The organism is Pseudomonas sp. MWU13-2105, assembly GCF_023242315.1.
Lineage (GTDB): Bacteria > Pseudomonadota > Gammaproteobacteria > Pseudomonadales > Pseudomonadaceae > Aquipseudomonas.
In genome coordinates this window covers 55,256-285,941 of sequence record NZ_JALLIY010000007.1, presented here as the reverse complement: position 1 = coordinate 285,941, position 230,686 = coordinate 55,256, and the positions used below count along the sequence as shown (strand labels likewise).

208 protein-coding genes and 4 tRNA genes (2 of these 212 cut by a window edge) are annotated in these 230,686 nt (G+C 61.8%); 77 read left to right on the top strand and 135 right to left on the bottom strand.

What is annotated here, in order from left to right:
• The 4 genes from M5B96_RS12795 to M5B96_RS12780 all read right to left on the bottom strand — a co-directional run.
• Positions 1 to 747 carry the 5' end (the start) of a hypothetical protein gene (locus M5B96_RS12795; protein ID WP_248797039.1) on the bottom strand. 1,089 nt of this gene lie to the left of the window's left edge, so only the first 747 of its 1,836 coding nucleotides appear in the window; its start codon is at positions 745 to 747; the stop codon falls past the left edge of the window.
• A 179-nt stretch (positions 748 to 926) separates the two neighbouring features.
• Positions 927 to 3,353 carry a hypothetical protein gene (locus tag M5B96_RS12790; protein WP_248797038.1) on the bottom strand — a complete coding sequence of 809 codons (2,427 nt, stop codon included), beginning with the start codon at positions 3,351 to 3,353 and terminating at the stop codon, positions 927 to 929.
• 73 nt (positions 3,354 to 3,426) lie between these two features.
• Entirely contained in the window at positions 3,427 to 4,656 is a 1,230-nt protein-coding gene (locus M5B96_RS12785) for a hypothetical protein (RefSeq protein WP_248797037.1), read from the bottom strand.
• Between the two features lies 1 nt (position 4,657).
• Positions 4,658 to 5,863, bottom strand: a complete 1,206-nt coding sequence (locus M5B96_RS12780; RefSeq protein ID WP_248797036.1) for a hypothetical protein — start codon at positions 5,861 to 5,863, stop codon at positions 4,658 to 4,660.
• Between the two features lie 434 nt (positions 5,864 to 6,297).
• On the opposite strand from M5B96_RS12780, the gene M5B96_RS12775 reads away from it, so the two are divergent.
• The 5 genes from M5B96_RS12775 to M5B96_RS12755 all read left to right on the top strand — a co-directional run bounded on the left by M5B96_RS12775 (position 6,298) and on the right by M5B96_RS12755 (position 16,764).
• Positions 6,298 to 11,388: an RHS repeat domain-containing protein gene (locus M5B96_RS12775; protein WP_248797035.1), complete on the top strand. Its 5,091-nt coding sequence runs from the start codon at positions 6,298 to 6,300 to the stop codon at positions 11,386 to 11,388.
• A gap of 251 nt (positions 11,389 to 11,639) precedes the next feature.
• On the top strand, positions 11,640 to 12,200 hold the full coding sequence (locus M5B96_RS12770; RefSeq protein ID WP_248797034.1) for a fimbrial protein: 561 nt from the start codon (positions 11,640 to 11,642) through the stop codon (positions 12,198 to 12,200).
• A gap of 100 nt (positions 12,201 to 12,300) precedes the next feature.
• On the top strand, positions 12,301 to 13,056 hold the full coding sequence (locus M5B96_RS12765; protein ID WP_248797033.1) for a molecular chaperone: 756 nt from the start codon (positions 12,301 to 12,303) through the stop codon (positions 13,054 to 13,056).
• A 33-nt stretch (positions 13,057 to 13,089) separates the two neighbouring features.
• Positions 13,090 to 15,630: a fimbria/pilus outer membrane usher protein gene (locus tag M5B96_RS12760; protein ID WP_248797032.1), complete on the top strand. Its 2,541-nt coding sequence runs from the start codon at positions 13,090 to 13,092 to the stop codon at positions 15,628 to 15,630.
• A gap of 45 nt (positions 15,631 to 15,675) precedes the next feature.
• Positions 15,676 to 16,764, top strand: a complete 1,089-nt coding sequence (locus tag M5B96_RS12755) for a fimbrial protein (RefSeq protein ID WP_248797031.1) — start codon at positions 15,676 to 15,678, stop codon at positions 16,762 to 16,764.
• A gap of 20 nt (positions 16,765 to 16,784) precedes the next feature.
• Here the strand turns inward: M5B96_RS12755 and M5B96_RS12750 are convergent, their stop codons facing one another.
• The 5 genes from M5B96_RS12750 to M5B96_RS12730 form a co-directional block, all read right to left on the bottom strand.
• A complete protein-coding gene (locus M5B96_RS12750; protein ID WP_248797030.1) occupies positions 16,785 to 18,293 on the bottom strand; it encodes a hypothetical protein in 1,509 nt (502 codons plus the stop codon).
• Positions 18,294 to 18,530: 237 nt separating this feature from the next.
• Positions 18,531 to 20,651, bottom strand: coding sequence for an autotransporter outer membrane beta-barrel domain-containing protein (locus tag M5B96_RS12745; RefSeq protein WP_318654838.1), 2,121 nt, complete (start codon positions 20,649 to 20,651; stop codon positions 18,531 to 18,533).
• 296 nt (positions 20,652 to 20,947) lie between these two features.
• Positions 20,948 to 22,942, bottom strand: coding sequence for a hypothetical protein (locus tag M5B96_RS12740; RefSeq protein WP_248797028.1), 1,995 nt, complete (start codon positions 22,940 to 22,942; stop codon positions 20,948 to 20,950).
• A 330-nt stretch (positions 22,943 to 23,272) separates the two neighbouring features.
• The gene (locus M5B96_RS12735; RefSeq protein WP_248797027.1) at positions 23,273 to 23,815 is read right to left on the bottom strand and encodes a cysteine hydrolase family protein; all 543 of its coding nucleotides are present in this window, start codon (positions 23,813 to 23,815) and stop codon (positions 23,273 to 23,275) included.
• Between the two features lie 239 nt (positions 23,816 to 24,054).
• Complete coding sequence (locus M5B96_RS12730) at positions 24,055 to 24,600, bottom strand: histidine phosphatase family protein (protein ID WP_248797026.1); 546 nt, start codon at positions 24,598 to 24,600, stop codon at positions 24,055 to 24,057.
• 164 nt (positions 24,601 to 24,764) lie between these two features.
• Between M5B96_RS12730 and copC the strand changes: the two genes are divergently transcribed.
• From copC to M5B96_RS12715, 3 genes are all read left to right on the top strand, one after another.
• A complete protein-coding gene (gene copC / locus M5B96_RS12725; protein WP_248797025.1) occupies positions 24,765 to 25,139 on the top strand; it encodes a copper homeostasis periplasmic binding protein CopC in 375 nt (124 codons plus the stop codon).
• 4 nt (positions 25,140 to 25,143) lie between these two features.
• Positions 25,144 to 25,995: a copper homeostasis membrane protein CopD gene (gene copD, locus M5B96_RS12720; protein WP_248797024.1), complete on the top strand. Its 852-nt coding sequence runs from the start codon at positions 25,144 to 25,146 to the stop codon at positions 25,993 to 25,995.
• Positions 25,996 to 26,148: 153 nt separating this feature from the next.
• Complete coding sequence (locus M5B96_RS12715) at positions 26,149 to 27,519, top strand: gluconate:H+ symporter (protein ID WP_248797023.1); 1,371 nt, start codon at positions 26,149 to 26,151, stop codon at positions 27,517 to 27,519.
• Positions 27,520 to 27,627: 108 nt separating this feature from the next.
• Here the strand turns inward: M5B96_RS12715 and M5B96_RS12710 are convergent, their stop codons facing one another.
• Both M5B96_RS12710 and M5B96_RS12705 read right to left on the bottom strand, forming a co-directional pair.
• Entirely contained in the window at positions 27,628 to 28,113 is a 486-nt protein-coding gene (locus tag M5B96_RS12710; RefSeq protein WP_248797022.1) for a GNAT family N-acetyltransferase, read from the bottom strand.
• A gap of 191 nt (positions 28,114 to 28,304) precedes the next feature.
• A complete protein-coding gene (locus tag M5B96_RS12705; protein WP_248797021.1) occupies positions 28,305 to 28,880 on the bottom strand; it encodes a DUF4865 family protein in 576 nt (191 codons plus the stop codon).
• A gap of 106 nt (positions 28,881 to 28,986) precedes the next feature.
• Here M5B96_RS12705 and M5B96_RS12700 point away from each other — a divergent pair, with 106 nt between their 5' ends.
• Both M5B96_RS12700 and M5B96_RS12695 read left to right on the top strand, forming a co-directional pair.
• Positions 28,987 to 29,871 (top strand): LysR family transcriptional regulator, encoded by an 885-nt coding sequence (locus M5B96_RS12700; RefSeq protein ID WP_248797020.1) that lies wholly within the window; start codon positions 28,987 to 28,989, stop codon positions 29,869 to 29,871.
• Positions 29,872 to 30,016: 145 nt separating this feature from the next.
• Entirely contained in the window at positions 30,017 to 30,619 is a 603-nt protein-coding gene (locus M5B96_RS12695; protein WP_248797019.1) for a hypothetical protein, read from the top strand.
• Positions 30,620 to 30,709: 90 nt separating this feature from the next.
• On the opposite strand, the gene lpxO is transcribed toward M5B96_RS12695, so the two are convergent.
• From lpxO to M5B96_RS12585, 22 genes are all read right to left on the bottom strand, one after another.
• Entirely contained in the window at positions 30,710 to 31,609 is a 900-nt protein-coding gene (lpxO, locus tag M5B96_RS12690; protein ID WP_248797018.1) for a lipid A hydroxylase LpxO, read from the bottom strand.
• A 311-nt stretch (positions 31,610 to 31,920) separates the two neighbouring features.
• Positions 31,921 to 32,841 carry a PfkB family carbohydrate kinase gene (locus tag M5B96_RS12685; RefSeq protein ID WP_248797017.1) on the bottom strand — a complete coding sequence of 307 codons (921 nt, stop codon included), beginning with the start codon at positions 32,839 to 32,841 and terminating at the stop codon, positions 31,921 to 31,923.
• Positions 32,834 to 34,300: a purine-cytosine permease family protein gene (locus M5B96_RS12680; RefSeq protein ID WP_248797016.1), complete on the bottom strand. Its 1,467-nt coding sequence runs from the start codon at positions 34,298 to 34,300 to the stop codon at positions 32,834 to 32,836. Before M5B96_RS12680 ends, M5B96_RS12685 begins: the two co-directional genes overlap by 8 nt.
• Positions 34,301 to 34,416: 116 nt before the next feature.
• Entirely contained in the window at positions 34,417 to 35,421 is a 1,005-nt protein-coding gene (locus tag M5B96_RS12675; protein ID WP_248797015.1) for an ADP-ribosylglycohydrolase family protein, read from the bottom strand.
• Entirely contained in the window at positions 35,418 to 36,131 is a 714-nt protein-coding gene (locus M5B96_RS12670; protein ID WP_248797014.1) for a GntR family transcriptional regulator, read from the bottom strand. The genes M5B96_RS12675 and M5B96_RS12670 overlap by 4 nt, the downstream gene beginning before the upstream one ends.
• Positions 36,132 to 36,356: 225 nt before the next feature.
• Positions 36,357 to 36,920, bottom strand: coding sequence for a DUF1285 domain-containing protein (locus tag M5B96_RS12665; protein ID WP_248797013.1), 564 nt, complete (start codon positions 36,918 to 36,920; stop codon positions 36,357 to 36,359).
• A 1-nt stretch (position 36,921) separates the two neighbouring features.
• The gene (locus tag M5B96_RS12660; protein WP_248797012.1) at positions 36,922 to 37,539 is read right to left on the bottom strand and encodes a DUF4823 domain-containing protein; all 618 of its coding nucleotides are present in this window, start codon (positions 37,537 to 37,539) and stop codon (positions 36,922 to 36,924) included.
• A 195-nt stretch (positions 37,540 to 37,734) separates the two neighbouring features.
• Positions 37,735 to 38,703: a GTP 3',8-cyclase MoaA gene (locus M5B96_RS12655; protein ID WP_248797011.1), complete on the bottom strand. Its 969-nt coding sequence runs from the start codon at positions 38,701 to 38,703 to the stop codon at positions 37,735 to 37,737.
• 137 nt (positions 38,704 to 38,840) lie between these two features.
• Positions 38,841 to 39,479, bottom strand: coding sequence for a TetR/AcrR family transcriptional regulator (locus tag M5B96_RS12650; protein ID WP_103496783.1), 639 nt, complete (start codon positions 39,477 to 39,479; stop codon positions 38,841 to 38,843).
• A gap of 464 nt (positions 39,480 to 39,943) precedes the next feature.
• The gene (locus tag M5B96_RS12645; protein ID WP_248797010.1) at positions 39,944 to 40,759 is read right to left on the bottom strand and encodes a TatD family hydrolase; all 816 of its coding nucleotides are present in this window, start codon (positions 40,757 to 40,759) and stop codon (positions 39,944 to 39,946) included.
• A gap of 12 nt (positions 40,760 to 40,771) precedes the next feature.
• Positions 40,772 to 41,128, bottom strand: a complete 357-nt coding sequence (locus tag M5B96_RS12640) for a PilZ domain-containing protein (RefSeq protein WP_248797009.1) — start codon at positions 41,126 to 41,128, stop codon at positions 40,772 to 40,774.
• Positions 41,129 to 41,171: 43 nt separating this feature from the next.
• On the bottom strand, positions 41,172 to 42,158 hold the full coding sequence (locus M5B96_RS12635; protein ID WP_248797008.1) for a DNA polymerase III subunit delta': 987 nt from the start codon (positions 42,156 to 42,158) through the stop codon (positions 41,172 to 41,174).
• Positions 42,151 to 42,783 carry a dTMP kinase gene (gene tmk, locus M5B96_RS12630; protein WP_248797007.1) on the bottom strand — a complete coding sequence of 211 codons (633 nt, stop codon included), beginning with the start codon at positions 42,781 to 42,783 and terminating at the stop codon, positions 42,151 to 42,153. The genes M5B96_RS12635 and tmk overlap by 8 nt, the downstream gene beginning before the upstream one ends.
• Before the next feature lie 19 nt (positions 42,784 to 42,802).
• Positions 42,803 to 44,071, bottom strand: a complete 1,269-nt coding sequence (gene mltG, locus M5B96_RS12625; protein ID WP_248797006.1) for an endolytic transglycosylase MltG — start codon at positions 44,069 to 44,071, stop codon at positions 42,803 to 42,805.
• A gap of 1 nt (position 44,072) precedes the next feature.
• Positions 44,073 to 44,888, bottom strand: a complete 816-nt coding sequence (gene pabC, locus M5B96_RS12620) for an aminodeoxychorismate lyase (protein ID WP_248797080.1) — start codon at positions 44,886 to 44,888, stop codon at positions 44,073 to 44,075.
• Positions 44,888 to 46,132, bottom strand: a complete 1,245-nt coding sequence (gene fabF / locus M5B96_RS12615) for a beta-ketoacyl-ACP synthase II (RefSeq protein WP_248797005.1) — start codon at positions 46,130 to 46,132, stop codon at positions 44,888 to 44,890. The genes pabC and fabF overlap by 1 nt, the downstream gene beginning before the upstream one ends.
• 111 nt (positions 46,133 to 46,243) lie before the next feature.
• Positions 46,244 to 46,480 carry an acyl carrier protein gene (gene acpP / locus M5B96_RS12610; RefSeq protein WP_248797004.1) on the bottom strand — a complete coding sequence of 79 codons (237 nt, stop codon included), beginning with the start codon at positions 46,478 to 46,480 and terminating at the stop codon, positions 46,244 to 46,246.
• Between the two features lie 196 nt (positions 46,481 to 46,676).
• Positions 46,677 to 47,417, bottom strand: a complete 741-nt coding sequence (gene fabG / locus M5B96_RS12605; protein WP_248797003.1) for a 3-oxoacyl-ACP reductase FabG — start codon at positions 47,415 to 47,417, stop codon at positions 46,677 to 46,679.
• Between the two features lie 16 nt (positions 47,418 to 47,433).
• On the bottom strand, positions 47,434 to 48,372 hold the full coding sequence (gene fabD / locus M5B96_RS12600) for an ACP S-malonyltransferase (protein ID WP_248797002.1): 939 nt from the start codon (positions 48,370 to 48,372) through the stop codon (positions 47,434 to 47,436).
• Between the two features lie 127 nt (positions 48,373 to 48,499).
• Positions 48,500 to 49,510 carry a phosphate acyltransferase PlsX gene (plsX, locus tag M5B96_RS12595; RefSeq protein ID WP_263859540.1) on the bottom strand — a complete coding sequence of 337 codons (1,011 nt, stop codon included), beginning with the start codon at positions 49,508 to 49,510 and terminating at the stop codon, positions 48,500 to 48,502.
• A 3-nt stretch (positions 49,511 to 49,513) separates the two neighbouring features.
• Complete coding sequence (gene rpmF / locus M5B96_RS12590; protein ID WP_003179396.1) at positions 49,514 to 49,696, bottom strand: 50S ribosomal protein L32; 183 nt, start codon at positions 49,694 to 49,696, stop codon at positions 49,514 to 49,516.
• A 13-nt stretch (positions 49,697 to 49,709) separates the two neighbouring features.
• Entirely contained in the window at positions 49,710 to 50,237 is a 528-nt protein-coding gene (locus tag M5B96_RS12585) for a YceD family protein (protein WP_248797001.1), read from the bottom strand.
• Between the two features lie 106 nt (positions 50,238 to 50,343).
• On the opposite strand from M5B96_RS12585, the gene M5B96_RS12580 reads away from it, so the two are divergent.
• Complete coding sequence (locus M5B96_RS12580) at positions 50,344 to 50,922, top strand: Maf family protein (protein ID WP_248797000.1); 579 nt, start codon at positions 50,344 to 50,346, stop codon at positions 50,920 to 50,922.
• Positions 50,923 to 51,047: 125 nt separating this feature from the next.
• Here M5B96_RS12580 and M5B96_RS12575 read toward each other — a convergent pair whose 3' ends face one another.
• From M5B96_RS12575 to rluC, 3 genes are read right to left on the bottom strand one after another with little or no spacing between them, the layout of a single operon-like run.
• Positions 51,048 to 52,043, bottom strand: coding sequence for a S49 family peptidase (locus M5B96_RS12575; RefSeq protein ID WP_248796999.1), 996 nt, complete (start codon positions 52,041 to 52,043; stop codon positions 51,048 to 51,050).
• 20 nt (positions 52,044 to 52,063) lie between these two features.
• Entirely contained in the window at positions 52,064 to 52,726 is a 663-nt protein-coding gene (locus M5B96_RS12570) for an HAD-IA family hydrolase (RefSeq protein WP_248796998.1), read from the bottom strand.
• A complete protein-coding gene (gene rluC / locus M5B96_RS12565) occupies positions 52,716 to 53,672 on the bottom strand; it encodes a 23S rRNA pseudouridine(955/2504/2580) synthase RluC (RefSeq protein ID WP_103496768.1) in 957 nt (318 codons plus the stop codon). Before rluC ends, M5B96_RS12570 begins: the two co-directional genes overlap by 11 nt.
• Positions 53,673 to 54,385: 713 nt before the next feature.
• Between rluC and rne the strand changes: the two genes are divergently transcribed.
• On the top strand, positions 54,386 to 57,733 hold the full coding sequence (gene rne, locus M5B96_RS12560) for a ribonuclease E (protein ID WP_248796997.1): 3,348 nt from the start codon (positions 54,386 to 54,388) through the stop codon (positions 57,731 to 57,733).
• Positions 57,734 to 57,939: 206 nt separating this feature from the next.
• Positions 57,940 to 58,632, top strand: coding sequence for a hypothetical protein (locus M5B96_RS12555; RefSeq protein ID WP_248796996.1), 693 nt, complete (start codon positions 57,940 to 57,942; stop codon positions 58,630 to 58,632).
• 438 nt (positions 58,633 to 59,070) lie between these two features.
• On the opposite strand, the gene M5B96_RS12550 is transcribed toward M5B96_RS12555, so the two are convergent.
• From M5B96_RS12550 to M5B96_RS12495, 12 genes are all read right to left on the bottom strand, one after another.
• Positions 59,071 to 59,673, bottom strand: coding sequence for an NTP transferase domain-containing protein (locus M5B96_RS12550; protein ID WP_248796995.1), 603 nt, complete (start codon positions 59,671 to 59,673; stop codon positions 59,071 to 59,073).
• The gene (locus M5B96_RS12545) at positions 59,666 to 60,652 is read right to left on the bottom strand and encodes an XdhC family protein (protein ID WP_248796994.1); all 987 of its coding nucleotides are present in this window, start codon (positions 60,650 to 60,652) and stop codon (positions 59,666 to 59,668) included. The genes M5B96_RS12550 and M5B96_RS12545 overlap by 8 nt, the downstream gene beginning before the upstream one ends.
• Complete coding sequence (locus tag M5B96_RS12540; protein WP_248796993.1) at positions 60,652 to 62,970, bottom strand: xanthine dehydrogenase family protein molybdopterin-binding subunit; 2,319 nt, start codon at positions 62,968 to 62,970, stop codon at positions 60,652 to 60,654. The genes M5B96_RS12545 and M5B96_RS12540 overlap by 1 nt, the downstream gene beginning before the upstream one ends.
• Positions 62,967 to 63,437 carry a (2Fe-2S)-binding protein gene (locus tag M5B96_RS12535; RefSeq protein ID WP_248796992.1) on the bottom strand — a complete coding sequence of 157 codons (471 nt, stop codon included), beginning with the start codon at positions 63,435 to 63,437 and terminating at the stop codon, positions 62,967 to 62,969. The genes M5B96_RS12540 and M5B96_RS12535 overlap by 4 nt, the downstream gene beginning before the upstream one ends.
• A 362-nt stretch (positions 63,438 to 63,799) precedes the next feature.
• Positions 63,800 to 64,819 (bottom strand): UDP-N-acetylmuramate dehydrogenase, encoded by a 1,020-nt coding sequence (gene murB, locus M5B96_RS12530; protein ID WP_248796991.1) that lies wholly within the window; start codon positions 64,817 to 64,819, stop codon positions 63,800 to 63,802.
• Positions 64,816 to 65,280: a low molecular weight protein-tyrosine-phosphatase gene (locus tag M5B96_RS12525; protein WP_248796990.1), complete on the bottom strand. Its 465-nt coding sequence runs from the start codon at positions 65,278 to 65,280 to the stop codon at positions 64,816 to 64,818. Before M5B96_RS12525 ends, murB begins: the two co-directional genes overlap by 4 nt.
• Positions 65,280 to 66,044 carry a 3-deoxy-manno-octulosonate cytidylyltransferase gene (gene kdsB, locus M5B96_RS12520; RefSeq protein WP_248796989.1) on the bottom strand — a complete coding sequence of 255 codons (765 nt, stop codon included), beginning with the start codon at positions 66,042 to 66,044 and terminating at the stop codon, positions 65,280 to 65,282. Before kdsB ends, M5B96_RS12525 begins: the two co-directional genes overlap by 1 nt.
• Positions 66,041 to 66,226 (bottom strand): Trm112 family protein, encoded by a 186-nt coding sequence (locus M5B96_RS12515; protein WP_007931663.1) that lies wholly within the window; start codon positions 66,224 to 66,226, stop codon positions 66,041 to 66,043. The genes kdsB and M5B96_RS12515 overlap by 4 nt, the downstream gene beginning before the upstream one ends.
• 25 nt (positions 66,227 to 66,251) lie before the next feature.
• A complete protein-coding gene (lpxK, locus tag M5B96_RS12510; protein WP_248796988.1) occupies positions 66,252 to 67,262 on the bottom strand; it encodes a tetraacyldisaccharide 4'-kinase in 1,011 nt (336 codons plus the stop codon).
• Complete coding sequence (locus M5B96_RS12505; RefSeq protein WP_248796987.1) at positions 67,262 to 67,690, bottom strand: ExbD/TolR family protein; 429 nt, start codon at positions 67,688 to 67,690, stop codon at positions 67,262 to 67,264. Before M5B96_RS12505 ends, lpxK begins: the two co-directional genes overlap by 1 nt.
• Positions 67,687 to 68,322, bottom strand: a complete 636-nt coding sequence (locus M5B96_RS12500; RefSeq protein WP_248796986.1) for a MotA/TolQ/ExbB proton channel family protein — start codon at positions 68,320 to 68,322, stop codon at positions 67,687 to 67,689. The genes M5B96_RS12505 and M5B96_RS12500 overlap by 4 nt, the downstream gene beginning before the upstream one ends.
• 116 nt (positions 68,323 to 68,438) lie before the next feature.
• The gene (locus tag M5B96_RS12495) at positions 68,439 to 70,655 is read right to left on the bottom strand and encodes a DNA internalization-related competence protein ComEC/Rec2 (protein ID WP_248796985.1); all 2,217 of its coding nucleotides are present in this window, start codon (positions 70,653 to 70,655) and stop codon (positions 68,439 to 68,441) included.
• A 136-nt stretch (positions 70,656 to 70,791) separates the two neighbouring features.
• On the opposite strand from M5B96_RS12495, the gene M5B96_RS12490 reads away from it, so the two are divergent.
• Complete coding sequence (locus tag M5B96_RS12490) at positions 70,792 to 71,313, top strand: DUF2062 domain-containing protein (protein WP_248796984.1); 522 nt, start codon at positions 70,792 to 70,794, stop codon at positions 71,311 to 71,313.
• A gap of 6 nt (positions 71,314 to 71,319) precedes the next feature.
• Here the strand turns inward: M5B96_RS12490 and M5B96_RS12485 are convergent, their stop codons facing one another.
• The 3 genes from M5B96_RS12485 to M5B96_RS12475 form a co-directional block, all read right to left on the bottom strand.
• Positions 71,320 to 72,099, bottom strand: a complete 780-nt coding sequence (locus M5B96_RS12485; protein WP_248796983.1) for an ABC transporter permease — start codon at positions 72,097 to 72,099, stop codon at positions 71,320 to 71,322.
• Complete coding sequence (locus M5B96_RS12480; protein WP_248796982.1) at positions 72,096 to 73,028, bottom strand: ABC transporter ATP-binding protein; 933 nt, start codon at positions 73,026 to 73,028, stop codon at positions 72,096 to 72,098. Before M5B96_RS12480 ends, M5B96_RS12485 begins: the two co-directional genes overlap by 4 nt.
• 133 nt (positions 73,029 to 73,161) lie before the next feature.
• Entirely contained in the window at positions 73,162 to 73,785 is a 624-nt protein-coding gene (locus M5B96_RS12475; RefSeq protein ID WP_248796981.1) for a glutathione S-transferase, read from the bottom strand.
• 308 nt (positions 73,786 to 74,093) lie between these two features.
• Here M5B96_RS12475 and M5B96_RS12470 point away from each other — a divergent pair, with 308 nt between their 5' ends.
• Complete coding sequence (locus tag M5B96_RS12470; RefSeq protein ID WP_248796980.1) at positions 74,094 to 76,541, top strand: acyl-CoA dehydrogenase; 2,448 nt, start codon at positions 74,094 to 74,096, stop codon at positions 76,539 to 76,541.
• Between the two features lie 90 nt (positions 76,542 to 76,631).
• Positions 76,632 to 77,039 carry a PA2817 family protein gene (locus M5B96_RS12465; RefSeq protein ID WP_191485096.1) on the top strand — a complete coding sequence of 136 codons (408 nt, stop codon included), beginning with the start codon at positions 76,632 to 76,634 and terminating at the stop codon, positions 77,037 to 77,039.
• A gap of 133 nt (positions 77,040 to 77,172) precedes the next feature.
• Here M5B96_RS12465 and M5B96_RS12460 read toward each other — a convergent pair whose 3' ends face one another.
• Entirely contained in the window at positions 77,173 to 78,105 is a 933-nt protein-coding gene (locus M5B96_RS12460) for a LysR family transcriptional regulator (protein WP_248796979.1), read from the bottom strand.
• Positions 78,106 to 78,208: 103 nt separating this feature from the next.
• Here M5B96_RS12460 and M5B96_RS12455 point away from each other — a divergent pair, with 103 nt between their 5' ends.
• Both M5B96_RS12455 and M5B96_RS12450 read left to right on the top strand, forming a co-directional pair.
• Positions 78,209 to 78,847, top strand: a complete 639-nt coding sequence (locus M5B96_RS12455) for a LysE family translocator (protein WP_248796978.1) — start codon at positions 78,209 to 78,211, stop codon at positions 78,845 to 78,847.
• A gap of 180 nt (positions 78,848 to 79,027) precedes the next feature.
• Entirely contained in the window at positions 79,028 to 80,767 is a 1,740-nt protein-coding gene (locus tag M5B96_RS12450) for a dipeptidase (RefSeq protein ID WP_248796977.1), read from the top strand.
• 124 nt (positions 80,768 to 80,891) lie between these two features.
• On the opposite strand, the gene M5B96_RS12445 is transcribed toward M5B96_RS12450, so the two are convergent.
• The 4 genes from M5B96_RS12445 to M5B96_RS12430 all read right to left on the bottom strand — a co-directional run bounded on the left by M5B96_RS12445 (position 80,892) and on the right by M5B96_RS12430 (position 81,305).
• Positions 80,892 to 80,967: transfer RNA gene (locus M5B96_RS12445), tRNA-Gly, on the bottom strand.
• 3 nt (positions 80,968 to 80,970) lie between these two features.
• A tRNA-Glu gene (locus M5B96_RS12440) sits at positions 80,971 to 81,046 on the bottom strand.
• A gap of 105 nt (positions 81,047 to 81,151) precedes the next feature.
• Positions 81,152 to 81,227, bottom strand: a tRNA-Gly gene (locus M5B96_RS12435).
• Positions 81,228 to 81,229: 2 nt separating this feature from the next.
• Positions 81,230 to 81,305, bottom strand: a tRNA-Glu gene (locus M5B96_RS12430).
• 343 nt (positions 81,306 to 81,648) lie between these two features.
• On the opposite strand from M5B96_RS12430, the gene M5B96_RS12425 reads away from it, so the two are divergent.
• Positions 81,649 to 82,407, top strand: a complete 759-nt coding sequence (locus M5B96_RS12425; RefSeq protein ID WP_248796976.1) for a hypothetical protein — start codon at positions 81,649 to 81,651, stop codon at positions 82,405 to 82,407.
• Positions 82,408 to 82,473: 66 nt separating this feature from the next.
• Here the strand turns inward: M5B96_RS12425 and M5B96_RS12420 are convergent, their stop codons facing one another.
• Positions 82,474 to 82,818 carry a YggL family protein gene (locus M5B96_RS12420; protein WP_248796975.1) on the bottom strand — a complete coding sequence of 115 codons (345 nt, stop codon included), beginning with the start codon at positions 82,816 to 82,818 and terminating at the stop codon, positions 82,474 to 82,476.
• 231 nt (positions 82,819 to 83,049) lie between these two features.
• On the opposite strand from M5B96_RS12420, the gene dacB reads away from it, so the two are divergent.
• Complete coding sequence (gene dacB / locus M5B96_RS12415) at positions 83,050 to 84,504, top strand: D-alanyl-D-alanine carboxypeptidase/D-alanyl-D-alanine-endopeptidase (protein WP_248796974.1); 1,455 nt, start codon at positions 83,050 to 83,052, stop codon at positions 84,502 to 84,504.
• Positions 84,505 to 84,544: 40 nt separating this feature from the next.
• On the opposite strand, the gene rlmKL is transcribed toward dacB, so the two are convergent.
• Entirely contained in the window at positions 84,545 to 86,812 is a 2,268-nt protein-coding gene (gene rlmKL, locus M5B96_RS12410) for a bifunctional 23S rRNA (guanine(2069)-N(7))-methyltransferase RlmK/23S rRNA (guanine(2445)-N(2))-methyltransferase RlmL (protein ID WP_248796973.1), read from the bottom strand.
• A 616-nt stretch (positions 86,813 to 87,428) separates the two neighbouring features.
• Here rlmKL and rmf point away from each other — a divergent pair.
• Positions 87,429 to 87,644, top strand: a complete 216-nt coding sequence (gene rmf, locus M5B96_RS12405) for a ribosome modulation factor (protein WP_002553055.1) — start codon at positions 87,429 to 87,431, stop codon at positions 87,642 to 87,644.
• Positions 87,645 to 87,760: 116 nt separating this feature from the next.
• On the opposite strand, the gene M5B96_RS12400 is transcribed toward rmf, so the two are convergent.
• The 13 genes from M5B96_RS12400 to ppsA form a co-directional block, all read right to left on the bottom strand.
• Positions 87,761 to 88,783: a quinone-dependent dihydroorotate dehydrogenase gene (locus M5B96_RS12400; protein ID WP_248796972.1), complete on the bottom strand. Its 1,023-nt coding sequence runs from the start codon at positions 88,781 to 88,783 to the stop codon at positions 87,761 to 87,763.
• A gap of 86 nt (positions 88,784 to 88,869) precedes the next feature.
• Complete coding sequence (locus M5B96_RS12395; RefSeq protein WP_248796971.1) at positions 88,870 to 89,496, bottom strand: winged helix-turn-helix domain-containing protein; 627 nt, start codon at positions 89,494 to 89,496, stop codon at positions 88,870 to 88,872.
• 287 nt (positions 89,497 to 89,783) lie between these two features.
• Positions 89,784 to 90,077: a phosphopantetheine-binding protein gene (locus M5B96_RS12390; protein WP_248796970.1), complete on the bottom strand. Its 294-nt coding sequence runs from the start codon at positions 90,075 to 90,077 to the stop codon at positions 89,784 to 89,786.
• A complete protein-coding gene (locus M5B96_RS12385; RefSeq protein ID WP_248796969.1) occupies positions 90,074 to 90,529 on the bottom strand; it encodes a SycD/LcrH family type III secretion system chaperone in 456 nt (151 codons plus the stop codon). Before M5B96_RS12385 ends, M5B96_RS12390 begins: the two co-directional genes overlap by 4 nt.
• 46 nt (positions 90,530 to 90,575) lie before the next feature.
• Positions 90,576 to 91,388 (bottom strand): helix-turn-helix domain-containing protein, encoded by an 813-nt coding sequence (locus tag M5B96_RS12380; protein WP_318654837.1) that lies wholly within the window; start codon positions 91,386 to 91,388, stop codon positions 90,576 to 90,578.
• 122 nt (positions 91,389 to 91,510) lie between these two features.
• Complete coding sequence (locus tag M5B96_RS12375; protein ID WP_248796968.1) at positions 91,511 to 92,494, bottom strand: OmpA family protein; 984 nt, start codon at positions 92,492 to 92,494, stop codon at positions 91,511 to 91,513.
• 107 nt (positions 92,495 to 92,601) lie between these two features.
• A complete protein-coding gene (sigX, locus tag M5B96_RS12370) occupies positions 92,602 to 93,192 on the bottom strand; it encodes an RNA polymerase sigma factor SigX (RefSeq protein ID WP_100940799.1) in 591 nt (196 codons plus the stop codon).
• Between the two features lie 91 nt (positions 93,193 to 93,283).
• The gene (locus M5B96_RS12365; RefSeq protein WP_100940800.1) at positions 93,284 to 94,108 is read right to left on the bottom strand and encodes a mechanosensitive ion channel family protein; all 825 of its coding nucleotides are present in this window, start codon (positions 94,106 to 94,108) and stop codon (positions 93,284 to 93,286) included.
• A gap of 2 nt (positions 94,109 to 94,110) precedes the next feature.
• On the bottom strand, positions 94,111 to 94,362 hold the full coding sequence (locus M5B96_RS12360; protein WP_371315529.1) for a CrfX protein: 252 nt from the start codon (positions 94,360 to 94,362) through the stop codon (positions 94,111 to 94,113).
• 58 nt (positions 94,363 to 94,420) lie between these two features.
• A complete protein-coding gene (locus tag M5B96_RS12355; protein ID WP_248796967.1) occupies positions 94,421 to 95,416 on the bottom strand; it encodes a zinc transporter ZntB in 996 nt (331 codons plus the stop codon).
• 25 nt (positions 95,417 to 95,441) lie between these two features.
• On the bottom strand, positions 95,442 to 95,933 hold the full coding sequence (gene rraA / locus M5B96_RS12350) for a ribonuclease E activity regulator RraA (protein WP_248796966.1): 492 nt from the start codon (positions 95,931 to 95,933) through the stop codon (positions 95,442 to 95,444).
• Between the two features lie 153 nt (positions 95,934 to 96,086).
• Positions 96,087 to 97,076 (bottom strand): alpha/beta fold hydrolase, encoded by a 990-nt coding sequence (locus tag M5B96_RS12345; protein WP_248796965.1) that lies wholly within the window; start codon positions 97,074 to 97,076, stop codon positions 96,087 to 96,089.
• Between the two features lie 171 nt (positions 97,077 to 97,247).
• Positions 97,248 to 99,623, bottom strand: a complete 2,376-nt coding sequence (ppsA, locus tag M5B96_RS12340) for a phosphoenolpyruvate synthase (protein ID WP_248796964.1) — start codon at positions 99,621 to 99,623, stop codon at positions 97,248 to 97,250.
• A 180-nt stretch (positions 99,624 to 99,803) separates the two neighbouring features.
• Between ppsA and M5B96_RS12335 the strand changes: the two genes are divergently transcribed.
• Complete coding sequence (locus tag M5B96_RS12335; RefSeq protein ID WP_248796963.1) at positions 99,804 to 100,622, top strand: pyruvate, water dikinase regulatory protein; 819 nt, start codon at positions 99,804 to 99,806, stop codon at positions 100,620 to 100,622.
• 62 nt (positions 100,623 to 100,684) lie between these two features.
• Here M5B96_RS12335 and prpD read toward each other — a convergent pair whose 3' ends face one another.
• The 6 genes from prpD to M5B96_RS12305 form a co-directional block, all read right to left on the bottom strand.
• The gene (gene prpD, locus M5B96_RS12330; protein ID WP_248796962.1) at positions 100,685 to 102,169 is read right to left on the bottom strand and encodes a 2-methylcitrate dehydratase; all 1,485 of its coding nucleotides are present in this window, start codon (positions 102,167 to 102,169) and stop codon (positions 100,685 to 100,687) included.
• Between the two features lie 7 nt (positions 102,170 to 102,176).
• Positions 102,177 to 103,361, bottom strand: coding sequence for a 2-methylaconitate cis-trans isomerase PrpF (gene prpF, locus M5B96_RS12325; protein ID WP_248796961.1), 1,185 nt, complete (start codon positions 103,359 to 103,361; stop codon positions 102,177 to 102,179).
• Between the two features lie 165 nt (positions 103,362 to 103,526).
• Positions 103,527 to 106,121: a Fe/S-dependent 2-methylisocitrate dehydratase AcnD gene (gene acnD / locus M5B96_RS12320; protein WP_248796960.1), complete on the bottom strand. Its 2,595-nt coding sequence runs from the start codon at positions 106,119 to 106,121 to the stop codon at positions 103,527 to 103,529.
• 56 nt (positions 106,122 to 106,177) lie between these two features.
• Positions 106,178 to 107,305 carry a 2-methylcitrate synthase gene (prpC, locus tag M5B96_RS12315; RefSeq protein ID WP_248796959.1) on the bottom strand — a complete coding sequence of 376 codons (1,128 nt, stop codon included), beginning with the start codon at positions 107,303 to 107,305 and terminating at the stop codon, positions 106,178 to 106,180.
• A 181-nt stretch (positions 107,306 to 107,486) separates the two neighbouring features.
• Positions 107,487 to 108,386, bottom strand: a complete 900-nt coding sequence (gene prpB, locus M5B96_RS12310; RefSeq protein WP_248796958.1) for a methylisocitrate lyase — start codon at positions 108,384 to 108,386, stop codon at positions 107,487 to 107,489.
• A complete protein-coding gene (locus M5B96_RS12305; protein ID WP_248796957.1) occupies positions 108,383 to 109,105 on the bottom strand; it encodes a GntR family transcriptional regulator in 723 nt (240 codons plus the stop codon). Before M5B96_RS12305 ends, prpB begins: the two co-directional genes overlap by 4 nt.
• Positions 109,106 to 109,408: 303 nt before the next feature.
• Here M5B96_RS12305 and M5B96_RS12300 point away from each other — a divergent pair, with 303 nt between their 5' ends.
• The 5 genes from M5B96_RS12300 (at position 109,409) to M5B96_RS12280 (ending at position 114,872) form a co-directional block, all read left to right on the top strand.
• Positions 109,409 to 109,948 carry an ATP-dependent zinc protease gene (locus tag M5B96_RS12300; RefSeq protein WP_248796956.1) on the top strand — a complete coding sequence of 180 codons (540 nt, stop codon included), beginning with the start codon at positions 109,409 to 109,411 and terminating at the stop codon, positions 109,946 to 109,948.
• A gap of 5 nt (positions 109,949 to 109,953) precedes the next feature.
• A complete protein-coding gene (locus tag M5B96_RS12295; RefSeq protein WP_248796955.1) occupies positions 109,954 to 111,486 on the top strand; it encodes an inactive transglutaminase family protein in 1,533 nt (510 codons plus the stop codon).
• Positions 111,486 to 112,472 (top strand): alpha-L-glutamate ligase-like protein, encoded by a 987-nt coding sequence (locus M5B96_RS12290; RefSeq protein WP_248796954.1) that lies wholly within the window; start codon positions 111,486 to 111,488, stop codon positions 112,470 to 112,472. Before M5B96_RS12295 ends, M5B96_RS12290 begins: the two co-directional genes overlap by 1 nt.
• Before the next feature lie 117 nt (positions 112,473 to 112,589).
• A complete protein-coding gene (pabB, locus tag M5B96_RS12285) occupies positions 112,590 to 113,933 on the top strand; it encodes an aminodeoxychorismate synthase component I (RefSeq protein ID WP_248796953.1) in 1,344 nt (447 codons plus the stop codon).
• A 204-nt stretch (positions 113,934 to 114,137) separates the two neighbouring features.
• Positions 114,138 to 114,872 carry a phosphoadenylyl-sulfate reductase gene (locus M5B96_RS12280; protein WP_248796952.1) on the top strand — a complete coding sequence of 245 codons (735 nt, stop codon included), beginning with the start codon at positions 114,138 to 114,140 and terminating at the stop codon, positions 114,870 to 114,872.
• Between the two features lie 203 nt (positions 114,873 to 115,075).
• Here M5B96_RS12280 and cysB read toward each other — a convergent pair whose 3' ends face one another.
• The 4 genes from cysB to M5B96_RS12260 form a co-directional block, all read right to left on the bottom strand.
• Positions 115,076 to 116,050 (bottom strand): HTH-type transcriptional regulator CysB, encoded by a 975-nt coding sequence (gene cysB / locus M5B96_RS12275; RefSeq protein ID WP_040065465.1) that lies wholly within the window; start codon positions 116,048 to 116,050, stop codon positions 115,076 to 115,078.
• 112 nt (positions 116,051 to 116,162) lie between these two features.
• Positions 116,163 to 116,663, bottom strand: a complete 501-nt coding sequence (locus tag M5B96_RS12270) for a universal stress protein (protein ID WP_248796951.1) — start codon at positions 116,661 to 116,663, stop codon at positions 116,163 to 116,165.
• Positions 116,664 to 116,900: 237 nt separating this feature from the next.
• Positions 116,901 to 117,860, bottom strand: coding sequence for a putative 2-dehydropantoate 2-reductase (locus M5B96_RS12265; protein WP_248796950.1), 960 nt, complete (start codon positions 117,858 to 117,860; stop codon positions 116,901 to 116,903).
• On the bottom strand, positions 117,857 to 118,243 hold the full coding sequence (locus M5B96_RS12260) for a thioredoxin family protein (RefSeq protein ID WP_248796949.1): 387 nt from the start codon (positions 118,241 to 118,243) through the stop codon (positions 117,857 to 117,859). Before M5B96_RS12260 ends, M5B96_RS12265 begins: the two co-directional genes overlap by 4 nt.
• On the opposite strand from M5B96_RS12260, the gene M5B96_RS12255 reads away from it, so the two are divergent.
• Positions 118,242 to 118,688 (top strand): PilZ domain-containing protein, encoded by a 447-nt coding sequence (locus M5B96_RS12255; protein ID WP_248796948.1) that lies wholly within the window; start codon positions 118,242 to 118,244, stop codon positions 118,686 to 118,688. The genes M5B96_RS12260 and M5B96_RS12255 overlap by 2 nt on opposite strands.
• A 129-nt stretch (positions 118,689 to 118,817) precedes the next feature.
• Positions 118,818 to 119,894 (top strand): 3-deoxy-7-phosphoheptulonate synthase, encoded by a 1,077-nt coding sequence (locus M5B96_RS12250; RefSeq protein WP_248796947.1) that lies wholly within the window; start codon positions 118,818 to 118,820, stop codon positions 119,892 to 119,894.
• A 63-nt stretch (positions 119,895 to 119,957) separates the two neighbouring features.
• On the opposite strand, the gene M5B96_RS12245 is transcribed toward M5B96_RS12250, so the two are convergent.
• Positions 119,958 to 120,239: a GNAT family N-acetyltransferase gene (locus M5B96_RS12245; protein ID WP_040065473.1), complete on the bottom strand. Its 282-nt coding sequence runs from the start codon at positions 120,237 to 120,239 to the stop codon at positions 119,958 to 119,960.
• Positions 120,240 to 120,923: 684 nt separating this feature from the next.
• Between M5B96_RS12245 and M5B96_RS12240 the strand changes: the two genes are divergently transcribed.
• Positions 120,924 to 121,175 (top strand): Lpp/OprI family alanine-zipper lipoprotein, encoded by a 252-nt coding sequence (locus tag M5B96_RS12240; protein ID WP_248796946.1) that lies wholly within the window; start codon positions 120,924 to 120,926, stop codon positions 121,173 to 121,175.
• A 128-nt stretch (positions 121,176 to 121,303) separates the two neighbouring features.
• On the opposite strand, the gene M5B96_RS12235 is transcribed toward M5B96_RS12240, so the two are convergent.
• The 3 genes from M5B96_RS12235 to M5B96_RS12225 all read right to left on the bottom strand — a co-directional run bounded on the left by M5B96_RS12235 (position 121,304) and on the right by M5B96_RS12225 (position 123,448).
• Positions 121,304 to 122,269: a L,D-transpeptidase family protein gene (locus M5B96_RS12235; protein WP_248796945.1), complete on the bottom strand. Its 966-nt coding sequence runs from the start codon at positions 122,267 to 122,269 to the stop codon at positions 121,304 to 121,306.
• 224 nt (positions 122,270 to 122,493) lie between these two features.
• Positions 122,494 to 122,787, bottom strand: coding sequence for a hypothetical protein (locus M5B96_RS12230; protein ID WP_191485136.1), 294 nt, complete (start codon positions 122,785 to 122,787; stop codon positions 122,494 to 122,496).
• A 55-nt stretch (positions 122,788 to 122,842) separates the two neighbouring features.
• Entirely contained in the window at positions 122,843 to 123,448 is a 606-nt protein-coding gene (locus M5B96_RS12225) for an arylesterase (protein ID WP_248796944.1), read from the bottom strand.
• A 10-nt stretch (positions 123,449 to 123,458) separates the two neighbouring features.
• On the opposite strand from M5B96_RS12225, the gene M5B96_RS12220 reads away from it, so the two are divergent.
• Genes M5B96_RS12220 through greB form a run of 3 tightly spaced genes read left to right on the top strand, consistent with a single transcriptional unit; the run spans position 123,459 to position 127,178 of the window.
• Entirely contained in the window at positions 123,459 to 124,142 is a 684-nt protein-coding gene (locus tag M5B96_RS12220; protein WP_248796943.1) for an ABC transporter ATP-binding protein, read from the top strand.
• Positions 124,142 to 126,646, top strand: a complete 2,505-nt coding sequence (locus M5B96_RS12215) for an ABC transporter permease (protein ID WP_248796942.1) — start codon at positions 124,142 to 124,144, stop codon at positions 126,644 to 126,646. The genes M5B96_RS12220 and M5B96_RS12215 overlap by 1 nt, the downstream gene beginning before the upstream one ends.
• Positions 126,647 to 126,680: 34 nt before the next feature.
• Positions 126,681 to 127,178 carry a transcription elongation factor GreB gene (gene greB / locus M5B96_RS12210; RefSeq protein ID WP_248796941.1) on the top strand — a complete coding sequence of 166 codons (498 nt, stop codon included), beginning with the start codon at positions 126,681 to 126,683 and terminating at the stop codon, positions 127,176 to 127,178.
• Positions 127,179 to 127,196: 18 nt separating this feature from the next.
• Here the strand turns inward: greB and M5B96_RS12205 are convergent, their stop codons facing one another.
• From M5B96_RS12205 to M5B96_RS12195, 3 genes are all read right to left on the bottom strand, one after another.
• A complete protein-coding gene (locus tag M5B96_RS12205) occupies positions 127,197 to 127,505 on the bottom strand; it encodes a class I SAM-dependent methyltransferase (RefSeq protein WP_248796940.1) in 309 nt (102 codons plus the stop codon).
• 369 nt (positions 127,506 to 127,874) lie between these two features.
• A complete protein-coding gene (locus M5B96_RS12200) occupies positions 127,875 to 128,312 on the bottom strand; it encodes a DoxX family protein (protein WP_248796939.1) in 438 nt (145 codons plus the stop codon).
• A gap of 101 nt (positions 128,313 to 128,413) precedes the next feature.
• Complete coding sequence (locus M5B96_RS12195) at positions 128,414 to 129,838, bottom strand: transglycosylase SLT domain-containing protein (RefSeq protein WP_248796938.1); 1,425 nt, start codon at positions 129,836 to 129,838, stop codon at positions 128,414 to 128,416.
• Positions 129,839 to 130,074: 236 nt separating this feature from the next.
• Between M5B96_RS12195 and M5B96_RS12190 the strand changes: the two genes are divergently transcribed.
• The 3 genes from M5B96_RS12190 (at position 130,075) to M5B96_RS12180 (ending at position 132,780) form a co-directional block, all read left to right on the top strand.
• Positions 130,075 to 130,881: a TatD family hydrolase gene (locus M5B96_RS12190; protein WP_248796937.1), complete on the top strand. Its 807-nt coding sequence runs from the start codon at positions 130,075 to 130,077 to the stop codon at positions 130,879 to 130,881.
• A gap of 97 nt (positions 130,882 to 130,978) precedes the next feature.
• Positions 130,979 to 132,457: a methyl-accepting chemotaxis protein gene (locus M5B96_RS12185; RefSeq protein WP_248796936.1), complete on the top strand. Its 1,479-nt coding sequence runs from the start codon at positions 130,979 to 130,981 to the stop codon at positions 132,455 to 132,457.
• 83 nt (positions 132,458 to 132,540) lie between these two features.
• Positions 132,541 to 132,780 carry a terminase gene (locus M5B96_RS12180; protein WP_248796935.1) on the top strand — a complete coding sequence of 80 codons (240 nt, stop codon included), beginning with the start codon at positions 132,541 to 132,543 and terminating at the stop codon, positions 132,778 to 132,780.
• A gap of 119 nt (positions 132,781 to 132,899) precedes the next feature.
• On the opposite strand, the gene M5B96_RS12175 is transcribed toward M5B96_RS12180, so the two are convergent.
• The 6 genes from M5B96_RS12175 to M5B96_RS12150 form a co-directional block, all read right to left on the bottom strand.
• Entirely contained in the window at positions 132,900 to 133,697 is a 798-nt protein-coding gene (locus M5B96_RS12175; RefSeq protein ID WP_248796934.1) for an acyl-CoA thioesterase, read from the bottom strand.
• A gap of 100 nt (positions 133,698 to 133,797) precedes the next feature.
• Positions 133,798 to 134,562: a CHAD domain-containing protein gene (locus M5B96_RS12170; RefSeq protein WP_248796933.1), complete on the bottom strand. Its 765-nt coding sequence runs from the start codon at positions 134,560 to 134,562 to the stop codon at positions 133,798 to 133,800.
• 7 nt (positions 134,563 to 134,569) lie between these two features.
• On the bottom strand, positions 134,570 to 136,540 hold the full coding sequence (locus M5B96_RS12165; protein ID WP_248796932.1) for a DUF3488 and DUF4129 domain-containing transglutaminase family protein: 1,971 nt from the start codon (positions 136,538 to 136,540) through the stop codon (positions 134,570 to 134,572).
• Positions 136,537 to 137,493: a DUF58 domain-containing protein gene (locus M5B96_RS12160; RefSeq protein ID WP_248796931.1), complete on the bottom strand. Its 957-nt coding sequence runs from the start codon at positions 137,491 to 137,493 to the stop codon at positions 136,537 to 136,539. The genes M5B96_RS12165 and M5B96_RS12160 overlap by 4 nt, the downstream gene beginning before the upstream one ends.
• The gene (locus tag M5B96_RS12155; RefSeq protein ID WP_248796930.1) at positions 137,490 to 138,407 is read right to left on the bottom strand and encodes an AAA family ATPase; all 918 of its coding nucleotides are present in this window, start codon (positions 138,405 to 138,407) and stop codon (positions 137,490 to 137,492) included. The genes M5B96_RS12160 and M5B96_RS12155 overlap by 4 nt, the downstream gene beginning before the upstream one ends.
• A 245-nt stretch (positions 138,408 to 138,652) precedes the next feature.
• The gene (locus M5B96_RS12150) at positions 138,653 to 138,931 is read right to left on the bottom strand and encodes a hypothetical protein (protein ID WP_248796929.1); all 279 of its coding nucleotides are present in this window, start codon (positions 138,929 to 138,931) and stop codon (positions 138,653 to 138,655) included.
• A gap of 208 nt (positions 138,932 to 139,139) precedes the next feature.
• On the opposite strand from M5B96_RS12150, the gene M5B96_RS12145 reads away from it, so the two are divergent.
• Positions 139,140 to 140,180: a patatin-like phospholipase family protein gene (locus M5B96_RS12145; RefSeq protein ID WP_248796928.1), complete on the top strand. Its 1,041-nt coding sequence runs from the start codon at positions 139,140 to 139,142 to the stop codon at positions 140,178 to 140,180.
• Positions 140,181 to 140,233: 53 nt separating this feature from the next.
• On the opposite strand, the gene M5B96_RS12140 is transcribed toward M5B96_RS12145, so the two are convergent.
• From M5B96_RS12140 to kdpF, 6 genes are all read right to left on the bottom strand, one after another.
• Positions 140,234 to 140,929, bottom strand: a complete 696-nt coding sequence (locus M5B96_RS12140) for a response regulator (RefSeq protein ID WP_248796927.1) — start codon at positions 140,927 to 140,929, stop codon at positions 140,234 to 140,236.
• A gap of 36 nt (positions 140,930 to 140,965) precedes the next feature.
• Complete coding sequence (locus tag M5B96_RS12135; RefSeq protein WP_248796926.1) at positions 140,966 to 143,617, bottom strand: sensor histidine kinase; 2,652 nt, start codon at positions 143,615 to 143,617, stop codon at positions 140,966 to 140,968.
• Between the two features lie 143 nt (positions 143,618 to 143,760).
• Entirely contained in the window at positions 143,761 to 144,312 is a 552-nt protein-coding gene (gene kdpC / locus M5B96_RS12130) for a potassium-transporting ATPase subunit KdpC (protein WP_248796925.1), read from the bottom strand.
• A 160-nt stretch (positions 144,313 to 144,472) separates the two neighbouring features.
• On the bottom strand, positions 144,473 to 146,521 hold the full coding sequence (gene kdpB / locus M5B96_RS12125) for a potassium-transporting ATPase subunit KdpB (protein WP_412548603.1): 2,049 nt from the start codon (positions 146,519 to 146,521) through the stop codon (positions 144,473 to 144,475).
• 16 nt (positions 146,522 to 146,537) lie between these two features.
• Positions 146,538 to 148,232: a potassium-transporting ATPase subunit KdpA gene (kdpA, locus tag M5B96_RS12120; RefSeq protein ID WP_248796923.1), complete on the bottom strand. Its 1,695-nt coding sequence runs from the start codon at positions 148,230 to 148,232 to the stop codon at positions 146,538 to 146,540.
• An 11-nt stretch (positions 148,233 to 148,243) separates the two neighbouring features.
• A complete protein-coding gene (gene kdpF / locus M5B96_RS12115; protein ID WP_017128001.1) occupies positions 148,244 to 148,333 on the bottom strand; it encodes a K(+)-transporting ATPase subunit F in 90 nt (29 codons plus the stop codon).
• Between the two features lie 357 nt (positions 148,334 to 148,690).
• Here kdpF and M5B96_RS12110 point away from each other — a divergent pair, with 357 nt between their 5' ends.
• From M5B96_RS12110 to xopAW, 3 genes are all read left to right on the top strand, one after another.
• Positions 148,691 to 149,455: a response regulator gene (locus M5B96_RS12110; RefSeq protein ID WP_248796922.1), complete on the top strand. Its 765-nt coding sequence runs from the start codon at positions 148,691 to 148,693 to the stop codon at positions 149,453 to 149,455.
• A complete protein-coding gene (locus tag M5B96_RS12105; protein ID WP_248796921.1) occupies positions 149,455 to 150,498 on the top strand; it encodes a sensor histidine kinase in 1,044 nt (347 codons plus the stop codon). The genes M5B96_RS12110 and M5B96_RS12105 overlap by 1 nt, the downstream gene beginning before the upstream one ends.
• A gap of 115 nt (positions 150,499 to 150,613) precedes the next feature.
• Positions 150,614 to 151,486, top strand: a complete 873-nt coding sequence (gene xopAW, locus M5B96_RS32530) for an EF-hand domain-containing protein (RefSeq protein ID WP_263859539.1) — start codon at positions 150,614 to 150,616, stop codon at positions 151,484 to 151,486.
• Between the two features lie 270 nt (positions 151,487 to 151,756).
• On the opposite strand, the gene M5B96_RS12095 is transcribed toward xopAW, so the two are convergent.
• From M5B96_RS12095 to M5B96_RS12075, 5 genes are all read right to left on the bottom strand, one after another.
• Entirely contained in the window at positions 151,757 to 152,809 is a 1,053-nt protein-coding gene (locus M5B96_RS12095) for an AI-2E family transporter (protein WP_248796920.1), read from the bottom strand.
• 126 nt (positions 152,810 to 152,935) lie between these two features.
• Positions 152,936 to 153,754 carry a DUF4892 domain-containing protein gene (locus M5B96_RS12090; protein WP_248797077.1) on the bottom strand — a complete coding sequence of 273 codons (819 nt, stop codon included), beginning with the start codon at positions 153,752 to 153,754 and terminating at the stop codon, positions 152,936 to 152,938.
• A gap of 147 nt (positions 153,755 to 153,901) precedes the next feature.
• The gene (locus M5B96_RS12085; protein ID WP_248796919.1) at positions 153,902 to 154,756 is read right to left on the bottom strand and encodes an alpha/beta hydrolase; all 855 of its coding nucleotides are present in this window, start codon (positions 154,754 to 154,756) and stop codon (positions 153,902 to 153,904) included.
• Entirely contained in the window at positions 154,753 to 155,562 is an 810-nt protein-coding gene (locus M5B96_RS12080; protein WP_248796918.1) for an alpha/beta fold hydrolase, read from the bottom strand. The genes M5B96_RS12085 and M5B96_RS12080 overlap by 4 nt, the downstream gene beginning before the upstream one ends.
• A 111-nt stretch (positions 155,563 to 155,673) precedes the next feature.
• Positions 155,674 to 156,117, bottom strand: a complete 444-nt coding sequence (locus M5B96_RS12075) for a hotdog fold thioesterase (protein ID WP_248796917.1) — start codon at positions 156,115 to 156,117, stop codon at positions 155,674 to 155,676.
• A 268-nt stretch (positions 156,118 to 156,385) separates the two neighbouring features.
• Between M5B96_RS12075 and M5B96_RS12070 the strand changes: the two genes are divergently transcribed.
• Positions 156,386 to 157,213 (top strand): pentapeptide repeat-containing protein, encoded by an 828-nt coding sequence (locus M5B96_RS12070; RefSeq protein WP_248796916.1) that lies wholly within the window; start codon positions 156,386 to 156,388, stop codon positions 157,211 to 157,213.
• Positions 157,214 to 157,216: 3 nt separating this feature from the next.
• On the opposite strand, the gene sixA is transcribed toward M5B96_RS12070, so the two are convergent.
• From sixA to M5B96_RS12055, 3 genes are read right to left on the bottom strand one after another with little or no spacing between them, the layout of a single operon-like run.
• Entirely contained in the window at positions 157,217 to 157,666 is a 450-nt protein-coding gene (gene sixA / locus M5B96_RS12065; protein ID WP_248796915.1) for a phosphohistidine phosphatase SixA, read from the bottom strand.
• A complete protein-coding gene (locus M5B96_RS12060) occupies positions 157,663 to 157,998 on the bottom strand; it encodes a DUF4389 domain-containing protein (protein WP_248796914.1) in 336 nt (111 codons plus the stop codon). Before M5B96_RS12060 ends, sixA begins: the two co-directional genes overlap by 4 nt.
• Positions 157,999 to 158,022: 24 nt before the next feature.
• Entirely contained in the window at positions 158,023 to 159,048 is a 1,026-nt protein-coding gene (locus M5B96_RS12055; RefSeq protein ID WP_248796913.1) for an NAD(P)H-dependent glycerol-3-phosphate dehydrogenase, read from the bottom strand.
• A gap of 350 nt (positions 159,049 to 159,398) precedes the next feature.
• Between M5B96_RS12055 and M5B96_RS12050 the strand changes: the two genes are divergently transcribed.
• From M5B96_RS12050 to M5B96_RS12020, 7 genes are all read left to right on the top strand, one after another.
• Positions 159,399 to 161,477 carry a TonB-dependent receptor domain-containing protein gene (locus tag M5B96_RS12050; protein WP_248797076.1) on the top strand — a complete coding sequence of 693 codons (2,079 nt, stop codon included), beginning with the start codon at positions 159,399 to 159,401 and terminating at the stop codon, positions 161,475 to 161,477.
• 2 nt (positions 161,478 to 161,479) lie between these two features.
• Entirely contained in the window at positions 161,480 to 162,412 is a 933-nt protein-coding gene (locus M5B96_RS12045; RefSeq protein WP_248796912.1) for an ABC transporter substrate-binding protein, read from the top strand.
• Positions 162,409 to 164,304, top strand: coding sequence for an ATP-binding protein (locus tag M5B96_RS12040; protein ID WP_248796911.1), 1,896 nt, complete (start codon positions 162,409 to 162,411; stop codon positions 164,302 to 164,304). Before M5B96_RS12045 ends, M5B96_RS12040 begins: the two co-directional genes overlap by 4 nt.
• A 236-nt stretch (positions 164,305 to 164,540) precedes the next feature.
• Positions 164,541 to 165,056 carry a 3-hydroxyacyl-[acyl-carrier-protein] dehydratase FabA gene (gene fabA, locus M5B96_RS12035; protein WP_100940859.1) on the top strand — a complete coding sequence of 172 codons (516 nt, stop codon included), beginning with the start codon at positions 164,541 to 164,543 and terminating at the stop codon, positions 165,054 to 165,056.
• 11 nt (positions 165,057 to 165,067) lie between these two features.
• Positions 165,068 to 166,288, top strand: a complete 1,221-nt coding sequence (gene fabB / locus M5B96_RS12030; RefSeq protein WP_248796910.1) for a beta-ketoacyl-ACP synthase I — start codon at positions 165,068 to 165,070, stop codon at positions 166,286 to 166,288.
• 287 nt (positions 166,289 to 166,575) lie between these two features.
• Positions 166,576 to 166,992 (top strand): OsmC family protein, encoded by a 417-nt coding sequence (locus tag M5B96_RS12025; RefSeq protein ID WP_248796909.1) that lies wholly within the window; start codon positions 166,576 to 166,578, stop codon positions 166,990 to 166,992.
• Positions 166,993 to 167,055: 63 nt separating this feature from the next.
• On the top strand, positions 167,056 to 167,919 hold the full coding sequence (locus tag M5B96_RS12020) for a pirin family protein (protein WP_248796908.1): 864 nt from the start codon (positions 167,056 to 167,058) through the stop codon (positions 167,917 to 167,919).
• Between the two features lie 174 nt (positions 167,920 to 168,093).
• On the opposite strand, the gene M5B96_RS12015 is transcribed toward M5B96_RS12020, so the two are convergent.
• From M5B96_RS12015 to M5B96_RS12000, 4 genes are all read right to left on the bottom strand, one after another.
• The gene (locus M5B96_RS12015; protein ID WP_248796907.1) at positions 168,094 to 168,822 is read right to left on the bottom strand and encodes a dienelactone hydrolase family protein; all 729 of its coding nucleotides are present in this window, start codon (positions 168,820 to 168,822) and stop codon (positions 168,094 to 168,096) included.
• A gap of 66 nt (positions 168,823 to 168,888) precedes the next feature.
• Positions 168,889 to 170,793 carry a molecular chaperone HtpG gene (gene htpG, locus M5B96_RS12010; protein WP_248796906.1) on the bottom strand — a complete coding sequence of 635 codons (1,905 nt, stop codon included), beginning with the start codon at positions 170,791 to 170,793 and terminating at the stop codon, positions 168,889 to 168,891.
• A gap of 90 nt (positions 170,794 to 170,883) precedes the next feature.
• Complete coding sequence (locus M5B96_RS12005; protein WP_248796905.1) at positions 170,884 to 171,339, bottom strand: PaaI family thioesterase; 456 nt, start codon at positions 171,337 to 171,339, stop codon at positions 170,884 to 170,886.
• Positions 171,336 to 171,812 carry a PaaI family thioesterase gene (locus M5B96_RS12000; protein ID WP_248796904.1) on the bottom strand — a complete coding sequence of 159 codons (477 nt, stop codon included), beginning with the start codon at positions 171,810 to 171,812 and terminating at the stop codon, positions 171,336 to 171,338. Before M5B96_RS12000 ends, M5B96_RS12005 begins: the two co-directional genes overlap by 4 nt.
• Positions 171,813 to 171,977: 165 nt before the next feature.
• On the opposite strand from M5B96_RS12000, the gene M5B96_RS11995 reads away from it, so the two are divergent.
• The 9 genes from M5B96_RS11995 to M5B96_RS11955 all read left to right on the top strand — a co-directional run bounded on the left by M5B96_RS11995 (position 171,978) and on the right by M5B96_RS11955 (position 182,594).
• Complete coding sequence (locus tag M5B96_RS11995; RefSeq protein WP_248796903.1) at positions 171,978 to 172,223, top strand: hypothetical protein; 246 nt, start codon at positions 171,978 to 171,980, stop codon at positions 172,221 to 172,223.
• 281 nt (positions 172,224 to 172,504) lie between these two features.
• Positions 172,505 to 173,182, top strand: coding sequence for a hypothetical protein (locus M5B96_RS11990; RefSeq protein WP_248796902.1), 678 nt, complete (start codon positions 172,505 to 172,507; stop codon positions 173,180 to 173,182).
• 85 nt (positions 173,183 to 173,267) lie between these two features.
• Entirely contained in the window at positions 173,268 to 174,791 is a 1,524-nt protein-coding gene (locus M5B96_RS11985; RefSeq protein ID WP_318654835.1) for an MFS transporter, read from the top strand.
• A 130-nt stretch (positions 174,792 to 174,921) separates the two neighbouring features.
• Positions 174,922 to 176,775 carry an asparagine synthase (glutamine-hydrolyzing) gene (asnB, locus tag M5B96_RS11980; RefSeq protein WP_248796901.1) on the top strand — a complete coding sequence of 618 codons (1,854 nt, stop codon included), beginning with the start codon at positions 174,922 to 174,924 and terminating at the stop codon, positions 176,773 to 176,775.
• Between the two features lie 84 nt (positions 176,776 to 176,859).
• Positions 176,860 to 178,233, top strand: coding sequence for a KamA family radical SAM protein (locus tag M5B96_RS11975; protein ID WP_248796900.1), 1,374 nt, complete (start codon positions 176,860 to 176,862; stop codon positions 178,231 to 178,233).
• The gene (locus M5B96_RS11970; protein WP_248796899.1) at positions 178,230 to 179,084 is read left to right on the top strand and encodes an N-acyl homoserine lactonase family protein; all 855 of its coding nucleotides are present in this window, start codon (positions 178,230 to 178,232) and stop codon (positions 179,082 to 179,084) included. The genes M5B96_RS11975 and M5B96_RS11970 overlap by 4 nt, the downstream gene beginning before the upstream one ends.
• Before the next feature lie 43 nt (positions 179,085 to 179,127).
• The gene (locus M5B96_RS11965; RefSeq protein ID WP_248796898.1) at positions 179,128 to 181,026 is read left to right on the top strand and encodes an FAD/NAD(P)-binding protein; all 1,899 of its coding nucleotides are present in this window, start codon (positions 179,128 to 179,130) and stop codon (positions 181,024 to 181,026) included.
• Positions 181,023 to 181,685: a maleylacetoacetate isomerase gene (gene maiA, locus M5B96_RS11960; protein WP_248796897.1), complete on the top strand. Its 663-nt coding sequence runs from the start codon at positions 181,023 to 181,025 to the stop codon at positions 181,683 to 181,685. Before M5B96_RS11965 ends, maiA begins: the two co-directional genes overlap by 4 nt.
• 78 nt (positions 181,686 to 181,763) lie before the next feature.
• A complete protein-coding gene (locus M5B96_RS11955; RefSeq protein ID WP_248796896.1) occupies positions 181,764 to 182,594 on the top strand; it encodes a class I SAM-dependent methyltransferase in 831 nt (276 codons plus the stop codon).
• Between the two features lie 51 nt (positions 182,595 to 182,645).
• On the opposite strand, the gene M5B96_RS11950 is transcribed toward M5B96_RS11955, so the two are convergent.
• From M5B96_RS11950 to sdhC, 11 genes are all read right to left on the bottom strand, one after another.
• Complete coding sequence (locus M5B96_RS11950) at positions 182,646 to 183,278, bottom strand: TetR/AcrR family transcriptional regulator (RefSeq protein WP_248796895.1); 633 nt, start codon at positions 183,276 to 183,278, stop codon at positions 182,646 to 182,648.
• 108 nt (positions 183,279 to 183,386) lie between these two features.
• Positions 183,387 to 184,700 (bottom strand): branched-chain amino acid transport system II carrier protein, encoded by a 1,314-nt coding sequence (gene brnQ, locus M5B96_RS11945; protein WP_248796894.1) that lies wholly within the window; start codon positions 184,698 to 184,700, stop codon positions 183,387 to 183,389.
• Between the two features lie 345 nt (positions 184,701 to 185,045).
• Positions 185,046 to 185,927 (bottom strand): succinate--CoA ligase subunit alpha, encoded by an 882-nt coding sequence (sucD, locus tag M5B96_RS11940; protein WP_019692317.1) that lies wholly within the window; start codon positions 185,925 to 185,927, stop codon positions 185,046 to 185,048.
• Positions 185,927 to 187,093 (bottom strand): ADP-forming succinate--CoA ligase subunit beta, encoded by a 1,167-nt coding sequence (sucC, locus tag M5B96_RS11935; protein ID WP_103498765.1) that lies wholly within the window; start codon positions 187,091 to 187,093, stop codon positions 185,927 to 185,929. The genes sucD and sucC overlap by 1 nt, the downstream gene beginning before the upstream one ends.
• 197 nt (positions 187,094 to 187,290) lie before the next feature.
• Positions 187,291 to 188,730, bottom strand: a complete 1,440-nt coding sequence (lpdA, locus tag M5B96_RS11930; RefSeq protein WP_248796893.1) for a dihydrolipoyl dehydrogenase — start codon at positions 188,728 to 188,730, stop codon at positions 187,291 to 187,293.
• A gap of 109 nt (positions 188,731 to 188,839) precedes the next feature.
• A complete protein-coding gene (odhB, locus tag M5B96_RS11925) occupies positions 188,840 to 190,066 on the bottom strand; it encodes a 2-oxoglutarate dehydrogenase complex dihydrolipoyllysine-residue succinyltransferase (RefSeq protein WP_248796892.1) in 1,227 nt (408 codons plus the stop codon).
• A gap of 42 nt (positions 190,067 to 190,108) precedes the next feature.
• Entirely contained in the window at positions 190,109 to 192,940 is a 2,832-nt protein-coding gene (locus M5B96_RS11920) for a 2-oxoglutarate dehydrogenase E1 component (protein WP_248796891.1), read from the bottom strand.
• A 293-nt stretch (positions 192,941 to 193,233) separates the two neighbouring features.
• Positions 193,234 to 193,938, bottom strand: coding sequence for a succinate dehydrogenase iron-sulfur subunit (locus tag M5B96_RS11915; RefSeq protein WP_177057648.1), 705 nt, complete (start codon positions 193,936 to 193,938; stop codon positions 193,234 to 193,236).
• A gap of 12 nt (positions 193,939 to 193,950) precedes the next feature.
• A complete protein-coding gene (sdhA, locus tag M5B96_RS11910; protein WP_248796890.1) occupies positions 193,951 to 195,723 on the bottom strand; it encodes a succinate dehydrogenase flavoprotein subunit in 1,773 nt (590 codons plus the stop codon).
• Positions 195,724 to 195,726: 3 nt separating this feature from the next.
• Complete coding sequence (gene sdhD, locus M5B96_RS11905) at positions 195,727 to 196,095, bottom strand: succinate dehydrogenase, hydrophobic membrane anchor protein (RefSeq protein WP_248796889.1); 369 nt, start codon at positions 196,093 to 196,095, stop codon at positions 195,727 to 195,729.
• Entirely contained in the window at positions 196,089 to 196,463 is a 375-nt protein-coding gene (sdhC, locus tag M5B96_RS11900) for a succinate dehydrogenase, cytochrome b556 subunit (protein ID WP_040065285.1), read from the bottom strand. Before sdhC ends, sdhD begins: the two co-directional genes overlap by 7 nt.
• A 363-nt stretch (positions 196,464 to 196,826) precedes the next feature.
• Here sdhC and gltA point away from each other — a divergent pair, with 363 nt between their 5' ends.
• On the top strand, positions 196,827 to 198,116 hold the full coding sequence (gene gltA, locus M5B96_RS11895; protein WP_191485189.1) for a citrate synthase: 1,290 nt from the start codon (positions 196,827 to 196,829) through the stop codon (positions 198,114 to 198,116).
• Positions 198,117 to 198,428: 312 nt separating this feature from the next.
• Here the strand turns inward: gltA and M5B96_RS11890 are convergent, their stop codons facing one another.
• The 3 genes from M5B96_RS11890 to M5B96_RS11880 all read right to left on the bottom strand — a co-directional run bounded on the left by M5B96_RS11890 (position 198,429) and on the right by M5B96_RS11880 (position 201,551).
• Positions 198,429 to 200,087 (bottom strand): cation acetate symporter, encoded by a 1,659-nt coding sequence (locus tag M5B96_RS11890; protein ID WP_248796888.1) that lies wholly within the window; start codon positions 200,085 to 200,087, stop codon positions 198,429 to 198,431.
• The gene (locus tag M5B96_RS11885; RefSeq protein WP_121133617.1) at positions 200,084 to 200,395 is read right to left on the bottom strand and encodes a DUF485 domain-containing protein; all 312 of its coding nucleotides are present in this window, start codon (positions 200,393 to 200,395) and stop codon (positions 200,084 to 200,086) included. Before M5B96_RS11885 ends, M5B96_RS11890 begins: the two co-directional genes overlap by 4 nt.
• 307 nt (positions 200,396 to 200,702) lie before the next feature.
• Entirely contained in the window at positions 200,703 to 201,551 is an 849-nt protein-coding gene (locus M5B96_RS11880) for a glycine betaine ABC transporter substrate-binding protein (protein WP_248796887.1), read from the bottom strand.
• A 288-nt stretch (positions 201,552 to 201,839) separates the two neighbouring features.
• Between M5B96_RS11880 and M5B96_RS11875 the strand changes: the two genes are divergently transcribed.
• Complete coding sequence (locus tag M5B96_RS11875; RefSeq protein WP_248797074.1) at positions 201,840 to 203,480, top strand: beta (1-6) glucans synthase; 1,641 nt, start codon at positions 201,840 to 201,842, stop codon at positions 203,478 to 203,480.
• Between the two features lie 116 nt (positions 203,481 to 203,596).
• Here the strand turns inward: M5B96_RS11875 and M5B96_RS11870 are convergent, their stop codons facing one another.
• The gene (locus M5B96_RS11870) at positions 203,597 to 203,977 is read right to left on the bottom strand and encodes a hypothetical protein (protein ID WP_248796886.1); all 381 of its coding nucleotides are present in this window, start codon (positions 203,975 to 203,977) and stop codon (positions 203,597 to 203,599) included.
• A 238-nt stretch (positions 203,978 to 204,215) separates the two neighbouring features.
• Between M5B96_RS11870 and M5B96_RS11865 the strand changes: the two genes are divergently transcribed.
• From M5B96_RS11865 to M5B96_RS11855, 3 genes are all read left to right on the top strand, one after another.
• Positions 204,216 to 205,514: a serine/threonine protein kinase gene (locus tag M5B96_RS11865; protein ID WP_248796885.1), complete on the top strand. Its 1,299-nt coding sequence runs from the start codon at positions 204,216 to 204,218 to the stop codon at positions 205,512 to 205,514.
• Positions 205,507 to 206,295: a VacJ family lipoprotein gene (locus tag M5B96_RS11860; RefSeq protein WP_248796884.1), complete on the top strand. Its 789-nt coding sequence runs from the start codon at positions 205,507 to 205,509 to the stop codon at positions 206,293 to 206,295. Before M5B96_RS11865 ends, M5B96_RS11860 begins: the two co-directional genes overlap by 8 nt.
• Positions 206,296 to 206,512: 217 nt before the next feature.
• Positions 206,513 to 207,322 (top strand): Cof-type HAD-IIB family hydrolase, encoded by an 810-nt coding sequence (locus M5B96_RS11855; protein ID WP_248796883.1) that lies wholly within the window; start codon positions 206,513 to 206,515, stop codon positions 207,320 to 207,322.
• Between the two features lie 231 nt (positions 207,323 to 207,553).
• On the opposite strand, the gene M5B96_RS11850 is transcribed toward M5B96_RS11855, so the two are convergent.
• Both M5B96_RS11850 and M5B96_RS11845 read right to left on the bottom strand, forming a co-directional pair.
• Positions 207,554 to 208,732: a patatin-like phospholipase family protein gene (locus M5B96_RS11850; protein ID WP_248796882.1), complete on the bottom strand. Its 1,179-nt coding sequence runs from the start codon at positions 208,730 to 208,732 to the stop codon at positions 207,554 to 207,556.
• Positions 208,733 to 208,803: 71 nt separating this feature from the next.
• Positions 208,804 to 209,736, bottom strand: coding sequence for a lipid A biosynthesis lauroyl acyltransferase (locus tag M5B96_RS11845; RefSeq protein ID WP_248796881.1), 933 nt, complete (start codon positions 209,734 to 209,736; stop codon positions 208,804 to 208,806).
• 121 nt (positions 209,737 to 209,857) lie between these two features.
• Here M5B96_RS11845 and minC point away from each other — a divergent pair, with 121 nt between their 5' ends.
• The 7 genes from minC to M5B96_RS11810 all read left to right on the top strand — a co-directional run bounded on the left by minC (position 209,858) and on the right by M5B96_RS11810 (position 216,863).
• The gene (gene minC, locus M5B96_RS11840; protein WP_248796880.1) at positions 209,858 to 210,595 is read left to right on the top strand and encodes a septum site-determining protein MinC; all 738 of its coding nucleotides are present in this window, start codon (positions 209,858 to 209,860) and stop codon (positions 210,593 to 210,595) included.
• A gap of 202 nt (positions 210,596 to 210,797) precedes the next feature.
• Positions 210,798 to 211,610 carry a septum site-determining protein MinD gene (minD, locus tag M5B96_RS11835; protein ID WP_248796879.1) on the top strand — a complete coding sequence of 271 codons (813 nt, stop codon included), beginning with the start codon at positions 210,798 to 210,800 and terminating at the stop codon, positions 211,608 to 211,610.
• Positions 211,611 to 211,613: 3 nt separating this feature from the next.
• Positions 211,614 to 211,868: a cell division topological specificity factor MinE gene (minE, locus tag M5B96_RS11830; RefSeq protein WP_007898843.1), complete on the top strand. Its 255-nt coding sequence runs from the start codon at positions 211,614 to 211,616 to the stop codon at positions 211,866 to 211,868.
• A gap of 183 nt (positions 211,869 to 212,051) precedes the next feature.
• Complete coding sequence (locus M5B96_RS11825; protein WP_248796878.1) at positions 212,052 to 212,687, top strand: RluA family pseudouridine synthase; 636 nt, start codon at positions 212,052 to 212,054, stop codon at positions 212,685 to 212,687.
• Positions 212,688 to 212,893: 206 nt separating this feature from the next.
• Entirely contained in the window at positions 212,894 to 214,183 is a 1,290-nt protein-coding gene (locus M5B96_RS11820) for a M18 family aminopeptidase (RefSeq protein WP_248796877.1), read from the top strand.
• 268 nt (positions 214,184 to 214,451) lie between these two features.
• The gene (locus tag M5B96_RS11815) at positions 214,452 to 214,628 is read left to right on the top strand and encodes a hypothetical protein (RefSeq protein ID WP_248796876.1); all 177 of its coding nucleotides are present in this window, start codon (positions 214,452 to 214,454) and stop codon (positions 214,626 to 214,628) included.
• Positions 214,629 to 214,691: 63 nt separating this feature from the next.
• Positions 214,692 to 216,863 carry a mechanosensitive ion channel family protein gene (locus M5B96_RS11810; RefSeq protein ID WP_248797073.1) on the top strand — a complete coding sequence of 724 codons (2,172 nt, stop codon included), beginning with the start codon at positions 214,692 to 214,694 and terminating at the stop codon, positions 216,861 to 216,863.
• Positions 216,864 to 216,974: 111 nt separating this feature from the next.
• On the opposite strand, the gene M5B96_RS11805 is transcribed toward M5B96_RS11810, so the two are convergent.
• Entirely contained in the window at positions 216,975 to 217,688 is a 714-nt protein-coding gene (locus tag M5B96_RS11805) for a UTRA domain-containing protein (RefSeq protein ID WP_248796875.1), read from the bottom strand.
• A 385-nt stretch (positions 217,689 to 218,073) separates the two neighbouring features.
• Between M5B96_RS11805 and M5B96_RS11800 the strand changes: the two genes are divergently transcribed.
• The 6 genes from M5B96_RS11800 to M5B96_RS11775 all read left to right on the top strand — a co-directional run bounded on the left by M5B96_RS11800 (position 218,074) and on the right by M5B96_RS11775 (position 223,385).
• A complete protein-coding gene (locus tag M5B96_RS11800) occupies positions 218,074 to 219,141 on the top strand; it encodes an ABC transporter substrate-binding protein (RefSeq protein WP_248796874.1) in 1,068 nt (355 codons plus the stop codon).
• 134 nt (positions 219,142 to 219,275) lie between these two features.
• Positions 219,276 to 220,082 (top strand): alkaline phosphatase family protein, encoded by an 807-nt coding sequence (locus tag M5B96_RS11795; protein WP_248796873.1) that lies wholly within the window; start codon positions 219,276 to 219,278, stop codon positions 220,080 to 220,082.
• Positions 220,079 to 220,924, top strand: a complete 846-nt coding sequence (locus M5B96_RS11790) for an ABC transporter permease (RefSeq protein ID WP_248796872.1) — start codon at positions 220,079 to 220,081, stop codon at positions 220,922 to 220,924. The genes M5B96_RS11795 and M5B96_RS11790 overlap by 4 nt, the downstream gene beginning before the upstream one ends.
• Positions 220,911 to 221,711 (top strand): ABC transporter permease, encoded by an 801-nt coding sequence (locus tag M5B96_RS11785; protein WP_248796871.1) that lies wholly within the window; start codon positions 220,911 to 220,913, stop codon positions 221,709 to 221,711. The genes M5B96_RS11790 and M5B96_RS11785 overlap by 14 nt, the downstream gene beginning before the upstream one ends.
• Positions 221,708 to 222,697, top strand: coding sequence for an ABC transporter ATP-binding protein (locus M5B96_RS11780; protein WP_248796870.1), 990 nt, complete (start codon positions 221,708 to 221,710; stop codon positions 222,695 to 222,697). The genes M5B96_RS11785 and M5B96_RS11780 overlap by 4 nt, the downstream gene beginning before the upstream one ends.
• A gap of 34 nt (positions 222,698 to 222,731) precedes the next feature.
• A complete protein-coding gene (locus M5B96_RS11775; protein ID WP_248796869.1) occupies positions 222,732 to 223,385 on the top strand; it encodes an HAD family hydrolase in 654 nt (217 codons plus the stop codon).
• Positions 223,386 to 223,554: 169 nt separating this feature from the next.
• On the opposite strand, the gene M5B96_RS11770 is transcribed toward M5B96_RS11775, so the two are convergent.
• Positions 223,555 to 224,517, bottom strand: coding sequence for an NAD(P)H-quinone oxidoreductase (locus tag M5B96_RS11770; protein WP_248796868.1), 963 nt, complete (start codon positions 224,515 to 224,517; stop codon positions 223,555 to 223,557).
• 182 nt (positions 224,518 to 224,699) lie between these two features.
• Between M5B96_RS11770 and M5B96_RS11765 the strand changes: the two genes are divergently transcribed.
• Positions 224,700 to 226,784 (top strand): carboxy terminal-processing peptidase, encoded by a 2,085-nt coding sequence (locus M5B96_RS11765; RefSeq protein ID WP_248796867.1) that lies wholly within the window; start codon positions 224,700 to 224,702, stop codon positions 226,782 to 226,784.
• Positions 226,785 to 226,920: 136 nt separating this feature from the next.
• Positions 226,921 to 228,723 (top strand): bifunctional diguanylate cyclase/phosphodiesterase, encoded by a 1,803-nt coding sequence (locus M5B96_RS11760; RefSeq protein WP_248796866.1) that lies wholly within the window; start codon positions 226,921 to 226,923, stop codon positions 228,721 to 228,723.
• A gap of 193 nt (positions 228,724 to 228,916) precedes the next feature.
• On the opposite strand, the gene M5B96_RS11755 is transcribed toward M5B96_RS11760, so the two are convergent.
• The 4 genes from M5B96_RS11755 to M5B96_RS11740 form a co-directional block, all read right to left on the bottom strand.
• A complete protein-coding gene (locus M5B96_RS11755) occupies positions 228,917 to 229,288 on the bottom strand; it encodes a hypothetical protein (protein ID WP_040065236.1) in 372 nt (123 codons plus the stop codon).
• Positions 229,285 to 229,626 carry a helix-turn-helix domain-containing protein gene (locus tag M5B96_RS11750; protein WP_248796865.1) on the bottom strand — a complete coding sequence of 114 codons (342 nt, stop codon included), beginning with the start codon at positions 229,624 to 229,626 and terminating at the stop codon, positions 229,285 to 229,287. The genes M5B96_RS11755 and M5B96_RS11750 overlap by 4 nt, the downstream gene beginning before the upstream one ends.
• Before the next feature lie 111 nt (positions 229,627 to 229,737).
• A complete protein-coding gene (locus tag M5B96_RS11745; RefSeq protein ID WP_248796864.1) occupies positions 229,738 to 230,193 on the bottom strand; it encodes a YkvA family protein in 456 nt (151 codons plus the stop codon).
• Positions 230,194 to 230,486: 293 nt separating this feature from the next.
• A protein-coding gene (locus tag M5B96_RS11740; protein WP_248796863.1) for an FKBP-type peptidyl-prolyl cis-trans isomerase crosses the window boundary here: on the bottom strand, positions 230,487 to 230,686 show its 3' end. The gene runs 514 nt beyond the window's last position; the window shows 200 of its 714 coding nt (coding positions 515-714); its start codon lies beyond the right edge, outside the window; the stop codon is at positions 230,487 to 230,489.

The following is a 230,686-nucleotide window of genomic DNA, read 5'->3' as shown; positions in this document are numbered from 1 at the left end:
CCGTTGTACCGCGGAGTAGGTCTGCGGCGCGGCAGGGTCCGGCGGATTGGCATAGATCACGCTGTAGCTCATCAAGGCATGACCGCCATTCTTGATCAACTGCAGTTGAACATAAGACAAGTTCCACTCCAGCGGCCGCCCCACTTCTTCGGCGGTCACGGTCTTGTAGATTCTATGCGTAATCGGCGTCGGCGAGCCGGGTCGATAGACCTGCCATAGCAGTTCAAGCTCATCGCCCTCGGCCATGGCCTGGTAGGCTGCGGTGGTTATCGTCGCGCCCTGGGGCGACACCTGGTCGGGATCGACACACAAATCGTGCGACTCCTTGAGGTGTGCCACCGGCAGCAACAAGCTGGACATCCAGGGCCGTTTGCCCACATAAAAAAACAGCCGCAACGACTCCTCGGTAAAAGTATTGCTACCGTCTTCGGCATAGCTGTAAGAATAAAAAACCTCGCCCTGATCCAACGCCGCGACTTTGCCGTTCACAATGGGAATCGGCATCCTCGGTTCGCCGTTGTCGTCATACTCCAGGCGCGCATCTACATCCTGCTGCACCGTTTCGTCGATGGCCTGGCCGTTATTGGCCCGGCCACGCCATTGCGGGGCAATCACGTGACCTACGGCGATCCCGGGGTACTGAACATAGGTCACCAGGTCGTCGCTGCCCAAGGCACCGAGGTCCAGGGCATTGTCACTGCCCAACAGAGGAATAAGGGGGGCTGGTGGTGCGATCTTGCGGCTCATGGAATCAATGCCTCCGGTCTATCATCCCGCTATAAAACGAGTTGCCGACACAGAGACATCGACGTGTCGCGGATAAATCATTTCTACGCCTGATCGAGCACCTTGCCTACTAGCAGAACTGCTAGGTTACCAGGGGCAAGCGAACGACTATCGTTAATAAAAGCATCAATTACCGAACACTAACGATCACTCAGCATTTGCAACTCATTGGCAAACTTTGCAAGGGGCAAGGGTAAAATCGTGTGACCTTTGTAAACACCCAGTACAACATTCTCGTACACGGCGATAATACAAACGAAGTGCGCATCAGCATTGGCATCCGCGTGATAACGTCCAGGAATATTCGCGTCCATCTGCCCCGGTCCATTGAACGGGATCAACCATTCGCAGAGGGCGGTTACATCATGGTCGTTGACCTCGGCCTTCAACTGTATTTGCCCCGACGGCAGTTGCGCCGCGGCGGCAACCGGCCAGACTGTAACCCCGGGCGTAAATTGCTCTACCAATATGTACGCGGAGTGTGCCTGGCCGTCATAAGTCGCCACGATTTCATCCAGGACATAGGTTTCCTTATCCACTTTGGGAGCGGCGACATAGCGGTAGCCCCCCTCGACCCGCTCAAGGGTGCCACTGCCCGGCCCCGGATTTCTGACCCTCGCCTCAACAGGCCCATCGCCGAGCACGCCGATGGTCAGACGCATACGCTCTTCCGGGCGGCAAGTGCTGATCAATGGATTGATCGTCAATGGATCAGCCACCACCGTCACCAATGCCGAACTGCGGAAGCTCGTCGTCGGATCGCTGGCGGTGACCCGCACCCGGGTGAAACCACCGTCGATCTGCTCGGCTCGCGGTGCCTGATACACCCCGCTGGAAGGGTTGATGCTGCCTGGGTTGCGCGAACTGCGACGCAAGTCCTCCACCGTCCATTGCAAGCCATTGATAACCGGCTGCGTCCGGAAAGAATGGGACGCACCAGCCGCGAGTTGCGGCTCTGGCGTGGTGATTGCAAAACAGGTCTGCCCTGGATTGACCCGACCAAAACAGCCGACGTCACCAGGAGAATGCACTTCGGAATCGACAATAGCCGCGCCAAAATAGAGTTCGATATTTTCCTTGATGAAGTCTCTGACGGTGAGCGCGGAGGGAAAATTTTTGCTCAAGGCGCTTTCAATCGCCCCTTTGACCATGGGGCTTTTCAGCATCGCCGCCGCAATGCTCGTCAGGATCGAAACGGTCAAGCCGGATAAATAGACCAAAAAAACAAGAATAAAAAACGCTTCGCCTGTTTTAGACGCTTGCTCAGCCAGCACCGCTCTATCAGCCTGCGCACCAGCCACGTCGGCATCGGCGTCAGTCTCATAGCTGATGCTCTTCAACCTTACAGAGCCGCCCTGCGCATCGTCGACCAACTCATAGGTTGCCAGGACGGAAATCGAATAACCGACCGAACTCTTACCCAGTGAACGTTCTTTGAGTAACGGCAGACTGCAATCGACGATTTTCGAGTGGGCATCGGTGCTGCCACTCACCGCCCATCGCGCCGTCACCTCGTCCCCTTTCCTTTCAAGAACCAGCCGCTGGTCAGCCAACATCGAAAAACCATCGAACTCAGATTCGACATCCGCCCAGGCCTCACCGGTTAAATCGACAAAGTTGATACCTTTGGTCACCACCTTGTCGCCGGGAATATCAAGTTTTCCCCCGGTCGCAGTGGCCCTCGTCCAATCATTGTCATCATCGAATACGCACTGAAAATCATGATCTCCGATCAAATCGCCGAATGAGGCGAGCAATTGCCCCATCAATACTCGCCCGCGACTGATCAATATCGCCGTGGAGTAGTCCTTCCCCGCATCACGCGGTATCAGATAGCGAAAGCCGCTGTTCAGCCCGGGAAAAACGCCTTCGTTCCGGCCTTGCATACGGACAAAGACCAGTATCGCGCCCGCCCCTTCCGTGCCCCCCTGTTGTGTGCGCAAACCGAAAGATTGCGGGCGCAGCATGGGGTTCTTGCCCTCCTTGATCTCCCCTATGGCCCATACACGTTGCTCCTCATCCAGTTGTTCAAAAAGCTTCTGGAAATAATCCCCGCCTTGCTCTTGCTCAAGTGGCGTCTGGGCAAAGGTCAGTCGGAAGTGGCTGCTTTTACGCAAATCCAGACGGATCCTCCGGTCCCCGTCAATACGGCCTTGCACATCGGCCAAGAGTAAATCCAGGAACAATTTTGGGCCTTCCGTTGGGCTATATTCATGAACTCGGGTGAGCACCCAGCGATCGCTCTTTTTCTGCAACGACACCTGCATACCTTCGACAATGGCCATTTCCAGATTGGCCTTCGAGCTATCGAGCCCGGTGTCTTCATAGAACAATCGCGGCACGCCCAGGGTAAAGTCACTGATGGCCTCAATAAATTCCCCTGCGCCAGTGGACACCTGCCCGCCAATACCTGACCAATAGGAGTCCCGGTTAAAACTTTCAATATATTGCTGAAGCAGCAGGGCATTGGTCGGCTCACGCGCCAAGGTAATGATCACATCCCATCGTTGCATACGACTCTGATCTTTTAGCCAAGCCAGCAACTCAGCCTTGGTATAAGTAACCATCACCACGATACTCCCGCTATCGATCATGTCACGTTGAACCGAGTGCTGTACCTGCTGCAAAAATCGAGCGGTATTACAGGCGACTCAGCGCTTGTAACTCATTGGGAAACTCTTGAAATGGTAAAGGTAAAATCACATGGCCTTTGTAGATACCGATAACGATGCTATCCCACCGTGCCATAATGCAGACAAACCGCGCCTCGGCGTTCGGGCCCGCGTGATACCGGCCTGGAATATCCGAGTCCATATGACCCGGTCCATCGAATAGAATCGTCCACTCATCAACGAGGTGCGTCAGATCGCTGCCATTGGACTCGGCTTTCAACTGTACTTGCCCCGGCGGCAGTTCCGTCGCACCGGCAATCGCTGATAATGTGATCGCCGGTTCAAATTGTTTGACCAGCATATACACGGATTGTGACTGCCCCCTATAAGTTGCCACGATCTCATCCAGCACATAGGTATCGCCTTCCACCTTCGGCCCGGCGATATAGGTGTAGGTACCGTCGACCTCTTTGATATGGCCACTGCCAGGCCCCGGATTATTGACGTTCACATCGACAGGCCCCTCCCCGAGAGTCCCTATCGTCAAGCTGACCTCTTCGCCAGTACCGCAATAGGTGATCAACGGATTGATCGTCAGCGAATTGGCCACCACGGTCACCAGTGCCGAACTGCGAAAATTCGTCGCCGGATTGGTTGCGGTGACCCGCACCCGGGTAAAATGGCCTTCGATCTGCCCGACCGCTGGAGCCTCATACACCCCAGTGGAGGGATCGATGCGGCCCGGGTTACGGGCACTGCGACGCAGGTCTTCCACGGCCCATTGCAAGCCGCTGATCACTGGCTGTGTCTTGAAGGGATGGGACGCACCAGCGGCAAGCAGTGGTTCCGGCGTGGTGATTGCGAAGCTGGTCTGCTCGGGACTGATACGCCCGAAAAAACTGACGTCACCCGGGGATTGGATATCGGTACCGACAATCGTGTTGCCGAAATTGAGCTTCAGATTTTCCTCGACAAACTCCCTGACCGAGAGACTGGAGGGCAACTCCTTTCTGAAAGCTGCCTCAATGGCACCTTTAAACTCAGGGCTTAAAAGCGTTCTCAACATTGATTCCGTCACAACGCGAAGAGAAACCCCAATCAAATATAACAAAAAGTAAACGAAGTCTTCTGGTGTCAACCCCCCGCGCGGCTCTTTGGGTGGAGCGACCCATTGATTCAACTGAGCTTCCTCGCCGGCATCCGCGTTATAGTTGAATGTCTTTAACTTTATTTCCCCTCCGGCACTATCATCCAGCAACTCATAGGTCGCTGAGACCGATAACGTGTAAAATCTCGGCAGCGGATCGCCCCCCCCCCAGTTCTTCGGCGGAAATAGGCGGATCGCTATTGGTAACACCGTAGTAACGGATCGGCATGAGTCCTCGGACATTCAAATTCACCGTCACCTCTTGCCCTAGCACCCTCAGCACCAACGCATTGGCCATGGGCATCGCAAAATCATCGAACCCATAGGTAAACTCCGCCCAGGCTTCCTTATAAAAGAAATCATAACTAAAGCGATCAGTCATCGTCTGACCAGAAATATCAAGTTTTCCTCCGGTCGCCGTGGCCGAAATCAATTCATTGGCCGTATCAAAAACACAGTTAAAATTATGATCGCCAATCAACTCGCCAAATGACTCCAGCAGTTGCCCCATCAGCACGCGTCCCCGACTTATCAACACCGTGGCGGAGTAATCCTTCCCGGCATCACGGGGAATCAGATAACGAAAGCCGCTGCTCGCCCCCGGAAAGCCCCCTTCGTTCCGGCCTTGCATGCGGATAAAAGCCAATATCGCGCCTTCACCCTCCTCCCCCCCCTGCTGGGTACGCAAACCAAAGGATTGCGGACGCATCATCGGGTTCAACCCCTCCTTGATCTCACCCATGACCCAGACCCGCTGCTCATCATCCAGCGCCTCAAACAAGTCCCGGAAATACTCCCCGCCCTTCTCCTGCTCCAGCGGAGTCTTGGCAAAGGTCAGACGAAAGTTACTGCTCTTGCTCAAGTCGAGGCGGATCCGCCGATCACCGTCAATATGCCCGGCGACTTCGGCCAATAACAAATCCAGAAATAACCTGGGGCCTTCGGTAGGGCTATACTCATAGACCCGGTTTACCGCCCAGTGGTCGATCTTGTGGAGTAGCGATAACTGAGTCCCTTCGATAATCACCATTTCCAGATTGGCCTTTGAGTTATCCAGCCCGGTGTCCTCATAGAATAAACGCGGCACATCCAGGGTAAAATTATTGATGGCCTCCGCGAAGTCCTTCCCTCCGGTAGGCACCACTCCGCCAAGGCCCGTCCAGTAGGAACCCTGGTTAAAATTTTCTATATATTGTTGAAGCAACAAGGCATTGGTAGGCTCGCGTTTCAATGCAACAATCGCGTCCCATCCCAACATGCGCTTTTCATCTTTTAACCATGCCAGTAACTCAGCTTTTGTATAAGTCGGCGTCGCCATGCTCGTGACTCCTTCAAACGGTTGAACAGTCAGACCGTGCCGTTGGCCCTCTCAATACTCCGTTAAAAGACCCTATTGATCGTGTACCGCGCGCCATGGAGTTGCCATGGATGACGCGGTGCTCAGCACGCCCGGCGCGTCATCGGACCGCCCATGTCATTGAGGGCCGGGCACCTGGACGGTCACAATCCAGGGAGCTCGACATACCGTGGATATAAGGTTTTTACGCCTGATCAGGTACCTTGCCTACTAGCAGAACTGCTAGGTTGCAACGGGCATATGAGCTGTTATTGTTGATAACGAACACTTGACCGTTGTCTTTTTCCAGGCGGCGACACGCGACTTTGATATCCATCATCAAAGGGCTTAAGCGAGCCCGTCTTCAGCACTTATTCTGCTCTTCATTGATTGATTAATGATGGAGGTTCACGTCCATGAGCGCTTCCACTTCTCTCCATTCATCGGCACTGAACTTCATGCAATCGGTGCAAAATGGTGTCGACCCACGCACCGGACAATATCGGATATCCCTTGATCTTTCCGAGCTGCAATCCAATCAACTGCGTGGCCCCGCCTTCCCCCTTTCGCTGGCCTTCAGCACGCTCAATCGCGAGGACCGTGGTTATGGCACCGGCTGGACCTTCCAGTTGTCGGAGTACGCACCGAGAACCAAGGTACTGTCGCTCTATACCGGAGAACTGCATACCGTCACGGCCAACGGCGTAGGCGAAGAACTGTTGATGGAGACCAAGAAGCTCGACAGCTTCCGCTTTTACAACCACGACACGCATCAGGACCGGCGCCGCTACAAACTGGTGCACAAGGATGGCCTGGTGGAAATACTCGAAGAACACGTCATGAACGGCAATGTCCTGGCGCTGCCGATCGAAATCCATTCGCCGCTGGGACACCTGCTGAAGCTCAAGCACGTGCTGTTCAATGGCAACTATCTGCGGCTCGAATCGATCAGCGATGAAAACGACCAACCCTTGCTGCAGGTCAGGCGTGACGCCGGCAGCCTGACACTCGACCTGTATCCCGGCAGTGGCACTGGCGGCGGCCCGCTGGCCCGTTATTCATTGAGCATCGATCCCGGCAGCGAGAATCATGTCCGGGCCATTACCCTGCCCGCCGACAGCTCGGGGCAAACCAGTACCTGGCGCTTCGACTATGGCTTTCGGCACGACCATCTGTTTGTCACCGCGGTGCAGAACCCGCTGGGCGGCAGCGAAAGCGTTACCTACGGGGAAGACCATGCCTTCCCCGGCAGCAGCACCCGTTTCCTGCCCAGGGTGACCCGGCATGAGATCTATCCGAACGGTAACCCGCAGGCCGCCGACAAACTCGAAGTGCGCTACAGCTACTCCGCGGATGGCAAAAACTTTCTCGGCAATACCCTGCCGGTGTCCTGGGGCAACGATCATCGCGATCCGGTGATTTATCAAGCCGCCGATTACCTGTATGAAACCACGGAAACCCATTATGACGGTGGCAACCCGGTGCGCAGTATCCGCCGCCGTTTCAATCGGTTTCACTCGATCACCCTGGAGAGCACCCAGCAGAACCGTAATATCCGCGAGGTCGAGACACGCTATAACCTGGTCGCCGGCTCGATTCTCCGGCAGTTGTCCACCTATCAGATGCCGGTCAGCGTGATCACCCGCTGGAACCTGGAGGGTGATCCCACCCGTCACCGCGAAGAAACCGACACCTATAGCTATGACCATTCGGGTAATGAACTCCAGCATGTCCAGGCCAACGGCCAGATCAGGAACGACGTCTACTATCGAGCCGACGGCACCGAGACGGATTGTCCGGAGGACGCCTATGGATTTGTCCGAAAGCTCAAAAGCACGACCCTGAAACCGGCGCAAGCGGACACCTACGACAGCGCCCCAACGCTCAGGACCCACTATCGCTATGTCGAGCAGGCGAGCCTGAGCGACAGCCCGCAACCGCCGATCCCGGTGCTGGACAGTGCAACCCTGGTGCAAGTGCATAACCCGGGTACGCCCGAGGAACGCGAAGAGCCCCTGCAAGAGATTGTCTACCAGTATTACGACGCGCCGGCTGATCATTTCCGGCATGGACAACCCAGCCAACAGACGGTCACGCTCAACGGCATGACCACTCTGACTCGGTTCGCCTACGAGGAGACCGTCAGTGGCGGCACCGTGCCCAAGCCGGTCAGGCAGACCACGGAAACCTTCAGCACCGATTTCGATGCGGTCAGCAGTACCCTGGTCCAGCAACATGCCTTGCTCACCGGCGAACTGTTGTTCAACCGGTCCAATGAAACGCAGGTCCGCTACGACTATGACGACCTCGGCCGGCTTGTCCGCGAAACCACCGATCCCGGCGGCCCTTTCGAGGCGGCCCGCCAATACAGCTACAGCCTCTCCCCCGGCCTCGGTCGCTTCAGCGAACAACGCGCCACCAGTGCTCGTGGAGTCACCACCCGAACCATTCTCGACGGCCTGGGCCGGGCGTTTTTCGAAGAGCGCGACCATGTCAGCGACAGTGCGCCAACCCGTTTCGAGCAAACCTATGCCGCGCAGTTCAACGGCCTGGGCGATACGATCGAAGAAAGCCAGTTCGACTACTTCGAAGGCCAGCAGCGCCGCTACAGCAGCCGGTACGCCTACGACGACTGGGGCCAGCAAGCCTGTATCAGCGGGCCGGATGGCGTGGAGTCGCATGTCGAACTCAATCCCCTCGGCGATCCACTGAAATGGACCCAGGGTCCGATTCAAACCGAGTGGCAACAAAGTTCCGGCGGCACGCCCTTGATCAGCGGCAAAACCGAAACCTGGTTGAACCTGCTCGACAAACCGGTCCAGATACAAGGCCAGGACGCCCAGGGCGCGGCCATTGCCAGACGCGCCTTCCGCTATGACGGGCTGGGCAATTGCACGCAGGAAACCGACGAACGCAACCGGATAACCCGGTTCAGCTATGACCCCTGGTCACGCATGCTCAGTACCACCTTGCCGGATAACACCCAGGTCCAACGCACCTATGCCACGCATAGTACCTCGCCCTTGCCCGTGTCATTGAAAGCCAGGCAGGGAGTGAATGAGACCACCATCGGCACCCAGGTCTTCGATGGCCTGGAACGCCTGACCCAGACCCAGGTCGGCCCCTATAGCGAAACACTCTCGTATGTCGGCGAGCAGTTGCAACCCCATCAGCGCACCACCGCGGCCGGTGAATCGATTACCTACGAGTACAACCTGCGGTTGACTGATCAACCGATCGCCCGCCAGGCCCCGGATGAACACACGACCTTCGAGCACCATCGAACCAGCGCCCGCCTGACCAAGGCGCAAAACCCACAAGGCACGCGTCACTACGACTACGATGCGTCCAACCAACTGCGCAAGGAGCAGTGGGTCGACGACCAGGGGAACACCTGGGACACTGACTATGTCAGCTCGCTCAATGGCCAACTGATCAGGCGCACCGATAGCAACGCATTCAACAGCCTGGTCAGCACCTATGACTACGCCCCCACCACCGGACGCCTGCTGAGTATCACCCAAGGCCAACTGCACTCGCAGTTCGACTATGACCGCCTGGGCCGGCTCAGCAGCAGCACCGTTACCGACAATCAGGCGCGCAGCACATTGGTGACGAGCCTGGAGTACGACGATCAGGACCAGGAAGTCTTGCGCACCGTGATGCTCACGGGCCAACCCACCCGCACGATCGAACAGAGTTGGGACATTGATGGCCAGTTGGGCATGCGTCATTTGCAGGTCGATGACGGCCAGGGTGGCCTGACCAGCCTGCTCAAGGAAACCTTTGTCTACGACGAGCGCGGGCGCTTGAACGTGCACCGCTGTTCCGGCCTGACCTTGCCCCGGGACGAGGCTGGGCGGGAGATCAAGGAACAGCTCTATATCTTCGATCACCTGGACAATATCACCCTGCGGATCAGCTCCTTTGCCGATGGCAGCAGTGAGATGTGCGACTACTTCTACGACGGCGACGACCCGTTCCGTCTGGTCAGTATCAGCAGCAGCCTGAATCGCGGTACACCACGGATGCAGGAATTTCACTACGACGCCAACGGCAACCTGCTCAATGACCAGCACGACCAACTGTTGCACTACGATAGCCAGAGCCGTCTGCTGAAAGTCGAGTCCCCTGGCCTGCAAACCATCAGCCAGTATCGCTACGATGGGCACGACCACCTGCTGGCCTCGCGCGAGGGGAGCGAGGAGGAAGTCTTGCGCTTCTATCAGGATGAACAGCTGAGCTATCTGGTGCAGGGCAACCGGCAAACGCACTTTCTCGACCACCTGGGCCAGCCGCTGGGTCAGCAGCAACTGGACGACGCAAGCAAAACCCTGTTGTTGTTGAGTGATATCAACGGTAGCGTCCTCGCCGAAAGCCAGGCCGGCCAGCTGCGCACGGCGGTCTACAACGCTTATGGCGAACGCAGCAGCGACGACCGGCTGCTCAGTGTGAAGGCCTTCAACGGCGAGGTCCGCGAAGCGGCCACGGGCTGGTACCTGCTGGGGCGCGGCTATCGGGCCTATAACCCGCAACTGATGCGTTTCCACAGTCGCGACAACTTGAGCCCTTTCGGCGAAGGTGGGCTGAACCCCTACTGCTACTGCCTGGGCAACCCGATTCGCTTGACCGACCCCACCGGGCATATCGGAACGAACAGTCGTCTGCGCAAGCCGGACGAAGACGTGACGCCAAGTTCGGGCTCAGGCAAAAACTGGACCAATGTGATTATCGGCGCGGTCATGACAGCGGTTGCCGGAGTAGCATTTGTCGCATCATTGGGCTCGGCAACACCGATCATGCTCCTGGCCGGCGCGGCGTTTGGACTAAGCTTCGGCGCCACCGTCTTCGAAGCCGTGCACCTGGCCACGGAAGACCCGGCGTATGGACAAGTCGCCATGGGATTGGGGATCGGCTCGTTGATCACGGGATTCGGCCAGAGCGCGGTTGCGGGCGCTGCAAAGCTCGGAACGAAAGTGGGCGCCGGGGCCGCCGCAACAGTCGGGGCGAGGAGTGCTGCACAGGCCAGCATGGGAGCTGGGGCAGAGGCCGTGGCACGGCTGGGTGCAAATAAAAACCTTATACCAAATAGGTTTAGAAAGATTTACCTCGACTTCAAAGCCGGAGCCAATACCACCTCACGCGCTACATCCGCCCCTGCAACTGCACCTGCATCACCTGCATCACCTGTTGGGGCTGGGGGGCGAATTCCACCACCTCCTCCAATGCCACCGATGTCAACGTTTACACCTCCAGTATCTTCGCTTACGACGCAACTCCAGAAGGGACAGTCGTTACTTCGGCCACCGAATGTAGCTGCTACCGGGGCTTCCAAAGCCTCAACTGCTCCCCATATAACGCAGGAACTAGCAGTTCAAGCCATGAGAACTGATAACCATTTTACGCTGAATGAGGCCGTATATTTGGCGAACCAGCATTTCAACTCAAGCCGAATAGTCGCCGCGAGTCAGCAATCAATAGCATTAGCAAGTGGAGTGAGACTTTAAAAACCTCTTGGTTTTAACCACAGCAGAATACAACTGTTGTGGTTAAAGCCGGGGTCTCCCCAGTTCCTCCCACATTTACTTTACCGCCACACAATGAGAACTCTCTCATATCTCCCCCCCCACCCGCGTCCCTAGACTCCTGCGCCGAGACATTCCCCACCGATACCGGCCTTACCATATCGCAGTGCAGCCCCCTGGAGTCTCGTCTTATCCCTGAAATGCCGGGCACTGCGCGAAACAGGATTGACCCTATGAAAACCTCTTTGATCGCCCTTTCCCTGGGCCTGGCTGCCAGCCTGGCGGGCACCGCGGCCTTCGCCAATACCGGCATGATCAACTTCGAAGGCAAGATCACCAGCAGCACCTGCCCGATCGAAGTGGTCAACCCGGAAGACGGCGCCATCGGCAACCAGGTCAAGATGGGCAGCGTCGACGCCAGCCGCTTTACCGCGCCGGGCCAGGAATACCGTGGCAAGAGCTTCGTCCTGCGGGTGAAGGACTCTGCCACCTGTGGCGGCACCGCCAATACCGCCGAGGTCACCTTCAATGGCGTCGCGGATTCCAGTGGCAACTACTTCTCGGTAGGTCCCGACAATGACACGAGTGTGGCCAAGGGCGTGGCCATCGTGATTCGCGACAAGACCGGTGACTCGATCGCCCCCGGCGACACCTCGGCCGAATACGACCTGAATGCCACCGGGCCGACCGACATGCTCTTCAACGCCTACTACCGCCGCACGGCGCCCGCCACCGGCAGCGTCCAGCCCGGTTCGGCCTCGGCCGACGTGCTGTTCGTGGTGGCCGTCAACTGATCGCCCGCTCGCACGCCAGCGACGTGGCCTGACCACGCGCGGGGCACTTCACGCTGCACTTCAGGCGCGAATCCCGCGCCTGTTCCAAAGGTATTGATCCATGCTCGGTTTCATCCCCCCGGCGGCGACGTTACGCGCAGCCCTCGGCGTCGGCACGACCCTGTTTCTGCTGGCCTCGTACACCCCGCTCAGCCAGGCCGCCCTGAGCCTGAACGCCACCCGGGTGGTGTTCGAAAGTGATAAACGCAGTGTCTCGCTGATCGTCAACAATCCCAGCCAGAGCCCCTACGCGGTACAGACCTGGGTCAACACCGCCAGCGACGACACCACCACGGCCGTGCCCTTCATACCCTCGCCGCCATTGTTCCGGCTCAATCCCGGCAAAGAGCAGCAGGTCCAGATCAACGGCCTGCCCAATAACCTGCCGACCGACCGGGAGTCACTGTTCTACTTCAACGTGCAGGAGATCCCACAGGCCGGCGCCGTGGAGGGCAATGTCCTGAATATCGCCCTGCGCACCCGGATCAAGCTGTTCTACCGGCCCGCCCAGCTCAAGGACAAACCGGCCAGCCGTCTCAAGGACCTGCACTGGTCGCTCGAACACATCGGCGGCAAGCCTCATTTGGTGGTGAACAATCCGACCCCCTTTCATGTGTCGTTCAGCCGCATCGAGCTGAGCACCAACGGCCCGCTCGAAACGCTGAACAATCCGGCCATGGTCGAGCCGATGAAGCAGCAGCGCTTTGCCTTGAGCGCGCTCGAACCGGTCGCCGGCTTGCGCGTCAGCTTCACCGCCATCAATGACTACGGCGCGGTCAGCGCGCCCCAGCACGCGCCCGTGCAACTCACCCCTTGAGGCGTGCCCCTCCTGACCTGCGTGAAGACCATCATGACTCCATTGTTTCGAGACCGGCAGCCATCTTGCCGCCAGCGCCTGGTTCATCTGCTGATGCTGGGCGGCAGTGGCGCCCTGGTGTTCGACACCGCGCCGGTACGGGCCGAACCGGCCATCGAGTTTCAATCCGGCTTTCTGCACCAGCACCCTGGATACGCCGGCGACGCCAGTGCCCAGGCCCTCAAGGCACTGGGCCAGCAACACGATCTGGGGCCGGGCCGCTACCGGGTCGAACTGCTGATCAATCAGCGCCCCGCCGGCTCACGGGAGATCGACTTCAGCCCAAGTCCGGAAGGCAATCGCCTGCAGCCCTGCCTGTCCGCCGAACTGCTCGGGACGCTTGGGGTGAAGCTCGAAAGCCTGGCCGATAACGCGCCCTTGTCGGCCGACTGCGTCGACCTGGCACGGCTGATCCCCGGTGCCGACACCCGGTTCGAAGGCAGCCAGCTCAGGCTGGCGATCTCCGTGCCACAGATTGCCATGCGCCGCGACGTGGTCGGTTATATTGCCCCGGAGCATTGGGACAGTGGCATCAACGCGGCCTTCGTCAACTATCAATTGTCGGCACAGCAGAGCAACCATCGCCAGGGTGGCTCCAGCCACAGCGACGATCTCTACCTCAATGGCGGCGTGAACCTCGGCGCCTGGCGCCTGCGCGGCAACCGATCGCTGCGCCAGGACGAACAAGGTCGCCGCGAGTGGAACAGCGCCTATACCTATGCCCAGCGCGATCTGCCCGGACTGAATGCGAACCTGACGCTCGGTGAAACCTTTACCGGCGGCGATATTTTCAAAAGCGTGCCGTTCAAGGGTGCGATCATCGCTTCCGATCAGGAAATGTTGCCGGACACACTGCAAAGCTATGCCCCGGTCATCCGTGGTGTCGCGCAAACCCGCGCCAAACTTGAAGTCCTGCAGAACGGCTACCCGATCTACTCCACCTATGTCAGCCCCGGCCCCTATGAAATCGACGACCTGAGTACCGTGGCCAGTAGCGGCGAACTGGAAATCGTCCTGACCGAGGCCGACGGCCAGGTGCATCGTTTCTCCCAGCCCTATTCCACACTCAGCAACCTGTTGCGTGAAGGGGTCTGGCGCTACAGCGCCGCCCTCGGTCGCCACAACGCAATCGGACCTGGCACTGACGCACAGCTCTGGCAAGGGACTCTGGCCGTCGGCACGGGCTGGCGCACCACCCTCTATGGTGGCCTGATGGGCAGCGACTTCTACCAGGCAGGCAACCTCGGCGCGTCCCGGGACCTGGGTTCATTCGGCGCCCTGGCGCTGGACCTGACCCACTCCAGCGCGACGATCAACCCGCAAACCTCACGGACCGTGCAAGGCATGAGCTACGCGATGAAATACGGCAAGTCGTTCCAGACCGGAACCAACCTGCGCTTCGCCGGCTATCGCTATTCCACCCCGGGCTACCGTGACTTCGAGGAAGCGGTTCGCGAGCGCGAGCGCGATTCGAGCTTCGTCGGCAGCCGGCGCAGTCGCCTGGAGGCCAGTGCCTACCAGAAAGTCGGCAGGCTGAGTTCGGTCAACCTGACCCTGTCCCATCAGGATTATTGGCAGACGAGCTACACCCAGCGCCAATTCCAGCTCGGCTTCAACACCCAGCATCGCGGGGTTTCCTACAATTTCTTCGCCCAACAGTCGTTGAGCAATCGGCCGAACACCCGCCCAAGCGATCAACGGCAATTCGGCCTGAGCGTGTCACTGCCACTGGATATCGGTTCATCGAGCATGCTCTCGTTCGACCTGCAAAACAGCGCCGGACAATCCAGTCAACGCGCCAGCCTGTCGGGCAATGCCGATGAAAACCGGATCAATTACCGGACCAGCGTGAGCGAGGATGCCAATGGACAACAATCCGCCGCGCTCTCCCTGGGTTATCAAGGGACCTCGGGAAATGTCGGCGCCGGCCTGACCCAGGGCAACCATTATCGCAACGCCTCGCTCAACGCCAGTGGCGCGCTGTTGCTCCACGGCGACGGCCTGGAAATGGGCCCTTACCTGGGGGAAACCGCGGCACTGGTCGAGGTGCCCGACATCGCCGGCGTCGGTGTGCAGAACGCCGCCGGAGTGAAGACCAACGACCGTGGCTTTGCCCTGGTGCCCTCTCTGCGACCCTATCGGGCCAACTCCCTGACCTTGCAAAGCGACCAGTTGGGACCCGAGGTCGAGATCGATAACGGTACGGCCCAGGTGGTGCCAAGACGCGGCGCGGTGGTCAAGAGTACGTTCGCGGCACGTACGGTCAATCGCCTGCTGATCACCGGCCATACCGTCGAAGGCCAGCTGCTGCCATTCGGCGCCCAGGTCAGCGATACCCGGGGCAACGAACTCGGCACCGTCGGCCAGGCCGGTCAGGTGCTGCTCTCCGTGGCGCTGGAAGCGCAACGCCTGGAAGTGCGTTGGGGCGAGGACAACGACGTCCGCTGCCATCTGCAGATCGACCCGCAACGGCTGGAGCAGAGCCAGGGCTATCACTTGCAGACCCTGACCTGCCAGCCCGTGGCCGGGTTGTGAACCGACAGACCGATGCTCCAGGCGCCTCATTCAACAGGAAACATCATGAATCGATTGATACGAAAACTGCTGGCGCCCCTGCTGCTGGCTGCCGGCAGCCAGGCTTCGACGGCATTCGCCGCCAGCGATAACTGCGCCTGGGAAGTCGGCAGCGGTCCCCTGGTCTTTCAGGCCCAGTTGGGGACTTTGTATGTGCCGTTGAATGCTCCGGTGGGGAGCATCATCGGCACCTTCGCCCGGCACACCTTCAGCAGCGGAGGCAGTTCGCAACTGGACTGCCAGATCGTGACCCCCGGTGTTGTCCTGAATTTCCAGGCACTGCCCAGCGTCGCCCTGTTCCCCGGCGATCTGCCGCCGATCAATGGCGAGGATCTGAGCGGCAAGGTGTTCAGCACCAATATTCCGGGGGTGGGCGCCTTCGTCAGGCTGGCCTTCCCGTTCGACGGCAGCGGCCTGAACACCTTCATCCCCGTGGACGGTCGCCCCGTGCCCCCCTTCGACGCCTATCAGGACCAGGTCACGGGCCACTTCGCCTTCTCCCTGCAGAGCCTGCGGGCCTATGTCACCCTGATCAAGACCGGCCCGATCCCGACCGGCCCCAACCCGCTGGATGGCGGCGAACTGTTCAGCGGACACTTCAGTGGCGTGGGTAAAGGCTTCAGCTTTGCCGCGCAGGGCACGGTGATTCAGGCGCAGTGCGGCACCACCGGCAACCCGGTGAGCGCCGATCCGGTGCGTTTGGGCGAGTGGGACGCGGCCGACTTCAGCGGCCCCGGATTCAGCACCACGGCGGTGTCGTTCAACATCACCCTCAGCGCCTGCGAAGCCGACCCCGGCGACGAGAATGTCGCCACCGCGACGATCAAGCTCGATGGCGTTCGCGGCTCGCAACCCATCGAGGAAGACCGCGGGATTTTCAGCTTGACCACGGACTCCAGCGCCGCGGGGTTCGGTATCCAGATACTCAGGGGCGATGGCGTGACCCCGGTGGCACTGGGTACCGAGGTGCCCATGATTCCTGTCAGACCGGGCACGACGGTACTGGACTTCATGGCCCGTTTCTACCAGACCGAGGCCCGGATAAGGCCCGGCGATGCCAAGGGCGCCTTGAATTTCACCATCACCTATCGCTAGGTCGACGGGGTCGGCGCCGGTCAGTCAACCAGCGTCGGCGTCATGTAGGGAAAGTCATACCAGTTCGCCTTGTTGTCAAAGCTGGCATAGGAGCGGATGTCGAGGCTTTCGCCACGCAGGAAACGTTGCAGCGCGGTTTTGGAGATCGTCCCCCCTTGCACGGTCCCGCTTGCCGGGACGGGACCGGCGTCGAGCACGGTCACGGTTTCCTGTCCGCCCGTAATGAGTACCCCCCTTACCGTCACCCTGAAGAACTGCCAGGTCGCCATGTACTTCCAGCTCATCTGGGTAAAGGTGGCCACGCCGCCATCATTGATTTGCGAGAGACGCAGGACAGCACTGCCACCACTGCCGCTGACTTTGTCGCACTGGATCGTCGGCAAGTTGGTCAGGCTTGAAATGCTCAGGTTATGCACAGCGGAGGGCAACGGATCAGGCAAACCCGGTACGGTGACCGCAAAAGATACCGGAATCATTTTTCTCACATTACGCGCGATGTAGTCCCGCGGAATTCGATACTCGCGCCCACCGGCGGTAATCGGTGTTTCAGCCCGATAGAAACCGAAAGAGCCCGGTTCGCCAAAAAGGACTGCCGCTGTTTCACCGTCGGAGATAAGGGCGTTTTGCGGGATGGTGACAATGACGCCGCTCAGCACGACACCGGGGGGATTAGGATCCAGCTGGCTGGCCTGCGGGCTCCCCGTGGCTTCGTTGACACGGGCATAGGTCAGGTCACGCGGCGTTGGCGTCGCCTTCACATCCAGATCGACCCGCGCCGACAACTCGCTGATATTGCCCGCGCGATCCTCGACCCGATAACGTGCATAGCCTTCGCGATCACCGAAGTCGACAAATGCCTGGCCTGGATACACCACTTCCAGTAACGCGGGTACCGGGTAAGGCACGGTCATCGAGTCGACCCGCAGTTGATCCGGTTCACCCGTCCCCGATCTTATATTCAGGTACCAGGTGATGATGTCACCCGGTTTGGGCCCGGTGGTGTTCTCATCGTAACGGGGGATCGTCGCCTTGACCTGATCGTTGTTTGCAGCCAGGTAAGCAGCGGTCACGCCGTCATTGAGGATCTCGGCGGGAAAAATCAGTTTGTCCTCGGCCTGGTTCAATCTGGGTTTGGTGGTGTCTATCGTCACATTGGCCGGAAAGCTTTCCGCCGGAGTCGTGGCACTCCAGATTTTCACGGTGTAGTACAGCGCGTGAATACCCTCGACAAGTTTCTCCGCCGGCACTTCAAGTTGACGTTGCACATCGCTAAAAGGTCCTGGGCCCTCCAGGCGCGTCAATGCGCCCAAGGGCGCGCCATCCCAGAAGAGAATGACTTCGTCATAGCGTCCTTCTTGCGGGGCCCAGTTATTCCATTGATCTATCTGAATTTTTAACGGACGCGTCAAATCCCGCGTGTGCACAAGATTCTCTTCTCCACCGGCGATAGGTGGAACGACGCCAAGAGGTTTAGGTATTGGCAACTCTTGAGGCTCATCCTGGCGGGAGTTCCGTTTGGACTTTGACATATTCTGTTCCCTCCTCAGTCAACTGAGTGGTAAACCTGAAATGGATGCCTGGTTTTTTGACTGACACAAGTTCAATCATTTAACGCCGAGCGAAGCCATTTGGGTACTGACAGAACTGCTAAGTTGACAAGACACTTGAATCAGGCTTGTACAGTCGTTTATTAAAAATAAAAGAAGGGCCATGGCGGCCCTTCTACAAAACAATGAATGGATAACAACCCTGTCATCGGTATGACATTACCACTTGTACTCAACCCCGATATTCACACCCCATGGCTGCTTGATCTTGCTGCTGTGGCTGTAATCGAGATCGGCATGCATCTGCACCTTGTCGTTCACCTTCATCGCTGCACCGCCGCCCAAGGCCAGGCGGGACCCGGACAGGTCGTTGTTGAACGTGGTGCTGTTGACCCGCACTTCATTGTCCTTGGCGAATTCATGCACCAGGGCCGCTTTCAGGTACGGCTGGAGGATCTGACCGCCGCCCAGGTCGATATCACGCCCCACCGTCGAACCGACCGTACCCAGCAGGGAACGGCTCTGGTTGCCATCGGCGCTCATGCCATTGTCCAGGGAATAGGACTTGCCCTGCACCGCCAGCGCGGCCGCCTGGACATAGGGCTCGACGAAGTAGCCGTCGTCCAGCTTGATATGCCGCCCGAATTCCAGCGTCGTGCCCAGGCCATTGGTGTTGTAGCTCCCCTTGGCCCGCGTGCCGTCACTGAGGCTGACATTGGATTCATTCTGGAAGCGGTTCAACTTGAGCACGCCGTCGAAGTAGTAACCGCTTTCGGCGTCGAGCCAGGTGGCGTAGGAACCGATATAGAAACTGTCGACCTCACCCGTCGTACCGTACTTCATATCCAGGTTGGAATGGCTGTAACCGCCCAGCAGACCGAACACCCACTGCCCGTCGCCTACCGACGGCAGCGGCGTATCCACGCCAAAGGACAGGCCCTGCTGGTCTTGCTTGTAAGCCATCCCCGAGTTGGCGGACACGTCGTAACGGTTACCGTAGGCGCGCATCCAGCCGCCGGTCTGGCCGCTGTTCATCCGTACTTCGCCCATGCGACCGCGCAGGGTGCTCAATTCGCCGTACCAGACGGTGCGCGAAGCATCGAACAACGACAGGATCGAATCCGTCCCCGGGCTGATGATCTTGCTCGCGGCATCGAGGTACCAGTCATTGGCGCCGACTTGGAGCAGATCGTAGGAGTAAGTGCCCAGGTCCACCCGACCGTTGAGCAGCGAGAACGACGCATCACCGCTGGCGCTGTGCACCACATGGATCTGCTTGTCGGACAACGGATCCGCGCCGCTGCTGGCCACATCCAGGGTATGGCTGCCGGTGGCGGTGCCGGTCACGTTCAGGAAGTCGGTCTGGCCGCTGGCGAAATTGGTATGCATGATGAAGTTGCCATTGCCACTGAGATTTTCCACCGACAAGGTGTAGAAATCCCCAGGCTGGCCAAACTGTACCGAACCACCGCCCATGACCAGGTTCGTCAACTGCCCGTCCTCGACCATGACCCACTTGCCCTGACTGTTGAGCGTCAGCGTATCGACGTTTTCCAGGCGCCCGGTCAGGGTGGCGAAGTTCTGCAAGGTGACATTGGCGGTGCTGCCGGCTTTGGCAATCACATCGCCGACCAAATCGCTATTGTCAGCCAACAAATTCGCGGTAGCACCGCCACGCACATCCAGAATCACGCCATTGCCACCCACCAGCGTCGAACCGTTGCGCACGTCGATGGTGAATGCATCCGCTGGCACGCCGAGAAAATCAACGACGACAGCGGCTCCTGTTTCGCCAACGACATTGCTCTTGTCAAGCACCAGGCTGGCAGCAGGAAATGCTGTGTCTCCAGAAAATACCAACACCCCGTTGAGACCACCACGAATATTACTCTGGCTGGCCGTAACCTGTCCGCCGGCCATCTGTAGACCCGCACCATTAGCGTCGGTTGCCGTTAATTGAGTCGTGTCCAGCGTCAACACGCTCGGCCCTCCCACTAGCGCCCCGGTCAAGCCGCCGCTGATCACACTACCCACTACCGTGGCCGTCGAGCCGAGGGGGTTGATGGTATTGTATGAAAGCGACAAGCCCGTTCCGGCGCTGGTCAGCGTGCTACCGACAATATCCGCATGAGAGTCGACCAGTCCGACAGCGGCCAACGTCCCGGTCGCCGTCACGACAGAGTCATTGAGCGTGACACTGGATGACGTCTCGGCACGAATTTCCTTGGTGCTCGCCCCATTGGCCGTCAAGCCGGACTCCCCCGTGACCAGATAACTGTCGGGGGCGGTGCTGCCACCGATGACCACTTGCTCACCGCCACTGATAATTCGCGCCGCCATACCCTGCTCACTTACGAGCAACAACGGTACAACCATGACAATTTTTACTACCCGCGAAATCCGGCTTAGCGAAAAAGGAACGATCACATTCATCTCGGAAACTCGTGTTGGTCAAATAAAGACAGAAAAAACCGATATCGATGCAGGTCAAATCGACCCTACTCACATAGGACGCACAGGCTACAGAATCGGAAAAAACCCATATGTAGGAATTTTCCTTTAACAACGTAGTAAAAACACACAATTACACCCCTCCCAAATAACAAGAAAGGCTCCTTTACAGGAACCTTTCTTGTTTATTTTCGAGTGGTTAATCTGGGGGGTGGAAGAATGCAAGAGTCCTCCGCCTCAGGCCCGGCACCCATGGCAACCAGTACCCATGTCGGCTCGCAGAAATATCCATTTGCCCCATACTCCACCAACCCCATACCGGTTTGATCGTTATTGCCACCGTAGGTAGGCTTCAAATGTTTTTCATAAGGAACAAACCAATCTATCCCGTCGGTCTCCTCCTCCTGCGACACCGTAAAAACCGTTCTCAAATCGGTATCCGGAATTTCCGTTCTTCTGTCCATCTTGTAACTTTGCCATGTCGCTACCACGGTATCATTTTCATGTATGTATTTTGAGGGTGGAATATGAACCCAGATCCCCCACACCAGCGACCCGCCCACCGTATGTTGCTGCAAGGAGCCACACGTCAATGCGAAGTCGTCGTAGAGATCCGGGAAAGTCGGCGGATCCAGCGTAATAGTGATCACATCAACATCAACTTCCGTGATTTCGGACTCGTGTGGGTTATGAACGTTGGGTTTGGTCAAGGTGTAATACAATTTGACGGCGGGATCGTTCGCCACTTTTTCGATCTCCGCCCAAGGGAGAGTTCGTTCCACCTCATAGTCCGCGGGTTCAAGTCCTGTAATCAGGTACGTGGCAACCGCCGTCCCGCCCCAATAGAAAGTGACGGTAATACCGTGCATCTCGACTGGCGACGTATCGAATAGAATCAGCTTGATTTTCGCATCTTTATTTTCTGTTCTCAGTTCATCCTCGGTACCGTCATCGTCATAAGCATGAGCATGGTTCAGTAAGGGGTTCGGACCCGGGATCCCGGGATTGACCGGGCCGGCGTATTCGAAGTTGACCTTGACGGCATAGGGCGTGGGGTAAGGAGTAGGATAATCCCCGCGCAAGACCGAATAAACCACCTGAACAGTTTGCTCCCCACCCTGAGCGAAATTGTAGGCCGCGCTCATTTTGTCCCAATACATAGGCACACGGATTGGAAAGTCTGCGGCGCCAACAACGGGTTCAGGTGCCATGACCTCATCTTTCCAGGTTACACGGATCCGATCATAAGGCTCATGATTGTCAAATGACTGGATAATCGCGTACACGCCCCTATCCGCCGCTTTCAGATCGACAAGACCATAAGCCTCCTGCGCATCCACCGTCAGCGCTTGCAAACCGCTCGGAAGAGCACCCAGCGCAATCTGCACCAATGTAGGCCACGAAATAACACTGTCATTTCCGGCCTTATCAAACAATACATAAATCAAATAGCGGGTACCGCTGCCTACCTGGGTGACCAACCGAGTGGGCAGCACTATATTTCGAGCTGGCGGTAGAGGATCTGCGAGATACAGATCCGCCGGATCAATATCATCAAAATGCTGCGGAACAGTTGCCAACAAGGCGACAAACGCCTTGACAGCCGCCTTATTGTTTTCTTCAGTGAAATCAGGAATAGTGCCTGGCAACCCGTTATCGGATATCAGTGTCGCATCGGTAATGACCGGACGAGTCACTACAATCGCACTCTGATCTAGAGGTGCCAACTGAGGCCCTGTGCGATCGATGATGATATTGGAAGTATAGGATTCAGTTTCCTCCCCAAGCCATGATTGGACACGATACCTGAAGCGGAACAGGCCTTCACGCTGGGCAAACATTGAAACTGGAATCGTACGAGGCAATGGAAAATGATCGTCTGGAGTCGTTGGAGGTCCATATACGGGATCAGGGGTACCAATGGGCTGGTAGATGCCTTCTCCGTCCGGCAACCATTCAAGTATCAGGAAATCGAACCGGGTGGGGTAATCGATTGTCGGACGATTATTCCAAATAGGAATCTCTACCTCGATGGGGGTCTTCAATTTGTCTGACGGCAGCAATCCCGTCGGAGCCCCAGGCATGGCGTCCGCAATATTAGGCGGGTTCAGTTCTCGCCCATCACCGGGTAGATTGAAGGCCTTGTTATAGGCGATAGAGTTTTTAGCGTTCTTGGACATGCTTGCCACTCCCGTCAGTTTCTTTTCTGAACAACCATGCACAACGTCATGGTCATAAACAAAAGGGGGAAACCGAATCGAGACAACAGCCCACGGACACTTCGAAGGTTTTCGCCGGCCACTGATGGCCTGACAGCGATTTAACACCCTATTTCAGACGGCGGATACTGTCAGAAATAACAGGTTTTGCCGTTTGAACGCATTTTTCTAATCGACCGCTATCGCCGGCAAGCCGGCGCCCACAGAAGCCTGTGCTCACTCCAATCCAGCGTTCACAGCAGCCCCTTGTGGGCGCTGGCTTGCCAGCGATGACCGCGCAGCGGCCGCCCTTCAGAAGTGCACATCCTCCGTACCCAGCACCTGCACAAACGCGCCGTTCAAGGTCGCGTTGTGATGCTCGATAATCGCCCGCGCCGACAGCCCGGGCGTGTCCATGCAGGTATGGGCATCGCCGACCAGCACCGCCTCGAAACCCAGATCCCGGGCCAAGCGGCTAGTGCTATCGACACAATATTGAGTCTTCATCCCGACGATCACCAAGCGCCCGATCCCGGTATCATCCAGCTGCTCGGCCAACCCGGTATTGAAAAAACAACTGGGGCGCGTCTTGTCGAGCAAATGATCCGACGCAGGATCCACCTGCAGCTCCGGCACCAATTGCCACAGGGCACTGCCCGGCGCAATCGGCGAACCTTCCGGCCCGCTATGCCTGACCGCGAAAACCGGCGCATTGGCCTGCCGCGCCTTGCCAATCAGCCGATTGATATTCTCCAGCACCCGCAGCCCTTCCCAGGGCTGGTCGGGGCCATGGAACAAACCGACCTGCATATCGATGATCAACAGGGCCGAACGCTGTGTACTCTCTGCTTGCATGGGGACTTCTCCTTCCGTGTGATGCCAGCAAAGGCCCAGAAACCAAAAGGCCCCGTCCATTGCTGGCGGGGCCTGGGTTCACTGCGTTTACCGACTCACGCACCGACCTCACGCCCGCCATGGGCGGTCGTGGTGGTCCGGGTGAGGTTCAACAGATTGCGATTCATGGGTTCGATCATGCTACGGACGGTTCGAATATGGCAATCCCATCCTGGCGAAAAAGGCGACAGCACACAGGCTCAGAAGCGCAACCGCCAGTGCCCGTTACGGCGCAGGTCGACCACCGATAACGGCTCGATATCGATCGCATTGAAGGAAGCCGGGCCGGCCCCCAGGGCATGCAGCAGCGCCGCGCGGATCACGAACGGATGGGTGACCACGATAAAATGCCCCTCCTCGCGAAAGCCGTCGAGCCAGGCCCCGACCCGGGCGCACAACGCCGTCACCGACTCTCCCGCCGGCGGAACCTGCGTCGGGTCTGTGGTCCAGGCCGCCAGCAACTCAGGCTCACTCTCCAACAAGTCCGTCAGCGTGAGCCCATGCCATTCGCCCACATCCAGGTCACCCAGCTCAGGAACGATTTCGACCTCGCTCCCCAAAGCCTCGGCGGTCTGCCAGGCCCGGGTTTCCGGGGCACTGAGGATGCGCACCGGTTTCTTCAGGCGCGCCGCCAGTTCTGCGGCCTTGAGCAAGCCCTTGGGCTCGACCGGTTCGTCCAGAGGGAAACGTCTCAGGCGCTGGGCCTCGGTGCGGGCATGGCAAACAAAGCTCAAACGAATCGACATAAGGGTGTGTTCCGAAAGGCAGTCCGTGTCGTGGCTCAACATACCGGGAAGTCACCTGGCCCGTATTGCAAGTATCGCTCAAGGGAACAAAGGCTTGAATGCGACGTTCGGCTGCAGAGCCAGCTAGTATAGTCAGCTGATTTCATCCCACGAGGAACTGATCGATGTCTGCTGCCCTGTTCAAGAAAACCCTCGGCGCCCTGCTTCTGCTGGCCGGCCTGGCCGGTGCGAACGCCGCCTTCGCCCATGCCCACCTGAAAAGCGAAAACCCGGCCAAGAACGCCACCGTCAGCGCCCCCGGCGAATTGCGTCTGGTGTTCAGCGAAGGGGTCGAGGCGGCCTTGACCAAGGTCGACGTCAGCAGCGCCGATAAGGCAGTCGTGCTGAAAAGCATCGCCACCGATCCGGCCGACAAGAAAACCCTGATCCTGACCCCGGCCGCGCCCCTCCCGCCAGGCGAGTACAAGGTCGTGTGGCACGCCGTGTCGGTCGATACCCACAAGAGCGAAGGCAGCTACAGCTTCAAGGTGGGCAACTGAGTCTATGCAAAACGCCATGGTCCTGTGCCGCTTCCTGCATTTCGCCGTGGTGTTGTCGTTGTTCGGGGCCTGTCTGTTCAGGCCCTGGCTGATCGGCAGCGCGGCCAGCCCGGCACTGGATCAACCGCTGCTCGGGATCAAGCGCTGGCTGGCGCTGCTGGGCGTGCTCAGCGCCGCGGGCTGGTTGCTGCTGACCACCGCCAATATGACCGGCGACTGGGCCGACGCCCTGAATCCTGCCACCTTGCAGTTGGTCCTGGGCAAGACCTTTTTCGGTCAGGTCTGGAGCTGGCACCTGGGCTTGTGCCTGCTGCTGTTGCTCAGCCTGCTGGCCGACGCCCGCCCGGCCGTCAACCTGCTGCTCGGTTTCCTGCTGCTGGCAACCCTCGCCCCGGTCGGCCACGGCGCCATGCTCGAAGGCCTCGACGGGCACCTGCTGATGCTCAACCAGTTTATCCACCTGAGCGGCGTCGGTGCCTGGGTCGGCGGCCTGATGTTGCTCGCCCTGCTGCTGAGCCAACCGGCGGAACACGACATCAAGCGGGTCCTGCAACGCTTCGGCGAACTCGGCTATCTGCTGGTCGCGGTGATTATCGTCACCGGTCTGATCAATGTCCGTGTGCTCACTGGCGCCGTCTGGCCGACGCCACTGTTCAGCGGCTTCGCCCTGATCCTGCTGATCAAGGTGCTGATGGTCGCGCTGATGCTCGGGCTGGCCCTGTTCAACCGGGTGATGAGCCCGCGCGGACGCTTCAGCGTGTTGCGCACCAGTGTGACGGTCGAATGGCTGCTCGGGCTGGGGGCGATTCTCGCGGTATCGCTGCTGGGTACGTTACCGCCGATGCTGATGGCCTGAGCCCGCCCGGGCATGGCCGGCGAACAGCGTGGAGCCGTCCGGACTTTCATACTCCCGTTCGCAAAAAAAACTGGCTCATCTAATCATCTATATGAATCCTTCAGGTATATTCCTTCCAACCGCGTAACAAAATAATACAAGAAGGGGTTCCCGTTGGATCTTTCACATGCCGCGTGGCTTGCCCACGACACCCGCCTGATCGTCTGCTGCCTGCTGGCGATCGCCACCATCATCGTGCTGATCAGCCTGACCAAACTGCCGCCGTTCCTGTCCATCCTGATCGGTACCTTCGTCGCCGGGATCGGCGCCGCACTGCCCGCTGAAGAAGTGGCCAAGGCCTTCAGCAAGGGGGCCGGCAGTCTGCTCGGCGAAGCCGGGATCATCATTTCCCTGGGCGCCATGCTCGGCGCGCTGATGGCCGAATCCGGGGCCGCCGACCGCATTGCCTCGACCCTTCTGCGCCATGCCCGGGGCAAGGCCCTGCCCTGGGTCATGGCCATGGTCGCGATGATCATCGGCCTGCCGCTGTTCTTCGAAGTCGGCCTGGTGCTGATGGTGCCGATCATCTTCGTGATCGCCCGCCAGTCCGGCCAACCGCTGCTCAAGGTGGCGATCCCGGCCCTGGCCGGCATGACCACCCTGCACGCGCTGATGCCACCGCATCCAGGCCCGCTGATCGCGGTCAGCGCCTTGCACGCCGACCTCGGCATGACCATGCTGCTGGGCTTTTGCATCGCCGTACCGGCGGTGATCCTCGCCGGCCCCCTGTACGGCATCTGGCTGTCCAAGCGCCTGGATGTGCAGGAGCCAGCCGAAATCGGCGCGCTGTTCACCGCCAAGGTGCAGACCCGACGCCAACCGAGCTTCGCCATCTCGCTGTTGATCATCCTGCTGCCGGTGCTGCTGATGCTCGGCAGCACCCTGGCCAAGGTGGCCATGGCGCCGCAAAGCAACCTCGCCTTGACCCTGAAATTCCTCGGCGAGCCTTTGGTCGCCCTGGGCCTTGCGGTGATCGCAGCCGTGATCTGCCTGGGCTGGTCGATCGGCATGGCCCGTGACCAGGTCGGCAGCGTGCTGCGCAAGAGCCTTGGGCCGATTGCCATGCTGCTGCTGACCATCGGCGCCGGCGGCGGCCTGAAACAGACCCTGCTGGAAGCCGGGATCAGCGACACCATCAGCAAGGTCGCCAGCGGCGCCAATATGTCCTACGTCCTGCTGGCCTGGCTGATTGCCGTGGCGCTGCGCCAGGCCACCGGTTCGGCCACCGTGGCGACCACCACCACGGCGGGTATCCTCGCGCCGCTGATGGCCGGCCTAGCCACCACCCAGGCCTCGCTGGTGGCCCTGGCCATCGGTGCCGGCTCGGTGTTCTTCTGCCACGTCAACGATGCCGGCTTCTGGATGGTCCGCGAGTACTTCGGCTTGCAGCTCAAGCAGACGATCTGGGTCTGGTCGGTATTGCAGACCATTGTTTCAGTGGTCGGGCTGATCGGCACGCTGTTGTTGTGGCGGTGGTTCCAGTAAACCGCAGCCGATGATTGCCCGAAGCCGTGCCGGCGGGCCATCGACCCGTTCCGGCTCCTACAGGTTTCGCGGCGGTTGCAGATTCCGTAGTGAGTTCAGGATTGCTGCTCAGTCCTGCGAATAGGCAAAGCTCTTCAACACTTCGCCATCCATCCGATAGCGCACCCATTCGCTCTGCGGCTGGGCGCCGATGGATTCGTAGAAGCGAATCGCCGGCTCGTTCCAATCCAGCACGCTCCACTCCAGGCGCCCGCAGTCATTGGCGCAGGCGATCTTCGCCAGATGCCGCAGCAGCTTCTTGCCCGCCCCGGCACCGCGTTGTTGCGGCGAAACGTAGAGGTCTTCCAGGTACAGGCCGTTACGCCCGAGCCAGGTGGAGTAGCTGAAGAAAAACACTGCGAAACCGACCGGCTCGCCGTCACGCAGGCAGATCAGGCCGTGGGCCGTGGCGCCTTCGCCAAACAGGCTGCGCTCGATGTCGACGACGTTGGCGATCACTTCATGACGGGCCCGTTCGTACTCGGCCAGTTCCGTGATAAAGGCCAGGATCTGCGGCGCATCGCTGGGCCGGGCTTCGCGTATTTCAAGGGACATGGGCGCTTCCAGAGTCGGTGAAGTCGCCCATGCTATGCGGATTGTGCGACGGCTTGAATCACTTCAATGAAAATTCACCATCAGCAGGAGGCCGGTCAGCTGCGTCAAGCTGAGGGCCCGCGCCGCGCCCCAGCCCGAGCAGATGGACGCCCAAGGTTTCCAGGCTCTCCCGATATCCGCCCGCCTCTTCCTCACACCCCATGGCGCGGGGGCTTGAGGCCCGGTTGTGCGAGGTACAGCACCTCATAAGCCTTGCCGGCGCGACGGCGGTCAGGTTCGGATGACGACAGGGTGATCCGGATCAACTGCCAGGCCGCGGCATCCAGCGCGAGGAACACCGCCAGCGTGTCGTCCTGCCGAACGATGGCCTGGTTACGCTCCACCTCCGTCGCCAGCAAGCGCACGCGGTCGGCCTCCGGTGCGACAGGCAAGGCTTCGCGATACAACGCCCGGGCCTGCAGCGCCTTGCCCAGCTGCAAGTCCAGCGGCAGCCAGGCCTCGATATCCGGGCGACCGAATGAGTCGATCACCCGCTGGAACCGCTCGTCCATCAGAAAGCCCGCGGCAGCGCTCGGATCGGACCAGAGATACACCGATGAATACAGATTGGCCTGGGCACCGAAGACGCCGCCTTCCTCGGCAATAAACGCCTTGAAGATCAGCCCCTGGGTCTCGTCCCAAAGCGGCCCCAGTTCGGCGGCCCGACGGCGGATCAAGCCCATGTCATAGTTGGCGGGCAAGCGGTGCGAATACTGTTTGGCAAACATGGCGACACTCCTGTGGGCGAAGGTTATCGAGAACCTGGAGCCAGCTTGCGCAGGATCTATAATTACAACAATATATCGATAAATATATGTGTGATAAGAGATAGATATGACTGAAGCCGTCAAGCCTCTCGATATCGACACCGTCCAGGCCTTTGTGCTGATTGCCGACTTCGCCAGCTTCACCCGGGCGGCCCAGGCCCTGGACACCTCCCAGGCAGCCATCAGCCTGAAACTCAAGCGTCTGGAAGAGCGCCTCGGCTACCGCTTGCTGGAGCGCACACCCCGCCATGTACGGCTGTCGCCTCCGGGCGAGCAATTTATCCACGCCGCGCGCGCCTTGCTCCAGGCCCACGAGCGGGCGCTGGGGGATATGAGCGCCACGCCCAATCGTCGCCTGATCATCGGCATCAGCGACCATGTCGCCGGGCCCGACCTGCCGCTCCTGCTCAGTCGCCTGGCGCACTACGATCCCCTACTGATCATCGAGGTGCGCATCGCCTCCTCCCGGGACCTCAGCGCCGCCTTCGATCGTGGCGAACTGGATGCGGCCATCGTGCGCGGCGAAGGTGATCGTCACGACGGCGAGGTGCTGGTGGTGGAACGCTTCGGCTGGTTTGCCGCGCCCACCTGGCAACACACCCCCGGTAACGTCCTGCGCCTGGCGACCATGGCCGCCCCCTGTGGCGTGCGCCATCTGGCGGTGCGGGTGCTGGATGATGCCGGCATCCCCTGGACCGAAGTGTTTATCGGCGGCGGCGTGATGGCGGTGGGCGCGGCAGTCAGCGCCGGGCTCGGCGTGGCGGCGCTGGCCAGGCGGGTGGCACCGGCCAGGCGGGTGGCACCGGCCGGCGCGATCGAGGTCGGGGAGCAACTCGGGCTGCCGGCCCTGCCGATCACTGAAGTCATCCTGCATGCGCGGCCGACCGATGCCCGCTCGCAGGAAACCTTGCGGGCACTGAGTGCGGCGTTTCGTGGAGTATTGGAACGCTAATCGATCAGGCCTGATTGAATAAATACTTGATAGCAAAATGCCTTCATGATTTAAAGACGGGCCTGAAAGATGTCCGCGGCGGCGGACAGGTTTTCGCCGCTGCGACCCGAGTAGGGAAACTCAAGTTCAAACCAAGGAGAGATCAATGCGTTTCATGTATCTGTGGGTATTGGCCGCCGCTGCGTTGCTGGGCGGTTGCGCCGGCAATCCGATGCAAGTGTCCGCCACGCAAACCCTGCCGGCCGCCGGGCCGGAGAGCGCCCAGGTGGTCTTCATGCGCTCCTCGTTCGTCGGCAAGATGATCGATGCCTCGCTCTATGACGTGAGCGGTGGGCAAACCAAATTCATCGGCATCATGGCCAACGGCAGCAAGGTCAACTACCCGACCACCCCGGGCAAACACACCTTCATGGTGGTTTCCGAAGCCGCCGATTTCCTCGAGGCCGACCTGGCCCCGGGCAAGACCTACTACAGCCTGGTCACCCCGCGCATGGGCGCCTGGAAAGCCCGTTTCTCCCTGTGGCCGATCAGCACCGACCCCAAGGCTGAATACACCAGCACCGGCAAGGACTTCGCCAGCTGGGTCAAGGACACCGAACTGGTCGGCAACTCGCCGCGCTCCCTGGCCTGGTTCGAGAGCAACAAGAGCAGTGTCGAAGAAAAACGCGCGGAATACTGGAAAGTCTGGCAACAGAAAAGTGCCGAGGACCTGGCCAAGCGCACCCTGCACCCGCAGGATGGCCTGTAAGCGGCGCAACCACCCGGGTAACACCTGAGACAAATCGGCCGGGCTCCCATTCGATGGGGCCCGGCCGAATTCGTCAAGCCACAGCCGAAACTAGATCAGCAGGAACAACGCCAGCAAGCCGCCAAAGATCGCCCACTTTTCCAGGTAATAACGCGTGCGATTGCGCTTCTTCAATTCCTTGCCCCGCAGGCGAATGCCGTAGATCTTGGTAAAGAACCTGTTGATCCCACCGGTCTTGTCGTTCGCGTCATTCGGCGAGGCGGCGGCGGACATCACATTACGGCTGAACCAGCGGTTGAACGCCGTCGCCCAGCGATATTTCAACGGACGCTCGACATCGCAGAACAGGATCACGCGGTTCTGCTCGGTCTTGTTTTCGGCGTAGTGGATAAAGGTCTCGTCGAACATCACCGGCTCGCCATCGCGCCAGTGGTAATCCTGGCCGTCGACGTTGATATAGCAGCCCGGATCGTTCGGCGTCTCCAGGCCCAGATGGTAGCGCAAGGAACCGGCGTAGGGGTCGCGGTGGCGAACCAGGCGCGAACCCGGCGGCAACTCGGCGAACATCGCGGCCTTGATGCTGCCGATGCTGTTGAGCAGTTCCGTGGTGCGCGGGCACAGCTCGACGGCGGAAGGATGGTTGTCGCCATACCACTTGAGGTAGAAACGCTTCCAGCCGGTCTTGAAGAAGGAGTTGAAGCCGACGTCGTTGGGCGTCTCGGATTTCTTGATCTCACCGGCACGCAACAGGGCCAGGGCCTCGCTGCGGATTTCCTGCCAGTTGTCCTGCAGCGGCTTGAGCTCGGGGAAGTCGGCCGGGTCCAGGTACGGACGGCTCGGCACCTTGGAGAACAGGTAGAGGAAGCAGTTGATCGGGGCCAGGAAGGTCGAGTGGTCACTCAGTTGCCGGCCCAGCTTGTGCCGGACCTTGCCGCGCAGGTGTACGTACGCGATGGACAAGACGTAAACAGCGATAATGATGAGTTTCACGGGCATCGTCACAGAAGTCGGAAGAACACGCTACCTTTCATGCGCCTGGTGAGCCGGTGCACACAGGCCGGGTCCAGGCGTCGCAAAGGCAGCCAACGCGCTAGGGTAGAACAGCTGGCGTATGGGTTTCCAGTGTTTCGTCTTCCAGACGAAAGCAAAATCACCCTCTATCACAGGATTTTCTTACAGCTTCACTGGCGCACTCCATCCCTGTAGGAGCCGGCTTGCCGGCGATGGCGATCCACGGAGCGCCACCAAAATCCCCGCCTGCCGGCGGATCGCGAGCAAGCTTGCTCCTACAGGAGCCGAATTCAGCCTTCAGCCAGCATTGCATCCACTGCTTGCGTACCGGGCGAAGTCGCCGGCCCCCAGCGGGTTACCGCCAGGGCCGCCGCCGCATTGGCGCGACGAGCCGCCTCGGCGGCATCGAGACCCGCCGCCAGCCCGGCAAGGAATACTCCGGAATGGGCATCGCCCGCGCCGTTGCTGTCCACCGCCCGCACCTTGAAACCGGGCACATGCCGGTGCTCCCCCGCCCGGCTGACCCAGCAGCCGTTCGGGCCATCGCGAACCACCAGCAGCGCACCGTCGGCCAAACGCTCGGTCAGACGGTCAAGGGAACCGGCAATATCCGCCGCACCGGTAAAGCGCAGGGATTCGACGCTGTTGCTGGTCCAGATATCGATGCGCGGCAACAACGCGGCCATGGGGGAAGCGTCCGGCGAGTTGACCAGGGGACCCGGATCGAAGACCACGGTCACCGCCTTCGGCAAGGCCAATACCCATGCCAGCAGCGCCGGCGCCTTGTCCGGGTATTGCAGGCTGTAGCCGCTGACATAGACGTAGTCGTCGGCCTGCACCGAGACCGGCGCCAGATCTTCGGCCGAGAGACCGCCTTCCACGCCGATATAGGAAATAAAGGTGCGCTCGGCGCTGGCTTCAGTCAGCGACACGCAAAGCCCGGTGTCCTTCTCACCATCGCGTCCGAGGGCAATCTCGACCCCTTCCGCCGCCATCGCCTGGCGGGCGATGTCACCAAAGCGCCCGTTACCGTGGCGCCCGAGGTAGACCACCGGCAAACCGTTGCGCCGGGCCGCGGCCATGACATTGAAACCCGCCCCGGCTTCGAAGCTGGCGGCGTTCGCCAGCACATCGCCGCCGGTCGCCGGCAGGTGATCGAGGGACATGACCAGGTCAACCATGACCTGGCCGGTATGCAGCAACTTAGCCATTGGCATTCTCTACAAAAGCGCCACGCCGATCCGCCGCGCCGCCGAGCACGGCGTAGATACCGCCGGCAACCAGGAAGGTAACGATCCAGCCCAGGCCGTTGTGACCCAGCCAGGAGTCGGAGAGGAAACCGCGGAACCAGGTGGTCTCGGCGGTGGTGCCGATGGTGGTGAAACTGAACCCCAGGACAATCGCCACGGCCCAGGCACCGAAAGCGCGCCATTCGATGCCACCGCTATACCAATAGGCACTGCTCGGGCTGACGTCCAGCAGGTCCTTGGCGCTGTAGTACTGGCGATGCACCAGGTCGACCACGAAGATCCCGACCCAGGCGGTGATCGGTACCGCCAACAGCGAGATGAAAGTGATGAACGGGCCGTAGAAGCTGTCGGCGATCAACATGAAGTAGATGGAGCCGACAAAGATCGCGACAATATCGACGATCACCGCATGCACGCGCTTGACCTTCAGCCCCAGGGTCAAGGTCGTCAGGCCCGCCGAGTACACCGACAGGTTGTTCGACAGCAACAGCCCGCCGAACGCGGTGATCAGGTACGGCACGGCCATCCAGGTCGGCAGCATGTCGCGGATCGCGATGATCGGGTCCGTCGCCTGGGCCAGATCGTGGTTACCCACCGACAGCAGGCCGCCGAGGGTGATCAGCAGCACCAGCGGGATACCCGCGCCGAAGGCCGCCGAGGCCACCAGGCGGACGGCCTTGACGCTCTTGTGCTGATAGCGCGACATATCGGCGCCGGCGTTGGCCCAACCGATCCCGGTACCGGCCGCCATGGTGCCGATGCCGATGATCATCGCGCTCATCGGTGCCGGGGTGGCGTTGAACACCGCGCTCCAGTCGATGGTCGCGCAGAGGAAACCGCCCACCAGGATGTTCAGGGCGCCGAAAACATAGGTCGCCCACTTCTGGATCACCAGCAAGGTTGCATGCCCCAGGCCCGAGACCGACAGGGTCAGCAGCACGAAGATGGCGATAAACAGCAGCGTCAGCAACGGTGCGCTCTTGGCCTCCACCGGCGAGTGGAAGAGGATCGAACACAAGGACAGCAGCACGAACGCCGCGGTAGTGGTGTTGACCGTTTCCCAGCCCAGGCGCGACATCAGCGAAACAATGGTCGGACCGATATTGCCGCGCACGCCAAAGATCGCCCGCGACAGGGTCAGGCTCGGCGCGTGGCCGCGCCGCCCGGCGATGGAGATGATCCCCACCACGGCGAAGGAGCCCGCCGCGCCGAGAATCGCGACAATGATCGCCTGCCAGATCGCCAGCCCGCGGAAGGCCACCAGGGTCGCCCCCAGCGGCAGGCCGAGAATACTGATGTTGGCCGCGAACCAGACCCAGAACAGCTGTAGCGGATGACCGTTGCACTCGGCTTCCGGGACCGGTTCTATACCGCGGGTTTCCAGTTGGCCGGCACTTTGTCCGGCATTTGATGAGGTCATGGTATTCAGCTCCTGATGCCAATTGTTGTGGTTGTTGGGCAGTGCGGAAGGTGTAGAAAACCCTGGGCCACTTCCGGGGCCCCCTTCGTCTGCAGTCCATTGCGTGTTGTTATGTGTCAGGCGTTGCGCAGGGCGATCAGCCCCTGAATCAGAGGCACCAGTTCCAGCGCGTTGACTTCGATGATTTTCGCGATCATTTCGGCGGGCCAGCAGTCCAGGCCGTCGCAGGCCCCGAGCATGGCGCCGAGGATGCCGGCGATGGTGTCGGTATCGCCGCCGATGCTGGCGGCCAGGCAGAGGGCGTCGAAGGCCGCGAGCTTGCCGAGGGCGACCCGTTGCGCCAGCGCGAAGGCCACCACCACCGACTCCTGGGAGGCCACCGAGGTACCGACCACGTCATACAGCAGGTCAGCCAGTTCGGCGCCCGGACAATCGCGGCTGAGTTCCCGGGCCCAACAAATGCGCGGCCCCAGGCGCCCACCAGCGACCCAGTGGCCATGCCGTTCGGCGGTAAAGGCCATCTCGGTGCCAACATCCAGCGCCTGTTCCAGGCTCCGGCGATTGAGACCGCTGGAAATCACCGCGGCAACGGCTGCCGCGCTGGAGATTCCCAGGCTGGTGTTGTGGGTGACCTGGCAGGCCTCGATCACTGCCTCGAGAAAGCGCCGGGGCCGGGTGATATCGGCGGCGATGCCCACCGGCGTGATACGCATGGCCGCGCCGTTGGTAGTACCATAGCGCCCGGCTTCCTCGGGGCTGTGGCCGGCAAGGATCATTTCAATGGCGCGCTTGGTCGACGGTCCGAGCAGGTCCCGCGAGCCCTTGGCCTGCATCGCCGCTTCCCAGGCAATCAACCGCTCGGCCAGCAGGGCCGGTTCGATATGGCCGTTGCCGTCGATCAGCAACTGCGCGACCAGGATCGCCTGCTCGGTGTCGTCGGTGATGGAGCCGGCGGGCATGTTCGGCGCGATAGGCTGGTCGGGACCGGCGTCGACCAGTGTGGTGATGCTGCCGAAGCGAGCCTGGATCTCGGCGCGACTCAGGGATTGGGTCGGCATGCCCAGGGCGTCGCCCAGGGCGAGGCCGTAGAAGGCACCGAGGGCGCGATGAGTCGGGGTCATGTCGGGTTTCCAAACGCCAGGTGCAGGCGGAAATGCAGCGGATCGAGCAGGCTTTCGACCTGCTCCATGAAGCGTCCATGTTTGTCGTAGGTGGTGCGCAAGGCCTTGAGAAACACCGTCCCCAGGGGACGCCCAAGCAGCTCGGCATCTTCGGCGGACAGCGGTTCGGCGCCGATCCACTGGTCGCCGCGATCACCGACATAGCCGTAGGCTGCCAGGGTAATGGTCAGGGAGTTGTCGATCAGGCCGACGCGGGGCAGGCCTTCCAGGCCGCCGCTGGCCGGTATCAGTGAGTGTTCGAGGGAAACCGCGGTGCCGTCGGTATTGCGCCGGCGTCGGTCGAGGGCGATGAACTGTTCGGTGCCGTAGCGACTGAACAGGTCCGCTCGCACCACCGCCTCCAGGCGCAACACCTCGGTGTTGATCAGCGCCCCGCTGTCCGCCAGGGCCTGGGCCCAGCCGGCGCGCTGGTCGAGGGGGATGCCATCGTAGGTGACGATGGAGCCCACGCCGCTCTGGGTCGCGATGTAGTTGCGCCGCTTGAGCTCGGCCAGGGCCTCGCGCAGCGTGCCGCGGCTCACCGAGAATTCTTCGGCCAACTGATGTTCACCCGGCAACAGCAAGCCGTCTTCAAGAAGACCGCTTTCGATGCGCCGGATAAGCTCATCGACCACCTTTTTTTTCTTATCAAATCGGACATGTCTAATCATGTACAAATTGATAACCGAAACGGGCTCGCAGGTGCAAGGAATTTATTTTTCGGGGAGATGAATGGTGGTGTTTTTCGGGACGCTATCGCTGCGCTGCGGCGCCCCGACAAGCCGCCCCCCCCACAAAGGACCGGGGGCAACGATAACGCTATACCGAACCCTGGGCCTGCGGGAGCAGCCGGTCGACGCTCGATTACTCGTGATCCGCCAGCAGGCGGAAACGACTCAGGGTTCGAGGCCGATCGGAAAAAACTCGCCGCCGCTCCACACACCCAGCCAGGATTGGCCGTCGATTTGCCGGGTCACCGCCAACTCCACCAGTTGGTAGAACACATTGCGATGAATCAGCGCTTCAAGATTACTGCGCACATGCACGTAAGGCGCCGGCTCCTGGCTGATCGGATCGATCACTACCCGGATCGGATGCTCGACACCGGCCGTCACCTGTTCATCGACGTAAGTGGTAAAGCGCAGCTGCTGTGCCTCCCCCTGCCCTTCGACCTCCAGGGTCACCGCGACAAAGGGCGCATCGTCGACCTTGATCCCGACCTTTTCCACCGGTGTGATCAGGAAATAATCATCGCCGTCACGGCGCATGATGGTGGAAAACAACTTGACCATCGGCTTGCGGCCAATCGGCGTGCCCTGGTAATACCAGGTGCCGTCACGGGCGATACGCATGTCGATATCGCCGCAGAACGCTGGATTCCACAAGTGGACCGGCGGCAGGCCCTTTTCCGTCCTGGGGATTTGTGCCAACAGGTCGTTGGCCTTGCCCGGCTCACTCATCTCAATCCGACATCCACTGTTCACCTATGCCCAATAGACTACGCGCATATTCGGCCAAGGGGGCGGCGATCAGGTCTTCGGGCTTGTTGTTGTGGAACGTCAGCAAGCCACCACGGCTTTTGATCCGCGCGGTATCGATCAGGTACTGGGTGCCGGTCTCGATCAACATGATCTGGATCACGCCGCTGTCCACGCCCAGGCGGTCGACGGACTCCTGGTCGGCCCATTCGTCGTAGTTGCCGATGCGGTCGTCAGCCTTGGCGAAGCGTGTGTACAGCAGGTAGTGCGCGCCGGCGGAACGGGCTTCGGCCATGGCCTGATCCAGACCGAGGGGTCCACGGGCGCGGCGCACCATGGGGAAGTACTCGATGAAGCCCTTGAAAGCTTCCTCGGCCACCACATTGGGGCGCGGGTAGGCACTGCCAGGCGGGGTGAAAGCGCCCTGGGCAATGTAGATAAAGGAGTCCGGCTGGAGGCGGAACGAGTGGATCCGGCGCGTATCGCTATGGTCGAGCAGCCCGACATCGCTCATCTCATAGCGGACACCTTCCCCCATATCACTGACTTTCATGCAGCCGCCCAGCGCCAACAACGCCAGCAGCACAACCAGGCTACGCATCCTACCCTCCAGAGGCCGGTGACGGAAAACCGGCGAATAGTCGCCTGGATGCAGCTTCCGCGCCAGATCAACCAGGAAGATGATGCAAACCTGTGGGAGCGGTGCTTGCCCGCGAAGCTTTTGGTGGTCTCAAGGGCCTCTTCGCGGGCAAGCTCCGCTCCCACAATTAAATCGGCAGTGTTCTCAAAGCCGTGGTCAGCCGCCGATGATCTTCATCACCGTCGCGCCGCCCGAGAAGGCCACTTCCTGCTTGTCGCCCAAGGCCTTGACCAGCAACCGCTGCAATGCCGGCAGCGCCTCGTGACGGGGCTTGTCCAACAGGTCGCCGACATAGTGCCGGTTGCTCGACGACAGGCAGCCATGCAACCAGCCGGTGGACGACAGCCGCAAGCGCGAACAGGTCCGACAGAAGGGTACGCTTTCGTTGGCGATCACCCCAAAGTGACCACGGCCCGGAATGGCATAACGCACGGCGGTGGCATCCACCGGGGCATCGGCCTGCAGGTATTCGTAGCGCTCGCCGATCAGGCCGAGCAACTGCTGCAGGCTGACGAACTGCTGGAGAAAGGCATTGCCGTCACTGGCCAGGTGGCCCATGCGCATCAGCTCGATAAAGCGCAGCTCGTAGCCGTGCTCAAGACAATAATCCAGTAACGGCATCACCTGGTCCAGGTTCTGCCCGCGCAATGGCACCATATTGACCTTGATCTTCAGCCCCGCCGCCCGCGCCTGCGCCATGCCGTCGAGCACACTGGCCAGGTCGCCGCCACGGGCGATGGTGCGAAAAGCACTGGCATCCAGGGTATCGAGGGAAACGTTGATCCGCTTGATCCCGGCATCCACCAGCAGCGGCAATTTACGCGCGAGTAACTGGCCATTGGTAGTCAGGCTGATATCTTCCAGGCCCATCTGGCCGACCGCGCCCATGAAGGCCTCCAGCTTCGGACTGACCAGTGGCTCGCCGCCGGTAATGCGCAAGCGCTCGATCCCCGCCGCCTCGATCAGGTAAGCCACGCCACGCGCCATGGCCTGCGCCGACAGTTCGTCCTGGGCAGCCACCAGCCGCTTGCCATTGGGCACGCAGTAGGTACAGGCATAGTTGCAGGCGGATGTCAGACTGATGCGCAGGTTGCGAAAGCGCCTGCCTTGACGATCAACGATCATGGAACACTCCGGCGATGGACTATGGAACGCGCAAAACTTGACTCAAAAATCAAGTTTTGACAAGCCCTATTCCCGAGTATAAGCCTGGGGCATTGCGCCATATAGGGGAACGTGACGCAATCAGCCCGCCGAATATCTTAACTGACAGGCGTTTCGGGGTCGCGCTTGCGCTTGTTGCCCATGCGCACGCCAATATCCATCAGGAACTGGAAGAAACCTTCCTGGTCTTCCAGCACATTGCTCCAGAACGGCGAGTGGTACAGCGCGACAGCGCCATGCACCAGGGCCCAGGCGGCGCAGTAGTGGAAGTACGGCGGCACGTCCTCGAGCTTACCTTCGCTGATGCGGCCCTTGATCAACAAGGTCAGGCGTTCGAAGTTGGAAGCGCGGATCTTGTGCAGTTCCTCGACCATCTCCGGCACCTGGTGGCCCTTGACCACTTTTTCTTCCAGGCGGTCGAACAGGCGATAGCGCTGGGGATCACGCATACGGAACTCGAAGTAGGCCCGGGACAGGGCTTCCTTGTCCTTGTCGACATCCGCCGAATGCAACAGCTCGTTCAAGTCACGCTCGTAGTCGAGCATCAGGCGCAGGTAGATTTCCGCCTTGGATTTGAAATGCTTGTAGATGGTGCCTTTGCCGATACCGACGGCATCCGCGATCATCTCGACGGTGACACTGTCTTCACCTTGTTCGAGGAACAGCTTTAGCGCGGTATCGAGAATTTCTTGCTCGCGGCGACGAAACTCACGGACCTTACGGGGTTCTTTGTGCATAAGAAAAGGTCTGTAGGGGCAAAATCGAAGCCAAGTATTATGCCTGACTCGCGCCAAATTGCACGAATCATCCGAGGCTTTTCGTTTTCACTGTCGACGAATCAGCCCGTGCCGGTCAGAAAGGCTTCGCAACAGTCACGGATCGTCGCCGGCGACGGCCACTGAAAATGCGGCCCGGGACAATGAGAACTCAACAGAAGCGCTTGTATTCCAAATCTGTTTAAAAAATGAGCAGTGATGACTGGACGTCAGGCGATCCTGACCAATACTTGAACTGTCGGCGTGACATCTCCCCCAAGTGACGCGTCGATAAAGGTGCCAAAGGACCGCGTACCTTTGTTTTACTCCTAATGGTCTTAACCCGGATTCACCCCCCAGAACCCGGGTTTTTTTTGCCTGCGATTTGCCCCCTCAACTACGTCGAAGCCTGGCTTTTGTGGGAGCGGAGCCTGCCCGCGAAGCGTTTAGCGTTCTGACGGGCCTCTTCGCGGGCAAGCTCCGCTCCCACAGGCCAGGGGAAACAGGCGCTTGAAGTTCTCGGTGGTCTGCTCGGCGAACTGCTCGTACGGCACCCCGCGCAGCATCGCCAGGTAGTCGGCGACATCGCGCACATACTGCGGCAGGTTGGGCTTGCCGCGATGGGGAATCGGCGCCAGGTACGGCGAGTCGGTTTCCACCAGCAGGCGATCGGCCGGCACTTGCCGCGCCACGTCGCGCAAGGCATCGGCATTGCGGAAAGTGACGATGCCCGAGAGGGAAATGTAGAAGCCCAGGTCCAGTGCGGCCTTGGCCATCTCCCAGTCTTCGGTGAAACAGTGCAGCACGCCAGCCTGGGGCAGTTGCGCCTCGCGCAGCAAGGCCAGGGTATCGGCGCGTGCGCCACGGGTATGGACGATCACCGGCTTGCCGGTCTGCCCGGCCGCTTGCAGGTGCAAGCGGAAGGACGCCTGCTGCAGCTCGGCCGCCTCGGGCTCGTAGTGATAATCCAGGCCGGTCTCGCCAATGGCCACGACCTTTGGATGCTCAAGCTCGCGCAGCAACCAGTCGAGGGCTGGCGCGGCGTCGGCCTTGACGTCCAACGGGTGGACACCGACCGAACAATCGACATCGGCATAACGCTCGGCCAGGGCCTTCACGTCAGCCGCATTATCGACACTCACGCCGATGCACAGGAAGTGCCCGACCCCGCGCTGGCGCGCCGCGTCGAGCGCAGCATCGAGGGAGCCCGAATGTTCGGCGAGATCAAGACGGTCGAGGTGGCAATGGGAATCTACAAGCATAAAAAGGCGATACTACATCGTATGGGTGGGACGGTCGGACTTCAGGGCGCCGGCCAGATGGGTTTCGATCTTGCTGCGGGCGGTATTGTCACCGTCGTTGAATTGCACGCCGACTCCCGCCGCGCGATTGCCCTGGGCCCCCTTGGGGGTGATCCAGGCGACCTTGCCGGCGACCGGGATTTTTTCCGGCTCGTCCATCAGGTTGAGCAACATGAACACCTCGTCGCCCAGCTTATAGCTTTTGGTGGTGGGGATGAACAGCCCGCCGTTCTTGATAAAAGGCATGTAGGCCGCGTACAGCACGGATTTGTCCTTGATGGTCAGGGACAGGATACCGTTGCGCGGGCCGGGACCAATGGGTTCGTTCATACTCGCTCCGGTCATGCAGATAGCCGATTCTAGGCCGATCGCCTCAGTGTTGGGTAGGTAAAGCTGCCCATTGCACCAACAGCGCTTCGAGCAACAGCACCCGATTCAGGTTGGCCTTGCTCAAGACCTTCTGACGCTGGGCGAGAATCCAGTCCTGGATCGACAGGACCTTGTCCCGGGAAGTTTTCTGCGCCAGGTATTGCACCACCTTGCGCATGTCCCCCAGCCCCAGGCCGGCTTCGTCCTCGGTCAGTTGATAGCGCAGGATCAGGCTCGACCAATCGCAGAACCAGTCGAACAGCAACAACAGGGGGATCGCGTTCCACCCCTCGGCCAGCTGGGTGGCCGATTGCTGCTGCTTGAGCAGTTTCTTCACCCCATCGACTACCAGCGCCCGCTGTTCGCGAACGCCCTGGGCCTGGAGGCTGACAGCGGCCAGGGGCGAGCCCGCGGCCAGGGTCAACAATTCGACCCGCTCTTCTTCGCTGCTGTCCGGCAAGGCGCCGGCCAGCCATTGCAGGCTCATGGCCTCGCTCGGCAGCGGGCAGGCCTGTTGCACGCAGCGACTGCGAATGGTCGGCAGCAACCGGCTGGACTGGTGACTGACCAACAACAGCACGGTATCGCCGGAAGGCTCCTCAAGGCTCTTGAGCAAGGCGTTGGCGGCGTTGATATTCATCGACTCCACCGGTTCGATCAACACCACCTTGCGCCCGCCGAGTTGCGCGGTCTGGACCACGAAGCTGACCAGATCGCGGACCTGGTCGACCTTGATCGCCTTGTCGGCTTCCTCCGGTTCCAGGATGTAGTTGTCCGGATGACTGCCGGCATTCAATAACAGGCAGGACTTGCAGTGCCCACAGGCATTGAGGTTCAACGGACTCTTGCACAGCAACAGCGCCATCAGCCGTTCGGCCAGGGCCCGCTTGCCGATGCCCGCCGGGCCGTGGAGCAGATAGGCATGGGCATGCTGGGGCCGCCCGGCCATTTGCTGCCAGAGACTGTCCTGCCAGGGGTAGGCTTCAGCCACGGTGCCGCTCCAGGATTTCCGGCAGCAGGCGATCGAGGGACTGTTGCACCTGGGCCAGCGGCTGGGCCGCATCCACCAGGCGATAGCGCGACGGATCGGCGTCCGCGCGCTTCAGGTAGGTACTGCGCACGGCGTCGAAAAACACCCGGCCCTCCTGTTCGAAACGGTCCAGCCGCCCCCGAGCGCTGGCTCGGGCCAGGCCCACTTCCACCGGCAGGTCGAAGACCAGGGTCAGGTCCGGACGCAGTTCGCCCTGGACAAAACTTTCCAGGCTGGCGATACGCTCCCGGGACAGGCCGCGACCACCGCCCTGGTAGGCATAGGTGGCATCGGTAAACCGGTCGCACAGCACCACCGCGCCGCGGGCCAGGGCCGGACGGATCACCGTGGCCAGATGCTGGGCGCGCGCGGCGAACACCAGCAGCAGCTCGGTGTCGGCACACATGGCCTCGTCGCTGGGCGCCAGCAGCAGTTCGCGGATTTTCTCGGCCAGCGGCGTACCACCGGGCTCGCGGGTCAGCAACACATCGACACCTCGGGCCCGCAGGCACTCGGCCAGATAATCGCGGTTGGTGCTTTTGCCGGCACCTTCCGGGCCTTCCAGGGTGATAAACAAGCCAGTCACGGGCAATCCTTAATCAGGGTCATTGCGAGTCTTTCGCCTCGGCTTCGGTTGACGCGGGTGCTGCAGGTGCCGCCGGTGCGGGCTCGGCAGCCGGTGCCGGTACGGCGGCCGGTGTCGGCTCGGACACCCCGGGAACCGGGTTCTGGATCGGGGTCGAGACTGTCGCCGGGACAGCAGTCGGAGCCGCCGGAGCAGGTACAACTGCCGGAGCAGCTGGTACGGCCGCCGGAGCAGCGGCCGGAACCGTCGGAGTCGTCGGCGCGGGGCTGGAGCGGTAATCGGCCCGACGCTTGAGCTGGAACTCGCGCACCGCGTTGTTGTGGGAGTCCAGGTCGTCGGAGAAGACATGGCTGCCATCGCCGCGCGCAACAAAGTACAGGCTGTTGCCCGGCACCGGGTTCAACGCGGCATGGATCGCCTCGCGCCCGACCATGGCAATCGGCGTCGGCGGCAAGCCGGCGTTCATATAGGTATTGTAGGGGTTGGCCTCGCGCAGGTGGGCACGGGTGAGCTTGCCGGTATAACGCTCGCCCAGGCCGTAGATCACCGTCGGGTCGGTCTGCAACAACATGCCCTGCTGCATCCGCCGGACAAACACCCCGGCGATCTGGCCACGCTCCTGGGGCACGCCGGTTTCCTTCTCCACCAACGAGGCCATGATCAGCGCCTGGTAAGGTTCGCTGTAAGGCGCATCAGGGGAGCGTTTCTGCCACTCCTGGGCCAGGACACTGTCAAGACGATCATAGGCCTTCTCCAGCAGTTCGGCGTCGGTCATGCCGCGCACGAAGCGGTAGGTGTCCGGGAAGAAACGACCTTCGGCGAACACGTCCTTGTGCCCGAGCCTGGTCATGACCTCGCTGTCACTGAGACCACCGAGGGTTTGCTGGAGCTTTTCGTTCTTGGCCAGCGCCGCCCGTACCTGGCGGAAGTTCCAGCCTTCGACCAGGGTCAGGCTGTACTGCACCACTTCACCGCGCTGCCACAGCGACAGTAGCCCGCGCACGTCCATGCCCGGCGTAAGTCGGTACTCGCCGCTATGGAAGGGCACGCCAGCGAGATTGAAGCGCCAGTACAGGCGCAGCCAGAAGGCGTCCTTGAGCAAACCCTCGGACTCGAGGCGATTGAACGTGCCCGTCGGCGTCGCACCGGCCGGCACATCCAGCAGCTGCTCCTGCGTCAGGTTGAGGGGCTGCTCCAGCGCCGAATGCAGCTTCCAGGCCGAACCGCCCAGCAGCAAACCGGCCAGCACCAGAACGGCTTGCAGCAGCACCAAGAATTTACGTCTCAATTCAAACTTCCAATAGCGCGCGGGCAATACCTTGCAGTTTACGGGTGAGCGGGCCAACCGACCAGCTCAGGTCGGCAAAAGCCCGAACGGGCCAGATGCCATAGACGCTGTTACAGAGAAAGACCTCATCAGCTTGCCGGAATTGCTCCAGGCTGATATCGGAAATGTCGACAGGGATTGCCAGTGCTTGCGCTTCTGCCAACAGCTGCGCGCGCATCACCCCCGCCACGCCGCAACGGCCCAGATCGGCGGTGCGCAGGACGCCCGCCCGCACCACGAACAGATTGCTGAACACCCCTTCGATGACCCGCCCCGAAGTGTCGAGCATCAAGCCTTCGGCATATTCGGCGCCCTGCCATTCGGCACGGGCCAGGACCTGTTCCAGGCGATTGAGATGCTTGAGCCCGGCCAGCAAGGGCTGTTCGGACAAACGCGTCGTACAGGGGAACAGGCCGACGCCCTGCTGCTGGTGGGCCTGTGGATAAGTAGGCGACGGGCTGCCCTGCAAGATACGCCGCGGCAGCGTATCAGCCGACGCCGCGTAACCGCGCTGGCTGTCACCGCGGGTGAGGATCAGCTTGAGCACCCCCTCCCCCAGTACCGCACTGTAGGCCAGCAACTCGCGGCGAACCAACTCGTGATCCGCCGCGATACCCAGACGTCGACAGCCATCCGCCAGGCGCTGCAGGTGTCGTTCCAGCAGCAGCGGTCGACCGCCTTTCACGGCGCAGGTCTCGAACAGACCATCGCCGTAGGCCAGGCCGCGGTCCTTGAGGGACAACGCATCGCCCGGCTGGCCGTCGACCCAGCTCTCCATCACTCGGCGAACCGGCGGAACACCAGGGAGCCGTTAGTACCGCCAAAGCCGAAGGAGTTGGACAGCACCACGTCGATGGGCATGCGCCGGGCTTCGTGGGGCACGAAATCCAGGTCGCAGCCTTCATCGGGCTCGTCGAGGTTGATGGTCGGCGGCGCCACCTGGTCGGCAATGGCCAGCACGCTGAAAATCGCCTCGATGGCCCCGGCGGCACCCAACAGGTGACCGGTCATCGACTTGGTGGAACTGATCGCCATCTGGTAGGCATGCTCGCCAAACACCCGCTTGATCGCCTCGGCTTCGGCCAGGTCGCCGGCCGGGGTCGAGGTGCCGTGGGCATTGATGTACTGCACCTGATCCAGGTTCAGCTTGGCATCGCGCATCGCGTTGGCAATGCAACGGGCCGCACCGGCACCGTCCTCGGGCGGCGAGGTCATGTGGTAGGCATCGCCACTCATGCCAAAGCCGATCAGCTCGGCGTAGATGGTCGCGCCACGGGCCTTGGCGTGCTCCAGCTCTTCGAGCACCAGGGCACCGGCACCGTCGGACAGCACGAAACCGTCACGGCCCTTGTCCCATGGACGACTGGCGCGAGCCGGCTCGTCATTGCGCGTGGACAGCGCGCGGGAGGCACCGAAACCGCCCATGCCAAGACCGCAGGCGGCCATTTCGGCACCACCGGCAATCATGACGTCGGCTTCATCGTAGGCAATGTTGCGTGCGGCCATGCCGATGCAATGGGTGCCCGTGGTGCACGCCGTGGCGATGGCATAGTTCGGCCCCTGGGCACCCAGGTGGATGGACAGGAAACCGGAAATCATATTGATGATCGAACCAGGCACGAAGAACGGCGAAATCCGCCGTGGCCCCTGGTCATGCAGCGTGCGACAGGTTTGCTCGATATTGGTCAAGCCGCCAATACCCGAACCCATGGCCACGCCGATGCGCTCACGGTTGGCATCGGTGACTTCGAGACCGGCATTACGCACCGCCTGGAAACCGGCTGCCAGGCCGTATTGAATGAACAGGTCGAGTTTGCGGGCTTCTTTGGCCGACAAGTACTCTTCGACATTGAAACCTTTTACCGAGCCGCCAAAACGGGTGGTATAGGCAGAAAGGTCTGTGTGTTCGATCAGACCAATGCCACTACGGCCAGCCAGAATGCCTTGCCAGGTACTCGAAACATCCGTACCCAATGGCGACAACATCCCCATGCCGGTGACTACGACGCGTCTACGCGACACAGCACTCTCCTTTATCCTGTTGACGACACTTTGCCTCACACCTAAAGAAAAAACCGCACGCCGTGGTGGCAGTGCGGTTTTTCCATGACAGCAGGCAACGATTACAAACTATTACGCCTGATGGGCCGTAACGTAATCGATAGCGGCTTGTACGGTAGTGATTTTTTCAGCTTCTTCGTCAGGGATTTCGGTCTCGAATTCCTCTTCCAGAGCCATCACAAGCTCAACGGTGTCAAGGGAGTCGGCACCCAGGTCTTCAACGAAGGAAGCTTTGTTGGTCACTTCCTCTTCCTTGACGCCCAGTTGCTCGGCAACGATTTTCTTGACGCGTTCTTCGATGGTGCTCATACCTTGTTTTCACTCCTAATGGAAAAATTCAGGCAGCTGGCCGGTGGGTAAGTGTATAGAAAGGCTTTTCAGCTTTTCAACCGAAAGCTTCAGCCTTTGTCCCCCTTTGCCCTCTGCCTCTCAATAAGTTGCAGCTTTATAACGGATTTTAGACAGCTGGTATGACATTTTTTTGAAGCAATCCGTCACATTTGAATTACATGTACATCCCGCCGTTCACCGGGATTGTAGCCCCAGTCACGTAAGCCGCACCGTCCGACGCCAGAAAAGCGACCACTTGCGCGATCTCTTGGGCCTGGCCCAGACGACCCAGCGGAATCTGCGTCAGCAAGGCTTCACGCTGCGCGTCAGGCAATTCGCGGGTCATATCGGTGTCGATGAACCCTGGGGCCACCGAGTTTACCGTAATCGAGCGCGAACCGACTTCACGCGCCAATGCACGGCTGAAACCTTCGAGGCCGGCCTTGGCTGCTGCGTAGTTTACTTGGCCTGCGTTGCCCATGGCACCCACAACCGAACCAATATTGATGATTCGTCCCCAACGGGCCTTGGTCATCCCACGCAGAACGCCCTTGGACAGGCGGAACAGACTGTTGAGGTTGGTATCGACCACGTCGTACCACTCGTCATCTTTCATCCGCATCATCAGGTTATCACGGGTGATACCGGCATTATTGACCAGGATCGCCGGCGCGCCGAACTGCTCGCTGATGCTCGCCAGGACCGCGGCAACCGATTCATCGCTGGTTACATTAAGCTCCAGGCCGGTGCCTTGGATGCCATGCTCCTTGAGGGTCGCGGCAATTCGCTCGGCACCCGAGGCCGAGGTCGCGGTACCGATGACCACGGCGCCGAGGCGCCCCAGCTCGAGGGCGATGGCTTGGCCGATGCCACGGCTGGCGCCGGTGACCAGTGCAACTTTACCTTGCAGACTCATGCAGGCTTCTCCTGATTCAGGCCCGCGCCGCGCGCGTGGCGGCGAAGGCATCCGGGGTATTGAGGTTGGACGTGTTGACGCCGTCGGCGCAACGCTTGTTCAGGCCGGCCAGCACCTTGCCAGGACCGCATTCGACCAGTTCGGTGGCGCCGTTGGCCGCCAGGCACTGAACCGATTCGACCCAACGCACCGGCTTGTAGAGCTGCTCCAGCAGGTCGCGCTTGAGGGTCGCCAGGTCCGCGGCCACCTGCGCGCTGACGTTCTGCACCAGCGGGATCTGCGGTGCCTGCCAGTCGATGGCGGCAACGGCTTCGGCAAACCGCTCGGCCGCCGGACGCATCAGCTCGCAGTGCGATGGCACGCTGACCGGCAGCGGTAGGGCGCGCTTGGCGCCCTTGGCCTTGCAGGCCTCCATGGCGCGCTCGACGGCGGCCTTGGACCCGGCGATCACCACCTGGCCCGGCGAGTTGAAGTTCACCGCACTGACCACTTCGCCCTGGGCGGATTCGGCGCAGGCGGCAATCACATCGGCATCGTCCAGCCCGAGGATCGCCGCCATGGCGCCCTGCCCGGCCGGAACCGCTTCCTGCATCAGCTGACCACGGCGCTCCACCAGTTTCACCGCATCGCCCAGGCTCAGGCTGCCGGCGGCGACCAGCGCGCTGTACTCGCCCAGGCTGTGGCCGGCGACATAGGCCGGACGCGCACCGCCCTCGGCCAGCCACAGCCGCCACAGGGCAATGGAGGCGGTGAGGATCGCCGGTTGGGTCTTGTCGGTCTGGTTCAGTTGCTCTTCCGGCCCCTGCTGGGTCAGCGCCCAGAGGTCATAGCCGAGGGCATCGGAGGCTTCTTTGAAGGTTTCCAGGATCAGCGGATATTGCGCGCCCAGCTCGGCCAACATGCCGAGGGACTGCGAACCCTGCCCTGGAAAGACGAATGCGAGGGATGTAGACATGTAACAAGCCCCTAATGATCTTGTCGTCGAAGAATTGACGTCCCGCCGTGGCGGACGCAAGAAACTGTCAGTTTGGATGGCTGATTGAACTGAGCGGTCACATTTAAGCATTCCCGCGGGAAAACGCCTAAAGCAATAGCTCCTCCAGGCGACCGTGAAGGCGCTCGGGGAGGTTTTCCTGGATCTCGATCAAGGCCCGCGCAATCGCGCTCTGAAACCCCTCGACCCCGGCGGAGCCGTGACTCTTGACGACAATCCCCTGCAGGCCGAGAAAACTCGCGCCATTATGCCGCGCCGGGGCGAGATCGGCTTGCAGGCGCTTGAGCAGCGGCAAGGCCAGGGCACCGACCAGTCGCGAAGCCAGGCCCTGCTTGAACAGCGCCTCGATGCGCGCGGCGATCATGGTCGCCAGGCCTTCGCTGGACTTGAGCAGGATATTGCCGACGAAACCGTCGCACACCACCACATCGGCCTCGCCGCGATACACCCCGTCGCCTTCGATGAAGCCGATGTAGTTCAACCCCCGCGCCTGTTGCAGCAGGGTCGCCGCCAGCTTGACCTGCTGGTTGCCCTTGATGTCCTCGGTACCGACATTGAGCAAGGCGACACGCGGCCGCACCACGCCAAGGGCCTCGGCCGCCACCGCGCCCATCACGGCGAACTGGAACAGGTGCTCGGCACTGCAATCGACATTCGCCCCCAGGTCCAGCAACTGGCAATAGCCGCGCTGGGTCGGGATGGCCGCGACCATGGCCGGACGATCGATCCCCGGCAAGGTCTTCAGCACATGCCGCGACAAGGCCATCAAGGCACCGGTATTGCCGGCACTGACACAAGCCTGGACCTTGTCATCGCGCAGCAGCTGCAAGGCCACGCGCATCGACGAATCCGGCTTGCCACGCAGGGCCTGGGACGGACGCTCGTCCATGGTGATGATTTCACTGGCAGGCGTAATCGTCAGGCGCGCGCGATCCACGGCTGGATAACCGGCAATCAGGGGTTCAAGCTGGGAAGGTTGACCGACCAGGGTCAGATGCAGCGAGGGCGTAGCAGACAGGCAGGCGATACTGGCCTGGACAATGCTGCGGGGACCGAAGTCCCCGCCCATTGCGTCGATCGCGATGATCTGAGCGGACAAGATTTACTCGTCAGCGCCCTTGTCGATCACTTTACGGCCACGGTATACGCCTTCTGGCGATACGTGGTGACGCAGGTGAACTTCACCGGTGGTCTTTTCCACGGACAGGGTGCTTGCCTCGAGGGCGTCGTGCGAACGACGCATGTCACGGGCGGAGCGGGATTTTTTGTTCTGCTGAACAGCCATAATTGATTAACTCCTAAACGTTTGGGTCACGCTTTAACTGCGCCAATACACTGAACGGGTTGGACCGCGTTACCTCGTCCTCGCTCGGTTCGGGCTCATCGAGCCCCGCCGGCTGCTGGCATTCTTCCGGATGATGAGCAGGCACAATGGGCAAGGCGAGCAGAAGCTCTTCCTCAATCAATGCCTGCAGATCCAAAGGATCTTCGCCCAGTTCCAGCACGTCATAACCTTTCGGCAACGACTGGGTATTCGCACCCTCCTTCACCACAGCATAACTGCATTCGCTGTGGATCGGCAGGGTGACCAGCTCAAGACAACGCTGGCAAACCATTTTGACTTCGGTGTCGATAAAGCTGTGAATCATCACAGACTTACGTTCATCTCGTTCAAAAACGAATTTAGCCTGCACCGTACCGACAGTGTCGGAAAGCGAGTCGCAGAGTCTCTCCAAATCGGCCAGCGGCAGTTCACCTTGAAGGGTGGTGCCACGATCAGCCAATTTGCGCGGGTCAACGTGAGGTGGAATCGGGTCATTCAACATAGGCGCAGCATTCTAGGGATGCACCCTGCCACTGTCAAAGGAAATTAGGCCCTGTCCGTCAGCTGACGGGCCAACTAGAATCGGCGACCTGCCTCAGGAGAACCGCATGCTGCCCTTGTTACTCGCCTCAAGCTCGGCCTATCGCCGGGAATTGCTAACCCGCCTGCGCCTGCCCTTCAGCTGCGCATCGCCGGATATCGACGAAAGCCAGCGCCCTGATGAAGCCGCCGGCGAGCTGGTCAAACGCCTGGCCGAGGAAAAAGCCCGGGCCCTGGCCACACGTTATCCGGCGCACCTGATCATCGGCTCGGACCAGGTTGCGGTACTCGACGGACGGATACTCGGCAAGCCCCACGGCTTCGAGAAGGCCCGCGAGCAGCTGCTGGCCGCCAGCGGCAGGCGCGTAAGCTTCCTCACCGGTCTGGCCCTGCTCAACAGCCAGACCGGGGCATGCCAGGTGGACTGCGTCCCCTTCAGCGTACAGATGCGCAGCCTGGATATCGCCCGCATCGAACGCTACCTGCACGCCGAACAGCCGTACGACTGCGCCGGCAGCTTCAAGGCCGAAGGCCTGGGCGTGAGCCTGTTCCAGAGCACCGAAGGGCCGGATGCCACCAGCCTGATCGGACTGCCGCTGATTCGCCTTGTGGACATGCTGCTGACTGAAGGCGTGCAGACCCCGTAATCTTTTTCATCGTAAAACCCTTGGCCTGCCGGCTGATCGCGAGCAAGCTTGCGCCTACATCCCCCTGCGCTCCGCCAATAAAAAAACCGGTCATTGACGACCGGTTTTTTATTGCTGCGCGAATATCAGCGCAAGGTTGGCCCCTGGAAGCCCATCCACATCGCCAACTGCTCCGCGACGCTGGCGCCAAGTTTCTTCGAGAAGCGATCGAAAGGTGACTCCTGAACGGTAAAGTCCACCAACTCCTTCTCGCCGATCACATCCCGCGCCACCGAGCTGGCACTGCCCAGGCCGTCGATCAGCCCCAGCGGCAGCGCCTGCTCGCCGGACCAGACCAAGCCGGAGAACAGCTCCGGGTGATCTTTATCTTTCAGACGGTCGCCACGCCCCTTCTTCACGCTGGCGATGAACTGGTTGTGAGTGGTGTCCAACACCCCCTGCCAGAACCTGGTCTCGTCAGCCTTCTGCGGCTGGAACGGATCGAGAAACGCCTTGTGCTCCCCTGAAGAGTAGGCACGACGCTCCACGCCCAGCTTCTCCATGGTACCGACAAAACCGTAGCCGGCCGCCGTCACGCCAATGGACCCGACCAGGCTGGACTTGTCGGCATAGATCTCGTCCGCCGCACTGGCGATGTAGTAGGCACCGGACGCACCGATATCGGAAATCACCGCATACACCTTGGTGTCCGGGTGCAGGCCACGCAGGCGACGAATCTCGTCAAACACATAACCCGACTGCACCGGACTGCCGCCCGGACTGTTGATCCGCAGGATGATCGCCTTGACCTTGGGATCCTCGAAGGCTGTGCGCAGGCTGCCGACAATATTATCGGCACTGGCCGACTCCTTGTCCGCGATCACCCCGCGCACCTCGATCAGGGCGGTGTAGTGAGCCCCACGACTGGCGCTCTTCTCCAGATTGATCAGCGGCGAGAACATCACCAGCGCGCCAAACAGATATACAAAGGTCAACAGCTTGAAGAAGATCCCCCAGCGCCGCGAGCGCCGCTGCTCCTGCACACCGGCCAGCAGGGTCTTTTCCAGCAGCTTCCAGCTTTTGTCATCAGCGGAACCCGATTCGGCATTCGCCTTTGGCGGCGCGCCCCATTCATCAGACATGCGTACTCACCCCAACGAATTCAATTGACCCGACCATCCAGCCAGGCATGCAACTGTGGAAAACTGTCAATCGCCAAGCGCGGTTCGAATACCCGCAACTCATCCAGCGACAAGGCACCATAACCTACAGCCACCGAATCCATGCCAGCATTGCGCGCCATTTGCAAATCGAACGCCGAGTCCCCGATCATCAGGGCCTGGGAAGCCGGGACACGACAATGGGCGAGAATCTGCTCGAGCATCAGCGGATGCGGCTTGCTGGCGGTTTCGTCGGCGGCGCGGGTGATATCGAAATAATCCTGCCAGCCATGGGCCCTCAACACCCGATCCAGGCCGCGACGATTCTTGCCGGTCGCGACCGCCAACCGGTAGCCGGCGGCGCGAAACGCTTCCATGGACTCCAGCACACCTGGAAACAGCGGCGAAGGAACCGTTTCAAGGGCAATGTAGCTATCGGCATAGTGCTGGCGAAAAACCACCAGTTCTTCATCGCTGATCGCCGGGTACAGGGTGCAGATCGCTTCCGGCAAGCCGAGACCGATAATGCCCTTGACCGCCGTTTCATCGCGCAGGACAAAACCCGAACGAGCGGCCGCCACTCCCATCGCCTCGACAATCCGACCAATGGAATCGGCCAGGGTGCCATCCCAATCGAAAATCAGCAGCTTGTATTCAGACCGCACTCAGTCGCTCCACCGTCTTGGCCCACATTTCATCCACCGGTGCCTGCAACTTCAACTCGCCGCCATCGGGCAGCGGCACGGTCAGCATATAGGCGTGGAGGAACAGGCGCTTGCCGCCCAGGTCGCGAATTTCCTTGGTGAATCCGTCGTCGCCGTACTTGCTGTCACCGGCAATACAGTGCCCGGCGTGCAGGGTATGCACACGAATCTGATGAGTACGCCCGGTGACCGGCTTGGCCTCGACCATGGTGGCGAAATCACCGAAACGGCGCAGCACCTTGAACACCGTGAGCGCCTCCTTGCCCTCCTCGTTGACCTCGACCATACGCTCGCCGGAGCGCAGGTTGCTCTTGAGCAAAGGCGCCCGCACCTGCTTGATCGAAGCCGCCCAGTTACCGCGAACCAGGGCCATATAGCGTTTGTCGATGCCGTCGCCGCGCAATGCTTCGTGCAGATGGCGCAACATGCTGCGCTTCTTGGCGATCATCAGCAGGCCGGAAGTATCACGGTCCAGGCGATGGACCAGCTCCAGCTCCTTGGCATCCGGGCGCAGCTGGCGAAAGGCCTCGATCACGCCATAGTTCAGGCCGCTGCCGCCGTGCACGGCAATGCCGGCCGGCTTGTTGATCACGATCAGGGCCTTGTCTTCGAAGACAATCGAAGCCTCCAGGCGCTGCAACAAGCCCTGGGCCAGGGGCACCGGCTCGTCGCGTTCGGGGACGCGCACCGGCGGCACCCGCACGATATCGCCGGCCTGGAGCTTGTACTCGGGCTTGATGCGCCCCTTGTTCACCCGCACTTCGCCTTTGCGCAAAATGCGGTAAATCAAGGTCTTGGGCACACCCTTGAGCCGAGCGAGAAGGAAATTGTCAATGCGCTGGCCGGCATATTCCGGCGAGACCTCAAGCAGTTGTACGCCTGGAGTCGGGGGGGTAGTCGTCGTCATGCCGGCGATGATAACAATTTTTTATGGAATTGAAGCACTTAATCATTGCTGCTATAGTCGCGAACGCCGCCAAAAGCGGCTGGACAGAGGACCAACGGCCAACAGCCGGCCCTGCCCAACGCAATTCATCAGGATGCGAGGCCGTCCTACGGGGCTTTCGCCGTTCGAGGAAAGGTTCGCGATCGTAACGAGCGCAGGTGACATGAGGCCTGAAGCGCGCCGGAAAACTGAGTCAACACTCGTTTCCCGAGCCGGTATTAACGGCCAGTTCACAAAGTGCAGTCGGTCACGAGTCACACCTGGGCGAAGGCATCGGAAACAACGCCTAAATTAGCCATGAGCGTGCTTTCCCCTTTCGGAGAACACGGTAAATGCCAACCCGCTGCGGATTCTGCGCGCGGCCGCACCCGAATTATCAGGGATACGTGTAGGGTGGAGATGCACAACCGTCGGACTGTGTAGCATTAGGCTTTATCAAGACGCTTCATATCGTCCACAGCCGCGGTTGATTCCTCCTCCTGACAGAGCTTTTGCTTGTGAGGTGTCTTTTGTCACCCCAAGAAGCAGGACGCGTGAGTCGCGACTTCGTCCCCTCTGGACGAACCTCGCCCGACACAGGAATGGCCAACCACTCCTGACGCACCTGACACCGACCGTGAGAAGTCGTGTGTGCCGAACGCCGTTTCCGGCAGCCCGGAAACCGACGGTACTACATGAAAAGAATGCTGATTAACGCAACTCAACCCGAAGAGTTGCGTGTTGCCCTGGTAGACGGCCAGCGCCTCTACGACCTGGACATCGAGTCCGGTGCACGCGAGCAGAAGAAGGCCAACATCTATAAAGGCCGGATTACTCGCATCGAGCCAAGCCTCGAGGCTGCCTTTGTCGATTTCGGCTCTGAGCGCCACGGGTTCCTGCCGCTGAAAGAAATCTCCCGCGAATACTTCAAGAAAGCCCCCGAAGGCCGCGTCAACATCAAGGACGTCCTGAGCGAAGGCCAGGAAGTCATCGTCCAGGTCGAGAAAGAAGAGCGTGGCAACAAGGGCGCCGCCCTGACCACCTTTATCAGCCTGGCCGGTCGTTACCTGGTGCTGATGCCGAACAACCCGCGTGCCGGCGGCATCTCCCGCCGCATCGAAGGCGAAGAGCGCAACGAACTGCGCGAAGCGCTGAACGGCCTGGTGGCTCCGGCCGACATGGGCCTGATCGTGCGCACTGCCGGCCTTGGCCGCAGCAGCGAAGAAATGCAGTGGGACCTCGACTACCTGCTGCAACTCTGGACCGCCATCAAAGAAGCCTCGCTGGATCGTTCCGCGCCTTTCCTGATCTACCAGGAAAGCAACGTGATCATCCGCGCGATCCGCGACTACCTGCGCCAGGACATCGGCGAAGTGCTGATCGACAGCGTTGAAGCCCAGGACGAAGCCCTGACCTTCATCCGCCAGGTGATGCCGCAGTACGCCAGCAAGATCAAGCTGTACGAAGACAGCGTACCGCTGTTCAACCGTTTCCAGATCGAAAGCCAGATCGAGACCGCCTTCCAGCGCGTCGTCGAACTGCCTTCCGGCGGCTCCATCGTGATCGATCCGACCGAAGCCCTGGTGTCCATCGACATCAACTCGGCGCGCGCCACCAAAGGCAGCGACATCGAAGAAACCGCACTGCAGACCAACCTGGAAGCCGCTGAAGAAATCGCCCGTCAGTTGCGCCTGCGCGACATCGGCGGCCTGATCGTCATCGACTTCATCGACATGACCCCGGCCAAGAACCAGCGCGCCGTGGAAGAAAAAGTCCGCGAGTGCCTGGAAGCCGACCGTGCCCGCGTACAAGTCGGTCGCATCTCGCGCTTCGGCCTGCTGGAAATGTCCCGTCAGCGCCTGCGTCCGTCCCTGGGCGAAAGCAGCGGTATCGTCTGCCCGCGTTGCAACGGCACCGGCATCATCCGTGACGTCGAATCGCTGTCCCTGGCGATCCTGCGCCTGATCGAAGAAGAAGCCCTGAAGGACCGCACCGCCGAAGTCCGCGCCCAGGTGCCGATCCCGGTTGCCGCCTTCCTGCTCAACGAAAAACGCAACTCGATCACCAAGATCGAACTGCGCACCCGTGCGCGCATCGTGATCCTGCCGAACGATCACCTGGAAACGCCGCACTTCGAAGTGCAGCGCCTGCGCGATGACAGCCCGGAAGCCCACACCAACCAGTCCAGCTACGAAATCGCCGCTGCCGCCGCCGAAGTGGAAGAAGTCCAGCCGGCCGCGGCCACCCGCACCCTGGTTCGCCAGGAAGCAGCGGTCAAGACCGCCCCGGTCCGCGCCAACGCCCCGGTTCCGGCCGAAGAAGTGGCGGCACCGGTTGCTGCTCCCGCGCCGGTCGTGGCCGAGCCAAGCCTGTTCAAGGGCCTGGTGAAGTCGCTGGTCAGCCTGTTCGCCAGCAAGGAAGAGCCTGTTGCACCGGCCGTGGTTGAAAAACCCGCAGCCGAGCGTCCGGCCCGTAACGAAGAGCGTCGCAACGGTCGCCAGCAGAGCCGCAACCGTAACGGTCGCCGCGATGAAGAGCGCAAGCCGCGCGAAGAGCGGGCGCCACGGGAAGAACGTGCGCCGCGCGAGCCGCGTGAAGAACGCGCCCCACGGGAAGAACGTGCACCGCGTGAAGAACGTGCGCCACGTGAAGTCCGCGAAGCCCGTGACGAAGCACCAGCCGTAGCCCGCGAGGAACGCGCGCCACGTGCTCCGCGTGAAGAACGTGCCCCGCGCTCCCCGCGTGAAGATCGCAAGCCCCGTGGCGAGCGTGAAGAACGCGTGCGTGAACTGCGTGAGCCGCTGGATGCCGCACCGGCCGTCGCCGCTGCCGCAACAGCCGCAACCGCAGCGGTAGTCGCGGAAGAACGTCCGGCCCGTGCGCCACGTGAAGAGCGTCAGCCGCGTGCACCGCGTGAAGAACGCCAACCGCGTACCGAGCAGCCTGCTGCTGCCGGTGAAGAAGAAGTATTGCAGGGCGAAGAGCAACTGCAGGACGACGGCCAGGACAACGCCGAAGGTGGCGATCGTCCACGTCGCCGTTCCCGTGGTCAGCGTCGTCGCAGCAACCGTCGCGAGCGTCAGCGTGATGCCAACGGCAATGTGATCGAAGGCTCGGAAGAAGGCAGCGAAGAACATCACGAAGCCACCAGCGGTGCCGAACTGGCTGCCGGCCTGGCCGTGACCGCCGCCGTCGCCAGCAGCGTGATCAGTGCTCCAGCCGAAGCCGAGGCGCATCAGCAGGCCGAACTGGCCACTGCCGCGCCCCAGGAAGCCCCAGCGGTTGAAGCCCCGGTCGTTGAAGCAACCACCCCGGTGGAAGTTCCAGCGGTACCGGAAGTCGAAGTCGCTCCGGTTCGTGAAGCCGAGCCTGTGGCTCAAGCCCCTGTCGAGCCAGCGGTTATCGCTGAACAGCCGGTATTCGTGGCGCCTGAACCGGCCATCGAAACCACGGTTGCCGAAGCACCGGTTGTCGTGGCGCCGGTCGCTGAAGAACCGGTTGCCCAGGCCCCTGTCGTCGAAGCCGCGGTTGCCGAACAAGCACCAGAGCCGACCCAGGAAGTCCAGGCCGCGTTCCAGTGGTCCGAGCCGGCCGCCGAAGCACCTCAGGCACCCGTGACCGAAGCGCTGGTGACTGAAGAGCCAGCCGTGGTTGCACAGCCACAACCTGCTCCGGTGGTTGCCGCAGTCGTGGCTGAAGTCGTGGCTGAAGTCGCTGCGCCGGTTGCCGAGGTGGCTCCGGCCAGCGCCCTGACCAGCAACGGCCGCGCCCCGAACGATCCGCGTGAAGTGCGTCGTCGCAAGCGCGAAGAAGAGCGCCTGGCCCAGGAAGCTGCCGAACGTGCCGCTGCTGCCCCCGCAGTAGAAGCCGTGGTCGCTGCCGAACCGGCGCCTGCGCCTGAAGCGGCTCCAGCGCAGTTCGTACCGGCTGAAAGCGAAGCCGCTGCACCAACCATCGACGAGAACCTGCAGTCCGTCGAAGAAGTGCTTGAACACAGCCATAAAGCCCCGGAAGAAGCCCACGAGCCTAAACCCCTCGCCTGATTCTGACGGCTGTTGAAAAGCCCCGCCTGCAGCGATGCAGGCGGGGCTTTTTTTGTCCGTCACCCTGCCCCCCTTCTTTGCGACCTAAAGATCCAGCCCCCCCTACAGTAGGGAAAAGTCCCACATCACGAATTGAAGTCCACTGACTGACTCCAGATTTTCGCCGGCGCACAGTCAAGCCTCTCAGGGACGGGTGCAAGAACCGCATGGCCGATGCCAGTGGCCAGCGTATCAGTGGCTGGCTGGGCGAGAGCGCGTTGTTCTTCGACCACTACAGTCCGTGGGATTGGGCGGGCTTTGCTTGCCTGCGCGAGACAACCTGTCATAGCGAACAACTGGCCTGCCACTTCCAGGCCCTGGAATTGCTCAGCAAGGCACAACAAGCCGACTACGACTTGCTGGTGCACAAGGCCAACAATGGCCCGATCAAGACCCGACTGCGCCAGATCATCCAGGGCAGCGCCGATTCCATCGCGGTCAGCCCGTTGCTGACGCCAAAGCGAATTCGCGCCGCGCTGGATTATCCCCATCATGCCCAAGCCATCTCACAGTTGATTGTTCATTACGAAAGCGAGTGGTTCTGGAACCCCGCCAAATGGAATGAGCTGGATCACTTGCTGCAGCATAGTGACAGCGAGCCCAATAATCGGTGGATGGAGGAGAAAAAGCGGATTCAGAAACTGTCCTGGTGGACCGAACTGGCGGGAAAACACGGGATCAATCCGAGCGGCAAAGCCTGGTACTTCCATCCCATAGGTTTATTGGCAAACTTTGTTGCCATCGAAGATGAAAACGACCTCAAGTGGCTCACAGTGGAGCTCAGCACCCCGTCAAACTGGCCAAATGTACCCAGTGACCGTTTCAACAGGCGCATAAACCACCTAAATAAACTCAGGTAACCCCATGAAAAAAAGCAATCATTTCATTACTCATTTTCGCCACTACCAGAAGCAACGCAGCCAACGAGAAAGCAAACTACAACACTATATATGAGGCTCACTCAAGAAGAATCGGCGACGTCGTAGCGCGTTATATCAAAACTCATGACGCCCCGTGCCTGACCATAGAAGTATTAGATCCGGATAAAAAGTGGATTATTTTATCCCGAAAGAAAATATGCTCTATAAATGGAAAATCCTTTATAGATCAGGTCACCTATTCCGATTTCGAAAAAATAACCTTTTCGGACAAAGGAATAACCAGCAGCCTGCTCGTATTTCCCCTTTTACCCGCCGCACGAGAAAGGTACGACTGCCTGATCCCAATCAAAGGTTCAAAAATAGGAGCACTCGCCTGCTCCGAGCCGACATACGAGTACGATTGAACCTGCGCCGACATCAACAAATTTTCCGCGAAAATACCAAATGCTCAGGCCTATCCACATCCCAAAGCAGACCCGGGTCTTCGACAGGCGCCTCTCGTACTCTACCGCCCGCGAACAGGAGCCTGGCTCCGCGATCCCCCGACAACCCCATCAAGGCCGGCCCAAACAAGCGTCCGAACCCCACCGGATGCCCATACTCGCCTTCAAAGACCGGCACACAGATAGCGTCGTCTTCAATCCCCGCCATCACCCGCGTAACCGTCTCCGCCAGGATAAACGGCATATCCCCCAGCAGCACCAGCCACCCGGCCCGATCGGCCGTCGCCGCCACTGCGGCGGCAAGGCTGTCGCCCATGCCCGTCGACTCGATCAGCAGCACCCGACAGCCATACACCTGCGCCAGATGAATGACCTCCAGGCGATCCGCTGTTGTCACCAGCAACCGGGCTCCAAGCCCCTGCGGCAAACTCAGCAGCACATGCTCCAACACAGCCCGCTCGACACCATCACGCCCCACACAGCTCGCCAGCAACTTGTCCTGATCAGCCCCCGCCGCCTGTCGAAAGCGACTGCCCCGCCCCGCCGCCAGGACAAGGGCCGCAACCGACTCACGCACGGGTCGCCAACTCCGGTTTTTTCTGGCGTAATTCGACACCGTTCTTGATCGCCACGACTTCCGCCAGCAAGGACAAGGCAATTTCCGCCGGGGTATGGCTGCCGATGTGCAGGCCAATCGGGCCATGCAGACGGGCAATGGCCTCCGCACTCAGGCCCAACGCCGCCAGGTTTTCCCGGCGTTTCTGGCTGTTGACCCGCGAGCCCAAGGCACCGATGTAGAACGCCCGGGAATTCAAGGCCGTGAGCAACGCCATGTCATCCAGTCGCGGGTCATGGGTCAGGGCGACGATGGCCGTACGCTCGTCGGTCTGGATATTCAGCACCGCCTCGTCAGGCATGCCCGGTACAAAGCGTCCGTGCTGCTCTTCCCAGCCGTAGACAAACTCCTTGCGGGGATCGCAGATCAAGACTTCGAAATCCAGCAAGCGGGCCATTTCCGCCACATAGCGCGACAACTGCCCGGCACCGATCAACAGCAAACGCCAGCGCGGACCGTAGATCGCCCGCAAGCGCTCCCCGTCAAAACTCAGGGTGTCGCTCTTGCCCGCGTCGCTCAAGGTCACTTCGCCGGTCGCCAGGTCCAGCTCCCGGGCGACAATCTCATGGGCCTCGCAGCGCGCCAGCAACTGCTCGACCCAACCCGGATCGCCGACCCGCTCCTCGGTCAGGCGCAAGGTCCCGCCACAGGGCAGGCCAAAACGCGCCGCCTCGTCGCGGCTCACGCCATAGCTCACCAGTTGCACCGGCGGCCCGTCCTCCGGTAGGCGCCCATCCTGCAAACGCTGGATCAGGTCGTCCTCGATGCAGCCTCCGGACACCGAGCCGATCACCACGCCGTCCTCGCGCAAGGCCAGCATCGCCCCCGGCGGCCGTGGCGCGCTGCCCCAGGTCTGGACCACGCTGTACAGCAGCACCCGCTGCCCCGCGCGGCGCCATTGCAGGACGCTGCGCAGGACATTCAGATCAACACTGTCCATCAGGCTTTCACCTGGTTCCAGCCTTGCAACTGGTAACGTACCGGCAGGTTGCGGATACGCTTGCCGGTGGCGGCAAAGATCGCGTTGCACAACGCCGGCGCAATCGGCGGCACGCCCGGCTCACCGACGCCGCCCAATGGCACCTCGCCCGGCGGCGTGACCAGATGCACCGCCACTTCCTTCGGCGCCAGGGACATGCGCGCCACTTCGTACATATGGAAATTGTCCTGCTGCACCTTGCCCTCCTTGAAGCTGATCTCGCCCAGCACGGCGTTGCCCAGGCCCATGACGCAGGCCCCTTCGAACTGCGAGCGGATCCGCTCCGGGTTGATCTGCGGACCACAGTCCACGGCGATATCGGCCTTGAGCACGATCAGGCTGCCATCGTCCTTGACCTCGACCTCGATCACCGCCGCCACATAGGTGACAAAGCTGTAATGCACCGCCAACCCCAGGCCGCGCCCCGCGGGCAGCTTGCGGCCCCAGCCGGCGGCCTTGGTCGCGGTTTCCAGGACCGCGCGCATACGTCCGGTATCGATGGGATAACGCTCAGGGGACTCACCGTAGTTCCACTGCTCGCTCAGGGTGCGCGGATCGATCTGGCGATCCGGCGCCAGCAGCTGGAGTTGATAGGCCAGTGGATCCTGGCCGGCTTTATGGGCCAGTTCGTCGACAAAACTCTGGATGGCGAAACCATGGGGGATGTTCGACACCGAACGGTACCAGCCCACCCGCGTATGCACCTTGGCCTGCGGATTTTCCAGGCGCACATTGGGAATGTTGTAGGCCATGTTGGTAAAGCCCATGCCCAGCTCGAAGGCACCCTCGTTGTTCATGTTGGGCGCGAACAGTGCCGTGATACTCGGTGCCACGGTACGGTGCAGCCAACCGGACGGCGTACCGTCCTTGTTAAGGCTGGCCCGCAGGTATTCCGCCGACACGGTATGGAAATAGGAGTAGTGGATGTCGTCCTCGCGGGTCCACTGCACGCGCACGGCCTTGCCCGGCATTTCCTTGGCAAGGATGGCCGCCTCGATGATGTAGTCCGGTTTGGACTTGCGCCCGAAACCGCCGCCGAGCAGAGTCACGTTGACCGTCACCTGGTCGAAGCCGATCCCCAGGCGCTCGGCAATCCGCTCGCGGGTGACCTGGGGCGCCTGGGTTGGCGCCCAGGCTTCGCAATGGCCGTCGTCGAAACGGGCGATGGCGACCATTGGTTCCATCGGCGACTGGGCCAGATGCGGCAGGTAATACCCGGCTTCGAACTGACTGTCGGCGCGCTTCAGGGCCTCTTCGACATTGCCGGTATCGCGCACCACCTTGCCGGGCTGGCGCGCCGACGCTTCCAGTTCCTGGCGGTAGGCCACGGAGTCATAACTGGCGTTGACACCGTCATCCCAGATAATCGTCAGCGCATCGCGGCCCTTGATCGCCGCCCAGGTGTTGCTGGCGATCACCGCCACCCCGCCCAGCGGCTGGAATTCGGAAGGCAACGGGCGACTTTCGATTTCCACGACCTTGAGTACGCCCGGGACTTTCAGCGCCACGGCGGCATCGAAGGACTTGACCTTGCCCCCGTACACCGGCGGCCGTGCCACGGTGGCGTAGAGCGTGCCCTCGAAATGCACATCGGCACCATACAAGGCCCGGCCATTGACGATATCCGCCCCGTCGATGGCCCGGTTCGACTCCTTGCCGATATAGCGGAATTCCGACGCTTGCTTGAGCTTCAGGCTGTCGCGGGCCGGAACGGCCAACGCGGCGGCAGCCGCCGCCAGGGCCCCATACCCGAGCTCACGGCCGCTCGGGCTGTGGATAACCTTGTGCAACTGCGCCCGGCATTCCGCCAGCGGCACTTTCCATTGCGCGGCCGCCGCCTGTTCGAGCATGCTCCGGGCCGCCGCGCCGCAACGCCGCATCGGCTCGTACCAATGGCGCATGCTGCGTGAACCGTCGGTGTCCTGGTTGCCGAAACGCACTTCGTCGCCCGGCGCTTGCCTGACCTTGACCAGGGCCCAATCGGCCTCGAGCTCGTCGGCCACCACCATGCTCAGGCTGGTGCGCACGCCCTGGCCCATTTCGGAGCGGTTGCAGATCACCGTCACGCTACCATCGGCCTCGATACTCACATAGACCTTGGGATCATCGACCCAGCCATTGGGCATATGGTCGGCGCCATATTTCTGCTCGCCTTCGGCAAAGGCCTCGGGCAAGCCCCAGCTCGCCGCCAGCACCAGCGCACCGGTGGCGCCGACGCCCTTGAGAAAGCCGCGCCGACTGAGATTGCTCAGGACGAAATCGTTCAGGGACGTATTCATGCCTTGGCCTCCTGCAGATGGGCAGCAGCCTGGTGAATGGCCGTCTTGATACGGTTATAGGTCCCGCACCGACAGATATTCCCGACCATCGCCTCTTCGATCTGGGCATCACTGGGCTTGGGGTTGACCTTGAGCAAGGCCGTCGCCGACATGATCTGCCCGCCCTGGCAGAAACCGCACTGGGCGACACCGCCGTCCAACCAGGCTTGCTGTACCGCCTGGCCGACCGGATCGCTGTGCAGGTTGTCGATGGTGCTGATGCTCTGTCCCACCACGGAGCCGACGGGAGTAATGCAGGAACGCGCCGGCAGGCCGTCGATGTGCACGGTACAGGCTCCGCACAGGCCCATGCCGCAGCCGAATTTGGTCCCGGTATAACCCGCCACGTCGCGGATCGCCCAGAGCAGCGGCATATCCTCGGTGACGTCCAGTGGATGGTCTTGACCGTTGAGTTTCAGGGTAATCATGGGCACGCCCGCATAGTTCAGGGTTATGGGGTCGAGCCATCCGCCGTTGAGTGCCACGGTTCGACACGGGGCGGATCGACTCAGGCTAATGGGCTCTCTCATGAAGCGAACGCTTCATCGGGCCTTTCTTGGGATCTGTTTTTACGCCGTTGGCCGGCGAAGGGAAAGCCGTATTCGGAAAAAAGCCTGGTGTACGCTGGATCGCTCTGAATCGGGCCTGTCCGTGATAACGGCGGTGAATGCCGCGTCGCTATCGCCGGCAAGCCGGTTCCTACAGGGTTTCGCGTACGACGACAGAGTGCGGCGAAACTCCGAGCGATGGCGATAGTGGATATGACTCCACTATCGCTAAGAGCATAGCCTCAGTAGAGATTTGGTTCCATTTCCAGCTCAACGGAAAAGCGTTGCAAGATGTCAGCCTGGATCCGCCGCGCCAACGCCAGCAATTGCAGGCCGCTCGCCGCGCCATAGTTGACCAGCACCAGCGACTGCAAGCGATGCACCCCGGCGTCTTGGTCGCGAAAGCCCTTCCAGCCTGCCGCCTCGATCAGCCAACCCGCCGCCAGTTTCACTTGGCCGTCGGCCTGTGGATAACTCACCAGGCCAGGATGCAGCGACTTCAGCTCAGCCGCCAACGCCGCCGAAACCAGCGGGTTCTTGAAAAAACTGCCGGCATTGCCCAACACCGCCGGGTCCGGGAGCTTTTCGCTGCGAATGCTGCAAATGGCGCGGCTCACATCCAGCGCGGTCGGCTGGCTGACGCCCTGCTCGGCCAGGCGCGTGGCCACCGGGCCATAACCCAGGTGCAGGTGCTCGACACGGCTCAAGGCAAAGCGCACCCGCAGGATCAACCAGCGCCCGGCGGCATGTTTGAACAGGCTGTCGCGATAACCGAACCGGCACTCTTGCAGGGAGAACTCGCGTAGCTCGCCGGTCTCACGGTCCAGTGCGGTCAGGCCGGCGAACACATCCTTGATCTCGACCCCGTAGGCGCCAATGTTCTGCATCGGCGCGGCGCCGACGGTGCCGGGAATCAGGCTGAGGTTTTCCAGACCACTCCAGCCCTGGGCCAGGGTCGACAGCACAAAGGGATGCCAGGGTTCGCCGGCCTCCGCCTCGATCACGACATTGACGCCATCATCCTCCAGCAGCCGAACCCCCCGGGTGCCCATGCGCAACACCAGGGCCTGGATATCGGCGGTCAGCAACAGGTTGCTGCCGCCGCCGATTACCAGCAACGGCAGTCGATGCCGCGCCGCATAGGCCAGGGCCTCGCGGACATCGGCATCGCTGTGGGCCTCGGCGAACCACTGCGCACGGACATCGACGCCAAAACTGTTATAGGGTTTGAGGGACACCCCGGCTTGCACTTGCAGGGTCATAGACGCCCCTTGAGTTCGATCACCAGCCGATCGCAGGCCAGCTCGATCAGGTCCAGCACCTGCTCGAAACCATGTTCTTCGTCGTAGTACGGATCCGGCACTTCCTCCACCGCGCCGTCATAACGGCGCAGGAACAGGTCCAGTTCGGCCTTGCCCTGGGCTGGCCGGAGCAACTTGAGGTTACGCAGGTTGCTCTGGTCCATGGCCAGGATCAGGTCGTAGCGGTTGAAATCCGCCGCGTCGACCTGCCGCGCGCGCTGGGCCGACAGATCATAGCCGCGCATCCGCGCCGCTCGCTGGCTGCGGCTGTCCGGCGACTTGCCGACATGCCAGGGACCGGTGCCGGCGGAAGCCACCTCGATCCGTTCGGCCAAGCCGGCCTCACGCAACTTGTGCCGCAAGACACCTTCGGCCGTGGGCGAACGACAGATATTGCCCAGGCAGACAAACAGAACCCGCATCAGGCCTCCAACAACCGACGAACACGATCAAGGTCTTGCGCCGTATCGACGCCGGTCGGTGGCGCCTCCAAGGCATCGGCGACGTGAATCCGCACGCCGTGCCACAACGCCCGCAGTTGCTCCAGGCGTTCGGTGGTTTCCAGCCAGCACGGGCCCCAGCTGACAAAGTCATGCAGGAAGCCGGCACGATAGGCGTAGATGCCAATATGCCGACGGAACGGTACGCCTGACGGCATCTGCTCGCGACTGATGGCAAAATCATCCCGCGCCCAGGGCAAGGTCGCGCGACTGAAGGTCAACGCCAGGCCATTGATATCGCTGACCACCTTGACCACGTTCGGATTGAACAAGGTTTCCAGGTCATGGATCGGCTCGGCCAGGGTGGCCATGCGCGCTTCACTGTGGGCCGCGAGGTTGGCCGCGACCTGGTCGATCACCACCGGCGGAATCAACGGCTCGTCGCCCTGGACGTTGACGACGATGTCGTCCGCCGCCAGGCCCAGCAAAGCGGCCACCTCGGCCAGGCGATCGGTGCCGGATTCGTGATCTTCGCGGGTCAGCAGCGCTTCGGCGCCAAAGGCCCGGCAGGCCTCGACGATACGCGCATCATCGGTGGCCACCACCACCCGCTGGGCGCTGCTTTTGCACGCCTGTTCCCAGGTGTGCTGGATCATCGGCTTGCCGGCGATCAACTGCAGCGGCTTGGCCGGCAGGCGGGTGGAGGAAAAGCGCGCCGGAATGACAACGACGAACGGGGTGGTCATTTGTCCAGGCGCTCGTCGGTGCTCAGGGTCCGGGCTTCGCTTTCCAGCATCACCGGGATGCCGTCGCGGATCGGATAGGCCAGGCCGGCGCCCTTGCTGATCAGCTCGGTCTTGTCGGCGCTGAGCTTGAGGGGACCCTTGCAGATCGGGCAAGCGAGGATGTCGAGCAGTTTGGTGTCCATGAAGGTTCCCTGGATAAAAACGGGTTTAGGGCAAGAGACGGTCGGGCAACAGCCGTAGCAACTGGGTGTCGAACCAGGCCGTGAAGGCCTCGGACGGCAACGCGTCCACCGCCAGGTACCACCAGTCGGGCGCCGCGAAGGCCCGGCATTTCACCGCATCCTTTTCGGTCATCACCAGCGGCAGCGTCGGTTCGAAGCGCAAGGCCCCGGCGCTGTACTCGGCATGGTCGGCAAAGGCATGGGGTACAGGCTGCCAGTGTAGCGTTTCGAGGGTATTGAAGAAACGTTGCGGGTTGCCGATACCGGCGACCGCATGCACGGCCTGCCCGCGGGGAAAATGATCGACCGGCTTGCGCTCGCCGGTCAGCAGGTTGACCAGCGCCGTCGGTTGCAGGCGAAAGGCGAAGCCGTTGTCACGGTCCTCGCTGGCGCCGTTGTAGAGCACCCCATCGACACTTTGCAGGCGTTCAATCGGTTCACGCAGCGGACCGGCGGGCAGGCAACGGCCATTGCCCAGGCCGCGGACGGCGTCGATCAGTACCAACTCCAGGTCGCGGGCCAGGCGGTAGTGCTGCAGGCCATCGTCGGACAGGATCAGGTCGAGTTTTTCCGTCGCCAGCAGGGCCTGGACCGCTCGACTGCGGTCCGGATCGATCATCAGCGGCACGCCATTGCGCTGGACGATCAGCAACGGCTCGTCACCGACCAGCGCCGCCGCCTGGTCGGCTCGCACCCGCCAGGGTAACTGCGGCGGCTTGGCGCCGTAGCCCCGACTGACCACGCCGACCCGCAGGCCACGCTGCCGACAATGCTCGATCAGCCAGAGAATCATCGGTGTCTTGCCAGTGCCGCCGACGGTGATATTGCCCACCACGATCAAGGGTACGGGAGGTTGGTAGATCGCGCCTTCGCCCGCGACGAAACGCGCACGCCTGCCATCGACCACCCGACGATACAGCCACTCCAGCGGGCGCAGCAGGGCCAACGCCGGATGACCGTCGTACCAGGCGGCGAGCAGGCGCTCGGAGAAGCTCATCAGGGTGCCGGCGCCGCTTCGACAGTGGTCATGCGCAGATGGCTGAAACCCAGCTTGCCGGCCGCATCCATCGCGGTGATCACGGCCTGGTGCTGGGTCTTGCCATCGGCGCTGATCGACAGCGGCAGGCTGGTATCGCCGCCGGACTCTCTCTGCACCGCGTCCATCAGGCTGGCCAGGTCATTGGTCGGCAGGCGCTGGTTGTTCACCGTGTAGACGCCATCGGCACTGATGGCGATATCCAGTTGCTTGGGAATATGGTCTTCGGCCGGCGAACCGCTGACCGCCTGCGGCAGATCGACCCGCAACTCGGTCTGGCGGGTAAAGGTGGTGGTGGTGACGAAAAACAGCAGCAGGACGAACACCACGTCGATCAACGACGTCACGTTGATATCCACGGGCTCCAGGGGCTTGCGGCGGAATTTCACGCTTTACCCTCGGGCATGTCGACGTCGCGGTCGCCCTGCACCACCTCGACCAGCTTGATCGCTTCCTGCTCCATGCCCACCACCAGCTCATCGACCCGGCGCAACAGGAAGCGATGGAAGAACACCGCCGGAATCCCGACCATCAGGCCCGAAGCCGTGGTGACCAGCGCCTTGGAAATCCCTCCGGCGAGCACCGATGCATTGGTGGTCATGCCGGTACTCATGAACGAACTGAAGATGTCGATCATGCCCAGCACCGTGCCCAGCAAGCCGAGCAAGGGCGCCATGGCGGCAATGGTGCCGAGGGCGCTGAGGTAGCGCTCCAGCTCGTGGATGACCCGGGCGGCGGCTTCCTGGATACACTCTTTCATGATCTCGCGACCATGCTTGGAGTTCGCCAGACCCGCGGCGAGGATCTCGCCCAGGGGGGAATCGGCGCGCAGTTGCTTGAGTTTTTCCTTGTCCAGTTGCTTGTCCTTGATCCAGCGCCAGACCTGCCCGAGCAGATGTTCCGGGGTCACGCGGCTGGCCCGCAGCGTCCACAGGCGCTCGGCGACAATGCCCGTGGCAGCGATGGAGCTCAAAATGATCGGCAGCATCATCCAACCGCCGGACTTGACCAATTCCCACACAGTGACAGTCCCCTCGAAAAAGTGCGCCACTCTAACATAGGGGTTGCACGGGCCGAAGATCGTGATGTCGCAACCCGGAGCACTTTAATAACCCAGGGTTATTGGAAAAGCCCAAGCTATTGCCGCCAGAAACGCCGCTCGGCTTGCAGGGCCCGCGGTTCGTCGAAGCGTCCCAGCAACAGGCGCAACGCGCCCTGTTCCGCGCTGTCGAAGATCGCCATGTCCAAGGCTTTGTAACGCGCAATGACCTGCGGGTGCGGATGACCGAAGGCATTGCCCCGCCCACGGGAAATCAACACGCCACGGGGCGACAGGCGTTGCAGGAAAACCAGCGACGACGAACTGCGGCTACCGTGATGGGGAGCCTGCAGCCAGTCGCTGGCCAGCGCCAGCGGACTGTCAAGGAAGGCCCGCTCGGTCGCGACATCGATATCGCCGGTCAGCAGCAGGCGCTCGCCATTGGCCTCGATCTGCAGGACGCAGGAGGATTGATTGCTGTCCCGGGCCTGGGGCCAGCGCCACAAGGCAAAACGTACGCCATCCCACTGCCACTGCCGGCCACTGACACAGGGCTGGGCCCGCAACGCCGCGGGCAGGCCCGCGGGGTCTCCGCCGAGCACTTCGCCCACCGGCAAGCCGCGCCGCACGGCCAGGGCACCGCCGGCGTGATCGGCATCCGCATGGCTGAGCAGCAGCGTATCGAGTTGCCGCACCCCCAGCTTGCGCAAGGACGGCAACACCACCCGTTCGCCCTGGTCGAACTCGCCGAAGCGCGGGCCGGCGTCATACAACAGGCTGTGCTGGCGGGTTCGGACCAGGATCGCCAGGCCCTGGCCGACATCCAGTTGCCAGATCTCGGCCTCGCCCGGCGCCACCTGCGCTGAAGGCGCCAACACCGCCAACGCCGCCAACGGCCAACCCAAGGGCCGCAGGGGGATACCGGCGGGCAGCAGCAACAGCAGGACACCCAGGCCACTCAGCGCCCAGGCCCAGAATGGAACGACCGCCGGCACCCAGGCCGGGACTTGCGCGGCCAGCCATTCAAGCCCCTGGAACAAGTAACCCAACAGTCCGCCGGCCAGCCACAGCAACCCCTCCCCCAGCCACGGCAGCGGCAACAGCAGTGTGCCGAGCAAGGTCAAGGGCAATACCAGCAGGCCGATCAAGGGCACGGCGACCCAGTTGGCCAGTGGCGCGCTGAGACTGACCGGCAGGCCCAGTACCAGCAGTGCGGGAAACAAGCCGAGGGCGATCACCCATTGCGCACGGGTCCAGCCCTGCCAGAAACTCCAGGCGCCCAGGCGTCCGCTGAAGGTGAAGATCAGCACCGCCACGGCGGCAAAGGACAACCAGAATCCCACCTGCAAACTCACCAGCGGGTCGAATAACAGCACCAGGTTCAAGGCCGCCAGCAACGGCGCCAGCGTCCCCAGGTGGCGGTAACGCAAACGCCACAGCAGCAGCATGGCGAGCATCACGCAGGCCCGGCGCACCGGCACGCCGAAACCGGCCAGCAACGCGTAACCCAGCGCCGCGGCGAACGCCAGGCCGCACGCCCAGGGCAGCCAGGGCCAACGACCCGGCCACAGGCCATAACGTGCCAACCCGGCGATCAAGGCGTAGGCCAGCCCCGCGCACAGCCCGATATGCTGGCCGGAAATCACCAGCAGATGCAGGGTGCCGGTGTCCTGCAGCACGCGCCAGGTCTGTGCCGACAGCCCCGAGCCGTCACCCAGCACCAGCGCCACCAGGGTTGCCGACTGCCCCTGGCTATCGACTTGCAGCAAACGCCGCCTGAGCGTATCGCGCCAGCCGCCGCTGGCAGGGAGCAGCAACTGCCCGTCCTTGATCGTGCCAGTGGCGCCGATGCCGCGAGCGAGCAGCCAGGCTTCATAATCGAACCCGGCGGGATTGAGCAAGCCCTGCCCGCGTTTGAGCTGCACCGCCAGGCGCCAGCGCTCGCCACTGCGCAGATCCGGGCCGCCGAACCAGGACAGCCGCAAACGCGCCGGCAACCGCGCCCGACGCGAAGTCGCGTCGGCCAGTTCGAAGCGCACCACCTGTTCGTCAGCTTGCGGCAAACCGACCACCCGGCCTTCCACCCACAACGTCCGACCGTCCAGCGCTGGTGCCAGCCGATCATCCAGCGCCCGTTGCGCCTGGAAACAGGCCCAGGTGCAGCCGAACAGAAACAACGCCAGGGGATAAACGCGAAACGGCAACAGCATCAAACCGAGCACTGGCAACACCAGCAGCAGCCCGCCGGGCGGCAGTTGCGGCAGGAAACGCAAGGCCAGAAGCCCTGCAGCCAGCGCCAACATCCCTGTGCGCATAAAACCCTCCTTGAACCCATTCAGTTCTCGGAATAGCCGGGTTACGCGGACGGTGCTTTATTTACTGTCACAAAGTCTGAATCGGCCGCCCGTAAAATCCGGGCATACTGCCTGCCTGAATCGCCAGAGAAGCCTTATGCCGCGTCGCTTATTCAAACGCTACATGCCGGACCCGACCCGCATCAGGGAACATAAACACTTACGTTTTTTCGGTCCCCTGCTCCACGATCCGAACCTCTGGCACCTCAATAGGCACTCAGTGGCGCGGGCCATGGCGGTGGGCCTGTTTGCAGCCTTGATGCCGATGCCCCTGCAGATGCTGCTGGCGGCGTTCCTGGCGATCCTCGTGCGCGGTAATCTGCCGATTGCCGTCAGCCTGGTGTGGCTGACCAACCCGCTGACGATCCCACCGATCTTCTATTGTGCCTACCAGCTCGGCGCCTGGCTGCTGCACGTGCCGCCCCGCGGCCTGCCGGACGAACTCAGCTGGGAATGGATCAGCGCGCAGCTGTCGACACTCTGGCAACCGCTGTTGCTGGGTTCGCTGGTATTGGGAGTGGCGCTGGGCGCCCTGGGCTATTACCTGACCATGAGCTACTGGCGCTGGTGGGTGGCCAGGCAGTGGAAACGGCGCCTGGAACGACGCCGCCATCCATGAGAGTCCTTACTGGCGCATACCGCGGCCGCTGACCAGCAGCCGCGCACAACCGATGTAGAGGGCCACCGTCGCCACCAGCATGAAGGTGATGGCCACGCTGATGCGGATGTCCGACACCCCGAGAATGCCGTAGCGGAAGGCGTTGACCATGTGCAGCACCGGGTTGGCCAGCGACACGGTCTGCCAGAACGGTGGCAGCAGGGTAATCGAGTAGAACACTCCGCCGAGGTAGGTCAGCGGCGTCAGCACGAAGGTCGGGATAATCGAGATATCGTCGAAGTTACGTGCAAAAACCGCGTTGATGAACCCCAGCAGCGAGAAAATCGTCGCCGTCAGTATCACCACCAGCAAGGTCACCCCCAGGTGATGGACCTGCAGGTGGGTGAAGAACAGCGAGAGCAGGGTCACGATGATCCCCACCATCAGCCCACGCAGGACACCGCCGAGGGTGTAGCCGATCAGGATGGTATGCGGCGAGACCGGCGAAACCATCAACTCTTCGATGGAGCGCTGGAACTTGCTGCCGAAGAAACTCGAGACCACGTTGCCGTAGGAGTTGGTGATCACCGACATCATGATCAGGCCCGGCACGATGTACTCCATGTAGGTGAAGCCACCCATGCCGCCGATCTGCCGGCCGATCAGGTTACCGAAGATCACGAAGTACAGGACCATGGTGATGGCCGGGGGGAGCAGGGTCTGTGGCCAGATCCGGGTAAACCGCCGGACTTCGCGGTAAACGATGGTGTTGAGCGCGACCAGGTTGGGTTGCAGTTCCGAACTCATACCGCCACCTTCGACAGGTTTTTTTCCACCAGGGACACGAACAGCTCCTCCAGGCGATTGGTTTTGTTACGCAGGCTCAGGACCTCGACCTGCTGCGTGGCCAACTGCCCGAACAACGCCGTGATACCCGCGTCCTTGTCGACCTGCACTTCCAGGGTGCGACTGTCCAGCAGCTTGCTCGGATAACCGATCAGTTGTGGCGGTTGCTGCAGATCGTTCTTCAGGTCGAGCAGGAAGGTCTCCACATGCAGTTGGCTGAGCAACTGGCGCATGCTGGTGTTTTCGACGATGGTGCCGTGATCGATGATGCCGATATTGCGGCACAACTGCTCAGCCTCCTCCAGGTAATGGGTGGTGAGGATGATGGTGATGCCTTTCTGGTTCAGTTCGGTGAGGAAGGTCCACATCGAACGACGCAGTTCGATATCGACCCCCGCGGTCGGCTCGTCGAGGATCAGCAGGCGCGGCTCATGCACCAGCGCCCGGGCGATCATCAGCCGGCGCTTCATGCCGCCGGACAACGACCGCGACGGCACATCGCGCTTGTCCCACAGGCCCAGTTGGGTCAGGTACTGCTCGGCGCGTTCCTTGGCGATTTTCGCCGGAATGCCGTAGTAACCGGCCTGGGTCACGACGATATCGAAGGTCTTCTCGAACTGGTTGAAGTTGAATTCCTGTGGCACCACGCCGATACAGCGCTTGAGCGCGGCGGGTTCGCGATCGAGGTCGTGGCCGAACACCTTGACCGTACCGCTGGTCTTGTTCACCAGGGTCGAGAGAATGCCGATGGTGGTGGACTTGCCGGCACCGTTAGGGCCGAGCAAGGCGAAGAAATCACCTTCGGCGACGTCCAGATCGATACCACTCAGGGCCTGGAAACCGTTGCCGTAGGTTTTGGTTAGCTGCCGGATGGACAGAGCGGAACTCATATCGGATTCATGCACCAAGAAGGGAGGAAAGAACTAAATAAGGGCACACCGTTTTCAATGCAACGGCGGCGAATCGGCACCATGGTGCTTGGCCTCGCCGCACAAGTACAGCAACCGGCGTTAATAGTGGCTATTAAGTCAACGCGGTCATGACTGCGCGCTGGTAGGCCGGGCGTTGTTTCAAGCGTTCGTACCAGGCACTCAAATGGGGCATCGGCGGACGCTCGATGGGCATTTCGAACCAGGCATAGATAAAGCTGCCGAGGGGGATATCGCCCATGCCGATCTCCTCGCCCGACAGGTAGGGTTGTTCGGCCAGCGCCGCATCGACCCGCTGCAGTAGGTCGGCGCAGATTTTCAACGACGCGTTGATCGCGGCCCAATCCTGCTGCTCGGCGGGGGTGCGCAATACCCCCCAGAACACCCCGCGAAACGGCGTGGCAAAGGACGAGGTGGTCCAGTCCATCCACTTGTCCGCCTTGGCCCGCGCCTGCAGATCATTGGAGAACCAGTTGGACCCGGCGGCATGCTTGGCGGTCAGGTAGCGCACGATGGCGTTCGATTCCCAGAGGACGAAATCACCGTCCTCGATCATCGGCACCAGCTGGTTAGGGTTTTTCGCGCGATATTCGGGTGTATCAACTACACCGAAGGCTCCGCCGGCATCCAGCGACTCATAAGGCAGGCCAAGCTCCTCGGCACACCACAAGGCTTTTCTGACGTTCGACGAATTTTTCCTACCCCAGATTCTCAGCATGACAGCCTCTCTATGGATAAATGCCGACGCAGTCTACGCCCGAACAGCCCTGGCTCAAATCCTGGCGCACAAGGAAAGTAGCAGAGCGGATGACCTTCGTCGCGACGCAGACCGTGGCAAAATCGGCGAACTCCGCCGACACGGGGCGGTCACTATCGATAGCCTGCTCACTTTTGGACCAGGTCGCCCGGGCCGTTGCACCTGCAAACCCATGTCTACAGATTTGGACACACAGCCCCATGCCCTGTTTACCGGATGCCGACTAAGCTCTGGAGGTGTTTTGGTGCTGTCTTTAAGGAGGATTGAACATGCTGCTGTTATGGATACTGGTACTGGTGATCGGCGTCGCCTGGCTGGCGCATCGTCGAGTCGCTCCGCTTCCCGTACTCGGCATGGTCGCCGTCTACCTCATCGCGATGGGCAGGTTCGGCCATGCGCCGGGCAGCCTGATGCTGGTGCTGTGGGTGTTGCTGGCGGTTGTCGCGGCGGCGCTGTTGCTGCCCGATCTGCGCCGCAAGCTGTTCACCGCCCCGTTGTTCGCCTGGTTCCGCAAGGTCCTGCCGCCGATGTCCGAGACCGAGCGCGACGCCATCGACGCCGGTACCGTCTGGTGGGATGGCGAGCTGTTCAGCGGCCGTCCGGACTGGAACAAGCTGCTGGCCTATCCCAAGGCCCGGTTGACCGAGGAGGAACAGGCGTTTATCGACGGTCCGACCGAAGAGCTCTGCGCCATGGTCAGCGACTGGCAGATCGGCCAGGCCATGGACCTGCCGCCCAAAGCCTGGGCGCATATCAAGGAGCACGGCTTCTTTGCCTTGATCATCCCCAAGGAATTCGGCGGCAAGGGCTTTTCCGCCCTCGCCCACTCCCAGGTGGCGATGAAACTGGCGACCCGCAGCGGCGACCTCGCCTCCACCGTGATGGTGCCCAATTCCCTTGGTCCCGCGGAACTGCTGCTGCATTATGGTACCGATGAACAACGCAACCACTACCTGCCACGCCTGGCCCGTGGCGACGATATCCCGTGTTTTGCCCTGACCGGCCCGCTGGCCGGCTCCGATGCCGGCTCCATGCCGGACACCGGGGTGGTCTGCAAGGGCCAATGGCAGGGCGAGGAAGTCCTCGGCCTGCGCCTGAACTGGGAAAAGCGCTACATTACCCTGGGTCCGGTGGCGACCTTGCTCGGGCTGGCCTTCAAGGCCCATGACCCGGAGCATCTGCTGGGCGAAGAGGAAGACCTGGGCATCAGCCTCGCGCTGATTCCCACCGACACCCCCGGGGTCGAGATCGGCCGGCGTCACCTGCCGCTGGGCGCGGCCTTCATGAACGGGCCGAACTCGGGCAAGGACGTGTTCATTCCGCTGTCGTTCCTGATCGGCGGCCAAGACATGCTCGGCAAGGGCTGGATGATGCTGATGAACTGCCTGTCGGTGGGCCGCTCGATCTCGCTGCCGGCGGTGGGCACCGGTGCGGCCAAGTTCACCAGCCTGGTGACCGGCCAGTACGCGCAGGTCCGCGAACAGTTCAACGTACCGCTGGCCGCCTTCGAGGGTATCCAGGAAGCCCTCGCCCGTATCGGCGGCAACGCCTGGCTGATGGACAGTGCGCGAATGCTCACGGCCAATGCCGTCGACCTCGGCGAGAAACCCTCGGTGCTCTCGGCGATTCTCAAGTACCACCTGACCGAACGCGGTCGCGAGTGTATCGGCCATGCCATGGACGTCCACGGTGGCAAGGGCATCATCATGGGCCCGAACAACTACCTGGGCCGCAGTTGGCAGGGCGCGCCGATCTTCATCACCGTGGAAGGGGCGAACATCCTCTCGCGCAACCTGATGATCTTCGGCCAGGGCGCGATTCGCTGCCATCCCTTCGTTCTCAAGGAAATGGCCCTCGCCGCCCGCGAGGATCACGACCAGGCGCTACTGGAGTTCGACAAGCTGCTGCTCGATCACATCGGCTTTGCCATCAGCAATGCCGCCAGCAGCCTGGTCCTGAACCTGGGGTTCGGGCATTTCGAGGCGGCGCCGGGCAATCGCCTGAGCCAGGGCTATTTCCGCGCGCTGAACCGCCAGGCGGCAGCGTTCGCCCTGCTGGCGGACCTGTGCATGATGCTGCTGGGCGGTGAACTGAAGCGCCGCGAACGGCTGTCGGCACGCCTGGGGGATGTACTCAGCCACCTGTACCTGGCGTCGGCGGCACTCAAGCGTTACCACGACCTGGACTCCCCGGAATATCTGCAGCCGCTGTTCACCTGGGCCATGGAAGAGAGTCTCGGGCACTCGGAACGGGCCTTGGACGAACTGCTGAAGAACTTCCCGAACCGCGTGCTCGGCTGCTTGCTGCGAGTGCTGGTGTTTCCGTTCGGGCGTCGGCATTCCGGACCCTCCGACGAACTGGATGGCGAGGTCGCCGCCGTACTGGCTAGGGCCAAGGGCGATCCGGCGCTGGAGGCCGTGCTCGAAGGCTGCTACCGCCCGCAATCGGCAAGCGATCCGGTCGGTGCCCTGCAACAGGCCTACGACCTGCTGGCTGCCAGCCATGAGCTGCAGAAAAAGCTGCACACTGCGCTCAAGAGTGGCCAGGTCAAGCCATGCGCAGAGGAATCGGCCATCGATGCGGCCCTGGAGGCCGGTGTATTGCAGCCCGCCGAAGCCGAAACCCTGCGCCAGGCGGAGGCGGCGCGACGCAATGTCATCGACGTGGATGATTTCAGCAAGGCGGAACTGGGACTTGGCAAAGGCAAGGTTCGCTAAGGAGCGGGCGCTGGCCGGGCAACCTGACACGACAACGGGCGTCGAGAGCCTTATACTCTCGCGCCCGTTTTACCCTTGAGGACCCCTGTCATGTCCAATGTCGTTGCCGATCACCTGGTCCTGCTCGACCACCTGCGCAGCATCCTGGTTGCCGTCGGCGAAGCCGACCAGGTACCCGAAGAAAGCCACGCGCTGTTCCTCGAACGTTTCGATGAGCTGCGTGCGCAACTGCCGGTCGAGCCGGTCGAAAGCCAGTACCTGGGGCAGGACATGCTGTGCCAGGTCATCCAGCGTTATCCGCAAATTGCCCATCTGGTGCCACGCGACCTGCTGTGGTTCTTTGGTGGTGACTGCCTGCATTACATGCCGGATGAGGAACTGGAGCTGTACCAGGCACTGGAAGAGCGCCGCTATGAAGCCGAGCAGAACGACGAACCGTTCGACTGGAACCAGGAAAAGCAGTTGCTGGCGCTCTCGACCCAGGACAGCAAGCACTGATACAAACCGCTCCCCCAAGGCTGAGCGCGGCCTTTGTGGGAGCCGGCTTGCCGGCGATGGCGTCAGGATGGGCGCCGCAAGGCTCAAGGGCCTCATCGCCGGCAAGCCGGCTCCTACAGGTTTAGCGCCACACTCACCCTTTGCGCAATGTCGGCTCGTGGGCCAGGCGCTCCACCAGGTAGTCGATAAACACCCGTAATTTCGGCGACAGGTAGGGCGTCGGCGTATACAGCAGCCACAGGCCGCCGTGATAGGACGCCAGGAAGGTCCAGGCCGGCAGTACCTGGACGACCAGGCCCTGCTCCAGGGCATGCCGCGCTGTGAAATACGGCAGGCTGCCAATGCCGATATGCTGCAACACCGCATCCAGCCGCACCCCGGTGTGATTGGCCGCATAGCGCCCGCGCACCCCGACGGTCACCGACTTGCCGCCCTGCCTGAACTTCCAGCGCGCGTCGTTGGGCGTGTCCCCCAGGAAAATGCAACTGTGCTCCAGCAGGTCATGGGGATGCTGCGGCGTGCCGTGCTCGGCCAGATACCGCGGGGTCGCACAGAGCAGATGCTCGATGGGCATCAACTGCCGGCCCACCAGCCCGACCGGCGGGTGGTCGGTAATACGCAGGATCAGGTCGACATTGTCTTCGATCAGGTCTACCGGTCGATCCTCGAGAATCATCTGCACATCCACCTGCGGGTAACGCCGCAGAAACTCCGGCATATGCGGATGCACGACAAAGCGCCCCACTGCCTTCGGCACGCTGACCCGCACCAGTCCCTGGGCTTCATCGGTGTACTGACCGCTGATTTCCATCACCGAACGGGCCGCGCTGACCATCTCCCGGCAACGCTTGAAGGTTTCTTCACCACTGTCGCTCAAGCGCAATTTGCGCGTGGTGCGCTGCAGCAGCCGGGTCGCCAGGGCCTTTTCCAGGCGGGAAATCGAGCGGCTCACCGCCGAGGGCGACGAACCGAGCTGGCGCGCGGCTTCGGAGAAGCTGCCGGTCTCGACCACCTTGACGAAAATAGCCATTTCGCCCAGCAACGCCAGCGGCGGATTTATGCTCATGACGCACAGGTCCATTGAAATCTGATCGGATTATCACAGGCTAACAGCCTTTTTATACTGACGACACTCACCCGATCCGACGATCATTCAGCCTGGAATCACTATGAACCCCCACTACTTGAACGAATTCCTCGCCCTGGCGGGCATTCACTTTCTCGCCGTGGTCGCCCCCGGCCCGGATTTCGCCGTGACCATCCGCCAGAGTGTGCGCTTCGGCCGGCTGATCGGCGTGATCACCGCCCTCGGCATCGGTGCCGGGATCTCGGTACATGTGCTCTACACCCTGCTCGGAGTCGGCGCGCTGATGCACAGCGCGCCCTGGCTGCTGAACGTGGCCAAGGTGATCGGCGGCGGCTACATCCTCTATCTGGGCATCAACCTGCTGCGCAGCAAAGCCCAGGCCGCGCGCACGGACTTCGGCCAAGCCGCCGACGGATTTCCGCGGCAGAGCCTGGCCAAGGCCTTTACGGTGGGTTTCCTGACCAATGCCAGCAACCCCAAGGCCACGCTGTTCTTCCTGGCGATCTTCACCACAGTGGTCAGCGCCTCGACCCCACTGAAGATCCAGGCGCTATACGGCCTGTGGATGTGCAGCGTCAATGCGCTGTGGTTCATCCTGGTCAGCCTGCTGTTTTCCAGCGAACGGGTCCGCCTGGCGTTCCTGAAGATGGGCCACTGGTTCGAACGCACCATGGGCATGGTGCTGATTCTGTTTGCCGGACGCCTGATGCTGTCTTTATAAGTGGCCCGCTGACACCCTGCCCTGCCGACGAAAACAGATCCGGCGTGGTGTGCATTTCCCTGGGAAAAATCCTACTCCGGGGACTCCCGCCCCACGCCCTCACGATGTTAACTTGCAAAGGTTTCTGTCTTATCGATCAGATTTTTCCCACAAGACACCTGCAAAGGAATGCTCCCCGTAATGAATTTCCCACTCAAACAGCTGGTCACCACCAGCCTGATGCTGGCCAGTCTTTCGTCGTTCGCCATGCCGGCAGATGCCAACGTCACCCCGCAACAGAACGTGGCCATCCTCGGCAGCTTCAGGAATGCATCCGTCACGGATTTCAGGCAGTTCCTGGGACGCCTGGGCAAGAGCGACCTGGCCAAGACCGACGACCTCGGCCCGGCCATCCAGGCCTTCCTCGACAACAAGCGCCTTTCCACGGAACAGCAGAACACGATCCATCGCCTGCTTGGCCTTTATGCCCGGGTGAAATACGGCAACGCGGCCACCGAGACCTTGCGTGAGCTGGTGGCCATCCCAACCTTCCGCGTGGACGGCGTGGCCCAGCACGAAAATCCCGAATTCATCAGGATCGCCGACAAACTCAAGGGCCTGACCCAGGCCTTCAACCTGAACTTTCGCAACATCGACAACCGCGTCTATGAAATTTCCCTCGATGGCAGTGGCGATGAAGTCGTCGGTATTCACGCCCATGCCGATGTGGTGCCAGTGACGCCGGAGAACTGGGTACTGAAAGACGGTACCCGCCTCGATCCGTTCAAGCTCACCCTGATCGGCGACCGCATGTATGGCCGGGGCACCGAGGATGACAAGAACGGTATCGTGGTGGCGCTCTATGCCATGAAGATCATCAAGGAAGAACAGCTGCCACTGGCCAGGCACTTCAAACTGCTGGTGGACACCACCGAAGAGACCAGCGGCGATGCCATCCCCTATTACTTCGAACATAACCCGGTACCCAACTACAACCTGGCACTGGATGGCGGCTACCCGGTGGTGATTGCCGAGAAAGGCTACGGCACGGTCATGGCGAAATTTACCCGACGCCAAGCCGAGGGCCAGGGCGCGGAGATCACCTCGATGACTGGCGGCATGGCCAGCAACCAGATTCCGTCGACCTCGGTCGCCACCCTGGTGAGTGACCACCCCGCCGAACTGGCCGCCAGCCTGCGGCAGGCCGGCACTGACTATGCCAAGCGCAATGGCGGTAACTTCGAGGTCAGCGCCAAGGTCGTCGGCCACGAGGTCAAGCTGACGGTCACCGGTGTTTCCGCCCACTCCTCCGAGCCCGAGTCAGGCGTCAACCCGGTGGCAAGGATGCTGGACTTCATCAACAGCCTGGACGGCAAGGTCGCGCTCAAGCACAACCAGATCACCGATGCCGCTCGCTATGCCGCCGACAACTGGGGCCTGGACTACCTGGGTGGCAAATTGGGCGTGGGCTTTTCCGACGTCTTCATGGGACCGCTGACGGCATCCCCGACCTATGTCGGGATGGATGAAACCACCTTCAAGCTCGCGGTCAACTTGCGGGTACCGAAGGGCAAGTCGCCGCAGGTGCTGAAGAGCGAAATCGCCGACAAGCTGATGGCCTGGAGCCAAAAAACCCGGATTGCGCCGACCCTCGACTACTCGATCGCCGAACCGATGTACCGCAACCCCGAGGGTGAATGGGTCAAGGCGCTGCTGGCCGTCGCCAGCGAAAACCTGGGCATGGAACACAAGTTCGGCACCTCCGCCGGCGCGACTTCGGTCCATGAGCTGCCCAATGGCGTGCAATTCGGCCTGGCCCGGCCCGAGGTCAAGTACACCGGCCACACCGACAATGAGTTCAAGACCGTCGAGCAGTTCCTCCTGGACCTGCAGATCGTGACCGAAATGATGGGGCGTATCGGGCAGTTGCCGAAGCTCTGATCCCGTTCAGGACCCGCCATCGCGGCGGGCCCACTGCCTTGAGGCGTGGCGAAGTCGAAGCGCAATGGCTGAATCACGCACAAACAAAAACGCCGCTCATCACTGAGCGGCGTTTTTTTGAATATGGAGCGGGAAACGAGACTCGAACTCGCGACCCCGACCTTGGCAAGGTCGTGCTCTACCAACTGAGCTATTCCCGCAAATGGCGTCCCCTAGGGGACTCGAACCCCTGTTACCGCCGTGAAAGGGCGGTGTCCTAGGCCACTAGACGAAGGGGACACGCTAACTGAAACACATGGTGTGTATTCCAGTGCCCAAATCCGTATCCGAAGATATCGGTTCTGGTTTCACTCAGCCCCGCCCGAAAGCAGTGCTGTTTAAAAATGGAGCGGGAAACGAGACTCGAACTCGCGACCCCGACCTTGGCAAGGTCGTGCTCTACCAACTGAGCTATTCCCGCATTGGCGTCCCCTAGGGGACTCGAACCCCTGTTACCGCCGTGAAAGGGCGGTGTCCTAGGCCACTAGACGAAGGGGACACGCTACAACATTCACTCCCTGCCGCGCTTCGCTGTGTGCTTTACGCTGCAAGTGGCGCGCATTCTATGGATGGATCGATGGGTCGTCAACCCCCAAGGATAAATTTATTTAAATCAATGACTTCGCCCCCCTTTATAGGCCTTTCCCGGCTGCCCTCGCGTCTGCTCGTTGGCGCCTATATTCTGGCGCCCGACAAGAGGCTATAGTTCGCCTCGGGAAATAGTGGCGATGTGCTCTATCCCTGACGCCTGCAACGCGTCGCTCAACGCTATCGGCGAAAACGCCAAGCCACTACACTCGTTAGCATTACACCTTGAAGAGGTCTTAACGGTGACACCACTCATGATCACCCTGCTGGTCGCAGCCGGGATCTTTCTCCTGATCGCCATTGGCTTCCTCAACCATATGGCGGAAAGCCGCAAACTGGAGAAGGCCCGGCTCAAGGTCGAGCTCAATGACCGCCTGCGCCGCTGCGGCGAAATCACCGAGACCTTCCCCGGCCAATTGATGAGCCCGGCCCTCAAGCTGCTGCTGGCACGCCTGGAACTCAACGTGAACCAGCGCCTGTTGAACATGGACAAGACCAACAGCAAGTTCAAGGCCCGGGTGACCGAGCTCACGGCGCTGGTCAGCCAGGGCGAATCGATTCCGGTCAACAACCCACCCGGCCCGATCCAGACCGAAGCCAAGGCCAAGGATGTACGCTTCCTCCTCGAAGCCCTGCACGGCCAGATCACCCGTGCGGCCCAGGACGGCTTCCTCCCCGCCACCGAAGCCAAGCACTGGATCCGCGAAGTGCGGCATATCCTGGTGCTGCTGCATATCGAGTTCTTCAACAACCTCGGCCAGCATGCCCTGCAACAGGAGCAACCGGGGCAGGCGCGCCTGGCCTTCGAGCGCGGCGTGCAATACCTGCGCAAGCAGCCTGAACCGGCGGTATACAACGAACAGCTGATCTTCATGGAAAAGCTGCTGGCCCGCGCCAACTCCATGGTACTGACCAACATCAAGCCGACCGAGGAAGATGTCAACGAACTGACCCAGGGCCTGAAGGATGTCGAAGCCGACGCCGACTGGAAGAAGAAAGCCATCTACGACTGATGGAATCGCAGGCATAAAAAAACGGACAAGCCAGGCTTGTCCGTTTTTTTATCTACTACCGAAAAATCAGGCGACCGGATTGATCGGCTTTTCCGGGTACCAGACGTCCATCAGCGGGCTGACTTCAACGGAGGTCAGTTCGCTGCGAGCCTTGAGCCAGGCTTCAACGTTGGCACGCTGTTCGGTGCTGACCGAGCCGCGCTTCTGCAGGCAAACCAGACCGTAGTCATCGCCGCCGACATAACCCAGACCGTTGGCTTCCATCGCTTCTTTCAGGAATGCGTCGAGGAAAGCGTCGATAGCCTCTTCACTCAGGTCTTCTTTGAAATCCAGGTTCAGCTCGAAACCCAACTCCTGAAATTCATCGACGCACAGCTTTTTGCGCAGACGCTGGGAACGGTTAGTCGCCATGAAACAATCCTCAAAAGTAATAACGGGCGGCACTTTAGCAGTTTAAGGCTGCAATTGCCCGGATCTGTAGTGACGCCTCGTCGATCCGCGGAAAAAAATCAGCCTTGCGTCGCCGGCCCCAGGCCCAAGCCGTGCTGCCTTGGGGCATAATGCCGTCACTTTCACGACCATTGAGGGATTTTTGTCGACATGCCCTCGTATTTTCCCCTCGACGGTAGGGTTCCACTTCACATGATCAAATCTTTACGTCCGCTGTTGCTTGCCGGCCTGTTTCTTCCCCTGGCCTTCCCAAGCCAGGCAGCGCCCGCCAATAACAGTCTTTCACCCAAGGTCCAGCAGGCCCTCAGGGCCAGCAAGCTGCAAAACGATGCCCTGTCCCTGGTGATGCTGCCGCTCGACGGCCCGGGCACCCCCACCGTGGTCAATGGCGACGTGTCGGTGAACCCGGCCTCGACCATGAAACTGATCACCACCTACGCTGCCCTGGAAATGCTCGGCCCCAACCATCAGTGGAAAACCGAGTTCTACACCGATGGCACCCTGAGCAACGGCGTCCTGCAGGGCAACCTGTACCTCAAGGGCGGCGGCGACCCGAAGCTGAACATGGAAAAGCTCTGGCTGCTGATGCGTGACCTGCGAGCCAACGGCGTGAACCAGGTGACCGGCGACCTGGTCCTCGACCGCAGCTTCTTCATCCAGCCACAACTGCCGGAATTCAATGACGACGGCAACGACGAGAACAAGCCGTTCCTGGTCAAGCCGGATGCGCTGATGGTCAATCTCAAGGCCCTGCGCTTCGTTGCCCGCAACGACTCGGGCAAGGTACTGGTCTCGGTGGAGCCGCCAATTGCCAGTATCCGCATCGACAATCAGGTCAAGGTGGTCAGTGCCAAACAGTGCTCCGGCGACGTGCGCTACAACCCGGTGTCCCAGGACGACGGCACCACCCTGGTCACCGTCAGCGGTCAGTTGGCCGAAGGCTGCAGCTCGCAGACCTACCTGTCGCTGCTCGACCACCCGACCTACGCCGCCGGTGCCGTGCGCGCCATCTGGCAGGAACTGGGCGGCAGCATCCATGGCAAGGACCGCTCCGACGTGGTGCCCAAGGGCGCCAAGCTCCTGGCCCGAGCCTACTCGCCGGACCTGACGGAAATCATCCGCGACATCAACAAGTACAGTAACAACACCATGGCCCAGCAACTGTTCCTGAGCCTGGGTGCGCAGTATCGCAATGATGCCGACGGCGATGACGCCAAGGCCGCGCAGCGGGTGGTGCGCCAGTGGCTGGCGAAGAAAGGCATCATCGCGCCGCACCTGGTGATGGAGAACGGCTCCGGCCTGTCCCGCGACGAGCGGGTCAGCGCGCGGGAAATGGCGAGCATGCTGCAATCGGCCTGGAAGAGCCCGTATGCGGCGGAGTTCATCAGCTCGCTACCGATCGTCGGTACCGACGGCACCATGCGCAAACGCCTGAAGCAAACCGCCATGCGTGGCGAGGCACATATCAAGACCGGGACCCTGAACACCGTGCGCGCCATTGCCGGCTTCAGCCGTGACGATAACGGCACGACCTGGGCGGTAGTGGCGATCCTTAACGATCCGAAGCCGTGGGGGGCCTCGTCGGTGCTCGACCAGGTCTTGCTCGACCTGTATCGCCAACCCAGCGTGGCCGGCTCGGACGAGTAACCGGGGCCCTCGGAAAATCAGGGCCCCGGAGCCTTGCTGATCAGCGGGCGCTGATTTTCCAGGCGCGGTGGATCTTGCTGTTACGGGCGAAATCCGGGTCCAGGGTCTGGGCACTGATTTCCTCGACGGCATAACGTGTCGCCAGGTGCTCGTCCAACTGGAACTTGCGGAAGTTGTTGGAGAAATACAACACGCCGCCAGGTGCCAGGCGCGCCACGGCGAGGTCGAGCAACTGCACATGGTCACGCTGGACGTCGAACACACCTTCCATGCGCTTGGAGTTGGAGAAGGTCGGCGGATCGATGAAGATCAGGTCGAACTCATCACGACTGGCCTCGAGCCAGGCCATCACATCCCCCTGCTCCAGGCGGTTCTTGTCGGAGAAGCCATTGAGCGACAGGTTGCGCCGCGCCCAGTCCAGGTAGGTTTTCGACAGGTCGACGCTGGTGGTGGTGCGCGCACCGCCCTTGGCCGCATGCACACTGGCGGTCGCGGTGTAGCAGAACAGGTTGAGGAAACGTTTGCCGGCCGCCTCTTTCTGGATCCGCAGGCGCATTGGCCGGTGGTCGAGAAACAGACCGGTATCGAGGTAGTCGGTCAGGTTGACCAACAACTTCACGCCGCCCTCGTTGACCTCGGTGAACTTGCCCTGGGCGCTCTGGCGCTCGTACTGCTTGGTGCCGCTCTGACGCTCGCGGCGCTTGATGATCACGCGGTTCTTGTCGACGTTGAGCGCCTGGGGAATCGCCGCCAGGGCATCGAACAGTCGGGCCTGGGCCTTTTCCGGGTCGATGGACTTCGGCGCGGCGTATTCCTGGACGTGCACCCAGTCGTGGTACAGGTCGATGGCCAGCGAGTATTCCGGCATATCGGCGTCATACACCCGATAGCAGTCGACCCCCTCGCGCCGGGCCCACTTGCCCAACTGCTTGAGGTTCTTCTGCAAGCGGTTGGCGAACATCTGCCCGCCTTCGCTCAGACGCGCCTGCTCGACCACCGGCGCGGGAACCGGTGCCGGCTTGATCGGGTTACCGTTCTTGTTGAATTTCGGTGCCTCGGCCACTTCCTGCGCCAGCACCTCGGCCTGTTCGCGTTCGATCTGGCGCTGCTCCGGGGTACGCCGTTCGCCGGTGACGAACTGGTCCGGCACGACCTTGATCAACAACAACTTGCACGGCAGGGCGCCGTTCCAGAACGAGTACTGCTTGTGGCTGCGAATGCCCATGCGCTTGCCCAGGTCCGGGGCACCGGTGAACACCGCCGCCTCCCAGTTCAGGCAGGACTGGCGCAGGCGCTCGCCGAGGTTCTGGTAGAGGTAGAGCAGGCTGGCTTCGTCGCCCAGGCGTTCGCCGTAGGGCGGGTTGCAGATCACCAGGCCTTTCTGGTTCTGGTCCGGGCGCGGCTCGAAGGTCGCCACTTCGCCCTGGTAGACCTTGATCCATTCGCTCAGGCCAGCGCGCTCGATGTTGTTGCGCGCGGGCTGGATCAGCCGTGGATCGGCCTCATAACCACGAATCCACAGCGGCGGCTTGGCCAGCCCGGCTTCGGCACGCACAGTGGCTTCTTCGTGAAGCTTCTTCCACAGCGCCGGTACGTGACCGAGCCAGGCATCGAAGCCCCAGTGCACACGATTCAGGTTGGGCGCCATATCGGCGGCGATCATCCCCGCCTCCACCAGAAAGGTCCCGACACCACACATCGGGTCGGCCAGGGCCCCGCCTTCGGCGGCAATCCGCGGCCAGCCGGCACGGATCAGGATCGCCGCCGCGAGGTTTTCCTTCAGCGGCGCGGCGCCCTGCTGCAGACGATAGCCACGCTGGTGCAGGCTGTGGCCGGACAGGTCGAGGGAGAGGATCGCTTCGCCACGGTCCAGGCGCAGGTGAATGCGCAGGTCCGGGCTGATCTTGTCGATGGACGGACGCTCGCCGGTCGGGGTGCGCAGCTTGTCGACAATCGCATCCTTGACCTTCAAGGCGCCGAAATGGGTGTTGTCGATGCCCGAACCATGGCCGCTGAATTCAACCGCGAGGGTCCCGTCGGAAACCATATGGTCCTGCCAATCGACATCCAGCACGCCGTGGTAAAGATCCTCGGCGTCCTTCATCGCAAAGCGCTTGAGCACCAGCAGCACGCGGTTGGCCAGGCGCGACCAGAGACACAGGCGATAGGCAGTCTCCATATCGGCCATGCCACGGATGGCCGAGGTGTGCTCACGCGCCTCCTCAAGGCCAAGCCCGACGGCTTCCTCAAGGAGCAGGCCTTCAAGGCCTTTAGGGCAAGTGAGGAAGAGTTCGTAACGATCCGACATGGGAATTCCAGGGCTTCAAGCCTTCAAGGAACGGGCAAACGCATCGCCCGCTCGGTTTCGATCAAGCGCTTTTCTCGAAGAGCGCTCGTGTGGCGCACCATTGCGCCTGTCCACCCAGGCAGATCCGGCAACCCTTGGGTTGAAAGAACCTTGATGCCTGGACAGCTCAACTCTCGCAATAAAAACCTTTTTAACAAAAACCTTCGTAACAAAAAGTCACATCGTGACCCTTCGTCGAATAATACCTGAGCCCAACAGGCCGGTATTCGCAGTAGAGAATGAAACTCATCATTCATCTAAGGGCTGATCATAGCTGGGTTTTCTCCAGCGACTCGAGCAAACGGCCATCACATCTTATGGCCTTAACACCATTATCGTTACGTCCTTATGACAAAACGGTCATTCACACGCCCCTGCGCATTGGTTAGAACTCACCACAGGTTGACGTCGCAATGGCGTCAACACCCCGCTCTACCGCGAAAACGCCCAAGGGTCTTTTCGTACCAGAGCGGAGCTCGCCACGCCGGCAGCGAGCACCAACGGCAGATGCATTCTGCCCGATCTCGCCAAGAGATCGACGGGACATATAACAGTCAACCAGTGAGGGCAACACCCTATGAGAAGACTTAAGCGTGATCCGTTGGAAAGAGCATTTTTACGCGGATATCAATACGGCGTTCATGGCAAATCCCGCGAGCTTTGCCCCTTTACTCTACCGTCGGTACGCCAAGCCTGGATTAACGGCTGGCGCGAAGGACGCGGCGACAACTGGGACGGTATGACCGGCACTGCGGGAATCCACAGACTCAACGAACTTCACGCTGTCGGCTGATCAGGGCACATTCCGACATTACATTTCGAGCGACAAACGACTTACCATGCACGCCCCATCCGGGCGGCGGGCTTCGGCCCAGGGGCTCCTACGGAGCCCTTTTTAATGCCGCCGACTCAGCGGCGCAGCGCGGCGATGGCATCCACCGACTGGCGAATCAGCGCCGGCCCCTTGTAGATAAACCCCGAATACAACTGCACCAGGCTCGCCCCGGCGGCAATCTTCTCGGCCGCGTGCTCGCCCTCGGTGATACCGCCGGCCGCGATGATCGGCAAACGGCCGGCCAGCTCAGCGGACAGCACCTTGACGGTATGGGTGCTCTTCTCGCGCACCGGCGCGCCGGACAAGCCGCCGGCCTCGTCGCCATGGGCCAGGCCTTCGACACCGACACGGCTCAGGGTGGTGTTGGTCGCGATCACCGCATCCATGCCCGACTCCAGCAACGCCTGGGCCACCAGTACGGTTTCTTCGTCGGTCATGTCCGGGGCGATCTTGATCGCCAGCGGGACGTATTTGCCATACTGCTGGGCCAACTGCGCCTGACGCACGCGCAGGGCCGCGAGCAGTTGCTTGAGCGAGTCGCCAAATTGCAGGCTGCGCAAGCCCGGGGTATTCGGCGAGCTGACGTTGACCGTCACATAACTGGCATGGGCGTAGACCTTGTCCAGGCAGATCAGGTAGTCATCGACGGCACGCTCCACCGGCGTGTCGAAGTTCTTGCCGATATTGATACCGAGGATCCCGCTATAGCGAGCGGCGCGGACCCGCGACACCAGGTTGTCCACCCCCAGGTTGTTGAAGCCCATGCGGTTGATGATCGCCTCGGCCTGCGGCAGGCGGAAGATCCGTGGTTTCGGATTGCCCGGCTGCGGCCGTGGCGTCACCGTGCCGATTTCAACGAAGCCGAAACCCAGTTGGGCCAAACCGTCGATGGCCGCGCCGTTCTTGTCCAGGCCCGCGGCCAGGCCCACCGGATTGGGAAACGCCAGGCCCATGACCGTCACCGGGTTCGACGCCGGGGCCTTGCACAACAGGCTGTTGAGCCCCAGGCGGCCGCCCGCGCCGATCAGGTCCAGGGACAGATCGTGGGAGACTTCCGGGGAAAACTTGAACAACAGCTGGCGGGCCAGGTTATACATGGGCGGGCTGACTCGGATGGCGGCGATAGTGGGCGGCGATTATAGCCGGGCCCTGACAAAAACCATAGGCGCAGCGCGAGCGCGGCTCACCGGCAAGGGGGCAAGGTGCTTGCATCGGCGCCGCCTTGCAGGCTGGTCACCAGGGCCAGGCGGGCCAGCGCCTGGTGATTGCCGGCTTCCAGCTCGAGGACCCGGGCAACCGCCGCCCGCGCCTGCTCGACACCGGCGCCCCGATCGCACAGCCCGAGCATCGACAAGGCCAGCCAGGTATCGGCCAGCTGCAAGGCATTCCAGGGTTCACCGCGAGCGGCTATCAGCGCTGCCGGCAAGACGTCCAGCCTCTCGCCCAACAGGTTCCTCAGTTGCCGGATAACGGCCTCCTGCTGCCCCCCTGCCAGCCCTTCATCCGGATAAAACACCGGCGGCGGTGCCGCGACAGTCGCCGGCACGATCAGCGTGGGTGGCAACGGCACCACCGGGACGGTAAAGCGATAGCCCTTGCCATAGACGGTGGCAATGTAACCCTTGCCCTCCTCAAGCAACTTGCGCAGCACATAGATACAGCGTGTCAACGACTCCTCGGCAGCGTCCATGCCCGGCCAGACGCTGTCGAGCAAACAATCCTTGGTCACCAGCCGGCCGGCCGACCCCAGCAGCAGGCGCAGCACCTGCAGCTCCTTGGGCGGCAGATGAATACCCCGGCCGCGCCTCATCAGGTTTCCATCGCTTTGCAATATCCATTGACCAAAGACGAAGGCTTGTCGCGGAGTCTTTCCAGTGACGCTGTCCATAACCTCGACGCAATCCTCTATAGAGATGTACGACCATTCAAAAATAAACCCGGGAAAAGGGCTTATTCACGAGGAACGCCACGACTATAGGAATTCGCATCGAGCCATGTCGGTAGGACATTTCCCGCATAGAAAAGGAATATTCAACAAAGCTGCAGGCTCGACAAAACCTACACCCCAAAAGCCGATTCCCTCATACAAACAGCGCCTCAAAGCAGGAGCTTTCGCCGCTCCTCGCCCTCTCCTCGGGCATTTCCTACAAGGCGACACAGATCAGCCACGCTACGCCAAGCGCAAACCTCATCGACCGACAGTCCAATCCGGAATGCAACATTGAGCCGCTCCACCAGATCGGCAAGGTTCGCGCCGCCCATGCCGAGGTCTTCACACAGCTTCGATTCGAAGCGAATCTTCCTGCGCGGCACTGAACAGTGCTCAGCCAGCAACACCATCACCTGTTGCTCGATAAAGTAGTCACACCCTCCCGGAACCAGATAACTCATGGTTTCATTTTCCCGCATACCGCGCCGCTACAGGACGGCGTCGCACCCTGCCGCAAATCCTCGAGATAGCCCCGCGAACGCCGCGGCAGCTCGCCGTGAGCCGCCTGCTTGAGCACATACTCAAAGCACTTCCGGGCCTTGGCATGCGCCCCCAGCGCCAGCTGGCACTCACCGGTATAGAACATCGGCCGGTAGTCGCCCCGGTCCTGGGCAAACGCCACCGCATAGAGCTCGATGGCCTTGCGGTAGTGCCCGGCGACCTGATAGACCGCCGCCAGCCCCATCCAGTAATGGCTGTTGTAAAAGTCGTAGATACACAGGAAACGGAAGAGTTTTTCCGCATCCTCCAGGCGTCCTTGCTGGTGGAACCGACAGGCGTGGGCATAGAGCCCCTGCACCTGCTCATTGCCTGTTTCGCTCATCTCCTTGAGCGCCTCTTTCGGGCCACTCATCGCCATCCCCCCGAGGAACACGCCAGTTGCGCTGACGCCTTGATTGTCACGAGATAATCAAACCCATGGACGCCTGGATATCGCAGAGGCGACTGGGCGCCACGCCCAACAGCTCGCGGACCTCTTTGGAAAAGTGCGATGAAGAGGCATAACCGAACTCCAGCGCCACATCGGTCAGCGAACACTCACCGCCGATCATGCTCAGCAGGGCCTTGGCCGTCCGCCAGTCGCGCAACTCGGGCTTGGCCGCACAACCCAGGGCCTGATGGCACAACCGGCGGAAATGCGAGACCGACACGCCATAGCGCTTGGCCAGGCCGATCAGTTTCTCGCTGGCGGTGCCCTGCTCCAGGAGAAAGCGCACCAGCCAGTAATTCGGGCTTTGCCGCAAGACTTCGGCAAAGGGTTGATAGGCGGGATCGGCGCGCAAGGCGCACTCTATATACCAGGGCTCCAGCAGGCTTCTGTTGGCCGCCACGCCAGAGGCCAGGGGCAAGGCCGCCCAGGGTGCGGCGGTAGATCGCCCCCGCTCGAAGCTCATGCCCTGGTCGATAAACACCTGCAACTTGACCAGGCTCGCCTGTACCGGACGCTCGCCGAGCAGTTCGCCGCCAACCACCCGCAACATGCCCCGCGCCACCAGCAAGCCCTCCCAGCGCGCCGGCAGGCACCAGGATACGCTCACCTCATCATGGGCCAGGCACACGCCGGCCTCCCCCGCCTGTACCTGTACGACCTGTTCGCCACATAAAAAGCCCGGACACCGGGTCGCGGATAATTCATCAATCTGCACACTGCGCTCCGTCTCGTTCTTATTGAGCAGTGCGAGGATGATGGCCGGGCGACGCCAGCCAATCATGATGAAAATCTGATGAGCGGATGTCCAAGGGGGCGTTGGCGCAGGTCGGCGGCCGCGCCACGCTCAAATCGCAGGCGAAAAAAAGCCCGGCCGAAGCCGGGCTTTTTCGTACCGTCAGCTAATTACTTAGCTTGGGCTTCTACTTCAGCTTCTACACGACGGTTGATCGCGCGACCAGCTTCAGTGGCGTTGTCAGCCACTGGACGGGTTTTGCCGTAGCCAACCGACTGGATGCGAGAAGGAGCAACACCGTCTTTGACCAGAACTTGTTTCACAGCGTCAGCACGACGCTGGGACAGCCTCTGGTTGTAAGCGTCAGGACCGACGTTGTCAGTGTGACCGGCAACAGTGGTGTGGGTGTCTGGGTACTGCTTCATGAAGTCAGCCAGGCTCTTCACGTCGCCGTAGCTGTTAGGCTTGACCACGGCCTTGTTGAAGTCGAATTTCACGTCCAGTTGCACTTTCACAACTTCTGGAGCTGGAGCCGATTCAGCTACTGGAGCTGGAGCCGCTTCTACTGGGGCTGGGGCTGGAGCCGGAGCTGCTTTGCCGCCGCTGCCGCCGAAGTTCACGCCCAGGCCGATCAGAGCCTGGTAGTCCCAACGACCGTTGTCCAGTTTGTAGTCAGCTTCACCGCCGGCACGAGCGTACAGGTTGTCGGTGATGTACATCTTCACACCGGCACCGGTGGTCAGGTAGGTCGAACCGTCACGGCCAGTGTGGCCATCAGCGGCTACGTTGGTCATGCTGCCGTGGGACACGCCGCCTTCAACATAAGGACGGAACATGTCGCCGACTTGGCCGAAGTGGTACTGGGATTTCAGGCCGAAATGGTCACCGCGGATACGCTGGTTGCCAGTGTCGGTGTCCGAACGAGTGTAATCGTCCTTACGGTAGGTCAGGTTCACCGAAACGTCGTCGGTCAGGAAGTAGCCGATCGAGACGCCAGGAGTGCGACCGTTCTGGTAGGAATCGACGCTGTGGTTCCAGGTCTTGCCCCAGAACGCTTCACCTTCGACCGCGCCTTGGCCTTGTGCCAGTGCGCCGAACGAAGTAGCGGCAATGAGAGAACCAATGGCCAAGCCCAAGGTGTTTTTCAGTTTCATCCGTTAAATCCCCATCTGGTGATTGTATAGCAGTCCCACAAACCGGGGGACAACTCGGCGGCAAGTGTAGCAGAACTTGCCTACACGTAAGAGACATTTGCGCTGAACTAAGTTTCAGCGATACCCGCAAATTTCTCACGCAATTTGTCGAGGGCCCGCTTATAGCGCATTTTCGTGGCGCTCAAGCCCATATGCATGATGTCCGCGATCTCCTGAAACTCCAGCTCTGCGACAAATCGTAGCACCAGAATTTCCCGGTCAATCGGGTTCACATGCACTAACCATCGATCCAGTCCGCCCTTCTCCTCAGGTTTCGGCGTCTTCTCTTCAGACGCTTCCTCGAGGGGGTCGAGACTCAACGCATCCATCAAGCGGCGCTTCCGGCGCTCTTTGCGATACTGCGTAATACATTCGTTGTAGGTGATGCTATATAGCCATGTCTTGAACTTCGATTTACCCTCAAAGTTCTTGAGGCCATACAGCACCTTCAACATCACTTCCTGACAGACATCGTCCGCATCGCGTTCGTTCCCTAAATATCTTGAACAAACGCTGAACAAGGTTCGTTGATAGCGCCGCATCAACTCTTCGTAGGCGCGGGTCACATGAAACAGCTCCGAATGCGCACGCGCCACCAACTCCTCATCGGTGAGTTCACGGGGGTCGTAGCGCATGGAGAGCGATTGAGCTTTATTCAAAACGAGTCGGGCCGACAGTCAGGTCAATGTCCGCCGCAGCCCATGGCTGCGGGCATTTTTGCGGCGGCATAGAGTAGCAGGGTTTGCCGGGTTAGCGGCTGCTCACATGCTGCTCCAGCAAGATCCGATTGGAGAGAGAGACCAGCTCACCCTCATCAGTCAGCAATGTGGTCTTGACCGTGCCAATCTCTTCAATCTGTCCTTCGACCTCGCCCACTCGCACTTGTTGCCCAACCTGATACAACTCACGCACATAAATTCCCGCCAGGATCTGCCCGGCGATTTCCCGGCTACCCAGCCCCATGGCCAGGGCCACGGCCAGACCAACGGTAATGAGCACGATGACGATCACATGGTTCAGCAGGTCGGTCTTGACCTCCAACTGACTGATCGCCACCGAAATACTGATGATAATCACCAGGCCCTGGGCCACTCGCCCCAGGCCCGAGGCGTAATCCAGACCGACCCCTTCGGCCGCTCCGCGCACCAGCCCGCTGACCAGCTGCGCCAGCAAAACCCCCACCAGCAGCACCAGCGCCGCGCCGAATACCTTCGGCAAATACAGGGCCAGCATGTCGAGCGTAGCTGAAACTCGCTCGAGCCCAAGGGATTCGGCAGCAGAAACCAGGAAAATCAGCAAAATAAACCAATAGACGATCTTACCGATCAACGTCGAAATCGGTACCTGGAGGCCGGCACGACCGAGCAGCTTGGTCAATCCGGTGCCGCCCATCAGGCGATCCAGCCCCAGCTTGGCCAGAAGCTTGGACAGCAGGGTGTCGAGCAGCTTGGCCACCACGAAGCCCAGCAACACCACTACCAGCGCCCCGAACAGGTTGGGGATGAAGTTCGCGACTTTGGTCCACAAGGCAGTCATTGCCGTAACGAGGCTCTGGGTCCAGAGGTCAAGTTCCATATTCAGTCAGCCTTATCCGTGGAGCGAGCAATAGGGGTACGACGCGAGACCGGCGAAACATGGGCCGATCCATTGTTCAGGGCGATCATCAGCGCCTGCAGCCAACGGCCCATCAGACTGAAGAGATCACCGGCACCGACCTGTCGGTTGGCGGTTTTCAGGACACGCCCCAAACAAGCATCGTCGTCACGGGTGGACGGCGAAGCCTTGAGCATGTCACGCAAAGATTGTTCGAACGGATCGTGCATACGCACCTCTCGGTATATCTGTGAAAGACGCGATCACTTTTTTGCAGGTCACATGAAACATGTTTCAAACCCAGCGCAAACGTCGGAAAAGCCACCATTGTCCGGCGGCAACGGCGACGATCAGCAGGCACGCGATAACAAAACCGTAGGGGTCGCCGGACCACGGAATACCGCCGACGTTGATCCCCAGCAGACCGGTCAGGAAGCTCATCGGCAGGAAGATCCCGGTGATGATCCCGAAGCGGTACATGGTCTTGTTCATGCGCACGTTCAGACGCCGGTCCTCGGCCTCGAGCACCAGCCCCACGCGCTCGCGGGTCAATTCGAGCTCTTCCAGGTAACGGGTCAGGCTGTTGTTCAATTCGTTCCAGTAACCGGCCTCTTCGTCGGCGAACCAGGGCAGCTTGATCCGGCTCAACTGGCCGAAAATATCCCGCTGCGGCGCGAGGAAGCGTTTCAGCCCGGCAGCTCGACGACGTATCTGCACGATGGCGCCATGTTCGGGACTATACCGTTCGTCGGCATCTATCTTTTCTTCTTCGTCATCGACCACTTCCGAGAGGTCACTGACCAGATCCTGCACCTTCAGGGTGAGGTACTGCGCGATGTAGAGAATCAGTTCGGCGGCGTTTTTCGGCCCCTTGCCCTGCTCCAGTTGCAGCAGCAACTCATCGGTGGCGCGCAACGGCCGCAAGCGCAGGGAAATCACCCGCTGATGGGCGGCAAAGACCCGCACCGAGACCATGTCCTCGGGCTCCGCACCGGGGTTGAGGTTGACCCCGCGCAGAAACAGCAGCAGCTCGCTTTCGGGCAAGGGCAACAGGCGCGGCCGGGTATTCTCTTCCAGTAGCAGGTCGCAATTGAATTCGCTCAAGCCGCTGGACGTGCGCAACCAGGCATGGGTCTGCGGATGGCTACGGTCCCAGTGCAGCCAGAGGCTTTCCTCAGGCTGCAGTTGCAGGCCATCGAGCTCCGTCCGAGCAATCGAGCGCGCACCGCCCCTACCATCCAGAACCAGGGCATGAACCAGCCCCCACTGCGCGTTTTCTTCCTCGAACATCCTTACCCCGTTGCGTTGCAAAAAATTACTCAGGCATCTTCAGCGGGCTCGGCGCAACGATCACACCATTGTTGTCCGCGTAGATGTACTCGCCCGGGCGAAAGGTCACGCCGGCAAAGGTGACCGGGACATTGAGGTCGCCAATGCCGCGCTTGTCGGTTTTCATCGGATGGCTGGCCAGGGCCTGCACCCCCAGGTCGGTCTGGGCGATCACGTCGACATCACGGATGCAACCGTAGATCACCAGGCCTTCCCAGCCGTTCCTCGCCGCCTTCTCGGCCAGCATGTCGCCGAGCAGGGCACGGCGCAGGGAACCACCGCCATCAACCACCAGCACCTTGCCCTGACCACTGAGCTCGACCTGGTCCTTGACCAGGGAGTTGTCCTCGAAGCACTTGATGGTCACGATCTCACCACCAAAGGAATCGCGGCCGCCGAAGTTGCTGAACATCGGCTCAAGCACCTGTACCAACTCCGGATAGGCGTCGCACAGGTCAGGGGTGATGTAATGGTTCATGGGTAAACTCCTGTAGATGGAATCGAGAATGCCAGACTACGCAGGTTGCGCTACAAGATGAAACGCTTGCCCCGGTCGAATGTTTAGACAATGACCCAAACCGCTCAATGCGTCATATCTTAGCCTTTACCACCCGCGAGCGGAATGCCCTTGTCAGGGCGTTTCCTGAACGACGGCTGACTCACGGAGCAAGAAGGCCTGCGGATCGCGCAACCAATCGACCACCCGCGGCCAGACTTCGGCCTGCGCCGGCTTGCTGACCAGCATTTCGACATGCCCGAAATCCGAGCTGAAACCCTGTTCGCGTCCCAGGCAGAGAAAATGCTTGTGCAGCGATCCGATCTGCTCGAACAGCTTGCGACAGGCCCAGGCCGGATCCTGGTGATCACCAACCGCGCTCACCGCCAGCACCGGCACGTCGACCTCGGCCAGGCCACCCCACCAGTCCCGCTCGGCGTCCCGGAAGCGACCGAACAAGCCGTACCAGCGCAGGCTTTCCAGGGCCAGGCCGATGGGCTCGTCTTCCGGGCCGCGCTTGAGGCGCGAACCGGACAGATGAGCGAAACGCCTGAGCAGCAAACGACCGCCCCACTCCACCGGCGGAATCTTCAGGGGCCAGTAGGTGCGGCTGACCTGGCAACCGAACAACGCCGCCGAGGCGACGGCGGGGGCGCCCAGGTATTGGCCGCCCAAGGCCGCCGCCAGGGTGGTACCACCGAGGGAATGGCCGATCCAGTGGGGAATCTGGCCACTTTGCTCACGCACGAACGCGGCGATGGCCGGCAGGTCATAACGGGCGTAATCGGCCACACGATTGCGTCGATAGCCATGGTTGCGCGCCGAGAGCCCGTGACCACGCATTTCCGGAATCCACACGTCGAACCCGGCACGCGCCAGATAGGCGCCCAGGCCAATGCCTTTGGCGGAATACCAGAAACGCCGATTGGAAAAGCTGCCATGCAGCAGGATGACCGGTACCCCACGCGCCTTGGGCTCGTCGGCGAGGCCCAGGCGGGTGACCGCCAGCTCGACCGTGCCATCGGGGCTGTTGCCCGGTTTCAAACGATAGACGTCTTCACAGAGGTCGCCACGGCGCTCGGCGCTGATCAAGGCCACCGGAAAAAGATTGCTGCTGCTTTGCATAAGGCTCTTGCACAAAAAAGGGCGACCCAAGTGGACTCGCCCTGAAAATAAGATTTTACAACATCGAACACAGGTTCTACTTACGACATAAGTCTGTAGGAGCATGGCTTGCCAGTGAAGCGTTTGGCGCCCTCAAGGACGCCTTCTCCGGCAAACCACCCCCTACAAAGGTCAGGCCTGCGCCTGCCCTTCAGCCAGGAAGAACCAGGTCTCCAGCACGGAGTCCGGGTTCAACGACACGCTTTCAATGCCCTGTTCCATCAACCAGCGCGCCAGGTCCGGATGATCGGAAGGCCCCTGGCCGCAGATGCCGATGTACTTGCCGGCCTTGTTGCAAGCCTGGATAGCGTTGGACAGCAGCTTCTTCACCGCCGGATTACGCTCGTCAAACAGGTGCGCGATGATCCCGGAGTCGCGGTCCAGGCCCAGGGTCAGCTGGGTCAGGTCGTTGGAACCGATGGAGAAACCGTCGAAGTACTCGAGGAACTCGTCAGCGAGAATCGCGTTGGATGGCAACTCGCACATCATGATCACGCGCAGGCCATTATCGCCACGGGCCAGGCCGTTGGCGGCGAGCAGGTCGACCACCTGGCTGGCTTCGCCCAGGGTACGGACGAAAGGCACCATGATCTCGACGTTGGTCAGGCCCATCTCGTTGCGCACGCGCTTGAGGGCACGGCATTCGAGCTCGAAGCAGTCACGGAACGACTCACTGATGTAGCGCGAAGCCCCGCGAAAGCCCAGCATCGGGTTTTCTTCTTCCGGCTCGTAGAGCTTGCCGCCGATCAGGTTGGCGTATTCGTTGGACTTGAAGTCCGACAGACGCACGATGACCTTCTTCGGCCAGAACGCCGCCGCCAGGGTACTGATCCCTTCCACCAGCTTCTCGACATAGAAACCGACCGGATCGTCGTAACCGGCAATGCGTTTGTCGACGCTGTCCTTGATTTCCTGCGGCAGCCCGGCGTAGTTCAGCAGCGCCTTGGGGTGTACGCCGATCATGCGATTGATGATGAATTCCAGGCGGGCCAGGCCCACGCCGGCGTTCGGCAGCTGCGCGAAGTCGAAGGCGCGGTCCGGGTTGCCGACGTTCATCATGATCTTGAACGGCAGCTCCGGCATGGCATCGACGGAGTTTTTCTTGATATCGAAGCCCAGTTCGCCTTCGAAGATATAGCCGGTGTCGCCTTCGGCGCAGGAAACGGTCACGCCCTGGCCATCTTTCAGCAGCTGGGTCGCGTTGCCGCAACCGACCACCGCCGGGATCCCCAGTTCACGGGCGATGATCGCCGCGTGACAGGTGCGCCCGCCACGGTTGGTGACGATGGCGCTGGCGCGTTTCATCACCGGTTCCCAATCCGGGTCGGTCATGTCGGAGACCAGTACGTCACCCGGCTGGACCTTGTCCATCTCGGACACGTCCTGGATGATGCGTACCTTGCCGGCGCCGATGCGCTGGCCGATAGCCCGCCCTTCCACCAGCACGGTGCCGGTTTCCTTGAGCAGGTAGCGCTCCATCACGTTGGCCTGGGTGCGGCTCTTCACGGTTTCCGGACGCGCCTGGACGATGTACAGCTTGCCGTCGTCACCGTCCTTGGCCCATTCGATGTCCATCGGGCACTTGTAGTGCTTCTCGATGATCATCGCCTGCTTGGCCAGCTCGCTGACTTCGACATCGCTGAGGCAGAAGCGCGCGCGCTCGGCCTTGTCGACATCGACGGTCTTGACCGAGCGACCGGCCTTGGCTTCGTCGCCGTAGATCATCTTGATCGCCTTGCTGCCCAGGTTGCGGCGCAGGATGGCGGGACGACCGGCTTCGAGGGTGCCCTTGTGCACGTAGAACTCATCCGGGTTCACCGCGCCCTGCACGACGGTCTCACCCAGGCCGTAGGCGCCGGTGATGAACACCACGTCACGGAAGCCCGACTCGGTATCGAGGGTGAACATCACGCCGGCGGTGCCGGTTTCCGAACGCACCATGCGCTGCACACCGGCGGACAGGGCCACCAGCTTGTGATCGAAGCCCTGGTGCACGCGGTAGGAGATGGCCCGGTCGTTGAACAGCGAGGCAAAGACCTCCTTGGCCGCGCGGATCACGTTTTCCACGCCGCGGATGTTCAGGAAGGTTTCCTGCTGGCCGGCGAAGGACGCGTCCGGCAGGTCTTCGGCGGTGGCCGAGGAACGCACGGCCACGGCCATGTCCGGGTTGCCCGCCGACAGCGTGGCGAAGGCGGTGCGGATCTCGGCGTTGAGCTTCTCGGGGAACTCGGCTTCCATGATCCACTGGCGGATTTGCGCGCCGGTCCGGGCCAGGGCATTGACGTCGTCGACATCCAGTGCATCCAGTGCCGCATGGATCTGGTCGTTCAGGCCACTGAGTTCGAGAAAATCACGATACGCCTGAGCCGTAGTGGCAAAGCCGCCGGGGACCGATACACCGGCACCCGCGAGGTTACTGATCATCTCGCCCAGGGATGCGTTCTTGCCCCCTACGTGCTCTACATCATGGACGCCGAGCTTATCGAGGGAAACTACGTACTCTACCAAGGTGATCTCTCCACTAACTGTAACTGTATTGGAAAAGCTCAGGAGCGGGCTGCTCTGTGGCAGGTGAATCCGCTATGTGGCCTGGACCTGGAAAATAAGTGAGAATGCAGGCCACTCAAGGCCGGCAAGCCGCGCCTATCATATCCAAGAATCGTCACCAGCTTAAGGCCCAAGGCGCAAATGAAACGATCTGCTTTCTTTATCTCCGATGGTACCGGCATCACCGCCGAAACCCTGGGTCAAAGCCTGCTGGCGCAGTTCGAAAACGTAACCTTCGCCAAATTCACCCGTCCGTACATCGACAACGTCGACAAGGCCCGGGCCATGGTACAACAAATCAATATCGCCGCCGAAAAGGACGGATTTCGCCCGATCATCTTCGATACCATCGTCAACCAGGACATTCGTGAGATCCTCGCCACGTCCAATGGTTTCATGATCGACATCTTTTCCACCTTCCTCGCCCCGCTGGAACAGGAACTGAGCGAGCATTCATCCTACTCGGTGGGCAAGTCCCACTCCATCGGCGGCAGCTCCAACTACATGGAGCGCATCGAGGCGGTGAACTTCGCCCTGGACAACGACGACGGCGCCCGCACCCACTATTACGACAAGGCCGACCTGATCCTGGTGGGCGTGTCGCGCTGCGGCAAGACCCCGACCTGCCTGTACATGGCCATGCAATTCGGCATCCGCGCGGCCAACTACCCGCTGACCGAGGACGACATGGAGCGCCTGCAACTGCCGACCGCCCTGCGCGCCCACCAACACAAGCTGTTCGGCCTGACCATCGACCCGGACCGCCTCACCGCGATCCGCAACGAGCGCAAGCCCAACAGCCGCTATTCCAGCTATGCCCAGTGCGAATTCGAAGTCCGCGAAGTGGAAAACCTGTTCCGCCGCGAGAACATCCCCCATATCAACTCCACGCATTTCTCGGTGGAAGAGATTTCCGCGAAGATCCTCGTCGAAAAAGGCGTGGAGCGGCGCTTCAAGTAACTCTGCCGGGCAAACCTTCGGCGGCTGTGGGGGCCGTACCGGCCTCTTCGCGGGCAGACCAGCTAGATCACCAACAAATCCACAAACCGATGCACCGGCGTCGCCTCCAGGCGCGCCGGATCCTTGCACAGGGCGAGGATCCCGGCGCTGCGCTGAGCGGTGAAGCGTGTCGCCAGGTTGGCCTTGAACTTGTCCTCCAGCAACGGAATGCCCTCGGCCCGGCGACGCCGATGGCCGATCGGGTATTCAACCGCCACCCGCTCGGTACTCGTGCCGTCCTTGAAGAACACCTGCACGGCATTGGCAATCGAACGCTTGTCGGCCTCCAGGTATTCACGGGTATAGCGCGGCTCCTCGACGATCACCATCTTCTCGCGCAACACATCGATGATCGGATGGGACGCGTGGAACCCGTCCTCGTAGTGCTCGGCCACCAGGTCGCCGAAAGCCAGCGGCACCGCCGTCATGTACTGCAGGCAGTGGTCGCGGTCGGCGGCGTTGGCCAGCTTGCCGACCTTGGAAATGATGCGGATCGCCGATTCGTGGGTGGTAATCACGATCCGATCGATCTGGCCCAGGCGGTTTCTGACCTGTGGATGCAAGATCACCGCCGCCTCGCAGGCTGTCTGGGCATGGAACTCGGCCGGAAAGCTGATCTTGAACAACACGTTTTCCATGACGTAGCTGCCGTACGCCTGGGAAAGACGGAAAACGCGCTTGTCCGCGGGCTTGAGCGCCAGATCCTTGTTGGTGTGACTGAACAGCACGTCGTAGAAGCCCCATTGCGCCGCACTCAACACCCCGGGAATGCCCATTTCGCCGCGCAGGGCGATATCCGCCAGGCGCACGCCACGACTGCTGGCATCGCCCGCCGCCCAGGATTTGCGCGAGCCGGCATTCGGCGCGTGGCGATAGGTGCGCAATGCCTGGCCATCGACAAACGCATGGGACAGCGCCGCCAGCAGTTGCTCACGGTTGGCCCCCATCAGTTTGGCGGTGACCGCGGTAGAGGCGACTTTCACCAGCAGCACATGGTCAAGACCGACCCGATTGAAGGAGTTCTCCAGCGCGATCACGCCTTGAATCTCGTGGGCCACGATCATCGCTTCCAGCACCGTGCGCACGGTCAACGCAGGCTCGCCGTTGGCCACCTGCTTCTGCGACAGATGGTCGGCCACCGCAAGAATTGCGCCGAGGTTATCCGAGGGGTGACCCCACTCGGCAGCCAACCAGGTGTCGTTGTAGTCGAGCCAACGAACGAGGCAGCCGATATCCCAGGCCGCCTTGACCGGGTCGAGGCGAAAGCTCGTGCCCGGCACCCGGGCACCGAACGGCACCACGGTGCCCTCCACCAGCGGTCCCAGATGCTTGGTGCACTCGGGAAAACGTAGCGCCAACAGGCCGCAGCCGAGGGTGTCCATCAGGCAATGACGAGCAGTGTCCAACGCCTCCGGGGACTCGATTCGGTAATCGAGCACATAGTCGGCAATGTCCTGCAGGACCTGGTCGTAATCAGGACGCTCATTCAGATCGACGTTGGCGCTCATCCTCGCTTCACTCCCCTGGTATGCGTACCCAACCTTCCATCAGCACCCGCGCACTGCGACTCATGATGGCCTTGACCACGGTCCACTCACCATTGACCTGGGTGGCTTCGGCACCGACCCGCAAGGCCCCCGACGGATGGCCGAAACGCACCGCACTGCGCGCGCCGCCACCCGCCGCCAGGTTCACCAGGGTGCCGGGGATCGCCGCCGCCGTGCCGATGGCCACCGCCGCCGTGCCCATCATCGCGTGGTGCAGCTTGCCCATGGACAAGGCCCGCACCAGCAGGTCCAGATCGGCCGCCGCCACTGGCTTGCCGCTCGACGCAGTGTAGCTCGCCGGGGCCGCGACAAACGCCACCTTCGGCGTGTGCTGCCGCGTGGCCGCCTCGTCGATACGCTGGATCAGGCCCATGCGCACCGCACCGTAGGCGCGGATCGTCTCGAACATCGCCAGGGCCTTGGGATCGCTGTTGATATCCCCCTGCAACTCGGTACCGGTATAGCCAATATCCGCCGCATTGACGAAAATCGTCGGGATCCCGGCATTGATCAGGGTCGCCTTGAAGGTGCCCACGCCAGGGACTTCCAGGTCGTCCACCAGATTGCCGGTGGGAAACATCGAACCGCCGGCGCCCTCTTCTTCAGCGGCGGGGTCCATGAACTCCAGCTGCACTTCGGCGGCCGGAAAGGTCACGCCGTCGAGTTCGAAGTCACCGGTTTCCTGCACCTGACCTTCGGTGATCGGCACATGGGCGATGATGGTCTTGCCGATATTCACCTGCCAGATACGCACCACCGCCACGCCATTGCGCGGGATCCGCCCGGCATCCACCAGGCCGGCGCTGATGGCGAACGAACCGACCGCCGCCGACAGATTGCCGCAGTTGCCACTCCAGTCGATAAACGGCTTGTCGATGGAGACCTGGCCGAACAGGTAGTCGACGTCGTGATCGGCCTTGATGCTCTTGGACAGGATCACCGTCTTGCTGGTGCTGGAGGTCGCCCCACCCATGCCGTCGATCTGCTTCTCATAGGGATCGGGGCTGCCGATCACCCGCAACAACAACGCGTCCCGCGCCGCGCCGGGCAGTTGCGCCGCCTCGGGCAGGTCGTTGAGGTTGAAGAACACCCCTTTGCTGGTACCGCCACGCATATAGGTGGCGGGTATCTTGATTTGCGCTGCGTGAGCCATGAAATCTCCTGCAAGGTCTGGGCGCGATGGTATTTCGCGGCGAGACACGAATGGGTAGGAGCCGGTTTGCTGGCGATGACGACGCTGAATCGTGCGCCTCAAGCACTGGCAGACCGGCTTCTGATGAACAAGGCCGGGGCTTCGGTCACCGCCCCGGCGCCGTCCTCAACCCGCTGTGGCGGATTGCAGGAAGTCCTGGGCAAACCGCTGCAAGACACCGCCAGCCTCGTAGATCGAGACTTCCTCGGCGGTGTCGAGTCGGCAGGTCACCGGCACTTCGATACGCTCACCGTTGTGCCGATTGATGACCAGGGTCAAGGTGTTACGGGGGGTACGCGCGCCGATCACATCGAAAGTCTCGGTGCCGTCGATGCCGAGGGTCTTGCGATCGGTCCCTGGCTTGAACTCCAGCGGCAACACACCCATGCCCACCAGGTTGGTGCGATGGATACGCTCGAAACCTTCGGCGGCGATCGCCTCGACCCCGGCCAGGCGCACGCCCTTGGCCGCCCAGTCACGGGACGAGCCCTGGCCGTAGTCGGCACCGGCAATGATGATCAACGGCTGCTTGCGCTCCATGTAGGTTTCAATGGCTTCCCACATGCGCATGACCTGGCCTTCCGGCTCGACCCGCGCCAGGGAGCCCTGCTTGACCTTACCGCCTTCCACGACCATTTCGTTGAACAGTTTCGGGTTGGCGAAGGTGGCGCGTTGCGCGGTGAGGTGGTCACCGCGATGGGTCGCGTAGGAGTTGAAGTCCTCTTCCGGCAGGCCCATTTTCGCCAGGTACTCACCGGCCGCGCTGTCGAGCATGATGGCGTTCGACGGCGACAGGTGATCGGTGGTGATGTTGTCCGGCAGCACCGCCAGCGGGCGCATGCCCTTGAGCGGCCGCGCGCCGGCCAGGGCGCCTTCCCAGTACGGCGGACGGCGGATGTAGGTGCTCATCGGCCGCCAGTCGTACAGCGGGGTGACCTTGGGGCCGGTGTCCGCATGGATGGCGAACATCGGGATATAGACCTTGCGGAACTGCTCCGGCTTCACCGATGCCTTGACCACCGCGTCGATTTCCGCGTCGCTCGGCCAGATGTCCTTGAGGCGGATTTCCTTGCCGTCGGCATCCAGGCCGAGCACGTCCTTCTCGATATCGAAACGGATGGTCCCGGCGATCGCGTAGGCCACCACCAGCGGCGGCGAAGCAAGGAAAGCCTGCTTGGCGTAGGGATGGATGCGTCCGTCGAAGTTGCGGTTACCGGACAGCACGGCCGTGGCATAGAGGTCACGGTCGATGATTTCCTGCTGGATCGCCGGGTCCAGCGCACCGGACATGCCGTTGCAGGTGGTACAGGCAAAGGCCACGACGCCAAAGCCCAGTTGCTCCAGCTCCTTGGTCAGCCCGGCTTCGTCGAGGTACAGCGCCACGGTCTTGGAGCCCGGCGCCAGGGACGACTTGACCCACGGCTTGCGGGTCAGGCCGAGCTTGTTGGCATTGCGCGCGATCAGGCCGGCGGCGATGACGTTGCGCGGGTTGCTGGTGTTGGTGCAACTGGTGATGGCGGCAATGATCACCGCGCCGTCGGGCATCTGCCCCGGCACGTCGTCCCACTGGCCGGCAATGCCCTTGGCCGTCAGGTCGCTGGTGGCGACCCGTGCATGCGGGTTGCTCGGGCCGGCCATGTTGCGCACCACCGAGGACAGGTCGAACCGCAAGCCGCGCTCGTACTGCGCGCCCTTGAGGCTGTCGGCCCACAGGCCGGTCTGCTTGGCATAGGTTTCCACCAGCTTGACCTGCTCGTCCTCACGCCCGGTGAGTTTCAGGTAATCGATGGTCTGCTGGTCGATATAGAACATCGCCGCCGTGGCCCCGTACTCCGGGGCCATGTTGGAAATGGTCGCGCGATCGCCCAGGGTCAGGGCCGAGGCGCCTTCGCCAAAGAACTCCAGCCAGGCACCGACTACTTTCTGCTGACGCAGGAACTCGGTCAGCGCCAGCACCATGTCGGTGGCGGTGATGCCCGGTTGCAGCTTGCCGGTCAATTCGACGCCGACGCTTTCCGGCAGGCGCATCCAGGACGCACGACCGAGCATCACACTCTCGGCTTCGAGGCCGCCGACACCGATGGCGATAACCCCCAGGGCATCGACGTGGGGCGTGTGGCTGTCGGTGCCGACACAGGTATCAGGGAAAGCCACGCCGTCCCGCGCCTGGATCACCGGGGACATTTTCTCCAGGTTGATCTGGTGCATGATGCCATTGCCCGGTGGAATCACATCGACGTTCTTGAAGGCCTTCTTGGTCCAGTCGATGAAATGGAAACGGTCTTCATTGCGACGGTCTTCAATGGCGCGGTTCTTGGTAAAGGCGTCCGGGTCGAAGCCGCCGCATTCCACGGCCAGCGAGTGGTCGACGATCAATTGGGTCGGTACCACCGGGTTGACCTGGGCCGGATCGCCGCCCTGGGAAGCGATGGCATCGCGCAGGCCGGCCAGGTCGACCAGGGCGGTCTGGCCGAGAATGTCATGGCAGACCACCCGGGCCGGGAACCAGGGGAAGTCCAGATCGCGCTTGCGCTCGATCAATTGCTTCAGGGAATCAGTCAGCGTCGCCGGATCGCAGCGCCGCACCAGGTTCTCGGCGAGCACCCGCGAGGTGTAAGGCAGGGTTGCGTAGGCGCCGGACTGGATGGCATCGACTGCCGCGCGGGCGTCGAAGAAATCCAGGCGGCTGCCGGGTAGCGATTTGCGGTATTCAGTGTTCATCGTCAGGACTCGGTCACGGTAGATTCAAGAGTGGACGCAGCTCCTACAGCCGGTATTCAGCGACGTTCGATTGGCACGAACTTGCGCTGCTCGACGCCGATGTACTCGGCGCTCGGACGGATGATGCGGTTGTTGCCACGCTGCTCGAACACGTGGGCGGCCCAGCCGGTCAGGCGCGAACAGACGAAAATCGGCGTGAACAGCTTGGTCGGGATGCCCATGAAGTGGTATGCCGAGGCATGGTAGAAGTCGGCGTTGGGGAAGAGCTTCTTCTGCTCCCACATGGTTTTGTCGATGGCTTCGGAGACCGGGAACAGCACGCTGTCACCGACTTCATCGGCAAGCTTCTTCGACCAGCCCTTGATCACTTCATTGCGCGGGTCGTTGTCTTTGTAGATCGCATGGCCGAAGCCCATGATCTTGTCCTTGCGCGCCAGCATGCCGAGAGTGCCTTCGACGGCTTCCTGCGGCGAGCTGAAACGCTCGATCATTTCCATCGCCGCCTCGTTGGCGCCACCGTGCAACGGGCCGCGCAGGGAACCGATGGCCGCGGTGATGCAGGAGAACAGGTCGGACAGAGTCGAGGCACAGACCCGTGCGGTGAAGGTCGAGGCGTTGAACTCGTGCTCCGCGTAGAGGATCAGCGACACGTCCATGACCTTGCGGTGCAGCTCGCTCGGCGCCTTGCCATGCAGCAGGTGCAGGAAGTGCCCACCGATGGAGGCCTCGTCGGTGACGCAGTCGATGCGCTGGCCTTCGTGGCTGAAGCGATACCAGTAGCACATGATCGCCGGGAACGCGGCCAGCAGGCGGTCGGTGGCTTCGTGCTGGCGGGAGAAATCGCCTTCGGGTTCGATATTACCGAGGAAGGAACAGCCGGTGCGCATCACATCCATCGGATGGGCATCGGCGGGAATCCGCTCGAGCACTTCCTTCAGGGCCTGGGGCAGGTCACGCAGGGTCCGCAGCTTGCCCATGTAGGCCGCCAGTTCGGTGGCAGTCGGCAGTTCGCCGTATAACAGCAGGTAGGCGACTTCTTCGAAACGCGCCTCGGCGGCCAGTTCCCGCACGTCGTAGCCACGGTAGGTCAGGCCGGCGCCGGCCTGGCCGACGGTGGACAAGGCGGTTTGCCCGGCGACCTGACCACGCAGGCCGGCACCGCTCAGTACTTTTGCTTCAGCCATTGCTCTCTCCAATTCTTGATGTTGTCAGGGACTCGGCAATTCAATCAATGGGCGTTCGCCTCAAGAGGGTGCACACCCAAACCGTGGGAGCGGAGCTTGCCCGCGAAGCTTTTGGGCGCTCTCAGGGCCCCTTCGCGGCGGTGCGGCGATCCGACAAGCTCCGCTCCCACAAAAAAAACGATCAGCCCTTCTTCTGCGCAAACAACGCATCGAGCTTCTGCTCGAAGGTGTGATAGTCGATGCGATCGTAAAGCTCCATGCGGGTCTGCATGGTGTCGATCACGTTCTGCTGAGTACCGTCGCGACGAATCGCGGTGTAGACGTTTTCCGCGGCCTTGTTCATCGCGCGGAACGCCGACAGCGGGTACAGCACCAGGGCCACATCGGCAGCCTTCAACTGGTCGACGGTGAACAGCGGCGTCGCCCCGAACTCGGTGATATTGGCCAGGATCGGCGCCTTCACCCGGCTGGCGAACAGCTTGTACATCTCCAATTCGGTGATGGCTTCCGGAAAGACCATGTCGGCGCCGGCCTCGATGCACGCGGCGGCACGTTCCAGGGCCGACTCCAGGCCTTCCACGGCCAGGGCATCGGTGCGCGCCATGATCACGAAGCTGTCGTCGGTGCGGGCATCCACCGCCGCCTTGATGCGGTCGACCATTTCCTGCAGGGTGACGATTTCCTTGTTCGGACGGTGGCCGCAACGCTTGGCGCCGACCTGGTCCTCGATATGGATCGCCGCCGCGCCGAACTTGATCATCGACTTGACCGTGCGCGCGACGTTGAATGCGGAAGCGCCGAAGCCGGTGTCGACATCCACCAACAGCGGCAGGTCGCAGACATCGGTGATCCGCCGCACGTCGGTGAGCACGTCATCCAGGCCGGTGATGCCCAGGTCCGGCACCCCCAGGGAGCCTGCCGCGACACCGCCACCGGACAGGTAGATGGCCTTGAAGCCGGCGCGCTTGGCCAGCAAGGCGTGGTTGGCGTTGATCGTGCCGACCACCTGCAAGGGATGTTCGCTGGCGACCGCATCGCGGAAACGCTGACCGGGCGTGCTCTTGTTGGAACCCTGACTCATGACTCACCTCGCTTCGTAGCTGTCGGTTGGACGGCGTCCTGATAATGACGCGCGATATTGCGTTTCGACGCGCCGATATGACGGCGCATCAGCAGTTCGGCCAATTCGCCATCGCGATCGGCGATGGCATCGAGAATCCGGTGGTGTTCGGCGAACGCCTGGCGTGGCCGATTGGGGGTAACGGAAAACTGGATGCGGTACATGCGCACCAACTGGTACAGCTCGCCGCAGAGCATCTGGGTCAGGGTGCGGTTGCCGGCGCCCTGGATGATCCGGTAGTGGAAGTCGAAATCGCCTTCCTGCTGGTAGTAGCCGACCCCGGCCTGGAACGCCGCGTCACGCTCGTGGGTATTGAGAACCTGTCGCAACTCCTCGATTTCCTCGGCGGTCATGCGCTCGGCCGCCAAGCGACAGGCCATGCCTTCGAGGGACTCGCGGATCTCGTAGAGTTCGATCAGCTCGGCCTGGCTGAGGGACACCACCCGCGCCCCGACATGGGGGACGCGCACCAGTAGGCGCTGGCCTTCCAGGCGGTGAATGGCCTCGCGCAGCGGGCCGCGGCTGATGCCGTAGGTACGCGCCAGTTCCGGCTCGGAAATCTTGCTGCCGGGGGCGATCTCACCTTTGACGATCGCGGCCTGAATGCGCCGGAAGACGTTCTCGGACAAGGTTTCCGAATCGTCCTGGGCAATCACGGGCGACTCCAGCTCATGCAGCATATTGTCGACACCTCATCTTTCAATGGCGCTAAAACTAGCCAATATCAGCAACTCAGTCAAAGAATTAATTGGTATTGTCGACAATAGTCTAAGAAGCCCTCGAAAAGCACGGCTGAAGGGACACGCGTCGACCTATCCGGCGGGGCAGGTGCCCGGCGCTGGCGTGAGCAGACCAGCATGCTAGAATGCCGCGCGCATCCGTCGATGCGCTGCCTGTCATATTTTCCTGACAGACGTACGAGGATGCTTGCGCGATATTGCCAGTCCCCTTGAATCAAGATTGCCCGATACGCGCCAGGATTTATGAGACTCAAGCCTACCCCCCTACTGCTTCTCTACCTGTTTTGTCTGCCTGGCGTGAGCCTCGCGACAGAGAAGACGGTGTACGGCCTGAACGAGTACGCGCACCTGGCCGGGATCGACCTGCAGGTGCCGGCCAAGCTCGACACCGGGGCCAAGACCGCGTCCCTCAGTGCCCGCGACATCCACCGGTTCAAACGCAACGGCGAGAGCTGGGTGCGCTTCTACCTGGCGATCGACGCCGCGCATTCGCACCCGATCGAACTGCCCCTGGCCCGCGTCAGCAAGATCAAGCGTCGCGCCGGCGACTATGACCCCGATGAGGGCAACGCCTATACCGCGCGTCCGGTGGTCAACCTGGAAATCTGCATGGGCAGCGCCTTGCGCAGTATCGAAGTGAACTTGACCGACCGCAGCAGCTTCCAATACCCGCTGCTGATCGGCTCCGAGGCCCTCAAGCGCTTCGATGCACTGGTCGACCCCAGTCTCAAATATGCTGCCGGCAAACCCGCCTGCGGCCACGACGCTCAAACCGCCGAGTAATCCGAATGCGTTCTCTCACCCTCCACCTGAAAATCCTCATCACCGTACTGGTGCTGCTGGGTGCTTCGGTCACGGCCTATCAGATTTTCGTGTTGGGTATCCCCGTCACCGAGGACGCCACGGACGACTTGTGGAACATCGACGCCAAGGTCGAGTTCGTCGCCAGCACCAAGGAACCGGTGAAGATCCAGATGTTCGTGCCGCCCCTGAGCCGCGACTACGTCAGCCTCAACGAGAGCTTCATTTCCAACAACTATGGGGTCAGCGTCAATCGTGCCGACGGCAACCGCAAGGTCACCTGGTCGGCACGCAAGGTCAGTGGCAAGCAGACCCTGTATTACCGGCTGGTGCTGACCAAGCGTTACACCGGCGAGAAACCCAAGATCAAGGGCCCGACCTTCCGCGACAGCATGGCGATCGAGGGGCCGGAGAAAATCGCCGCCGACGCCTTGCTCGCGCCGATCCGCCAGCACTCGGCGGACGTCGAGACCTTCATCGGCGAAACCATCAAGCGGGTCAACAACCTGGCCGATGACAACGTCAAGCTGCTGCTCGCCGGCGACCCGTCGACCCCGCACAAGGCGCAGATCATCGAGTTGCTGCTGTCCATCGCCCATGTACCGATGGAACGGGCCCACACCCTCCGCCTGGTCGCCGATCAACCGCAAACCCCGGAACTCTGGTTGCGCAGCTTCAACGGCAATGACTGGCTGTACTTCAACCCGGACACCGGCGAACAGGGCCTGCCGTCCGACCGCCTGCTGTGGTGGACCGGCGCCGACAACCTGATCACCGTCGATGGCGGCAAAAAGGCCGGCGTCACCTTCAGCCTGAACAACAGCGAGATGAACGCCATCCGCCTGGCCAAGCTGACTGACGAGAACTCCGACGCCAACTTCCTCGAATATTCACTCTACGGCCTGCCGCTGCAAACCCAGCAGACCTTCATGATCATGGTGATGATCCCCATCGGCGTGCTGGTGATCCTGATCCTGCGCAACCTGGTGGGCCTGCAGACCCTCGGCACCTTCACCCCGGTGCTGATTGCCCTGGCCTTCCGTGAAACCCAGCTGGGCTTCGGTATCGTGCTGTTCACCATCATTACCGCCCTGGGCCTGTCGCTGCGCTCCTACCTGGAGCACCTGAAGCTGCAGATGCTGCCGCGGCTGTCGGTGGTGCTGACCTTCGTCGTGGTACTGATCGCCGCCATCAGCCTGTTCAGCCACAAGCTGGGCCTGGAGCGCGGCCTGTCGGTGGCGCTGTTCCCGATGGTGATCCTGACCATGACCATCGAACGCCTGTCCATCACCTGGGAAGAGCGCGGCGCCAACCATGCGCTGAAGGTCGCCATCGGCACGCTGTTCGCCGCCGCCCTGGCGCACCTGATCATGACCGTGCCGGAGCTGATCTATTTCGTCTTCACCTTCCCGGCGATCCTGCTGATCCTGGTCGGCTTCATGCTGGCGATGGGACGTTATCGCGGTTACCGCCTGACCGAACTGGTGCGTTTCAAGGCCTTCCTGAAGGAAGAAGCCTGATGTTCGGCCTGTGGAAAACCTGGAAGGCCCTGGAAGCCCGGGGCATCATGGGGATCAACCGGCGCAACGCGGACTATGTGCTCAAGTACAACAAGCGCAGCCTCTACCCCATCGTCGACGACAAGATCATCACCAAGCAGCGGGCCATCGCCGCCGGTATCCATGTGCCGGAAATGTATGGGGTGATTTCCACGGAAAAGGAAATCGACCGGCTTGAAGCGATCATCGATGGCCGCCGTGATTTCGTCATCAAGCCGGCCCAGGGCGCCGGCGGCGACGGTATCCTGGTGATCGCCGACCGTTTCGAGGGCCACTATCGCTCGATCTCCGGGCGCCTCATCAGCCACGGCGAAATCGAGCACCAGATTTCCAGCATCCTCACCGGCCTGTATTCCCTGGGCGGACACCGCGACCGCGCGCTGATCGAATACCGGGTCACCCCCGACCCGATCTTCAAAAGCATCAGCTTCGAAGGCGTACCGGACATCCGCGTCATCGTGCTGATGGGCTACCCGGTGATGGCCATGCTGCGCCTGCCGACCCGCCAGTCCCACGGCAAGGCCAACCTGCACCAGGGCGCCATCGGCGTCGGCGTGGACCTGGCGACCGGAATCACCCTGCGTGGCACCTGGTTGAACAACATCATTCGCAAGCACCCGGACACCACCCACCCGGTGGACGGCGTGCAATTGCCGAACTGGAACGCTTTCATGCAACTGGCGGCCGGCTGCCATGAGCTCTGCGGCCTGGGCTATATCGGCGTGGACATGGTCCTGGACCAGGACAAGGGCCCGCTGATCCTCGAGCTCAACGCCCGCCCGGGCCTGAATATCCAGATCGCCAACGACTGCGGCCTGACCCACCGCACCCATGCCGTGGAGGCCCACCTGGCGGAGCTGGCCGCCGAGGGCCTCAGCGAGACGCCGGCGCAACGGGTGCGTTTTGTCCAGGAACTGTTCGGGCATGTGCCGACGATCGGCGATTGATCCACTCCTCCGGGATAACTCCTACAAGGTAATCTCTATCCAGCGACATGCCCCTAGGAGCAATGCCTACGGGGGACTACAATCGCGCACCGCGCTTCCATGGCTGACCCGCCCCCCATGTTGACCTGCTCCGTACATCCGCTGCCCTACCATGCCAATCCCGCCCATTACTTCGCGGCGATTCGCCATGCGCCCGGCGCCGTGTTGCTCGACAGTGGTCGCCCCGAGGCCGAGCGCGGGCGCTTCGACCTGCTCAGTGCCTGGCCGCTGGAGCAACTGGCGGTGTTGCCGGATGAGCGCGGCACGACGTTCCTGCAACGCCTGCGGGACAACCTGGCGCGCCTGGGTGAAGCGCAACTGCCGGCGGCTTGCGAACTGCCGTTTGCCGGCGGCCTGATCGGCTACCTGAGCTACGACTTCGGCCGCCACCTGGAAAACCTGCCCGAGCAGGCGCGGGACGACCTGCAACTGCCCGATGCACGTTTCGGCCTGTATGCCTGGGCACTGATCAGCGATCACCAGCAAGGCAGCAGCCAACTGGTGTTCCATCCCAGCCTCGAAGCCGCAGAGCGCGAGCGGCTGATCCAGCTGTTCAGCCGGCCGGCCGGCCCGGTCATCGGCGAATTCCAGCTCAAGGGGCCGATGACCGCGGACCTCAGCGCCGAGGCCTACCACCAGGCCTTCGAACGTATCCAGCACTATATCCAGGCCGGCGACTGCTACCAGGTCAACTTTGCCCAGCGCTTCCGGGCTGACTGCCAGGGTGATCCGTGGGTCGCCTATTGCGCCTTGCGCGCCGCCTGCCCGACGCCCTTCTCCGGCTTCCAGAGCCTGCCCGACCAGGGCGCGGTGCTGAGCCTGTCACCGGAGCGCTTCGTCAAGGTCAGCCAGGGCCAGGTCGAGACGCGACCGATCAAGGGCACCCGCCCGCGCGGTCGCGACGCCGCCGAAGACGCCGCCCACGCCGCCGAACTGCTGGCCAGCAGCAAAGACCGCGCGGAGAACCTGATGATCGTCGACCTGCTGCGCAACGACCTGGGGCGCACCTGCCGCATCGGCTCGGTGCGGGTGCCGGAGCTGTTCAGCCTGGAGAGTTACCCCAATGTGCACCACCTGGTAAGCAGCGTGACCGGGACCCTGGCCGATGATCGCGACGCCCTCGACCTGATCGCCGGCAGCTTCCCCGGCGGCTCGATCACCGGCGCACCGAAGATCCGCGCCATGCAGATCATCGACGAGCTGGAACCGACCCGACGGGCGCTGTATTGCGGTTCGCTACTGTACCTGGATGTGCGCGGCGAGATGGACAGCTCCATCGCCATTCGCAGCCTGCTGGTCAAGGATGGCCAGGTCAGTTGCTGGGGCGGCGGCGGCATCGTCGCCGACTCCGACTGGCAGGCGGAATACCAGGAGTCCATCACCAAGGTGAAGGTCTTGCTCGATACCCTGCAAGGCCTGTGAAACGTCGCCCACTCGGAACACCACACAACCTGTGCCGGCTTGCCGGCGATGAGGCCCTCAAGCCTGTCATCGTTCAGGCGGATGCCATCGCCGGCAAGCCGGCTCCCACAAGGGGCCGCGTAAGGACATGCGGTCGTCGCCAAAGGATTTTGTTACTATTGGCCTATTCGAGCGCAAAGCGCCACTGACTGTAGGAACCGCCTGATGAGCCAACCGTTCGACGTCGCTGAACTCGCCGCGACATACGCCAACAAATCCGCCCAGGACATCCTCAAGCTGGCTTTTGCCCAGTTTGGCGACGACCTGTGGATATCTTTCAGCGGCGCGGAAGACGTGGTGCTGGTGGACATGGCCTGGAAACTGAACAAGAACGTCAAGGTCTTCAGCCTCGACACCGGTCGCCTGCACCCGGAGACCTATCGTTTCATCGATCAGGTACGCGAGCACTACAAGATCGATATCGAGCTGATCTCCCCTGATCACAATGAGCTCGAGCCTTTCGTCAAGGCCAAGGGCCTGTTCAGCTTCTACAAGGACAACCACGGCGAATGCTGCGGCATCCGCAAGATCGCGCCGTTGCGCCGCAAGTTGTCCGGCGTCAGCGCTTGGGCCACCGGCCAGCGTCGCGACCAGAGCCCGGGCACGCGCAGCCAGGTGGCGGCGCTGGAAATCGACAGCGCCTTCTCCACCCCGGAACGCACCCTGTACAAGTTCAACCCGCTGGCGCAGATGAGCAGCGAAGAGATCTGGGGTTATATCCGCATGCTCGAACTGCCCTACAACAGCCTGCATGAACGCGGCTTTATCAGCATCGGCTGCGAGCCCTGCACCCGCCCGGTGCTGCCGAACCAGCACGAGCGCGAAGGCCGCTGGTGGTGGGAAGAAGCCACGCAGAAGGAATGCGGCCTGCACTCGGGCAACCTGATCGCCAAGATCTGAAGCTGCCTGGAGGCTGGCAGGCTGAACGCAGATCCTGAACAAGGGACCCAACCTTGTGGGAGCGGAGCTTTTGACGGCCTCAAGGGCCTATTCTCGGGCAAGCTCCGCTCCCACAGTTGATGTGCCGTTCGAGAGAACACGTGCCTGACAGCGCGCACAAAAAAGCCCCGAACCGGTCGGGGCTTTTTCATGTCCGCGGGAACTCAGTGCACCGGCAGTTCGACACCGTCGAACAACTCTTCCAGCTCCTGCTTGTTGTGGCACTGGATAGCCTTGGCCATGACCTCACGGGTCAGGTGCGGCGCAAACTTCTCGATGAAGTCGCACATGAAACCGCGCAGGAAGGTGCCACGGCGGAAACCGATCTTGGTCACGCTGGACTCGAACAGCTCGCTGGCATCGAGCACCACCAGGTCCTTGTCGAGCACCGGGTCCACCGCCATCTTGGCGACGATACCGACACCCAGGCCCAGGCGCACATAGGTCTTGATCACGTCGGCATCCGCCGCGGTGAACACCACCTTGGGGGTCAGGCCGCGATGGCTGAAGGCCTCGTCCAGCTTGGAACGACCGGTGAAACCGAACACGTAGGTGACGATCGGGTACTCGGCCAGGGTTTCCAGGGTCAGCTTCGGCAGCTTGGTCAGCGGGTGCCCCTGGGGTACGACCACGCAGCGGTTCCAGCGATAGCACGGCATCATCACCAGGTCGCCGAACAACTCCAGGGCTTCGGTGGCAATGGCGAAATCCACGGTACCGTCGGCGGCCATCTCGGCGATCTGCATCGGCGAACCCTGGTGCATGTGCAGGGCCACGTCCGGGTATTGCTTGATAAAGCTGCTGATCACTGGCGGCAAGGCATAACGCGCCTGGGTGTGAGTGGTGGCGATCGACAGGGTGCCTTTCTTCTCGTTGGAAAATTCCTGGGCGATCTGCTTGATGCTCTCGACCTTGCGCAGGATCTCGCCGGCCGTGGTGATGATACGTTCACCAGCCGGCGTGACGCGGGTCAGGTGTTTACCGCTGCGGGCGAAGACTTCGACGCCCAGCTCGTCTTCGAGCAGGCGGATCTGTTTGCTGATACCCGGCTGAGAGGTGTAAAGGCTTTGGGCGGTGGCGGAAACGTTGAGGTCGTGGTGCGCCACTTCCCAGATGTAGCGCAGTTGTTGAAGCTTCATATGTATCCCTCAAAGCAGGTAGACGCCACAGGTAACAGCGGCGATATATAACTATATGAATGGTTTGAAGAATAAATCTAGAACTTTTTTGTCAAATCGCTGACTTTCCGCTTCAGATATCGCCATGGCGACGGCGCTGCAGAAGCGGCACCAGGTAGACCGGCACCTGGGCCAACTGCAGGACCCGTGCGGCGGTGCGTCCCAAGTGCGCCTCACCGGCCGCGCCATGGCTGTGACTGCCGACGATCAACAGGTCCACCGCAAGGGTCCGGGCCTGTTCGAGAATGACCTGCGAGGGGTCACCCTGGAGCACCTTGATCGACTGGATCATGCTCAGGTCCTGGAGCCCGTCCGCGCACTCCTCGCGAAAGCTGTCGAGCACCCGCTGCTCGATGGTTGCCATCACGGTGTTAAGACCCTGGCTATGGAATTCGTTCAATGCCTGCTCGTCCAGGTAGCTCTGCAACACCGATTCGGCGAACAAGCCCATCGGCTCGACCGCATGCACCACATACAAATCGGCCTTGAACGTCCGCGCCAGTTCCAAGGCATGCTGCATGACATAAGGCGCATACAGACCGAGGTCGGTGGCATACAACATCGAACGGATCATGGGGCCTCCTCGATTGCCAGAATGGCGGAGTTCAGTTGAGCTTAGCAGCGCCCCGAAGACCTCGGAGCGCGACTGGTCGGGCCGGCCCCGTTGCTCATCGCCGAAGGAGCACACTCCTGAAAACCCGACAAAACCTGTAGGAGCCAGCTTGCTGGCGATAACGGTTTACCCGGCGAACAAGTTGACTGCCAGATAGCAATCGCCGGCAAGCCGGCGGTCACAAGACTGCATCATCTCTCAGCGATTGTTCGCGTCAATAAACGCCAGGGCCTGATACAGGGCGCGGATCTTCGGCAACTCGCAACCGGCGGCGCTCGCCGCGGCCAGCGGCCTGGCATAGACGGCATCCAGCTCCAGGGCCCGCTTGTGCACGAAGTCGTGATACATGCTCGGCCAGTAGTCCGGCATCTTTTCCGTCACCTTGAACAGGTGCCCGGCATAACCGGCCGGCAGCTCGTGACCACAGGCCTGGGCGCCCCGCACCACCTCGGCCATCAGCGCCTGGACCAGTTCACGACTGTTGTCATCGCTCATCAGCGGCGTGGTGCTGGCCCGCAGCAACACCGACAGACCGTTGTAAGGCACGTTCCACACCAGCTTCTGCCAGCGCGCCTGCTGCAGGTTGGCCATCGCCTGGGACTCGATGCCCGCCGCATGGAACAAGCCGGCGCCCTCTTCGACCAGGGCCTGGCGGGCCGTCACATCCTGCAGCAGCGGGCCACTGTGATAGCCGATATTCACCGCGCCGAGGGCCTGGTGCACGATGACCCCGGGACCGGCACGGTGTACGCAGATAAAGCACAGCCCACCCAACAGATGCAAGGACTCGGGCAGCAGCCCGCGCAACTCGTCCTCCACATCGAGGCCGTTCTGCAGCACCAGCACCTTAGCCCCCGGCGCCGCGGCCTGGGCGATCAGCGGCGCGAGACTGGCATTGCTGGTGGCCTTGGCCCCCACCAGCAGCCAGTCGCAGGGCGGCATGTCGGCGGCCTGGGCATAGGCCTGAACGCTCTTCAAATGCAGGGGGCCGTGCACCGCGCTGTCGATCCGCAAGCCATCCTCGGCCACCGCCGAAAATTCGCTGCGCAGCAGGAAATGCACGTCGAAGCCGGCCCGCGCCAGCATCACACCGTAATACCCACCGATCGCACCGGTACCGATAATGCCGATACGCGGCCTGCTCGCTGAACCTGTCATGGCAACTCCTCTGGTACGACACTCAAGGCCTGCCGAACCGCGTCGGCAAGCTCGTTCACGGCCAGGCGCGAGCGCACGGCTCCATGAAAACCACCGTCCTTGACCACAAACAGCGCGGGCAGATGAAACACCCCGTAACGCTGCACCGCCCCACCGTTGTCACCCGCATCGATCCAGCACAGGCGTTCGACCGGCAAGGCCAGGGTCGGCAATAGCTCCCGGGCAAACCGACAGGAGGCACAACCGACGCTGGTGAAGATCAGTAATGAAACACCTGGCAAGTCCAATAGATTCCGGTCGATATCAAAATCCGTCAACTCCAGGCTCTTCACTATACTGTTGGAAAGTTTTTCCACTGACCGACGCAGGGAGTCGTTGTTCATGGTGCGCTTTCTTCCTCATCCCGATGACATTCCCGTCACATTGACCCTGCTTGAGCATTCCTGCATCTCCCGCCACCGGCTCGACAGCATCAGCCTGGGTGGCGTTTCCTGCCTCTCGGCCCGTGGCTGGCGCAAGGGCTCGGCGCTGCAAATGCGCATTCCGAGCCTCGGCGAAGCCGCCTGTTATCCCGGCTATGTGGCCTGGTGCCTGAAACGCAAGCACGGCTACCGGGTGGGCATTGCCTTTGTCGACGAGCAAACCCTGTTCGGCGCGCGCATGGGTGAGCAGGTCTGCCAGATCGAACGCTACCAGCGAACACGCGAGCGACAAAGCGAAGATCGGCAAAATGTCGAAGTCATCGCCCAGGAATGGGTTCGGCAACACGCCAGCGACTTCTCCCGGGCCAGCCTGGAGCAACCTTATGTGCGGGCTTTGCTCGATTAAACCGGCCAGGCCATTGCCCGCGCCCCGCCTAACGCGCTAAGGTTCGGCTCCCCGACGCGCTTAAATCTGCTGCGCTCCGCCGCGCGGGGATCGCTGGCGGCCGGCACCCGTGACCTGACGAGTAACACGATGGCTGATTTACCGATCAACGACCTTAACGTCGCCTCCAACGAGACGCTGATCACTCCCGATCAGCTCAAGCGTGATATTCCCCTGAGCGAGGCTGCCCTGCGCACCGTGACCAAGGGTCGCGAGGTGATCCGCAATATTCTCGATGGCACCGACCACCGCCTGTTCGTGGTGATCGGGCCTTGCTCGATCCACGACATCAAGGCTGCCCACGAATACGCCGAGCGCCTGAAGGCCCTGGCCGCCGAAGTGTCGGACAGCCTGTACCTGGTGATGCGCGTGTACTTCGAGAAGCCGCGCACCACCGTGGGCTGGAAAGGCCTGATCAACGACCCTTACCTCGATGACTCCTTCAAGATCCAGGACGGCCTGCACATCGGTCGCCAGTTGCTGCTCGACCTCGCGGAAATGGGCCTGCCCACCGCCACCGAGGCGCTCGACCCGATCTCGCCGCAGTACCTGCAGGACCTGATCAGCTGGTCGGCCATCGGCGCGCGCACCACCGAATCCCAGACCCACCGCGAAATGGCCTCGGGGCTGTCCTCGGCCGTGGGTTTCAAGAACGGCACCGACGGCGGCCTGACCGTGGCGATCAACGCCTTGCAGTCCGTGTCCAGCCCGCATCGCTTCCTCGGCATCAACCAGGAAGGCGGCGTATCCATCGTCACCACCAAGGGCAACGCCTACGGTCATGTGGTCCTGCGCGGCGGCAACGGCAAGCCGAATTACGACTCGGTCAGCGTCGCAGTCTGTGAACAGGCGCTGGCCAAGGCCAAGATCAAGGCCAACATCATGGTCGATTGCAGCCACGCCAACTCCAACAAGGACCCGGCCCTGCAACCGCTGGTGATGGAGAACGTCGCCAACCAGATCCTCGAAGGCAACCAGTCGATTATCGGCCTGATGGTCGAAAGCCACCTGAACTGGGGTTGCCAGGCGATTCCCAAAGACCTCGCCGACCTGCAATACGGCGTGTCGATCACCGATGCCTGCATCGACTGGAGCACCACCGAAAAAACCTTGCGCAGCATGCATGCCAAGCTCAAGGACGTGCTGCCCAAGCGCCAGCGCGGCTGATCGCGGCACACAGAGACAAAAACGCCGGGCATTGCCCGGCGTTTTCATGTGTGTGTGCTGGACTCAGATCTTCGCGGCGTGCCGCTGATGACGTTCCATGTAACGCTCGACATAGGAACAGGAAGGAATCACCGTGTACCCCATCTGATCGGCATAGGCCAGCGCCTGCTCAGTCAGCGCCGCCGCAATACCCCGGCCACGCAAGGCGTTGGGCACGAAGGTCCGATAGATATCCAGGGTCTGCTTACCCAGGTCCATATAGGTCAGGTAGGCCCGATGACCGTCCACATTGGTCTCGAATTGATGACCTGCCTGGTCATGGTGGATGGACAACGCCTCGCTCATCACTACTCCTCGCGGGTCTTGGGTTCTGACCCTACCTTACATGTTTTTCCGGCGAAGGAACCACCCGGCTCAATACGAAAAATCGCTTCATCAGCCAAATAGCTACAAAGATCCTACGCCGCCCCGTGCCTGGTTGCACAACGAGAAGAGCCGACAGCTCCCGAACAAGTGGGCACCTCACAGATAGTAGGCGCCCTGCCTGCCCTGCTCAAGATACGCTCGTCATGTGGTCCGACCGGCCCATGGTAGCCCGACCGAACTGGCCCTATCGCTGGAAAACCTGAACAGCGGCTGAAGATTGCCGGAATGTTATGTTGTAAGACGAACAGTGCCTCTTAAAGTCACTTTTCAATTGGCAAAGATACCTCCCCACCCTGCTGGCGGTAGAAGCAAAGAGTCATTCGCCGCGACTAACGTGACGCTTGTATGAGCAGTGGACAGTCCCTCCGACTGGCACACTAGTGCAAATTTGACTAGTCCAAAGCGCCCGAATCGCGCCCGCTTGCTGCACATTTTTTATACAGAATCGTGAAAACTTAGCTGAAAACATTCTCTTCCAAAAATTTTTTTTGCTTCTTGCGCTACGTCAGTTTACTTACTACAAGTAATGGGTAGTATGTATGCCGACTATATCCCCACTCTGGGGAGATGGTTATTAATAGAAAGTCCTTGAAGGGGAACACGATGAACAACGTTCTGAAATTCTCTGCTCTGGCCCTGGCCGCCGTTCTGGCCACTGGTTGCAGCAGCGCATCCAAAGAAACCGAAGCTCGTCTGACTGCTACTGAAGACGCTTCTGCTCGTGCCCAGGCTCGTGCTGACGAAGCTTACCGCAAAGCTGATGAAGCTCTGGCTGCTGCTCAAAAAGCACAACAGACTGCTGACGAAGCTAATGAGCGCGCTCTGCGCATGCTCACTAAAGCAAGCAAGAAGTAATAACCCTTCGGGGTTGTTATCAAGCCGATCCATTAGTGGATCGGCTTTTTTGTGCCCGCCGGAAAAATCCGCCAGGCATAAAAAACCCGCCTGGGCCGCAAGGCCCAGGCGGGTCGTTAGAGCCACGCCTACTGCTGTAGATCGGGCGCGTTGGACACCATTGACGGTGCCCCCGGTATGGCGATTTCCGTCGGCAGGCCGTCTTCGGCGGCTACGACGTCACGCACCTCATCCCAATTGACCCGCAGGTTCTTCGCCAGGTCTTCACGCTTGAGCAGGGCATTGATCACCGCGGTGTGCTTGTCGACCACCGAAGGGTTGCCATTGTCGTCCAGCGGCGTATGGGCTTCGAGGAACACCTTGCCGCCGCTCACGCCGAACTTGTAGGCCTCGTTGATAATCCGCACCGAAGTGCCCACCGGGACCATGCCCGCCATCTCCAGCACGTTATTGTTGTACATGCGGAAGCAGCCATGGCTGGTCCGGGTACCGATACCGAACTTCATATTCGAACCATGGATCAGGTAGCCCGGCGTGCCCAGGGTGAATTTGAACGGGCCCAGCGGGTTGTCCGGACCGGCCGGCACCACGTTGGGCAGGGGATCGCCCTCGGCCGCGTGCTCGGCCTTGATCGAGGCCGGCGGGGTCCAGGTCGGATTCGGTATCTTGGCGGTAATGGTAGTGTGCGCGACCGGCGAGCCCCAGCCTTCGCGACCGATCCCCAGCGGGAAGGTGTAGACCACGTTGCGACCCTTGGGGAAGTAGTACAGGCGATACTCTGCCAGGTTGATCACGATGCCTTCGCGCGGCCCCGGCGGCAGGATGAAGCGGGTCGGCAGGACGATATCGGTCCCCGCGCCCGGCAACCAGGCATCGACGCCCGGGTTGGCCGCGACCATTTCCGAATAGCCCAGGTCGTAGGTGGTCCCGAGGTCCGCGAAGGTATCTTCGTACTTGGCCTTGATCACCTGGACCTGGCCGATGATATCCTCGCCGGGCGGAGGCAACGGCAGTTCCAGCGCCGAAACGGGACCTGCCACACAGAGGGCGGCAACAGACAGGCAACGGGTAACGGCGGGAAAGCGCGACAACATCCGAGACATCCTTCGCATAGATCGACGTGAGTAAATAGACAGCGATTGTACACCGACACCGCGCCGGCAAGGGAGACGGTGCACCGGGACAATCGTAACGAGACAGCTACGGTACAGGTTGCCGGTGCAGGAGCTTGCTTGCTTGCTTGCGATGGACCTCAACGCTGACGCGAAAAGCCTGCCTCCCCGCGTTGCCCTGACTACCATCGCGAGCAAGCTCGCTCCTACAACTCGAAGCGCAGTTCCGGCCAGATCGGTGGCGTACCGCGCTTCTGCGATTCGAGAATCGCCCGACACAGGGGACACAGGCGCTGATCGCGAAAAATCGAGCGATCCACCCCCGACCAGCGTGGCTGGGCCGGCAACAGCGTGCCGCAGAGCGTCCGATCGGCCGAACCGCCAAGCTCCAACTGCCGGGTGACCAGGTGCACGCGCACTTCCTGACAGGCGAACAGATCGAGCTGCTCGTCGGGTTCGATCAGTTGGTAGGCAAACAAGGACCAGGCGGGACGCTGCATCGAGGGCTCCAAATCGGGGGCGCCACCATAGCCGAAAGCCAGCCGCTAGAAAAGCTCAAAGCAGCGGTTTGAGCCTCGGCCAGACATTATCGAGCAACATCCCCTGGCCTGCGGGCGCCGGGTGAATCCCATCGGCCTGCATCAACTCGGGATGGCCACCGATACCCTCGAGGAAAAACGGTACCAGCGCGATGTTTTTTTCCGCGGCCAGCTCACCATAGACCCGGGCAAAGGCCTGGGTGTAGCGCGGACCGTAGTTGGGCGGAATCTGCATCCCGAGCAGCAGGACTTTTGCCCCCATGGCCTGGGACTTGTCGATCATCGATGCAAGATTTTGTTTCAATTGCGTAGGCAACTGCCCACGCAGGCCATCGTTGCCGCCCAATTCGAGCACCACCACCTGCGGCTTGTGCTCTGCAAGCAGCGCCGGCAGCCGCGCCTGGCCTCCCGCACTGGTGTCGCCACTGATGGACGCATTGACCACCTGGTCGGCAAAACCCTCGCTCTTCAGGCGCTTTTCCAGCAGGGCAACCCAGCCCACGCGGGTATCCAGGCCGAAACCTGCGCTGATACTATCGCCCACGATCAGCACTGTACCCGCCGCCGCGTTCTGGGCCATGCACATCAAGGCCAGGCCGGCACTCAAAAACCACACTCGCATCGGATTCTCCATGGGCGAAAGTATTCTCACCGCGCAGAACCTTAGCAAAGTGGTTCCCAGCGCGGAAGGTGAACTGACCATCCTGCACCCTTTGAGCCTGACATTGAACAAGGGTGACAGCCTGGCCATCGTCGGCGCCTCGGGCTCGGGCAAATCCACCCTGCTGGGCCTGCTCGCCGGGCTCGACCTGCCCAGTGGCGGCGAAGTCACCCTGGCCGGGCAGGCCTTGAGCGCACTGGACGAAGACCAGCGCGCGCGGATCCGCGCCGAACATGTCGGCTTCGTGTTCCAGAGTTTCCAATTGCTGGACAGCCTCAACGCCCTGGAAAACGTCATGCTGCCCCTGGAGCTGGACGGTCGCGGCGATGCCCGCGAACGCGCCCGCGACCTGCTCGAGCGGGTCGGCCTGGGCCAGCGCCTGACGCACTCGCCACGCCAGCTGTCCGGTGGCGAGCAACAACGGGTGGCCATCGCCCGGGCCTTCGCCGCCGAGCCGGACGTACTGTTCGCCGACGAACCCACCGGCAACCTCGACAGCCATACCGGCGAGCGCATCAGCGACCTGCTGTTCGAACTGAACCATGAACGCGGTACCACCCTGGTGCTGGTGACCCACGACGAACGCCTGGCCCATCGCTGCCGGCGCCTGATCCGTCTTGACGCCGGCCATCTGGTCGGCCCCCTGGAGCCTTGATGGCACGCCTGCCGCTGTTGCGCCTGTTCAGCCTCGCCACTCGCCAGCTCCTGCGCGACGCCCGCGCCGGGGAACTGCGGGTGCTGTTCTTCGCCTTGCTGGTGGCGGTCGCGGCCAGTACCGCGATCGGCTACTTCGGCGCGCGCCTGAACGGCGCGATGCTGCTGCGGGCCACCGAATTCCTCGCCGCCGACCTGGTACTCGACGGCACTTCCAGCGCCCGCCCGGAGCAGATCCAGACCGGTCGCGACCTGGGCCTGGCGCATGCACGGGCGGTCGAGTTCTCCAGCGTGATCGCCACCGACAACGGCATCCAGCTGTCGAGCATCAAGGCGGCGGACGAACACTACCCGCTGCGCGGCGAGCTCAAGAGCGCCGCCGCCACCTTCGGCGCCGAGACTGCCGGCGGCGGACCGGCCCCCGGCGAAGCCTGGGTCGAAGCGCGGCTGCTGACCGCGCTGGACCTGAAGATCGGCGACAGCATCGATGTCGGCCTGAAGACCCTGCGCCTGGCCCGGGTCCTGACCTATGAGCCGGATCGCGCCGGCAATTTCTACAGCCTGACTCCACGGGTGCTGATCAACCTCGCCGACCTCGACGCCACCGGCGTGGTCCAGCCCGGCAGCCGGGTCGACTACCGCGAGCTGTGGCGCGGCTCGGCCAACGCCCTGGCGACCTATCGCGAGCTGATCAAGCCCGGCCTGGCGGCGAACCAGCGCCTGCTCGACGCCCGCGACGGCAACCAGCAGATCGGCGGCGCGCTGGGCAAGGCCGAGCGTTACCTGAATATGGCCAGCCTGGTGGCGGTGCTGTTGTCCGGTGTCGCCGTGGCCCTCAGCGCCAGCCGTTTCGCCGCCCGGCGCTTCGATGCCAGCGCCCTGCTGCGCTGCCTCGGCCTGTCGCGCCGGGAAACCATGACCCTGTTCAGCCTGCAACTGGCAATGCTCGGCGTGCTCGCCAGCGTCAGCGGCGCCCTGCTCGGCTGGCTTGCCCAACTGGGCCTGTTCGCCCTGCTGCATGACCTGCTGCCCGCCGACGTGCCGCCGGGCGGGTTGATGCCGGCGCTCGCCGGTGTCGGTACCGGCCTGGTAGCCCTGGCCGGGTTCGCCCTGCCGCCCCTGGCCGCCCTCGGCCGGGTGCCGCCGCTGCGGGTCCTGCGCCGTGACCTGCTGCCGATCCCGGCCAGTACCTGGCTGGTCTACGGCGCGGCCTTGCTGGCGTTGGGCCTGATCATGTGGCGCCTGAGCCTGGACCTGCTGCTGACCTTCGCCCTGCTCGGTGGCGGGGTGATCGCCGCGCTGCTGCTCGGTGGCCTGTTGCTGCTGGTACTGCAAAGCCTGCGCCGACTGCTGACCAGGGCTTCACTACCCTGGCGCCTGGGCCTGGGCCAATTGCTGCGCTACCCGCTGGCGGCGGCCGGACAATCCCTGGCGTTCGGCCTGATCCTGCTGTCCATGGCGCTGATCGCCCTGCTGCGTGGCGAGTTGCTCGACACCTGGCAGAACCAGTTGCCGAAGAACGCGCCGAACTATTTCGCCCTGAATATCCTGCCGGCGGACAAGGACGGTTTCCGCGCTCACCTGATCCAGCTCGCGGCCACCTCGGCACCGATCTATCCGGTGGTGCCCGGCCGACTGGTCAGCATCAACGGCACCCCGGTGCAGGAAATCGTCAGCAAGGACTCCGGCGGCGACCGCGCGACCCAGCGCGATCTCAGCCTGACCTGGGCCGCCGACCTGCCGCCGGGCAATATCCTGACCGCAGGCAACTGGTGGCCGGACAAGCCCACTGGCGACATCCCCGGTGTCTCGGTGGAAGCCAAGGTCGCCCTGAGCCTGAAACTCAAGCTCGGCGATCACCTGGTGTTCAGCGTCGGCGGGGTCAACCGCGAGGCGGTGGTCAGCAGCCTGCGGAGCATCAACTGGGACAACTTCCAGCCAAACTTTTTCATGATCTTCCAGCCCGGCACCCTGCAGGACCTGCCGGCGACCTACCTCACCAGCTTCTACCTGGCCCCGGGTCACGACAAGGACATCGTCGAACTGTCCCGGGCCTTCCCGGCGGTGACCATCCTGCAAGTGGAAGCGTTGCTGGAACAACTGCGCAGCATCCTGGCGCAGGTGACCATTGCCGTGGAGTATGTGCTGCTGTTCGTCCTGGCGGCGGGCATGGCGGTGCTGTTCTCCGGCTTGCAGGCAACACTCGACGAACGCATTCGCCAAGGCGCGCTGCTACGGGCACTGGGGGCCGAACGAAAACTGCTGGTCAAGGCCCGGCGGATCGAGTTCGGCCTGCTCGGCGCGGCCAGCGGCCTGCTCGCGGCGCTCGGCGCGGAGTTGGTGAGCTGGGTGCTCTATCGGTTCGCCTTCGACCTGCCCTGGCACCTGCATCCGTGGCTGTTGCTGCTGCCGCTGATCGGCGCGCTGATGGTTGGCGGCGCGGGCGTGTTCGGCACCCGCCGGGCGCTGAATGTCAGCCCACTGACAGTGCTGCGCGAGGGCTGATAGACTCAATGCCTTGATTCGCCAAGGGATGCAGATGAGTCGTTACCGCCCACCCCGCACTGCCGGCACCGCCCTGATCACCCCCGAGGGCGAGGCCCGCATGCGCGCCGAGCTGCACGAGCTGTGGCATGTGCGCCGCCCCCAGGTCACCCAGTCGGTGAGCGAGGCGGCGGCCCAGGGCGATCGCTCGGAGAATGCCGAATACACCTACGGCAAGAAGATGCTGCGCGAAATCGACAGCCGCGTGCGCTTCCTGACCAAGCGCCTGGAAAGCCTGAAAGTGGTCGGCGAACGGCCCAGCGACCTGAACAAGGTATATTTCGGCGCCTGGGTCACCATCGAGGACGAGGACGGCAAGGAGTCGCGCTATCGCATCGTCGGCCCGGACGAACTGGACCTCAAGCAGAACCTGATCAGCATCGATTCGCCACTGGCCCGGGCCCTGATCGGCAAGGCGCTGGATGCGGAAATCCGGGTCATGGCGCCCACCGGCGAGCAGTTGGTATACATCGTCGCCATCGACTATCCCTGAATCCGCTGGCCTACCCGCCTAGCGCCGTGTGATCAAGCCCTGCCGTGCCACGCGGGTCAGTTGGCGGATCAGCGCTTCGGCGTGCTCGGCATCCGGCGCCTGGATCACCGCCAGGTCGAAGCTGTCATCGGCAAAGCGGGACAGCGAATCACCATCCTCGACGAACTGGATCAGGAAAGCCGAGGCACGGCCCTTGCGCCGTGGCCAGCCGTCGAGATAACGCAGCAGCGTGGGCTGATGTTGACCGCCGAGGAGGATTTTAGGGTTGCGTAAAGGCAGGCTCGCCGTAATCGGCGCAAGACGTACAACGGGGCGTGGGTTGTTCAAAGTGCGTGTCTCCGCCTCAACGATCTGCCGGGCAGGTGTGAGGCAACACCGAACCAGCGCTTTAGCGGTATTTCGAAGCCTGTCTCCGGCTTCTATCGGTAGTCTTTCGACCCACCTGGCGCCCCGCAAGTAGCTGTTTAAATCGGCGCATGTATCAATCCTAGAGAAGCCGGTAGCACGCTGTCAAGAATCCCCGACAACGAAAAAGCCCGCAAAAATACGGGCTTTTTCGTTATCTGGAAAGGAACAAACATCTTGAAAGCGCCGTGCCCCCTGTAGGAGCTGGCTTGCCAGCGATGACGGCGGGGAATGTGACATCGCAATCGCCGGCAAGCCGGCTCCCACAGGGTCTGCGTTACCGTCAAGATTCTATGAGCGGGCGATGGCCGCGTCCGCCGAAAGTTTGCCGGCGCCTTCGAGCATCACCGCGAACGTGCCGCCCAACAGGGCCAGGGCGAACTCATAACCGTTGTTGGCCATGAACAGACCGTTGTGGATATGCACCGAAAAAATCGCCACCAGCAGGGTGAAGGTCAAGCCCAGCGCGGCTGGACGAGCCAACAGGCCGATGATCAGGGCCAGGCCGCCGAAGAACTCGGTGCCGCCCGCCAGCAGGGCCATCACATGACCCGGTGCCAGACCGATGCTTTCCATCCACTGTGCCGTCCCGGCCAGGCCGTAGCCACCGAACAGGCCGAAAAGCTTCTGCGAACCGTGGGCGGCGAAGATGATCCCGACGAAAATCCGTAGGACAGTCAGGCCATAGCCGGCACGGGTGCTCAGAACGCGGTTGATCAAGGTGCTCATGGGTGAATCCTTTTCGTCGTAGGGGTTGATGGGCCTCATATTAATCAGTTTATAAAATACAAAAAGCGCAAAAATCTCGACAAACAAATCGATTTATTTGATCATTTACTCAAGGCCAGTTTCCGAGCATTCGGCTCCAGGGAGTCGCGTTCCCGATCAAACGCCAGGTAGTACTTGTTCACGCTGTTCACATAGTTCACCGCATTCATCCCCACCTGCTCCATGGCAATGCGCTCGACCTGGAAGAACCATTGGTTGGGGTTCAAGCCACGGCGGCGGGCCTCGGCGCGCATGCCCTGGACCCGCTCCGGGCCCATGTTGTAGGCCGCCAGGACAAAGGCCATGCGCTCGCGCTCATTGAGCTTGGGGCTGGCAAAGAACTTGCGCCGGATCAGCGCCAGGTACTTGGCCCCGGCCTGCACATTGTTATCGACATTCTGGATATTGCTCACGCCGACCCGCTGCGCCGCCGAGGGGGTGATCTGCAATAGCCCGGTCGCGCCGCTGGCGCCCCGGGCAGTGGGGTTCAGGGCCGACTCCTTGAAGGCCAGCGCCGCCAGGTTCAGCCAGTCGAGACCTTGGGCCTGGGCATGACGCTGCAGCACCGGGCGCAGCTTTTCCAGCTTCGCCCGATCGCTGCGGCTCAAGGGGTAATGCACCTGGTACAGGCGTCGATAGATGCGCAGAAACGCCGTGTCCTGGTCCGACGGGGGCTTGTAGGTCTTGAGGAAGCGGTCGATGCTCGCCCGCAGCATCGAGGCATTGTCGCGCACGAACCAGTGCAGTTGCCCCGGCTCGCTGACCAGCACCTGCTTGTCGAAACGCAACTTGGGCATGATCCGCGCCCAGCGTTCGGCGATCGGCTGCTCGACGACGGTCAGGTGAAAGATCCCGCCCTGGACCATCTCCAGCACATCCTCCGGCGCCAGGCTCGGGTCGACCCATTCGACCTTGACCGGCGGTAGCTTGCGCAACGCCAGCTTCTGGTTGATCTGGTTGACCGCCTCGCCCGCCGCGCTACCGGGAGTCAAGGCCAGGGTCCGGGCGGAGAGTTGCTCGAAGCGGCTAAAGCGTTTTTCGCCCTTGAGCCCCACCAGCAACAACGGCACCGTACTGCCCAGCGGATCGCTGGCGAGCACCGCGTGGCCTGGTTGGGCTTCGAGCAATTCTCCCGGCGCCACCAGATCGCCCTCCCCGCGCTGCAAGGCACCGAGCAGTTGGTCCTTGGCCTTGGGAATGATCTTCAGGGTGACTTCCTGATTGTCCCGGGCCTGGCTGTTGAGGAACTGCTCAAAGGCGCGCAACCGATGGTATTCGACACCGATGGTCTCGCCCTGGACCTCGCCGCTGCTGTTGCGGCTCTGGTTGACCAGCACCCGCAAGACCCGGCTGGCGCGAATCTCCGCGAGGTCGCGAACCTTGCCCGGCTGGACGATTTCCAACGGCCCGGCCAACCGCGCAAGCGCCGGCAACGGCAGCAGCAGGGACAGGCACAGCAGGAGCAACAGCGAGGGTCGCTTCTTCATCCGTTCTCCGGAAAGAATACTGCCCAGCCTCAGACAAGGTGGCCTGAAGTCGAACAACTGAAATCGAGCGTTTTTTCAACGCGAAAAGTGCGGAAGACTGGGTACGGCACCGAGGTCATGCCAACCGATGTTTTCTTCCGGCTTTAAGAGACAGTCATAACTCGTTGTAGTTCTTGATTTTTATTATAAATCTACAGCTCTGGTATGCTTTTCGGCCTGTGGCCTGAGGTAGCACCATGCAACTCATCGATATCGGCGTCAACCTGACCAACCCCAGTTTTGCCGGCAAACAGCAGGAAATACTCGATCGTGCCTATGCCGCCGGAGTCTGCCAACTGGTTGTGACAGGCACCAGCCTGGCGGGCAGCGAACAGGCGCTGGAGCTTTGTCGGGAGCGGGATCGGAGCGGCCAGCGGCTGTTCGCCAGCGCCGGTATCCACCCCCACTCCGCCAGTGACTGGACAGCCGAAAGTGCCGTTCGTCTGAAAGCCCTGCTGATGGAGCCGAACGTCTGCGCGGTCGGCGAGTGCGGGCTGGATTTCAACCGGGATTTCTCCCCGCGCCCGCAGCAGGAGAAAGTCCTCGAGGAGCACCTGGCCCTGGCCGTGGAGTTGCAGCGCCCGGTGTTCCTCCACGAGCGTGACGCCAGCGTCCGCCTACTGGAGATCCTGCGTGACTACCGCGACCGCCTGCCCGCCGCCGTGGTGCACTGTTTCACCGGCGAGCAGAAGGCGCTGTTCAGCTACCTCGACCTCGACCTGCATATCGGTATCACCGGCTGGATCTGCGATGAGCGCCGGGGTACACACCTGCAGTCACTGGTGCGGGAGATCCCCCGTAGCCGGCTGATGCTTGAAAGCGACGCGCCCTACCTGCTGCCGCGCAGCCTGCGGCCCAAGCCGAAGAACGGGCGCAACGAGCCGGCCTATCTGGGCGAAGTGCTCCGCGAAGTGGCCCTGCACCGCGGCGAAAGCCAGGAGGAACTGGCCGCGCATACCACCGCCTGTGCCCGAGCATTTTTCAATTTGCCAAACATCGACTGAAGCGCTATTGACACATATCAACAATCGCCTCCATAAGTAGCGGCACAATAATGGCACCTTGCCAAAAACTGTTTCCGCTCTATCAGGGAAGACCCCCATGCGTGCCTGGCTTAGCAACATCTCGCTGAAGTACAAGTTCTGGGCCGTGAACGCGGTCGCGTTTGTCACCACCCTGCTCCTGGTGTTGTACGCCGTGCAGCTTGAACAGCAGGCCCGTACCGACGCCTCGCGGAGCGCGGTCCAGGCCCAGGCCCGCCTGCTCGGCGCCTGGCCCGAAGGCAAGGCCTGGCCCGAGGCCGATAACCTGCTGGCGTTCAAGGCCGGCGAAACACCGACCCTCAAGGGCCAGATGCTGCCGCGCCTGAAGGACGCCAAGGGCTGGGTCGACTATGACTATATGCCGCTGTTCGGCGACAACCCGCTGCTCGGCGCGCAAGTGCTCGGCCATGGCGAACAACAGGTCGCCGTGCTCGCCTACGCGCCCAGCCTGGCCCAGGTGTTCAGCGAGCGTTTCGCCAACTACGCGGTGGCCGTGTTCATCCTGATGCTGGCGATGCTTTGTGCCTCGCAGTTGCTGATCCGCTTCCTGCTCAGCCAGCTCAATACCCTCAAGGACGTGATGCTTCACGTGGAGAAGACCGGCGACCTTGCAGCCCGCGTCCCCCTGGCCGGCAAGGACGAAGTCGGGCAAATGGCCAGCGCCTTTAATGCGATGCAAGCCGGCTATCAGCGGGTGGTCGGCACGGTGGCCCGCACGGCGGCGCAACTGGATGTCGGTGCCGCGCGCCTGGCTTCGAGCATGAACGACGTACGCCACGGCATGCTCGGCCAGCAAAGCGAAACCGACCAGGCCGCCACCGCCATCAACGAGATGTCGGCCACGGTCTATCACATCGCCCAGCACGCCGGCGCCACCCGTGACCTGTCGAAAACCGCCGACGACCTGGCCGGCAGTGGGCATGCGGTGGTCAGCCGCGTCCAGCAGTCCATCACCGGGCTGTCCAGTGGCGTGCAGCAGACGGCCGTGATGATCCAGCAACTGGCCGAGGACAGTCAGAAAATCAACAGCGTGGTCAGCGTGATCCACAGCATCGCCGAACAAACCAACCTGCTGGCGCTGAACGCGGCCATCGAAGCCGCCCGGGCCGGGGAAATGGGGCGCGGTTTCGCGGTGGTCGCCGATGAGGTGCGCAACCTGGCCAAGCGGGTGCAGACCTCCACCGACGAAATCACCACCATGGTCTCCGCTTTGCAGGCCGGCACCCGCGACGCCGTGGACTTTATGCAGGAAAGCTCGTTCAAGGCCGACGACTGCGTACAGCAGGCCCAGGAAGCCGGGGAGGCGCTGGCGCAGATCACCAGCGCGGTGGCCCAGATGCGTGAAAGCAACACCCAGATCGCCGTGGCCGCCGAACAGCAGAGCCAGGTGGCGGAGGAAATGAACCGGGCGGTGGTGAGCATCCGCGACGTGACCGAGAACACCGTGCAACAGACCGTGGACTCGGCCACTACCAGTCATGACCTGGCCAAGCTGGCGGGAGAGCTGAGCAAGGCGATTGGCCAGCTCAAACTATAGGATCGATAGGAAGAGTTGATTCGCGCCGGAGGTTGGCCGGGATTAATCTCTGTTCACCGACTACGCGAACAGAGGACACGATCATGGGCCAACGTCACCCCAACTTCCCCGCCTGGCAATGGCGGGTTGCCCCGCAAGCTTCGAACGATGGCACCCGCGAAGGCATGCAACTGCTGGCGCTGATCCTGTTCACGCTGTCCTTCCTGCTGGTGAGTTCCGGCGTGTTCGCCCAGAACCCGACCAACTTCGCCGTTGGCGTACTCGGCCTGGTGGCCGCCTTCAGTCTGCGCGGCAAAAGCCGGAGCCTGGCGTTGGAGGCCTGAGCCACTGCCGCTTGTGCAGGCGCTGGAGATTGACGCAAGCCTTGCCGGCCTCATCGCCGGGCCCCGCACCTGTGGGAGCCGGCTTGCCGGTGATGGCGCTACAATACCCGGCGCAGGCCTCAGCCAAACACGGTAACGGTCTGCCGGCTCAACGCAATCAAGCGCCCATCCGCGCTCCACAAGGCCGCCGCCACGTGGCCATAGCCATCGCGGGCATGTTCGATCAGCGCACGGTACTGGCACCAGTCCAGGGTATCGAGTTCCAGCAACGGCTGGACGAACTCGACTGTCCAGGTCAACGTACTGCCGGCCGCCAATTTACTCAGGTGCGACAACACGGCCGGCGGCCAGGCATCCACCAGCGCCAGCAGGTGCGCCTCGGTCAGCGGCTCTTGCCGGACATCCCCACGCAAACGTACCCAGCCCCCCATCTCACGGGATTTGTTGCCGGTAAACGGCATGCCGCCAATGCCCCAGCGCATCGCCAGATGACGCACGAATTCCGGCATCACCCCCGGGATATAGGGCGCCTCCGGACATTCATCCCAAAGCTTGAGCGACGGCGCCGGCTCGGCCGGCACGTCCACCACCGACTCCCGGGAAGCGCCGAAGCTGCCCTGCACCAGCGTCACCACCTGGCCGTTCTGCACCGCCCGACCGAGCACCTGGCTGACCGCCTTGCCCTCGCGCAGCACCTCGACTTCAAAATCGATCGGCACCCCTGGCTCAGCCGGCCCGACAAACGTGATCGCCAGCGAACGCACCGGCCGCCCGGTCGGGACCCGCGCGCGCATGGCTTCGTATTGCAGCGCCACCATCAGGCCGCCAAAAGTGGCCCGCCCCTGTCCCCACTCGGCGGGAATGCAAAGCCCCTTGGGTTCGCGACGAACCGCCTCGAGCAAATCTGAAAAGCGCATGCATACCTCGGCTGAAAAAAGTCCTGCCGAATAGTACCCAGCTCATCCAGGTCACACAGCACTCATACCGGCCAAAGCAGCCGCCAAACAGGCCGCCCCCTCAGCTGAAACAGGTCTCGCTCAAGCGGTCCAGCACCCGGTCGGCCCGGCTCTCGGCCAAGGTCATGGTCCTGCGCCAACCCGTGACACAGGATTGCAAGTCCGGTTCCTGTTCCGCCCGCAGCAGCCATTGCCAGCAGTCGTGCCAGTCACCCAGCGCTTCCTGGGCCGCCTTCAGGGATTTCAAGGCCGGGGCCGGCAGCCGGTTCAATTGCGGATAGGCTTCGGCGGCGTAACGCACGCGCTTGATCAACAGCCGCAAGCGATGACGGTCATGCAGCGGGTCATGCAAGGCTTCATCCAGCGCCGCCCACTGTTTTTCCAGACGCTTGTCGATGCGTTTATGCAGCTTCCTCAACAACCCCTGGTGCTGCGAAGCGCGGAGAAAACGCGGAAAGGCATCGAGCACGCCGAACAGCTGTTGCAACTCGGCACTGCGCGCCACGGCCCAGTAATCTTCGGACAACTGTTCCGTGCGCCGCGCCGCCGCCACATGATGCCCCTGCCGATGCAGGTAGGCGGCCAGTACTTCGCGGTCGCGAATCGGCGTGGTCAGGCGGCCGACCTGCTGCGCCGCCTGCTCGACCTGTTCGACCCCCGGCAAGCCACGCAACGGCCGCAACAGACTGCGCAGGCGCCGTACCGTGGTGCGCAGGTCATGCAGGCCCTCCTCGTCGGTCAGCGCATCGATGCGCGCATGACAGCTCAGCAACCGCACTTCCAGGCCTATGACCTCAACCACCAATTCATCCACCAGGGCAGACATTCGACACTCACTCCCAAATCGAACTTCCAAGACTGCGACGCAATGACCGCAACGCCTGTTGCAATGCACTCATCGACGGGCTCCGTCCAGCATAGCGCTGGGCCATGAAGCTCTGGATAAATGCATTGATATTTTCGGCCTGGCGCGGCAACTGCCGCGCCGCGCGCTCACCAAAAGCCTGCGCGCCTTCGCCCGGTTCGCGCACCAATCCGCGCCGCCGCAGCAGCTTCTCAAAGGCGGCGAACATCCGTAGCGACGGATCGGAGCGGGTCCGCCAGGGCCGCAGCAACACCAGCGAGAGCAGCCCCAGGATCAGCACCAGCCCGACCGGCAGGATCCAGGCCGTCAGGTCGCCGAACCAGCGCCCGAGCAATTGCAGTTGCTGTTCGCCCTGATAACCCAGGACCCGGCGCTGCCAAGCATAATTGAGATTATCCCAGCCTTGACGCAAATCATTGAGCCAGGTCAGGTGCTGGTAACGCAGCGGCGACAGCCGCGAGGCCCCGAGCATATCCTCGTCGGCCGCCAGGGCCTGCTCCAGTCCCTGGTCGATGCGCTGCGGGGCCACCGCATAGGTCGGATCGACACTGCGCCACCCCTGCCCGTCCAGCCAGTATTCGACCCAGGCGTGGGCATCGTACTGACGCACCGTGAGGAACTGCCCCGCCGGATTCAACTCACCGCCCTGATAGCCGGCCACCATCCGCGCCGGAATGCCCGCCGCCCGCAACACGTAGACCATGGCCCCGGCGTAATGCGCACAAAAGCCCTGGCGACTGTCGAACAGGAACGCGTCGATACTGTCGCTGCCCAGGGTCGGCGGCTTGAGGGTGTAGTAATACGGCTCGTCGTGAAAATGCTTGAGCAACGCCGCCACCAGCGCCTGGGGCTGTGGATAAGCCTGCCGCAATTGGGCCGCCCAGCGCCGGCTGCGCGGATCGCCCTGCTCCGGCAACTGCAAGGCCTGGCGCCGGGCACGTTCACTGAGCTGCGGATCGCGCAGCACCCGCGGCCAGGACTCGACCCGATAGAGCAATACCTGCTGCACCGGTCGCTGGCGCTGCAGCCGATAGTCCGCCAACTGGTGCACGTCCGCCTGATCGGTACGGGCCACATCCAGCGTCGGCAACCAGGGTTTGCCACTGGCCTGGAGGATGATGCCGTAGCGCCAGGACTCACCAGCGCCCTGCCATTTCGGTGCCTGGCTGTAGCTCACCGCCGGTGCCTGGCTCCAGCGCCGACCGTCGAATTGCTCTAGGGTCAGAGCCCGCCAGTACAGGTCGCGACGCGCCGGCATGGGACCATCGAAGCTGGCGCGAAAGGCCAGCTCCGCGGAACGCCCCAGCTCGGCCACATCTCCCGGCGACATGCTCTCGGACAGACCGCTCTGCGCCTTGTCGACGGCCAACGGCAACGACCACAGTGGCGCGATACGCGGAAAGAACAGGAACAGCAGGAGCATCAGCGGCAAGGCTTGCAGCAACAGGGTCATGGACAGTCGCAGGGTCGCCAGGGGCCGGGTCGTCGAACCTTGCTGCAAGCCGATCAGGGCCGCCAGCAAGGCCCCCACCGGCAACAGGCTGTAGAACGCCCAGGGCAGGCTGTCCTCGAACAGATAGGCCACCGCGACACAGAACAATCCGAGAAAAATCAGCACCAGGGCATCGCGCCGGGTGCGGGTCTCCACCAGCTTGAGGATGAACATCGCCACCAGCAGCACCGCCCCGGCGTCCAGGCCGATCAAACTGCTGCGCGAGAGCCAGATGCCACTGATGGTCACCAGCAGCAGGAGCAGTTCCATCAGGCGCCCGGGAAAACGTGCGCGCATGCGGTACACCTGGATGCGCCAGACCGTGCAGCCAAGCCACAGTGCGAGCATCCACGGCGGCACATGAAACCAGAACGGCAGCATCACCAACGTCTGCGCCAGCAGCAGCCAGACCAGGCTGGCGCGGGAGATCAGCGGCGCCGCGCTCATGGAGCTTTTCCGAACAGCGCCAGGGCCCGCAGGCAGGCTTCGCAATGGGCCGCGCCGCTGTCGCTGGGCAGCAACTGGTCGGGCAGGCGCAAGGAGAACGGCGTCTCACGGCGCGACAATTCCAGCACCCAATGACACAGGCGCGACAGACGCTGCTCGACATCCCCACCCAGGGCCAGGAAGTCCAGGCACAACTCACGGCCGTCGAGCCGGGCGAACTCCTTGATCAGCAGGCCCTGCCCGCGGGAGTAGGCTTTCCAGTGCAGGCGCCGCCAGGAGTCACCGGGCTGATAGACCTTCAACCCCTGATAGTCGTCGACTCCCTGGCCTTGGGCGCGCATGCCCTCTTCACGGTCATCGTCGGAAACCCTGGCCAGGGTCGGCAGTTCGCCCTCCAGGGGCTGTGGATAAACCAGCACCTTCTGGCCCAGGTCGAGCCGGCTCCAGGTCCGCAGGATCCCCAGCGGAAAACTGCTCTCGACGCCGATGCGCGGCGCATGCATCCAGCCACGCATCAGGGTCGGCCGATTCAACTCCAGTTCGCAGAAACCCGCTGCAGGCACATCGACGCGCTGCAAGACCTGCTTCGACCAGCCCAGGCCGATGGCCTGGTGGGCTTTCCCGGCACTTTCCAGGCGCACCAGAAAGCGCGCCTGCTCGCCGACAAACACCGCAGGCACCGTCCCGGCGCTGAGCACCAGCCCTTGCAGGTTGCGCCAGGTATGCAGGATCGCCACCACGAAGACCGACAGCAGCAGGAAGCACAGGGCGTAGGCCAGGCTGCTCTGGTAGTTGATGGCGACCATCAGGATCAGCGCCAACAGCGCGGCAAAGACTCCGCCGGCGCGATTGGGCATGATGAAGATCTGCCGCTGGCTCAGTTGAGTCCGCGTCGAGGGCGGCAGGCGCCGCACCAGCCAGGCCTGCCAGAACTCGCGCAGACGCCGGATCAAAGCGCCGGCACCTCACGCAGCAACCACTGCACCAGGGCGCCACCGCCCTGGCCGGCCGGATCGGCACGCTCGCGCAGGCGATGGCTGACCACCGAGGGCAATACCGCCTGGACATCTTCCGGGATCACATACTCACGCCCGGCCAACAGCGCCCAGGCCCGGGCGGCGGCGAGGATCGCCAGGCTGGCCCGGGGTGACAGGCCCCAGGCGAATTGCGCTTGATCGCGGGTCGCGCCGACCAGGCGCAGCACATAGTCCAGCAACGGATCGCTGGTACGCACCTGCCTGACCTGCTGTTGCAGTGCCGACAGTTCGGCATGGCTGAGGATCGGCTGCAACTTCGGCACCAGGTCACGCCGCGACACGCCTTGCAGCAAGGCCTTTTCCGCGGCCCGCGCCGGATAACCGAGGGACACCCGCATCAGGAAGCGATCGAGCTGTGACTCCGGCAGGGCGAAAGTGCCGCCCTGGCTGCTGGGGTTCTGCGTGGCGATCACGAAAAACGGCGACGGCAAGGGCCGGGTGGCGCCCTCGATGGTCACCTGGCCTTCCTCCATGGCTTCGAGCAAGGCGCTCTGGCTCTTGGGCGTGGCCCGGTTGATTTCGTCGGCCAGCACCAGTTCGGCGAAGATCGGTCCCGGATGGAAGACGAACAACCCGCTGTCCTTGTCGAACACCGAGGTGCCGAGGATATCGCTGGGCAACAGGTCGGAGGTGAACTGGATACGCTGGAAGCTCAGGCCAAGGACCTTGGCCAAGGTGTGGCTGAGAGTGGTCTTGCCCATGCCGGGCAGGTCTTCGATCAGCAGGTGACCGTTGGCCAGCAGGCAGGTCAGGGCCAGGCGAACCTGCGCATCCTTGCCCAACACCACCTGGTTCACGGCCTGCAGGCAGGCTTCCAGTTTACTGCGCATAGGCAGACATCCGAACTTGGGAGATGCCGAGGATACTACCGTGTTTCTGGCGTTATGCAGGTCAGCGAAATAACGCTATTTTCTACAACGGCACCGAACCTGTGGGAGCCTGGCTTGCCAGCGAAGCTTTTGCCGACCTCACGGGCCTCTTCGCGGGCAAGCCCTGCTCCTGCGGGGATAGTGTTCGGCCTTGACTGACGGGCATTGGACATGCCACGCGTCCGCAAGCGACCACAGTTACAGGCTCAACGCCCGGCGCGGGACTCACGGATGTAGAAGCGGGCTTTCTCGGCCTTGTTGGTACAGCCCTCATAGGCTTCGAACTGCTGCTGGGTCTTGGCCCCGGTCAACAGCGACAGCGCCTTGGAGTAGCTCACGGTTCCGGCAAAGCCTTCGGCCTTGGCCAGGTCCAGCTCATGCCAGGCGGCATCCAGCTGGGTACCACAACTGTCCCGGTAAGCGGTCTTGCCCGCGCAACCGGCCAACGCCAACGCAATCAATGGCACACAGATCCAGGCTTTCATCAATGACACCTCAGGGAAAATAAATACTTGTGCAGGTTAAGACGGCGCGCCGGACAAAAAGTGCCTTGGCCTTTCACTCAAGCTTAGCTAATCAAGATGACAATGGGTGGAGTCAATCCGATTCGACGGCAAAGAACTGCCGATGCCACGATTGTACCCGCCTCGCCGTAGGTGCATTGTTAGCAATAGCTTGCTCAAGGACTGACTCATGAAAAAACGTGTCGCGCTGGTGCTTGGCTCGGGAGGAGCCCGCGGTTATGCCCATATCGGGGTGATTGAGGAAATCGAACGACGCGGTTATGACATCGCCTGCATCGCCGGATGCTCCATGGGCGCGGTGGTCGGTGGCATCTATGCGGCTGGCAAGCTCGACGAATATCGCCGCTGGATCGAGAGCCTGGACTACCTGGATGTGCTGCGCCTGGTGGACGTGAGCTTTCGCCTCGGCGCGATTCGTGGCGAAAAGGTCTTCGGGCAGATCCGCAAGATCGTCGGCGAGGTCAATATCGAGGACTTGCGCATTCCCTACACCGCCGTCGCCACCGACCTCACCAACCAACAGGAAATCTGGTTCCAGGAAGGCTGCCTGCACCAGGCGATGCGCGCCTCGGCGGCGATTCCCAGCCTGTTCACCCCGGTCATGCAGGGCAACCGCATGCTGGTGGATGGCGGCATTCTCAATCCCTTGCCGATCGTACCGGTGGTTTCCAGCCACTGCGACCTGATCATCGCCGTCAACCTCAACGCCACCAACCAGAAACAGTACCAGTTGCCGGTGATCCAGCGTCCGCCGGCGTTCAAGAGCCGCTTCAACAACCTGCTCAGTTCCATGGGCTCGCGCTTGCCGTTCCGACGCAAACAGGCCGAGGAGCTGTTGCGCCTGGAACAGCAGACCCTTGCCAGCGACGCCGCCCAGGTGGGCAATCCCTGGCTCGACGGCCCGGAGCCGCAAGGCCAGCAACCGGCCGCCGCACCGCAGGGCAACGGCGCGCCGAAGTCCGCCACCGGCTCGTTCATCATCGACAATGTGGGACCGGCCTCGCTGCTGGACCTGATCAACCAGAGTTTCGAGGTGATGCAGACCTCGTTGGCGCAATACAAGATCGCCGGCTACCCGCCGGATATCCTGATCAACGTACCGAAGCGGGTATGCCGGTTCTTCGAGTTCTACAAGGCGCCGGAACTGATCGCCCTCGGACGGGAGATTGCCAGCGATACGCTGGATCGCTATGAGGAAGAAGGCCGTTAGGTCCCCCCTTTGTGGCGAGCGGGCAAGCCCGCTCGCCACAAGCTGACAACCTCTCAGGCCTGGTTATCCAATAGGCGGTAACCCACCCCCGCCTCGGTCACGATAAAGCGTGGCGCGGTGGGATCATCCGCCAGCTTCTGGCGCAGATGCCCGACCACGATCCGCAGGTAGTGACTGTCTTCGGTATGGGTCGGCCCCCAGATATCCTTGAGCAACTGCTGCTGGGTGATCACCCGCCCGGGATGCCGCGCCAACTGCGCCAGCACCGCATACTCCTTGCGGGTCAGCGAGACTTCCGCGCCATCGAGCAGCACCCGCCGGTAGGCCAGGTCGATGGTCAGCGGACCGAAGCTCAACGCCGCCTCCTGGGCCTCGCCGCTGGGCGCCTGGCGCAACAGGGCGCGGATCCGCGCGAGGAACTCCTGGATCCCGAACGGCTTGGTCACGTAGTCGTTGGCCCCGCCATCCAGCGCCTCGACCTTCTGCCCCTCGCCGGCGCGCACCGAGAGCACCAGCACCGGTGCCATGGACCACTCGCGAAACTCGCGCAGCACCTGTTGGCCGTCCATGTCCGGCAAGCCCAGGTCGAGCACCAGCAGGTCCGGCTTGTTCAACGCCGCGTGGGCCAAACCCTCGCCGCCGGTGCCGGCCTCCAGCACCTTGTAGCCCTGGGACACCAGGCTGATACGCAGGAACTTGCGAATCTGCGGTTCGTCGTCGATGACCAGGATGGTCGCGGTCTGGGTCATGGTCTTAACATCGTGGCAATCGGTAGCCAAAGCATATCAGGCTTCATTTTCAATGCCCGGTTGCTCCTGCAAAGGAAGGAACAGGGTGATACAGGTACCATGGCCGTCGATACCGTCGTCCACGCTGATATGCCCGCCGTGGGCGCCGACCATGCCCTGGCAGATCGCCAGCCCCAGGCCGGTGCCCTGTCCGCCGCGATCGCCGCGGGCAGCGGTGTAGAACATGTCGAAGATCTTGGGCCGTTCCTCCGGCGGAATCCCCGGTCCTTCGTCGCTGACGGAAAAGAACAGCTCCTTGTCGGTGGTACCGGCGCGCAGTTGCAGCCGGCCCTGGGGCGGTGAAAAGCGTGCGGCGTTTTCCATGACATTGATCAGCGCCTGCTCGATCAGCGCCGCGTGCACATAGAGCAACGGCAATTGCGCCGGCAACTCGGTGCTCACTTGCAAAGGCGCCAATACCGCCCGCAGCCGGTTCAGCGCACTGCCGATGATATCGGCCGGCGCAACCCAGTCGCGGGCCAGCTTGAGCGCACCGTGGCCCAAGCGGGTCATGTCCAGCAGGTTCTGGATATAGCGGTCCAGGCGCTCGGCTTCGTCGCGGGTGCCTTCCAGTAGTTCCTGGCGGTCGGCCAGGGGAATCGCCTCGCCCAACGCCAGCAGGCTGTCGATGCTGCCGCGCATGGAGGTCAGCGGGGTGCGCAGGTCGTGGGACACCGAGGCCAGCAAGGCACTGCGCAGTTGCTCGGTTTCACCGTGCAGGCGAGCGGCCTCGAGGTCGTCGGCCAACTGCGCCCGGGCCAGTGCCTGCGCCAGCGGCTGGCTGAGGGCGGTCAACAGGCGCCGCCGCTGCCCGCTCAAGGTCTGGCCATCCTTGGGCCGCACCCCCAGCAGCGCCAATGGCCCCTCCTCCACCGACAAGGGCCACCACCACCAACGCCCGAACGGCAAGGTTCCGGTGCCCATGCCCGCCGGCTGGTCGTGCTGCCAGGCCCAGTCGGCGGCGGCCCGCTCGGATTCGGAGAAGGTCTGCGGACCGCCGGTCTCGACTTTCCAGCCGCCCTGGCCGTCACGGTTGAGCAGGCACACTTGCAGTTCCTCCCAACCACTGAGGTGCTGGGAAGCGGCGCTGACCACCGCCTGGCGATCCGTGGCCGCCGTCAGCTTGCGCGACAGGTCGAGCAGTTCGCTGGTTTCTTCCTGGGTGTCGCGCAGAGCTTCCAGTTGCCGCCGCTGGCGGGCCGCGAGGTTACCGGTGAGCGCCGCCATCAGCAGGAAGAACAGCAGGGTCAGGACATCCTCCTCACGCTGGATGGCGAAGGAAAATTTCGGCGGGATAAACAGGAAGTCATAACTCAGGAACGACAGCACCGCACAGGCCAGCGACGGCCCCAGGCTGCTGCGCACCGCCACCAGCAAGACGGCGGCGAGGAACACCAGGGAGATATTCGGCAACGGCAGTATACTGGCCACGCCCCAGGCCAGGCCCGTGGCCAGGATCGTCGCCAGCAACGCCATCGCGTAGTCGAACCAGACCACCGCTTGCGGGGCGCGGGTACGCGTCACCTGTTGCTCTTCATCGCGGTCCAGTACGTTGATTTCCAAGCCGTGGGCGCTGCGCAACAAACGCGCCGCCAGGCCTCCGCCAACTAGTCGACGACGCCAGTTCTGCCGTGACTGCCCGACCAGCACCAGGCTGGCGCGGCGTTCGGCGGCATGCTGAACCAGGGTCTTGGCTACTTCACCAGCGCGCAGCAGCACCACTTCGCCGCCGAGGCGTTCGGCCAGTTGCTGGGCGCTTTGCAGGCGCAGCCGCGACTGCTCGTCGCGGACGCTGCCGTTATCCACATGCACCAGGCTCCAGGGCAGATGCCGGCGCTGGGCAACCCGGCTGGCATGCCGTACCAGGCGTTCGGCCTGGGCATCGCCGTCGACCCCGACCAGCAGGCGTCCGCGCAGGGCCGGCGCCGACTGGCCGAGGGTCCGGTAGCCAAGGGCGAGGTCGTTGTCGACCTGGGCCGCCGCCGTCTGCATGGCCAGCTCGCGCAGGGCGGTGAGATTGGTCTGGGTAAAAAAAGCATCGATGGCGGCGCGGGCCTGCTCCGGCACATAAACCTTGCCGTCGCGCAGGCGCTCCAGCAACTCGCGGGGTGGCAGGTCGATCAGCAGCAGCTCGTCGGCCTCCTGCAGGACCCAGTCCGGCAGGGTTTCACGGACCTGCACGCCGGTAATGCCGCGCACCTGGTCATTGAGACTTTCCAGATGCTGGACGTTGACCGTGGTGAATACGTCGATACCGGCGGCCAGCAACTCCTGGACATCCTGCCAGCGTTTGACGTGACGACTGTTGGGGGCGTTGCTGTGGGCCAGTTCATCGACCAACACCAGCTTGGGCTTGGCCTTGAGCAGGCCGTCGAGGTCCATTTCCTCAAGCAGGACGCCGCGATACTCCGAGCGCACCAGCGGCTGCTGCGGCAAACCGCTGAGCAGCGCCTCGGTTTCCGCGCGGCCGTGAGTCTCCACCACCCCGGCGAGGAGTTTCACCCCCTGGCGCAGTTGACTGTGGGCGGCCTGCAACATGGCGTAGGTCTTGCCGACGCCGGGCGAGGCGCCGAGGAACACCTTGAGCCGGCCACGACCGTCGCGGGGCAGTTCTGCTAGGAGCGCGTCGGCGCGACCGGAATCACTCATGTCATCGGTTCTCACTTATGAAGCTGACACCACCGCCCCTTGTCGGAGCAGAGCTTGTGTGGGAGCGGAGCTTGCCCGCGAAGCTTTTGGCGTCCTTGAGGGCCCCTTCGCGAGCAAGCTCTGCTCCTACAAGGTAATGGTGTTTATTTCGAAACTTCGGCCAAGGCCGCATTCAAGGCAAGCACATTGACCACCGGCGGGCCAATCAGGGGTTGCTCGATATGCATTTCAACCAGTCGCTCGACATCGGCCGTCGGCAGGTGGCGCGCTTGCGCCACCCGCGCCAGTTGATAGCGAATTGCCTCAGGAGGCAAGTGCGGATCGAGGCCGCTGGCCGAGGTGGTCAGCGACGCCAGGGGCACCGGGCCCTGGCCGGGTACCGCCTGCTTGGTCGCATCGTCGAAGATCCGCGTGGCCAGGGCCGGGTTGCTTGGGCTCAGGTTACTCGACGAACTCGACACGGTGGCGAAGGCCCCCGCCGAAGGCCGCGGGTGGAACCAGGTGTCACCAGTGAAATCCTGGGCAATCAGCGACGAACCCCGGACCTTGCCGTCGGCATCACGCACCAGGCTGCCATTGGCCTGTTCCGGGAAGGCCACCTGGGCCAAGCTGGTGACCACCAGGGGGTAGGCGACGCCGGTAATCAGGGTCATCAGGACCAACAGGCTCAAGGCCGGACGTATTACGCTGGACATGTTCAATTCCTCGAATTCAGGGGTACACAACCTGCAGGAGCCGGCTTGCCGGCGATGAGGCCAGTAAGCCTTGCATCGCCTGATCGGTCGCTATCGCCGGCAAGCCGGCTCCTACAGTTTTCATGCGCTTGCCAGAGATATCGCGGGCAAGCTCGCTACATCACACCAGGTGCAGCGCCGTCAGCAGCATGTCGATGGCCTTGATCCCCAGGAACGGCACCACGATCCCACCCAGCCCGTAGATCAGCAGGTTGCGCCGCAACAGATGCGCGGCGCTCGCCGCCTGTACCCGCACGCCACGCAGGGCCAGCGGGATCAGCACGACGATGATCAGGGCGTTGAACACGATCGCCGAGAGGATCGCGCTCTGCGGGCTGGTCAGGTGCATGACGTTGAGCACGCCCAGCTGTGGATAAATAGAGGCGAACAGGGCCGGCAGGATGGCGAAGTACTTGGCCACGTCGTTGGCAATCGAGAAGGTGGTCAGCGCCCCCCGCGTTACCAGCAATTCCTTGCCGATCTGCACCACGTCCAGCAGCTTGGTCGGGTCGCTGTCGAGGTCGACCATGTTCGCCGCCTCCCGCGCCGCCTGGGTGCCATCGTTCATCGCCATGCCCACGTCGGCCTGGGCCAGTGCCGGGGCGTCGTTGGCACCGTCACCGCACATCGCCACCAGACGACCGTCGTTCTGTTCCAGGCGAATCCGCGCCAGCTTCTTCTCCGGGGTGGCCTCGGCCAGGACATCGTCAACCCCCGCTTCCGCGGCGATCGCCGCGGCGGTCAGCGGGTTGTCGCCGGTCACCATCACGGTGCGGATACCCAGCTTGCGCAACTCGGCGAAGCGGTCACGGATGCCCGGCTTGACCACGTCCTTCAGGTGAATGGCCCCGAGCAGCCGGCCATCGGCGCAGACCAGCAAGGGCGTACCGCCGCTCTGGGCGATCCGGTCGACTTCACGGGACAGCACCGGCGACAGGTCGCTGCGCTTCTGGCCGACAAAGGCCAGCAACGAATCCACCGCGCCCTTGCGATACACCCGGCCCTGGTAATCGACACCCGACAGACGGGTTTCGGCACTGAACGGCACGGCGGTCAGTTCGCTCGCCGGCGGTTCTTGCTGTGGGTGCAGTTCGCGCAGGTACTCGACAATCGACTTGCCTTCGGCGGTGTCGTCCGCCAGCGAGGCCAGCAAGGCGCCTTCAGCCAGTTCCTTGGCGCTGACGCCAGGAGTGGCATAGACCGCCGTGCAACGACGGTTACCGAAGGTGATGGTGCCGGTCTTGTCCAGCAACAGCACGTGCACGTCGCCCGCCGCTTCCACCGCGCGGCCGGACTTGGCGATCACGTTCAGGCGCACCAGGCGGTCCATCCCGGCGATACCGATGGCCGAGAGCAGGCCGCCGATGGTGGTCGGAATCAGGGTCACCAGCAGTGCCACCAGGAACACCAGCGGCAGGCTGCCGCCGGAGAAGTGGGCGAACGGTTGCAGGGTCACCACCACCAGCAGGAAGATCAGGGTCAGGCCGATCAGCAGGATGTCCAGCGCCACTTCGTTGGGGGTCTTCTGGCGCTTGGCGCCTTCCACCAGGGCGATCATGCGATCCAGGGTCGACTCACCGGGGTTGGCGGTGATGCGCACGATCAACCAGTCGGAGACCAGCCGGGTATTGCCGGTGACCGCCGAACGGTCGCCGCCGGACTCGCGGATCACCGGGGCGGATTCGCCGGTAATCGCCGCTTCGTTGACCGCGGCGATCCCTTCGATCACCTCGCCGTCGCCGGGAATCATTTCCCCTGCGGACACCCGTACCACGTCGCCTTTGCGCAGGTTGGCGGCCGGAACCGACTCGAAGCTGCCATTGGCCTTGCGGCGATGGGCCACCAGCCCTTCGCTACCAGCTTTCAGGCTGTCGGCGCGGGCCTTGCCGCGACCTTCGGCCAAGGCCTCGGCAAAGTTGGCGAACAACACGGTGAACCACAGCCAGAGGGCGATCTGCGCGGCAATAAAGGTCGAAACCGTGTTGTCCGGCACAAAGCACAGGATGGTGGTCAGGATCGCCGTCAGTTCGACCACGAACATCACCGGCGCCCGTTGCAGCTGGCGCGGGTCAAGTTTGACAAAGGCCTGGACCAGGGCCGGACGCCAGAGGGCGGAGATCGCGGTCTTGGGCTGTTCCACCACAGCCGGTTTTGTTGCGGGTAGAGGCATATTCATCATCAAATCCTCAGAAGCCCATGCTCAAGTGTTCGGCAATCGGTCCCAACGCCAGCGTCGGCAGGAAGGTCAAGCCACCCACCAGCAGGATGGTCACCGTCAACAGCGTGACGAACAGCAGGCCATGGGTCGGAAAGCTGTTTTGGCCAATCGGCGCGGTCTTTTTCATCGCCAGGCTACCGGCCAGGGCCAGTACCGGGAGGATGTAGCCGAAGCGGCCGAGCAGCATGCTCAAGCTCATCATCAGGTTGTGGAACGTGGTGTTGGCGCTGAAACCGCCGAACGCCGAACCGTTGTTGGCCGAGGCCGAGGTGTAGGCGTAGAGCAACTGGCTGAAACCATGGGGTCCCGGGTTGCTGATCGCGGCGGCCGGCCCGGGCAGGCTGGCAGCCAGCGCGCCGAGCACAAGGGTGCCCACCGGCATCACCAGCAAGGTCACCACCAACAGTTGCACTTCCTTGGCCTGGAGCTTCTTGCCCAGGTATTCCGGAGTACGACCGATCATCAGGCCGGCGAGGAATACCGCGATCAGCACGTTCAGCAACATGCCGTAGAGGCCGGCGCCAACGCCGCCGAAGATCACCTCGCCGACCATCATGTTGACCAGCGCCACCATCCCGCTCAGCGGGTTGAGGCTGTCATGCATGGCATTGACCGAACCGTTCGAAGCCGCCGTGGTGGTCACCGCCCAGAGCACGCTGGCGGTGGTCCCGAAGCGGGCCTCCTTGCCTTCCAGCGGAGCGGTCTGCTCCACCAGCGGGTTGTGCAGCGCCGGGTTCGGCTGATACTCGGCATACAGCGAGACCGCGCCGCCGATCAACAGCAGGGCCAGCATGCAACCCATGATTGCCCGGCTCTGGCGCAGGTCCTTGACGTAATGCCCGAAGGTGAAGACCAGTGCCGCCGGAATCAGGATGATCGATACCAGTTCGATCAGGTCGCTCAGGGCGGTAGGGTTTTCGAACGGATGGGCCGAGTTGACGCCGAAGAAGCCGCCGCCGTTGGTGCCCAACTGCTTGATCGCGATCTGGCTGGCCGCCGGCCCCAGGGGAATGACCTGGTCGACGCCCTGCATCGTCACGGCATTGACGTAGTGCGCGAAGGTCTGCGGTACGCCCTGCCAGACAAGGAACAGCGCCATCACCAGGCACATCGGCAACAGGCCGTAGAGGGTGGCACGGGTCATGTCGACCCAGAAGTTGCCCAGGGTCGCCGCCGAGCGCCGAGCGATACCACGGCACAGCGCGACCAGCACGGCCAGGCCGGTGGCGGCGCTGAGAAAGTTCTGCACGGTCAGGCCGGCCATCTGGCTCAGGTAGCTCAGCGAGGCTTCACCGCTGTAGTTCTGCCAGTTGGTGTTGGTCATGAAACTGACGGCGGTATTGAACGACAGGGTCCACTCCAGGCCCGGCAGATTCTGCGGGTTGAGCGGCAAATACTGCTGGAACAGCAGGATCGTGAACAACAGCAGGAAGCCCGCGAAGTTGAAGGCGAGCAACGCCAGGGCGTATTTCTGCCAGCTCTGTTCGCTGCTGGCGTCCACCCCGGACAGGCGATAACAGGCCCGCTCCACTGGCCCGAACACCGGCGTCAGCCAGGTCCGCTGGCCTTCCATCACATTGTAATAAAACCGTCCCAATGCCGGTGCGGGCGCAAGCACCAGCACGAGAAACGCCAGGATCAGCAAATAGTCATAACTGTGCATACCTGCCGCTCCTAGTTCCGGTCCGCGCGCAACAGCGCGACCAGTAGATAAATGAACAGCGCCACAGCCAACAGCAGTGACACCCCGTCCAGAATGCTCATGGAATTTCCCCCTTGGTACGGCAACGGCCGTGTGTGGGGCTTATTGTCGTGAGGGAGGCCGTAAAGGAACGAGAGCGACGCCGGGGGCGATGCGTAAAGAAGGCGTAAAGAGTGCCTTTACGTAGGACTTACGCCCTAGAATCCGTACGGGTTCCAGGGTGATAGGCGGTTTGACGGAGAATGTCTGTATCATTCCAGATACACAACCGACAAGCGGCCAACATCCACCCCCTGTAGCTTCTTGCATGGCTACACTTGAAAGGGATTCCTGGCTTCGGGCCGGGTATCTATCCTGCAACAATTCGCGGTCGCCCTGCTCATCAGGCACTGGCTGCTTACCGGTAGATAATCGCACGCATGCAGAACACTCCCGCTCCTCTGGCTGATGTCAACAAATCGCTTCCAACGGGCGATGACAAGCGCTGGAATGTCCGCGCGCTGATCGTCGATGACGATATTCCCATCCGCGAACTGCTGATCGACTACCTGGCACGCTTCAGCATCCAGGCCACCGGGGTCACGGACGGCTCCGCCATGCGCCAGGCCTTGCAGTTGGAAACCTTCGACGTAGTGGTCCTCGACCTGATGCTTCCGGGTGAAGACGGCCTGTCGCTGTGTCGCTGGCTGCGCACCGAATCGGACATCCCGATCCTGATGCTCACCGCCCGTTGCGAACCCACCGACCGCATCATCGGCCTGGAACTGGGCGCCGACGACTACATGGCCAAGCCCTTCGAACCACGGGAACTGGTGGCGCGCATCCAGACCATCCTGCGCCGGGTGCGCGACGACCGTACCGAACAGCGAGCCAATATCCGCTTCGACAACTGGCGCCTGAACAGCGTGCTGCGCCAGCTGATCGCCGACGACGGGCTGGTGGTGCCGCTGTCCAACGCCGAGTTCCGGCTGCTCTGGGTCTTCATCGAACGCCCACGCCGGGTGCTCAGCCGCGAGCAGTTGCTCGACGCCGCTCGCGGTCGCTCCATCGAGGCCTTCGACCGTAGCATCGACCTGCTGGTCTCGCGCCTGCGCCAGAAACTCGGTGACGATCCGAAGTCGCCGCAACTGATCAAGACCGTACGGGGTGAAGGCTACCTGTTCGATGCGAGAGAAATCGGCTGATGCGCGCACGCCTCGACACGCTGTTCGGTCGCCTGTTCGGCGTGTCGCTGGTGGCGATCATCCTTGCCCATTTGCTCGCGTTTCTCTGGTTTCATCACTACGGCGGCCCTCCTCCGCCACCGCCACCTCCCGGCATGATGGAGAACTTCGACCCCAACCATCCGCCGCCACGTCCGCACCGCCCGCCCAGACCCTGGTTTGGTGGGCCGTTGGTGCCTCTGACGTTCCAGATGATTTCCCTGGTGATTGCCGCCTGGTACGGCGCCAAGCTGCTGTCCCGACCGATCCAGCGCCTGAGCGATGCCGCTACACGCTTGAGCGAAGACCTCAACAGCCCGCCGCTGGATGAAACGGGCCCGCGTGAGGCACGCCTGGCGGCCATCACCTTCAACCTGATGCAACAACGCATCCGCGAGCAGGTACAACAACGCGGGCGCATGCTCGGGGCCGTGTCCCACGACCTGCGCACGCCGCTGTCGCGCCTCAAGCTGCGCCTCGAACAGGTCGACGACATGAAACTCCAGGGCCAGATGCGCCAGGACCTGGACGACATGATCGGCATGCTCGACGCCACCCTCAGCTACCTGCATGAGCAGCGCACCAGCGAGGCGATGCAATGGATGGACGTCCAGGCCCTGGTCGAGTCGCTCTGCGAAAATGCCCAGGACCAGGGCTCACGGGTCCAGGCCAGCGGCCATTGCGCGCCGTTGCTGGTGCAGCCCATGGCCTTGCGTTCGTGCCTGAACAACCTGCTGGACAACGCCCTGCGCTACGCCGGCGATGCCCTGATCACCCTGGAAGACGGGCGCCGGCAACTGCTGATCCGGGTCATCGACCATGGCCCGGGGATTGCCGCGGAGAAACGCGAGGCGGTGTTCGAACCCTTCTTTCGCTTGGAAGGTTCGCGCAACCGCAACTCCGGCGGTGTCGGCCTGGGCATGACCATTGCCCGGGAAGCGGCCCAGCGCCTGGGTGGCGAGCTGACCCTGGAAGAAACCCCGGGCGGCGGCCTGACCGCCGTGGTCCGTCTACCCCGGGCCTGAGCGCTCTGTGTAACAACCGGTACAAAGCCCACATACCCTCGACACCTGAGCCTTGGAGGCTGCACAAGCCGGTGTACCGTCATCGGCTTTGCCAACACCTAGGGAGTGTGCACTTATGAGCACGATCAGTAGCGTCAGCAACTACTCGAGCTATACCGGTTACAACACCAGCAGCACGACGGCGACGCAACGCCAGCAACAGTTCCAGAAGCAGCTGCTCGCCAAGCTCGACACCAATGGCGACGGCTCCATCAGCAAGGACGAACTGAACGCCGCCCTGTCGCAGAACAGCGGCAGCAAAGTGCTCAATGACCTGAGCCAGAATTTCAGCACGCTGGACACCGACGGCAGCGGCACCATCAGCGCCACTGAACTGTCGGCGATGAAGCCGCACGGTCATGGCGGTGGCGACGGCAAACCCGATACCCAACTGGCCGACGCCCTGCTCAAGGCCCTGGACACCAATGGTGACGGTTCCGTCAGCAGCAGCGAACTGGCCGCCGGGCTGACCAATGCCGGCAGCAGCGCCGACAGCGCCTCGATGTTCAGCGCCCTGGACAGCGACAACAGCGGCAGCATCAGCAGCAGCGAGTTGGCTTCCGCCCTGTCCGGGATCCAGCCGCCACCACCGCCGCCACAAACGGTGTCCGCCACCGACCTGTTCAGCGAACTGGACAGCAATGGCGACGGCAGCATCAGCCAGGCCGAATTGACCAGCGCCTTGCAGGGCAGCTCGTCCAGCAGTTCGACCACAGGCACGACCAGCAGCACCAGCACCAGCGCCAGCCTCAACGCCACCACGTTGCTGCTCCAGGCCCTGGCCAGTGCCAGCGGTAGCAGCAACACCGGTAGCGGCTCGAGTACGGGTTCGGGCACCAACAGCCAGACCGCCCAGGAAAACATCGCCGAGGCTCTGAGTCGGTTGATGGTCAACCTCAAGAGCCAGACCGTGGCACAGAGCGGTAACGTCACTGCCGCCGCGGCCTGATCCAGCGTTTGAAAGAACGCCACGTAATCTGTAGGAGCCGGGCTTGGCGGGACGCCGCACAGCTGCGAATGGGCCTTCAAGACCGCTAAAGGCTTCGCGGGCAAGCCCTGCTCCTACAGGTTCGCTAGCGTCCGAACAGCCGATACGATGCTCAAGGGCCTCATCGCCGGCAAGCCGGCTCCCACAACACCGCGCTCCACCACAACACCTCAAGTCGCCGCAAAACCTCCAGGGCCAGCCCGCGCCCAAGGAACGTGTCGTGCCCTGGAATCAGGACTTCTCTTCGCGCCGCGACTGGCTGCCGCTCCAGTCGATCAACAGGCTGTAGGCCACCGCCAGCAAGGTCGGGCCGATAAACAGCCCGATAAAGCCGAAGGCGATCAAGCCGCCGAACACGCCCAGCAACACAATCACCAGCGGCAGGTTGCCGCCACGGCTGATCAGGTACGGCTTGAGCACGTTGTCCACGCCGCTGATGATGAACGTGCCCCAGACCCCGAGAAACACCGCCATCCCGTACTCGCCTTTCCAGGCCAGCCAGGCCGTGGCAGGAATCCAGATCAGCGGCGGCCCCATGGGAATCAGGCTGAGCAGAAAGGTCGCGATACCCAGCACCAATGCCCCCGGGATACCGGCGATGAGGAAACCGATCAGCGCCAGTACCGCCTGGGCCGCCGCCGTGCCGATCACACCGTTGACCACCCGCTGCACCGTGCCCGCCACCAGTTCCTGGTAGTAATCTGCACGCTCGCCGATCAGCCGCTCCAGCAGGCCGTGGATAAACGCCGCCAGCCGCGGACCATCACGGTAGAAAAAGAACACGAAGACGATACTCAGGGTCAGCTCGAGGATCCCGCCACCGATCTGCGCACTGCGCGCCAGCAGCCAGTTACCGACCTGCCCCAGATAAGGCTTGATCGCCACCAGCATGGCCGCGCCTTGTTGGTCGATGGTGTTCCAGGCCCCCACCAGGCGTTCGCCGACGATCGGCACGCTACCCAGCCAGGCCGGAGCCGCGGGCAGCCCGTCAACCTGGACATCCTTGATAAAGGTCACCGCATCACGCACATGATCCGCCAGGTTGAGCCCCAGCCAGACCAGGGGCACGGCCACCAGCAACATCCAGCCCAGGGTCAGCAGCCCGGCCGCGAGGGATTCGCGGTGACCGAGCGCGCGGGTCAGCAGGCGCATCAGCGGCCAACTGGCAAACGCCAGCACGGCGCCCCAGAACAGCGCCGACCAGAATGGTGCCAGCACCCACAAGGTGGCACCGAACAGCACCAGGAGCAGTATCTGCACCAGCAGACGATCATTATTGGGCATGGGTATTCCAGACAAAGAGCGGCAATGAAAGCGTAGGCGAAGCCAGGCTCGGGCGTTGACCGACAGACGATCCGGGTTCAGCCGTAAACGCGCATGATCGTCTCTCGGGGGGCTTTCGTACAGCCTCTAGCGCAGCAATTCGATGTGCAAACCATTGGAAGCGGCGCTGCCCACCTCCAGCCGCGCGGCCCTCACACCCTGGGCCATCAGCGCCTGGCGCCAGGCCTCGGCGGCGGTCCCCGAAAGGCTGACCCGCGAGGTCGTGTCCAGGTTCAGGCCGCGGGAAATCAGGGTGACCCAGGTGTCCTGGGGCGCACCGGCCAATTTCGGGAAGTCGAGCTTGCCGGTGTCGCGCAGTTCCCGCAGCAAGGTCGCCGAGGTGGGCAGCAATTCGCCCAGCGGCGAAGCGGAGGCGAACTGCTCCACATGCAGGTAGGCGCGGCGGTTGCCACGGGTGATGCTGTACAGGGCGACCAGCGAATTATCCGCCGGGGCCGCCAGTCGCAGCAGCAGGTAGGCCTGCTGATCGTCGGCACCGGATAAAGTGGAGTTGCCGAACACTTCATTGGCCCACAGGCTGTTTTCCCCGCAATCGCGGGCCTGGCACCAGAACAGCAACTGCGCGCCCTCCTTTTGCAAGGCTTCGCGCGCCGCGGTGAAGGCTTCGTCGGCACCGTGTTCGGGGGGCAACTCGTAGGTCACCGAAGTCATCTGCCCACGGGCACTGACCTGGGCATCGGTGCGCAGGCGGTTGCTGATCTTGCGGATCGCGCTCTGTGGATAAATCCGCTCCAGTTCGGCCGGGGCCCGATAGTCGACGATCTGCGCGTCAGCCAGGCGCGGTACCAGCGCCAGGTCGTGGCTGCCCGGTACATCGGCGGCGAACAGTGGTGAACTGCAACAAGCCAGGCCAATGGCACAGGCCAGGGCTGTGGATAACTTCATCATCGGATAGACAGGGCCTGAACGGTAAGCGCGATAACCGGAACAGGGCGTGCCGGAACAGGACGACTCAAGGTCGTGTGGAGGTCGAGGTCTGGCATGGTTGTCTCCCTTTCAACCCGCCCAGCCTCGACAGTTGCAGACAACAAGTCAAGGCATGGAGAAAAAGCGATTGAAACAGTCTGCAACAAGGATCGCGCCGGCCTCGTCGTTCAGGTGCAGATGGTGCCCACCCGGCAGGCGTTCCAGACTGAAGGGTAGACGATCGAGCAGGTCCTTGTGCTGGGCCAGGATGCCTTGCTCGGCCACCACCAGTTGGGCCGGGCAGGCGACCCGCCGGATAAAGGCCATGGCTTGCTCCTCGGTCAGGCGCAACGGCGACGGTAGGGTCAGGCGGTTGTCGCTGCGCCAGGTGTAGCCACCCGGCACCGGCATCAGGCCGCGCTGCGCCAGCAGTTCGGCGGCTTCGCGGCTGACCGCCACCAGGCCTTTCATGCGCGCCTCGATGGCCCGGTCGAGGGTCGCGTGCACCGACTTGCGCTTGTCCTGCAACTCAAGCTGCGCCTGCAAGGCCATGCCCAGGCGCTCGGCGGCGTTTTCACCACTGCCGGTGGGTGGAATCACACCGTCGATCAGGGCCAGGCGCGTCACCCGCTCCGGCAGGGCACCGGCCAGCACGATGGAGACAATCGCGCCCAGCGAATGCCCCAACAGGCTGAAGCGCTTCCAGCCCAACTGCTTGGCGACCTGCAAGACGTCGTAGACGTAGTCCCACAGGGCATACCCCGCGCCCACCGGTCGATGCCCGGAATGCCCGTGCCCGGCCATGTCCAGGGCGACGATGCGCAGGCCGTGGAGCTTCGGCGCCAGGCGCGCGAAACTGTTGGCGTTGTCCAGCCAGCCGTGCAACGCAATCACCGGCTGCCCGTCCTCGGGGCCGAACAGATGGGCCGCCAACTCGATATGCGGCAAGCTCAGGCGCACCTCTTCAACGGCATGGCTCATGCGCAACGTCCCTGCCCGGCCTGGCGTTCCCAGCGGGCGAAAATATCCTTGAGCAAGCGCGCGGTGTCCTGCGGACGCTCCAGGGGAAACATATGGCCGCCGGGCATGCTCAGGGACTCGCCATGGGGCAGGCGACCGACACTGCGGGTGTGATGGGGCATGACCACACGACTCTGCTGGCCGCGGACCACCGCCAGCGGCACCTTCAAATGCCGGGCCAAGCCCGGGCTGGTATGCGGGACGCCACGATAGATGCTGATTTCCGTGGCCGGATCGAAACTCAGGCGCAGGCGGTCACCGTCCTGGCGCAGACCGTGTTGCAGATAGGCATCGAAACACTCCGGATCGAAACCGCGAAACAGGGTCTTGCCGGCAAAGTAGCGGCGCGCGGATTCGAGATCGGCAAATTCCTCCCGGCGCCCCAGGGTCCGACCGGCCGGCGTCAGGCGATCAATAAAGCCCAGGTGTTTGGCCGCGCGGATCACCCACTGGTCGGCGCGGGTCAGCACCGGCGAGTCGAGCATCACCACGCCCTTGTAGAGCTGCGGACAACGCAGGGCCGCATGCAGGTGCAGGACACCGCCGAGGGAATGGCCGACGCCCCAGACCGGTTCGGGCTGTTGTTCCAGGTGGTGGATCAGTTCGTCGACCAGGTTGTGCCAGTTATCGTCCGCCGGGAAACGCGGGTCGTGGGCATGCTGTTGCAGATGCGCCACCTGATACTCCGGCGCCAGCGCGGCGAACAATTTGCCGTAGGTGCCCGAGGGAAAACCGTTGGCGTGGGCGAAGAACACGGGCTGCGACATACCGGGAGCATCTCGAAAAAGACAGGTGTCCATTGTCGGCACGCGCGGGCCCGACAGCAATGACCGTAACTGCCAGGAATGATGACAGTCCGGCCATGGCTATGCTCCGACTCAGTTCGCCGGCGCTGCTTGCCCCAGCGGCACCACGGCCATGGTCAGGCGCGACACGCAACTGGCCTTGCCTTCGTCGCTGCTCAGGCGGATGTCCCAGACATGGGTGGTACGGCCGATATGGATGGCCTTGGCCACCGCCGTGACCCGCCCGCTGCGCAGGCCGCGCAGGTGGTTGGCGTTGACTTCCAGGCCGACGCAATAGAATTTGCTCGCGTCGATGCACAGGTAACTGGCCATGGAGCCGACGCTTTCGGCCAGCACCACCGAGGCACCGCCGTGCAGCAGGCCGTAGGGTTGATGAGTACGATGATCGATGACCATGCTGGCGGTCAGCGAGTCGTCATCAAAGGCTTCGAAACGAATATCCAGCAATTCGCCGATGGTATTTTTCTGCGAGGCATTGAGTTGTTCGAGATTCGGTACGGTGCGCCACAAAGCCATTGTTGATTCCCCTATTGTGGTTATTCATCGTTGCGGCGGCCATCCCCTCGAACCGTGCTCGCCTCAAGCACCACACGGCCAAGGCCCGACCAACCAAGCAGACGCTCGGTCGACTATTTCACGGAAGAACAGAAGCTCGCAAGCTGAAAAATACCCCATCAAGCGCAGGAGAGTGCCGCCCGCGCGAGGAAAGCCGGGCGGAATCTGATAGTCGCCGAAGGGCATATCGCGTCGAATTTCCGCCTTCCAGCCCTTGCAAGAGATCTCCATGGCAACGATAGGCCGTCTTCTTCGTCGCTTCATGCCCTCGGGTAATGCCCAGGTCAATTCCCAGGTCCCCGTTCTCTCAACCCCCAGCCCGGGCGAACTGCACGGCGGCACGGTCCGCGAGCTGATGCCGGAGGATTTCTCGCAGATCGAACGGGACCTGACCCTGCTGGGCTTGAAGGACTCGCTGGTCCAGGCGCGCGGGTTCCTGGGCAGTGCGCCATCCCTGCGCCAGTACCCGTTGGCCGACCTGTTGGAACTGATGGTGGCCGCCGCCGCGCGCTTCACCGGCATCCTGAACAGTTGGGACGGTGTTCACCTGGACGGTGGCGGCCGGGTATCCCTGCATGTGCAGAAGAAACTCTTCGACTTGCGGGTGCCGCCCTCGCTCTCACCGCAACTGACCAATGCCCTGAAGCGCTGCGCCCTGAACATCGCCGCGCGGGACCCGCAGGCCATCGAGTGCCTGCCGTTCCAGGACGAGGAAACCCGCCGCGCCTTCAGGTACTGGAGCAAGGCGTCGATCTGCCAGGCGCTACGGACCTTGCAGGTGACCAACGTCAATATGATCGGTGTCGACCTGAGCGGCGGCGATTTACGCGGAGTGAGATTTTTCGGGCAGTACCAGGAGGCCGACTTCAGGGCGGCCAACCTCAACGGCGCATTGCTCTCGAGTGGCTTCAAAAACAACGACTTCAGCCATTGCGACCTGAGGAACACCGTGCTCTCCGGTCACTTCGAGGCCTGCCTGTTCAAGGGCGCCAGGGTCAATGCCGCGACCTTGAAAAACACCCGCACCGATCTGCTCGGCGCGGTGTTGAGCCACTGAAGCTCAGGGGTGCCTGACGCCCAACAGCGTCATCGCCCCGTCCAGCGGCAACTCCCCTTCCAGCTCGGCGAGACTGGCCGTACCCATCGGCTCGGGCTGGTGCGCATGGCCGTGCTGCAACAGACTGAGCAGATTGCCCACCAGCGGCTGATGACTGACCAGCAACAGGTTCTCACCAGTGTCGAGCCGCTGGCTGACATCCCGCGGATTGCTCTCCGGGGTCAGCCAGGGCACGGTGATGATCTCGGCCTCGAAACCCAGCGCCTCGCGCACCAGCTGCGCGGTTTGTTGCGCCCTCAGGTAAGGGCTGGCGTAAATCGCCTGCAACGGCTGGCCGATCAATTGTGCGGCACTGCGCAGGACCTGCTCGCGGCCATGGGCGGTCAACGCCCGTTCGGCGTCGCTGCGAGCCTGGGGTTCGGCTTCGCCATGACGCAGAACCCAGAGTTTCATAGCTTGGGCTCCTCGTCACGGGCCGGATGCGGCGCCGGCGGCACCACATGCGGCGCTTCGCCGTCCGGAGCCCGGGGGGTCGGCCAGTCGGCGAATGGCCAGGGTTTCTGTTCGGTATGGAAACTGCCGAAGCGACCGATCTGGGCGAGGAACTGGCTCAGGCTGTCGCCGAAGCTCATCAGGTTGGCACTCGGCGCGCCATAGAACAACCTATAACCAAGCTGCACCAGCACTACCCCGCCGAGGATGAACTGGGCAACCTGCCAGACCAGCAGGAACACCAGCATCCAGACAATGCGCAACACAATGGATTCGTACTTGGACTCGTTCATGACTTGCTCCCGTGGCGCTGGATATCAGTTGAAACCGCTGGTGGAAATAAAATCGACATCGGTTTTCGGCTCGCCGCGCATCAGCAGCTCGATCACCTGGTTCAGGGTCCGCCCTTCAAACAGAATGGCATGCAATCCGGCCACCAGGGGCATATAGACCCCGACTTCCTGCGCCTTGACCTTGAGCACCTTGAGCGTATTGACCCCCTCGGCGACCTCGCCCAGGCGGGTAACCGCCTCTTCCAGGCTCAGCCCCTGGCCGAGGGCAAAGCCGACCTGGTAGTTGCGGCTCTTCGGTGAGGAACAGGTGACGATCAGGTCGCCGACCCCGGCCAGGCCAAGGAAGGTCATGGGGTTGGCGCCCTGGCTGACGGCAAAGCGGGTCATTTCCGCCAGGGCCCGGGTAATCAGCATGCTCTTGGTGTTCTCGCCCATGCCCAGCGCCACCGCCATGCCGGCAATGATCGCGTAGACATTCTTCAACGCCCCGCCCAGCTCGACGCCAAAGCGGTCGGCGCTGGCGTAGACGCGGAAGGTCCGACCGTGCAGCGCGGCCTGGACGCGGCTGCAGAGTTCCTCGTCTTCACTGGCGACCACCGTGGCGGTCAAGGCATGTTCGGCCACTTCGCGGGCCAGGTTCGGCCCGGACAACACACCGATCCGTGCTTGTGGCGCGATCTCTTCGAGAATCTCGCTCATCAGCTTGAAGGTGTGCGCCTCGATGCCCTTGGTCAGGCTCACCAGCAGCTTGCCGACCAGGCGCTCGGCATGGGGCGCCAGGACACTGCGCAAGGCGCTGGAGGGCAAGGCGACAAAAAACAGTTCGCAGTCGTCGAGGGTAGCGACCAGGTCGGTGACCGGCTCGACCGCCGGATGCACCTTGATGCCCTTGAGGTAACGCGGGTTCTCGCGATTGACGCGAATCGATTCGGCCTGCTCGGGATCACGCATCCATTGACGCACCCGGTGACCGTTCTCGGCCAGCAGATTGGCGATGGCGGTGCCGAAACTTCCGCCACCCAGAACCGCGATTGGGTACTGTTCAGTCATATGTAACCCGTCTATCCCTACCAATGGCGATGGCTGCATTATACGGAGCACGCCACCGGCAGCCAGCCCCAATACAAATCCTCTAACCTTGTGGGAGCCCGGCTTGCCGGCGATGGGGCCTTTGAGCCTTGCAGCATCCTTACGGACGCCATCGCCGGCAAGCCGGGCTCCCACGGGTTTGCGACGAGGTCACGGCTACGGCAGCTTGACCGATTCAGCCTATACAATGACGGCCATACGCCATGGCAAACCCGCCAAGCTCGGTTAACATGCACGGCTATTATTTTTTTCAAGGCTGTGCCGTGTCTTTTGGCCCTCCCACCACGCGCTCCTCCGTTGTCCTGGCCCTGATGTTCAGCGGCCCGTTGCTGGCTGACGACCTGTTTATGGAAAACCAGCCCCTGCCCGAGGTGCTGACCGCCACCCGCCTGAAACAATCGCCGGCCGCGGTCCCTGGTAGCATGACGGTGATCGACAATGAACTGATCAAGGCCAGCGGCGCCCGCGATATCAGCGAGTTGCTGCGCCTGGTGCCGGGCATGATGGTCGGCTACACCAACGGCAACCAGGCCAGCATCAACTATCACGGCACCGATGCCAGCAATGCCCGGCGCATGCAGGTACTGATCGATGGCCGCTCGGTCTATCGCGCGGGCCTGGCGACCGTGGACTGGAGCGATATCCCGGTGGCCCTCGAGGATATCGAGCGCATCGAAGTGTTCCGCGGCCCCAACACCGTCAGCTACGGCGCCAATGCGCTGATGGCGGTGGTCAATATCCTCACCAAGTCACCGGGCAGTACCCACGGCTCGACCCTGAAGATCACCCGTGGCGAACGCGGCATCAATGACTGGTACGCCAGCCAGGGCAGCGGCTGGGGAAGCGGCGACCTGCGCCTGTCGATGTCCGGCGAGGAGGACGAAGGCTTCCAGAGCGACCACCTGGGCAATGACTACCGTGACGGCCGGCGTGTTACCCGAGTCAATCTCTCGGTCAGCCAGATGCTCAACGAACAGCAGAGCATCGACTGGCAATTGAACGTCAAGGACGGCACCAACCAGCGTCCCTACACCTACAAGGCGGTATTTCCCGGGATCACCGCGGCCGGTGACAACTCCGACGTGCTGGCCAAGGACTACGCCGACTCGCTGCGCTGGAACCTCGATCTCAATCCCCAGCACAGCCTGTATATCCAGGGTTCGGCCCAGCAATGGGATCGCCAGCAGGTCTGGCAAGCCTGCGATGCCAAGATCTCGTTCAGTCCGCAACTGACCCAGTTGTGGCAGTTGAATCCCAACTATGCCGAAAACCTGGCCCGTAACATGACCCGTTATGCCGTCGGCAGCCCCCCTCCGGGTGGCGTCCAGGAGCAGACCCTGGCCAATCAGGTTCTGGACCAATGGTTCAATCAGGGCGCCAGCCAGACGGTCTGCGGCAATATCGACCAGAGCACCCGCGAAACCCGCTACGACCTTGAACTGCAGGACACCCTGAGCCTCTCGGACAGCCTGCGCCTGGTCAGCGGCATGAACTATCGTTATGACAAGGCCGACTCCGAGACCTACTTCAACGGCAGCATCGACGACAGCACCTGGCGCTTGTTCGGCCAGCTCGAATGGCGCGCCAACGAACACTGGCTGGTGCAGGGCGGCGCCATGTACGAAGACGCGCAACTGACCGGCGCCTCCCTGACCCCTCGCTTTGCGCTCAACTACCTGATCAATCCCCGGCACGGCTTGCGCGCGGTCTACTCCGAAGCCATCCGCTCGCCGGACATGTTCGAGAACAACGTCAACTGGAGTTACAAGGTCACCAATCTGAGCTCACCCACCTACGGCCAGAACAGCGGCCAGTATTTCGTCCAGACCCGTGGCCCGGGAAACCTGGACAAGGAACGGATGCGCTCGCGAGAATTGGGCTATAACGGTTTCTTCGCCGAGATCGGCCTGAGCCTGGACGTGAAGCTGTTCTATGACGAAATCAGCGACATGATCAGCACGCCGTTGCGCAACAATCAGTTTATCGCCAGCAATGCCAACAGCTCGCGCTTCACCGGCAGCGAGGCCCAGTTCGACTGGCGCCTGGGCAGCGCCGACCGCCTGCGCCTGACCTATGCCTATGTCGATGTCCAGGCCAGCAACCCGGTCGACGAGCAGTTCACCGCCCGCAACAGCGGCTCGGCCGGCTGGATGCGCGACTGGGGCGACGGCTGGTCGAGTTCGGTCTTCTACTATGGCGACGATGCCATCAACCAGTATCGCTTCGAGCGGGTCGACCTGCGCCTGGCCAAGCGGATTGCCTTTCGCAGGGCCAGCCTGGAACTGGCCGGGATGCTCCAGCAACGTCTTGACGACCAGCCCGTCACCTGGATCGACAACAACTACAACCAGCGCCGTGCCGTCTACTTCAGCGCAGAACTGGAGTTCTGAGCATGAGGCGACTGGGGTCAAGGACGACATCGGCATGGAGCCACCGCCTGAGGCGACTGGGCCTGGCCCTGCTCGTGCTGTTGTCGAACGACCCGGCGCGCGCGGCCGAGGTGCTGTTGACCGGCATCGAGGACAGCCCCGGGGTCCGCGCCTTTACTGCCGCCCTGGCGCAACAGCGTCCGAACGATCAGATACGCTTCGTGCCCCTGGCGCAGATGCCCGAACCCGGGCGCCTGCCCCCCGCCACCCGGTTGATCCTGCTGGACCCGCCCAGCCTCGACTGGCGGCTGAAGGATAAACAGGGACCGGCGACCCTGGTCCTGCGCATCAGCCGCCTGCAGGCGATGCAGCGCCTGGGAAGCGGCTCGCCGGCCAATTTGAGCCTGCTCTGGAGCGATCCGCCGCTGTCGCGCCAACTGCGCCTGATCCGCGAGATCATGCCCCAGGCCCGGCGGATCGGCGTGCTGTATACCCGCGACAGCGAATTCCTGCTGAGCGAACTGCACCAGGCGGCCCGCCCCCTGGGACTGGAGATCGTCCCCCAGCGCTGGGACGACACCAGCGACAGTCGCCCGTTGCAAAGCCTGCTCAGGAACAGCGACGTGCTGTTGGGGCTGGACGATCCGACCTTGTATAACCCAAGGACCGCGAAGAACCTGCTGCTCAGCAGCTATGCCCGGCAACTGGCGCTGATCGGCCCCAACGCCGGCTTCGTCAAGGCCGGCAGCCTGGCCAGTACCTACAGCGACCAGAGCGACTGGCTGGCGATCCTCGACGGGCTGCTCGACCGCGCCCCGTCCGGCTGGCCGGGGAGCCTGTACCCGCCACGCTTCAAAGTCCTGAGCAACCCGCAAGTCGCCCGCTCCCTGGGTATCGAACCGATCGACGAAGCCTCGCTCGCCATCCGGCTGGCCGAAGGAGAGACCCGCCCATGACCCTGCGACGGTATTGGGGCATCAGCGCCCGGACTCAGATGATCAGCCTCGGCCCCGCGCTGCTGCTGACGTTGCTGCTGATCAGTTTCTTCACCTTCGTGCGGATCCAGGACCTGCGCCAGGAACTCGACCACACCGGTCAACTGATCGCCAACCAGTTGGCCCCGGCCACCGAATACGGGGTGATTTCTGGCAACAGCGAAGTCCTCGAAAGCCTGATGCGGGCAACCCTGGCCACGCCCCACGTGCGCTTCCTCGAAGTCCAGGACCGCAGCAACAACATCCTCGTCTATGTCGAGCAACCCGCGCAGGAGCGCGCCCGGCCGCAGTCGGTGAAACTGTTCCAGGCACCGGTGCGCCTGCAGCGCATCCAGCTGGACAACGACTTCCTGCAGGGCGGCAGTGCCTCCGGCGCGATGCCGAACGAGGACTATCTGGGTCGGGTGATTGTCGGCATGTCCAATGACGCCTTCAGCCAGCGGCAACAGGAAATCCTGCTCAAGGCCGGGATCCTGGCCCTGTTCGCCCTGTTCTTCACCTTTCTCCTGGCCCGCCGGCTGGCGGCCAGCCTGGCACAACCGATCAGCGCCATGGGCGTGGCGGTCAAGGCAATTCAACAGGGCGATTACAAGACCCAACTGCCAGTGGTCGACGACGCCGAGCTCGGTGCCCTGTCGCGACATATCAACAACCTCGCCGGCGCCCTGGAGCAGGCCAGCCGCGAACAGCACCAGGCCATTGCCCAGTTGATCCAGACCCGTGAGGAAGCGGAACGGGCAAACAATGCCAAGTCGGATTTCCTGGCCATGATGAGCCACGAACTGCGTACCCCGATGAACGGTGTACTGGGCATGCTGCAGTTGCTCGAAACCACCGAAATGACCGAGGAACAGAGCGAATACGCGGCCCTGGCCTCGGAGTCCACCGAGCACCTGCTCAAGGTGATCAACGATATTCTCGACTTCTCGCGGATCGAACGTTCGGCCCTGGAGCTGGAACATATTCCGTTCAACCTCGCGGAACTTATCAACAGCTGCGCCCAGGCCTTCCAGCACAACGCGAGCCAACGCGGCCTGCACCTGGACCTGCAGATCCCCACGGACATGCAGGCCCTGCAGGTCAAGGGCGACCCGACGCGAATCCGCCAGATCCTGGTCAACCTGATCGGCAATGCGCTGAAATTCACCGAACACGGCAGCGTCGGCATCGAGCCGCACTGGCAGGCGCTGGACGACGATGTGCTGTGGTTCACCTGCACGGTGCGCGACAGTGGCATCGGCATTTCCAGCGAACGCCTGGAACTGATGTTCGATGCCTTCCAGCAGGCCGACAGCTCGATCTCCCGGCGCTATGGCGGCACCGGCCTGGGCCTGCCGATTGCGCGGACCCTGGCCGAGCGCATGGGCGGCACCCTGCACGCCCGCAGCGAAGAGGGCCAGGGTTCGGTGTTCACCCTGGAAATTCCCCTGGCCCTGCACCACCCTACCGAAACCGCCGCCTTGGCGCCCATGTCGAGCGGCCACGGCGAAGGCCGCAAGGTGCTGCTGGTGGAAGATAATCCGGTCAACCAGACCGTCATCGACGCCATGTTGCGCGGCCTGGGCTTCGACGTCAGCCTGGCCACCGACGGCGCCCAGGCCATCGACCGGGCCAGGAACGGACTGTTCGCGGCCATCCTGATGGACTGCCGGCTACCGGTCGTCGACGGCTACGAAGCCACCCGGCAAATCCGCCAACTGCCCGAGTACGCTCAGGTACCGATCATCGCCCTGACCGCCAACGCCTTGCAGGGCGATCGCGAAAACTGCCTGCGGGCGGGCATGAACGACTACCTGTCCAAGCCTTTCAAACGCGTGGATTTGCAGCAGATTCTCCGACAATGGCTGCCCTGAATACGATGTGCGACTGGCGTGAAAGACGAAAGTGCGGCAGTCTTAGGCACCCGAATGAGCTGGAAAACCGGCTTGAATAAAAATTTCAGTGCACAAGTGTACATTCATGTCCTTGGTGCTGTGACTTTCACCACAACGCAATAGTCTATGAGTAGGCTGTCGATTCGAGGCATGAACGCTTCGATCGGCCGGGAAGATTTGCCCCACCTGCCGCATGGGACTATTGAGGAGCTCGCATGACCAAACAAAACGCCTTTACCCGGGAAGATCTGCTGCGCTGCAGTCGTGGCGAGCTGTTCGGCCCAGGTAACGCGCAACTGCCCGCCCCCAACATGCTGATGGTGGATCGCATCACCCATATCAGCGAAGAGGGCGGCAAGTACGGCAAAGGTGAATTGGTCGCCGAGCTGGATATCACTCCGGACCTGTGGTTCTTCGCCTGCCATTTCGAAGGCGATCCGGTGATGCCGGGCTGCCTGGGCCTCGACGCCATGTGGCAACTGGTCGGTTTCTTCCTCGGCTGGCAGGGTCTACCAGGCCGTGGTCGCGCGCTGGGTTCGGGCGAAGTGAAATTTTTCGGCCAGGTCCTCCCGACCGCCAAGAAAGTGACCTACAACATTCATATCAAGCGCGTCCTCAAAGGCAAGCTGAACCTGGCCATTGCCGACGGTTCGGTAACGGTCGACGGTCGCGAGATCTACACCGCCGAAGGCCTTCGGGTCGGCGTTTTCACCTCCACTGACAACTTCTAAGGGTTATTCGCATGCGCCGCGTCGTTATCACTGGTCTGGGCATCGTTTCGTGCCTGGGCAATGACAAAGAGACCGTCTCCGCTAACCTGCGTGCAAGCCGCCCTGGCATCCGCTTCAACCCGGAATATGCCGAAATGGGTCTGCGTAGCCAGGTTTCCGGCTCCATTGACCTCAATCTCGAAGAGCTGATCGATCGCAAGATCTATCGCTTCGTCGGCCACGCGGCGGCTTACGCCTACCTGGCCATGAAAGACGCCATCGCCGACTCAGGCCTGAGCGAAGAGCAGGTTTCCAACCCGCGTACCGGCCTGGTGGCCGGCTCGGGCGGCGCCTCGACCCTGAACCAGATGGAAGCGCTGGATATCCTGCGCGAGAAGGGCGTCAAGCGCGTCGGTCCGTACCGCGTGACCCGGACCATGGGCAGCACCGTTTCCGCGTGCCTGGCCACGCCGTTCAAGATCAAGGGCCTGAACTACTCGATCTCCTCCGCCTGCGCCACCAGTGCCCACTGCATCGGTACCGCCCTGGAGCAGATCCAGATGGGCAAGCAGGACATCGTCTTCGCCGGTGGCGGTGAAGAAGAGCATTGGAGCCAGTCGTTCCTGTTCGACGCCATGGGCGCGTTGTCCACCCAGTACAATGACACCCCGGAAAAGGCCTCCCGCGCCTACGACGCCAAGCGTGACGGTTTCGTCATCGCCGGCGGTGGCGGCATGGTGGTGGTCGAGGAGCTGGAGCACGCCCTGGCTCGCGGCGCGAAGATCTACGCGGAAATCGTCGGCTACGGCGCTACCTCCGACGGCTACGACATGGTCGCGCCAAGCGGCGAAGGCGCGGTCCGTTGCATGCAGATGGCCATGGCCACCGTCGACGGCCCGATCGACTACCTGAACACCCACGGCACCTCGACTCCGGTCGGCGACGTCGCGGAAATGAAAGGTGTGCGTGAAGTCTTCGGCGACAAGGCACCGCTGATCAGCTCGACCAAGAGCCTGTCCGGTCACTCCCTGGGCGCCGCCGGCGTTCACGAAGCGATCTACTGCCTGCTGATGATGGAAGGCAAGTTCATTGCCGGCTCCGCCAACATCGAAGAGCTGGACCCGGAAGTCGCCGACATGCCGGTCCTGACCAAGACCCGCGAAAACGTCGAGCTGAACAACGTGATGAGCAACAGCTTCGGCTTCGGCGGCACCAATGCCACCCTGGTCCTGAAGCGCTGGCAGGGCAAGTAAGCCCGGCTTGATATGAAAAAACGCCCCGACTGGTTCGGGGCTTTTTTTTGCGCGCGTGTTTTGCGTGGATCGTTCCTGCAGGAGCAATCATAAACATTGAAACCAGACGCAGACTTGTGGCTAGCGGGCTTGCCACAGGACCTCGCTCGACTTCAAATCACCTTAAACTGGCGAGCATTGTAACCGGCTCCCGCCAGGGCCCGAGCGCGAAAAAAGCTGAACATCACCCACGCCGAGTGATCTATAAAGTTCAGGGTCTTTTCCCGTCACTCTTCATGAGGTTTGTCATGACCATCACCATCAACACCGAATCCAGCGAAGGTTTTCGTCACAGCCTGCAGATCGATGACCACCTGTTGTTTGCCGATGTGCCCAGGAGCGCGGGGGGCGAGGGCTCGGCACCGGAACCCCACGATTATTTCGACGCCGCCCTGGGGACCTGCAAAGCCTTGACCCTCAAGCTCTACGCCCAGAAGAAAGGCATCCCGCTGACAGGGGTCACAGTCGAGGTCAAGCGTGACAACAGCCAGGAACAGAAAGGCAAGTACGGCTTGCAGGTCAAACTGACCCTCAAGGGCGCGCTCAGCGATGCCCAGCGCGAAGAGCTGCACAAAGTCGCGGATCGCTGCCCGGTCCACAAGTTGATGACCAGCACCGAAGTCAGCATCGAAACCCTGTTGGCCGAAGGCGCCTTCAGCCAGTAACGGCGGCGGCGAAAAAGCGGGTTATGCTTTGCGCATTGCCCGCTGAGCCAGGAAGCCTCCCCCATGAACACACCACTGGTGATCCGTCCTCGCGCCGAGGATGTCGAAGGTCAACCGATCCTGCGCCCCCTGCCCTCGGCCCAGTGCCGCAGCGTCGGGCCGTTCGTGTTTTTCGACCATATGCTGGAAACCCGCTATCCACCGGGACGGGGGATGAATGTGCGGCAGCACCCGCATATCGGCCTGTCGACCCTGACCTACCTGTTCGACGGCGAGATCGTGCACAAGGACAGCCTCGGTTCCGAGCAGCAGGTCAAACCCGGCGATGTCAGTTGGATGACCGCCGGCAGCGCCATCGCCCATGTCGAACGGACCCCGGCCGAACTCGTCGCCAGTGGCTCCAGCCTGCATGGCCTGCAAATCTGGCTGGCATCGCCCAAGACGCTGGAACAGGGGCCTGGGCATTACAGCCATCACCCGGCCGCCAGCCTGCCCGTCAGCGACAACCTGGGGGTGCGGATCCGCCTGGTGGCCGGCAGCGGTTTTTGCCTGACCTCACCGGTACCGGTGTTGTCGCCCACGCTGTATGCCGATATCCACATGGAAAGCGCGACCACCCTGCTGATTGCCGATGAATATGCGGAACGAGCGATCTATTTGCTGGAAGGCGAGGCACAGCTGGAGGGTGAAGCGCTGGAGCCGCGCAGCCTGGTAGTGCTGCCGACAGGGCAAAGCCTCACGCTGTTCGCCGAGGGTGAATGTCATCTGGTGGTGATCGGCGGGGCGCCGCTGGATGGGCCGCGGCGGATGAACTGGAACTTCGTGGCCAGCGATCCGGCGTTGATCGATAGTGCCCGCCAGCGCTGGGCGGCCGGGGATTGGCCGACGGTGCCGGGGGAAAGCGAGCGGATCGAGTTGCCACGATAAACGCTAGACCGCGTTATCGTTCTTTGCGGCGATGCGACAAGTTCCGCTCCCACAATGTTCGTGTCTGACCGAGAGTTTTCGGTGCGACTCGATCCTGTGGGAGCGGAGCTTGCCCGCTAAGAGCCCCTCAAGAGCGCCAGAAGGCCCATGATCAAGCCATGGACCTTACAAGACTCAGCCCTTGAACACTTCTTCCAGCAGGTTGTGCATCGACACGAACGCGCGGCCAGCGGTCTTCGCGTCATACATCATCATGCCCGGGACATTGGCGTGCGGATCGGTGAAGGAATGCACCGCGCCGCCATAGCTCAACAACTGCCAATCGACACCCGCGGCATTCATTTCCTCTTCAAATGCCGGCAGTTGCTCTTTCGGCACCAACGGGTCGGAAGCGCCATGCAGCACCAGCACCGAACCTTTGATGCTCTTCGCATCCGCCAGGTTCGGCGTATCCAGCGTGCCGTGGAACGACACGGTGGCTTTCAACGGCGCGCCGGTACGGGCCAGCTCCAGCGAGCAGCAACCGCCAAAGCAGAAACCGAAAGTCGCCAGCTTCGCCGTGTCCACCGCCGCCAACTCCTGGCCTTGCAGCGCTTCGAGCGCCGCCTGCATGCGCTTGCGCAACAGGGCACGGTCATTTTTCAACGGCATCATCGCCGCGCCGGCTTCGTCGTTGTTACCCGGGCGAACCGACTGACCATAGAGGTCGGCGATCAACACCACATAGCCCTTGGCGGCCACCGCCTGGGCGATCTTCTCGGCACCGGCGCTGACGCCCATCCAGTTCGGTGCCATCAGCAGGCCCGGGCGCGGCCCCTTGTGACCGGCGTCAAAGGCCAGACGACTCTCATAGGACTGGCCATCGATCTGATAGACCACCGAACTCACAGTAACTTGGCTCATTTCGGACTCCGATAAAAACATCCAAGGATAAAAAAACCCGCCGAAGCGGGTTTTCGTACGACGAGTTTAAACCGACAACTCAACCAATAACTTGTTCAGACGGCGCACATAAGCCGCCGGATCCTTCAGGCTGTCACCGGCCGCCAGGGCCGCCTGGTCGAGGAGGATGTGCGACAGATCGCCGAAGCGGTCCTCGTCCGGCTCGCCGTCGAGCTTCTCGATCAGCGGGTGCCCCGGGTTGAATTCGAAGATCGGCTTGGAGTCCGGCACCTTCTGCCCGCTCGCCTCGAGGATCTGGCGCATCTGCAGGCCCAGGTCCTGCTCACCGATGGCCAGGATCGCCGGGGAGTCGGTCAGGCGGTGGGAAACCCGCACTTCGCTGACAGCGTCGCCCAGGGCGGTCTTGATCCGCTCAACCAGGCCTTCCTTGGTCTTGGCGACTTCCTCGGCAGCCTTCTTGTCCTCTTCCGAGTCCAGGTTGCCCAGGTCCAGGTCACCGCGCGCCACATCGACAAAACTCTTGCCGTCGAACTCGTTGAGGTAGCTCATCAGCCACTCGTCGATACGATCGGTCAGCAGCAGCACTTCGATGCCTTTCTTGCGGAAGACTTCCAGGTGCGGGCTGTTCTTGACCTGAGCGTAGGTTTCGCCGGTCAGGAAGTAGATCTTGTCCTGACCTTCCTTGGCGCGGGCCAGGTATTCGGCCAGGGACACCACCTGCTCGCCGTCGTCCCCCTGGGTGGAGGCGAAGCGCAGCAGGCCGGCGATTTTTTCCTTGTTGGCGAAATCTTCAGCCGGGCCTTCTTTCATGACCTGGCCGAAGTTTTTCCAGAAGCCCTTGTATTGCTCAGGCTCGTTCTTCGCCAGTTTTTCCAGCATGTCGAGGACACGCTTGGTCAGCGCCGACTTCATCGAGTCGATGATCGGGTCTTTCTGCAGGATTTCCCGCGACACGTTCAGGGACAGGTCGTTGGAGTCGACCACGCCCTTGATGAAGCGCAGGTACAGCGGCAGGAAGGATTCGGCCTGGTCCATGACGAATACGCGCTGCACGTAGAGCTTGAGGCCCTTGGGTGCTTCACGCTGGTACAGATCGAACGGCGCGCGGGCCGGTACGTAGAGCAACGAGCTGTATTCCAGCTTGCCTTCGACCTTGTTGTGGCTCCAGCTCAGCGGATTCTCGTAGTCATGGGCGATGTGCTTGTAGAACTCCTGGTATTCCTCGTCCTTCACCTCGGTGCGCGGACGGGTCCACAGGGCGCTGGCGCGGTTGACGGTTTCCCATTCCTGCGCCGGCTTCTCCTCGCCTTCGACCGCGGCCACTTCTTTCGGCAGCTCGATCGGCAGGGCGATATGGTCGGAGTACTTCTTGATGATGTTGCGCAGGCGCCAGCCATCGGCGAATTCGTTCTCACCGGACTTCAGGTGCAGGACGATACGGGTACCGCGGTCGGCCTTCTCGACGGTGGCGACTTCGAACTCGCCTTCGCCCTTGGACGACCAGTGCACGCCTTCGCTGGCGGAAAGACCGGCGCGACGGCTGAACACTTCAACCTGGTCGGCGACGATAAAGGCCGAGTAGAAGCCCACGCCGAACTGACCGATCAGGTGCGAGTCCTTCTTCTGGTCGCCGGAGAGGTTTTTCATGAAGTCGGCAGTGCCGGATTTGGCGATGGTCCCCAGGTGGGTGATCACATCGTCACGGCTCATGCCGATACCGTTGTCTTCGAGGGTGACGGTGTTGGCGTCCTTGTCGAAGCTCACGCGGATTTTCAGTTCCGCGCCACCTTCCAGCAACTCTGGCTTGGACAGGGCTTCGAAACGTAATTTGTCGACAGCGTCGGAGGCGTTGGAGATCAATTCGCGAAGGAAAATTTCCTTGTTGGAATACAGCGAATGGATCATGAGGTGCAGCAGTTGCTTCACCTCGGTCTGGAAGCCCAGGGTTTCCTTTTGAGTTTCCACACTCATGGTCATCAAACTCCAATTGGATGGCAGTGGCCGCCCCCCGAAAGGGTTGGCGGCGGGTTGTCATCAAAGTTGGGGGCTATGACGGGGATTTCAAGTGCCCGGGAGCGTTTCCTCGATCTTGAAGTGGGCGCGGGCGGTGGCAATCGGCTCGGCCGCGCTGCTTTGCCAGGCGGTGATGGCAACGTTCGCCACCCGTCGGCCCTGGCGACAAAGCTGGCATTGGGCATAAGTATCGCGATATTGCCCGGCGCGCAGGTAGTCGACGGAAAAGTCGATGACCTTGGGCACCCCCGGCGAGCCGGTCAATACCAGCAGGTGCAGGGCCGCGGCCAGCTCCATGAATCCGGCGATGACCCCGCCGTGAATCGCCGGCAGCAAGGGGTTGCCGATATTGTCCTGGTTCGCCGGCAGGCAGAACAACAGTTCGTCGCCCCGCCGCGAGCAATGGATACCGATCAGCTTGGCGTAGGGGATGCGCTGCAGCAATTGCCCGTAGTCGCCCTGCTGGTGGGCCTGCTGCAGCAGAGCCTTGAAGTCGTTGCTCATGCCGCACCGCCGTTGAGCGAACCGCTGAAGCTCCGGGCGCCCTTGATCCCCTTGCCCATGCGCATGAACGTGCCGACCACGTGGGCGATGGGCTGTTGGGGATCATCCTGATAAGCAAAGCCACGGGCGAAGATAATGTCGCGGGTCACCCGATAGCACTCGGCAAAACCGTAGACATCCTTGAGGGGCGCCGCCGGGTTCATATAGTCGATGCGCAGATCCAGGGTCGGACAGACCTCGAACTCGGGCAACACACACAGGGTGGCCATGCCACAGGCGGTGTCCATCAGGGTCGTCAGCGCGCCGCCGTGGATCACCCCGGTCTGCGGATCGCCGACGATCTCGGCGCTGTATGGCAGGAGCACGGTCAGGCCCTGGGCATCGGCGCTGTGCAAACGCAGTCCGAGGACCTGGCAGTGGCGGATGGCACTGAGAAAGCGGGTAGCACGCTCGAAAATCGGGTTCTGGGTCATGAACGGGTGGTTCTCATCCGGAGAAACGCAGCCAAAAAACGAAACACAGAGAAAAAGTTCCGTTCGGTCGGTACTTATATATCTTTTAAAATCAAGGAACTTAACCCTTGGGAGCGTGTTCTGAAGGCCAGTAGTCAGTGATATCCACACAGGAGCAACACCCCCATGCGTAAGACTTTAGCTATTGCCTTGATGTTGACCGCTACCCTCGGTCTCGCCGCCTGCGATAAAAAATCCGAGGACAAAGCTCAAGACGCCAACCAACACGCTCAAGACGCTCAGAAAAGCATGAGCGAGGCTCAGGATAAGGTGAACGAGGCCGCCAAGGAAAACGCCGATGCTGCCAAAGCTCAGGCTGAATCCAGCAAAGCAGCGGCACAAGAGCAATCCAAGGAAGCCACCGGCTCCTGATGGAAGCCTGCCGGAGAACATCCGGCAGTAAAAAGGAAGCCCGCCTTGTGCGGGCTTTTTTTTGCGCGTTGATCCCCCTCCTTCGGCTACCTGCGCAATAGCAATCCGCCCTGATCAGCCCGCCTTTCAATCGCCCTCATAGCAGGGAATTTACCGGACAACCACACCCTGATACATCTTGACATATTGAATGCTCAGTCAGATAATCAGAAAAATAAGGACACATAGATTCAAATAATCTCCTGTCAAAACTGCCGGATACGGGTGCTGACTGGAGGAGCATGGACGCGAATTTATTTGAGGCAGTCGGCATGACGACCCCAAGCTATTATGGAAAATGGCAGGAAGGCTGGCGCCTCTGTGCCAGCTTGACGACAGCAATTGTAGCTGTCGCATTGACAATCTGGGTCGCCCAACCTGATGTGGCAGGTGTGCGCAACATCTCGGTATTCTCGGCGCGTTGTGCGCTGGTTTTGTTCTGCACGGCATTCGCCGCTTCGGCACTCCAGGCGCTATGGCCTGCCCCCCTGACTCACTGGCTCAAACGTAACCGGCGCTACCTGGCGGTTGCTTTCGCCATGGCCCACACCGTGCATCTGTCAGCAGTCATTGCCTTTGCCATCGCGGCACCGGCGCTGTTCGATACGGCAAAACCGCCATTTGCCTTCAGCATTCTCGGCGCTATCGGTTACCTGTTCATGTACGCAATGGTCGCCACCTCCTTTGACCGGACGGCTGCCTGGTTGGGAAGTAGCCTCTGGCAATGGCTGCATCGGCTAGGCAGTTACTATTTGTGGTCAATGTTTCTCTCAGCATTCACCATCTATACCCTGCACCGCCCCACAGTGGAACTTCACGTTATCCTTTGCGTTGGCCTACTACTGACTGTCTATGGTCTGCGCGTAGCCGCCTGGGTCAAACGCTCACCACTTAAAGTACAGGGCAGCGCCGCACACTGAGCCGCCGTGTATTGTCGTTAAGTTTCCATTCGCACTATGGATCAATTTCAATTTTCGTTATTCGATAATTGCAAGGAGCTTGTCTGTGTCCCTTTCCCACGGTTCAAAAAACCGGATCGCATTGGCGGCTATCTGCCTGGCGTCCCTGATGTTCGGCCTGGAGATATCCAGTGTCCCGGTTATTCTGCCTGGACTGGAAACAGTGCTGCAGGCCGACTTTAAACAAATGCAATGGATCATGAATGCCTACACCATTGCCTGCACAACCATCATGATGGCCACCGGCACCCTGGCTGATCGCCTTGGCCGTCGCCGCGTATTCATTATCAGCATCCTGGCGTTTGGTATCACCTCATTGATCTGCGGCCTGGCACAGGATGTCTCGGTACTGATCGCCAGCCGATTCCTTCAGGGCTTGGCGGGCGGTGCGATGCTGATCGCACAGGTCGCCATCCTGTCCCATCAGTTCCAGGAAGGACGTGAGAGAAGCAAAGCCTTTGGTGCCTGGGGCATCGTATTCGGCATGGGCCTGGGCTTCGGGCCGATCATTGGGGGCCTGATCGTGGCAATTTCCAGCTGGCAGTGGGTGTTCCTGGTCCACGTGCTGATTGCCGCCGTGACCCTGCTCCTGGTGTTCACCGGTGTCGAAGAGTCACGCGATCCACAAGTCAGGAAACTCGATTCCATGGGCATCGTGACCCTGTCCCTGACAGTCTTCGGCTTGGCCTACTACATCACCCAGGGCCCTGACCTGGGCTTTGGCAGCACCCAGGCCCTGTGCATCCTGGCCGCGACGGTGATCAGTTTCATGCTGTTCCTGTATGCGGAAAAGAAACACTCCCATCCCATGTTCGACTTCTCGGTGTTCAGGATCCGCAATTTTTCCGGCGCGCTGCTGGGTTCGATCGGCATGAACTTCAGCTTCTGGCCATTCATGATTTACCTGCCCATCTACTTCCAGAGCGGGCTGGGCTACGACCCGATCACCGCCGGCCTGTCCTTGCTCGCCTATACCCTGCCGACCCTGGTGTTCCCACCCATCGGTGAGCGGCTTGCCTTGCGCTACCGCCCGGGCATCGTGATTCCTTGCGGGCTCTTTACCATCGGCCTGGGCTTCATGCTGATGAAATATGGCAGCAGCCTGGAACAGGCCAGCTGGCTGACCCTGCTACCCGGCTGCCTGATTGCCGGTATCGGCCTGGGCATCACCAATACGCCCGTCACCAACACCACCACCGGCTCCGTGGACAGCAGTCGCGCAGGCATGGCATCGGGTATCGACATGAGCGCCCGGATGATTTCGCTGGCCATCAATATTGCGCTGATGGGACTTATTCTTTCACAGGCCGTGTACACACAACTGAAACAACACTTGCCGGATACTATCGACACTGCACAACTCCACGCGCTGGCCGATTCGATTTCTTCCGGCAATACGCTGATCAGCCAGAACTTCAATACCCTGGTACCATCAAGTGCTATTCACGACGCCCTGACCCACGGCTTTGGTATCTTGATGTTATATGGTGGCATCGGCGTCTGGTTACTCGCCGCTATCAGCCTGGCGATATTTGCACCGCAATCAAAACAGCGCTTGGCAACCAACTAAAGCCCCACCCAGAAATACTCTTAAACAATAACAACGCCTCCCTCTTTTTCGAGCGGAGGCGGTTTTTGCGTGCGTCGTTCAAGAGCATAGAAAGTAAAATAACAACATAAAGCAAATAAGGGAGCAAAGTATGTGTGGAATCACAGGCTGGGTTTCGTACGGCCAGGATCTGCGTTCTCAACGTCATGTCCTGCAAGATATGACCGACACCATGGCGTTGCGCGGCCCCGATGCCGAAGGCCTATGGATCAAGGGCCCGGTGGGGTTCGGTCATCGACGCCTGTCGGTGATTGACCTGGAGGGTGGCAGCCAACCGATGCTGGCCAAGGATAAGCAGGGGCAGGATGCCGCGGTTATCACCTACAGCGGTGAGGTCTACAACTTTCAAGAGTTGCGCGCGGAGCTGCGCGCTCGCGGTCACCGGTTCACCACACTCAGCGATACCGAAGTGGTGCTGGTGGCCTATCTTGAATGGGGTGAGTCCTTTGTCGATCATCTGAACGGCATCTATGCCTTTGCTATCTGGAACGTTCATACCCAAAAACTGCTATTGGTTCGTGACCGCGCGGGCGTAAAACCGCTGTTTTACTATCAAACCCGCGACGGCGTGATCTTCGGCTCCGAACCCAAGGCACTGCTGGCCAATCCCCTGGTGCCACGCCGGGTCAAGGCCGATGGTCTGCGTGAAATCCTGGAGATGGTCAAGACACCCGGGCATGCCATCTTCGAAGGTATGCACGAGGTGCTGCCCGGCGAGTGGATACGCGTGACCCAGGATGGGCTCAACCGCCAGCGCTACTGGCAATTGGAGGCCCGCGAGCACGAGCATGACCTAGGCCAGACCATCAGCCACACGCGCGACCTGCTGGAAGACATCGTCGGCCGCCAGGTCGTCGCCGATGTCCCCTTGTGCAGCCTGCTGTCGGGCGGCCTCGACTCCTCGATCATCACCGCACTGGCGTCGAAAAAGCTCCTGCAAAGCGGCAAAGGCAATATTCGCTCCTTCTCCCTGGAGTTCCGCGAGCACGGCCAGGACTTTGTCGCCAACAACTTCAACCTCACCCCCGATGCCCCTTTCGTCAAGGCACTGGTGGAGCAGATCCACTCCAGACATGAGGAGGTGATTCTCGACAGCGCGCTGATGGCCGATCCGCAACTGCACGTCAAGGTCGTGCGTGCGCTGGACCTGCCTCCCGCCTTCTGGGGCGACATGTGGCCGTCGCTCTATCGACTCTTCGAGGAAGTGCGCAAGCACTCCACTGTCGCCCTGTCGGGTGAGGCGGCGGACGAACTGTTCGGTGGCTACCGCTGGTTCCACGATCCGCAGGCTATTTCCGAGAACTTCTTCGGCTGGATGACCTCGGCCACCGGTAAATACTTTGATGGCAAGGCCCTGCTGGCGCCCGACCTAGTCAAGAAGCTCGATATCCAGGCCTTCCTGAAAGACAGCTACGCCCAGGCCATCAGCGAAGTCCCTGTCCTGCCCGGGGAAAGCGCGGTCAACCGGCGCATGCGCCAGGAAACCTACGTTCACTTGACGCGCTGCATGCAAATCATGCTCGACCGCAAGGACCGTATGAGCATGGCGGTGGGACTGGAAGTCAGGGTGCCGTTCTGCGATCACCGCCTGGTCGACTACGCCTTCAATATCCCCTGGGAAATGAAAGCCTTCGATGGTCGGGAAAAAAGCATCCTGCGCGCCGCCGTGAAGGACCTGTTGCCCGCCTCCATTCTTGACCGCGTCAAGAACCCCTACCCCGCGACCCAGGATCCAGCCTACGAGCAACAGCTGCGAACCTCCATGCAGCAAATTGTCGACGACCCCCATGCGCCAGCCGCGCCACTGCTGGACAGCAAGCGCATCCAGCAGTTGCTGGGCACGGACATCGGTGCGTCGTCTTCGCGCCAGAACCGAATCGGGATGGAAATGGCCATCGGCCTCAATACCTGGCTGAACGAGTACGACGTCACCCTGGACCTTTGAGTCCGGCGGCGAACTCGCAACTCCCCCTGGCCACCCGCTTGAGCCGGGCTTCAGCTTCGATTTCCATCCTTCAGGAGAGGGCTCATGGACGATAACCAAATGTGGGCATTCAAACCTTACACCCGGCAAACCATCCGCAATGCACCGCAATGGACCCGCTTCTCGGCGGAGCAGCGCGAGGTCATTGAAGTGGTTTCCCTGGTACTGCCGTTTCGGGTCAACAACTACGTGCTCGATGAACTGATCGATTGGGACAACATCCCCGACGACCCTATCTATCGGCTGACGTTTCCCCATCGGGACATGCTGCGCGAACACGAATATGCCGCCTTGCGTGATCTACTGGCGGCCGCCGCGCCGCAACCGGATATCGACAAGCTGGTCAACAGCATTCGCCAGCGGATGAACCCGCACCCGGCGGGGCAGATGACCCACAACGTGCCCCACCTGCACGGCAAGCCCCTGGCCGGTATCCAGCACAAATACCGGGAAACCGTACTGTTTTTCCCCAGCGCCGGGCAAACCTGCCATGCCTATTGCACCTTCTGCTTCCGCTGGCCGCAGTTCGTCGGCATGGAGGACCTGAAGTTCAATGCACGCAGCTCCGAGACGCTGGTCGAATACTTGAAGCTGCACCCCGAGGTCACTGACGTACTGATCACCGGCGGCGATCCACTGGTCATGAGCGCACGGGCGTTGAAAGCATATATCGAACCCCTGCTGACGGACGAACTGGCCCATATACAGAACATCCGTATCGGCACCAAGTCGGTGGCCTACTGGCCACAGCGCTTCATCAGCGACAAAGACTCCCTGGACCTCCTGCAGCTGTTCGAAAGCGTTGTCGCCGCCGGGCGAAACCTGGCGATCATGGGTCACTACAATCACCCACGCGAACTGAAACACCCTCTCGCCCAGACGGCGGTGCGCAATATCCTCGCCACCGGTGCGACCCTGCGCATCCAGGCACCACTGATCCGCCATGTCAACGAGTCGCCCGAAGACTGGGCCGAGTTGTGGACCACCGGCGTGCAGTTGGGGGCCATCCCCTACTACATGTTCGTCGAGCGCGACACCGGCCCCAGCGAGTACTTCAACCTGCCACTGGCCCGCGCCTATGAAATCTTCACCCAGGCCTACCGCAGCGTCTCGGGTCTGGCGCGCACGGTAAGGGGCCCGTCCATGAGCGCCTTCCCAGGCAAGGTGATGATTGACGGGATCACCGAGATCGCCGGGGAAAAGGTCTTCGTCCTGCAGTTCCTGCAGGCCCGCGACCCGCTGTGGGTGCGCCGACCGTTCTTCGCCAAGTTCGACCCCGAAGCCACCTGGTTGGACGACCTGGTGCCGGCCTTCGGCGAAAAACGCTTTTTCTTCGAAAAACAGATGGCCGCCAACGACGCCGTGATACCGGTGGAGTTGATCGATGAAGACGAACGCCTGCTGGAGGTCACGGAATGAACCACTCTTTGCCCGACACCAATGTCCCCCGCTACGAAGTCTTCGCCTTGCGCTACGCCACCCATGGCGAGCGGCGCAGCGCTGAAAACTACCTGGGCGATGATCCCCACGATGACATTTCGATGCCCCTGGACTTCTATATCTGGGTGATCCGGGACGGCCAGCGCACGATTCTGGTCGATACCGGTTTCAGCGCCGAAATGGCCGCGCGGCGCAAACGCACCTACCTGCACTCCCCGGTCCAGTTGCTGGAGCGCCTGGACATCGATGCCAACGCCGTGCAGGACATCGTCATTACCCACATGCACTACGACCATGCCGGCAATATCGATGCATTTCCCAATGCCCGACTGCATCTGCAGGAAGCCGAGATGGCCTATTGCACCGGTCGCTGCATGTGCCATCAACCACTGCGCAAACCCTTCGAAGCGCGTGATGTGGCCTCTGCCATCGAGCGCCTGTATGCCGGCCGGGTCGAGTTCGCCAACGGCGACAAAACCATCGCTCCCGGCATCAGCGTGCACTTGCTGGGCGGCCATACCGCCGGCCTGCAAGTGGTCCGGGTGCATACCGCGCGCGGCTTCATCGTGCTGGCCAGCGATGCCGCGCATTACTGGGACAACCTGCGTTCGCGTCGGCCATTCCCGATCGTGCTTGACGTGGCCGGCATGCTCGACGGCCACCAGCGCATCGAAGATCTGGCCGCCGGGCCGCAACACATCATCCCCGGCCACGACCCGGCGGTACGCCTGCGGTTCCCAAGCTGGAGAGGTGAGTCGGACATTGTCGCCCTGCACGAACATCCGGTTTCCAACCTCGCGCTGGATGCGGCGCCCTGGGCAAATGAATGAAAGGGCTCAGCGTAGCCCCGCAGCGGACCAGGAGGTTCGAACAATGCAGCCAATAAAAGTGGCAATCATCGGCATGGGCCCAAGAGGCCTGACCGTGCTGGAAAGGATGTTGGAACATGCTCGCACGCTAGCGGCGGGCACACGCTTGCAGATCGAGATCTTCGACTCCCGGCCTCTCGGAGAGGGAGCACATGATTCGCGGCAACCCGATCACTTGTTGATTAATACCGTGTCGTCCCAAGTGACCATGTTCGCACCGTCGAGCCTCGCCGGCGCGGAACAGGATTTGTCCCTGGTGCAATGGGCACGCCGGGAAGGTTACCGTCGCGTGGGGGCGCTGTATTGCCGAACCAGCGCCGAGGTGGGCGAGCCCATTACCGATGCCGACCATCTACCGCGCAGCCTGCTGGGGGAATACCTGGCCTGGTTCTATCAGCACCTGGCGCGGCAACTGCCGTCGAACATCGCGCTCATGCCGAGGCCACACAAGGTCATCGACCTGATCCCCAAGGGCGAAAGCTACGACGTGGTTCTGGAGAATGGCGACGTCCATCCGGTGGACTACGCGGTGATTGCCACCGGGCATGGCAACCGTCAGCCGACGGCCCAGGACCTCGAGCTGTCGGCATTCACCGAACAGCAAGCCGCCAATAACCGGCTCCTGAGCTATTTCCCCAGTCCCTACCCGGCGCAGGGCCTCGATCGTATTTCCTCCCTGGCAACCGTCGCCATCCAGGGCTTTGGCCTGACCGCCCACGATGTCATTTCCGCCCTGACCCTGGGTCGAGGCGGACGTTACATCGAGCACGAAGGGCGGCTGAAATACCTCGCCTCCGGCGAAGAACCCCGGCTACTGCTGTTCTCGCGCAACTGCCTGCCATTCGCGGCGCGCGGGATCAACCAGAAAGGCTTGACCGGCAAACACACCGGGCAGTTCTTCACGCCAGCCGCCATGCTGGCGCGCCGTGAGCGCGTGCTGGCCAGTACCGGCAGCGCGCAACTGGACTTTCGCCACGATGTACTGCCCTTGATCATCAAGGAAATGGCCTATGCCTATCGAATCGCGGCAACGGCGCAACCGGTGGCCGCTGATGGTTTTGAGCCCAGTGCCGAAGAGCTTGTGGCGATCAACGGGATTCTCTGGCCCCTCGACGGCCAGGCATTCGCCAGCCAGGAGGATTTCGGGCGCTTTTTTGAATCCCTGGTTCGCGATGATCTCGCCCACGCTCTCAAAGGCAATATTGGCAGCCCGGTAAAAGCCGCCACCGACGTCTTGAGAGACACCCGCGAGGCTTTGCGCGTGGCGGTCGAATACAGCGGCCTGAGCCCCGCCTCCCACCAGTACTTCGTCGAGCATTTCAACGCGATCACCAACCGTGTCTCCTTCGGCCCGCCCAGGCAGCGCAACTTCGAATACCTGGCCTTGCGCGAGGCCGGCCTGATCGACATCGCCGGCGGCCCGGGCGCGCAACTGCTCATGGATCACGACCGCGCCCAATTCCGGATCGACACCTACTACCCCGAGCACATCGAGCAGCGCTACGCCGATGTCGTGGTGGTTGCGCGCCTGGACACCTATTCGCCGCTGAGCGACGCCGCCGCGCTGACGAAGAACCTGCTTGCCCGCGGCTTGATCCAACCTTATCGCAATGGCGGGTATCACCCCGGTGGCATCGACATCGACGCCGACCTGCACCCACTCAACCTGTTTGGAAAACCGGAAAAGCGCCTCTGGGCCATCGGCTATCCGGTCGAAGGCCTGCATTTCTATACCCACGCCCTGCCCCGTCCCGGGATCGCCTCGCGTCAGACCCAGGACGCGCAACGTTGTGTCCTCGGCCTGTGGGAATCGATAGCCGAGCGTCAGGGGCTTGCCCACCTCGCATCGGCCAATGATGACTGCAATCGCTCGGCCAATGTGCTTTCAGGAGGCCGACCTTGATCAGACTGCATGGTTTTTATCGCTCGTCGGCGACCTATCGGGTACGTATCGCCCTGAACCTCAAGGCGCTTGATTATGTGTCGGTGGAGCACGACCTGACCCAAGGCGAACATCGCCTGGCTCCCTACCTGCGCCTCAATCCCCAAGGCCTGGTACCGGCCCTGGAAATAGATGGCGGGGTGCTGACGCAGTCGCAGGCAATCATCGAGTACCTGGATGAGGTCTATCCAGGCGTACCGCTGCTGCCATCGACCCCACGAGACCGCGCCCGGGTACGGGCGCTGTACCAGCTTATCGCGGCAGACACCCATCACGTGACCGCGATGCGCGTCGGGGCCTACCTGCGAACGCAACAGGGGGCCAACGAACAACAGGTCCGCGAATGGCAACACCACTGGCTCAGCGAAAGTTTCAGCGCCCTTGAAGCCCTGCTCGACAGCGGCGGCCCAGCCGCTCGCTTCGCCCACGGCAACCAGCCGACGCTCGCCGACATTGCCCTGGTGCCCCAGGTCTACGCGGCCCGGCGCCTGAACCTGGCAATCGAGCCATGGCCGAACCTGAGCCGGGTCGTCGAAAACGCCCTGGCCGAACCGGCGTTTATCCGCGCGCACCCGGACAACCACGCAGTGCCTGCTCAAAGCCTCGAGGCTTTGACATAAGCCTGTGCCTGATCACGTTTAGCTACACCCGCTACACCACGTTTCACCCACAAATATAACCAGCAAGGAGAGTGCAAGATGGGCCTCAATACGTACTTTGACCGCAAGCATCTGGAAGCGCATTACGCAACGACAGAAGACTACAAGCAGCGGTCCGACTCTTGGGAAACCCTGGCTAAACACCCGATCAGCCAATGGTATGCCGAGCAACTCAAAGAGCTGAAGTTCACCGAGGTACTTGATGCGGGTGCCGGCCTGGGCCGGTTCAGCGATGCCGTGGCGCGCTCCAAGGACGTCAATATCACCGCGATCGATATCTCCCCGGAAATGGTGCAAGCCACACGTGAGCGCGTGGAAGGCCTGCCGGGCAATCATCGGTTCATTCAGTCCTCCATCGAGGAGGCACCGTTTGAGCAAGGGGCTTTTGACCTGATCCTGGCCAACCTGGTTCTGCACCACGTACCCGACATCAAGGTCGCGTTCGAGAAACTGGCCACACTGGTCAAACCAGGTGGACACATCAGCCTGCTGACCGCCGACTTCGATTGGATGCACGAATTGAATCGGCTGCAGGATCATGCCTTGCTTACGCTCGGCTTCCCGTTTGACGGCCCGGCATTGACCGCCGCCGGTACCAACAGCTTCTGCGAAGCCAACATCCAGCGCTTCGTCCCGGCATCCCTAACGCTGGTCAAAAAGCCCTGGTTTGACGGCACCATGGTGTTCCCGGACGTCGACGCCGTGCTGAACTTCTACACCCGCACCCTGCGCTATAAAAACATCGCCCAGCAGATCGGCGACGATTCGCTCAAGCACGCCGCCCGTGAACTGATCGAAAAATATTGCCTGCAGGATGGCGAGCTGAAAGTGTCCAGCAGCGTCTACCAGTATGTGTTCAAGAAGCTCTGATGAGCTAGATCGACGCGCAGACTGAACCGATGGCCACCCCAGCCGGGGTGGTCATCGCTTGGCAATGGCCGCCATGGACATATCGACAATGGCCGTCAGGCGTGACTCTTCGTGGACCATTTTACCGAATACCCGTAGCCCCTGGATCATGCACAGCAGGAAGTCGCCCACTGTTTTCTCATTCAGGGTCGAGTTGAACACCCCTTCGGACTGACCACGGATGACCGCCGCCGTCAGCAAGGTCAGGGTCCGGCTCATGAAGGATTCGATGCGTGCGTGCAACTGGGTGTCTTCCGGCATCATCTCCAGCGTGGTGTTGACGATGAAGCAGCCATCCAGGCCCTCGAGCGCGGAAGCGGAACGGGTGTAATGCAGCAACGCCGCCCTGAGCGACTGATCGGCGGGTTCGCTGGAATTGAGCCGAGCCGCCAACTGGGCGATCGAGCCGTCGCTGTAATGCTCGATAGCCGCCAGCAGCATGCCGTGCTTGTCACCGAAAGCACCGTACAAACTACCGCGCATCAGCCCGGTGGCCTTGCAGATTTCGTCCAGCGAGGTACCGCGATAGCCGCGCGCCCAGAAAACATGCGCAACAACCTCGGAAATAGCGGCAACGTCGAACTCTCGAGGACGTCCACGAACCGGAGGGCTGGCGGTTTTTTTGGCAGGATCGGTATTAGGCATGCTCGCAATAATACATTGACGGGATGGCAGGGTGGCAAAAAAATGCCCCATGTCGCCATCCGACACAGGGCACGCTTACTTATCCACAATCCGCCGCGGGCGGGCGCCTCAGGCCAGGGCTTCGCTGCGCTTGCCAAGCAGGCGGTCGATCAGCACTGCAATCGCCAGCATCACCACCGACGGCACCAGCCACGCCAGGCCCTGCTCGCTCAGCGGCAGGTGCGACAGTTGCGTCGGCATCCAGTCCGCCAGCCCGGCGCCCTTGAGGGCGTCGATCATGCCGAACAGCAACGACACCAGCATCACCGGCCCGACGATACGCCCCTGCGCATGCCAGAACGACTGGCAGAAGCTCAGGGCCACCAGGGCGATGCACGGCGGGTAGATCGCGGTCAGGACCGGGATCGAGAAGGCAATCAGCTTGGTCAGCCCCAGGTTCGACACCAGCAGCGAGAACGCCGCCAGGATGATCACCAGGTTCTTGTACGACAGCGGCAGGACACGGCTGAAGTACTCGGCGCAGGCGCAGGTCAGGCCCACCGCCGTCACCAGGCACGCCAGGGAGATCAACACCGCGAGGAAACCGCTGCCGAGGGAGCCGAAGGTGTGTTGCACATAGGCGTGCAGCACCGCCGCGCCATTGCTGGCCCCGGTCGCTATTTCATGGCTGCCCGAACCCAGGCGGAACAGGCTGATGTACACCAGCGCCAGGCCGACCCCGGCAATCAGTCCGGCAATGATCGCGTAGCGGGTGATCAGCCGGGGCGAATCGACGCCACGGGAACGGATGGCATTGACGATGACGATACCGAACACCAGGGCGCCGAGGGTATCCATGGTCAGGTAGCCATTGATAAAGCCCTGGGAGAACGGGGCCGCGACGTACTCGGGAGTGGCGGTGCCGATATCGCCGGCCGGCAAGGCAAACGCCGCGATCCCCAGGGCTGCCAGGGCAATGATCTTCAGCGGTGCGAGGAAACGGCCGACGGTGTCCAGCAAACGCCCAGGGTACAGGGAGATGAAGAACACCAGCAGGAAGTACACCGAGCTGTAGAGCAACAGCGCCAGCGGGCTTTCACCGGTCAACGGCGCCAGGCCGACTTCGAAGGATACGGTGGCCGTGCGCGGGGTGGCGAACAATGGGCCGACCGCCAGGTAGCAGGCCGCGGCCAACAAGCCGCCGGCGAGCTTGCCGATGGGACTGCTCAGGTCATCCATGGCGCCGCCGACCTTGGCCAGCGCGACCACGGTGATGACCGGCAGGCCGACCGCGGTGATCAGGAAGCCCAGCGCCGCCATCCAGACATGGGGCCCGGACTGCAAACCGACGATCGGCGGGAAGATGATGTTGCCGGCCCCGACGAACAGGGCAAAAGTCATGAAACCAAGTGCCAGGATGTCCTGGCCTTTCAACACTTTCATTTAAGGAAATACCACACTGCTGAATCGGAATTTAGAGAGGGATTTCCCGTAGGGTGAGGGAAATGCTGTCGACCCGTATGGGGTTGACCCGTTTAGCGCGCGGCGGCCTTGTGGGCTGCGGACGCAAAGAGGCGGACATGCTAGCAAATCCAGGTACAAGGCGCACTATTTGAGGGCGCTCATGTCCTGCGAGCGACATTTCAGCGTCGCGTTTTCATATGAAATCGTTGTTGTCAGTGCCGGCCTCTTCGCGGCACAGGCGGCACAAACTTATCTGACACCCAGAAAGCACAAAGGCCACCCGAGGGTGGCCTTTGCTGGTGGAGCGTCAGCTAAGCGCGAGGCTTACTTGACTGCCCAACCGGTCAGCTCGGCCAGGGCCTTGCCGATGTCTGCCAGCGAACGCACGGTTTTCACACCGGCGTCTTGCAGGGCAGCGAACTTCTCGTCCGCGGTGCCTTTGCCGCCGGAGATGATTGCGCCCGCATGGCCCATGCGCTTGCCCGCAGGGGCAGTCACACCAGCGATGTAGGAAACAACCGGCTTGGTCACGTGTGCCTTGATGTAGGCAGCCGCTTCTTCTTCAGCCGAACCGCCGATCTCGCCGATCATGACGATCGCTTCGGTCTTCGGGTCTTCCTGGAACAGCTTCAGGATGTCGATGAAGTTCGAGCCCGGGATCGGGTCACCGCCGATGCCGACGCAAGTCGACTGACCGAAACCGGCGTCAGTGGTCTGCTTCACAGCTTCGTAGGTCAGGGTGCCGGAACGGGAAACGATACCGACCTTGCCTGGCAAGTGAATGTGACCTGGCATGATGCCGATCTTGCATTCGCCTGGGGTGATCACGCCTGGGCAGTTAGGGCCGATCAGGATCACGCCCAGTTCGTCGCACTTGACCTTGGCGTCCAGCATGTCCAGGGTAGGAATGCCTTCGGTGATGCAGACGATCAGCTTGATGCCGCCGAACGCCGCTTCCAGGATCGAGTCCTTGCAGAAAGGAGCTGGAACGTAGATCACGCTGGCGGTGGCGCCAGTCGCGGCTACAGCGTCTTTCACGGTGTTGAACACCGGCAGGCCCAGGTGCTCGGTGCCGCCTTTGCCCGGAGTTACGCCACCGACCATCTTGGTGCCGTATTCGATGGCTTGCTGGGTGTGGAAGCTACCCTGCGAACCGGTGATGCCCTGGCAGATAACCTTGGTGTCTTTATTGATCAGGACGCTCATTATTTGCCCTCCGCAGCTTTGACAACTTGTTGAGCAGCGTCGGTCAGGCTGGTAGCAGCGATGATGTTCAAGCCGCTTTCTGCCAGTACTTTAGCGCCCAGTTCAGCGTTGTTGCCTTCAAGGCGAACAACAACCGGGATTTTCACGCCGACTTCTTTCACCGCGCCGATGATGCCTTCGGCAATCATGTCGCAGCGAACGATGCCGCCGAAGATGTTGACCAGTACTGCAGCGACGTTGGTGTCGGACAGGATGATCTTGAACGCTTCGGTTACGCGTTCCTTGGTTGCACCACCGCCCACGTCGAGGAAGTTGGCTGGTTTGCCGCCATGCAGGTTGACGATGTCCATGGTACCCATGGCCAGGCCAGCACCGTTGACCATGCAACCGATGTTGCCTTCCAGAGCCACGTAGTTCAGTTCGAACTTGGCGGCGTGCGCTTCGCGCGGATCGTCCTGGGACGGATCGTGGAAGGTTTTCAGCTTAGGCTGACGGTACATGGCGTTGGCGTCGATGTTGATCTTGGCATCGAGGCAATGCAGATCGCCGTCGGCCTTGATCACCAGCGGGTTCACTTCCAGCAGGGCCAGGTCGTGATCCTTGAACAGCTTGGCCAGACCGACGAAGATCTTGGCGAACTGAGTCACTTGCTTGCCTTCCAGACCCAGCTGGAATGCCAACTCGCGACCCTGGAATGGCTGAGCGCCAACCAGTGGATCGATAGTGGCCTTGAGAATTTTCTCAGGGGTGTCGTGCGCGATTTTCTCGATGTCCACGCCACCTTCGGTGGAAGCCATGAACACGATGCGACGGCTCGAACGGTCAACGACAGCGCCCAGGTACAGCTCTTTAGCGATATCAGTGCACGATTCAACCAGGATCTTGGTGACAGGCTGGCCATTGGCATCAGTCTGATAGGTCACCAGACGCTTGCCCAGCCACTGCTGTGCGAAGGCTTTAGCGTCTTCTTTGCTGCGAACCAGCTTAACGCCGCCCGCTTTACCGCGACCACCGGCGTGGACCTGGGCTTTGACAACCCATTCGGTACCACCGATCTTGTCGCAAGCTTCTGCTGCTGCTTCCGGGGTATCTACCGCAAAACCCTGGGATACTGGCAGGCCGTACTCAGCGAACAGCTGCTTACCCTGATACTCGTGAAGATTCATGCTTTTTACCGTCTTCGTTAGGTACTGCGCATTCGGTGCTGCACTGATTGCAGTGCCGCACCACCTGTGACTGCTGCTCGCGTCGTCTTCCGGTTGCCCGGCCCGACGACGCAAGACTGCGTCCAGCGGACGTTCCGCGGTGAGTCTTGCGCGCAAGGCTCACGACGGGCGGGCCGCCGTGGTTTCTTATTATCTGCTTAGCGTTTTTTCTTGTTGGCAATGTGGATGGCGCCGCCATTCACTGCCAGTGCCGCTTCGTGCAATGCTTCGGACAGGGTCGGATGGGAGAAAACCATCATGCCGATGTCCTCGGCACTGGTGCCGAATTCCATACCGATCGCGCCTTGCTGTACCAGCTCGGCAGCGCTTGGGCCAATCACATGGACGCCCAGCACGCGGTCGGTCTTGGCATCGGCGATGACCTTGACGAAACCGCCGGTATCGTTGGCTGCCATGGCACGGCCACTGGCGGCGAACGGGAAGGTGCCGATGTTAACTTCAACGCCCTCGGCTTTCAAAGCCTGTTCGGTTTTACCGACCCATGCAATTTCCGGGTGGGTGTAGATAACCGATGGGATCAGGTCGTAGTTCATCTGGGCTTTGTGGCCCTTGATGCGCTCGACGACCATGATGCCCTCTTCCGAGGCCTTGTGTGCCAGCATCATGCCACGCACCACGTCACCGATGGCGTAGACGCCCGGTACGGCGGTGGCGCAATGATCGTCGACGTGCACGAAACCGCGCTCGTCCAGGACCACGCCGCAATCAGCCGACAGCAGGTCGGTGGTCACAGGGCGACGGCCAACGGCAACGATCAGCTTGTCGAAGGTAATGGTCTGTTCGCCGGCGGAGTCGGTGTAGGTCACCACCACTTCCTTGCCCTTGTTGACCTTGGAACCGGTCACGCGAGCGCCCAGCTTGATGTCCAGACCTTGTTTGGTCAGGGTTTTCAGCGCTTCCTTGGAGACGGCGGTGTCGGCAGCCATCAGGAAGGTGTCCAGCGCTTCCAGTACAGTCACTTTGGCGCCCAGACGGGACCAGACGGAACCCAGTTCCAGCCCGATCACGCCGGCACCGATCACGCCCAGGCGCTTCGGTACGGCCTGGAATTCCAGGGCGCCGGTCGAATCGACGATCACGTTCTGGTCAACCGGAGCCGGTGGAATGTCAATCGGACGCGAACCTGGCGCCAGGATCACGTTCTCGGCTTCGATCACTTCAACCGTGCCGTCAGGCTTGGTCACTTCGACTTTCTTGCCAGCCAGCAGCTTGCCGTGGCCCTGGATCGAAGTCACGCCATTGGCCTTGAACAGCGTCGCCACACCGCTAGTCAGGTTCTTGACGATATTGGCCTTGCGACCAACCATCGCCGGCACGTCCATTTTCACGGCGCCGGTAGAGATACCGTGGATGGCGAAGCCTTCGGTGGCTTCATGGAACTTCCAGGAGCTGTCCAGCAGCGCCTTGGACGGAATGCAGCCAACGTTCAGGCAAGTACCGCCGAGGGCCAGCTTGCCCTCTTTATCCTGGTACTTCTCGATGCAGGCAGTCTTGAGACCAAGTTGCGCTGCCTTGATGGCGGCTACATAGCCGCCAGGGCCGGCGCCAATCACTACCACGTCGAATTTCTGGGTCATGTGTCATTCCTTATCGAATCAAACCGGACGGCCCCTCGTGGGGACCGTCGTGGGACGAAGCTGATCGTTTAAGCGGGCAAGGCACAAGCGCCCTGCCCCTTGGGTGCAATCAGATATCCAGCAGCAGGCGAGCCGGGTCTTCCAGCAGGTTCTTGATAGTCACCAGGAAAGACACCGCTTCCTTGCCGTCGATCAGACGGTGATCGTAGGACAGCGCCAGGTACATCATCGGCAGGATCACCACTTCACCCTTGACCGCCATCGGGCGCTCATTGATGTTGTGCATGCCCAGGATGGCGGCTTGTGGCGGGTTGACGATCGGAGTCGACAGCAGGGAACCGAATGTACCACCGTTGGTGATGGTGAACGTACCGCCGGTCATTTCGTCGATGGACAGCTTGCCGTCACGGGCTTTCTTGCCGTAGGTGGCGATGCCGTTCTCGATTTCGGCCAGGCTCATCAGCTCGGCGTTGCGCAGGACCGGGACCACCAGGCCACGATCGCTGGACACAGCGACACCGACGTCGGAGTAACCGTGGTAAACGATGTCGCCGCCGTCGATGGAAGCGTTGACCGCCGGGAAGCGTTTCAGCGCTTCGGTGGCTGCTTTCACGAAGAACGACATGAAGCCCAGGCGCACGCCATTGTGGGTCTTCTCGAACAGGTCCTTGTACTTCGAACGCAGGTCCATGATCGGCTTCATGTTCACTTCGTTGAACGTGGTCAGCATCGCCATGTTCGACTGCGCTTCAACCAGGCGCTTGGCCACGGTGGCGCGAACGCGGGTCATCGGTACACGCTTCTCGACGCGGTCGCCGGCAGCGAACACCGGCGCGGCGGCGGCCGGAGCGGCAGCCTTGGCTGGAGCGGCGGCAGGCGCGGCTTTCTTGGCGGCAACAGCAGCCACCACGTCTTCCTTGGTCACGCGACCGCCTTTGCCGGTACCGGCAACGGCAGCGATGTTGATGCCGTTTTCTTCAGCCAGCTTGCGCGCCGCCGGTGCAGCCACCGGATCGTCTTCGCCAGCAGCGGCCGGAGCAGCCGCCTGGGCAGCAGCAGCCGGAGCAGCGGCGGCGGCAGGAGCGGCAGCGGCAGCGCCGCCTTCAACGATGGAGCCGAGGACTTCGTCGGACAGAACGGTGTCGCCTTCGTTCTTGACGATAGCGCCCAACACGCCGTCGGCGGTAGCCAGTACTTCCAGGACCACTTTGTCGGTTTCGATGTCGACGATCAGGTCGTCACGCTTGACGGCGTCGCCCGGTTGCTTGTGCCAGGTGGCAACGGTGCCATCGGCAACCGATTCCGGGAAAGTGGGGGCTTTGATCTCGATAGCCATTATCTGTGGTTCCTTAAATTCGGTTTCAGGTGCGCGAAGGCGTTAAACAGTAAAGGCATCTTGCAGCAGTTTTTCCTGCTGCTCAGCGTGCATCGATGCATAACCACAAGCCGGTGCGGCAGAGGCGTCACGGCCGGCGTACTCAAGTACCAGCGACTTGTTGTGCCCGCCGACAATGCGACGCATGTGATGCTGACTGCTGTACCAGGCGCCCTGGTTCATCGGCTCTTCCTGACACCAGACGATGTGCTTGAGGTTCTTGTACGGCGCCAGGATTTCGATCAGGTCGTCTTCCGGGAACGGATACAGTTGCTCGATACGCACGACGGCGATGTCGTCACGGCCTTCGGCACGACGTTTTTCCAGCAGGTCGTAGTAGACCTTGCCGCTGCACAGAATCAGACGACCGACCTTTTTCGGGTCCAGGGCGTCGATTTCCGGGATAACGGTCTGGAACGAACCTTCGGCCAGATCTTCCAGCGTCGAGATAGCCAGCTTGTGACGCAGCAGCGACTTCGGCGTCAGCACGATCAGCGGCTTGCGCAGCGGACGGATGACCTGGCGACGCAGCAGGTGGTAGATCTGCGCGGGGGTGGTCGGCACGCAGACCTGGACGTTGTGCTCGGCGCACAGCTGCAGGTAGCGCTCCAGACGAGCCGAGGAGTGCTCCGGCCCCTGGCCTTCGTAACCGTGCGGCAGCAGCATGGTCAGACCGCACAGACGGCCCCACTTGTGCTCGCCACTGGTGATGAACTGGTCGACAACCACTTGGGCACCGTTGGCGAAGTCGCCGAACTGGGCTTCCCAGATCACCAGCGCTTCCGGCGTGGTGGTCGAGTAACCGTATTCGAACGCCAGCACCGCTTCTTCGGACAGGAACGAGTCGTACAGGTCGAAGCGTGGCTGACCTTCATACAGGTGCTGCAGCGGAATGTAGGTGCCCGCGTCTTTCTGGTTGTGCAGCACGGCATGACGGTGCGAGAACGTACCGCGGCCGATGTCCTGGCCGGTCATGCGGATCGGGTGACCTTCGAACGCCAGGGTCGCGTACGCCATGGTTTCGGCGTAACCCCAGTTGATCGGCAGGCCGCCGGCTTGCATCTTCTGCCGGTCTTCGTAGATCTTCGCGACCTGGCGCTGGACCACGAAGCCTTCCGGGATTTCCAGCAGCTTGGCGGACAGTTCCTGCAGGGTCTTCAGATCGAAGCGGGTGTCGTGACGTGCGGTCCACGCATGACCCAGGTATGGGCGCCAGTCGACGAACAACTCCTTGTTCGGTTCCTTGACCAGGCTTTTTACCACGTGCAGGCCGTTGTCCAGGGCGTTGCGGTATTCGTCGACTTTCGCCTGGACACGCGCTTCATCCAGCACCTTGGCCTGAACCAGGCGCTCGGCGTACAGCTCACGGGTGGTGCGCTGCTTGGTGATCTGCTGATACATCAACGGCTGGGTGCCGCTCGGTTCATCCGCTTCGTTGTGACCACGACGACGGTAGCAGACCAGGTCGATCACCACGTCGCGCTTGTACTGCATGCGGTAGTCGATGGCCAGCTGGGTCACGAACAGGACAGCTTCCGGATCATCGCCATTCACATGGAGGATCGGCGCCTGGATCATCTTCGCAACATCGGTGGCGTACTCGGTGGAACGCGAGTCCAGCGGGTTGCTGATGGTGAAACCGACCTGGTTGTTGATCACGATGTGCACGGTGCCGCCGGTCTTGAAACCGCGGGTCTGCGACATCTGGAAGGTTTCCATGACCACGCCCTGACCGGCGAACGCCGCGTCACCGTGGAGGGAAATCGGCAGAACCTTGTCACCGGTCGCATCGTTGCGACGGTCCTGGCGGGCGCGAACCGAACCTTCGACCACCGGGGAAACGATTTCCAGGTGGGACGGGTTGAACGCCATGGCCAGGTGAACTTCACCGCCGGTGGTCATCACGTTGGACGAGAAGCCCTGGTGATATTTCACGTCACCGGAACCCAACTCGACCTTCTTCTTGCCTTCGAACTCGTCGAACAGCTCACGCGGGTTCTTGCCGAAGGTGTTGACCAGCACGTTCAGGCGACCACGGTGGGCCATGCCAATGACGATTTCCTTGGTGCCATAGGAACCGGAACGCTGGATCAGCTCGTCGAGCATCGGAATCAGGCTCTCGCCACCTTCCAGACCGAAACGCTTGGTGCCCGGGTACTTGGTGCCCAGGTACTTTTCCAGGCCTTCGGCGGCGGTGACGCGTTCGAGCAGGTGGCTCTTGATGTCCGCGGAGAAGGTCGGACGGCCGCGCACGCTTTCCAGACGCTGCTGGAACCAGTGGCGTTGCTCGGAGTCGACGATGTGCGTGAATTCAGCGCCGATGGTGCGGCAATATGTCTGCTGCAACGCTTCGTGAATTTCACGTAGGCTCGCTTCCTCTTTGCCGATGAACAGGTCGCCGGCACGGAAGGTCGTATCAAGATCGGCATTGGTCAAGCCGTAATGATTGATCGACAGGTCTGCGGGTGCAGGACGCTGCCACAGTCCCAGCGGGTCGAGCTGGGCTGCTTGGTGGCCACGCATCCTGTAGGCCTGGATCAATCGCAGCACTTCAACCTGCTTCTTCTCGTGCTCACTGCTCACACTGCCGGCGGAAACCGGTTGGGCGCGGCGCTGGTTCTTTGCCAGCAAGACGAAATGATCGCGGATTGTCGAGTGCGAAACATCGGTGGCAGCGTTGCCGTCGGCGGGCAACGTCTGAAATTTGGTGCGCCACTCTTCTGGCACAGCGTTAGGGTCGTGCAGGTAGAGCTCGTAGAGCTCTTCCACATAGGCAGCGTTACCACCTGAAAGATAGCCGCTGTTCCACATGCGCTGCATCACGCTTTCTTGCATGCTTGGTCACCCTCGGTTAGGGGACACCACCGGCGAAAACACCACGCAAGCTTGCAGAAGTCCGAATGCAGCGACCAAAACAAGCCACTTGGGATCACGCTGATAGTCCGGGTACCAGCCCGGATGCCCCTGCTGGTCTCATTTCTTCAAAAATAAGAGCCACAGCTTTATGAGCCGTTGCTCTGGTTATAGCCGGAGCGCGGGTTGAAGCCCGCGCCCTGGCCTTTCTACGGTTACAGCGATACCACTCTTTACAACAGCTGGTTTACACCAGCCAGGTTACAGCCGCTGAATCACACGCCGCTTTGCAGCAGCATGTTACGGATGTGACCGATGGCCTTGGTCGGATTCAGGCCTTTCGGACATACGTTGACGCAGTTCATGATCCCGCGGCAGCGGAAAACGCTGAACGGGTCATCCAGCGAAGCCAGGCGCTCGGTCGTCTTGGTGTCGCGGCTGTCTGCCAGGAAGCGGTAGGCTTGCAGCAGGGCGGCCGGGCCCAGGAACTTGTCCGGGTTCCACCAGAAGGACGGGCAGGAAGTCGAGCAGCAAGCACACAGGATGCACTCGTACAGACCGTCCAGCTTCTCGCGCTCTTCCGGCGACTGCAGGCGCTCGATGGCCGGGGCCGGCGTGTCGTTCTGCAGGAATGGCTTCACCTTCTCGTATTGCTTGTAGAAGATGCTCATATCGACGACCAAGTCACGGATCACCGGCAAACCAGGCAGCGGACGCACCACCAGCTTGTTGCCCTTGACCACCGCGGACAGCGGCGTGATGCACGCCAGGCCGTTCTTGCCGTTGATGTTCATGCCATCGGAACCGCACACGCCTTCACGGCACGAGCGACGATAGGAGAAACCTTCGTCCTGTTCCTTGATCAGCGCCAGCACGTCCAGCACCATCAAGTCCTTGCCACCGGTGTCGACCTGGAAAACCTGGGTTTTCGGCGCCGAGTCGGTGTCCGGGTTGTAACGATAAACTTCGACTTGCAACATATCGATCACCCTTTAGTAAGTCCGGACTTTTGGTTCGAAAGTCGGAACGGTCTTCGGCGAGAAGTTAACGGCACGCTTGGTCACACGCTTCTCACCCGGGAAGAACAGGGTATGGCACAGCCAGTTTTCGTCGTCGCGCTCTTCGAAGTCTTCACGGGCGTGAGCGCCGCGGGACTCTTTGCGATGCTCGGCGGCAATCGCCGTGGCCTCGGCCACTTCCAGCAGGTTTTGCAGCTCGAGGGCTTCGATACGCGCGGTATTGAAGGCCTGGGACTTGTCGTTGATCTTGACGTTGGCGATACGCTCGCGCAGGCCAGCCAACTGGGCGATACCCTTCTGCATGTATTCGCCGGTACGGAATACACCGAAGTAGTTCTGCATGCAGCTTTGCAGCTCGCGACGCAGGGTGGCGACATCTTCGCCGTCGGTGCGCTCGTTGAGCTTGGCCAGACGGTTCAGGGCCACTTCGATATCGGTGTCGGTGGCGTTGCGGTATTCGATACCTTCGGACAGCGCCTTCTCCAGGTGCAGGCCGGCCGCACGACCGAAGACCACCAGGTCGAGCAGCGAGTTTCCGCCCAGGCGGTTGGCACCGTGAACCGATACGCAGGCCACTTCACCGACCGCGAACAGGCCAGGGATGATGGTGTCGACGCCGTTGGCGTCCTGGGTGATCGCCTGGCCATGGATGTTGGTGGCAACGCCGCCCATCATGTAGTGGCAGGTTGGCACGACCGGAACCGGGGCAACGACCGGGTCAACATGGGCGAAGGTCTTGGACAGTTCGCAGATACCTGGCAGGCGGCTGTGCAGCACTTCCTCGCCGAGGTGGTCGAGCTTGAGCAGCACGTGGTCGCCATTCGGGCCACAGCCGTTGCCGGCGATGATTTCCTTGACCATCGAACGTGCTACCACGTCGCGACCGGCCAGGTCTTTCGCGTTAGGAGCATAACGCTCCATGAAACGCTCGCCGTGCTTGTTGATCAGGTAACCGCCTTCACCGCGGCAGCCTTCGGTGACCAGTACACCGGCGCCGGCGATGCCGGTCGGGTGGAACTGCCACATTTCGATGTCCTGCACCGGCACGCCGGCACGCAAGGCCATGCCGACGCCGTCACCGGTGTTGATCAGGGCATTGGTGGTGGACGAGTAGATACGGCCCGCACCGCCTGTCGCCAGTACGGTGGCGTTGGCGCGGATGTAGGAAGTTTCACCGGTTTCGATGCAGATCGCGATCACACCGACGAACACGCCGTCCTGGTTCTTCACCAGGTCAACCGCGTAGTACTCGTTCAGGAACGTGGTGCCCGCCTTCAGGTTGCCCTGATAGAGGGTGTGCAGCAAGGCGTGGCCGGTACGGTCGGACGCCGCGCAGGTACGCGCCGCCTGGCCGCCCTTGCCGAAGTCCTTGGACTGGCCGCCGAACGGACGCTGGTAGATGCGGCCGGTTTCAGTGCGGGAGAACGGCAGCCCCATGTGGTCCAGTTCGAAAACCGCGGCCGGGCCTTCCTGACACATGTATTCGATAGCGTCCTGGTCACCGATATAGTCGGAACCCTTGACGGTATCGTACATGTGCCAGCGCCAGTCGTCGTTCGGATCCGCGGACGCGATGGCGCAGGTGATGCCACCCTGGGCCGATACGGTGTGCGAACGAGTCGGGAACACCTTGGTGACCACGGCAGTCTTGTGACCGCCCTGGGCCAGTTGCAGTGCCGCACGCATGCCCGCACCGCCGCCGCCAATGATGATGGCGTCGAAAGAAATCGTTGGAATGTTAGCCATGAATCAGATACCCCAGAGAATCTGCACACCCCAGACGAAGTACGCGAACATCGCAACGCCGCATACCACCTGGAAAAGGAAACGCACCGCTGTCGCGGACTTGCCCAACGCCATTTGCGTCAGGTAGTCGGTCGCGATGGTCCACATGCCGACCCAGGCGTGAGCGCCCAGGGCCACCAGGGCCAGCAGGCTGAAGATGCGCATCCCGTTGTGGGCGAACAGGCCGTGCCACTGGGCATAGCCCAGGCCCGGGTTCGCAATCACGTATCCGATCAGGAAAATGAAGTAAGCCGCGAGAACGACCGCCGACACGCGTTGTGCCATCCAGTCATAGAGGCCCGAACGCGATAGGTTTGTGACGTTGGTTACCATATCCAGACTCCTGCCAGCACGATGATCACCACGGAAACGGCGATAACGATTTTCGAGCCCAGTTTGCCGCCTTCCAGCGTTTCACCGATGCCCATGTCCATGATCAGATGGCGCACGCCGGCAACCAGGTGATACAGCAAGGCGGACAGGATGCCCCAAATCACTAGCTTGGCTAGCGGACTGGTCAGACACGCTTTCACCTGACCGAAGCCTTCCTCGGAACTCAGCGACTTGTCCAATGCGTAGAGCATGATGGCCAGGCTGACAAAGAGGATGACACCGGAAATTCGGTGAAGAATGGACGTGTAAGCAGTGACTGGGAGTTTGATGGTCCTTAGGTCTAGGTTTACAGGTCGTTGGCTTTTCACGGCTTTTTTTTCACTGATGAGCCCTAACGATCAGGGCAAAGTTGTTGGGCAAGTGCACTGGTCAGGTACCCACCACCCAGGGAGTGACGCCCCCCAGTAAAACAGGCCCAAAAGCCCCTGGCGGTCGGCTGCCGAGTATAGACAGTTAGGCTACTAATGACAACGCAAAGGACTACCCCTAATAGCGCATTGCGTTAGCCGGATAAAAGGCGTAAATAGCCGTCAATTTCGAGGAAAAGGCCTGCCCAAAGCCGCCTACGACAAGACTTTTGGCAAATTGACATTCGAATTTATCTCACTATAGTGGTGCGGGCCCTGCGTGGGGGGCCTGTCTGATGATTTCAAGCATAAATAGGAGGCCACATGGCTGACAAAAAAGCGCAGTTGATCATCGAGGGCGCAGCCCCCGTCGAGCTGCCCATTTTAACCGGCACCGTTGGTCCCGATGTAATCGACGTGCGGGGCCTGACGGCCACGGGCCGGTTCACATTCGACCCAGGCTTCATGTCGACCGCTTCCTGCGAGTCGAAGATCACCTATATCGATGGCGATAACGGTATCCTGCTGCACCGCGGCTACCCGATCGAGCAACTCGCCGAGAAATCGGACTACCTGGAAACCTGCTACCTGCTGCTCAACGGCGAATTGCCGACGGTCGAGCAGAAGGCCCAGTTCGTCAGCACCGTGAAGAACCACACCATGGTGCACGAACAGTTGAAGACCTTCTTCAACGGCTTCCGTCGCGACGCCCACCCGATGGCCGTCATGTGCGGCGTGGTCGGCGCCCTGTCGGCTTTCTACCACGACTCGCTGGACATCAATAACGCCCAGCACCGCGAGATTTCCGCCATTCGCCTGGTCGCCAAGATGCCGACCCTGGCCGCCATGGTGTACAAGTACTCCATGGGGCAACCCATGATGTACCCGCGCAACGACCTGTCGTACGCGGAAAACTTCCTGCACATGATGTTCAACACCCCGTGCGAGATCAAACCGATCAGCCCGGTGCTCGCCAAGGCCATGGACCGGATCTTCATCCTCCATGCCGACCACGAGCAGAACGCCTCGACTTCCACCGTGCGCCTGGCGGGCTCCTCGGGTGCCAACCCGTTCGCCTGTATCGCCGCCGGTATCGCCGCGCTCTGGGGCCCTGCCCACGGCGGTGCGAACGAAGCGGTGTTGACCATGCTCGATGAAATCGGCGATGTCTCGAACATCGACAAGTTCATCGCCAAGGCCAAGGACAAGAACGATCCGTTCAAGCTGATGGGCTTCGGTCACCGGGTCTACAAGAACCGCGACCCACGCGCCACCGTGATGAAGCAGACCTGCGACGAAGTCCTCCGCGAGCTGGGCATCAACAACGATCCGCAGCTGGAACTGGCCATGCGTCTCGAAGAGATTGCCCTGACCGACCCGTACTTCATCGAACGCTCGCTGTACCCGAACGTCGACTTCTACTCGGGGATCATCCTCAAGGCGATCGGCATTCCAACCAGCATGTTCACCGTGATCTTCGCCCTGGCGCGGACCGTGGGCTGGATCTCCCACTGGAAGGAAATGCTCTCCAGCCCGTACAAGATTGGCCGTCCGCGCCAGCTGTACACCGGCTACGAGTCGCGTGACATCACCAAGCTGGAAGACCGCAAGTAACATCTGCCTTGCAATAGCGTCTTAGCTAAAACGGGAACGGCCTCTTGATAGAGGCCGTTTCTGTTTGTGGCGTCCTGCGGCTCTGCAGCGCCTGTCAGGACGCCTTCGCGGGCAAGCTCCGCTCCCACAATGTTCCATGCCCCCCCTGTGGGAGCGGAGCTTGCCCGCGAAGAGGCCCTGCCAGACAACACCAGGCTCAATGCCCCACCATCGGCAAACCAGCACAGTGACCGCCCAACAAAAAAATGCCCCGATCTCTCGACCGGGGCATTTCGTTACAACGCAGCTTATCTATAGAAGCCTGTACAACCCTTAGTGCGACACCGCCCCGCTCGCCCCCAGCCCCGTCTGCGAACGCACGAACTGCGGGAAGAACAGCGCCCGCTCATTCGCGCCCGCCGTCGACTTGTCGGTGATCGAGAAGAACCAGATCCCGACGAACGCAATGGCCATCGAGAACAGCGCCGGATACTCATACGGAAAAATAGCCTTCTCGTGATGCATGATCTGCACCCAGATGGTCGGGCCGAGGATCATCAGCCCTACCGCGCTGACCAGGCCCATCCAGCCGCCGATCATCGCGCCACGGGTGGTCAGCTTCTTCCAGTACATGGAAAGCAGCAGCACCGGGAAGTTGCAACTGGCGGCAATGGAGAACGCCAGGCCGACCATGAAGGCAATGTTCTGGCTTTCGAACAGGATACCGAGGACGATCGCCAGCGCGCCGAGGGCGATGGTGGTGATCTTCGAGACGCGGATCTCATCCTTCTCGTTGGCCTTGCCCTTCTTGATCACGCTGGCATACAGGTCATGGGACACCGCCGAGGCACCGGCCAGGGTCAGGCCGGCAACCACCGCGAGAATGGTGGCAAAGGCTACGGCCGAGATAAAGCCGAGGAAGATGTTGCCACCCACAGCGTTGGCCAGATGCACCGCCGCCATGTTGTTACCGCCGAGCAACGCGCCCGCCGCATCCTTGAACGCCGGATTGGTGCTGACCAGCAGGATCGCGCCAAAACCGATGATAAAGGTCAGGATATAGAAGTAGCCGATGAACCCGGTGGCGTACAACACGCTCTTGCGCGCTTCCTTGGCGTCACTCACGGTGAAGAAGCGCATCAGGATGTGCGGCAGGCCGGCGGTACCGAACATCAGCGCCAGACCCAGCGAGAAGGCCGACACCGGATCCTTCACCAGGCCGCCCGGACTCATGATCGCCTCACCCTTGGGGTGAACCTTGATCGCTTCGGAAAACAGCACATTGAAGTCGAAGTTGACGTGCTTCATCACCATCAGCGCCATGAACGAGGCACCGGACAGCAACAGCACCGCCTTGATGATCTGCACCCAGGTGGTCGCCAGCATGCCGCCGAACAGCACATAGAGGCACATCAGGATGCCCACCAGGATCACCGCCACGTAGTAATCCAGGCCGAACAGCAGCTGGATCAGCTTGCCGGCACCGACCATCTGCGCGATCAGGTAGAAGGACACCACCACCAGCGAACCGCAGGCCGACAGCGAGCGGATCTGGGTTTGCCCAAGGCGATAGGACGCCACGTCGGCAAAGGTGTACTTGCCCAGGTTGCGCAGGCGCTCGGCGATCAGGAACAGGATGATCGGCCAGCCCACCAGGAAGCCGATGGAGTAGATCAGGCCGTCATAGCCCGAAGCGTAGACCAGCGCGGAAATCCCCAGGAAGGACGCCGCCGACATGTAGTCGCCGGCAATCGCCAGGCCGTTCTGCAAACCGGTGATCTTGCCGCCCGCCGCGTAGTAGTCGGCGGCCGATTTGTTGCGTTTGGAGGCCCAGTAGGTGATGCACAGGGTGGCGCCGACGAACACCACGAACATCGCGATGGCCGACACATTGAGAGGTTGCTTGTGCACTTCGCCGGTCAGGGCCTCAGCCGCCAGGACCAGGGGCGCGAAGGCCGAGCCAGCCAATACTGCCAATAGACGCCGGATCATTGTTGGGCCTCCTTGAGAATCTCGTTGTTCAGGTCGTCGAACTCGCCATTGGCGCGACGCACATAAATGGCCGTCAGGACAAATGCCGAAAGGATCAGTCCGACACCCAACGGGATGCCCCAGGTGATGGAGGAGCCAGGACTGAGCTTGGCGCCCAGGATCTGTGGCCCATAGGCGATCAACAGAATGAAAGCCGAGTAAAGCCCAAGCATGATCGCCGAGAGAATCCAGGCGAAGCGTTCTCGTTTCCTGACCAGCTCCTTGAAGCGGGGGCTGTTTTGAATCGAGAGGTAAATGCTGTCGTTCATTGTTTTTATCCTCGCAGCACAGATGAGTTGGAACATATTCCACTTTAGGCGGCTATCGGATGGATTCCAGACGACCTTAGTATTAGAACGACATTACGGTTTCGCCAGTTTTTGGCTGAAAAGACCCTCCGCGGGAGCCGGCTTGCCGGCGATGGCGGCCGGATGAGCGCGGCAAGGCCCGAGGACCTTATCGCCGGCAAGCCGGCCCGCCACATTAGCGAGCATCGTTGCGATAGGAGACTAGACGCAAAAAAGCCGCATGACATGTGGTCATGCGGCTTTTCGGGGTACTACGCTGGCGGGTGGGTTACTTGATCCACTCGGCGACGCGGTCCGGGTGCTTGGCGACCCAGTCCTTGGCCGCGACATCCGGCTTGGCGCCATCCTGGACGGCCAGCATGACTTCGCCGATCTCATCCTTGGAGGCCCACTGGAATTTCTTCAGGAACGCCGCCACTTCCGGCGCCTTGGCTTCCAGGCCCTTGCTGCCGATGCTGTTGACGGTTTCAGCCGCACCGTAGACGCCTTTCGGGTCGTCCAGGAAGCGCAGTTTCCACTTGGCGAACATCCAGTGCGGCACCCAGCCGGTCACGGCAATGGATTCATGCTTCTCTTCGGCACGGGTCAATTCGGCGATCATCGCCGCGCCCGAACTGGCTTGCAGCTTGTAGTCCAGACCGTAGTCCTTGATGGCCTGGTCGGTCTTGAGCATCACACCCGAACCAGCGTCGATACCGACGATCTTGTTCTTGTAGGTGGTGTCAGCCTTGAGATCGGCGATGGACTTGGCCGTAACGTACTCCGGCACGATCAGACCGATCTTGGCATCCTTGAAGTTGGGGCCGTAGTCGACCACCTTGTCCTTGTTCTTGGCCCAGTACTCGCCGTGGGTCACCGGCAGCCAGGCGGAGAGCATGGCATCGAGCTTGCCGGTGGCAACGCCCTGCCACATGATCCCGGTCGCCACAGCCTGCAGTTTCACGTCGTAACCCAACTTCTGCTTGATCACCTCGGCCGCCACGTTGGTGGTGGCAACGCTGTCGGACCAACCATCGACATAACCGATGGTGATTTCCTTGCCCGCGGCACTCACCAGGGTGGAGCTGATCGCCAGAGCCAGAACCGCACCGGCGCCTAAAAGTCGTCGCATCTTCATCGTTACTTCCCCGAAATGCTGCACCCGACGACTGCCGGGCGACGTCAACGTATTGTTATAGTGCATGGCGCCCCCATCACGCCTCACCCGTAAACCCGTCCGATCATCAGCGGAGTTCTGACGCCCTGATCATCAACCCGCCTCGCCCATCGACCTGCTCTGACAGCGACCTCAAGGCAACGAGAAACGACATCAGAACGCCAGCAGTCGGGGGTTTGGGAAATCCCCTCATTTACTGCGCTCGAACTTTGCATGACAAAATACTGCCGGGGCCCTGGGACGGGGGAAATCCGGGTAATATGCGCGGCTTTGTTCCCATACGGCCCGACCATGTCCGCCACTGCCCGTTTCCCGCTCCTGCCTTATCTGTTCGCCAGCCTGCTCGGGCTCCTTGCACTCTGCGGCTTCTGGTATGGCCTCGGCCAACCGGTGATCCTGCCCGATGCGGCGACCCCCACGCACAAGTTGCAATGCGCGTCCTATACCCCGTTCGCCAAGGACCAATCGCCCTTCGACCAGCCGTTCACCCCGCGCCTGGAACGCATGGACGCCGACCTGGCCCTGCTGGCAACACGCTTCGAGTGCATTCGCACCTACTCCATGTCCGGCCTCGAAGCCCTGCCGGAGCTGGCGCGCAAACACGGCCTGAAAATGATGATCGGCGCCTGGGTCAACAGCAACCCGGTGGACACCGAGAAGGAAGTCGACGCCCTGATCGCTTCGGCCAACGCCAATGCCGATGTGGTCAGCGCGGTGATCGTCGGCAATGAAACCCTGTTGCGCAAGGAAGTCACCGGCGACCAGTTGGTCAAGCTGATCCACAAGGTCAAGGCGCACGTGAAGCAACCGGTCACCTATGCCGACGTCTGGGAGTTCTGGCTCCAGCATCCGCAGGTCGCCCCGGCGGTGGACTTCCTGACCATTCACCTGCTGCCTTACTGGGAGGACGAGCCTGCCGGTATCGACCGTGCGCTCGAACATGTCGCCCAGGTGCGCGAGGTGTTCGGCAAGCGCTTCGCGCCCAAGGACATCCTGATCGGCGAAACCGGCTGGCCGAGCGAAGGCCGCCAACGCGAAACCGCCTTGCCGAGCCGGGTCAACGAAGCGAAGTTCATTCGCGGCTTTGTCACCCTGGCCGAGCAGAACGGCTGGCACTACAACCTGATCGAGGCTTTCGACCAGCCGTGGAAACGCGGCAGCGAAGGCGCGGTCGGCGGCTACTGGGGGCTGTTCGATGCCGATCGGCAGGACAAGGGCGTACTCGCCGGTCCGGTCTCCAACCTGCCGCAATGGCCACAATGGCTGGGGTTCGGCGGGGTGATTTTCCTGGGCACCCTGTTGTTGGCCGGGCGCGTCCGCAGCACGCGGGCGGCGCTGTTGTTACCGCTGCTGGGGGCACTGGCGGGCTGTTCCATCGGCGCCTGGGGCGAGTTGGCGCGGGTCACCAGCCGGTTTACCGGCGAATGGCTCTGGGCCGGCTTGCTGGTGGTGTTGAACCTGCTGGTGCTGGCGTATGCCACGCTGGCCCTGAGTAGCCAGGCCGGCTGGCGCGCCGGCCTGTTCAGCTCGCTGGAGCAACGCGCCGGCTGGCTGCTGGCGGGGGCGGGCTTTGCCGCGGCGGTGATGATGCTGGAACTGGTGTTCGACCCACGTTATCGCAGCTTCCCGAGCGCGGCCTTGCTCTTGCCGGCGCTGGTATTCCTGGTGCGTCCGGTGCGCGGTCCGCGTCGGGAGTTCGGCCTGCTGGCGTTGATCGTCGGCGCCGGTATTGCCCCGCAGTTGTACCGTGAAGGACTGGAAAACCAGCAGGCCTGGGGCTGGGCGCTGGTCAGCGGGCTGATGGTTGCCGCACTGTGGCGCAGCGTTGTGGCAAGCGGGCTTGCCCACGCTGGGGGCAACGCCCCCCCCAAAAAACCTGTGACGGCGTAATATCGGGTATATCGAGATGACCGGTTTTCAGGAGGGCTTCGCCCTCCAGCGCGGGCAAGCCCGCTCGCCACAAGGGCGCGCCAGGCTTCAAATGTCCTTTCAGACTTGAGATCGCCTTAACTGGCGGACACTGAATCACGTGGTGCTCGCACCAAGCGCAACCCGGCAATCACCAGCGCAAACACCGCCAACGTGGTGTTGTACAACGCCAGCGCCGGAAACCCGGCCAACAGCGCCAATACCGCCAAGCCCCGGCCCAAGCGCCCCGGCACCACAAAAGCCAGCAGCGCCGCGACCAACGCCGTCCAGCCCAGCGCCTTGAAGTGGATCAACCAGCCCAGGCTGGAACGCGCCTGGCACTGCCAGTGCAACGCCTCATCCACACACAGTCCGACCCACTGCCCATCCTCCATCAACCCATAACGCACGCCATAACTGGCGGCCAGCCACAACGGCAGGAGAATAAGCAGCAGGACCAGCGGCAAACGGCGAGACATGGACAACTCCGATAAGCGAAAACGGCGCCCAGCATAATCGCCAGAGCCGCCCATGCAAGCGCCAGCCACACATAACTGTTCGGCAAACTGCGGCAAAGTGTATCGTTGCCTGGCAATTACCCGTCTTCACCCCGTCTGAAATGCTTTTTTTTAGCGTCGGGACATTGCACTTCGGCAGTACCCCGATGGTCATAGCCTGCGAACCTTATTCAGCGCTTTCCTTCAAAGGGATGTAGTCATGCTCTGTTCTCTGCGCCTCGCTGCCTTTATCGGCGGTCTCATTCTGAGTGCGTCCGCCCTGGCAGTCGATGTCGACACCGCCAGCTATGGCTACCCGTTGACCAACCCGTTCGAAGCGACCATCGCCACCACACCGCCGGCGCTGCGACCGAAACTGCCCGACGACGACGCCATCCACCAAGCCGACTACAGCCTAAAACTGCGCCCCGAACGCGACTTCATCCTCCCGGACAATTTCTGGGCGGTAAAAAAACTCACCTACCGCCTGGCCCAGCAGGATCATCCGGCGCCGCTGATCTTCCTGATTTCCGGTACCGGCGCACGCTATGACAGCAGCATCAACGAATACCTGAAGAAGCTCTATTACCAGGCCGGCTACCACGTCGTGCAATTGTCCTCGCCCACCAGCTTCGACTTCATGAGCGCCGCCTCGCGCTTCGCCACCCCCGGCATCAGCCAGGAAGACGCCGAGGACATGTACCGGGTCATGCAGGCGGTACGCGCCCAGCAACCGAAACTGCCGGTGACCGAGTACTACCTCACCGGCTACAGCCTAGGCGCCCTCGACGCGGCCTTTGTCAGCAAGCTGGATGAAACCCGACGCAGCTTCAACTTCAAGAAAGTCCTGTTGCTCAATCCGCCGGTCAACCTCTACACCTCGGTCACCAACCTGGACAAGCTGGTGCAGACCGAGGTCAAGGGCATCAACAACAGCACCACCTTCTATGAACTGGTGCTGGGCAAACTGACCCGCTACTTCCAGCAGAAGGGCTACATCGACCTCAACGACGCCCTGCTCTACGACTTCCAGCATTCCAAGCAACACCTGACCAATGAACAGATGGCCATGTTGATCGGCACCACCTTCCGCTTTTCCGCGGCGGACATCGCCTTTACCTCGGACCTGATCAACCGTCGCGGCCTGCTTACCCCGCCGAAGTACCCGATCAGCGAAGGCACCAGCCTCACGCCGATGTTCAAGCGCGCCCTGCAATGCGATTTCGACTGCTACCTGACCGAACAGGTGATCCCGATGTGGCGCGCCCGCAGCGACGGCGGCAGCCTGTTGCAACTGATCGACCAGGTCAGTCTCTACGCGCTCAAGGACTACCTGCACGACAGCCCGAAAATCGCCGTGATGCACAACGCCGACGACGTCATCCTCGGCCCTGGCGACCTGGGTTTCCTGCGCAAAACTTTTGGCGATCGCCTGACGGTCTACCCCCATGGCGGCCACTGCGGCAACCTCAATTACCGCGTCAACGCCGACGCCATGCTGGAGTTCTTCCGTGGCTAAATCTCTCTTGTTGATCGCAGCCCTGCTCTGCGCAACCACTGCCCTGGCCGACAACAGCAAGGCCCACGACCCCGTGGTCACCGACCCCGACGGTTTCACCGAACCGTTGAAAAAGCTCAAGTTCAATCCGGGCCTGGACCAGCGTGAATTCGAGCGTTCGACCCTCAACGCCCTGAGCGTCTACGACCCGTTGGAGTCCTGGAACCGCCGGGTCTATCACTTCAACTACCGCTTCGACGAGTGGGTGTTCCTGCCGGCGGTCGATGGCTACCGCTACGTCACGCCGACCTTCCTGCGCGAGGGCGTGAGCCACTTCTTCAGCAACCTGGGGGATGTCTCCAACCTGCTCAACAGCCTGTTCCAGTTCAAGGGCAAGCGTGCGCTGGAAACCACCGGACGCCTGCTGCTCAACACCACCATCGGCGTCGCCGGCCTGTGGGATCCGGCAACCAAGATGGGCTTGCCACGCCAGACCGAAGACTTCGGCCAGACCCTCGGCTTCTATGGCGTGCCGGGCGGGGCGTACCTGGTGCTGCCGTTCTTCGGCCCATCAAACCTGCGCGACACCGGCGGGCTGGTATTCGACTTCGCCGCCGAATCGCAGATCAACTTCCTCAACGTTTCCCAGGTCAGCTCCGACCACCCGGAAATCTACCTGCTGGAAGCCATCGACAAGCGCTACACCACCAGCTTCCGTTATGGTCAGTTGAACTCACCGTTCGAATACGAGAAAGTCCGCTACGTGTACACCGAGGCGCGCAAGTTGCAGATCGCCGAATAAGCCCGCAGATTACAGATGCAGGGCTTGCCGCGCTGCCGGTCAACTGAGGCAACGGACTCTTTAAAACGCCACCAAACCCGTAGGAGCCGGCTTGCCGGCGATGAGGCCCTTGAGTCTTGCATCGCCCTTATGACCGCCATCGCCGGCAAGCCGGGCTCCTGCGAGGTGCGGGGTGTTCTCAAGATTGCAGATCAACCGGCCTGACAAGGACACAAGCATGTACCACCTGATCGCCACCGACCTCGACGGCACCCTGCTGCTACCGGATGACCGCATCGGCGACTATTCCCACGGGGTGCTCCAGCGCCTGCTGGAGGCCGGCAAGCATCTGGTCATCGCCACCGGGCGCAGCCAGCCCGATGTCGAGGCGATCCTGCGGCCCTACAACCTGCAGGTGCACCTGATCACCGCCAACGGTGCGCGGATCAGCAGTGCCTGCAAGACTTTCGACACCAGCGAGCACCTGCCGGCGCAGGTCGCGCGGACGCTGCTGGACGCCTCCCGCCACGTCCCCGGCCTGGTGACCAACCTGTATTGCCAATCCCGCTGGTTCACCAACGCCGATAGCCAGCAACTGGAGAAGTTCAAGCAGAACCCGGGGTTCGCGCCCACGGTCCTGGAGATCGACGAATTCCCGAGCAAGGCGGTGGAGAAGATCTTCTTTATCCACAAGGACCGCGACCACGAGGCCCTGGCGGTTCTCGAGGAACAGCTCAAGGCTCGGCTGGGCGATCAGGTACACAGCACTTTTTCCTCGCCCTGGTGCCTGGAGATGATGGCCGCCAGCGTATCCAAGGGCAGCGCCCTGAAGAAACTCGCGGACTTCCTGCAAGTGCCACTGAGCCAGTGCATCGCGTTCGGCGACGGGATGAACGATGTCGAGATGCTCTCGAGCATCGGCAAGGGCCTGGTGATGGGCACGGCTCACGCCAAGGTGTTCCAGGCCTTGCCCGGGCATGAAACCCTGGGCAGTTGCAGCGAGGAATCGGTCGCCCGTTATCTGGCGGCGAACCTGCTGACAGCGTAGCTAACAGGCTACGCCAGTTCGAAGCCGAGCGCGGACTTGTGGCGAGCGGGCTTGCCCGCGCTGGGCTGCGAAGCAGCCCTAAAACCGGTGACTGCGTTCTGCTTGACACAGTGAAGTCGCTGATTTTGGGAGGCGCTTCGCGCCCCAGAGCGGCGGTGCGGCGTTCCGACCAGCCCGCTCGCCACAAATACACGCTCGACCTCGGCTTTTCTTAACTGATTGCCCCAATGCCTACAGCGCAGAAGCCGTCTGCGCCACCATCGCAACCTGCGGCAACCCGAGGAACCGGCACAGCTCCTCGCGCTTGGCCAGCGCATCGCGACGCCCCAGTTCGATCAGTTCGCTGCAATAAGCCGCCTCGAACAACAGGTAACTCAACACTCCCGCGCCACTGGTCCGGGTCGCGCCCGGTCCACGCAGGAAAAAGCGCAAGGCCGCCGGCAACTCATGACGATGGCGCGCGGCGATTTCATCGATCGGCTGGCTCGGCGCGATCACCAGCACATCCACCGGCGCCAGGCCCAGGCTGCGCGGTTGCGGCGGCAACAGCCGGCTGAACTGATTCAAGCGCTGCAACAACTCGATATCGCTTTCCAGGCTGTCAATGAAAGTACTGTTGAGCATATGCCCGCCGATCTGCGCCAGGCTCGGTTGCTGCCCGCTATAGGTGCGCTCGGTGGCGCTGTCGACACCCCGCGGGTTGCCGCTGACCCCCACCACCAAGACCCGGGTGGCCCCCAGGTGCAATGCCGGACTGATCGGCGCCGACTGGCGCACCGCACCGTCACCGAAAAACTCCTGGCCGAGCCTGACCGGGGCAAACAGCAGCGGGATCGCCGAACTGGCCAGCAAATGCTCGACGCTCAGTTGGGTCGGCACGCCGACCCGCCGATGGCGCAACCAGGAATCGATGGCGCCCTTGCCCTGGTAAAAAGTCACCGCCTGGCCGGACTCATAACCAAACGCGGTAACCGCCACGGCATGCAAGCGCTGTTGCTCGATGGCATGGTCGATACCCGGCAGGTGCAATTTGTCATTGAGCAGGTCACGCAGGGGGGAACTGTCGAGCAGCGCCACTGGCACCTGCGTGCCCAGGCCCAGCAGGCTGTGGCCGACGAAACGGCTGGCCTGGCGGATCACTCCCGGCCAGTCGCTGCGCAACACCAGATGGCTGCGAAAGCCCTGCCAGAACGCGGTCAGGCGTTCGATCGCCGAGGTAAAGTCCATCGCCCCGCTGGCCAGGCTGACCGCATTGATCGCCCCGGCCGAAGTGCCGACGATCACTGGAAAAGGATTGACCGCTCCCGGCGGCAACAGCTCGGCAATCGCCGCCAGCACCCCCACCTGATAGGCGGCGCGCGCGCCGCCTCCGGAGAGAATCAGACCAGTGACCGGTTCAACTGGGCTCATCGCAACACTCCGTCAATCAAGAAATATCCTGATACACCACCCCCGGTCCCTGCCGCAACACCCAGCCGGGTTTATCGGCGTTTTTCGTAAAGCTTGGGTTCACCCGGCGGCCGGCTCTTGAAGCGGCGATGGGCCCAGAGGTACTGCTCCGGACATTCGCGCAACGCCACCTCGACCCATTGGTTGATCCGCAGGCAGTCGGCTTCTTCGGTTTCCCCCGGGAAGTCCTTCAGCGGCGGATGAATCACCAGCCGGTAGCCACTGCCGTCGGCCAGGCGCTCCTGGGTAAACGGAACCACCAGCGCCTTGCCCAGGCGGGCAAACTTGCTGGTGGCGGTGACGGTCGCCGCCTGGATGCCGAACAACGGCACGAACACACTCTGCTTGATCCCGTAGTCCTGGTCCGGCGCGTACCAGATCGCCCGCCCGGCACGCAGCAACTTGAGCATGCCACGCACATCGTCGCGCTCGACCGCCAGGGAATCGAGGTTGTGCCGTTCACGGCCGCGGCGCTGGATAAAATCGAACAACGCATTGCTGTGCTCACGGTACATGCCGTCGATGGTATGCCGCTGGCCGAGCAAGGCCGCGCCGATCTCCAGGGTGGTGAAATGCAGGGCCATCAGGATCACGCCCTTGCCTTCTCGCCGGGCCTGCTGCAGATGTTCGAGACCTTCGATATGGGCCAGGCGCGCCAGGCGCGGCTTGGGCCACCACCAGCTCATGGCCATTTCGAAAAAGGCGATCCCGGTGGAAGCAAGATTCTTGCGTAGCAGTTGGTCGCGCTCGGCGGCGGACAACGCCGGAAAACACAACTGCAGATTGCGCGCGGCAATCGTCCGTCGGTCGGCGGACACCCGGTACATCACCGCACCGAGGAAACGCCCGAGCAACAGCAGGCAGCCATAGGGCAACTGGACAATCAGCCACAGCAAAGCCAACCCCAGCCATAGCAGCCAGTAACGGGGGTGAAGAAAAGCAGCTCGAAAACGCGGGCGATCCATGGGTGATTCCGGACAGACAACAAGGCCGCGCATTCTACAACGGTTCGCGGCGGCTTGCGGCCCGAGGGCGTTCTCGTTATAAGTCTCGGCACTTTTAGTGACAAGCTGCGTTATCCCGACCATGAGCCAAACCGAACTGCTAGACCAGGATCCCGTGTTCCAGCTGAAGGGCAGCATGCTCGCCATCACGGTGCTGGAACTGGCGCAGAACAACCTCGATGCCCTCGATCGGCAGCTGGCGGCCAAGGTTGCCCAGGCCCCGAACTTCTTCAGCAACACCCCGCTGGTACTGGCGCTGGACAAACTGCCGGACGGCCAGGGGCCCATCGACCTGCCCGGGCTGATGCGTGTCTGCCGCCAGCACGGCCTGCGCACCCTGGCGATCCGCGCCAACCGCATCGAAGACATTGCCGCGGCGATTGCCATTGATCTGCCGGTGCTGCCACCGTCCGGTGCCCGCGAGCGACCGGTCGATCCGACCGAAGGCCTGGAAAAGAAAAAACCGGAAAAGCCACCGGAGCCTACTATCAAGCCGACGAAGATCATCACCTCGCCGGTACGCGGCGGCCAGCAGGTCTACGCCCAGGGCGGCGACCTGGTGGTCATCGCGTCCGTCAGCCCCGGCGCGGAACTTCTGGCCGACGGCAACATCCATGTTTATGGTCCCATGCGCGGTCGTGCCCTGGCCGGCATCAAGGGCGACACCAAGGCGCGGATTTTCTGCCAGCAACTGAGCGCCGAGCTGGTCTCGATCGCCGGCCAGTACAAGGTTTCCGAAGATTTGCGTCGCGATCCATTGTGGGGCAGCGGCGTTCAAGTCAGCTTGTCCGGCGACGTGTTGAACATCATCCGGCTTTAACGGATACTTGCCGCCATTTCCAAAATGTCGCCTTCTCGTAGCGAAAACAGCTCGAACGGTGTGGGAAATCGCGAAAGGTAAGAATAACCCGAGGTACTTCAGACTTTTCCTCGATTTCCAACCGACGCTACACGACTACAGTTATTTTTTAGTGACGTTCTTCAGGGGCTGAAAGTCCTTTATTCCTTAGGGGTGATACACCTTGGCCAAGATTCTCGTGGTTACATCCGGCAAGGGTGGTGTGGGTAAGACCACCACCAGCGCCGCCATCGGTACCGGCCTCGCGCTGCGGGGCCACAAGACAGTGATCGTCGACTTCGACGTCGGCCTGCGTAACCTCGACCTGATCATGGGCTGCGAGCGTCGCGTGGTGTATGACTTCGTCAACGTGGTCCAGGGCGAAGCCAACCTGCAACAAGCCCTGATCAAGGACAAGCGCCTGGAAAACCTCTACGTGCTGGCCGCCAGCCAGACCCGGGACAAGGACGCGCTGACCAAGGAAGGCGTGGAAAAAGTCCTGATGGCCCTAAAGGCGGACTTCGAGTTCGTGGTCTGCGACTCCCCGGCCGGTATCGAGACCGGCGCCCACCTGGCCATGTACTTCGCCGACGAAGCCATCGTCGTGACCAACCCCGAAGTATCCTCGGTGCGTGACTCCGACCGTATGCTCGGCCTGCTGGCGAGCAAGTCGCGCCGCGCCGAGAACAACGAAGAGCCGATCAAGGAACACCTGCTGCTGACCCGCTACAACCCCGAGCGCGTCAGCAACGGCGAGATGCTCGGCGTCGAAGACGTCAAGGAAATCCTCGCGGTGACCCTGCTCGGCGTGATTCCCGAGTCCCAGGCGGTGCTCAAGGCCTCCAACCAGGGTGTGCCGGTGATTCTCGACGACCAGAGCGATGCGGGCCAGGCTTACAGCGACGCGGTCGACCGTCTGCTGGGCAAGACCGTGGAGCATCGTTTCCTCGATGTGAAGAAGAAAGGACTCTTCGAGCGCCTGTTTGGAGGCAACTAAGCAATGAACCTTTTTGACTTCTTTCGTGCCAGCAAAAAAGTAAGCACCGCGTCGGTCGCGAAAGAGCGTCTGCAGATCATCGTGGCGCACGAACGCGGCCAACGCAGCACCCCGGATTACCTGCCGGCCTTGCAGAAGGAACTGGTGGAAGTCATCCGCAAGTACGTCAATATCGGGTCCGACGACGTGCACGTGGCGCTGGAAAACCAGGGCAGTTGCTCGATCCTGGAACTCAATATCACCCTGCCCGATCGTTGATCGATCCGGCCGGAGCCTCGGCGGCCCGGAGCCTGTGCTTTTTGTAGGAGCGAGCTTGCTCGCGATAGCGGTCAATCAGTCGACACTTGAGTCGGCTGTGAAATCCATTCGCGAGCAAGCTCTGCTCCTACAGGAACGCACGGACTCCGGGCCGCCGTTGGCGTTTGTTACGAGACTGTTTTAATGCCGCTGTCCAATATCCACATCCTCCATCAGGACGCCGCCGTGCTGGTGGTGAACAAACCGACCCTGTTGCTCTCCGTCCCCGGCCGGGCCGATGACAACAAGGACTGCCTGATTACCCGCCTGCAGGAAAACGGCTACCCCGAAGCCCGGATCGTCCATCGCCTGGACTGGGAAACCTCCGGGATCATCCTGTTGGCCCGCGACCCGGACAGCCATCGCGAACTGTCGCGGCAGTTCCACGACCGGGAAACCGAAAAAGCCTATACCGCACTGTGCTGGGGCCAGCCGGGACTGGACAGCGGCAGCATCGACCTGCCGCTGCGCTACGACCCGCCGACCAAGCCACGCCACGTGGTCGACCACGAATTCGGCAAACACGCGCTGACCTTCTGGAAAGTCCTGGAACGTTGCGGCGACTGGTGCCGGGTGGAACTGACCCCGATCACCGGGCGTTCGCACCAACTGCGCGTGCATATGCTGTCCATCGGTCACCCGTTGCTCGGTGATGGCCTGTACGCCCATCCACAGGCCCTGGCCGCCTGGCCACGGCTGTGCCTGCACGCCAGCATGCTGAGCTTCAGCCATCCGCAAAGCGGCGAACGCCTGCGCTTCGAGTGCCCGGCGCCGTTCTGAAACCCTACCGCCCTCCTGTGGGAGCGGCATCGGGGCAAGCCCTGCTTCGGCGACCCGACACACATTTTCGGTATTGCCCGGTCCCTGTAGCTGGCTTGCCGGCGATGAGGCCCGTGAAGGCGATGCAAAGCTCAAGGCCCTCATCGCCAGCAAGCTGGCTCCTACAAGATACGGTAAACTCCTGACACTGCTGTCTGGAGCTATTTATGCGCGAAGAGTTGAACCAAGGCCTGATCGACTTCCTCAAGGCCTCCCCCACCCCGTTCCATGCCACCGCCAGCCTGGTCCAGCGCCTGGAAGCGGCGGGTTACCAACGTCTCGACGAGCGCGAGACCTGGCACACCGAGGCCAACGGGCGCTATTACGTCACCCGCAATGACTCTTCGATCGTCGCCATCAAGCTCGGTCGTGCCTCGCCGCTGCTGGGCGGTATCCGCCTGGTCGGCGCCCACACCGACAGCCCGTGCCTGCGGGTCAAGCCGCAGCCGGAACTGCAACGCCAGGGCTTCTGGCAACTGGGGGTCGAAGTCTACGGCGGCGCCCTGCTCGCCCCGTGGTTCGACCGCGACCTGTCGCTGGCCGGGCGCGTGACCTTCCGCCGCGACGGCAAGGTCGAGAGCCAGTTGATCGACTTCAAGCTGCCCATCGCCACCATTCCCAACCTGGCGATCCACCTCAACCGCGAGGCCAACCAGGGCTGGGCGATCAATGCGCAGAACGAGCTGCCACCGATCCTGGCCCAGTTCGCCGGCGACGAACGGGTCGACTTCCGCGCCGTACTGACCGAACAACTGGCCCGCGAGCACGGCTTGAATGCCGACGTGGTGCTCGACTACGAGCTGAGCTTCTACGACACCCAGGCCGCCGCGATCATCGGCCTGAACGGCGACTTCATCGCCGGTGCGCGCCTGGACAACCTGCTGTCCTGCTACGCCGGCCTGCAAGCGCTGCTCGGCGCCGACAGCGAAGAAACCTGCGTACTGGTCTGCAACGACCACGAGGAAGTCGGTTCCTGCTCCGCCTGCGGCGCCGACGGCCCGATGCTGGAACAGACCCTGCGCCGCCTGCTGCCGGAAGGCGATGAGTTCGTGCGGACCATCCAGAAATCCCTGCTGGTTTCGGCAGACAATGCCCACGGCGTGCACCCCAACTATGCCGACAAGCACGATGCCAACCATGGTCCCAAGCTCAATGCCGGGCCGGTGATCAAGGTCAACAGCAACCAGCGCTACGCCACCAACAGCGAAACCGCCGGGTTCTTCCGCCATCTGTGCATGGCCGAGGAAGTGCCGGTGCAAAGCTTCGTGGTGCGCAGTGACATGGGTTGTGGCTCGACCATCGGCCCGATCACCGCCAGCCACCTGGGGGTGCGTACAGTGGATATCGGCCTGCCGACCTTCGCCATGCACTCGATCCGCGAACTGGCCGGCAGCCACGACCTGGCGCATCTGGTGAAAGTCTTGAGTGCATTCTACGCCAGCCGCGAGCTGCCCTAACCGCTCGACCTGGCGATGACATCCCGTGGCGAGCGGGCTTGCCCGCGCTGGAGGGCGAAGCCCTCCTAAAACCGGTCACCGCGATATAGCTGATATGACGCGGTCACAGGTTTTGGGGTTGCTTCGCAACCCAGCGCGGGCAAGCCCGCTCGCCACACTGTCACACTCACGACCTCATTCCCCCCCCGTATTGCTTCTGATACACATCAACCCCGCTCCCGCCAAACCGACCTAGACTCAAGGTATCTCCCTCGACCAGGTCGTCGCCATGATCACACCCTTCGCTTTCCACACCATGCTCATTCCCATCGTGGGCGGTATGTTGATGTTGGCCATCGGCTTCAACTTTCGCGAGCGCAATGCCGGGGTCTTGCTGATCTGGGTCGGCATGCTGTTCATCCTCGGCACCGTGGTCTACAAGATCCTGGCCCAACTGACCGATTAAATGCATTGCCCCCACGCCTGACGTACACTTCGTCGACCCGTATCGTCCATGGTTGACTGCCTAGTGTTTGCTCGTCTCTTCGCCCTGCCCGTGGTTTTATTCATCTGCCTGCTGACACTCCTGCCGTTGGTCAGCGCCAATGCGGCCGGTCTGCCGAGCCTTCTGGCCAGCGCGGAAAAAACCCAGCCGACACCCAGCGAACCCCTGGCGCAATCGCTGGATGAAGTGATCAAGAACCTGGAAAACGACCAGCAACGCGCCAAGCTGCTGGGCGACCTGAAGAAGCTGCGCGACAGCACCAGGAAAGCCCAACCGGCCACCGAGGAAGGCGTGCTGGGACTGATCGGCAGCACCCTCGCCGGCTTCGAAAAGCAGTTTTCCGGCGACGACAGCCCGCTCAATCGCTGGTCGGAAGAGTTCGACCTGGCCAAGGGCGAACTGCTCGACCTGATGCTGCCGGCCAGCGAGTGGGTGCCGATGGTCTTTGCCTTCGCCCTGATCCTGGCACTCTGGAGTTTCCTCGCCTGGGCCATGATCTGGCTCGGACGCCAGGTGCGCCTGCGCTTCGGTCTCAGCGAAGAACTGCCACAACACCCGCGCACCGTCGACCTGCTGCGCTTTGCCCTGCGCAAGCTCGGGCCCTGGCTGATCGCCCTGATCATCACCGTGTACATGAGCTACGCCCTACCCTCGTCCCTGGGCAAGAACCTGGCGATGGTGCTGGCCTACGCCCTGGTGATCGGTACCTGCTTCTCGGCCATCTGCGTGATCGCCTTCTCCGTGCTCGATGGCCAGCACCGCCATCAGGCCCTGTATATCCTCCGCCGGCGGGCCTTCCGACCGCTATGGCTGATCGGCAGCTTCGCCGCCTTCGGCGAGGCCCTCGGCGACCCACGGATGATCGCCAGCCTCGGCGGCCACCTGGCGCACACCGCCGCGACCTTCGCCAATGTCATGGCGGCGCTGTCCAGCGGCCTGTTCATCCTGCGCTTCCGCCGGCCAATCGCCCACCTGATCCGCAACCAGCCGCTGTCCCGGCGCCTGAACCGCCGTGCCCTGAGCGACACCCTGGCGATCCTCGGCACCTTCTGGTTCGTCCCGGCACTGATCCTGGTGGCGATCTCGCTGTTCGCCACCTTCATCTCCGCCGGCGATACCAGCACCGCCCTGCGCCAATCGCTGATCTGCACCGTGCTGGTGGTGTTGTGCATGGTGATCAACGGGCTGGTGCGCCGTCACGCGCTCAAGCCCCACCGTGGGCCCAAGCGTCACGCCCTGTACTCCGAGCGCCTGACCAATTTCGGCTACACCCTGGTGCACCTGGCGGTGTGGTTGGTGTTTATCGAACTGGGCCTGAGGGTCTGGGGCATGTCGCTGATCCGCTTCACCGAGGGCGACGGCCATGAGATCAGCGTCAAGCTGTTCAGCCTCGGCGGTACGCTGATCTTCGCCTGGCTGTTGTGGATTCTCAGCGACACCGCCGTGCACCACGCCCTGACCCGCTCGCGCAAAGGCCTGGCGAATGCCCGGGCGCAGACCATGATGCCGCTGATCCGCAACGTGCTGTTCGTGGCGATCTTCATCATTGCACTGATCGTCGCCCTGGCGAACATGGGCATGAACGTCACGCCATTGCTGGCTGGTGCCGGGGTGATCGGCCTGGCCATCGGTTTCGGTGCGCAGTCGCTGGTGGCGGACCTGATCACCGGCCTGTTCATCATCATCGAGGACTCGCTGGCCATCGACGACTACGTCGATGTCGGCGGCCACCTCGGCACGGTGGAGGGCCTGACCATCCGCACGGTGCGGCTGCGGGATATCGACGGGATCGTCCATACCATTCCGTTCAGCGAGATCAAGAGCATCAAGAACTACTCGCGGGAGTTCGGCTACGCGATCTTCCGGGTGGCGATCCCGTACAACATGCCGATCGACAACGCGATCAAGCTGATGCGCGATGTCGGCCAGAAGATGCGCACCGACCCGTTGCAACGGCGCAATATCTGGTCGCCGCTGGAGATCCAGGGGGTAGAGAGCTTCGAGTCCGGCAGCGCGATCCTGCGCGCCCGCTTCAAGACCGCGCCGATCAGACAGTGGGAGGTTTCACGGGCCTTCAACCTGGCGCTCAAGCGCACCATGGACGAGGCCGGGCTGGACCTGGCGACGCCGCGCCTAAGTGTGCAGGTGGTTACGGCGGGCGGTGGGCCGGAAACGGAATCCACACCCAAATCCTGAGACTGCCACAGCAATCTTAAGGGCCCCTTCGCGGGCAAGCTCCGCTCCCACATAAGCCCGCTCGCCAAAAGACCCTACTCAACTTCAAGCCCCCTCGGATCCAACTGCAGGTTAAACCACATCCACCCCGACATGAATCGCATCATGGCGCCAGAACTCCAGATCGCAGTCGATCAGCCGCCCATGCTGGTCATAGTTGACCCGGGCAATCCGCAACCCCGGGCTGCCCACTGACACTCGCAACGCCGCCGCCGCCTCCACCTGCAAGGAAGTCGGCACGATCTCGAACCTGACCCGCCCGTAATGCAGGTCGTAATGCCGCGCATACAGCTCGGTGATCGACTGGTTCAAATCGAACTCCAGAATCCCCGGGAAGTACTGCGGATTCAGGTAATGCTCGACATACAGCACCAGCCGCTCGTCGATCCGGCGTGCCCGGCAGATCTGGATCACGCTGGACAGCGCCGGCAGTTGCAACCAGTCACACACCGCCGCCGACGCCGGTTGCAAGCGCGCCGAGATCACCTGGGTCGACGGCACCCGCCCCTGGGCGCTGACCATCGCGTGAAAGTGGCTACGCTGCATCAGGTTATAGGCCAGGCGCGGCGGCGAAATAAACCAGCCGCGACGCTCCTCGCGATAGATCAGCCCCTGGGCCTCCAACTGCAACAAGGCCTCACGCACGGTGATCCGAGTGGTACCGAACAACTCACTGAGTTTGCGTTCGGCGGGCAATTTGCTACCCGCTGGCAGCAAGCCGTGTCCGATCTGCTCATGCAGAGCCTGACCGATGGCTGTCACGGCCTTTGGTGCCTCTTCACGCATCAACGTTACCTATCTGGACTAGACCAGCACTGTTTCAGGGCAGAAGCGCAGTAGATCGCGGCTTCCGTGGGTTGCCTCAAGCCTAGGCAATGCAGATGACTGATATGTGACAAAGCGACGAAACGGTGCACATGGACGTTCGTTCCACAAAGATCAATTCCTTAAATATCATATAGTTAACCATGGTCTACGCTTAACTCTGGACTTATCAGCAGTACCGCTAAAAAACCTTGCAGGACTGATGCCGACATCAAAGTGTCATCCAGCAAGCTTAAATTGGCTCAGGTATTGCTGACCTAGACCAAACGACCCAAACCACCGCGTTACTTTTTATAAAAACCACTGATAAAAATCGCCGCGTTGAAAACGCCCAAAGGAGCTTCGGATGAAACAGCTTTTCCTGGCATCACTGTTAGGCTCGAGCATTGCCCTGTGCACCTCCGCCATGGCTGCTGGCACCGATTTGAAAGCACTGGAAACCGCCGCCAAGCAAGAAGGCGCCGTGAACAGCGTCGGCATGCCCGATGACTGGGCGAACTGGGCCGGCACCTGGAAAGACCTGAGCGACAAGTACGGCCTCAAGCACATCGACACCGACATGAGCTCGGCCCAGGAAGTGGCCAAGTTCGCCGCCGAGAAAGACAACGCCAGCGCCGACATCGGCGACGTCGGTGCCGCCTTCGGCCCGATCGCGGTCAAGCAGGGCGTGACCCAACCGTACAAGCCAAGCACCTGGGATCAGGTCCCGGCCTGGGCAAAGGACAAGGACGGCAACTGGGCCCTGGCCTACACCGGCACCATCGCGTTCATCGTCAACAAGAAGCTGCTGCACGGCTCCGACGCTCCGAAAAGCTGGGCTGACCTCAAGACCGGCAAATACAAAGTCTCCATCGGTGACGTGAGCACCGCGGCCCAGGCCGCCAACGGCGTACTGGCCGCGGCCCTGGCCAACGGCGGCGACGAGAAGAACGTCCAGCCGGCGCTGCTGATGTTTGCCGAGATCGCCAAGCAAGGTCGCCTGTCGCTCGCCAACCCGACCATCGCCACCATGGAAAAGGGTGAAGTCGAAGTGGGTGTGGTCTGGGACTTCAACGGTCTGAGCTACAAAGCCAAGATGGCCAACCCGGATGACTACGTGGTGCTGATCCCAGCGGACGGTTCGGTGATCTCCGGCTATACCACCATCATCAACAAATACGCCAAGCACCCGAACGCGGCCAAGCTGGCGCGTGAATACATCTTCAGTGACGCCGGCCAGACCAACCTGGCGCGTGGCAACGCCCGTCCGATCCGTGCCGAGCACCTGACCCTGCCGGAAGACGTGAAAGCCAAGCTGCTGCCTAACGAGCAGTACAAGAAAGTCACGCCGATCAAAGATGCCGATGCCTGGGAAAAGACTTCCAAGGCGCTGCCACAGAAGTGGCAGGAAGAAGTCATCATCAACATGCAATAACGCCATCTCCCCTGTGGGAGCCGGATTCATCCGCGAAGGGGTCCTCAAGGCCGCCAAAAGCTTCGCGGATAAATCCGGCTCCCACAGCGGCTTGACTGATCGTTAGGCTTTTATCCCAGATGGAGACCCGGTTTATGCAGCACAACGTTATCCTGGTCGTGCTCGATGGCCTGAATTACGAGGTCGCCCGCCATGCCATGGGCCATCTCCAGGCTTACGCAGGCGCAGGACGCGCGGCGCTGTACAAACTGGAATGCGAGTTGCCCTCGCTCTCAAGACCGCTCTACGAATGTATTCTTACCGGTGTGGCTCCGATCCGCAGCGGCATCGTGCACAACCACGTCTCGCGTCTGTCCAACCAGCGCAGCGTGTTCCATTACGCCCGCGACGCCGGCCTGACCACGGCGGCGGCGGCCTATCACTGGGTCAGCGAGTTGTACAACCGCACGCCCTTCGTCGCCGCCCGTGACCGGCATACCCAGGATGAAGCGCTGGCGATCCAGCACGGCCATTTCTACTGGGTCGACCACTACCCCGATTCCCATCTGTTCGCCGATGCCGAAAGCCTGCGCCTGCAACACGCGCCGAACTTCCTGCTGGTGCATCCGATGAACATCGACGACGCCGGCCACAAGCACGGCCTCGACAGCGCGCAATACCGCAACAGCGCGCGTTCGGCCGACATCATCCTCGCCGACTACCTGCAAGGCTGGCTCGACGCCGGTTACCAGGTGCTGGTGACCGCCGACCACGGCATGAACAACGACCGCTCGCACAACGGCCTGCTGGCCGAAGAGCGCGAAGTGCCGCTGTTCGTCCTCGGCGCTGCCTTCAGTTTCAATCCCGACGCCACGCCCCGGCAAACGCAGCTCTGCGGCACGATCTGCGAACTGCTCGGCGTTCCCCATGACAAACCTGTATGCCGGGAGCTGTTGAAGTGAATTCACTCACCCGTGGCAAATGGCTGGCGGTGCTCTGCCTGGTGCCCTTTGCCCTGTTCTTTATCGTGTTCGAGATCGCGCCGCTGGTGTGGGTGCTGATCAACAGCCTGCAATCGGAAGACGACGGCTGGGGCCTGGCCAACTTCAGCAAGATCTTCAGCTCGAAGTTCTACCTGCAGGCGATCCAGTACAGCCTGGAAATCAGCTTCTGGTCCAGCGTGTTCGGCATGCTCATCGCCGTGCTCGGGGCCTACTCGCTGCGCCGGGTCGACTCGCGCCTGCGCGACTTCGTCAACGCTTTCGCCAACATGACCAGCAACTTCGCCGGCGTGCCGCTGGCCTTCGCCTTCATCATCCTGCTGGGCTTCAACGGCACCATCACCATCATGCTGAAACAGGCCGGGATCATTCAGGATTTCAACCTGTACTCGAAAACCGGGCTGATCATTCTCTACACCTACTTCCAGATTCCCCTCGGCGTGCTGCTGCTCTACCCGGCCTTCGACGCCCTGCGTGAAGACTGGCGCGAGTCCGCCGCGCTGCTCGGTGCCGACGGCTGGCAGTTCTGGCGGCATATCGGCCTGCCGGTGCTGACCCCGGCGCTGCTGGGCACCTTCGTGATCCTCCTGGCCAACGCCCTCGGCGCCTACGCCACGGTGTATGCACTGACCACCGGCAACTTCAACGTGTTGCCGATCCGTATCGCCGCCATGGTCTCCGGCGACATCAGCCTCGATCCGAACATGGCCAGTGCGCTGGCGGTGATCCTGGTGGGCCTGATGACCTTCGTAACCTTGATCCACCAGTGGCTGTTGAAGAGGAGCTACCATGTCGCGCGCTGAACCCGGCTCCGCCGCCCTGTACCACCGCATGGTGGTCTACCTGTTGTTCCTGATCCTGCTGCTGCCGCTGGCCGGTACCCTGGTCTACTCGATTGCCAGCAGTTGGTCGGCGACCATCCTGCCCGCCGGCTTCACCTTCAAGTGGTACTTGCAACTGTGGAGCGACCCACGCTTTCTCAATGCCTTCGGCCAGTCGCTGATCGTCTGCGTCGGCTCGCTGGTGTTGTCGGTGGTGCTGATCCTGCCGCTGCTGTTCGTCGTGCACTACCACTTCCCCCGGCTCGACGCGCTGATGAACATCCTCATCCTGCTGCCCTTCGCGGTGCCGCCGGTGGTGTCCTCGGTGGGCCTGTTGCAGCTCTACGGTTCCGGACCGTTCGCCATGGTCGGCACGCCGTGGATCCTGATCGGCTGCTACTTCACCGTGGCCTTGCCGTTCATGTACCGGGCGATCACCAACAACCTGCAGGCGATCAACCTGCGCGACCTGATGGACGCCGCCCATCTGCTCGGCGCCAGCACCTGGCAGGCGGCGTTCCTGGTGGTGCTGCCAAACCTGCGCAAGGGCCTGATGGTCGCGCTGCTGCTGTCGTTCTCCTTCCTGTTCGGCGAATTCGTCTTCGCCAACATCCTGGTGGGTACCCGCTATGAAACCCTGCAGGTGTACCTGAACAACATGCGCAACAGCAGCGGCCACTTCACCAGTGCCCTGGTGATCTCCTACTTTCTTTTCGTGCTGGTGCTCACTTGGGTTGCCAACCGCTTGAACAAGGACAAAAGCCAATGAGCTTCATCAGTGTCCAGAACCTGAAAAAAACCTACGCCGGCACCACGGTGTTCAGCGACATCAACTGCGAGATCGCCAAGGGTGAATTCGTCACCCTGCTCGGCCCGTCCGGTTGCGGCAAATCCACCCTGCTGCGCTGCATCGCCGGCCTGACCCCGGTGGACAGCGGCAAGATCCTCCTCGACGACCAGGACATCGTCCCGCTGAGCCCGCAGAAACGCGCGATCGGCATGGTGTTCCAGAGCTACGCGCTGTTCCCCAACATGACCGTGGAGCAGAACGTCGCCTTTGGCCTGAAGATGCAGAAGGTCAATGCCGACGACAGCCACAAGCGCGTCATCGAGGCCCTCAAGCTGGTGGAACTGCACGACTTTGCCGCGCGCTACCCGCATCAACTCTCCGGCGGCCAATGCCAGCGCGTGGCCCTGGCCCGCTCGCTGGTGACCCGCCCGCGCTTGTTGCTGCTCGACGAGCCGCTGTCGGCCCTGGATGCGCGGATTCGCAAACACCTGCGCGAACAGATCCGGGCGATCCAGCGCGAACTGGGCCTGACCACGATTTTCGTCACCCATGACCAGGAAGAAGCCCTGACCATGAGCGACCGGATCTTCCTGATGAACCAGGGCAAGATCGTCCAGAGCGGCGATGCCGAATCGCTCTACACCGCGCCGGTGGACGTGTTTGCCGCCGGCTTTATCGGCAACTACAACCTGCTCGATGCCGACGCGGCCAGCCGTCTGTTGCAGCGACCGATCAACAGCCGCATTGCCATTCGTCCGGAAGCCATCGAGCTGCGGGCCGAGGGCGAGCTGGACGCGCTGATCCGCGGTCACAGCCTGCTGGGCAACGTTATCAGGTATCGGGTCGAGGCCCGCGGCGTGGAACTGGTGGTGGACGTGCTCAACCGCTCGGCCGCCGACCTGCACCCCGAGGGTCGGCGTTTGTCGCTGTCTATCGATCCGAGTGCGCTATGTGAGGTAGCCTGATGTCCTTAGAGCGTTTGAAGAGAGAGCGGTACTGATGGCCTTGGCAATTTTTGATCTGGACGACACCCTGATCCACGGCGACTGCGCCACGCTCTGGAGCGAGCAGATGGTTCGCCTGGGCTGGGTCGACCCGGAGACGTTCATGCAGCGCAACAACGAGCTGATGGATGCCTACAGCCGCGGCGAACTGGCCATGGAAGACTACATGCTGTTCAGCCTGGAACCGATGGCCGGGCGCACCCCGGAAGAAATCGCCCACCTGGTGGCGCCGTGGGTCGAGGATGTGATCGAGCCGCTGATCTACAGCGATGCGTGCAAGGTCATTGCCGCCCACCGCGCGGCGGGTGACCGGATCCTGGTGATCTCGGCGTCCGGCATCCACCTGGTCAAGGCGATTGCCGAGCGTGTCGGCATCGACGAAGTACTGGGCATCGACCTCGACGTGCTGCACGGTGTCTACACCGGCCATACCGTCGGCACCCTCACCTATCGCGAAGGCAAGATCGTGCGCTTGCTGGAATGGCTGGATGCCGAAGGCGAGAATCTGGAAGGCGCGAGTTTCTATTCGGACTCACGCAACGACCTGCCGTTGTTGCTCAAGGTTGACTGCCCGAATGTGGTCAACCCGGACCCGGTGCTGCGCGAGCAGGCGGAAAAGTCCGGTTGGCCGGTGCATCACTGGAAATAGGCGCTCCTTGTGAGTGCAGGCCTGGGTGGGAAGGAGCTTATGTGGGAGCGGAGCTTGCCCGCGAAGAGGGCCGCAAGATCGCTAAAAGCTTCGCGGGCAAACTCCGCTCCCACAGTATATCCATCAAGCCCAGTTCCCACGGCAATACGCATTGGGGAAAGGTAGCGGCTCAGCCCAGCGCCGCGTCGATCGCCAGCACCAGCTTCCCCGCCACCTGATTACTCGCCAGCGCTTCAAACGCCGCCTCGGCATCCTTGATCGGGAAGACCTTGGCCAACTGCGGGCTCAAGCGCTTCTCGGCAAACAATGGCCAGACATGCTCACCCAGGTCACGCAACAGATCGGCCTTGAACTGATCGTCGCGGCTGCGCAGGGTCGAGCCCAGCAACTGGATGCGCTTGGCGAGGATCCTGGCCAGGTCCAGCTGGGTTTCCCGGCCGCCCATCAAGCCGATCAGCACCCACCGTCCGTCAGCTGACAAAAGTTTCACGTTCAGCGCGGCGTAGTTCGCGCCCACCGGATCGAGGATCACATCGAAGGGCCCGAAGTCACTCAACCCCTCGATATCGTCACCGCGGACCACCCCACCCTGGGCCCCCAGCGCCTCGCAATAGGCCAGCCGATCGGCCGAACCGACACTCACCCAGCAGGGGTTGCCGAAGGCCTTGCACAGCTGGATCGCCGCCGAACCGACGCCACTGGCACCGGCATGCAAGAGCACTTTTTCACCCGGTTTGAGCCCGGCCAACTGGAACAGATTCAACCAGGCGGTGGCGTAGACCTCAGGCAGCGCGGCCGCTTCCAGCAGGCTCAAGCCTTCCGGCACCGGCAGCACATGCCGCCCGTCGACCACCACCTCCTCGGCCATGCCACCACCGGCCAGCAGCGCGCAAACCCGGTCGCCGACCTGCCAGGAGGCCCCCGGCCCGACTTCGCTGATCACCCCGGAACACTCCAGGCCCAGCACCTGGCTGGCCCCCGGCGGCGGCGGATAGAGCCCGGCCTTCTGCAACAAATCGGCGCGATTGAGTCCCGCCGCCGCCACCCGAATCCGAACCTGCCCCACATCGCAGGTCGGACTCGGCTCTTCAACCCACTCCACTTGACCTTCAACGCCTTGCAATGCTTTCACAGTGCCTCCATAGTGAGTCTGGACTGAGCCCGTAGCTGTAGCGCCGGGCTTTTTGCATTATGCGACCGGCCCGAGGGTCGTACCAAACGCGCAATGGGCGGTTTTGGTGCGCAGTCCCACGGAACCGGCGACTTTAAAGACGGCCTAATATGCGTTATCAATTGCCCCCGCGTCGAATCAGCATGAAGCATCTGTTCCCCAGCACCGCACTTGCTCTTTTCATTGGCCTTGGCATGTCCACGTTTTCGGCCAATACGTTCGCAGCCAATAGCTGGGACAATCTTCAGCCCGACCATGACGAGGTGATTGCCAGCCTGAACGTCGTCGAGTTGCTCAAGCGTAATCACTACAGCAAGCCGCCGCTGGACGACGCGCGCTCGGTGATCATCTATGAGAGCTATCTCAAGCTGCTCGATCCGTCGCGCAGTTATTTCCTGGCCAGCGACATCGCCGAATTCGACAAATGGAAAACCCAATTTGACGACTTCCTCAAGAGCGGCGACCTGAATGCCGGGTTCACCATCTACAAGCGCTACCTGGACCGGGTCAAAGCGCGTCTGGACTTCAGCCTTGCCGAGTTGAGCAAGGGCGTCGACAAGATGGATTTCACCACCCAGGAAACCTTGCTGATCGATCGCAAGGACGCCCCGTGGCTGAAGACCACCGCCGAGCTCGACGACCTGTGGCGCAAACGCGTCAAGGACGAAGTGCTGCGCCTGAAGATCGCCGGCAAGGATCCCAAGGCGATCCAGGACCTGCTGGTCAAGCGCTACAAGAATCAGCTGACGCGCCTCGACCAGACCCGCGCCGAAGATATCTTCCAGGCCTACATCAATACCTTTGCGATGTCCTACGACCCGCACACCAACTATCTGTCTCCGGATAGCGCGGAAAACTTCGACATCAATATGAGCCTGTCCCTCGAAGGCATCGGCGCCGTGCTGCAGAGCGACAATGACCTGGTCAAGGTCGTGCGCCTGGTGCCGTCGGGCCCGGCGGACAAGACCAAGCAGGTCGCTCCGGCCGACAAGATCGTCGGTGTCGCCCAAGGTGACAAAGAGATGGTCGACGTGATCGGCTGGCGCCTGGACGAAGTGGTCAAGCTGATCCGCGGGCCGAAAGGCTCGGTGGTGCGCCTGGAAGTGATTCCGGCCAGCAATGCACCGAACGACCAGACCAGCAAGATCGTTTCCATCACCCGTGAATCGGTGAAACTGGAAGACCAGGCCGCGAGCAAGTCGATCCTGCACCTCAAGCAGGACGGCAAGGACTACAAGCTCGGGGTGATCGACATCCCGGCCTTCTACCTCGACTTCAAGGCCTTCCGTGCCGGCGATCCGGACTACAAGAGCACCACCCGCGACGTGAAGAAACTGCTCGGCGAGTTGCAGAAGGACGGCGTCGACGGCGTGGTCATCGACCTGCGCAACAATGGCGGCGGTTCCCTGCAGGAAGCTACCGAGCTGACCAGCCTGTTTATCGACAAGGGCCCGACCGTGCTGGTGCGTAACGCCGAAGGCAAGGTCGACGTGCTCGAAGACGAAAGCCCGGGCGCCTTCTACAAAGGCCCGATGGCGCTGCTGGTCAACCGCTTGTCCGCCTCGGCCTCGGAGATCTTCGCCGGTGCCATGCAGGACTACCACCGTGCCTTGATCATCGGCGGCCAGACCTTCGGCAAAGGTACCGTGCAAACCATCCAGCCGCTCAATCATGGCGAGCTGAAACTGACCTTGGCGAAGTTCTACCGGGTGTCCGGGCAGAGCACCCAGCACCAGGGCGTGCTGCCGGACGTGGATTTCCCGTCGATCATAGACACCAAGGAAATCGGCGAGAGCGCGTTGCCGGAAGCCATGCCATGGGACACCATCCGGCCTTCGATCAGGCCGGCGATGGACCCGTTCAAGCCGTTCCTGGCCCAGCTCAAGTCTGATCACGAGGCGCGGGCGTCGAAGGATGCGGAGTTCATCTTCATTCGCGACAAGCTGGCCCTGGCCGAGAAGCTGATGAAGGAAAAAACCGTAAGCCTGAACGAGGCCCAGCGGCGTGCCCAGCGCACCGATATCGACGCCAAGCAACTGGCCATGGAGAACGCCCGTCGCAAGGCCAAGGGCGAAGATCCGCTCAAGGAACTGAAGAAGGAAGACGAGGACGCCTTGCCGCCAGACCCGGACAAGAAGACCAAGCCGGAAGACGACGCCTACCTGAGCGAGACCGGGCGTATCCTGCTGGACTATCTGCGTTTGAACACGGCGGTGGCGAAACATTGAAAGATGCTGGCAATTTAATGTGAAGGCGCTTTGGAGCGTCATCAAATAGTCATCATTCTGTCGTGAAATAAAGGACTGGGCATGGCTCTTGTAAATAGAGTCGGGCCCGGTCCTTTTTTTATCGACCGAGACAGCCATGACCATGACCGAACAGCTGAACGCCCTGAGTTCAATCCTGGCTCAGAACGGTCTGCACAGCTTGTTCCAACCGATCATCTCGCTCTCCGAACGACGGATCGTCGGCTATGAGGCGCTCAGTCGGGGCCCGTCCAACAGTCCGCTGCACTCCCCCATCAACCTGTTCGCCGTGGCCCGCCAGGCCGGCCGCCTCAGCGAGCTGGAAATGCTCTGCCGCCTCAGTGCCTGCCGCCACTTCAGCGAACAGAAGCTGCCGGGCAAACTCTTTCTCAACGTTTCGCCGGAATCCTTGCTCGAACCGACCCACCAGCCCGGGCGCACGCTGAAGTTGTTGCAGGACTTCGGCATCGACCCGAGCAATGTGGTGATCGAGCTCACCGAGCAGACCCCGACCGACGATTTCCAACTGCTGCAAAACGCCTTGCACCACTATCGCGCCATGGGCTTCTCCATTGCCCTGGATGATCTGGGGGCCGGCTATTCGAGCTTGCGCCTGTGGTCGGAGCTGCGCCCGGACTATGTGAAGATCGACCGGCACTTTATCGACGGCATCCACCAGGACGGACTCAAGCGCGAATTCGTCGGCTCCATTCTGCAAATCGCCAAGGCTTCCCGGGCCCTGGTGATCGCTGAAGGCATCGAGCTGCCGGAAGAACTGGCGGTGCTCACCGAGATGGGCGTCGATCTGGTCCAGGGCTACCTGCTCTGCCGGCCACAGGAACAGCCGCCACAGGAAGCACGCACACTGCTGCCCAAGCTCGAGGCCGCTTCGCTGGCCCTCAACGAAGAGGCCGGTGACCTCAGCGCCCTGCTCAGCGTACAACCGGCCGTAGCCCTGAAGACCGCGACGGCGGATGTGCTGGAAGCCTTCCGCCGCCAGGCCAACCTCAACTCGCTGGCGGTGCTCGATGAGCACAATCACCCGTGTGGCATCGTGCACCGGCATTCGCTCTCGGAGGCCTTGCTCAAGCCTTTCGCTACCGAGCTGTTCGCCCGCAAGCCGATCAGCCGACTGATGAGCGATGACTTCCTGGCGGTCGAATCGAGCCAGTCCTTGCAGCAGGTCAGCCGCTTGCTCACCAGCCGCGCCCGGCAGCGGATCGAGGAAGATTTCATCATCACCCAGAACGGCCAGTACCTGGGCCTGGGCCGGGTCATTGATGTGTTGAAACTGATTACCGAACTGAAGATCCAGCAAGCCCGCTATGCCAATCCGCTGACCCTGCTGCCGGGCAATGTGCCGATCCAGCAATGCCTGACGCGATTGCTGCAACAGGCCCGCGAATCGGTGATCTGCTACGTCGATATCGACAGCTTCAAGCCGTTCAACGATATCTACGGCTATGGTCGCGGGGATGAAGTGTTGCTATGCCTGGCACAGTGCCTGAACGACCGTATTGACCCGAGCCGGGATTTCGTCGGGCATATCGGCGGCGATGACTTCCTGCTGGTGCTGGGCGAGGAGGATTGGCGCAAGCGCCTGAATCAGTTGCTGGAGGACTTCCAGAACCAGTGTCGGCGCTTCTACCGCGCCGAGCACCTGGAGGCCGGCTGCTTCATCGCTTCGAACCGCCAGGGCCAGCGCCAGGAATTCCCGCTGTTGTCGCTGTCCATCGGCGTGGTGCATTTGAAGCCCGAATCCTGCACACGGCTGGATGCCGCGCAGTTGGCCGAGCTGGCCTCCCGGGCTAAGCATCACGCGAAGAATGTACCGGGCTACAGCATTCATGTGATCGACAGTGAGACGATCATCGCCGCGGCGGCTGACCTGGAGACTGCTCCGACCTGGGCCAAGCCCTAAGTCGCCTCCGGCTCACGCGCTCCACCTTGTGGCGAGCGGGCTTGCCCGCGCTCGACTGCGAAGCAGTCGCAAAACCAGAGTCCCGGTTACTTCTGATACACCGCGTTTGCAGGTTTCAGGGGCGCTTCGCCCCCCCAGCGCGGGCAAGCCCGCTCGCCACAGGGGTCCGTGCTCGTCTCAAATACCTTTAGGGTCAGGCCTCGGCCGACTCGGGGTAATCGTACTCGAACACCCGCACCACTTCCGAAGCATGCCAGGACGCCGCGGCCACGCCGTCGGACGGGCCGGAAAAACGCCCCAGACGCTCGACACACTCGAAGAACCCCGTGCGCGGCAAGCGACTCGCGCCCTGGCTGATCACCAGTGAACTGCGCAACGGCTGTTCGGCCTTGGCATCCAGGGCCGCCAGGTGCTCCAGCGCCGCCGTCAGGGTTTGCATCGCCGGACTGGGCAGCTGCAAACGCTCCAGCAAAGCGCGATAGGTCAACAGATGCCGCTGGCGACGCGCCTGGTCAAGCTCACCCAACAGCCCATCCCAGTGCTGACGACTGATGCGCACGCTCACGATGCTTCCCTCCATCCCGCCACACCCAATTCCCAGGCCAGGCTGCGACGAATCGCAGCATCAGGCTCACGCTCGCCGCTTTCGATCAACCCCAGGTACGAAGGACTGATGCCCACCGTGCGCGCCAGGGTTTCGATCGCCAGGCCCTTGGCTTCGCGCAGGCTGCGCAACTGCCCGAACGCCGGTAAGACATCGACCGGCGGCATCGGGCTGGCAGGAGGAGATTGAGGCGCTTGCTGGCTGCTCAAACCGGCAGCCTGGAGTAACGTTTGATACTGGGCCCAGGGCAGAACCGCATATTCCGGTTCTCCGTCACGTGTAATTATTTGAAGATCCATCACCACACCCCGTAGGACTTTTACACATAGCGAGTCGGCGCTTTCCTTGTAGCTTAATCTTAACAGCCGCCAAGGTCGCTAGTGTGTGTTCTTCAAGGGAACGGATCGGCATCAGTCCTTTTCGTGACGTTCCAGTTGCAATTGCTCGGGTGTATCCGGCAAATGCTCGATCGCCCGCAGTTGCTCCGGCGCCTGGCGTTCGAGCCAAGCGCGGAAAGCCGTCAGTTCCTGGTCCAGGGTGTTCATCACCCAGGCCAGTACCGCGATGTCGTCGAGCATGCCGAACACCGGGATAAAATCGGGGATCGCGTCGATCGGGCTGAGGAAGTACATCAAGCCCGCCACCACGGTGATCATCGACTTGACGCTGATGGCCCGATACTCACCGCGCCAGTAGGCCAGGCACAGGACCTGCAACAGCTTCAGGTCTTCCTTGAGCTTGCCCAGCCGGCCACCTTGATGCGCACTCTTGCTCGCCACGGCGAACAACAGGGTGGGCAGACGGCCGCGCAGCAACACCCGTTGGGCCATGGGCAGGAAGCGCGCGAAATTCCAGGGTGCTTTCATCTTCACTCCAATCGACAGCGACGCCAGGTTATCCACACAAATTGTGGATAACCTTGTGAACAGAGCCACTTTTCGACGCTGAAAGCCCCGCATTACAAGGGCCCAGCTCAGATCGGGCGTTTTTTACTCACTGAAAAAAAGCCATAATTTCATTGACTTGGCATCAGTCTACGATTAGGCCGGTTAGCTGAATATTAAGACTATACCGACCTACAGATGTTCGTTTTCTTACAGCCTGCAACACTCAGAAACGACAACGCCCCGATAACGGGGCGTTGTCATCAGCGCGCGCCTTACTTGGCGGCGTCTGCCTTGGCCGGATCCTTGATGGCCAGCAGTTCCAGGTCGAAGACCAGAACCGAGTTGGCCGGGATCGCCGGGCTTGGGCTTTGTGCGCCGTAGGCCAGGTCGCTCGGGATGTACAGTTTGTACTTCTCGCCGACGTGCATCAGTTGCAGGCCTTCGACCCAACCTGGAATCACACCGCTGACCG

Bases quoted from the DNA above. Each gene is read 5' to 3' on its own strand.
- M5B96_RS12790 (WP_248797038.1), bottom strand. From the start codon at position 3,353: ATGGTTACTTATACCAAGGCTGAGTTGCTGGCTTGGCTAAAAGATCAG.
- M5B96_RS12780 (WP_248797036.1), bottom strand. From the start codon at position 5,863: ATGGCGACGCCGACTTATACAAAAGCTGAGTTACTGGCATGGTTAAAA.
- M5B96_RS12775 (WP_248797035.1), top strand. From the start codon at position 6,298: ATGAGCGCTTCCACTTCTCTCCATTCATCGGCACTGAACTTCATGCAA.
- M5B96_RS12770 (WP_248797034.1), top strand. From the start codon at position 11,640: ATGAAAACCTCTTTGATCGCCCTTTCCCTGGGCCTGGCTGCCAGCCTG.
- M5B96_RS12765 (WP_248797033.1), top strand. From the start codon at position 12,301: ATGCTCGGTTTCATCCCCCCGGCGGCGACGTTACGCGCAGCCCTCGGC.
- M5B96_RS12760 (WP_248797032.1), top strand. From the start codon at position 13,090: ATGACTCCATTGTTTCGAGACCGGCAGCCATCTTGCCGCCAGCGCCTG.
- M5B96_RS12755 (WP_248797031.1), top strand. From the start codon at position 15,676: ATGAATCGATTGATACGAAAACTGCTGGCGCCCCTGCTGCTGGCTGCC.
- M5B96_RS12750 (WP_248797030.1), bottom strand. From the start codon at position 18,293: ATGTCAAAGTCCAAACGGAACTCCCGCCAGGATGAGCCTCAAGAGTTG.
- M5B96_RS12745 (WP_318654838.1), bottom strand. From the start codon at position 20,651: ATGGCGGCGCGAATTATCAGTGGCGGTGAGCAAGTGGTCATCGGTGGC.
- M5B96_RS12740 (WP_248797028.1), bottom strand. From the start codon at position 22,942: ATGTCCAAGAACGCTAAAAACTCTATCGCCTATAACAAGGCCTTCAAT.
- M5B96_RS12735 (WP_248797027.1), bottom strand. From the start codon at position 23,815: ATGCAAGCAGAGAGTACACAGCGTTCGGCCCTGTTGATCATCGATATG.
- M5B96_RS12730 (WP_248797026.1), bottom strand. From the start codon at position 24,600: ATGTCGATTCGTTTGAGCTTTGTTTGCCATGCCCGCACCGAGGCCCAG.
- copC (WP_248797025.1), top strand. From the start codon at position 24,765: ATGTCTGCTGCCCTGTTCAAGAAAACCCTCGGCGCCCTGCTTCTGCTG.
- copD (WP_248797024.1), top strand. From the start codon at position 25,144: ATGCAAAACGCCATGGTCCTGTGCCGCTTCCTGCATTTCGCCGTGGTG.
- M5B96_RS12710 (WP_248797022.1), bottom strand. From the start codon at position 28,113: ATGTCCCTTGAAATACGCGAAGCCCGGCCCAGCGATGCGCCGCAGATC.
- M5B96_RS12705 (WP_248797021.1), bottom strand. From the start codon at position 28,880: ATGTTTGCCAAACAGTATTCGCACCGCTTGCCCGCCAACTATGACATG.
- M5B96_RS12700 (WP_248797020.1), top strand. From the start codon at position 28,987: ATGACTGAAGCCGTCAAGCCTCTCGATATCGACACCGTCCAGGCCTTT.
- M5B96_RS12695 (WP_248797019.1), top strand. From the start codon at position 30,017: ATGCGTTTCATGTATCTGTGGGTATTGGCCGCCGCTGCGTTGCTGGGC.
- M5B96_RS12685 (WP_248797017.1), bottom strand. From the start codon at position 32,841: ATGGCTAAGTTGCTGCATACCGGCCAGGTCATGGTTGACCTGGTCATG.
- M5B96_RS12680 (WP_248797016.1), bottom strand. From the start codon at position 34,300: ATGACCTCATCAAATGCCGGACAAAGTGCCGGCCAACTGGAAACCCGC.
- M5B96_RS12675 (WP_248797015.1), bottom strand. From the start codon at position 35,421: ATGACCCCGACTCATCGCGCCCTCGGTGCCTTCTACGGCCTCGCCCTG.
- M5B96_RS12670 (WP_248797014.1), bottom strand. From the start codon at position 36,131: ATGATTAGACATGTCCGATTTGATAAGAAAAAAAAGGTGGTCGATGAG.
- M5B96_RS12665 (WP_248797013.1), bottom strand. From the start codon at position 36,920: ATGAGTGAGCCGGGCAAGGCCAACGACCTGTTGGCACAAATCCCCAGG.
- M5B96_RS12660 (WP_248797012.1), bottom strand. From the start codon at position 37,539: ATGCGTAGCCTGGTTGTGCTGCTGGCGTTGTTGGCGCTGGGCGGCTGC.
- M5B96_RS12655 (WP_248797011.1), bottom strand. From the start codon at position 38,703: ATGATCGTTGATCGTCAAGGCAGGCGCTTTCGCAACCTGCGCATCAGT.
- M5B96_RS12650 (WP_103496783.1), bottom strand. From the start codon at position 39,479: ATGCACAAAGAACCCCGTAAGGTCCGTGAGTTTCGTCGCCGCGAGCAA.
- M5B96_RS12645 (WP_248797010.1), bottom strand. From the start codon at position 40,759: ATGCTTGTAGATTCCCATTGCCACCTCGACCGTCTTGATCTCGCCGAA.
- M5B96_RS12640 (WP_248797009.1), bottom strand. From the start codon at position 41,128: ATGAACGAACCCATTGGTCCCGGCCCGCGCAACGGTATCCTGTCCCTG.
- pabC (WP_248797080.1), bottom strand. From the start codon at position 44,888: ATGGAGAGCTGGGTCGACGGCCAGCCGGGCGATGCGTTGTCCCTCAAG.
- acpP (WP_248797004.1), bottom strand. From the start codon at position 46,480: ATGAGCACCATCGAAGAACGCGTCAAGAAAATCGTTGCCGAGCAACTG.
- fabG (WP_248797003.1), bottom strand. From the start codon at position 47,417: ATGAGTCTGCAAGGTAAAGTTGCACTGGTCACCGGCGCCAGCCGTGGC.
- fabD (WP_248797002.1), bottom strand. From the start codon at position 48,372: ATGTCTACATCCCTCGCATTCGTCTTTCCAGGGCAGGGTTCGCAGTCC.
- rpmF (WP_003179396.1), bottom strand. From the start codon at position 49,696: ATGGCTGTTCAGCAGAACAAAAAATCCCGCTCCGCCCGTGACATGCGT.
- M5B96_RS12585 (WP_248797001.1), bottom strand. From the start codon at position 50,237: ATGTTGAATGACCCGATTCCACCTCACGTTGACCCGCGCAAATTGGCT.
- M5B96_RS12580 (WP_248797000.1), top strand. From the start codon at position 50,344: ATGCTGCCCTTGTTACTCGCCTCAAGCTCGGCCTATCGCCGGGAATTG.
- M5B96_RS12575 (WP_248796999.1), bottom strand. From the start codon at position 52,043: ATGTCTGATGAATGGGGCGCGCCGCCAAAGGCGAATGCCGAATCGGGT.
- rluC (WP_103496768.1), bottom strand. From the start codon at position 53,672: ATGACGACGACTACCCCCCCGACTCCAGGCGTACAACTGCTTGAGGTC.
- rne (WP_248796997.1), top strand. From the start codon at position 54,386: ATGAAAAGAATGCTGATTAACGCAACTCAACCCGAAGAGTTGCGTGTT.
- M5B96_RS12555 (WP_248796996.1), top strand. From the start codon at position 57,940: ATGGCCGATGCCAGTGGCCAGCGTATCAGTGGCTGGCTGGGCGAGAGC.
- M5B96_RS12545 (WP_248796994.1), bottom strand. From the start codon at position 60,652: ATGGACAGTGTTGATCTGAATGTCCTGCGCAGCGTCCTGCAATGGCGC.
- M5B96_RS12540 (WP_248796993.1), bottom strand. From the start codon at position 62,970: ATGAATACGTCCCTGAACGATTTCGTCCTGAGCAATCTCAGTCGGCGC.
- M5B96_RS12535 (WP_248796992.1), bottom strand. From the start codon at position 63,437: ATGATTACCCTGAAACTCAACGGTCAAGACCATCCACTGGACGTCACC.
- murB (WP_248796991.1), bottom strand. From the start codon at position 64,819: ATGACCCTGCAAGTGCAAGCCGGGGTGTCCCTCAAACCCTATAACAGT.
- M5B96_RS12525 (WP_248796990.1), bottom strand. From the start codon at position 65,280: ATGCGGGTTCTGTTTGTCTGCCTGGGCAATATCTGTCGTTCGCCCACG.
- kdsB (WP_248796989.1), bottom strand. From the start codon at position 66,044: ATGACCACCCCGTTCGTCGTTGTCATTCCGGCGCGCTTTTCCTCCACC.
- M5B96_RS12515 (WP_007931663.1), bottom strand. From the start codon at position 66,226: ATGGACACCAAACTGCTCGACATCCTCGCTTGCCCGATCTGCAAGGGT.
- lpxK (WP_248796988.1), bottom strand. From the start codon at position 67,262: ATGAGCTTCTCCGAGCGCCTGCTCGCCGCCTGGTACGACGGTCATCCG.
- M5B96_RS12495 (WP_248796985.1), bottom strand. From the start codon at position 70,655: ATGCGCACAGGGATGTTGGCGCTGGCTGCAGGGCTTCTGGCCTTGCGT.
- M5B96_RS12490 (WP_248796984.1), top strand. From the start codon at position 70,792: ATGCCGCGTCGCTTATTCAAACGCTACATGCCGGACCCGACCCGCATC.
- M5B96_RS12485 (WP_248796983.1), bottom strand. From the start codon at position 72,099: ATGAGTTCGGAACTGCAACCCAACCTGGTCGCGCTCAACACCATCGTT.
- M5B96_RS12480 (WP_248796982.1), bottom strand. From the start codon at position 73,028: ATGAGTTCCGCTCTGTCCATCCGGCAGCTAACCAAAACCTACGGCAAC.
- M5B96_RS12475 (WP_248796981.1), bottom strand. From the start codon at position 73,785: ATGCTGAGAATCTGGGGTAGGAAAAATTCGTCGAACGTCAGAAAAGCC.
- M5B96_RS12470 (WP_248796980.1), top strand. From the start codon at position 74,094: ATGCTGCTGTTATGGATACTGGTACTGGTGATCGGCGTCGCCTGGCTG.
- M5B96_RS12465 (WP_191485096.1), top strand. From the start codon at position 76,632: ATGTCCAATGTCGTTGCCGATCACCTGGTCCTGCTCGACCACCTGCGC.
- M5B96_RS12460 (WP_248796979.1), bottom strand. From the start codon at position 78,105: ATGAGCATAAATCCGCCGCTGGCGTTGCTGGGCGAAATGGCTATTTTC.
- M5B96_RS12455 (WP_248796978.1), top strand. From the start codon at position 78,209: ATGAACCCCCACTACTTGAACGAATTCCTCGCCCTGGCGGGCATTCAC.
- M5B96_RS12450 (WP_248796977.1), top strand. From the start codon at position 79,028: ATGAATTTCCCACTCAAACAGCTGGTCACCACCAGCCTGATGCTGGCC.
- M5B96_RS12425 (WP_248796976.1), top strand. From the start codon at position 81,649: ATGATCACCCTGCTGGTCGCAGCCGGGATCTTTCTCCTGATCGCCATT.
- M5B96_RS12420 (WP_248796975.1), bottom strand. From the start codon at position 82,818: ATGGCGACTAACCGTTCCCAGCGTCTGCGCAAAAAGCTGTGCGTCGAT.
- dacB (WP_248796974.1), top strand. From the start codon at position 83,050: ATGATCAAATCTTTACGTCCGCTGTTGCTTGCCGGCCTGTTTCTTCCC.
- rlmKL (WP_248796973.1), bottom strand. From the start codon at position 86,812: ATGTCGGATCGTTACGAACTCTTCCTCACTTGCCCTAAAGGCCTTGAA.
- rmf (WP_002553055.1), top strand. From the start codon at position 87,429: ATGAGAAGACTTAAGCGTGATCCGTTGGAAAGAGCATTTTTACGCGGA.
- M5B96_RS12400 (WP_248796972.1), bottom strand. From the start codon at position 88,783: ATGTATAACCTGGCCCGCCAGCTGTTGTTCAAGTTTTCCCCGGAAGTC.
- M5B96_RS12395 (WP_248796971.1), bottom strand. From the start codon at position 89,496: ATGAGGCGCGGCCGGGGTATTCATCTGCCGCCCAAGGAGCTGCAGGTG.
- M5B96_RS12390 (WP_248796970.1), bottom strand. From the start codon at position 90,077: ATGAGTTATCTGGTTCCGGGAGGGTGTGACTACTTTATCGAGCAACAG.
- M5B96_RS12385 (WP_248796969.1), bottom strand. From the start codon at position 90,529: ATGAGTGGCCCGAAAGAGGCGCTCAAGGAGATGAGCGAAACAGGCAAT.
- M5B96_RS12380 (WP_318654837.1), bottom strand. From the start codon at position 91,388: ATGATTGGCTGGCGTCGCCCGGCCATCATCCTCGCACTGCTCAATAAG.
- M5B96_RS12375 (WP_248796968.1), bottom strand. From the start codon at position 92,494: ATGAAACTGAAAAACACCTTGGGCTTGGCCATTGGTTCTCTCATTGCC.
- M5B96_RS12365 (WP_100940800.1), bottom strand. From the start codon at position 94,108: ATGGAACTTGACCTCTGGACCCAGAGCCTCGTTACGGCAATGACTGCC.
- M5B96_RS12355 (WP_248796967.1), bottom strand. From the start codon at position 95,416: ATGTTCGAGGAAGAAAACGCGCAGTGGGGGCTGGTTCATGCCCTGGTT.
- rraA (WP_248796966.1), bottom strand. From the start codon at position 95,933: ATGAACCATTACATCACCCCTGACCTGTGCGACGCCTATCCGGAGTTG.
- M5B96_RS12345 (WP_248796965.1), bottom strand. From the start codon at position 97,076: ATGCAAAGCAGCAGCAATCTTTTTCCGGTGGCCTTGATCAGCGCCGAG.
- M5B96_RS12335 (WP_248796963.1), top strand. From the start codon at position 99,804: ATGAAACGATCTGCTTTCTTTATCTCCGATGGTACCGGCATCACCGCC.
- prpD (WP_248796962.1), bottom strand. From the start codon at position 102,169: ATGAGCGCCAACGTCGATCTGAATGAGCGTCCTGATTACGACCAGGTC.
- prpF (WP_248796961.1), bottom strand. From the start codon at position 103,361: ATGGCTCACGCAGCGCAAATCAAGATACCCGCCACCTATATGCGTGGC.
- acnD (WP_248796960.1), bottom strand. From the start codon at position 106,121: ATGAACACTGAATACCGCAAATCGCTACCCGGCAGCCGCCTGGATTTC.
- prpC (WP_248796959.1), bottom strand. From the start codon at position 107,305: ATGGCTGAAGCAAAAGTACTGAGCGGTGCCGGCCTGCGTGGTCAGGTC.
- prpB (WP_248796958.1), bottom strand. From the start codon at position 108,386: ATGAGTCAGGGTTCCAACAAGAGCACGCCCGGTCAGCGTTTCCGCGAT.
- M5B96_RS12305 (WP_248796957.1), bottom strand. From the start codon at position 109,105: ATGCTGCATGAGCTGGAGTCGCCCGTGATTGCCCAGGACGATTCGGAA.
- M5B96_RS12300 (WP_248796956.1), top strand. From the start codon at position 109,409: ATGAGACTCAAGCCTACCCCCCTACTGCTTCTCTACCTGTTTTGTCTG.
- M5B96_RS12295 (WP_248796955.1), top strand. From the start codon at position 109,954: ATGCGTTCTCTCACCCTCCACCTGAAAATCCTCATCACCGTACTGGTG.
- M5B96_RS12290 (WP_248796954.1), top strand. From the start codon at position 111,486: ATGTTCGGCCTGTGGAAAACCTGGAAGGCCCTGGAAGCCCGGGGCATC.
- pabB (WP_248796953.1), top strand. From the start codon at position 112,590: ATGTTGACCTGCTCCGTACATCCGCTGCCCTACCATGCCAATCCCGCC.
- M5B96_RS12280 (WP_248796952.1), top strand. From the start codon at position 114,138: ATGAGCCAACCGTTCGACGTCGCTGAACTCGCCGCGACATACGCCAAC.
- cysB (WP_040065465.1), bottom strand. From the start codon at position 116,050: ATGAAGCTTCAACAACTGCGCTACATCTGGGAAGTGGCGCACCACGAC.
- M5B96_RS12270 (WP_248796951.1), bottom strand. From the start codon at position 116,663: ATGATCCGTTCGATGTTGTATGCCACCGACCTCGGTCTGTATGCGCCT.
- M5B96_RS12265 (WP_248796950.1), bottom strand. From the start codon at position 117,860: ATGACAGGTTCAGCGAGCAGGCCGCGTATCGGCATTATCGGTACCGGT.
- M5B96_RS12255 (WP_248796948.1), top strand. From the start codon at position 118,242: ATGGTGCGCTTTCTTCCTCATCCCGATGACATTCCCGTCACATTGACC.
- M5B96_RS12260 (WP_248796949.1), bottom strand. From the start codon at position 118,243: ATGAACAACGACTCCCTGCGTCGGTCAGTGGAAAAACTTTCCAACAGT.
- M5B96_RS12250 (WP_248796947.1), top strand. From the start codon at position 118,818: ATGGCTGATTTACCGATCAACGACCTTAACGTCGCCTCCAACGAGACG.
- M5B96_RS12245 (WP_040065473.1), bottom strand. From the start codon at position 120,239: ATGAGCGAGGCGTTGTCCATCCACCATGACCAGGCAGGTCATCAATTC.
- M5B96_RS12240 (WP_248796946.1), top strand. From the start codon at position 120,924: ATGAACAACGTTCTGAAATTCTCTGCTCTGGCCCTGGCCGCCGTTCTG.
- M5B96_RS12235 (WP_248796945.1), bottom strand. From the start codon at position 122,269: ATGTTGTCGCGCTTTCCCGCCGTTACCCGTTGCCTGTCTGTTGCCGCC.
- M5B96_RS12230 (WP_191485136.1), bottom strand. From the start codon at position 122,787: ATGCAGCGTCCCGCCTGGTCCTTGTTTGCCTACCAACTGATCGAACCC.
- M5B96_RS12225 (WP_248796944.1), bottom strand. From the start codon at position 123,448: ATGCGAGTGTGGTTTTTGAGTGCCGGCCTGGCCTTGATGTGCATGGCC.
- M5B96_RS12220 (WP_248796943.1), top strand. From the start codon at position 123,459: ATGGGCGAAAGTATTCTCACCGCGCAGAACCTTAGCAAAGTGGTTCCC.
- M5B96_RS12215 (WP_248796942.1), top strand. From the start codon at position 124,142: ATGGCACGCCTGCCGCTGTTGCGCCTGTTCAGCCTCGCCACTCGCCAG.
- greB (WP_248796941.1), top strand. From the start codon at position 126,681: ATGAGTCGTTACCGCCCACCCCGCACTGCCGGCACCGCCCTGATCACC.
- M5B96_RS12200 (WP_248796939.1), bottom strand. From the start codon at position 128,312: ATGAGCACCTTGATCAACCGCGTTCTGAGCACCCGTGCCGGCTATGGC.
- M5B96_RS12195 (WP_248796938.1), bottom strand. From the start codon at position 129,838: ATGAAGAAGCGACCCTCGCTGTTGCTCCTGCTGTGCCTGTCCCTGCTG.
- M5B96_RS12190 (WP_248796937.1), top strand. From the start codon at position 130,075: ATGCAACTCATCGATATCGGCGTCAACCTGACCAACCCCAGTTTTGCC.
- M5B96_RS12185 (WP_248796936.1), top strand. From the start codon at position 130,979: ATGCGTGCCTGGCTTAGCAACATCTCGCTGAAGTACAAGTTCTGGGCC.
- M5B96_RS12180 (WP_248796935.1), top strand. From the start codon at position 132,541: ATGGGCCAACGTCACCCCAACTTCCCCGCCTGGCAATGGCGGGTTGCC.
- M5B96_RS12175 (WP_248796934.1), bottom strand. From the start codon at position 133,697: ATGCGCTTTTCAGATTTGCTCGAGGCGGTTCGTCGCGAACCCAAGGGG.
- M5B96_RS12170 (WP_248796933.1), bottom strand. From the start codon at position 134,562: ATGTCTGCCCTGGTGGATGAATTGGTGGTTGAGGTCATAGGCCTGGAA.
- M5B96_RS12165 (WP_248796932.1), bottom strand. From the start codon at position 136,540: ATGAGCGCGGCGCCGCTGATCTCCCGCGCCAGCCTGGTCTGGCTGCTG.
- M5B96_RS12155 (WP_248796930.1), bottom strand. From the start codon at position 138,407: ATGCGCAGTAAACTGGAAGCCTGCCTGCAGGCCGTGAACCAGGTGGTG.
- M5B96_RS12150 (WP_248796929.1), bottom strand. From the start codon at position 138,931: ATGAAAGCCTGGATCTGTGTGCCATTGATTGCGTTGGCGTTGGCCGGT.
- M5B96_RS12145 (WP_248796928.1), top strand. From the start codon at position 139,140: ATGAAAAAACGTGTCGCGCTGGTGCTTGGCTCGGGAGGAGCCCGCGGT.
- M5B96_RS12140 (WP_248796927.1), bottom strand. From the start codon at position 140,929: ATGACCCAGACCGCGACCATCCTGGTCATCGACGACGAACCGCAGATT.
- M5B96_RS12135 (WP_248796926.1), bottom strand. From the start codon at position 143,617: ATGAGTGATTCCGGTCGCGCCGACGCGCTCCTAGCAGAACTGCCCCGC.
- kdpC (WP_248796925.1), bottom strand. From the start codon at position 144,312: ATGTCCAGCGTAATACGTCCGGCCTTGAGCCTGTTGGTCCTGATGACC.
- kdpB (WP_412548603.1), bottom strand. From the start codon at position 146,521: ATGCCTCTACCCGCAACAAAACCGGCTGTGGTGGAACAGCCCAAGACC.
- kdpA (WP_248796923.1), bottom strand. From the start codon at position 148,232: ATGCACAGTTATGACTATTTGCTGATCCTGGCGTTTCTCGTGCTGGTG.
- kdpF (WP_017128001.1), bottom strand. From the start codon at position 148,333: ATGAGCATTCTGGACGGGGTGTCACTGCTGTTGGCTGTGGCGCTGTTC.
- M5B96_RS12110 (WP_248796922.1), top strand. From the start codon at position 148,691: ATGCAGAACACTCCCGCTCCTCTGGCTGATGTCAACAAATCGCTTCCA.
- M5B96_RS12105 (WP_248796921.1), top strand. From the start codon at position 149,455: ATGCGCGCACGCCTCGACACGCTGTTCGGTCGCCTGTTCGGCGTGTCG.
- xopAW (WP_263859539.1), top strand. From the start codon at position 150,614: ATGAGCACGATCAGTAGCGTCAGCAACTACTCGAGCTATACCGGTTAC.
- M5B96_RS12095 (WP_248796920.1), bottom strand. From the start codon at position 152,809: ATGCCCAATAATGATCGTCTGCTGGTGCAGATACTGCTCCTGGTGCTG.
- M5B96_RS12090 (WP_248797077.1), bottom strand. From the start codon at position 153,754: ATGAAGTTATCCACAGCCCTGGCCTGTGCCATTGGCCTGGCTTGTTGC.
- M5B96_RS12085 (WP_248796919.1), bottom strand. From the start codon at position 154,756: ATGAGCCATGCCGTTGAAGAGGTGCGCCTGAGCTTGCCGCATATCGAG.
- M5B96_RS12080 (WP_248796918.1), bottom strand. From the start codon at position 155,562: ATGTCGCAGCCCGTGTTCTTCGCCCACGCCAACGGTTTTCCCTCGGGC.
- M5B96_RS12075 (WP_248796917.1), bottom strand. From the start codon at position 156,117: ATGGCTTTGTGGCGCACCGTACCGAATCTCGAACAACTCAATGCCTCG.
- M5B96_RS12070 (WP_248796916.1), top strand. From the start codon at position 156,386: ATGGCAACGATAGGCCGTCTTCTTCGTCGCTTCATGCCCTCGGGTAAT.
- sixA (WP_248796915.1), bottom strand. From the start codon at position 157,666: ATGAAACTCTGGGTTCTGCGTCATGGCGAAGCCGAACCCCAGGCTCGC.
- M5B96_RS12060 (WP_248796914.1), bottom strand. From the start codon at position 157,998: ATGAACGAGTCCAAGTACGAATCCATTGTGTTGCGCATTGTCTGGATG.
- M5B96_RS12055 (WP_248796913.1), bottom strand. From the start codon at position 159,048: ATGACTGAACAGTACCCAATCGCGGTTCTGGGTGGCGGAAGTTTCGGC.
- M5B96_RS12050 (WP_248797076.1), top strand. From the start codon at position 159,399: ATGTTCAGCGGCCCGTTGCTGGCTGACGACCTGTTTATGGAAAACCAG.
- M5B96_RS12045 (WP_248796912.1), top strand. From the start codon at position 161,480: ATGAGGCGACTGGGGTCAAGGACGACATCGGCATGGAGCCACCGCCTG.
- M5B96_RS12040 (WP_248796911.1), top strand. From the start codon at position 162,409: ATGACCCTGCGACGGTATTGGGGCATCAGCGCCCGGACTCAGATGATC.
- fabA (WP_100940859.1), top strand. From the start codon at position 164,541: ATGACCAAACAAAACGCCTTTACCCGGGAAGATCTGCTGCGCTGCAGT.
- fabB (WP_248796910.1), top strand. From the start codon at position 165,068: ATGCGCCGCGTCGTTATCACTGGTCTGGGCATCGTTTCGTGCCTGGGC.
- M5B96_RS12025 (WP_248796909.1), top strand. From the start codon at position 166,576: ATGACCATCACCATCAACACCGAATCCAGCGAAGGTTTTCGTCACAGC.
- M5B96_RS12020 (WP_248796908.1), top strand. From the start codon at position 167,056: ATGAACACACCACTGGTGATCCGTCCTCGCGCCGAGGATGTCGAAGGT.
- M5B96_RS12015 (WP_248796907.1), bottom strand. From the start codon at position 168,822: ATGAGCCAAGTTACTGTGAGTTCGGTGGTCTATCAGATCGATGGCCAG.
- htpG (WP_248796906.1), bottom strand. From the start codon at position 170,793: ATGAGTGTGGAAACTCAAAAGGAAACCCTGGGCTTCCAGACCGAGGTG.
- M5B96_RS12005 (WP_248796905.1), bottom strand. From the start codon at position 171,339: ATGAGCAACGACTTCAAGGCTCTGCTGCAGCAGGCCCACCAGCAGGGC.
- M5B96_RS12000 (WP_248796904.1), bottom strand. From the start codon at position 171,812: ATGACCCAGAACCCGATTTTCGAGCGTGCTACCCGCTTTCTCAGTGCC.
- M5B96_RS11995 (WP_248796903.1), top strand. From the start codon at position 171,978: ATGCGTAAGACTTTAGCTATTGCCTTGATGTTGACCGCTACCCTCGGT.
- M5B96_RS11990 (WP_248796902.1), top strand. From the start codon at position 172,505: ATGGACGCGAATTTATTTGAGGCAGTCGGCATGACGACCCCAAGCTAT.
- asnB (WP_248796901.1), top strand. From the start codon at position 174,922: ATGTGTGGAATCACAGGCTGGGTTTCGTACGGCCAGGATCTGCGTTCT.
- M5B96_RS11975 (WP_248796900.1), top strand. From the start codon at position 176,860: ATGGACGATAACCAAATGTGGGCATTCAAACCTTACACCCGGCAAACC.
- M5B96_RS11970 (WP_248796899.1), top strand. From the start codon at position 178,230: ATGAACCACTCTTTGCCCGACACCAATGTCCCCCGCTACGAAGTCTTC.
- M5B96_RS11965 (WP_248796898.1), top strand. From the start codon at position 179,128: ATGCAGCCAATAAAAGTGGCAATCATCGGCATGGGCCCAAGAGGCCTG.
- M5B96_RS11955 (WP_248796896.1), top strand. From the start codon at position 181,764: ATGGGCCTCAATACGTACTTTGACCGCAAGCATCTGGAAGCGCATTAC.
- M5B96_RS11950 (WP_248796895.1), bottom strand. From the start codon at position 183,278: ATGCCTAATACCGATCCTGCCAAAAAAACCGCCAGCCCTCCGGTTCGT.
- brnQ (WP_248796894.1), bottom strand. From the start codon at position 184,700: ATGAAAGTGTTGAAAGGCCAGGACATCCTGGCACTTGGTTTCATGACT.
- sucD (WP_019692317.1), bottom strand. From the start codon at position 185,927: ATGAGCGTCCTGATCAATAAAGACACCAAGGTTATCTGCCAGGGCATC.
- sucC (WP_103498765.1), bottom strand. From the start codon at position 187,093: ATGAATCTTCACGAGTATCAGGGTAAGCAGCTGTTCGCTGAGTACGGC.
- lpdA (WP_248796893.1), bottom strand. From the start codon at position 188,730: ATGACCCAGAAATTCGACGTGGTAGTGATTGGCGCCGGCCCTGGCGGC.
- odhB (WP_248796892.1), bottom strand. From the start codon at position 190,066: ATGGCTATCGAGATCAAAGCCCCCACTTTCCCGGAATCGGTTGCCGAT.
- M5B96_RS11920 (WP_248796891.1), bottom strand. From the start codon at position 192,940: ATGCAAGAAAGCGTGATGCAGCGCATGTGGAACAGCGGCTATCTTTCA.
- M5B96_RS11915 (WP_177057648.1), bottom strand. From the start codon at position 193,938: ATGTTGCAAGTCGAAGTTTATCGTTACAACCCGGACACCGACTCGGCG.
- sdhA (WP_248796890.1), bottom strand. From the start codon at position 195,723: ATGGCTAACATTCCAACGATTTCTTTCGACGCCATCATCATTGGCGGC.
- sdhD (WP_248796889.1), bottom strand. From the start codon at position 196,095: ATGGTAACCAACGTCACAAACCTATCGCGTTCGGGCCTCTATGACTGG.
- gltA (WP_191485189.1), top strand. From the start codon at position 196,827: ATGGCTGACAAAAAAGCGCAGTTGATCATCGAGGGCGCAGCCCCCGTC.
- M5B96_RS11890 (WP_248796888.1), bottom strand. From the start codon at position 200,087: ATGATCCGGCGTCTATTGGCAGTATTGGCTGGCTCGGCCTTCGCGCCC.
- M5B96_RS11885 (WP_121133617.1), bottom strand. From the start codon at position 200,395: ATGAACGACAGCATTTACCTCTCGATTCAAAACAGCCCCCGCTTCAAG.
- M5B96_RS11880 (WP_248796887.1), bottom strand. From the start codon at position 201,551: ATGAAGATGCGACGACTTTTAGGCGCCGGTGCGGTTCTGGCTCTGGCG.
- M5B96_RS11870 (WP_248796886.1), bottom strand. From the start codon at position 203,977: ATGTCTCGCCGTTTGCCGCTGGTCCTGCTGCTTATTCTCCTGCCGTTG.
- M5B96_RS11865 (WP_248796885.1), top strand. From the start codon at position 204,216: ATGCTCTGTTCTCTGCGCCTCGCTGCCTTTATCGGCGGTCTCATTCTG.
- M5B96_RS11855 (WP_248796883.1), top strand. From the start codon at position 206,513: ATGTACCACCTGATCGCCACCGACCTCGACGGCACCCTGCTGCTACCG.
- M5B96_RS11850 (WP_248796882.1), bottom strand. From the start codon at position 208,732: ATGAGCCCAGTTGAACCGGTCACTGGTCTGATTCTCTCCGGAGGCGGC.
- M5B96_RS11845 (WP_248796881.1), bottom strand. From the start codon at position 209,736: ATGGATCGCCCGCGTTTTCGAGCTGCTTTTCTTCACCCCCGTTACTGG.
- minC (WP_248796880.1), top strand. From the start codon at position 209,858: ATGAGCCAAACCGAACTGCTAGACCAGGATCCCGTGTTCCAGCTGAAG.
- minE (WP_007898843.1), top strand. From the start codon at position 211,614: ATGAACCTTTTTGACTTCTTTCGTGCCAGCAAAAAAGTAAGCACCGCG.
- M5B96_RS11825 (WP_248796878.1), top strand. From the start codon at position 212,052: ATGCCGCTGTCCAATATCCACATCCTCCATCAGGACGCCGCCGTGCTG.
- M5B96_RS11820 (WP_248796877.1), top strand. From the start codon at position 212,894: ATGCGCGAAGAGTTGAACCAAGGCCTGATCGACTTCCTCAAGGCCTCC.
- M5B96_RS11815 (WP_248796876.1), top strand. From the start codon at position 214,452: ATGATCACACCCTTCGCTTTCCACACCATGCTCATTCCCATCGTGGGC.
- M5B96_RS11805 (WP_248796875.1), bottom strand. From the start codon at position 217,688: ATGCGTGAAGAGGCACCAAAGGCCGTGACAGCCATCGGTCAGGCTCTG.
- M5B96_RS11800 (WP_248796874.1), top strand. From the start codon at position 218,074: ATGAAACAGCTTTTCCTGGCATCACTGTTAGGCTCGAGCATTGCCCTG.
- M5B96_RS11795 (WP_248796873.1), top strand. From the start codon at position 219,276: ATGCAGCACAACGTTATCCTGGTCGTGCTCGATGGCCTGAATTACGAG.
- M5B96_RS11785 (WP_248796871.1), top strand. From the start codon at position 220,911: ATGTCGCGCGCTGAACCCGGCTCCGCCGCCCTGTACCACCGCATGGTG.
- M5B96_RS11780 (WP_248796870.1), top strand. From the start codon at position 221,708: ATGAGCTTCATCAGTGTCCAGAACCTGAAAAAAACCTACGCCGGCACC.
- M5B96_RS11775 (WP_248796869.1), top strand. From the start codon at position 222,732: ATGGCCTTGGCAATTTTTGATCTGGACGACACCCTGATCCACGGCGAC.
- M5B96_RS11765 (WP_248796867.1), top strand. From the start codon at position 224,700: ATGAAGCATCTGTTCCCCAGCACCGCACTTGCTCTTTTCATTGGCCTT.
- M5B96_RS11760 (WP_248796866.1), top strand. From the start codon at position 226,921: ATGACCATGACCGAACAGCTGAACGCCCTGAGTTCAATCCTGGCTCAG.
- M5B96_RS11750 (WP_248796865.1), bottom strand. From the start codon at position 229,626: ATGGATCTTCAAATAATTACACGTGACGGAGAACCGGAATATGCGGTT.
- M5B96_RS11745 (WP_248796864.1), bottom strand. From the start codon at position 230,193: ATGAAAGCACCCTGGAATTTCGCGCGCTTCCTGCCCATGGCCCAACGG.